Source organism: Leptolyngbya sp. O-77, assembly GCF_001548395.1.
Classification (GTDB): Bacteria; Cyanobacteriota; Cyanobacteriia; order Elainellales; family Elainellaceae; genus Thermoleptolyngbya.
Genome location: NZ_AP017367.1, coordinates 2,580,949 through 2,811,634 on the forward strand (window position 1 = coordinate 2,580,949; position 230,686 = coordinate 2,811,634).

Annotated in this window: 193 protein-coding genes, 1 tRNA gene, 3 pseudogenes and 6 CRISPR repeat arrays (2 of these 203 running past the window's edge); of the genes and pseudogenes, 111 read left to right on the forward strand and 86 right to left on the reverse strand. The window is 55.5% G+C overall.

What is annotated here, in order from left to right; all coding sequences use genetic code 11:
* A CRISPR array of direct repeats spans positions 1 to 9,804; the repeat unit is 35 nt; unit sequence GTGCCAAACCTCTGATGCCGCAAGGCGTTGAGCAC (it extends 6,806 nt beyond the left edge of the window).
* 111 nt (positions 9,805 to 9,915) lie between these two features.
* Positions 9,916 to 10,591: direct repeats of the CRISPR family, unit length 35 nt; unit sequence GTGCCAAACCTCTGATGCCGCAAGGCGTTGAGCAC.
* Positions 10,592 to 10,699: 108 nt separating this feature from the next.
* Positions 10,700 to 11,582: a CRISPR direct-repeat array (repeat unit 35 nt; unit sequence GTGCCAAACCTCTGATGCCGCAAGGCGTTGAGCAC).
* 111 nt (positions 11,583 to 11,693) lie between these two features.
* Positions 11,694 to 19,191: direct repeats of the CRISPR family, unit length 35 nt; unit sequence GTGCCAAACCTCTGATGCCGCAAGGCGTTGAGCAC.
* Between the two features lie 108 nt (positions 19,192 to 19,299).
* Positions 19,300 to 21,626: direct repeats of the CRISPR family, unit length 35 nt; unit sequence GTGCCAAACCTCTGATGCCGCAAGGCGTTGAGCAC.
* Between the two features lie 71 nt (positions 21,627 to 21,697).
* The 11 genes from O77CONTIG1_RS23500 (at position 21,698) to O77CONTIG1_RS11075 (ending at position 32,225) form a co-directional block, all read left to right on the forward strand.
* Positions 21,698 to 22,460, forward strand: a protein-coding gene (locus tag O77CONTIG1_RS23500) for an IS5 family transposase (protein WP_410503480.1) whose coding sequence is annotated in 2 segments (ribosomal slippage) — positions 21,698 to 22,042 and positions 22,044 to 22,460 — 762 coding nt in all. Because the reading frame shifts where the segments join, the coding sequence is not laid out codon by codon here.
* Positions 22,461 to 22,492: 32 nt separating this feature from the next.
* A CRISPR array of direct repeats spans positions 22,493 to 23,531; the repeat unit is 35 nt; unit sequence GTGCCAAACCTCTGATGCCGCAAGGCGTTGAGCAC.
* A gap of 337 nt (positions 23,532 to 23,868) precedes the next feature.
* Entirely contained in the window at positions 23,869 to 24,645 is a 777-nt protein-coding gene (gene ftsE / locus O77CONTIG1_RS11030; RefSeq protein ID WP_068510565.1) for a cell division ATP-binding protein FtsE, read from the forward strand.
* A gap of 65 nt (positions 24,646 to 24,710) precedes the next feature.
* Positions 24,711 to 25,253, forward strand: coding sequence for a hypothetical protein (locus tag O77CONTIG1_RS24460; RefSeq protein ID WP_156435161.1), 543 nt, complete (start codon positions 24,711 to 24,713; stop codon positions 25,251 to 25,253).
* Between the two features lie 193 nt (positions 25,254 to 25,446).
* On the forward strand, positions 25,447 to 27,513 hold the full coding sequence (locus tag O77CONTIG1_RS11040) for a restriction endonuclease subunit M (protein WP_225894745.1): 2,067 nt from the start codon (positions 25,447 to 25,449) through the stop codon (positions 27,511 to 27,513).
* 4 nt (positions 27,514 to 27,517) lie between these two features.
* Positions 27,518 to 28,048, forward strand: coding sequence for a hypothetical protein (locus tag O77CONTIG1_RS11045; protein ID WP_156435163.1), 531 nt, complete (start codon positions 27,518 to 27,520; stop codon positions 28,046 to 28,048).
* Between the two features lie 129 nt (positions 28,049 to 28,177).
* Entirely contained in the window at positions 28,178 to 29,092 is a 915-nt protein-coding gene (locus tag O77CONTIG1_RS11050) for a restriction endonuclease subunit S (protein WP_068510572.1), read from the forward strand.
* 27 nt (positions 29,093 to 29,119) lie between these two features.
* Entirely contained in the window at positions 29,120 to 29,365 is a 246-nt protein-coding gene (locus O77CONTIG1_RS11055) for a UPF0175 family protein (RefSeq protein WP_068510573.1), read from the forward strand.
* Positions 29,362 to 29,853, forward strand: coding sequence for a DUF3368 domain-containing protein (locus tag O77CONTIG1_RS11060; protein WP_068510575.1), 492 nt, complete (start codon positions 29,362 to 29,364; stop codon positions 29,851 to 29,853). Before O77CONTIG1_RS11055 ends, O77CONTIG1_RS11060 begins: the two co-directional genes overlap by 4 nt.
* The gene (locus O77CONTIG1_RS11065; protein ID WP_068510576.1) at positions 29,850 to 30,341 is read left to right on the forward strand and encodes a helix-turn-helix domain-containing protein; all 492 of its coding nucleotides are present in this window, start codon (positions 29,850 to 29,852) and stop codon (positions 30,339 to 30,341) included. Before O77CONTIG1_RS11060 ends, O77CONTIG1_RS11065 begins: the two co-directional genes overlap by 4 nt.
* A 174-nt stretch (positions 30,342 to 30,515) precedes the next feature.
* A complete protein-coding gene (locus O77CONTIG1_RS11070; protein ID WP_156435165.1) occupies positions 30,516 to 30,830 on the forward strand; it encodes a hypothetical protein in 315 nt (104 codons plus the stop codon).
* A 273-nt stretch (positions 30,831 to 31,103) separates the two neighbouring features.
* Positions 31,104 to 32,225 (forward strand): transposase, encoded by a 1,122-nt coding sequence (locus O77CONTIG1_RS11075; RefSeq protein ID WP_084782520.1) that lies wholly within the window; start codon positions 31,104 to 31,106, stop codon positions 32,223 to 32,225.
* Between the two features lie 35 nt (positions 32,226 to 32,260).
* On the opposite strand, the gene O77CONTIG1_RS11080 is transcribed toward O77CONTIG1_RS11075, so the two are convergent.
* Positions 32,261 to 33,805 carry a type I restriction endonuclease subunit M gene (locus tag O77CONTIG1_RS11080; RefSeq protein ID WP_068510579.1) on the reverse strand — a complete coding sequence of 515 codons (1,545 nt, stop codon included), beginning with the start codon at positions 33,803 to 33,805 and terminating at the stop codon, positions 32,261 to 32,263.
* A gap of 7 nt (positions 33,806 to 33,812) precedes the next feature.
* The gene (locus O77CONTIG1_RS11085) at positions 33,813 to 34,454 is read right to left on the reverse strand and encodes a restriction endonuclease (RefSeq protein WP_286132657.1); all 642 of its coding nucleotides are present in this window, start codon (positions 34,452 to 34,454) and stop codon (positions 33,813 to 33,815) included.
* Positions 34,455 to 34,784: 330 nt separating this feature from the next.
* Here O77CONTIG1_RS11085 and O77CONTIG1_RS11090 point away from each other — a divergent pair, with 330 nt between their 5' ends.
* The 5 genes from O77CONTIG1_RS11090 (at position 34,785) to O77CONTIG1_RS11105 (ending at position 37,186) form a co-directional block, all read left to right on the forward strand.
* Positions 34,785 to 35,102 (forward strand): HNH endonuclease signature motif containing protein, encoded by a 318-nt coding sequence (locus tag O77CONTIG1_RS11090; protein ID WP_068510583.1) that lies wholly within the window; start codon positions 34,785 to 34,787, stop codon positions 35,100 to 35,102.
* 24 nt (positions 35,103 to 35,126) lie between these two features.
* Complete coding sequence (locus O77CONTIG1_RS25510; protein ID WP_197673367.1) at positions 35,127 to 35,657, forward strand: transposase family protein; 531 nt, start codon at positions 35,127 to 35,129, stop codon at positions 35,655 to 35,657.
* Entirely contained in the window at positions 35,591 to 36,280 is a 690-nt protein-coding gene (locus O77CONTIG1_RS25515; RefSeq protein ID WP_286132696.1) for an ISL3 family transposase, read from the forward strand. The genes O77CONTIG1_RS25510 and O77CONTIG1_RS25515 overlap by 67 nt, the downstream gene beginning before the upstream one ends.
* 152 nt (positions 36,281 to 36,432) lie before the next feature.
* A complete protein-coding gene (locus tag O77CONTIG1_RS11100; protein WP_068510585.1) occupies positions 36,433 to 36,798 on the forward strand; it encodes a hypothetical protein in 366 nt (121 codons plus the stop codon).
* Positions 36,791 to 37,186 carry a hypothetical protein gene (locus O77CONTIG1_RS11105; protein ID WP_068510586.1) on the forward strand — a complete coding sequence of 132 codons (396 nt, stop codon included), beginning with the start codon at positions 36,791 to 36,793 and terminating at the stop codon, positions 37,184 to 37,186. The genes O77CONTIG1_RS11100 and O77CONTIG1_RS11105 overlap by 8 nt, the downstream gene beginning before the upstream one ends.
* Positions 37,187 to 37,449: 263 nt before the next feature.
* On the opposite strand, the gene O77CONTIG1_RS11110 is transcribed toward O77CONTIG1_RS11105, so the two are convergent.
* The gene (locus O77CONTIG1_RS11110; protein WP_156435167.1) at positions 37,450 to 38,373 is read right to left on the reverse strand and encodes a WD40 repeat domain-containing protein; all 924 of its coding nucleotides are present in this window, start codon (positions 38,371 to 38,373) and stop codon (positions 37,450 to 37,452) included.
* Between the two features lie 114 nt (positions 38,374 to 38,487).
* Here O77CONTIG1_RS11110 and O77CONTIG1_RS11115 point away from each other — a divergent pair, with 114 nt between their 5' ends.
* The 4 genes from O77CONTIG1_RS11115 (at position 38,488) to O77CONTIG1_RS11130 (ending at position 42,929) form a co-directional block, all read left to right on the forward strand.
* Complete coding sequence (locus O77CONTIG1_RS11115; protein ID WP_068509997.1) at positions 38,488 to 39,762, forward strand: IS256 family transposase; 1,275 nt, start codon at positions 38,488 to 38,490, stop codon at positions 39,760 to 39,762.
* Between the two features lie 260 nt (positions 39,763 to 40,022).
* A complete protein-coding gene (locus O77CONTIG1_RS24465) occupies positions 40,023 to 40,343 on the forward strand; it encodes a hypothetical protein (RefSeq protein WP_156435169.1) in 321 nt (106 codons plus the stop codon).
* Between the two features lie 455 nt (positions 40,344 to 40,798).
* Positions 40,799 to 40,978 (forward strand): hypothetical protein, encoded by a 180-nt coding sequence (locus O77CONTIG1_RS26110; RefSeq protein ID WP_225894746.1) that lies wholly within the window; start codon positions 40,799 to 40,801, stop codon positions 40,976 to 40,978.
* A 616-nt stretch (positions 40,979 to 41,594) separates the two neighbouring features.
* Entirely contained in the window at positions 41,595 to 42,929 is a 1,335-nt protein-coding gene (locus O77CONTIG1_RS11130) for a hypothetical protein (RefSeq protein ID WP_172799669.1), read from the forward strand.
* A 68-nt stretch (positions 42,930 to 42,997) separates the two neighbouring features.
* Here the strand turns inward: O77CONTIG1_RS11130 and O77CONTIG1_RS11135 are convergent, their stop codons facing one another.
* From O77CONTIG1_RS11135 to O77CONTIG1_RS11150, 4 genes are all read right to left on the reverse strand, one after another.
* Positions 42,998 to 43,630: a Crp/Fnr family transcriptional regulator gene (locus O77CONTIG1_RS11135; protein ID WP_068510594.1), complete on the reverse strand. Its 633-nt coding sequence runs from the start codon at positions 43,628 to 43,630 to the stop codon at positions 42,998 to 43,000.
* Positions 43,631 to 43,773: 143 nt separating this feature from the next.
* Positions 43,774 to 45,162, reverse strand: coding sequence for an ATP-binding protein (locus tag O77CONTIG1_RS11140; protein ID WP_286132658.1), 1,389 nt, complete (start codon positions 45,160 to 45,162; stop codon positions 43,774 to 43,776).
* Between the two features lie 119 nt (positions 45,163 to 45,281).
* Positions 45,282 to 46,235 (reverse strand): SPFH domain-containing protein, encoded by a 954-nt coding sequence (locus tag O77CONTIG1_RS11145; RefSeq protein WP_068510598.1) that lies wholly within the window; start codon positions 46,233 to 46,235, stop codon positions 45,282 to 45,284.
* A 129-nt stretch (positions 46,236 to 46,364) separates the two neighbouring features.
* On the reverse strand, positions 46,365 to 46,796 hold the full coding sequence (locus tag O77CONTIG1_RS11150) for an NfeD family protein (protein WP_068510600.1): 432 nt from the start codon (positions 46,794 to 46,796) through the stop codon (positions 46,365 to 46,367).
* A gap of 617 nt (positions 46,797 to 47,413) precedes the next feature.
* Here O77CONTIG1_RS11150 and O77CONTIG1_RS11155 point away from each other — a divergent pair.
* Together O77CONTIG1_RS11155 and O77CONTIG1_RS11160 are read left to right on the forward strand one after the other, a co-directional pair.
* Positions 47,414 to 49,423 (forward strand): PP2C family protein-serine/threonine phosphatase, encoded by a 2,010-nt coding sequence (locus tag O77CONTIG1_RS11155; protein WP_084782525.1) that lies wholly within the window; start codon positions 47,414 to 47,416, stop codon positions 49,421 to 49,423.
* Between the two features lie 123 nt (positions 49,424 to 49,546).
* A complete protein-coding gene (locus O77CONTIG1_RS11160) occupies positions 49,547 to 49,771 on the forward strand; it encodes a ferredoxin-thioredoxin reductase variable chain (RefSeq protein ID WP_068510603.1) in 225 nt (74 codons plus the stop codon).
* Here O77CONTIG1_RS11160 and O77CONTIG1_RS11165 read toward each other — a convergent pair.
* From O77CONTIG1_RS11165 to O77CONTIG1_RS23510, 6 genes are all read right to left on the reverse strand, one after another.
* A complete protein-coding gene (locus tag O77CONTIG1_RS11165; protein WP_197673368.1) occupies positions 49,764 to 50,054 on the reverse strand; it encodes a hypothetical protein in 291 nt (96 codons plus the stop codon). The two genes, O77CONTIG1_RS11160 and O77CONTIG1_RS11165, sit on opposite strands and share 8 nt — an antisense overlap.
* 8 nt (positions 50,055 to 50,062) lie before the next feature.
* Complete coding sequence (locus O77CONTIG1_RS11170; RefSeq protein WP_068510605.1) at positions 50,063 to 50,854, reverse strand: YdcF family protein; 792 nt, start codon at positions 50,852 to 50,854, stop codon at positions 50,063 to 50,065.
* Positions 50,855 to 51,025: 171 nt separating this feature from the next.
* On the reverse strand, positions 51,026 to 52,060 hold the full coding sequence (glsA, locus tag O77CONTIG1_RS11175; RefSeq protein ID WP_068510607.1) for a glutaminase A: 1,035 nt from the start codon (positions 52,058 to 52,060) through the stop codon (positions 51,026 to 51,028).
* A gap of 166 nt (positions 52,061 to 52,226) precedes the next feature.
* Positions 52,227 to 52,988, reverse strand: a complete 762-nt coding sequence (locus tag O77CONTIG1_RS11180) for a MinD/ParA family protein (protein ID WP_068510608.1) — start codon at positions 52,986 to 52,988, stop codon at positions 52,227 to 52,229.
* A gap of 446 nt (positions 52,989 to 53,434) precedes the next feature.
* The gene (locus O77CONTIG1_RS11185; protein ID WP_068510610.1) at positions 53,435 to 53,689 is read right to left on the reverse strand and encodes a hypothetical protein; all 255 of its coding nucleotides are present in this window, start codon (positions 53,687 to 53,689) and stop codon (positions 53,435 to 53,437) included.
* A 299-nt stretch (positions 53,690 to 53,988) separates the two neighbouring features.
* Positions 53,989 to 55,578: a low-complexity tail membrane protein gene (locus O77CONTIG1_RS23510; protein ID WP_084782528.1), complete on the reverse strand. Its 1,590-nt coding sequence runs from the start codon at positions 55,576 to 55,578 to the stop codon at positions 53,989 to 53,991.
* 397 nt (positions 55,579 to 55,975) lie between these two features.
* Here O77CONTIG1_RS23510 and moaA point away from each other — a divergent pair, with 397 nt between their 5' ends.
* Positions 55,976 to 56,959: a GTP 3',8-cyclase MoaA gene (gene moaA / locus O77CONTIG1_RS11195; RefSeq protein WP_068510612.1), complete on the forward strand. Its 984-nt coding sequence runs from the start codon at positions 55,976 to 55,978 to the stop codon at positions 56,957 to 56,959.
* Between the two features lie 53 nt (positions 56,960 to 57,012).
* On the opposite strand, the gene O77CONTIG1_RS26805 is transcribed toward moaA, so the two are convergent.
* Together O77CONTIG1_RS26805 and O77CONTIG1_RS11205 are read right to left on the reverse strand one after the other, a co-directional pair.
* Positions 57,013 to 58,617: a HEAT repeat domain-containing protein gene (locus tag O77CONTIG1_RS26805; protein ID WP_084782530.1), complete on the reverse strand. Its 1,605-nt coding sequence runs from the start codon at positions 58,615 to 58,617 to the stop codon at positions 57,013 to 57,015.
* A gap of 336 nt (positions 58,618 to 58,953) precedes the next feature.
* A complete protein-coding gene (locus O77CONTIG1_RS11205; protein ID WP_068510616.1) occupies positions 58,954 to 59,628 on the reverse strand; it encodes a YqiA/YcfP family alpha/beta fold hydrolase in 675 nt (224 codons plus the stop codon).
* 151 nt (positions 59,629 to 59,779) lie between these two features.
* On the opposite strand from O77CONTIG1_RS11205, the gene O77CONTIG1_RS11210 reads away from it, so the two are divergent.
* From O77CONTIG1_RS11210 to O77CONTIG1_RS11225, 4 genes are all read left to right on the forward strand, one after another.
* On the forward strand, positions 59,780 to 60,976 hold the full coding sequence (locus O77CONTIG1_RS11210) for a succinate--CoA ligase subunit beta (RefSeq protein WP_068510618.1): 1,197 nt from the start codon (positions 59,780 to 59,782) through the stop codon (positions 60,974 to 60,976).
* 93 nt (positions 60,977 to 61,069) lie between these two features.
* Positions 61,070 to 61,960: a succinate--CoA ligase subunit alpha gene (locus O77CONTIG1_RS11215; protein WP_068510620.1), complete on the forward strand. Its 891-nt coding sequence runs from the start codon at positions 61,070 to 61,072 to the stop codon at positions 61,958 to 61,960.
* Positions 61,961 to 62,196: 236 nt separating this feature from the next.
* Positions 62,197 to 63,051, forward strand: coding sequence for a peptidoglycan recognition family protein (locus O77CONTIG1_RS11220; RefSeq protein ID WP_084782532.1), 855 nt, complete (start codon positions 62,197 to 62,199; stop codon positions 63,049 to 63,051).
* Positions 63,051 to 63,962, forward strand: coding sequence for a DMT family transporter (locus O77CONTIG1_RS11225; protein ID WP_068510625.1), 912 nt, complete (start codon positions 63,051 to 63,053; stop codon positions 63,960 to 63,962). The genes O77CONTIG1_RS11220 and O77CONTIG1_RS11225 overlap by 1 nt, the downstream gene beginning before the upstream one ends.
* Here the strand turns inward: O77CONTIG1_RS11225 and O77CONTIG1_RS11230 are convergent.
* The gene (locus O77CONTIG1_RS11230) at positions 63,852 to 64,841 is read right to left on the reverse strand and encodes a LysR family transcriptional regulator (RefSeq protein ID WP_084782534.1); all 990 of its coding nucleotides are present in this window, start codon (positions 64,839 to 64,841) and stop codon (positions 63,852 to 63,854) included. The two genes, O77CONTIG1_RS11225 and O77CONTIG1_RS11230, sit on opposite strands and share 111 nt — an antisense overlap.
* A gap of 272 nt (positions 64,842 to 65,113) precedes the next feature.
* Here O77CONTIG1_RS11230 and O77CONTIG1_RS11235 point away from each other — a divergent pair, with 272 nt between their 5' ends.
* Positions 65,114 to 65,413 carry a hypothetical protein gene (locus O77CONTIG1_RS11235; RefSeq protein ID WP_068510626.1) on the forward strand — a complete coding sequence of 100 codons (300 nt, stop codon included), beginning with the start codon at positions 65,114 to 65,116 and terminating at the stop codon, positions 65,411 to 65,413.
* Positions 65,414 to 65,546: 133 nt separating this feature from the next.
* Here O77CONTIG1_RS11235 and O77CONTIG1_RS11240 read toward each other — a convergent pair whose 3' ends face one another.
* The 4 genes from O77CONTIG1_RS11240 to O77CONTIG1_RS11255 form a co-directional block, all read right to left on the reverse strand.
* Positions 65,547 to 66,683 carry a PotD/PotF family extracellular solute-binding protein gene (locus O77CONTIG1_RS11240; RefSeq protein WP_068510629.1) on the reverse strand — a complete coding sequence of 379 codons (1,137 nt, stop codon included), beginning with the start codon at positions 66,681 to 66,683 and terminating at the stop codon, positions 65,547 to 65,549.
* Positions 66,684 to 66,929: 246 nt separating this feature from the next.
* On the reverse strand, positions 66,930 to 67,439 hold the full coding sequence (locus O77CONTIG1_RS11245; protein WP_068510631.1) for an inorganic diphosphatase: 510 nt from the start codon (positions 67,437 to 67,439) through the stop codon (positions 66,930 to 66,932).
* A 303-nt stretch (positions 67,440 to 67,742) separates the two neighbouring features.
* Positions 67,743 to 68,063 carry an ATP-dependent Clp protease adapter ClpS gene (clpS, locus tag O77CONTIG1_RS11250; RefSeq protein ID WP_172799670.1) on the reverse strand — a complete coding sequence of 107 codons (321 nt, stop codon included), beginning with the start codon at positions 68,061 to 68,063 and terminating at the stop codon, positions 67,743 to 67,745.
* A gap of 56 nt (positions 68,064 to 68,119) precedes the next feature.
* Entirely contained in the window at positions 68,120 to 69,946 is a 1,827-nt protein-coding gene (locus tag O77CONTIG1_RS11255; protein WP_084782536.1) for a PAS domain S-box protein, read from the reverse strand.
* A gap of 785 nt (positions 69,947 to 70,731) precedes the next feature.
* Here O77CONTIG1_RS11255 and dnaN point away from each other — a divergent pair.
* From dnaN to O77CONTIG1_RS11290, 7 genes are all read left to right on the forward strand, one after another.
* Complete coding sequence (gene dnaN / locus O77CONTIG1_RS11260; RefSeq protein ID WP_068510636.1) at positions 70,732 to 71,883, forward strand: DNA polymerase III subunit beta; 1,152 nt, start codon at positions 70,732 to 70,734, stop codon at positions 71,881 to 71,883.
* Between the two features lie 240 nt (positions 71,884 to 72,123).
* The gene (locus tag O77CONTIG1_RS11265) at positions 72,124 to 72,984 is read left to right on the forward strand and encodes a DUF72 domain-containing protein (protein ID WP_068510638.1); all 861 of its coding nucleotides are present in this window, start codon (positions 72,124 to 72,126) and stop codon (positions 72,982 to 72,984) included.
* 43 nt (positions 72,985 to 73,027) lie between these two features.
* Complete coding sequence (locus O77CONTIG1_RS11270; RefSeq protein ID WP_084782538.1) at positions 73,028 to 74,014, forward strand: UbiA family prenyltransferase; 987 nt, start codon at positions 73,028 to 73,030, stop codon at positions 74,012 to 74,014.
* 229 nt (positions 74,015 to 74,243) lie between these two features.
* Complete coding sequence (locus tag O77CONTIG1_RS11275) at positions 74,244 to 76,814, forward strand: PEP/pyruvate-binding domain-containing protein (protein ID WP_068510640.1); 2,571 nt, start codon at positions 74,244 to 74,246, stop codon at positions 76,812 to 76,814.
* A complete protein-coding gene (locus O77CONTIG1_RS11280; protein WP_068510641.1) occupies positions 76,808 to 78,001 on the forward strand; it encodes a DUF3419 family protein in 1,194 nt (397 codons plus the stop codon). The genes O77CONTIG1_RS11275 and O77CONTIG1_RS11280 overlap by 7 nt, the downstream gene beginning before the upstream one ends.
* Before the next feature lie 143 nt (positions 78,002 to 78,144).
* Positions 78,145 to 79,050, forward strand: a complete 906-nt coding sequence (locus tag O77CONTIG1_RS11285) for a class I SAM-dependent methyltransferase (protein ID WP_068510645.1) — start codon at positions 78,145 to 78,147, stop codon at positions 79,048 to 79,050.
* Positions 79,051 to 79,195: 145 nt separating this feature from the next.
* Positions 79,196 to 79,906, forward strand: coding sequence for an HAD family hydrolase (locus O77CONTIG1_RS11290; protein ID WP_068510647.1), 711 nt, complete (start codon positions 79,196 to 79,198; stop codon positions 79,904 to 79,906).
* Between the two features lie 6 nt (positions 79,907 to 79,912).
* Here the strand turns inward: O77CONTIG1_RS11290 and O77CONTIG1_RS11295 are convergent, their stop codons facing one another.
* Together O77CONTIG1_RS11295 and O77CONTIG1_RS11300 are read right to left on the reverse strand one after the other, a co-directional pair.
* On the reverse strand, positions 79,913 to 80,215 hold the full coding sequence (locus tag O77CONTIG1_RS11295; protein ID WP_068510648.1) for a type II toxin-antitoxin system RelE/ParE family toxin: 303 nt from the start codon (positions 80,213 to 80,215) through the stop codon (positions 79,913 to 79,915).
* A complete protein-coding gene (locus O77CONTIG1_RS11300) occupies positions 80,212 to 80,502 on the reverse strand; it encodes a hypothetical protein (protein ID WP_068510650.1) in 291 nt (96 codons plus the stop codon). Before O77CONTIG1_RS11300 ends, O77CONTIG1_RS11295 begins: the two co-directional genes overlap by 4 nt.
* A gap of 102 nt (positions 80,503 to 80,604) precedes the next feature.
* On the opposite strand from O77CONTIG1_RS11300, the gene O77CONTIG1_RS24475 reads away from it, so the two are divergent.
* Together O77CONTIG1_RS24475 and O77CONTIG1_RS28360 are read left to right on the forward strand one after the other, a co-directional pair.
* The gene (locus tag O77CONTIG1_RS24475) at positions 80,605 to 80,856 is read left to right on the forward strand and encodes a hypothetical protein (protein WP_156435172.1); all 252 of its coding nucleotides are present in this window, start codon (positions 80,605 to 80,607) and stop codon (positions 80,854 to 80,856) included.
* Positions 80,857 to 80,950: 94 nt separating this feature from the next.
* A pseudogene (locus O77CONTIG1_RS28360) lies at positions 80,951 to 82,224 on the forward strand (Glu/Leu/Phe/Val family dehydrogenase).
* Between the two features lie 100 nt (positions 82,225 to 82,324).
* Here the strand turns inward: O77CONTIG1_RS28360 and O77CONTIG1_RS11310 are convergent.
* Together O77CONTIG1_RS11310 and O77CONTIG1_RS11315 are read right to left on the reverse strand one after the other, a co-directional pair.
* Positions 82,325 to 83,500, reverse strand: a complete 1,176-nt coding sequence (locus O77CONTIG1_RS11310) for a TRC40/GET3/ArsA family transport-energizing ATPase (RefSeq protein WP_068510652.1) — start codon at positions 83,498 to 83,500, stop codon at positions 82,325 to 82,327.
* Between the two features lie 160 nt (positions 83,501 to 83,660).
* Positions 83,661 to 84,053 carry a DUF2358 domain-containing protein gene (locus tag O77CONTIG1_RS11315; RefSeq protein WP_068510654.1) on the reverse strand — a complete coding sequence of 131 codons (393 nt, stop codon included), beginning with the start codon at positions 84,051 to 84,053 and terminating at the stop codon, positions 83,661 to 83,663.
* A gap of 551 nt (positions 84,054 to 84,604) precedes the next feature.
* Between O77CONTIG1_RS11315 and O77CONTIG1_RS11320 the strand changes: the two genes are divergently transcribed.
* Positions 84,605 to 86,905 carry a bifunctional diguanylate cyclase/phosphodiesterase gene (locus tag O77CONTIG1_RS11320; RefSeq protein ID WP_068510656.1) on the forward strand — a complete coding sequence of 767 codons (2,301 nt, stop codon included), beginning with the start codon at positions 84,605 to 84,607 and terminating at the stop codon, positions 86,903 to 86,905.
* Between the two features lie 70 nt (positions 86,906 to 86,975).
* Here O77CONTIG1_RS11320 and O77CONTIG1_RS11325 read toward each other — a convergent pair whose 3' ends face one another.
* Positions 86,976 to 88,325 (reverse strand): UDP-N-acetylmuramoyl-tripeptide--D-alanyl-D-alanine ligase, encoded by a 1,350-nt coding sequence (locus tag O77CONTIG1_RS11325; protein WP_068510658.1) that lies wholly within the window; start codon positions 88,323 to 88,325, stop codon positions 86,976 to 86,978.
* Between the two features lie 289 nt (positions 88,326 to 88,614).
* On the opposite strand from O77CONTIG1_RS11325, the gene O77CONTIG1_RS11330 reads away from it, so the two are divergent.
* On the forward strand, positions 88,615 to 91,458 hold the full coding sequence (locus O77CONTIG1_RS11330; protein ID WP_068510660.1) for a response regulator: 2,844 nt from the start codon (positions 88,615 to 88,617) through the stop codon (positions 91,456 to 91,458).
* The gene (locus O77CONTIG1_RS11335; protein ID WP_068510662.1) at positions 91,455 to 92,840 is read left to right on the forward strand and encodes a diguanylate cyclase domain-containing protein; all 1,386 of its coding nucleotides are present in this window, start codon (positions 91,455 to 91,457) and stop codon (positions 92,838 to 92,840) included. Before O77CONTIG1_RS11330 ends, O77CONTIG1_RS11335 begins: the two co-directional genes overlap by 4 nt.
* A gap of 46 nt (positions 92,841 to 92,886) precedes the next feature.
* On the opposite strand, the gene O77CONTIG1_RS11340 is transcribed toward O77CONTIG1_RS11335, so the two are convergent.
* Positions 92,887 to 93,615, reverse strand: coding sequence for a lysophospholipid acyltransferase family protein (locus tag O77CONTIG1_RS11340; RefSeq protein ID WP_225894747.1), 729 nt, complete (start codon positions 93,613 to 93,615; stop codon positions 92,887 to 92,889).
* A gap of 28 nt (positions 93,616 to 93,643) precedes the next feature.
* On the opposite strand from O77CONTIG1_RS11340, the gene O77CONTIG1_RS11345 reads away from it, so the two are divergent.
* Positions 93,644 to 93,862 carry a hypothetical protein gene (locus tag O77CONTIG1_RS11345; RefSeq protein WP_068510666.1) on the forward strand — a complete coding sequence of 73 codons (219 nt, stop codon included), beginning with the start codon at positions 93,644 to 93,646 and terminating at the stop codon, positions 93,860 to 93,862.
* Between the two features lie 75 nt (positions 93,863 to 93,937).
* On the opposite strand, the gene murG is transcribed toward O77CONTIG1_RS11345, so the two are convergent.
* Positions 93,938 to 94,996, reverse strand: a complete 1,059-nt coding sequence (gene murG, locus O77CONTIG1_RS11350) for an undecaprenyldiphospho-muramoylpentapeptide beta-N-acetylglucosaminyltransferase (protein ID WP_068510667.1) — start codon at positions 94,994 to 94,996, stop codon at positions 93,938 to 93,940.
* A gap of 238 nt (positions 94,997 to 95,234) precedes the next feature.
* Between murG and O77CONTIG1_RS11355 the strand changes: the two genes are divergently transcribed.
* Positions 95,235 to 96,215 carry a hypothetical protein gene (locus O77CONTIG1_RS11355; RefSeq protein ID WP_068510669.1) on the forward strand — a complete coding sequence of 327 codons (981 nt, stop codon included), beginning with the start codon at positions 95,235 to 95,237 and terminating at the stop codon, positions 96,213 to 96,215.
* Positions 96,216 to 96,546: 331 nt separating this feature from the next.
* Positions 96,547 to 96,783 carry an NAD(P)H-quinone oxidoreductase subunit L gene (gene ndhL / locus O77CONTIG1_RS11360; RefSeq protein WP_068516427.1) on the forward strand — a complete coding sequence of 79 codons (237 nt, stop codon included), beginning with the start codon at positions 96,547 to 96,549 and terminating at the stop codon, positions 96,781 to 96,783.
* A 242-nt stretch (positions 96,784 to 97,025) separates the two neighbouring features.
* On the opposite strand, the gene O77CONTIG1_RS11365 is transcribed toward ndhL, so the two are convergent.
* Positions 97,026 to 97,241: a DUF4278 domain-containing protein gene (locus O77CONTIG1_RS11365; RefSeq protein ID WP_068510671.1), complete on the reverse strand. Its 216-nt coding sequence runs from the start codon at positions 97,239 to 97,241 to the stop codon at positions 97,026 to 97,028.
* Positions 97,242 to 97,412: 171 nt separating this feature from the next.
* On the opposite strand from O77CONTIG1_RS11365, the gene O77CONTIG1_RS11370 reads away from it, so the two are divergent.
* Complete coding sequence (locus O77CONTIG1_RS11370) at positions 97,413 to 97,895, forward strand: GNAT family N-acetyltransferase (RefSeq protein ID WP_068510673.1); 483 nt, start codon at positions 97,413 to 97,415, stop codon at positions 97,893 to 97,895.
* A 62-nt stretch (positions 97,896 to 97,957) separates the two neighbouring features.
* Here the strand turns inward: O77CONTIG1_RS11370 and O77CONTIG1_RS11375 are convergent, their stop codons facing one another.
* Complete coding sequence (locus tag O77CONTIG1_RS11375; protein WP_068510675.1) at positions 97,958 to 99,802, reverse strand: ABC transporter ATP-binding protein; 1,845 nt, start codon at positions 99,800 to 99,802, stop codon at positions 97,958 to 97,960.
* Positions 99,803 to 99,921: 119 nt separating this feature from the next.
* Between O77CONTIG1_RS11375 and cax the strand changes: the two genes are divergently transcribed.
* The gene (gene cax, locus O77CONTIG1_RS11380) at positions 99,922 to 101,007 is read left to right on the forward strand and encodes a calcium/proton exchanger (RefSeq protein WP_068510677.1); all 1,086 of its coding nucleotides are present in this window, start codon (positions 99,922 to 99,924) and stop codon (positions 101,005 to 101,007) included.
* Positions 101,000 to 101,152 (forward strand): annotated as a pseudogene (locus O77CONTIG1_RS23515) (IS1 family transposase); the annotation flags it as partial. The gene cax and the pseudogene O77CONTIG1_RS23515, both read left to right, overlap by 8 nt.
* 33 nt (positions 101,153 to 101,185) lie before the next feature.
* Here O77CONTIG1_RS23515 and O77CONTIG1_RS11385 read toward each other — a convergent pair.
* Complete coding sequence (locus tag O77CONTIG1_RS11385; RefSeq protein ID WP_156435174.1) at positions 101,186 to 101,575, reverse strand: tetratricopeptide repeat protein; 390 nt, start codon at positions 101,573 to 101,575, stop codon at positions 101,186 to 101,188.
* 311 nt (positions 101,576 to 101,886) lie between these two features.
* On the opposite strand from O77CONTIG1_RS11385, the gene O77CONTIG1_RS11390 reads away from it, so the two are divergent.
* Entirely contained in the window at positions 101,887 to 103,362 is a 1,476-nt protein-coding gene (locus tag O77CONTIG1_RS11390; RefSeq protein ID WP_172799671.1) for a CHASE2 domain-containing protein, read from the forward strand.
* Positions 103,363 to 103,575: 213 nt separating this feature from the next.
* Complete coding sequence (locus tag O77CONTIG1_RS11395) at positions 103,576 to 104,829, forward strand: MFS transporter (RefSeq protein WP_068516433.1); 1,254 nt, start codon at positions 103,576 to 103,578, stop codon at positions 104,827 to 104,829.
* On the opposite strand, the gene O77CONTIG1_RS11400 is transcribed toward O77CONTIG1_RS11395, so the two are convergent.
* The 5 genes from O77CONTIG1_RS11400 to O77CONTIG1_RS11420 form a co-directional block, all read right to left on the reverse strand.
* Positions 104,826 to 105,062 (reverse strand): acetyltransferase, encoded by a 237-nt coding sequence (locus tag O77CONTIG1_RS11400; protein WP_286132662.1) that lies wholly within the window; start codon positions 105,060 to 105,062, stop codon positions 104,826 to 104,828. The two genes, O77CONTIG1_RS11395 and O77CONTIG1_RS11400, sit on opposite strands and share 4 nt — an antisense overlap.
* Positions 105,063 to 105,309: 247 nt before the next feature.
* Positions 105,310 to 105,978, reverse strand: coding sequence for a bifunctional phosphoribosyl-AMP cyclohydrolase/phosphoribosyl-ATP diphosphatase HisIE (hisIE, locus tag O77CONTIG1_RS11405; protein WP_317134255.1), 669 nt, complete (start codon positions 105,976 to 105,978; stop codon positions 105,310 to 105,312).
* A gap of 119 nt (positions 105,979 to 106,097) precedes the next feature.
* Positions 106,098 to 106,298 (reverse strand): hypothetical protein, encoded by a 201-nt coding sequence (locus O77CONTIG1_RS11410; protein WP_156435700.1) that lies wholly within the window; start codon positions 106,296 to 106,298, stop codon positions 106,098 to 106,100.
* Positions 106,299 to 106,355: 57 nt separating this feature from the next.
* Complete coding sequence (locus O77CONTIG1_RS11415) at positions 106,356 to 106,679, reverse strand: 2Fe-2S iron-sulfur cluster-binding protein (RefSeq protein ID WP_068510685.1); 324 nt, start codon at positions 106,677 to 106,679, stop codon at positions 106,356 to 106,358.
* 101 nt (positions 106,680 to 106,780) lie between these two features.
* Entirely contained in the window at positions 106,781 to 106,966 is a 186-nt protein-coding gene (locus O77CONTIG1_RS11420) for a hypothetical protein (RefSeq protein WP_068510687.1), read from the reverse strand.
* Positions 106,967 to 107,088: 122 nt separating this feature from the next.
* Here O77CONTIG1_RS11420 and O77CONTIG1_RS11425 point away from each other — a divergent pair, with 122 nt between their 5' ends.
* The 3 genes from O77CONTIG1_RS11425 (at position 107,089) to O77CONTIG1_RS11435 (ending at position 108,701) form a co-directional block, all read left to right on the forward strand.
* Entirely contained in the window at positions 107,089 to 107,646 is a 558-nt protein-coding gene (locus O77CONTIG1_RS11425) for a DUF2854 domain-containing protein (protein ID WP_068510689.1), read from the forward strand.
* A gap of 164 nt (positions 107,647 to 107,810) precedes the next feature.
* The gene (locus tag O77CONTIG1_RS11430) at positions 107,811 to 108,146 is read left to right on the forward strand and encodes a DUF2605 domain-containing protein (protein ID WP_068510692.1); all 336 of its coding nucleotides are present in this window, start codon (positions 107,811 to 107,813) and stop codon (positions 108,144 to 108,146) included.
* Between the two features lie 249 nt (positions 108,147 to 108,395).
* Positions 108,396 to 108,701, forward strand: a complete 306-nt coding sequence (locus O77CONTIG1_RS11435; protein WP_068510694.1) for a DUF2973 domain-containing protein — start codon at positions 108,396 to 108,398, stop codon at positions 108,699 to 108,701.
* A 166-nt stretch (positions 108,702 to 108,867) separates the two neighbouring features.
* Here the strand turns inward: O77CONTIG1_RS11435 and O77CONTIG1_RS11440 are convergent, their stop codons facing one another.
* The 4 genes from O77CONTIG1_RS11440 to O77CONTIG1_RS11455 form a co-directional block, all read right to left on the reverse strand.
* Complete coding sequence (locus O77CONTIG1_RS11440; protein WP_068510696.1) at positions 108,868 to 109,119, reverse strand: hypothetical protein; 252 nt, start codon at positions 109,117 to 109,119, stop codon at positions 108,868 to 108,870.
* Between the two features lie 296 nt (positions 109,120 to 109,415).
* Positions 109,416 to 111,266 (reverse strand): peptidoglycan DD-metalloendopeptidase family protein, encoded by a 1,851-nt coding sequence (locus O77CONTIG1_RS11445; RefSeq protein WP_225894777.1) that lies wholly within the window; start codon positions 111,264 to 111,266, stop codon positions 109,416 to 109,418.
* A 1,798-nt stretch (positions 111,267 to 113,064) separates the two neighbouring features.
* Positions 113,065 to 113,526 (reverse strand): tRNA (cytidine(34)-2'-O)-methyltransferase, encoded by a 462-nt coding sequence (locus tag O77CONTIG1_RS11450; protein WP_068510700.1) that lies wholly within the window; start codon positions 113,524 to 113,526, stop codon positions 113,065 to 113,067.
* 247 nt (positions 113,527 to 113,773) lie between these two features.
* On the reverse strand, positions 113,774 to 115,318 hold the full coding sequence (locus O77CONTIG1_RS11455) for a serine hydrolase (RefSeq protein ID WP_172799672.1): 1,545 nt from the start codon (positions 115,316 to 115,318) through the stop codon (positions 113,774 to 113,776).
* 454 nt (positions 115,319 to 115,772) lie between these two features.
* Here O77CONTIG1_RS11455 and O77CONTIG1_RS11460 point away from each other — a divergent pair, with 454 nt between their 5' ends.
* Entirely contained in the window at positions 115,773 to 116,573 is an 801-nt protein-coding gene (locus O77CONTIG1_RS11460) for an RMD1 family protein (protein WP_068510703.1), read from the forward strand.
* 59 nt (positions 116,574 to 116,632) lie between these two features.
* Here O77CONTIG1_RS11460 and O77CONTIG1_RS11465 read toward each other — a convergent pair whose 3' ends face one another.
* Both O77CONTIG1_RS11465 and menB read right to left on the reverse strand, forming a co-directional pair.
* Positions 116,633 to 116,989 (reverse strand): DUF1815 family protein, encoded by a 357-nt coding sequence (locus O77CONTIG1_RS11465; RefSeq protein WP_068510705.1) that lies wholly within the window; start codon positions 116,987 to 116,989, stop codon positions 116,633 to 116,635.
* A 950-nt stretch (positions 116,990 to 117,939) separates the two neighbouring features.
* Positions 117,940 to 118,773, reverse strand: coding sequence for a 1,4-dihydroxy-2-naphthoyl-CoA synthase (gene menB, locus O77CONTIG1_RS11470; RefSeq protein ID WP_068510707.1), 834 nt, complete (start codon positions 118,771 to 118,773; stop codon positions 117,940 to 117,942).
* A gap of 641 nt (positions 118,774 to 119,414) precedes the next feature.
* On the opposite strand from menB, the gene O77CONTIG1_RS11475 reads away from it, so the two are divergent.
* Positions 119,415 to 119,825, forward strand: a complete 411-nt coding sequence (locus O77CONTIG1_RS11475; protein ID WP_084782546.1) for a Mo-dependent nitrogenase C-terminal domain-containing protein — start codon at positions 119,415 to 119,417, stop codon at positions 119,823 to 119,825.
* 94 nt (positions 119,826 to 119,919) lie between these two features.
* On the opposite strand, the gene O77CONTIG1_RS11480 is transcribed toward O77CONTIG1_RS11475, so the two are convergent.
* On the reverse strand, positions 119,920 to 120,651 hold the full coding sequence (locus O77CONTIG1_RS11480) for a response regulator transcription factor (RefSeq protein WP_068510709.1): 732 nt from the start codon (positions 120,649 to 120,651) through the stop codon (positions 119,920 to 119,922).
* A 363-nt stretch (positions 120,652 to 121,014) separates the two neighbouring features.
* Positions 121,015 to 121,461, reverse strand: a complete 447-nt coding sequence (locus O77CONTIG1_RS11485) for an SRPBCC family protein (protein WP_068510710.1) — start codon at positions 121,459 to 121,461, stop codon at positions 121,015 to 121,017.
* 173 nt (positions 121,462 to 121,634) lie between these two features.
* Between O77CONTIG1_RS11485 and O77CONTIG1_RS11490 the strand changes: the two genes are divergently transcribed.
* From O77CONTIG1_RS11490 to bioB, 6 genes are all read left to right on the forward strand, one after another.
* A complete protein-coding gene (locus tag O77CONTIG1_RS11490; protein WP_068510712.1) occupies positions 121,635 to 122,810 on the forward strand; it encodes an aminotransferase class I/II-fold pyridoxal phosphate-dependent enzyme in 1,176 nt (391 codons plus the stop codon).
* Positions 122,794 to 123,513: an alpha/beta fold hydrolase gene (locus tag O77CONTIG1_RS11495; RefSeq protein ID WP_068510714.1), complete on the forward strand. Its 720-nt coding sequence runs from the start codon at positions 122,794 to 122,796 to the stop codon at positions 123,511 to 123,513. Before O77CONTIG1_RS11490 ends, O77CONTIG1_RS11495 begins: the two co-directional genes overlap by 17 nt.
* A 23-nt stretch (positions 123,514 to 123,536) precedes the next feature.
* Positions 123,537 to 124,340, forward strand: a complete 804-nt coding sequence (locus O77CONTIG1_RS11500; RefSeq protein ID WP_172799673.1) for a methyltransferase domain-containing protein — start codon at positions 123,537 to 123,539, stop codon at positions 124,338 to 124,340.
* 24 nt (positions 124,341 to 124,364) lie between these two features.
* Positions 124,365 to 124,988, forward strand: a complete 624-nt coding sequence (gene bioD / locus O77CONTIG1_RS11505) for a dethiobiotin synthase (RefSeq protein ID WP_225894748.1) — start codon at positions 124,365 to 124,367, stop codon at positions 124,986 to 124,988.
* Between the two features lie 55 nt (positions 124,989 to 125,043).
* Entirely contained in the window at positions 125,044 to 126,300 is a 1,257-nt protein-coding gene (gene bioA, locus O77CONTIG1_RS11510; protein ID WP_286132664.1) for an adenosylmethionine--8-amino-7-oxononanoate transaminase, read from the forward strand.
* A gap of 132 nt (positions 126,301 to 126,432) precedes the next feature.
* Positions 126,433 to 127,437 (forward strand): biotin synthase BioB, encoded by a 1,005-nt coding sequence (bioB, locus tag O77CONTIG1_RS11515; protein WP_286132665.1) that lies wholly within the window; start codon positions 126,433 to 126,435, stop codon positions 127,435 to 127,437.
* Positions 127,438 to 127,496: 59 nt separating this feature from the next.
* Here the strand turns inward: bioB and O77CONTIG1_RS27890 are convergent, their stop codons facing one another.
* The 6 genes from O77CONTIG1_RS27890 to O77CONTIG1_RS24480 form a co-directional block, all read right to left on the reverse strand.
* Positions 127,497 to 128,450 (reverse strand): M23 family metallopeptidase, encoded by a 954-nt coding sequence (locus O77CONTIG1_RS27890; RefSeq protein WP_286132666.1) that lies wholly within the window; start codon positions 128,448 to 128,450, stop codon positions 127,497 to 127,499.
* Between the two features lie 314 nt (positions 128,451 to 128,764).
* Positions 128,765 to 129,388 (reverse strand): hypothetical protein, encoded by a 624-nt coding sequence (locus O77CONTIG1_RS11525; RefSeq protein ID WP_068510723.1) that lies wholly within the window; start codon positions 129,386 to 129,388, stop codon positions 128,765 to 128,767.
* A 69-nt stretch (positions 129,389 to 129,457) separates the two neighbouring features.
* A complete protein-coding gene (locus tag O77CONTIG1_RS11530) occupies positions 129,458 to 131,101 on the reverse strand; it encodes an ABC1 kinase family protein (protein ID WP_068510726.1) in 1,644 nt (547 codons plus the stop codon).
* A gap of 162 nt (positions 131,102 to 131,263) precedes the next feature.
* On the reverse strand, positions 131,264 to 131,539 hold the full coding sequence (locus O77CONTIG1_RS11535; RefSeq protein ID WP_068510727.1) for a UBP-type zinc finger domain-containing protein: 276 nt from the start codon (positions 131,537 to 131,539) through the stop codon (positions 131,264 to 131,266).
* A 169-nt stretch (positions 131,540 to 131,708) separates the two neighbouring features.
* Positions 131,709 to 132,917, reverse strand: coding sequence for an HhoA/HhoB/HtrA family serine endopeptidase (locus tag O77CONTIG1_RS11540; RefSeq protein WP_084782548.1), 1,209 nt, complete (start codon positions 132,915 to 132,917; stop codon positions 131,709 to 131,711).
* 218 nt (positions 132,918 to 133,135) lie between these two features.
* Complete coding sequence (locus tag O77CONTIG1_RS24480; protein WP_156435178.1) at positions 133,136 to 133,333, reverse strand: hypothetical protein; 198 nt, start codon at positions 133,331 to 133,333, stop codon at positions 133,136 to 133,138.
* A gap of 328 nt (positions 133,334 to 133,661) precedes the next feature.
* On the opposite strand from O77CONTIG1_RS24480, the gene O77CONTIG1_RS11550 reads away from it, so the two are divergent.
* Together O77CONTIG1_RS11550 and trpA are read left to right on the forward strand one after the other, a co-directional pair.
* Positions 133,662 to 134,009 carry a DUF3007 family protein gene (locus tag O77CONTIG1_RS11550; RefSeq protein WP_068510732.1) on the forward strand — a complete coding sequence of 116 codons (348 nt, stop codon included), beginning with the start codon at positions 133,662 to 133,664 and terminating at the stop codon, positions 134,007 to 134,009.
* 189 nt (positions 134,010 to 134,198) lie between these two features.
* Positions 134,199 to 134,999, forward strand: a complete 801-nt coding sequence (gene trpA / locus O77CONTIG1_RS11555; protein ID WP_068510733.1) for a tryptophan synthase subunit alpha — start codon at positions 134,199 to 134,201, stop codon at positions 134,997 to 134,999.
* Between the two features lie 230 nt (positions 135,000 to 135,229).
* Here trpA and O77CONTIG1_RS11560 read toward each other — a convergent pair.
* Positions 135,230 to 135,300 (reverse strand) — tRNA-Cys (locus O77CONTIG1_RS11560).
* A gap of 221 nt (positions 135,301 to 135,521) precedes the next feature.
* On the opposite strand from O77CONTIG1_RS11560, the gene cpdA reads away from it, so the two are divergent.
* From cpdA to O77CONTIG1_RS11580, 4 genes are all read left to right on the forward strand, one after another.
* Complete coding sequence (cpdA, locus tag O77CONTIG1_RS11565) at positions 135,522 to 136,322, forward strand: 3',5'-cyclic-AMP phosphodiesterase (protein WP_068510735.1); 801 nt, start codon at positions 135,522 to 135,524, stop codon at positions 136,320 to 136,322.
* 218 nt (positions 136,323 to 136,540) lie between these two features.
* On the forward strand, positions 136,541 to 137,104 hold the full coding sequence (gene efp / locus O77CONTIG1_RS11570) for an elongation factor P (RefSeq protein WP_068510736.1): 564 nt from the start codon (positions 136,541 to 136,543) through the stop codon (positions 137,102 to 137,104).
* A gap of 52 nt (positions 137,105 to 137,156) precedes the next feature.
* Complete coding sequence (gene accB / locus O77CONTIG1_RS11575; RefSeq protein WP_068510738.1) at positions 137,157 to 137,648, forward strand: acetyl-CoA carboxylase biotin carboxyl carrier protein; 492 nt, start codon at positions 137,157 to 137,159, stop codon at positions 137,646 to 137,648.
* 239 nt (positions 137,649 to 137,887) lie between these two features.
* Positions 137,888 to 138,700: a DUF4079 family protein gene (locus tag O77CONTIG1_RS11580; protein WP_068510740.1), complete on the forward strand. Its 813-nt coding sequence runs from the start codon at positions 137,888 to 137,890 to the stop codon at positions 138,698 to 138,700.
* Between the two features lie 159 nt (positions 138,701 to 138,859).
* Here O77CONTIG1_RS11580 and gntT read toward each other — a convergent pair whose 3' ends face one another.
* Complete coding sequence (gene gntT / locus O77CONTIG1_RS11585) at positions 138,860 to 140,170, reverse strand: guanitoxin biosynthesis MATE family efflux transporter GntT (RefSeq protein WP_068510741.1); 1,311 nt, start codon at positions 140,168 to 140,170, stop codon at positions 138,860 to 138,862.
* A gap of 127 nt (positions 140,171 to 140,297) precedes the next feature.
* Between gntT and O77CONTIG1_RS27895 the strand changes: the two genes are divergently transcribed.
* The 4 genes from O77CONTIG1_RS27895 to O77CONTIG1_RS11595 all read left to right on the forward strand — a co-directional run bounded on the left by O77CONTIG1_RS27895 (position 140,298) and on the right by O77CONTIG1_RS11595 (position 142,668).
* On the forward strand, positions 140,298 to 141,251 hold the full coding sequence (locus tag O77CONTIG1_RS27895; RefSeq protein WP_286132667.1) for a M61 family metallopeptidase: 954 nt from the start codon (positions 140,298 to 140,300) through the stop codon (positions 141,249 to 141,251).
* Positions 141,248 to 141,370 (forward strand): hypothetical protein, encoded by a 123-nt coding sequence (locus O77CONTIG1_RS27900; protein WP_286132668.1) that lies wholly within the window; start codon positions 141,248 to 141,250, stop codon positions 141,368 to 141,370. Before O77CONTIG1_RS27895 ends, O77CONTIG1_RS27900 begins: the two co-directional genes overlap by 4 nt.
* A gap of 16 nt (positions 141,371 to 141,386) precedes the next feature.
* Positions 141,387 to 142,088, forward strand: a complete 702-nt coding sequence (locus O77CONTIG1_RS27905) for a PDZ domain-containing protein (protein WP_286132669.1) — start codon at positions 141,387 to 141,389, stop codon at positions 142,086 to 142,088.
* 94 nt (positions 142,089 to 142,182) lie between these two features.
* The gene (locus tag O77CONTIG1_RS11595) at positions 142,183 to 142,668 is read left to right on the forward strand and encodes a TerB family tellurite resistance protein (protein WP_068510743.1); all 486 of its coding nucleotides are present in this window, start codon (positions 142,183 to 142,185) and stop codon (positions 142,666 to 142,668) included.
* A 180-nt stretch (positions 142,669 to 142,848) separates the two neighbouring features.
* Here the strand turns inward: O77CONTIG1_RS11595 and nadA are convergent, their stop codons facing one another.
* Positions 142,849 to 143,811 carry a quinolinate synthase NadA gene (nadA, locus tag O77CONTIG1_RS11600; protein ID WP_068510745.1) on the reverse strand — a complete coding sequence of 321 codons (963 nt, stop codon included), beginning with the start codon at positions 143,809 to 143,811 and terminating at the stop codon, positions 142,849 to 142,851.
* Between the two features lie 498 nt (positions 143,812 to 144,309).
* On the opposite strand from nadA, the gene O77CONTIG1_RS11605 reads away from it, so the two are divergent.
* Positions 144,310 to 145,989 carry a SulP family inorganic anion transporter gene (locus O77CONTIG1_RS11605; protein ID WP_068510747.1) on the forward strand — a complete coding sequence of 560 codons (1,680 nt, stop codon included), beginning with the start codon at positions 144,310 to 144,312 and terminating at the stop codon, positions 145,987 to 145,989.
* 113 nt (positions 145,990 to 146,102) lie between these two features.
* Here O77CONTIG1_RS11605 and O77CONTIG1_RS11610 read toward each other — a convergent pair whose 3' ends face one another.
* The 5 genes from O77CONTIG1_RS11610 to O77CONTIG1_RS11630 form a co-directional block, all read right to left on the reverse strand.
* Positions 146,103 to 146,429 carry an MgPME-cyclase complex family protein gene (locus O77CONTIG1_RS11610; RefSeq protein ID WP_068510748.1) on the reverse strand — a complete coding sequence of 109 codons (327 nt, stop codon included), beginning with the start codon at positions 146,427 to 146,429 and terminating at the stop codon, positions 146,103 to 146,105.
* Between the two features lie 113 nt (positions 146,430 to 146,542).
* Complete coding sequence (locus O77CONTIG1_RS11615; protein ID WP_068510750.1) at positions 146,543 to 147,268, reverse strand: pyridoxine 5'-phosphate synthase; 726 nt, start codon at positions 147,266 to 147,268, stop codon at positions 146,543 to 146,545.
* A gap of 111 nt (positions 147,269 to 147,379) precedes the next feature.
* Positions 147,380 to 148,981: an ABC transporter substrate-binding protein gene (locus O77CONTIG1_RS11620; protein ID WP_084782551.1), complete on the reverse strand. Its 1,602-nt coding sequence runs from the start codon at positions 148,979 to 148,981 to the stop codon at positions 147,380 to 147,382.
* A gap of 29 nt (positions 148,982 to 149,010) precedes the next feature.
* The gene (locus tag O77CONTIG1_RS11625; RefSeq protein ID WP_068510752.1) at positions 149,011 to 150,531 is read right to left on the reverse strand and encodes a serine/threonine-protein kinase; all 1,521 of its coding nucleotides are present in this window, start codon (positions 150,529 to 150,531) and stop codon (positions 149,011 to 149,013) included.
* 122 nt (positions 150,532 to 150,653) lie between these two features.
* A complete protein-coding gene (locus O77CONTIG1_RS11630) occupies positions 150,654 to 151,640 on the reverse strand; it encodes a LysR family transcriptional regulator (RefSeq protein WP_068510754.1) in 987 nt (328 codons plus the stop codon).
* A 499-nt stretch (positions 151,641 to 152,139) separates the two neighbouring features.
* Here O77CONTIG1_RS11630 and O77CONTIG1_RS11635 point away from each other — a divergent pair, with 499 nt between their 5' ends.
* Together O77CONTIG1_RS11635 and O77CONTIG1_RS11640 are read left to right on the forward strand one after the other, a co-directional pair.
* Positions 152,140 to 153,078 carry a hypothetical protein gene (locus O77CONTIG1_RS11635; protein ID WP_068510756.1) on the forward strand — a complete coding sequence of 313 codons (939 nt, stop codon included), beginning with the start codon at positions 152,140 to 152,142 and terminating at the stop codon, positions 153,076 to 153,078.
* A gap of 136 nt (positions 153,079 to 153,214) precedes the next feature.
* Positions 153,215 to 153,700, forward strand: a complete 486-nt coding sequence (locus O77CONTIG1_RS11640; protein WP_068510758.1) for a 2Fe-2S iron-sulfur cluster-binding protein — start codon at positions 153,215 to 153,217, stop codon at positions 153,698 to 153,700.
* Positions 153,701 to 153,762: 62 nt separating this feature from the next.
* Here O77CONTIG1_RS11640 and O77CONTIG1_RS11645 read toward each other — a convergent pair whose 3' ends face one another.
* The 3 genes from O77CONTIG1_RS11645 to O77CONTIG1_RS11655 all read right to left on the reverse strand — a co-directional run bounded on the left by O77CONTIG1_RS11645 (position 153,763) and on the right by O77CONTIG1_RS11655 (position 156,579).
* Positions 153,763 to 154,317 (reverse strand): NADPH-dependent FMN reductase, encoded by a 555-nt coding sequence (locus tag O77CONTIG1_RS11645; protein WP_068510760.1) that lies wholly within the window; start codon positions 154,315 to 154,317, stop codon positions 153,763 to 153,765.
* A 361-nt stretch (positions 154,318 to 154,678) separates the two neighbouring features.
* Complete coding sequence (locus O77CONTIG1_RS11650; RefSeq protein ID WP_084782553.1) at positions 154,679 to 155,431, reverse strand: class I SAM-dependent methyltransferase; 753 nt, start codon at positions 155,429 to 155,431, stop codon at positions 154,679 to 154,681.
* 59 nt (positions 155,432 to 155,490) lie between these two features.
* Complete coding sequence (locus tag O77CONTIG1_RS11655) at positions 155,491 to 156,579, reverse strand: PIN/TRAM domain-containing protein (protein WP_068510761.1); 1,089 nt, start codon at positions 156,577 to 156,579, stop codon at positions 155,491 to 155,493.
* Positions 156,580 to 156,826: 247 nt separating this feature from the next.
* On the opposite strand from O77CONTIG1_RS11655, the gene hemW reads away from it, so the two are divergent.
* The gene (hemW, locus tag O77CONTIG1_RS11660) at positions 156,827 to 158,062 is read left to right on the forward strand and encodes a radical SAM family heme chaperone HemW (RefSeq protein WP_084782556.1); all 1,236 of its coding nucleotides are present in this window, start codon (positions 156,827 to 156,829) and stop codon (positions 158,060 to 158,062) included.
* A 5-nt stretch (positions 158,063 to 158,067) separates the two neighbouring features.
* Here hemW and O77CONTIG1_RS11665 read toward each other — a convergent pair whose 3' ends face one another.
* Positions 158,068 to 158,916: a DNA-formamidopyrimidine glycosylase gene (locus tag O77CONTIG1_RS11665; protein WP_068510763.1), complete on the reverse strand. Its 849-nt coding sequence runs from the start codon at positions 158,914 to 158,916 to the stop codon at positions 158,068 to 158,070.
* A gap of 323 nt (positions 158,917 to 159,239) precedes the next feature.
* Positions 159,240 to 159,548, reverse strand: a complete 309-nt coding sequence (locus O77CONTIG1_RS11670; RefSeq protein ID WP_068510765.1) for a photosystem I reaction center subunit IV — start codon at positions 159,546 to 159,548, stop codon at positions 159,240 to 159,242.
* A gap of 371 nt (positions 159,549 to 159,919) precedes the next feature.
* Between O77CONTIG1_RS11670 and O77CONTIG1_RS11675 the strand changes: the two genes are divergently transcribed.
* Positions 159,920 to 161,212, forward strand: coding sequence for a hypothetical protein (locus O77CONTIG1_RS11675; protein ID WP_068510767.1), 1,293 nt, complete (start codon positions 159,920 to 159,922; stop codon positions 161,210 to 161,212).
* 43 nt (positions 161,213 to 161,255) lie between these two features.
* On the opposite strand, the gene O77CONTIG1_RS11680 is transcribed toward O77CONTIG1_RS11675, so the two are convergent.
* The 6 genes from O77CONTIG1_RS11680 to O77CONTIG1_RS11705 form a co-directional block, all read right to left on the reverse strand.
* On the reverse strand, positions 161,256 to 162,209 hold the full coding sequence (locus O77CONTIG1_RS11680) for a PhoH family protein (protein ID WP_068510768.1): 954 nt from the start codon (positions 162,207 to 162,209) through the stop codon (positions 161,256 to 161,258).
* A 173-nt stretch (positions 162,210 to 162,382) separates the two neighbouring features.
* Positions 162,383 to 162,766 carry a KH domain-containing protein gene (locus O77CONTIG1_RS11685; protein WP_084782559.1) on the reverse strand — a complete coding sequence of 128 codons (384 nt, stop codon included), beginning with the start codon at positions 162,764 to 162,766 and terminating at the stop codon, positions 162,383 to 162,385.
* Between the two features lie 4 nt (positions 162,767 to 162,770).
* Positions 162,771 to 163,022 (reverse strand): 30S ribosomal protein S16, encoded by a 252-nt coding sequence (gene rpsP / locus O77CONTIG1_RS11690; protein WP_068510770.1) that lies wholly within the window; start codon positions 163,020 to 163,022, stop codon positions 162,771 to 162,773.
* A gap of 121 nt (positions 163,023 to 163,143) precedes the next feature.
* A complete protein-coding gene (locus O77CONTIG1_RS11695) occupies positions 163,144 to 164,673 on the reverse strand; it encodes a SagB/ThcOx family dehydrogenase (RefSeq protein ID WP_068510772.1) in 1,530 nt (509 codons plus the stop codon).
* Positions 164,674 to 164,976: 303 nt separating this feature from the next.
* Positions 164,977 to 166,245: a cytosine deaminase gene (codA, locus tag O77CONTIG1_RS11700; RefSeq protein ID WP_068510774.1), complete on the reverse strand. Its 1,269-nt coding sequence runs from the start codon at positions 166,243 to 166,245 to the stop codon at positions 164,977 to 164,979.
* A gap of 113 nt (positions 166,246 to 166,358) precedes the next feature.
* On the reverse strand, positions 166,359 to 166,571 hold the full coding sequence (locus tag O77CONTIG1_RS11705; protein WP_068510775.1) for a hypothetical protein: 213 nt from the start codon (positions 166,569 to 166,571) through the stop codon (positions 166,359 to 166,361).
* A 1,130-nt stretch (positions 166,572 to 167,701) separates the two neighbouring features.
* Here O77CONTIG1_RS11705 and O77CONTIG1_RS28365 point away from each other — a divergent pair.
* The 5 genes and pseudogenes from O77CONTIG1_RS28365 to pyrR form a co-directional block, all read left to right on the forward strand.
* Positions 167,702 to 168,688: pseudogene (locus O77CONTIG1_RS28365) on the forward strand (GAF domain-containing protein); the annotation flags it as partial.
* A gap of 749 nt (positions 168,689 to 169,437) precedes the next feature.
* Positions 169,438 to 169,701, forward strand: coding sequence for an ATP-binding protein (locus tag O77CONTIG1_RS28370; RefSeq protein ID WP_225894778.1), 264 nt, complete (start codon positions 169,438 to 169,440; stop codon positions 169,699 to 169,701).
* A 35-nt stretch (positions 169,702 to 169,736) separates the two neighbouring features.
* Positions 169,737 to 170,018: a YkgJ family cysteine cluster protein gene (locus tag O77CONTIG1_RS24485; protein WP_156435180.1), complete on the forward strand. Its 282-nt coding sequence runs from the start codon at positions 169,737 to 169,739 to the stop codon at positions 170,016 to 170,018.
* Positions 170,019 to 170,171: 153 nt separating this feature from the next.
* Complete coding sequence (locus O77CONTIG1_RS11715; protein WP_068516457.1) at positions 170,172 to 171,014, forward strand: DNA/RNA non-specific endonuclease; 843 nt, start codon at positions 170,172 to 170,174, stop codon at positions 171,012 to 171,014.
* A gap of 199 nt (positions 171,015 to 171,213) precedes the next feature.
* The gene (pyrR, locus tag O77CONTIG1_RS11720) at positions 171,214 to 171,753 is read left to right on the forward strand and encodes a bifunctional pyr operon transcriptional regulator/uracil phosphoribosyltransferase PyrR (protein ID WP_068510779.1); all 540 of its coding nucleotides are present in this window, start codon (positions 171,214 to 171,216) and stop codon (positions 171,751 to 171,753) included.
* Positions 171,754 to 172,093: 340 nt separating this feature from the next.
* Here pyrR and purD read toward each other — a convergent pair whose 3' ends face one another.
* Positions 172,094 to 173,371: a phosphoribosylamine--glycine ligase gene (purD, locus tag O77CONTIG1_RS11725; protein WP_068516459.1), complete on the reverse strand. Its 1,278-nt coding sequence runs from the start codon at positions 173,369 to 173,371 to the stop codon at positions 172,094 to 172,096.
* Here purD and O77CONTIG1_RS25190 point away from each other — a divergent pair.
* The 3 genes from O77CONTIG1_RS25190 (at position 173,330) to O77CONTIG1_RS11735 (ending at position 175,423) form a co-directional block, all read left to right on the forward strand.
* Entirely contained in the window at positions 173,330 to 173,545 is a 216-nt protein-coding gene (locus tag O77CONTIG1_RS25190; RefSeq protein WP_172799608.1) for a hypothetical protein, read from the forward strand. The genes purD and O77CONTIG1_RS25190 overlap by 42 nt on opposite strands.
* A gap of 51 nt (positions 173,546 to 173,596) precedes the next feature.
* Complete coding sequence (locus O77CONTIG1_RS11730; protein WP_156435182.1) at positions 173,597 to 174,919, forward strand: tetratricopeptide repeat protein; 1,323 nt, start codon at positions 173,597 to 173,599, stop codon at positions 174,917 to 174,919.
* 150 nt (positions 174,920 to 175,069) lie between these two features.
* Positions 175,070 to 175,423, forward strand: coding sequence for a phenylpyruvate tautomerase MIF-related protein (locus O77CONTIG1_RS11735; protein WP_068510783.1), 354 nt, complete (start codon positions 175,070 to 175,072; stop codon positions 175,421 to 175,423).
* Positions 175,424 to 175,852: 429 nt separating this feature from the next.
* Here the strand turns inward: O77CONTIG1_RS11735 and O77CONTIG1_RS11740 are convergent, their stop codons facing one another.
* On the reverse strand, positions 175,853 to 176,509 hold the full coding sequence (locus tag O77CONTIG1_RS11740; protein WP_068510785.1) for an esterase/lipase family protein: 657 nt from the start codon (positions 176,507 to 176,509) through the stop codon (positions 175,853 to 175,855).
* Between the two features lie 322 nt (positions 176,510 to 176,831).
* On the opposite strand from O77CONTIG1_RS11740, the gene O77CONTIG1_RS11745 reads away from it, so the two are divergent.
* A complete protein-coding gene (locus tag O77CONTIG1_RS11745) occupies positions 176,832 to 177,110 on the forward strand; it encodes a hypothetical protein (RefSeq protein WP_068510787.1) in 279 nt (92 codons plus the stop codon).
* A gap of 142 nt (positions 177,111 to 177,252) precedes the next feature.
* On the opposite strand, the gene O77CONTIG1_RS11750 is transcribed toward O77CONTIG1_RS11745, so the two are convergent.
* Entirely contained in the window at positions 177,253 to 179,343 is a 2,091-nt protein-coding gene (locus O77CONTIG1_RS11750) for a M3 family metallopeptidase (RefSeq protein WP_068510789.1), read from the reverse strand.
* A gap of 328 nt (positions 179,344 to 179,671) precedes the next feature.
* Complete coding sequence (locus O77CONTIG1_RS11755) at positions 179,672 to 179,956, reverse strand: hypothetical protein (protein WP_156435184.1); 285 nt, start codon at positions 179,954 to 179,956, stop codon at positions 179,672 to 179,674.
* 726 nt (positions 179,957 to 180,682) lie between these two features.
* On the opposite strand from O77CONTIG1_RS11755, the gene pssD reads away from it, so the two are divergent.
* From pssD to O77CONTIG1_RS11805, 11 genes are all read left to right on the forward strand, one after another.
* Positions 180,683 to 181,135, forward strand: coding sequence for a PssD/Cps14F family polysaccharide biosynthesis glycosyltransferase (gene pssD, locus O77CONTIG1_RS11760; protein ID WP_068510793.1), 453 nt, complete (start codon positions 180,683 to 180,685; stop codon positions 181,133 to 181,135).
* A 71-nt stretch (positions 181,136 to 181,206) separates the two neighbouring features.
* Positions 181,207 to 181,734 carry a glycosyltransferase gene (locus O77CONTIG1_RS11765; protein WP_068510795.1) on the forward strand — a complete coding sequence of 176 codons (528 nt, stop codon included), beginning with the start codon at positions 181,207 to 181,209 and terminating at the stop codon, positions 181,732 to 181,734.
* Positions 181,735 to 181,790: 56 nt separating this feature from the next.
* Positions 181,791 to 182,846, forward strand: a complete 1,056-nt coding sequence (locus tag O77CONTIG1_RS11770) for a glycosyltransferase family 2 protein (RefSeq protein WP_068510797.1) — start codon at positions 181,791 to 181,793, stop codon at positions 182,844 to 182,846.
* A gap of 18 nt (positions 182,847 to 182,864) precedes the next feature.
* Positions 182,865 to 183,785 (forward strand): glycosyltransferase family 2 protein, encoded by a 921-nt coding sequence (locus O77CONTIG1_RS11775; RefSeq protein WP_068510799.1) that lies wholly within the window; start codon positions 182,865 to 182,867, stop codon positions 183,783 to 183,785.
* Between the two features lie 77 nt (positions 183,786 to 183,862).
* Positions 183,863 to 184,291, forward strand: a complete 429-nt coding sequence (locus tag O77CONTIG1_RS11780) for a glycosyltransferase family 2 protein (protein WP_172799674.1) — start codon at positions 183,863 to 183,865, stop codon at positions 184,289 to 184,291.
* A 97-nt stretch (positions 184,292 to 184,388) separates the two neighbouring features.
* Positions 184,389 to 184,523 (forward strand): hypothetical protein, encoded by a 135-nt coding sequence (locus tag O77CONTIG1_RS26835; RefSeq protein WP_286132283.1) that lies wholly within the window; start codon positions 184,389 to 184,391, stop codon positions 184,521 to 184,523.
* 595 nt (positions 184,524 to 185,118) lie between these two features.
* On the forward strand, positions 185,119 to 187,374 hold the full coding sequence (locus O77CONTIG1_RS11785; RefSeq protein WP_068510802.1) for a GumC family protein: 2,256 nt from the start codon (positions 185,119 to 185,121) through the stop codon (positions 187,372 to 187,374).
* On the forward strand, positions 187,371 to 188,456 hold the full coding sequence (locus O77CONTIG1_RS11790) for a polysaccharide biosynthesis/export family protein (protein WP_225894568.1): 1,086 nt from the start codon (positions 187,371 to 187,373) through the stop codon (positions 188,454 to 188,456). Before O77CONTIG1_RS11785 ends, O77CONTIG1_RS11790 begins: the two co-directional genes overlap by 4 nt.
* 74 nt (positions 188,457 to 188,530) lie before the next feature.
* Positions 188,531 to 189,841 (forward strand): O-antigen ligase family protein, encoded by a 1,311-nt coding sequence (locus tag O77CONTIG1_RS11795; RefSeq protein WP_068510806.1) that lies wholly within the window; start codon positions 188,531 to 188,533, stop codon positions 189,839 to 189,841.
* Positions 189,842 to 189,850: 9 nt separating this feature from the next.
* Complete coding sequence (locus tag O77CONTIG1_RS11800; protein ID WP_068510808.1) at positions 189,851 to 191,140, forward strand: oligosaccharide flippase family protein; 1,290 nt, start codon at positions 189,851 to 189,853, stop codon at positions 191,138 to 191,140.
* A gap of 118 nt (positions 191,141 to 191,258) precedes the next feature.
* Positions 191,259 to 192,179 (forward strand): glycosyltransferase, encoded by a 921-nt coding sequence (locus O77CONTIG1_RS11805; RefSeq protein WP_068510810.1) that lies wholly within the window; start codon positions 191,259 to 191,261, stop codon positions 192,177 to 192,179.
* A 73-nt stretch (positions 192,180 to 192,252) separates the two neighbouring features.
* Here the strand turns inward: O77CONTIG1_RS11805 and O77CONTIG1_RS11810 are convergent, their stop codons facing one another.
* Entirely contained in the window at positions 192,253 to 193,629 is a 1,377-nt protein-coding gene (locus O77CONTIG1_RS11810; RefSeq protein ID WP_068510811.1) for an 8-oxoguanine deaminase, read from the reverse strand.
* A 147-nt stretch (positions 193,630 to 193,776) separates the two neighbouring features.
* Here O77CONTIG1_RS11810 and O77CONTIG1_RS11815 point away from each other — a divergent pair, with 147 nt between their 5' ends.
* Positions 193,777 to 194,607, forward strand: a complete 831-nt coding sequence (locus O77CONTIG1_RS11815; protein WP_068510813.1) for a sterol desaturase family protein — start codon at positions 193,777 to 193,779, stop codon at positions 194,605 to 194,607.
* A 267-nt stretch (positions 194,608 to 194,874) separates the two neighbouring features.
* On the opposite strand, the gene O77CONTIG1_RS11820 is transcribed toward O77CONTIG1_RS11815, so the two are convergent.
* A complete protein-coding gene (locus tag O77CONTIG1_RS11820) occupies positions 194,875 to 195,585 on the reverse strand; it encodes a Uma2 family endonuclease (protein ID WP_068510815.1) in 711 nt (236 codons plus the stop codon).
* 227 nt (positions 195,586 to 195,812) lie between these two features.
* Between O77CONTIG1_RS11820 and acs the strand changes: the two genes are divergently transcribed.
* Both acs and O77CONTIG1_RS11830 read left to right on the forward strand, forming a co-directional pair.
* Positions 195,813 to 197,780: an acetate--CoA ligase gene (acs, locus tag O77CONTIG1_RS11825; protein WP_068510816.1), complete on the forward strand. Its 1,968-nt coding sequence runs from the start codon at positions 195,813 to 195,815 to the stop codon at positions 197,778 to 197,780.
* Between the two features lie 349 nt (positions 197,781 to 198,129).
* Positions 198,130 to 198,609, forward strand: coding sequence for a cyanophycinase (locus O77CONTIG1_RS11830; protein ID WP_286132697.1), 480 nt, complete (start codon positions 198,130 to 198,132; stop codon positions 198,607 to 198,609).
* 85 nt (positions 198,610 to 198,694) lie between these two features.
* Here the strand turns inward: O77CONTIG1_RS11830 and O77CONTIG1_RS11835 are convergent, their stop codons facing one another.
* A complete protein-coding gene (locus tag O77CONTIG1_RS11835; protein ID WP_068510818.1) occupies positions 198,695 to 202,471 on the reverse strand; it encodes a hydantoinase B/oxoprolinase family protein in 3,777 nt (1,258 codons plus the stop codon).
* A 377-nt stretch (positions 202,472 to 202,848) separates the two neighbouring features.
* Here O77CONTIG1_RS11835 and O77CONTIG1_RS11840 point away from each other — a divergent pair, with 377 nt between their 5' ends.
* Positions 202,849 to 203,091, forward strand: coding sequence for a hypothetical protein (locus O77CONTIG1_RS11840; RefSeq protein ID WP_286132285.1), 243 nt, complete (start codon positions 202,849 to 202,851; stop codon positions 203,089 to 203,091).
* Positions 203,092 to 203,108: 17 nt separating this feature from the next.
* Here the strand turns inward: O77CONTIG1_RS11840 and O77CONTIG1_RS11845 are convergent, their stop codons facing one another.
* From O77CONTIG1_RS11845 to O77CONTIG1_RS11860, 4 genes are all read right to left on the reverse strand, one after another.
* Complete coding sequence (locus tag O77CONTIG1_RS11845) at positions 203,109 to 203,888, reverse strand: ABC transporter permease (protein ID WP_068510821.1); 780 nt, start codon at positions 203,886 to 203,888, stop codon at positions 203,109 to 203,111.
* A 14-nt stretch (positions 203,889 to 203,902) separates the two neighbouring features.
* The gene (locus O77CONTIG1_RS11850; protein WP_156435190.1) at positions 203,903 to 205,876 is read right to left on the reverse strand and encodes a hypothetical protein; all 1,974 of its coding nucleotides are present in this window, start codon (positions 205,874 to 205,876) and stop codon (positions 203,903 to 203,905) included.
* A gap of 113 nt (positions 205,877 to 205,989) precedes the next feature.
* Positions 205,990 to 206,997, reverse strand: coding sequence for an ATP-binding cassette domain-containing protein (locus O77CONTIG1_RS11855; protein ID WP_068510826.1), 1,008 nt, complete (start codon positions 206,995 to 206,997; stop codon positions 205,990 to 205,992).
* Positions 206,998 to 207,072: 75 nt separating this feature from the next.
* Positions 207,073 to 207,984 carry a LysR family transcriptional regulator gene (locus O77CONTIG1_RS11860; protein ID WP_068510828.1) on the reverse strand — a complete coding sequence of 304 codons (912 nt, stop codon included), beginning with the start codon at positions 207,982 to 207,984 and terminating at the stop codon, positions 207,073 to 207,075.
* Between the two features lie 181 nt (positions 207,985 to 208,165).
* On the opposite strand from O77CONTIG1_RS11860, the gene O77CONTIG1_RS11865 reads away from it, so the two are divergent.
* A complete protein-coding gene (locus O77CONTIG1_RS11865) occupies positions 208,166 to 208,903 on the forward strand; it encodes an SDR family oxidoreductase (RefSeq protein WP_068516462.1) in 738 nt (245 codons plus the stop codon).
* 181 nt (positions 208,904 to 209,084) lie between these two features.
* On the opposite strand, the gene O77CONTIG1_RS11870 is transcribed toward O77CONTIG1_RS11865, so the two are convergent.
* Positions 209,085 to 210,350 (reverse strand): GTPase domain-containing protein, encoded by a 1,266-nt coding sequence (locus O77CONTIG1_RS11870; protein WP_068510829.1) that lies wholly within the window; start codon positions 210,348 to 210,350, stop codon positions 209,085 to 209,087.
* 223 nt (positions 210,351 to 210,573) lie between these two features.
* Here O77CONTIG1_RS11870 and O77CONTIG1_RS27910 point away from each other — a divergent pair, with 223 nt between their 5' ends.
* The 4 genes from O77CONTIG1_RS27910 to O77CONTIG1_RS11885 all read left to right on the forward strand — a co-directional run bounded on the left by O77CONTIG1_RS27910 (position 210,574) and on the right by O77CONTIG1_RS11885 (position 213,898).
* Positions 210,574 to 210,927: a hypothetical protein gene (locus tag O77CONTIG1_RS27910; RefSeq protein WP_317134091.1), complete on the forward strand. Its 354-nt coding sequence runs from the start codon at positions 210,574 to 210,576 to the stop codon at positions 210,925 to 210,927.
* A 38-nt stretch (positions 210,928 to 210,965) separates the two neighbouring features.
* Positions 210,966 to 211,658, forward strand: coding sequence for a hypothetical protein (locus O77CONTIG1_RS27915; protein WP_317134092.1), 693 nt, complete (start codon positions 210,966 to 210,968; stop codon positions 211,656 to 211,658).
* A 102-nt stretch (positions 211,659 to 211,760) separates the two neighbouring features.
* Positions 211,761 to 213,125 carry a cytochrome P450 gene (locus O77CONTIG1_RS11880; RefSeq protein ID WP_068516465.1) on the forward strand — a complete coding sequence of 455 codons (1,365 nt, stop codon included), beginning with the start codon at positions 211,761 to 211,763 and terminating at the stop codon, positions 213,123 to 213,125.
* Positions 213,125 to 213,898 carry a peptidylprolyl isomerase gene (locus O77CONTIG1_RS11885; RefSeq protein WP_068510831.1) on the forward strand — a complete coding sequence of 258 codons (774 nt, stop codon included), beginning with the start codon at positions 213,125 to 213,127 and terminating at the stop codon, positions 213,896 to 213,898. Before O77CONTIG1_RS11880 ends, O77CONTIG1_RS11885 begins: the two co-directional genes overlap by 1 nt.
* Positions 213,899 to 213,991: 93 nt before the next feature.
* Here the strand turns inward: O77CONTIG1_RS11885 and O77CONTIG1_RS11890 are convergent, their stop codons facing one another.
* Positions 213,992 to 214,672: an AzlC family ABC transporter permease gene (locus O77CONTIG1_RS11890; protein ID WP_068510834.1), complete on the reverse strand. Its 681-nt coding sequence runs from the start codon at positions 214,670 to 214,672 to the stop codon at positions 213,992 to 213,994.
* Positions 214,673 to 214,801: 129 nt separating this feature from the next.
* Here O77CONTIG1_RS11890 and O77CONTIG1_RS11895 point away from each other — a divergent pair, with 129 nt between their 5' ends.
* Positions 214,802 to 215,035, forward strand: a complete 234-nt coding sequence (locus O77CONTIG1_RS11895; protein WP_068510836.1) for a hypothetical protein — start codon at positions 214,802 to 214,804, stop codon at positions 215,033 to 215,035.
* Here the strand turns inward: O77CONTIG1_RS11895 and O77CONTIG1_RS11900 are convergent.
* On the reverse strand, positions 215,032 to 217,428 hold the full coding sequence (locus tag O77CONTIG1_RS11900; protein ID WP_068510838.1) for a hypothetical protein: 2,397 nt from the start codon (positions 217,426 to 217,428) through the stop codon (positions 215,032 to 215,034). The two genes, O77CONTIG1_RS11895 and O77CONTIG1_RS11900, sit on opposite strands and share 4 nt — an antisense overlap.
* Before the next feature lie 246 nt (positions 217,429 to 217,674).
* On the opposite strand from O77CONTIG1_RS11900, the gene O77CONTIG1_RS11905 reads away from it, so the two are divergent.
* From O77CONTIG1_RS11905 to O77CONTIG1_RS11915, 3 genes are all read left to right on the forward strand, one after another.
* Entirely contained in the window at positions 217,675 to 218,361 is a 687-nt protein-coding gene (locus tag O77CONTIG1_RS11905; protein WP_068510839.1) for an SAM-dependent methyltransferase, read from the forward strand.
* An 81-nt stretch (positions 218,362 to 218,442) separates the two neighbouring features.
* The gene (locus O77CONTIG1_RS11910; protein WP_068510841.1) at positions 218,443 to 219,222 is read left to right on the forward strand and encodes an MBL fold metallo-hydrolase; all 780 of its coding nucleotides are present in this window, start codon (positions 218,443 to 218,445) and stop codon (positions 219,220 to 219,222) included.
* A 220-nt stretch (positions 219,223 to 219,442) separates the two neighbouring features.
* The gene (locus O77CONTIG1_RS11915) at positions 219,443 to 222,778 is read left to right on the forward strand and encodes a hypothetical protein (RefSeq protein WP_068510842.1); all 3,336 of its coding nucleotides are present in this window, start codon (positions 219,443 to 219,445) and stop codon (positions 222,776 to 222,778) included.
* Positions 222,779 to 222,829: 51 nt separating this feature from the next.
* Here O77CONTIG1_RS11915 and O77CONTIG1_RS11920 read toward each other — a convergent pair whose 3' ends face one another.
* Positions 222,830 to 223,540, reverse strand: a complete 711-nt coding sequence (locus O77CONTIG1_RS11920) for a histidine phosphatase family protein (protein ID WP_068510843.1) — start codon at positions 223,538 to 223,540, stop codon at positions 222,830 to 222,832.
* A gap of 11 nt (positions 223,541 to 223,551) precedes the next feature.
* Positions 223,552 to 226,314, reverse strand: coding sequence for a DNA mismatch repair protein MutS (mutS, locus tag O77CONTIG1_RS11925; protein WP_084783019.1), 2,763 nt, complete (start codon positions 226,312 to 226,314; stop codon positions 223,552 to 223,554).
* Positions 226,315 to 226,817: 503 nt separating this feature from the next.
* Here mutS and O77CONTIG1_RS11930 point away from each other — a divergent pair.
* Complete coding sequence (locus O77CONTIG1_RS11930) at positions 226,818 to 227,468, forward strand: hypothetical protein (protein ID WP_068510845.1); 651 nt, start codon at positions 226,818 to 226,820, stop codon at positions 227,466 to 227,468.
* Here the strand turns inward: O77CONTIG1_RS11930 and O77CONTIG1_RS11935 are convergent.
* The gene (locus O77CONTIG1_RS11935) at positions 227,465 to 228,412 is read right to left on the reverse strand and encodes a serine hydrolase (protein WP_068510847.1); all 948 of its coding nucleotides are present in this window, start codon (positions 228,410 to 228,412) and stop codon (positions 227,465 to 227,467) included. The genes O77CONTIG1_RS11930 and O77CONTIG1_RS11935 overlap by 4 nt on opposite strands.
* A gap of 190 nt (positions 228,413 to 228,602) precedes the next feature.
* Between O77CONTIG1_RS11935 and O77CONTIG1_RS11940 the strand changes: the two genes are divergently transcribed.
* From O77CONTIG1_RS11940 to O77CONTIG1_RS24495, 3 genes are all read left to right on the forward strand, one after another.
* On the forward strand, positions 228,603 to 229,337 hold the full coding sequence (locus O77CONTIG1_RS11940) for a C40 family peptidase (protein WP_068510849.1): 735 nt from the start codon (positions 228,603 to 228,605) through the stop codon (positions 229,335 to 229,337).
* Between the two features lie 111 nt (positions 229,338 to 229,448).
* Complete coding sequence (locus tag O77CONTIG1_RS11945; protein WP_068510850.1) at positions 229,449 to 229,796, forward strand: protealysin inhibitor emfourin; 348 nt, start codon at positions 229,449 to 229,451, stop codon at positions 229,794 to 229,796.
* A gap of 32 nt (positions 229,797 to 229,828) precedes the next feature.
* Positions 229,829 to 230,275 (forward strand): hypothetical protein, encoded by a 447-nt coding sequence (locus O77CONTIG1_RS24495; RefSeq protein ID WP_156435192.1) that lies wholly within the window; start codon positions 229,829 to 229,831, stop codon positions 230,273 to 230,275.
* A gap of 75 nt (positions 230,276 to 230,350) precedes the next feature.
* Here the strand turns inward: O77CONTIG1_RS24495 and O77CONTIG1_RS11955 are convergent, their stop codons facing one another.
* On the reverse strand, positions 230,351 to 230,686 hold the 3' end of the coding sequence (locus tag O77CONTIG1_RS11955) for a cyanophycin synthetase (RefSeq protein WP_172799675.1). Its footprint extends 1,584 nt past the window's final position; only the last 336 of its 1,920 coding nucleotides appear in the window; the start codon falls outside the window, past its right edge; the stop codon is at positions 230,351 to 230,353.

A 230,686-nucleotide genomic window follows, 5' to 3' on the forward strand; every position in this document is an offset into this window, starting at 1 on the left:
TGCTGTTGGGGGCGATCGCCTTGGCAGCATATGTGCCAAACCTCTGATGCCGCAAGGCGTTGAGCACGATCTCGTGCGGGTTGATGAGCGCATTCGGGCGATGTGCCAAACCTCTGATGCCGCAAGGCGTTGAGCACTACAGGTAGGTTGAGGTATCGTTTGCCCGGACTGCCGTGCCAAACCTCTGATGCCGCAAGGCGTTGAGCACCTCAACTTGCCCGCCAACAGCAATCTGGACATGATCGTGCCAAACCTCTGATGCCGCAAGGCGTTGAGCACATCAGCGGCAGCGGGCCGCCACGGGAACTGGGACGTGCCAAACCTCTGATGCCGCAAGGCGTTGAGCACAGCGTCCCGCTCCGGTAATGCGTGATACTGTCGGCGTGCCAAACCTCTGATGCCGCAAGGCGTTGAGCACAGGAATGCTACTCTGAAGAAGATTTCTGCGATGCAGTGCCAAACCTCTGATGCCGCAAGGCGTTGAGCACCAATTGATTCATGTTAGTCAAACGCAAGGAATTTTGTGCCAAACCTCTGATGCCGCAAGGCGTTGAGCACCTGAGGATGGCGGCAAGTGATGGCATCTTACTTGGTGCCAAACCTCTGATGCCGCAAGGCGTTGAGCACGCAGCCAGAAAATACTCTGGAGCGGGCGATCCGGTTTGTGCCAAACCTCTGATGCCGCAAGGCGTTGAGCACTCGGGATGTTGCAGCCCGCGCTAGATCTACAGGGAACGAGTGCCAAACCTCTGATGCCGCAAGGCGTTGAGCACCCTGAATCAGGTGGAAGCGGTGCAGGAAATCAACAGGGTGCCAAACCTCTGATGCCGCAAGGCGTTGAGCACCAGTACGATTGCGTGGCGCTGATCGCCGACGGCAGTGCCAAACCTCTGATGCCGCAAGGCGTTGAGCACCGGGGAAGTCAGATCGGATATCCAACACGACACAGCGTGCCAAACCTCTGATGCCGCAAGGCGTTGAGCACAGGATGTGGCTGAAAATATCCGTCAAATTTGGGGTATGTGCCAAACCTCTGATGCCGCAAGGCGTTGAGCACATTCTGGGCGAAACCACACCTGAGCTTGAAGCAGAGGTGCCAAACCTCTGATGCCGCAAGGCGTTGAGCACATCCTGTGGCAACCAAAATCATCCCGTTTCAGAGTGTGCCAAACCTCTGATGCCGCAAGGCGTTGAGCACCGCCTTATACAATTCCTTAGCTAAGATAGTGGCTGTGCCAAACCTCTGATGCCGCAAGGCGTTGAGCACACGAAGGCGAGGGCTATAGGCACAACAACTACTTTTTGTGCCAAACCTCTGATGCCGCAAGGCGTTGAGCACGAATGCCCAAAGACTGGGGCGGCTGCACAGCAAGATTCGTGCCAAACCTCTGATGCCGCAAGGCGTTGAGCACCGCTGGACGACGACCCGCTCACGCGCTTTTGGTGGGTGCCAAACCTCTGATGCCGCAAGGCGTTGAGCACCACCCAATTAATCATCTGAGTAGCTGATGCTAGTTGTGCCAAACCTCTGATGCCGCAAGGCGTTGAGCACGTATCGCCATGTTGATAAATGGCAAAAACAAAAACCTTGTGCCAAACCTCTGATGCCGCAAGGCGTTGAGCACGCATGACATCGGGACAGGCTTCGGTGGTATACAAAGAGTGCCAAACCTCTGATGCCGCAAGGCGTTGAGCACACTTTACAATCAAAAATTGAAAGCCGATTAAATGATGTGCCAAACCTCTGATGCCGCAAGGCGTTGAGCACATCTACGCGAAACAGTACCCCCGTGACAGGGACGCGTGCCAAACCTCTGATGCCGCAAGGCGTTGAGCACTTGCAAAACTATGCGGGCAACATCAAATCAAAACCCGTGCCAAACCTCTGATGCCGCAAGGCGTTGAGCACATCAATCCAAAAGGCTGACTAGCTGATTTCTTCTGGTGCCAAACCTCTGATGCCGCAAGGCGTTGAGCACGCAAGCGGACACCGCAATGATTGAGCAATGAGGACGTGCCAAACCTCTGATGCCGCAAGGCGTTGAGCACATCAAGTCAGGGCAGAACGGTTGGCTGCCCTAGAAGGTGCCAAACCTCTGATGCCGCAAGGCGTTGAGCACTAAAGCGTTTTTCAGAAAACATTGGTTGATCTAAGCCGTGCCAAACCTCTGATGCCGCAAGGCGTTGAGCACTCAGGTGCGGGCCGGTGGAGTTGCCAGTGTTGCCGGTGCCAAACCTCTGATGCCGCAAGGCGTTGAGCACTAGTAGCCGGATTTAGGTTTCTCGCCAAATCCATCCCGTGCCAAACCTCTGATGCCGCAAGGCGTTGAGCACATAGGCTGACTCACGGTATCACACCAAAAGACTAATTGTGCCAAACCTCTGATGCCGCAAGGCGTTGAGCACATGGCAATCACTAACGAGTCAGGATTTAACTCGATATGTGGTGCCAAACCTCTGATGCCGCAAGGCGTTGAGCACATGGCGAGTTAATGGCGCGTATTGTATCTCTTGGTCTGTGCCAAACCTCTGATGCCGCAAGGCGTTGAGCACTACGGACTCCTTGCTATCAATAGTTGGAGTCTGCAGTGCCAAACCTCTGATGCCGCAAGGCGTTGAGCACGAACAAGATAAAGGGAAACCGATCAGTAGGGCTGAGTGCCAAACCTCTGATGCCGCAAGGCGTTGAGCACCCGATTAAATGTGGCACATTTAGTTTGTGGCAAAAGCCGTGCCAAACCTCTGATGCCGCAAGGCGTTGAGCACATTCACCTCGGCAGATAGAAGGGCGATCGCCTCGTGTGCCAAACCTCTGATGCCGCAAGGCGTTGAGCACTCCAAGAACTTCTTCAAGGGTTTTAACCTAAGCGAAGTGCCAAACCTCTGATGCCGCAAGGCGTTGAGCACAAGCCCAGCTTAGAAATCCCGTACAAGCAGGAATACGTGCCAAACCTCTGATGCCGCAAGGCGTTGAGCACTATACTATTAGTGGGACTGGACATGGTTCCACCTCGTGCCAAACCTCTGATGCCGCAAGGCGTTGAGCACAAAGATTACCCGTTGAAGATTCAATTGATTGTTACAGGTGCCAAACCTCTGATGCCGCAAGGCGTTGAGCACAGAGCGATCGCTATGATCACTCCTGTGAAGAAAGCGTGCCAAACCTCTGATGCCGCAAGGCGTTGAGCACTTGGAGGAAAGGTAGTGGCTATCGAGACGGCAAAAAGTGCCAAACCTCTGATGCCGCAAGGCGTTGAGCACATAAAGAACCAGGAAGAATAGTTCCATCAATCTTGGCACGTGCCAAACCTCTGATGCCGCAAGGCGTTGAGCACCGTGTCGCCCGCTTATTGGGCTGCACCGCTGGGTGTGCCAAACCTCTGATGCCGCAAGGCGTTGAGCACATCGCCACTGTCACGCCCAGGAAGAACACGCCCCGGGTGCCAAACCTCTGATGCCGCAAGGCGTTGAGCACGATGACATGAATTTCTCGTATCCTTTGCTTGAATCTGTGCCAAACCTCTGATGCCGCAAGGCGTTGAGCACGCAGATAGCTCCTACTTGCCTATTGAAAAAGTAGGGGTGCCAAACCTCTGATGCCGCAAGGCGTTGAGCACCGGACTGAAGCTGGAGCGGCGTTTTTTTGGTAATGGTGCCAAACCTCTGATGCCGCAAGGCGTTGAGCACATCTGTCTTGAATGTGGCATTATCTTAACCTTTACGTGCCAAACCTCTGATGCCGCAAGGCGTTGAGCACTTGAGTTCGCGGGAACCGCAGACGAGGTTTCCTCGGTGCCAAACCTCTGATGCCGCAAGGCGTTGAGCACTGAATTAATCGCTAGAACAGTAACTAACGAGATGGCGTGCCAAACCTCTGATGCCGCAAGGCGTTGAGCACTAGCGACTCCAGAGATTGACCTAAAAGCCATCAAGTGCCAAACCTCTGATGCCGCAAGGCGTTGAGCACCTGGGAAGGGGCATCAAAAAGCTGTTGGAAATCATGGTGCCAAACCTCTGATGCCGCAAGGCGTTGAGCACTGGGCGACCCTTACCAGTTAGCCAGCATTGATCCGGTGCCAAACCTCTGATGCCGCAAGGCGTTGAGCACACGATGCTGAGGCTGAGCATTTCATTGATTCAGTCAGTGCCAAACCTCTGATGCCGCAAGGCGTTGAGCACTTTCAGATTGGTGCTGGATTGGGGAGTGGTTTGATCCGTGTGCCAAACCTCTGATGCCGCAAGGCGTTGAGCACCTGATGGCATGTACGTTTATCTAACTACGGACACGGTGCCAAACCTCTGATGCCGCAAGGCGTTGAGCACGGCATCGAAATCAAGGCTGATACGGCGGAGCAGGTGTGCCAAACCTCTGATGCCGCAAGGCGTTGAGCACCTCGAGTATCAGCAAAAATGGCAAAGAGATTATGCGAGTGCCAAACCTCTGATGCCGCAAGGCGTTGAGCACCAGCTTGTAGCATTGCCCTTTGTAAAGCGTTGGAGTGCCAAACCTCTGATGCCGCAAGGCGTTGAGCACGCAGTCAAAAGTCAGTGGCGGACTGAAGCGCTCAAAGTGCCAAACCTCTGATGCCGCAAGGCGTTGAGCACACTCCCCTTCCGCGAGGGAGTGATCCTCGCCTTGAGGACGTGCCAAACCTCTGATGCCGCAAGGCGTTGAGCACCGCTTGCCTATGCGCTGGGTCTACAATCGCTTGATGTGCCAAACCTCTGATGCCGCAAGGCGTTGAGCACCGATAAATTCGCGCTACCCGCACGCCATCCACCGGATGTGCCAAACCTCTGATGCCGCAAGGCGTTGAGCACTGGAATTCCATAAAATCCAACACGTTTAGCTCACGAGTGCCAAACCTCTGATGCCGCAAGGCGTTGAGCACCCCCCAAGTAAGTAGTCAGCATCATCCAAGTCATGGTGCCAAACCTCTGATGCCGCAAGGCGTTGAGCACATGCGGTTTCCCGGAGGAAATTATGACAACACGATGGTGCCAAACCTCTGATGCCGCAAGGCGTTGAGCACAGCAAGTCCTGTTTCTAATTGCTACGCTCTCGCGTGTGCCAAACCTCTGATGCCGCAAGGCGTTGAGCACTCCAGGCTTGACGCTGAGATTGCCGAAGAAAGGGGTGCCAAACCTCTGATGCCGCAAGGCGTTGAGCACGTTGCCATCGCGGATTCAGCCCCTCAGCCTCCAGGTGTGCCAAACCTCTGATGCCGCAAGGCGTTGAGCACCCTGTGTGGAAGGAACTTGCGTGTCTTTTCCAACAGTGCCAAACCTCTGATGCCGCAAGGCGTTGAGCACTACCCGGCGGTGGATAAAGCCGCTGAGCGCCTGAAGTGCCAAACCTCTGATGCCGCAAGGCGTTGAGCACATTTACATCCTTCATGAACCGCTTCTCTCTGCCTGGTGCCAAACCTCTGATGCCGCAAGGCGTTGAGCACTCACTACTCTGGGGAAATGTGTCACTAAAAAAGAGGTGCCAAACCTCTGATGCCGCAAGGCGTTGAGCACGGTGTAGCTCACGTTGCCTATATCCCCAATGGGAGGGTGCCAAACCTCTGATGCCGCAAGGCGTTGAGCACTTCGTGGGGGTTCACGTCGGCCGCGTAGCGGCTGGCGGTGCCAAACCTCTGATGCCGCAAGGCGTTGAGCACAGTCTCAGTATCGAATACGATTGTTCCTGTAGGCGGTGCCAAACCTCTGATGCCGCAAGGCGTTGAGCACTCTTTGGTGTGTTCTGTTGGCAGTAGGCACAAAGCGTGCCAAACCTCTGATGCCGCAAGGCGTTGAGCACTCCACCTATCCGGATGCACCCGTCGAGATTTCGCACGTGCCAAACCTCTGATGCCGCAAGGCGTTGAGCACGCCTATGCGCTATCTCGTTCCCCCACTGTCCCCCCGTGCCAAACCTCTGATGCCGCAAGGCGTTGAGCACTCAAAGCTTGCTGCTTGAGCATTACCCACTGAGGGGCGTGCCAAACCTCTGATGCCGCAAGGCGTTGAGCACTGGGACAATCGAGGGCACATGCACGTTATTCTGAATCGTGCCAAACCTCTGATGCCGCAAGGCGTTGAGCACAACACGCTAACCTGAGTCTGTGTTTGAATGCTTGCCGTGCCAAACCTCTGATGCCGCAAGGCGTTGAGCACTTCGGCTCTTGGGCATTAAAGGTAATGGTGACCTCAACGGTGCCAAACCTCTGATGCCGCAAGGCGTTGAGCACTGAACGCTGCCTATACTTCCAAGCTTGCCTATGATGTGCCAAACCTCTGATGCCGCAAGGCGTTGAGCACAACTCAATCGCCCCGTCAGAACCCAGCCCCAGCGCCAGGTGCCAAACCTCTGATGCCGCAAGGCGTTGAGCACTCGCGGTAGGTCGGCTGCACCGCATCGCAAATATGCCGCGTGCCAAACCTCTGATGCCGCAAGGCGTTGAGCACTCGTTTGGCAGATTTCGTGCCTTTAGATTGCAGTCTGTGCCAAACCTCTGATGCCGCAAGGCGTTGAGCACCGGTCAAAGCAGAAATGTTTGCCCAGACGGTTTGTGCGAGTGCCAAACCTCTGATGCCGCAAGGCGTTGAGCACACGATTAGCCGAAAGACTATTGGCAGTCTCCGCTTTGTGCCAAACCTCTGATGCCGCAAGGCGTTGAGCACGCAACCTGCACCAGGCATGAGCCACCCGCTGGGGCGGTGCCAAACCTCTGATGCCGCAAGGCGTTGAGCACACGAAGTGACCCCTCGAACAATATTGGCATTAGTTTAGTGCCAAACCTCTGATGCCGCAAGGCGTTGAGCACTTGGTCGCGTGGCGGCTGGCGTGGAGAGGCCGGAAGTGCCAAACCTCTGATGCCGCAAGGCGTTGAGCACTCGAGTGCCGCCGCAGACAATCGAGACACTGAGGGCGTGCCAAACCTCTGATGCCGCAAGGCGTTGAGCACGAACAGTGATGGAAGTTTATGAGTGTTCCGTCAGTGTGTGCCAAACCTCTGATGCCGCAAGGCGTTGAGCACTGTGAGGAGTTTGAGACTGAGATTGTAATTGTTAACGTGCCAAACCTCTGATGCCGCAAGGCGTTGAGCACAACTGCCGCCGAACGTCCGCGAACAGTTCGACGAACGTGCCAAACCTCTGATGCCGCAAGGCGTTGAGCACCGCCACCGAGATTGTGACAGTCGTGCTGGTGACGGCCGTGCCAAACCTCTGATGCCGCAAGGCGTTGAGCACTGGCTCTTGCGGCTACACGGCACACGCAGACATCAATGTGCCAAACCTCTGATGCCGCAAGGCGTTGAGCACGTGGTTATCGAGTCAGCGAGAAAGTAGAAGGCGAGGTGCCAAACCTCTGATGCCGCAAGGCGTTGAGCACGCCCTTGACCTGCATTATCACGTCCGCAACGGGCGGTGCCAAACCTCTGATGCCGCAAGGCGTTGAGCACTGGAGCGCGAAAAATCCCGCTTGGAGCCGCTGCTGGTGCCAAACCTCTGATGCCGCAAGGCGTTGAGCACCTTCGGGCGGTAATGAGCAGGGGCGCGGAGTTCCCTCGGGTGCCAAACCTCTGATGCCGCAAGGCGTTGAGCACTCTGAGATCAGCGCACCCAGCGTAGAGGTGCAGAGTGCCAAACCTCTGATGCCGCAAGGCGTTGAGCACATTCCTTAGCGTGAATTTCAGTTCGTGCAAGTGAAGTGCCAAACCTCTGATGCCGCAAGGCGTTGAGCACAATAATTTACCTATTTTTTAGTTCTATTAGTTCTATTAGTGCCAAACCTCTGATGCCGCAAGGCGTTGAGCACGGACTCTGGGATGGGAACTGGTACAGCTTTGGGTACGTGCCAAACCTCTGATGCCGCAAGGCGTTGAGCACGACTGGCCACCTATGAAGTTAACGGCAAGCCCAGGTGCCAAACCTCTGATGCCGCAAGGCGTTGAGCACGGTTGCGGCGTTGCTCACCAGCACTGGCCCAGGGTAGTGCCAAACCTCTGATGCCGCAAGGCGTTGAGCACTGGACGGCGATGGCAACCTGAAGCATCATGGACAGTTGTGCCAAACCTCTGATGCCGCAAGGCGTTGAGCACATCGTCAAGATCTACACCGCCCAGCAGTACCGACAAGTGCCAAACCTCTGATGCCGCAAGGCGTTGAGCACTGAGGGTGGCGACCCCGCGAGATTTGCCTGCCAGTGTGCCAAACCTCTGATGCCGCAAGGCGTTGAGCACTCATCAAACGGGTCGTATCCGCTTGCCGCATACCAGTGCCAAACCTCTGATGCCGCAAGGCGTTGAGCACAATCCCGAACCAAGACTGGCAAGAGGACATGGATGGTGCCAAACCTCTGATGCCGCAAGGCGTTGAGCACTATACAACACTGTATACAATCTATTATAACAAAAACCCTGTGCCAAACCTCTGATGCCGCAAGGCGTTGAGCACTCTTTCTGGTTTTCTATCAATACAAGAACAGTAGGAGTGCCAAACCTCTGATGCCGCAAGGCGTTGAGCACGTTCGCAGTCCCAGGAAGTTGGTGGCGATCGCCAGTGCCAAACCTCTGATGCCGCAAGGCGTTGAGCACGAATGCACTCGGTCTGCTGTGTCGTTGTCCATGTCGCTGTGCCAAACCTCTGATGCCGCAAGGCGTTGAGCACAGTAGATCTGGAAACCTTAGCCCTGATGGGCTGGAGTGCCAAACCTCTGATGCCGCAAGGCGTTGAGCACCCTCCCAAAGAACCAAGACACCCATCACCGGATCACTGCCGTGCCAAACCTCTGATGCCGCAAGGCGTTGAGCACAGAGGAACCTCCGAAGGGGATTGATTTGATCTAATGTGCCAAACCTCTGATGCCGCAAGGCGTTGAGCACATGCTGCTTTGACCAAATTTAATACGATTGCCAACGGTGCCAAACCTCTGATGCCGCAAGGCGTTGAGCACTGCGAAACCGCTCTATCAGCAACCTTTTGGAGACGTGCCAAACCTCTGATGCCGCAAGGCGTTGAGCACTAACTGGCATTCTAGAAGCAAGTCAGAAAGCTGCTGTGGTGCCAAACCTCTGATGCCGCAAGGCGTTGAGCACCAGATCAGGTAGGGAGCTTCGTGGCGGCTGAGCCAGGCGAGTGCCAAACCTCTGATGCCGCAAGGCGTTGAGCACGTATCCGTTGTGAAATCGAGATTCTAGGCAACACTGTGCCAAACCTCTGATGCCGCAAGGCGTTGAGCACGTTCCAGCAAAAGGTGGTGTACGCCGTAAATATGGTGTGCCAAACCTCTGATGCCGCAAGGCGTTGAGCACTTGGTAATGGACAACTTTAGAGGGCATATTTAATGAGTGCCAAACCTCTGATGCCGCAAGGCGTTGAGCACTTGCCCCGCATAGTTCTGCAACATCGTTTTGATACTGTGGGTGCCAAACCTCTGATGCCGCAAGGCGTTGAGCACAATCGATTCTCTTCTGGCTCGGATTCTTTCTCTTTTGTGCCAAACCTCTGATGCCGCAAGGCGTTGAGCACCCGCCGAGAACATACGGTTGCCAGAGGTGTAACTACGTGCCAAACCTCTGATGCCGCAAGGCGTTGAGCACGAGTAGAAATCATGCTGATAATTGTTGGCAACTTGGTGCCAAAACCTCTGATGCCGCAAGGCGTTGAGCACTCCCCGCAGCCTCAAGTCTCTTGCCCGCGAACTGAAGTGCCAAACCTCTGATGCCGCAAGGCGTTGAGCACAGCTTGCCTACTACTGGAACGTCTGCAAGGCGACGGGTGCCAAACCTCTGATGCCGCAAGGCGTTGAGCACAAGCAGCTTACGCCCGCTGGCTTGAGGTCAGCGGATTGGTGCCCAAACCTCTGATGCCCGCAAGGCGTTGAGCACTTTGCAGTGACCAGCACATTTCCCAGATCGGATATCAGTGCCAAACCTCTGATGCCGCAAGGCGTTGAGCACAGCCGTTCGGGATAATGGGTTGATCGGTATAAACCCAGGTGCCAAACCTCTGATGCCGCAAGGCGTTGAGCACGAGCAGGCGACACGCAGGCGTGCGCGGGGCGTGTTGTGCCAAACCTCTGATGCCGCAAGGCGTTGAGCACATAATAACTTCTGAGGAATCTGAATCAGTACAGTAAGGTGCCAAACCTCTGATGCCGCAAGGCGTTGAGCACAGGCCACGTATCTTACCCAGCCGTTTAACGAGGATTGTGCCAAACCTCTGATGCCGCAAGGCGTTGAGCACGACAGCCGCTTCAGGAGATGGAACCAGAGTAGCTAGTGCCAAACCTCTGATGCCGCAAGGCGTTGAGCACTTAACGTCAGTCAACAAAGCGGCATACTTCGACATAGTGCCAAACCTCTGATGCCGCAAGGCGTTGAGCACCGACGTATCGTTTCGTGCCTACATATCGGGAAGGACGTGCCAAACCTCTGATGCCGCAAGGCGTTGAGCACTTTTGCAATCGTTCAGCATGATCTTGAACCGATCGATGTGCCAAACCTCTGATGCCGCAAGGCGTTGAGCACTAGGAAAAGGTGACTTGTGCCATAGGGGTCAGGTGGTGCCAAACCTCTGATGCCGCAAGGCGTTGAGCACATGGTGTCGCAAGAGATTATTCAAGAAACCGTCGGGGTGCCAAACCTCTGATGCCGCAAAGGCGTTGAGCACCCTCTTTACCTTACTGATAGCAGATCGAGCAGCCGCCGTGCCAAACCTCTGATGCCGCAAGGCGTTGAGCACCCTCCGAAACCGCCAGAATTAGCTATACTGGATACGTGCCAAACCTCTGATGCCGCAAGGCGTTGAGCACCGCACTCCGTCGTCGCGCACGAAGCCCCAGGTGGTGTGCCAAACCTCTGATGCCGCAAGGCGTTGAGCACTTTACTGCCATTTTGCACGAACGCAATCACCAAAAAGTGCCAAACCTCTGATGCCGCAAGGCGTTGAGCACCGAGTTTCTGAGATGAGAAACCAGATTTTATCAGTTGTGCCAAACCTCTGATGCCGCAAGGCGTTGAGCACAATGCTTGACGCTGCCAGACAAACTCTATCGCACGCGGTGCCAAACCTCTGATGCCGCAAGGCGTTGAGCACATAACTAGCGGCTTGCGGATAGGCATGGGCTTTAAAGGTGCCAAACCTCTGATGCCGCAAGGCGTTGAGCACATGGCTCATACCGGACTAGAACACGCAATCTCGCGTGCCAAACCTCTGATGCCGCAAGGCGTTGAGCACTTGGGACTGTGCCCTAAGAAGCACTTGTCCTCTAGTGCCAAACCTCTGATGCCGCAAGGCGTTGAGCACAGATTCAACCTCTACCAGAGACAATCCTGAATCTGGTGCCAAACCTCTGATGCCGCAAGGCGTTGAGCACGGCGCAATACCAATCTTCCGCTGCTCAAGGTTGCAGGTGCCAAACCTCTGATGCCGCAAGGCGTTGAGCACGAGTTCTGGAATTCGCGGGCGCACAGAACGCGAATGTGCCAAACCTCTGATGCCGCAAGGCGTTGAGCACGCGCTGACATCAAGATTCCACCACCAGATGAAAGGCTGTGCCAAACCTCTGATGCCGCAAGGCGTTGAGCACCGTTGGTGATTTTCGCCTGGCAATAATCGCAGCAGCACGTGCCAAACCCTCTGATGCCCGCAAGGCGTTGAGCACCTCTCTGGGCGGGGGAGGCGATCGCGCTGCCAGTCGAGTGCCAAACCTCTGATGCCGCAAGGCGTTGAGCACCTTCGGCGATGGGCAAATCTCTGTTTTTCTATGATGGTGCCAAACCTCTGATGCCGCAAGGCGTTGAGCACTCTGCGTGTACGGATAGCTGATTCAGTGATTGAGATTGTGCCAAACCTCTGATGCCGCAAGGCGTTGAGCACCGCCGATGGGTTCGGGCAAGACCGAGCGTATTGGCTCTGAGTGCCAAACCTCTGATGCCGCAAGGCGTTGAGCACGGGGCTTGAGTGTTGCCGCCGGGTATGTGCTTTGAAGTGCCAAACCTCTGATGCCGCAAGGCGTTGAGCACTGAAACCGTTGCCAGAAGTCAACGCCCTTCAATTGGTGCCAAACCTCTGATGCCGCAAGGCGTTGAGCACAGGCATTGAGAAAATATCCAAACTGGTTTAAGGAACGTGCCAAACCTCTGATGCCGCAAGGCGTTGAGCACTTCCTGCGGGCACTCCTGCCAGCCTGATGGGATGGGTGCCAAACCTCTGATGCCGCAAGGCGTTGAGCACGGCCAGTGATTCGCAATTACTGCGATCGCTTCTCGTGCCAAACCTCTGATGCCGCAAGGCGTTGAGCACTCCTTAGTGTCTGCTTTGGTGGCCACAGCCGGGAAATGTGCCAAACCTCTGATGCCGCAAGGCGTTGAGCACCCCGCTGCCACGACCGCCAGCAGAGGTGCAACGCCCGCCAGTGCCAAACCTCTGATGCCGCAAGGCGTTGAGCACCATTCAGTTACGCCGTGGCGACCGACGATCAGGGCGTGCCAAACCTCTGATGCCGCAAGGCGTTGAGCACTCACGGTTTCTTACTCATGCTCCTTTGAACGCGAAGTGCCAAACCTCTGATGCCGCAAGGCGTTGAGCACCCTAGACCGTAGAGGGCATCCCATAGGGCTTGATACAAGTGCCAAACCTCTGATGCCGCAAGGCGTTGAGCACACGCAGGCACTTTCGGGACTGGGCCGAGACTCCAGTGCCAAACCTCTGATGCCGCAAGGCGTTGAGCACTATGGACTAGGGGTACTATCTCGGAGGGCGATCGACGTGCCAAACCTCTGATGCCGCAAGGCGTTGAGCACACCTCAACGACCTGCTGGGCTTCTTCAGCGGTCACTGTGCCAAACCTCTGATGCCGCAAGGCGTTGAGCACCTGAAATCTAGATTCTCGATGGCAAGCGGACACCGCAATGAGTGCCAAACCTCTGATGCCGCAAGGCGTTGAGCACGCTTTTCAGGAGTGACACGTTCTAAAATAAAAGTGTCAGTGCCAAACCTCTGATGCCGCAAGGCGTTGAGCACAAGCTGCCAGACTCGTACTGGTAATTCCAATTGTTTGGAGGTGCCAAACCTCTGATGCCGCAAGGCGTTGAGCACTTGAGCAAGCCTTGCGCGGTGAACCGGTCAGCGATCGTGCCAAACCTCTGATGCCGCAAGGCGTTGAGCACATCCAAGGCGGATACAAGAAAGGCATTATTATCACAAGGTGCCAAACCTCTGATGCCGCAAGGCGTTGAGCACAAAGTATAGCTGTCCTCACAAGAGAAGAAGCGACCAGTGCCAAACCTCTGATGCCGCAAGGCGTTGAGCACAGGTGGCTTCTCAGACTTAACTACTGTGGCTGATGCTGTGCCAAACCTCTGATGCCGCAAGGCGTTGAGCACCTGACTGATACGTTTGAGGAAATCATCCAAGAAAGTGCCAAACCTCTGATGCCGCAAGGCGTTGAGCACTCCTCTTCGCCCCCAGGAGAAACAAGACCAGTTCGTGCCAAACCTCTGATGCCGCAAGGCGTTGAGCACGCAATATGGGGGTACTCGACATCATCACTTAGATTGTGCCAAACCTCTGATGCCGCAAGGCGTTGAGCACACAAGGTTTTCGGAGGAAGCGTAGGAATGTCCGCGGTGCCAAACCTCTGATGCCGCAAGGCGTTGAGCACACTCCAGTCCGCCAGCACTAATAGCCCACAGGTCAGTGCCAAACCTCTGATGCCGCAAGGCGTTGAGCACAGTGTGTGCCCCAGCAGTTGAAGCCGTATGTGTGTGGTGCCAAACCTCTGATGCCGCAAGGCGTTGAGCACCTGCTGGTAGGCGCTGAACACGTCTTCAACGCCTGCGGTGCCAAACCTCTGATGCCGCAAGGCGTTGAGCACTTGACGAGATACTCCAGAAAACCCATCAGGTGGGCGGTGCCAAACCTCTGATGCCGCAAGGCGTTGAGCACTTTACCCCCCAAGAGTGTCCGGGTACGAGTATTCAAGTGCCAAACCTCTGATGCCGCAAGGCGTTGAGCACTGGTGCTGCAACTCATACAGCACCGTTTCCTTGAGGGTGCCAAACCTCTGATGCCGCAAGGCGTTGAGCACGTAATAGGGACAACGCACAAGAGGATTCAATAAGTCGTGCCAAACCTCTGATGCCGCAAGGCGTTGAGCACGTTTATTTTATCATGCTGGATATTTACATTTTGCTGGTGCCAAACCTCTGATGCCGCAAGGCGTTGAGCACATCAGCCAGAATTTTTTGACCGATCTAGAACGATAGTGCCAAACCTCTGATGCCGCAAGGCGTTGAGCACGTTGATCAACTCCGAAAGAGTTTTGATCTGCCAGAATACGTGCCAAACCTCTGATGCCGCAAGGCGTTGAGCACCGAAGCAGTTCATTCGCCAGTTCGGTTGTCGCACAAGTGCCAAACCTCTGATGCCGCAAGGCGTTGAGCACTGGGTTGCTGTTGGGCGATCTCAGCCATAGATCCCGTGCCAAACCTCTGATGCCGCAAGGCGTTGAGCACGCTAGCTCAACAGATTGGTGGCAAAATCTACGTGAGTGCCAAACCTCTGATGCCGCAAGGCGTTGAGCACATCTACGGGCGATCGAAGCCCGGATCAGCGAACTGGTGCCAAACCTCTGATGCCGCAAGGCGTTGAGCACATCACGCTGCCTGTGACGGCCGCGCCCGCCACCACGGTGCCAAACCTCTGATGCCGCAAGGCGTTGAGCACAAGTCCGCACGGTCGTCAAAACGCGAATTCGGAACCACGTGCCAAACCTCTGATGCCGCAAGGCGTTGAGCACATTTGGGGTTGGCGCTTGAGAAGAAGTGGCTAGTTCCAGGGTGCCAAACCTCTGATGCCGCAAGGCGTTGAGCACTCTGAGATCTTGGTGCTGAAAGCTAAAATCGAGTGGTGCCAAACCTCTGATGCCGCAAGGCGTTGAGCACCGAGAGCTTGTGGTCACGCCATCGGCGCTGAGATTGTGCCAAACCTCTGATGCCGCAAGGCGTTGAGCACGAAGAGCGCCCGGCGATCACCAGGGCCGACAACAGTGCCAAACCTCTGATGCCGCAAGGCGTTGAGCACCTCGTTGGTGTAAGCGGCAATCAGCATCAAAACCCGGTGCCAAACCTCTGATGCCGCAAGGCGTTGAGCACCGGTGGGCACGGATGAGGCAGCACCTCAGTCCACCGAGTGCCAAACCTCTGATGCCGCAAGGCGTTGAGCACGTGACTGTACCTAATAAATCAATCGTTGATCCCAAGTGTGCCAAACCTCTGATGCCGCAAGGCGTTGAGCACTATACCTATCGGGATAGCCAGTGTGGAGGGTTGTGGTGCCAAACCTCTGATGCCGCAAGGCGTTGAGCACTGGGGATAATCCGTATAAGAAATCTTGCCAGTATAGTGTGCCAAACCTCTGATGCCGCAAGGCGTTGAGCACAATTACATCGAGCGCCGTGAGCGCATTGGGGCCGTGTGCCAAACCTCTGATGCCGCAAGGCGTTGAGCACTTGCGCTACCAAGTCGATCACGACTGGGTTCTGGAACGTGCCAAACCTCTGATGCCGCAAGGCGTTGAGCACATTCTGGCTTCCATTCAGGTCGCAATTGTATCGCTTGTGCCAAACCTCTGATGCCGCAAGGCGTTGAGCACTTGAATTTCTTGGGCATTCAACGTACCTGATTCCAATCTGTGCCAAACCTCTGATGCCGCAAGGCGTTGAGCACACGGAGAAGCTGCGATATGCCTAATCCAGATAAGCGTGCCAAACCTCTGATGCCGCAAGGCGTTGAGCACAAATCTTACGGAGTACAGCAGCGTAGGCAAGACGTAGTGCCAAACCTCTGATGCCGCAAGGCGTTGAGCACCCGGTATCGATCGTGATCTAGCTGCAAATGCAAACTGTGCCAAACCTCTGATGCCGCAAGGCGTTGAGCACCAATTAAAGATTTGCAGCTTGACGACCTGTGGGAAGTGCCAAACCTCTGATGCCGCAAGGCGTTGAGCACTTTACCTTGACGATCCAGAAACCTACCAGGTACGTTGTGCCAAACCTCTGATGCCGCAAGGCGTTGAGCACGCGACACTTGGGTCACTACTCAATTGTTTAATCCTCCGTGCCAAACCTCTGATGCCGCAAGGCGTTGAGCACCAGGGTTTTCAAAACTTTTTGGATGGGCTTTCCATGTGCCAAACCTCTGATGCCGCAAGGCGTTGAGCACCCGGAATTGCGCTCTTGCACCTGCACAGGCAGCACGTGCCAAACCTCTGATGCCGCAAGGCGTTGAGCACTCTCCCCTTTTGTTAGCTTTGCGTCCCAACTTGGGGGTGCCAAACCTCTGATGCCGCAAGGCGTTGAGCACATTTCATTACGGCGGCGTTTCCGAGCTACGGATTGTGCCAAACCTCTGATGCCGCAAGGCGTTGAGCACATCCATTCAAATACCAAGGTTTTGTATTGTTTACGTGTGCCAAACCTCTGATGCCGCAAGGCGTTGAGCACTACTATCAGGAAAATATTTGCCCGTAATATCCAGTAGTGCCAAACCTCTGATGCCGCAAGGCGTTGAGCACGGAGTAGAAGTAGAAAATGCAAAATCCTGGCAGCGTGCCAAACCTCTGATGCCGCAAGGCGTTGAGCACATAGTTGGGTCAGTTTTTCTTGTGGACTTAACGGGGTGCCAAACCTCTGATGCCGCAAGGCGTTGAGCACTTCAGGGGTTGGGCTTGGCGACGCAGCAGCGACAAGTGCCAAACCTCTGATGCCGCAAGGCGTTGAGCACATAAGAAACGCCGTGAATAGCTAAATTATGGCATCGTGCCAAACCTCTGATGCCGCAAGGCGTTGAGCACAAATGGCTAACTCTGGGGCAAATTCCACTTACAGTACTGTGCCAAACCTCTGATGCCGCAAGGCGTTGAGCACGTCTACAGGTTGGCAGTGATGTTGTTAAATCGATCTTGTGCCAAACCTCTGATGCCGCAAGGCGTTGAGCACCCCGCTACCTTCTATCACGATCGCTTTGAAGGTAGAAGTGCCAAACCTCTGATGCCGCAAGGCGTTGAGCACAATTAGCATCTCCCCGGTAGCCAGCCTTGCGATACGTGCCAAACCTCTGATGCCGCAAGGCGTTGAGCACACATTGTAACTTCCATCACGCAGGACGCATCTTCGCCCTGTGCCAAACCTCTGATGCCGCAAGGCGTTGAGCACATCGGCATTATTACGAAGAGGCAACCTGCCCGGAAGTGCCAAACCTCTGATGCGCAAAGGCGTTGAGCACCCCCATAGGATATGCAAAGGTAAATTGGTTGGGGAAGTGCCAAACCTCTGATGCCGCAAGGCGTTGAGCACCTGAGGTTGCCCGATAGTCTGAATCACAAGTATGATGTGCCAAACCTCTGATGCCGCAAGGCGTTGAGCACCTCTCTCAGTCTGGATACATCCTCAGCATCGACTAGTGCCAAACCTCTGATGCCGCAAGGCGTTGAGCACACCTGAGCAGCCGCAACATCTCTATCTTCCACACAACGTGCCAAACCTCTGATGCCGCAAGGCGTTGAGCACGTTGGAAAACTTGGTCGTCGGGGGCGATCGCCTCTGTGCCAAACCTCTGATGCCGCAAGGCGTTGAGCACCAGAACTCAATGATCTCAGACTCGCTCTGGAGCGACGTGTGCCAAACCTCTGATGCCGCAAGGCGTTGAGCACCGGACATATTGAGCGAGGAAATCGCCCGTCTCAGGCGTGCCAAACCTCTGATGCCGCAAGGCGTTGAGCACCCAAGCCACCAACCCTGAATGCAAATGCAGGCTGTGTGCCAAACCTCTGATGCCGCAAGGCGTTGAGCACTACAGCCGGGAAGTATCAGCAGTATCATCGCCAGCAGTGCCAAACCTCTGATGCCGCAAGGCGTTGAGCACGAATTCATTTTTGATTCGATCAAAGATAGTAAGGCGTGCCAAACCTCTGATGCCGCAAGGCGTTGAGCACTGGGTGGTGGTGGCACGCAGGAAGATCCCATGCGGTGCCAAACCTCTGATGCCGCAAGGCGTTGAGCACGTAGTCCCTTCGATCGCAGTGCCCATTTCTGGGAGTGTGCCAAACCTCTGATGCCGCAAGGCGTTGAGCACGAGATTGAAACTCCTGAGACAATCGCCACTGACGAGGTGCCAAACCTCTGATGCCGCAAGGCGTTGAGCACTTTCAGCTATATTGCTGCCAGACGTAGGAGAACCGTGCCAAACCTCTGATGCCGCAAGGCGTTGAGCACTGAAACGGATCAGAAACGTTAAAAAAAACGGATTGCTGTGCCAAACCTCTAATGCCGCAAGGCGTTGAGCACTAGTTGTTGGTTGTGTCAATGGACTGCACCATGACGTGCCAAACCTCTGATGCCGCAAGGCGTTGAGCACATGCAAGTTATGAGCGTTATCTGAAACGGATGAATGGTGCCAAACCTCTGATGCCGCAAGGCGTTGAGCACAACGAGAAAGACAAGATTGAAAGAGCAAAAAAAACTGTGCCAAACCTCTGATGCCGCAAGGCGTTGAGCACAATAGAAACTTCATTTTTACTATCACGTTTATCGAGTGCCAAACCTCTGATGCCGCAAGGCGTTGAGCACGATTCCTTCAGATCCGCCAACTGGAACGATCGTATGTGCCAAACCTCTGATGCCGCAAGGCGTTGAGCACGCATTTCGGGTACTGGCACTCCTAAACAAAGCCAGGTGCCAAACCTCTGATGCCGCAAGGCGTTGAGCACTGTTCCAGATTGGCAATACGTCATGCCTTGGTTCACCGTGCCAAACCTCTGATGCCGCAAGGCGTTGAGCACGACACCATCAGCCAACTAGATGATTTGATCAGCCGTGCCAAACCTCTGATGCCGCAAGGCGTTGAGCACCGGCGCAAATCTGCCGGAGACAGACGGGCGTTTTGATGGGTGCCAAACCTCTGATGCCGCAAGGCGTTGAGCACGTCGTAGTACGTGGCTTTGTGGAGTTCTACGCCATTGTGCCAAACCTCTGATGCCGCAAGGCGTTGAGCACCCGCCAAATCCGGCAAAAGCAAAGCCCGCAACGGTTGTGCCAAACCTCTGATGCCGCAAGGCGTTGAGCACAGCCCGAAATCCAGGAAGAGAGGGTTATTCGAGTGAGTGCCAAACCTCTGATGCCGCAAGGCGTTGAGCACAGAGATATTCCATACTGCGGAAAGCCACCGACTACGTGCCAAACCTCTGATGCCGCGCAAGGCGTTGAGCACTCGATCTCGTCTGTAGGTGCATTTCCTTGTCCTTTTGGTGCCAAACCTCTGATGCCGCAAGGCGTTGAGCACCCCAACGGGGAGCGTACCAACGCCATCCGTCAGAGTGTGCCAAACCTCTGATGCCGCAAGGCGTTGAGCACATCTCGATCTTCGCTATTACGAGTCGGCACGTCAAAGTGCCAAACCTCTGATGCCGCAAGGCGTTGAGCACCTTTCCTCTCTGGCGATTGGAACCAACCGATAACGGTGCCAAACCTCTGATGCCGCAAGGCGTTGAGCACCGGGCCAGGAATGCAACTTGATGAGCATTTTCAGCGTGCCAAACCTCTGATGCCGCAAGGCGTTGAGCACCTGGTCTACCAAAATCCCACCATTGTTCAAAACCCGTGCCAAACCTCTGATGCCGCAAGGCGTTGAGCACCTGTGTTCGGAGTACCCGTGTGAGGCATTGCAGCGGGTGCCAAACCTCTGATGCCGCAAGGCGTTGAGCACCCATTTTATCTGCTGGGAGGCGCTTCATGATCCCATTGTGCCAAACCTCTGATGCCGCAAGGCGTTGAGCACACGTGATTCTAGACGTGCTGGCTTCCGAGGTTCAGGTGCCAAACCTCTGATGCCGCAAGGCGTTGAGCACGTCTGATCGGAACCGGAGTAGCTCGCTGGAACCTAGTGCCAAACCTCTGATGCCGCAAGGCGTTGAGCACACACGATCGCCCATCCAGCCCACTACGCCCACTACGTGCCAAACCTCTGATGCCGCAAGGCGTTGAGCACTCGTGGGGAAGTGCTGCCCAGTAGTCTTTCCCAAGGTGTGCCAAACCTCTGATGCCGCAAGGCGTTGAGCACGAGACATTCTGATCGCGTTCGACGACTCGGAAGCGGAGGTGCCAAACCTCTGATGCCGCAAGGCGTTGAGCACATAACATACCTAGACCGTATAGAGAATCCCAAATAGCCGGTGCCAAACCTCTGATGCCGCAAGGCGTTGAGCACATGGTGGAGTGTATGCTGGAATTGATCGCGATCTAGGTGCCAAACCTCTGATGCCGCAAGGCGTTGAGCACAGCGAAGAGAAGTTAGACCTCCGGTAATTCAAAATGTGCCAAACCTCTGATGCCGCAAGGCGTTGAGCACGCGGCACCGACCCTGACATAGTGGATTTCTGGCTGGGTGCCAAACCTCTGATGCCGCAAGGCGTTGAGCACCCCTAGAAGAAGCCTCTCTGCCTATCCCAGGGTGAACGGTGCCAAACCTCTGATGCCGCAAGGCGTTGAGCACTTTAGGTCTCCGCCAGTTGCGGGGCAAATTTCGCAGGGTGCCAAACCTCTGATGCCGCAAGGCGTTGAGCACCTTCGGTGTCGAGTGCCGCCGCAGACAATCGAGACAGTGCCAAACCTCTGATGCCGCAAGGCGTTGAGCACAGTAAGAAACCGTGACATCCTCCCGACGCTGACCCGTGCCAAACCTCTGATGCCGCAAGGCGTTGAGCACTCTGTTTTAAAGCAAAAACCTTAGCCAAAACCAGTACGTGCCAAACCTCTGATGCCGCAAGGCGTTGAGCACGTGGAACTCCTGGAAATCGGCTATCGAAACCGTGCCAAGTGCCAAACCTCTGATGCCGCAAGGCGTTGAGCACATAAGGAAAAGAAGTCTTCTTTGATTGCTTCTGCAGTGCCAAACCTCTGATGCCGCAAGGCGTTGAGCACAAGTTGGTATGCATTATCGGTCTCGTCTCTATTATGTGCCAAACCTCTGATGCCGCAAGGCGTTGAGTACGACTTCTTGAAAGTAATCATATAGAGCCTGTAACTGGTGCCAAACCTCTGATGCCGCAAGGCGTTGAGCACCTCCTGTCCCCACACAAGCATAAAAACTTGTCTAGCGTGCCAAACCTCTGATGCCGCAAGGCGTTGAGCACATTGAGCAATGAGGACAATCTGCTTAGTCACATCGTGCCAAACCTCTGATGCCGCAAGGCGTTGAGCACAAGGACAAGCCAGCGACCTGGATCGGCAATAACATGTGCCAAACCTCTGATGCCGCAAGGCGTTGAGCACTCCAGACCTTGAGGCACCATGCGCCGTCGTCCTGGTGCCAAACCTCTGATGCCGCAAGGCGTTGAGCACGAGCCTACTGCGCTCTATGTCCTCGTCAAGCGCAGGGTGCCAAACCTCTGATGCCGCAAGGCGTTGAGCACTTTCTGGCGTTTCGCAAAGCCTTGAATCAATTGGTACAACTCGGTGCCGTGCCAAACCTCTGATGCCGCAAGGCGTTGAGCACCCGCTGGGGTAGCTGCTGGCCCCATCAAAAAACACTCTGTCCCCGGTGCCAAACCTCTGATGCCGCAAGGCGTTGAGCACCTCAAGGAAGCACTAGGGAGTGTCATCAATTAGATAAGCTGTAATCAGCAGTGATTCAGCTATCTGACGATTATGACAACCCGACGCTACGCCCTGCGCGATGACCAATGGGAACGGCTCCAAGATTTGCTCCCTGGACGAGCGGGGGCGGTAGGAGTCACAGCAAAGGATAATCGTCTGTTTGTCGAGGCAGTGCTATATCGATATCGAGCCGGCATTCCCTGGCGAGACTTGCCAGAGCGGTTTGGTCATTTTCGCAAGGTTCACACCCGCTTTCGGCGCTGGGCAAAGACGGGCGTATGGCAACGGGTGTTTCAGGTGCTGTCTGAAGATGCAGACAACGAATACGCCATGATCGACACCACGATTGTGCGTGCTCATCAGCATAGTGCTGGGGCAAAGGGGGGATGCCAATGCCCAAGCCATTGGTCGTAGTAAAGGGGGATTGAGCACCAAGATTCATGCGACTGTCGATGCACTGGGCAATCCGACAGGCTTTCACCTCACACCCGGGCAGACCTGTGACCTTGATGGGGCTGATGTGCTGCTAGAGAATATTCAAGCTGATACAGTCCTGGCTGACAAAGGATATGACGCAGACCAACGGGTGATTGAGCGACTCCAACAACAGGGCAAGACGGCTGTGATTCCGCCCAAGCGAAACCGCAAGACACCGCGTGATTACGACAAGGAGCTATACAAAGCGCGGCATCTGATTGAGAACTTCTTTGCCAAACTCAAGCAGTATCGAGCGATTGCGACACGCTATGACAAGTTAGCCGAGACGTTTCTGAGTGCAATTTACATGGCGGCTGCCCTTATTTGGCTTAATTGATGACACGCCCTAGATGGTCTGCATGTAGCAGGGTGCCAAACCTCTGATGCCGCAAGGCGTTGAGCACTGGGTAGGCTAAAACCCCTCCGCTTCAGCGAGGGGATGTGCCAAACCTCTGATGCCGCAAGGCGTTGAGCACGATCGTAATCTTGTCAGATCCCAGAAATCCAAAGGAGTGCCAAACCTCTGATGCCGCAAGGCGTTGAGCACCATTGGTCGCTGCTGTGTGACGAGATGAGTGACTGAGTGCCAAACCTCTGATGCCGCAAGGCGTTGAGCACTCCGAAGAATTATAATAACCGTCTACGTTTAAGAAGTGCCAAACCTCTGATGCCGCAAGGCGTTGAGCACAAAACAGGCGAGTATTTTGGGGTGGTGGTTGGGGATGCACCGTGCCAAACCTCTGATGCCGCAAGGCGTTGAGCACATCCGGCGGTGCTGGAATTCCTGAGCGCAACTCCACTCGTGCCAAACCTCTGATGCCGCAAGGCGTTGAGCACCTCCGTCCCGTATTGCCCATGATGCCAAGTTTTTGGTGCCAAACCTCTGATGCCGCAAGGCGTTGAGCACACAATTGCCTTTTGGTTGTAATGTTGGGGAGTTAGAGGTGCCAAACCTCTGATGCCGCAAGGCGTTGAGCACGCTGAAACGTCGAAAAAACCCACAACTTGCTATAGGTGCCAAACCTCTGATGCCGCAAGGCGTTGAGCACCCGTTAGCGCCTGGAAGCCCCCAAGCAGTCCTTCGGTGCCAAACCTCTGATGCCGCAAGGCGTTGAGCACTTCGTTGCAACGACTGGCGCGATTTGGCATTATCCCCGTGCCAAACCTCTGATGCCGCAAGGCGTTGAGCACACAAACAGATTACACTGCGATCGCGTTCTCTGCCCTATTGTGCCAAACCTCTGATGCCGCAAGGCGTTGAGCACGTACAAGGAAGTTCTAAAAGGTTTTTAGATTAATTTTGGTGCCAAACCTCTGATGCCGCAAGGCGTTGAGCACGGTCAAGTGAGTAAAGGTATAACCAGAGTTCGTATGTGCCAAACCTCTGATGCCGCAAGGCGTTAAGTACGGGTTTGTTTAGGGTCTACAGAAACAGGAAGACCCCAGGGTGCCAAGCCTCGTGGGGTTTACCTGGGAAGTTGTCTGCTCCCGGACTCCTTCTGTCAAGCAACGCTTCCCCCTGCCGAAGCGATACGGCTAAACCTGGGAAGTTGTCTGCTCCCGGACTCTTTCTGTCAAGCCAGCGTCGCGGAGCCATCTCCCGAACACCTCTAAGCCCGTTTAATAGGATTTATTGGGCCCTTTTGGGATGCATCTGATACTATTTGGCAAGGCTTGGGCTATTGAAAACCTACGCTTAGCCATCGCTTCGCTCCTTTTGCATCCCTCCAGAACCGTTTGCTCCTATGACCACTGTTAGCGATCGCCCCTTGATTCACACGCCCCGCGACCTGTCTCTGCGCGACCTCTCCTCTGTCCAGTCCCGTATCCATACAATTCCTACCGCCAACCAGCGGGATTCTATTGTGCGATTGCAGCAGGTCACCAAGGTTTATGCCAATGGCAGCCGCGCTCTAGAAAATGTGAATCTCCAGGTCAGGCGTGGCGACTTTTTGTTTGTAACGGGGCCGTCGGGATCGGGAAAATCAACGCTGCTGAAGCTGCTCTATGGGGCAGAACGACCGACTCAGGGGCAGGTGCAGGTGCATGATACGAACTTGTCGGATCTGCGGGGCGATCGCCTGTCCATGCTGCGTCGCCGCATTGGCGTAGTGTTTCAAGACTATAAGCTGATTCCCCGCCGCACCGTTGCCGAAAACGTTGCCTTTGTGCTGCAAGCTCAGGGCTATGCCCGCCGAGAAATCCAGCGCCGTCTGTTGCCCACGCTAAAAATGGTAGGGCTGCACGACAAAGCAGAACGATTCCCGGATGAACTTTCGGGTGGCGAGCAGCAGCGCGTCAGCATTGCCCGCGCCATCGTCAGCACGCCGCCGATTTTGTTGGCAGACGAGCCGACTGGAAACCTCGATGCCGATAATTCCTGGCAGGTTATTAAGATTCTGAAAAAGCTGAACGCAGTGGGCATTACGGTCATTATCACCACCCACGATGATCGCCTCGTGCGAATGTCCAATCATCCGGTGGTACAACTCCGCAACGGCCGCCTCTTCCATGTGAACTAGGCGAGCGCTGAATTGCAGCGGAGGTAGACAACCTTGGACTCCAACCGATCACTGATTGGTGGCTGGTGTGGATTGGAGTTGTTAACCCTGCGCGATCGCCCTTCATCTCCCAACACCCACACCTCTGGGCGATCGCCCTCATCTCTCAGCACCCGCACCTCTGGGCGATCGCCCTTCATCTCCCAACACCAACACCTCTGGGCGATCGCCCTTCATCTCCCAACACCCACACCTCTCGGCGATCGCCCTTTATCTCCCAACACCAACACCTCTGGGCGATCGCCCTCATCTCTCAGCACCCAAACCTTTCAGCGATCGCCCTTCATCTCCCAACACCCACACCTTTGGGCGATCGCCCTTCATCTCCCAACACCAACACCTCTGGGCGATCGCCCTCATCTCTCAGCACCCGCACCTCTGGGCGATCGCCCCCCGGATACCTTTTGGGACGTTGCACACTGACCCAAGTCTGTCGCTACTCAACCTCTGCGGCTGACCCGAAAGCGGCTGGGAGTGTTCGGCTTGACCCAGATCTTGAAGAACCGAGCCTTCGCAATTGGGGGGCGAATCGCCTACCCACCGACAAGCTGACAGAACCAGGGCGCTGAGGGCTAACGTTCCCCTTCAGCAGCGGCTAGTAACCTTTGCATCTCCACCGAGATCTTTCAACCGTCCGCTGCAAGGGGGTTGTTATGCCGCCGTGTTCGATCGATTGGCAGAGGGAACTAGCTCGGTGCCCATCGGATAGGCATAGAGCGAGACAACTCAAGGACTTTAAGGCATCATAGAGAATCAAGTGTATTGCTTCTTACCTTTGCCGATCGCATGCCGTTCACCAACTTCACGAACCCTTACAAAAGTTCAGCCGATGTTCCAGAGGATTATCGGAAACACCCGAATTTGTCGAAGTTGTTTAAGGCAGATGGGACTTATGTGCGCCCAGCAGAGGATCCAGTCACCATTTGGGCGATCGCTCTCTTACATCAAGAATACGGTGTTCCACTAGATGCTGTCGAACTGGAACTGTCTGCCGATTTTTCTGAAGGGACGCATCAGGGTGGGCGGCGGTATCAGGGGCGGGCAGATGTCATTATCTATGATGACCGTTATATCGGTGCAGGGGGTGGGCTAGATGTTGCCTTCATCATGCTGGAGGCGATGGAACCGGGGAAGAAGTTTGAGGGCACAGAACCGGAAGGCTGGGTTGAGCACTTAAATCGCCTCAATGCTTATATGAGTGCATCGCCCTCGGCTCGGTATGCGATCTTGACCAGTGGCATAAATACCAAAATCTATCGTCGTGATCTGGAATATCCCCGTGCGCTTCAGGAAATTGGGGATTTGCCGAAGTATGAAAGTGCGCGATCGGCGGCAGAGCATAGCCCGTTTAAGGTGATCCTCAATCCCAGTGAACCAGATGGAATTCAGACAGGGTTGCAGCCGTTGACCCGTGACAAGTTTCGGGAGGTATTAGGGGATACGCGATCGGGGTGTCACTCGATCCTGCGGGATAATGAGGGATTGCAACCGCAGGAAGCCGTGGATGCGATGGTCAAGTTTTTGTTTGCTAGGTGGTATGACGAGCAGGCAACCATTGATCTGGTGAAGAAAACCGGGGAAATGCGCTCCTATGTGTTCAGCTATAAGCAGGGGGAAACCGACCCAGAACGTCTGATGGTGCAGGTGCGAGATACCTTTGAAAAGGCGAAGCAGTGGGAGCGGGACATCCTACGGGAAAAGTTTGGCGATAATCTGGGCATTCGATTGGCATTTACAGAATCGGATGCATTGGAGTTTAAGCCCCATACGACAGTTGAAATTGTCAAACGCTTGCAGCCCTGGAGCTTGCGCAAGTCTACGGCAGATGTGAAGGGAGGCGTGTTTGAGGATTTTCTGGGTAAGACGTTTCGGGATGACCTGGGACAATATTTCACACCAACTCCAGTGATTAACCTGATGGTGGGAATTTTGCAGCCGACGGTGCATGATTTTGTCGGTGATCCGGCGTGTGGATCGGCGCGGATGTTGACCCATGTGTTGGACTATGTGCGCCAGCAGGAATTGGCACGGGCAGAGGCAGAAGGATTGGAGGTGACGAACCCGGATGAACCGACGCAGGAGTTTTTAGAGTTCCGCGAAAATCGGTTATTTGGGGCGGAGATTTCCCGCAATGTGATGCATGTGGCGCGGGTAAATTGCCTGATGAATGGGGCGCAATATGCGGATTTGAAGGTGATTGATGCGTTGCAACCGCTGGGCAGCATTACGGGGGGCATTATGAAGGGGTTGCCCGATCGACCAGGATTTTATCCGGGTGGGTTGACGATGATTTTGACCAATCCACCGTTTGGAGCAAAGGTGACGAGTGCAGGAATTTTGAAAGATTTAGCTGCAAGGGATGGGGTAACAAAAAAGGATGGAAAGGTCATACCGAGCATAGCTCAAGAGATTGCATTCATTAATCGTTGCCTCGAATTTTTGAAACCGGGTGGCAAATTAGGAATTGTTCTGCCAGATGGTGTACTTGCGAATAGTTCAATGCAATTTGTTCGAGACTGGATTTTACGTTGGGCACGACTGAAAGCAGTTGTTAGCTTACCTCAAGAGACATTCGCTCCTTATGGTGCAGGTGTAAAAGCCAGTGTACTTTTCCTTGAAAAGCGTGAACAAGCTTTAATGGCTCAAGGACAACTGGAAATTGGGCAAGAAATTACTGAATTAGATCAGGACTACAACGTTTATATGGCTCGTATTGACAATATTGGTTACGACGCTAATGGAAGATTAACTGTAAGTGAGGAAGATGCGTCGAACCCAGTAGAAGTACAAGAGTCTATCCAGGACTTTTCTCGGAAGCTGGGGTGGTGACGTGATGGAAAGCCAACTTTTATCAATTGACTATCTCAAGTTGCAACCTAGATGGGACTTTCGGTATTTCGATCCAAAGTATCTGGAAGTTGAAAGACTACTTCATGAAGGGAAGTATCCTCTGGAACCCCTCGAAAAATTCACTCGGCAGATTCAAAACTTTGGTGCGTATTCTTTGTGCAACCTTCTCAAGTGGGTTGAGGATGGGGATTCAGTTCCTTATCTCAGAATAACTAATCTCAAGGAAGACGGTATTGATTGGACAGATGTTTTAAGAATTGAGCCTGAGGTACACAAACAGTTACCAAAATCAAAAGTTTATCCGGGTGATATTCTTTACTCAATGGCTGGAACCATTGGACTTGCAGTTCTAGCAGCAGAGAGTTTAGGAGTGTGTAACTCCAACCAAGCGATCGCTAAAATTCGCCTTAAACCGGATAGTCTAAATCCAAATTACCTAGTTGCATTTCTAAATAGTCGTCTTGGAAGGTATCAATCTGAAAGAATTGCTAATGGTCAAACGCACAAGTGTTGAATCTTAAGATTTTGGCGGGTAGTGCCAAGTTGTGCGTTGGTGCTGGTGATACCGAATTGGTCTGACTATTGACCTCATTCTCATTAACAGAAGCTCAAACTCGCCAAAAATCTCCAGGTTTGTAAAGTTGTGTATCGAGATTCAACACTTCTGGGTCAAACGGTATTAAATATTAATCTTGGGGAAATTGGTAAGCTTTTGGTTCCAGTTCCTCCCCGATCGCTCCAAGACCAGATTGCTCAGGTAATGCAGGAGGCTTATGGCGATCGGCAGAAGAAGCTACAGCAAGCAGAACAGTCTTATCAAAAAGTTATTGATTACGTTTTTGAACAGCTAGGGATTAACCTAGAGCGCACTCAGCGTAAGCGAAATGCTTTGGTTCCTATTAGTGTTCTTCAAGGTGGTCGTTTTGATTTTGAGGCAGTAGTTACAGTACAAGATATTAGTTCTCAGTTTGCCGAGCATGAAACTACTTTACTAGAAGAGGTGGTTGAGCAGACTAATGAGCGAATTACCCCATCAATTGATTCTCCTGATGAAGTTGTCAATTATATTGGCTTAGCAAATATTCAGTCGCATACAGGCGAATTGGCTAATTTTGAGCCCGTTCAAGGGAAAGAAATTCTAAGTTCATCACCAAAATTTGCCAAAGGAGATATCCTTTTTGGTCGAATGCGTCCTTATCTTAATAAAGTTTGGATTGCAGAGTTTGACGGTATTTGTTCAGGTGAAGCATTAGTTTTTAGACCTAATAAGAGCAAGGTAGATACCCAGTTTCTACATACACTTTTACTGAGTCAGCTAACCTTAGATCAAGTTGTTCCTTTACAAAGTGGCTCTTCACTTCCTAGAGTCTCTGCTTCGGATGTTCTGAGCGTTAAGCTACCTGTCCCAAAAGATCTACAGAAACAGCAAGAGATTGGTAATGAGGTAAAAAAACGTCGAAGTGAAGCAAAACGGTTGCGAAATGAGGCTGAAGCCGTCGTCACAGCCGCAAAAGCGCGAGTAGAGCGGATGATTTTGGGTGAGGAGATAGTGGAGTAAAGCAAATAAAAAACGGAGGTTAGAACCATGAGTTTAGTCATTCCCGATGAGTTTTTGCGAACAGCACATATTACTGAAGCCGATCTCAAGCTCGAAATTGCCATTCTGCTATTCCAGCAGGAAAAAATTACTTTGGGCACCGCCAGCCAGTTTGCAGACATGAATCAACTGGAGTTTCAACGCATATTAGGTAGCCGTAAAATCCCCATTCATTACGGCGTTGAAGACTTCCGGCAAGATCTCAGAACCCTGGAGGCAAACGATTGGCGATGATTGTAGTTAGTAATACGTCGCCCATCTTTTACCTGTCCACTATTGGTCATCTCGATTTGCTCCGCCAACTCTACGATGAAATCGTGATTCCAACAAAAGTTTTTAATGAAATCACCAATGTCGGCAACACCGATGCTAGTGCCAGGGTTGTGCCGACTCTAAGCTGGATTAAAACGCAATCTGCGACTGATCAGGAATTTGTCAATCGGTTGAGAGCCGAACTCGATCCCGGTGAAGCTGAGGCGATCGCCCTAGCCCTTGAATTAAACGCCGATCGCCTCCTGATGGATGAACGCTTGGGGAGAGCGGCTGCAATGCGAGCAGGGCTACAAGTCACAGGTGTTTTGGGTATTCTGATTGCTGCTAAGCGCAATAACTTAATTCAAGAAGTCAAACCATTACTGGATGCCTTAATTGAACAAGTTGGCTTCTGGATTGATGCGCGGCTGTATGCAGAGGTCTTGCAAGCAGTTGGCGAATCAGCATGAAACCCGGAAGCAAATACTATCCACTCTTTGAACACTTGCAACACTGTAATCAAGCAGCAGTGACGCTAACCTTTGCTGAAATCGAAACCTTAATGGGTTGCTCACTGCCTGAATCAGCGCGGAGAAAGAGAAACTGGTGGAGCAATCGTGACAGCCCAAGTGCCCTACAAGCGATCGCCTGGATTAGTGCAGGCTACCAAATTGAGTCCGTAGATTTGACGCAGCAAATCGTTACCTTCAAAACTTTCCAAGCAACTTATCACATCCAACAACATGACGGTGAAATCATTTGGAATGCTGACGCGATTAAAGCACTGAGAAACCATCAGGGGCTTAACCAGGCACAGTTTGCTAGGGAACTAGGCGTTCGCCGGGAAACGGTGAGTGAGTGGGAAAACAGCAAATACGAACCCGATCGCTCCAAATGCAAACTCCTCAACATGATTGCCAAACAAGCTAATTTTGCAGAACCACCAACAGATTCATGAAACAGCGTTGACTTTTTGTGCGGTAAACGTACAGAATACTATAAACGATCAGGTGTACTCCTGACAGGAAATCTCTTATCGGTATTCTGTATGAGCGGTGTCAATCTTCCTCCCAAAGCCCTCTTTCTATCACCCGATGGCAAAATCTATCCTGACACCCTGATTTGCTCCGGGATGATCACAGCAGAACTGAACGGCAAACCCTGTCCCTATGCTCAAAATGGTCAGTTGCCTGATTTGGTGCCCCTAGACGAAAACGAACCTGCCTACAGTCCTGATAAGGGCAAGCCTGGAGATTTATGTCCACCTTGTGCCAAGCAACAACTTGCTAATCTAGGGCACTGGCAGGGGCACGGTCAGCAAACCTTTCCCGAAGAACTCTTGCCCTTGCGCTTATTCAAATGCCGAATGTGGCTATGGCTAGTTGTGCCAGGTTTACATGATGCAGAACCAACAAAACTGATTACTGACAACTCAATCACTCAATAGATCGTTTTCGATCGTGTTTTAGCTAGGGCTGGCTTGGGTGATCGCAACTTAGGGATGAGCTTTCAAATACGTCCCCACCGATAACTTAAGGCGGCATAACGGTGAAGTTGTGCGGCGGCAGATAACCTTGAACTCTAACCGACAACCTCTGTTCCGTCCGCACCAACGCAGTGTTAGGTGTATACTTACATCTTGCACCAGTACAGATGAACGGCTTTTCGGCGGGTGCAATCAATGAGAGAAAAGGGCGTGAAGTCACAAACAACAAGAACAGTGGAAACCATTCTTGGACACGCCCAAGCGTTAGTCTACACCCTGCTCAGCCTGATGCCGAGTGCCTACCAAAGAGACAGCCTGCAAGCGATGCTGGGGTTGTTCCTAGAAGCTCAAGGGCAACCCTCGCCGCAACACAGTTTGATTAAGTCGGGTAGTGCGTTGAGCCGATTTCTCAACGAGTATGCCTGGCCCACCCGCCAAGTCGTGCGCGTGGTGCGACGGCAGATCGTGCAGCAACTGTTGCAGTCTGCTCCCAAAGGTCGCCGTCCCTGGTTGCAGGTGGTGGTGGATCTGACGACGTTGGAGAAATGCGGCAAGTTCAAAGCGTTTGCATCGCTGATTCGTGTGCTGCAAGGCAAGCGAGGATTGCATCTGGTGGTGCTGTATCTGGTGGTTGGAGAGTGTCGAGTGCCCTGGAGTTTTCGGGTCTGGCGTGGCAAACATCAGCGGACTGCGGTGCAGTTGGCGATTCGCTTAATAGGTAGCTTGCCCCCTGCGTTAACGAGCGCCTTCCGGGTGGTCATTCTGGCAGACACCGCCTTTGGCAGCGTGGCCTTCCTCAAAGCGATGCGAAAGCGCCGTTACTCGGTAATTGTCGGGGTGCGGTGTGACCGCAAACTGGCTGATGGTCGCTGTGTGAGCAAACTGGTGAAAAAAGGGCAACAGGTGCGCTTAGAGGGACTGAACTTCCCGGTGACGATTTCTTGGCTTTACCTCAAACGCGACGGCCAGTTGGAGAAACGCTTTGTCCTCTCGACTCGTCCCCTCAAAGGCAGCACCATCACTTGGTGGGGGCGTAGACGATGGAGCATTGAGGGATTTTTCAAAACCATCAAACATCGCTTTGGGTTGCATCGCTTTGCTCAGCAGACGCTCAAGGGCGTATATCGCTGGTTGATGTTGTGTTTCCTCAGCTTTGTGCTGGTTCATTGGGTTCACCGCGCAACTCACGCCAAAGCGACCCCTGATTGGAAAGTCGCTGCAACTGCTGCATTAGACGCCTTGTTCCCGGAAGTCGCAGCTTGTTTAGCGCTGCTTCAAGTTGAGCGAGCGCGATCCCTGCTCGATTCACTCGGTATTGCGGTGCACTTTGTCCACCTCGCTGAGCTAAAAACGTAGGCTAAATGTACTGGTGCAAGATGTAAGTATACCTACTAAGCGGTGTAATGAGATGATTGCTCTGCCAATCCCAATTCTAACTGACCATTGGATGCAATCTGGATAGCTTCAGCCCATTGAAGATAACTTTCTAAAATGCCTAGTTCTCTTGCAACAGCCTTGAGAGACAGTCTCCTTAAAACATCTATTGTGATTGGTCTTTTCTCATCCCAAAAGATCATGGAATCGAAAAATTCTATTGCGGGAGTTGAGGTGATAAGCTCAAAAATAAATTTAGCCTCCTCCTCTGTCTCAAAAGATAGAAAATTAACAGTATCATCAAACATTACTGGCTTCCCATTCATAGGCTTAACAAGGCAAAACTTTAGTTGCTTGTAAAGTCCAGAAATCGCTATTTTCCAACCCTTAAAAGAGTAAGAACCAACACCAAATATAGAGTAAGGCGGCTTGTTTTTATAGATAGAGCTTTTTCTATTTTTTAGATAGTGATCATGCTCAAGCAAGTATTGCCAAGTCTTAGGAGCTATATTTTGGATACTACTTGTGTCATCACTAACTGATTGTTGTGTAACTAATACAAATCTTCGGCAACTATCTGTTCGACCATTGCCAATATCTGAGCTTTTCAAGAGAGGATACAAGTATTCTTTTTCTAAAAAGTACTTTTCTCCTATTCCATTTAAGAATAAAGAATCGTGAATTTGCTCTAGCTCCATTACTTTTGAACAATCATGCTTTATCCCAGAACGCCAGACATACTTCAAATTCTGACCTGCCAAGTGCCTCCACTTCTCATACTTAGTAGTATCTCTAAGAATTAATCCATCTCTCTCTCCGATTAGATAAGATGCTTCTCTTGATTCTAGGTTTTTATAGACTTTGCAATCAGAATTATCAACAATATCAGCAGTAGATAAGACAAAAAGACAAGCCTCAACGGATGCTCCAAAATGCAACTTTGCATCAATGAGGTAGATAGAGGCGGAAAATTTACTTCCTAATTTTTTCCTTGCCTGACGAATTATCTTGCGAGCAACGGAATATTTACATAGAACGGCTATAGTTCCTTCTCGCTCTGATAACCACTCAACATACTCTAGAAGCATCCATTCAGAAATATCAAAATTTCCTGAGCCAGTTATAGCCTCGATCCCCCTTCTGTTTTGAAAGTTCGATTTTGAGGGGAGATTTTGACTATTAAGAACACTCAACTCACTACTTGTCACCCAGGGAGGATTACCAATTACCAAAACATACCCCGAGAACTTTGAAATCAAAGCTTTCCAATTGGTTTCAAAAAAATCTGATTCATACAAAATCACATTATTTGATTTTTGGTGATTTGATATAGATGATCTTGCTTCTTCAATATATTTTCCATTTATATCTAAGCCTATAATCTTAGAATCTAAAAACTCATCAAGTGCGGCTCGAATAAATGCACCCTTTCCACAATTTGGCTCTACAACAAGATCCGGTGATAGCTTGTGGTTTATTCTAAGAATCTGAGTAACTTCTCTAGCAAGAGAATCAGAAGTCTGAAAGTCACCAAACTGCCATTTATCCAATGATTTTGCCATTAGTCACTTATCGAACTCTAACTATTCCTGAAACACTACCAGCTTGTTGAATGACTCGACCATACTGTAGTCTCCACTGAAGGGCATTTGAGATTGTTAAGTAACCTTGATTCGGGGGTGATTCTAAAATCCTATCAGCTAGTTGATCTGCACCTATTTCATCAACGGGCAGATTTCTCTCCATAATGAAGGCAACGATATCATCTTTATTTCCATCTCGACTCAAAATATCTAAGATCCCTCTAGTTGTTTGAAAATCCCCCGTCCTGCTCTTGTCAATGAAAATTGTATGCTGCATATCTAATCTTCCAGTTCTATTCTCAGGATCATCATACTTGTCGTAAACAAAAACTAGAAGATGATACCCAAGCCCAAATACTTTCTGCGTTGCAGACTTAAAAGGGCAAGAAGACTGGGGCTGCCTTATACTTGTAACTTTAATATCAACTTCAAGAGTAGGAAGATCGATACCTGAAGCTGAGTTACCTGCTTGGCAATTGTAATTCTGAACTAAATAGGCTGTGAATTTATGTTCAAGATAAGTTCCGACGGCTTTTCCATCAGTCACACCATAAAGACTAGGTTCATCGTAGACAGATTCTATTTCAGCAAATCTGGCTGCTTCAATACATAAGTCTTCTATGGTCAAGATTGGTCGCATTTTTCTCTAAGATCCCGTCACCGCAATAGTACATCGGTTTGCGAAAACAGGGAAGGTCGCGTCAAATCCTTCTACTACCGCAACATACGAGGGTTGCTCTTTGTCAGAGGGATGAGCATACACCTAACGGCTCAAATCAGCGGCGGCAGATACCCTCAACTCTAGCACCAGTATCTTTCAACCGTCCGCTGCATTTGAATTGTTGGGCTGCGAACATAGGCTGAAGTTAGGTTTCCTGAATTTAAGGGAATAATCCTCAATATGATGGAGTGAACTGGGTAAACCCTTAATCAGACATAATTGCTAGGGCACATAAGCATGGGCACTGACTCATCTGACAATTTAGCTAGGCTCTACAGTGAGTTGTTGGTACTTCTTAAGCAAGAGGAGGAGATTCGTAAAGAAACAGAGAAGAGATTAGCAAAAGCAAAAGCCTCCATTGACCCTCGCAAAGAATTCAACAACTGGCTAAAGACGAATGCTGGTCAAACATGGAAGCAGAAGCAGTTCAAATATCAAGATAGCAAATGTGCTGCTTGTGGTGACTCTCTTCGTTTTGCAGATGCTGTTGTGCATCATATTCTCCCTCTAAAAGACTGGCTCTTCCGGATCCGGGGTGAAAATCGTATAATATGATACTTTAAGTCAGGGGTTGCGCCAATGGACATACATCTTGATAGATTGCTTAACTTCCCTCACGTTACGGTTGAAAGTTGCATTCAAAAAGACAATGAAGTGTACTTAAAGTTGCGCTTGCTCAATCAAGAATCTAGCTGTCCACACTGTAAGAAATCAAGTTCAGAGTTGCATCAAAACCGTCCGATTTTGATTCGAGACCTATCGATTTTTGGTCAAGTCACTTATTTGAAAATTCCTCGTCGTCAGTTTTATTGTCGTGATTGCCAACGTTATTTTACTGAGTCATTGACATTTATGGATGCAGGACGGCAGTACACTCGACGCTATGAGGAGCATATTTACCAGCAAGTACAACTGTCAAGTATGGAGCAAGTGGGTCGCGTAGAAGGGTTAAGCTTTGAGCGCATTGAAGGGATTTTCAAGCATCAGTATGCACAGAAAAAAACACAGGATGGGCAGGAGTCAAACGCATTGGGATTGATGAAATCAGCAAGCGGAAAGGGCATCAAAACTTCGCCACCGTTATCGGCGACGTTGAGACCGGGAAATTGATTGAAGTGATTGACAGTCACCAACAGGAAGACATTATTGAAACCCTGAAGCAGCAGCCCCTAGAGGTGCGTGCAAAAGTTGAAGAGGTGAGCGTGGATATGTGGGGAGGATTCCCAAAGGTAGTCAAGAGGGTGTTTCCCAATGCCGTGGTAGTGATTGACCGCTTTCATGTCATGAAATTAGTCAATGAGGAGTTAAATAAAATTCGTAGACAATCGGGTGTATCAGACCGAGGTAGCAAATTCATTTTGCTCAAGAATGGCAAGGATTTAACCGCAGAAGAACAGACAAAGTTAGAAGAGATTCTGAAACGGTCAAAGCGATTAGGAAAAGCCTATGAGTGGAAAGAAGAGTTTCGCGCGATTTATGAACAACCATTAACCGTTGAGGAAGGCAAGCGTCAGATCCAAGGGTGGCTCGATAAAGCGCGAGTCGTCTATAGAGAAGCAAGCACAACGATTCGTAACCATTTAGATGGAATTAGCAACTACTTTCGGAATCGCACAACGAGTGGCGCAATAGAGGGAATCAACAACCGAATTAAATTGATTAAACGGCAAGCTTATGGCTTTGTCAATTTCAACAATTTTCGAGAAAGACTATTAGCCTGCTTCTCTGATTAAATAAAGTTATCACCGTACTGACGGGAGAACCAAAAGACTTTGGATCTGCTGCCAATAAACCTGAAAATTTCAAATTGTTACACCCTGGCTGCAATCTCGAAATTGGAACAAAAATTGTCGATTTCACGTAATTACGGAGAATAATTTGGAATATGGCTAACAAACAACTTATTAAACAAGTTGCTGATGAGTTTGGATGGACGCAGGCAGATGTACAAAGGGCGATCAATGCTTCTCAGGATGCAGTGACCACAAGAGACGAAATAATTTTGTGTATGCTCCGGTATGCTGGTCCAGATCTTAAGAGACGTAACTTCGAGCTAGGTGCTCAAAAAAGGGTCAATAACCAGCAAAAAGAAATGGTTCGGAGCCTTGTCGAGCAGTTAACCAGTGTTCAAAATTTCTATGCTGCTCAGGTTGTACCGACTTTGAAGGCTACAATTGATGCACAGGCTGCATACATAGCAGACCTTCTGAAGCAGGCTTCTGGGAAAAACCAGGGAGGTGGAAATGGATAACGGTACTGAAAAAGTAACAAAACTTCACTTGCAGGCTTTTGGTCTTTCTGATTATGTAGTCAAACAGCTTGTAAAGGGGCTAAATGGTGCATCAATAAATGGTGGATTGAAAGAGTATTGGGCATCTGACATAAAAGGCTCTGTTGAAAAGAGATTGAAGAATCCTAGAGTGCAAGCTACAAATCAGGCAAAACTTCAAAGGATTCTAACTTGGCTAAATGGTGAATCGAATGTTATCCCGGTTGATTTTCTTAAAGGACTGACTCCTGAGAAGAGGATAGAAGTACTTCGTGCTCGTATTCAAGAGTTAGAAATGCAAGAACAGACTCTTACAGAAGAGACAGAGCAACTTCTGGCACAAGCGCGAAGAATGGTAGCAAGCAAGTAAAATCTATACATTTTGTTTGGACGCGGGACTTCAGGAGATGAAATCACTGGAGTACCCGCTTTAATTTTGTACAAGAAATTTTGGCTCAACAAGTAGCTTGAATGCTACAACCCTCACCAAAAGCATAAGCAGCCCAACGTTCGTGTTCAGCGGCCGCAAATATCTTTCGCTATGAACCAGAGGCTTGAACCAGTCCGCTGCAACACGGTTGTTAGCCTGATTTTATGGCAAGTCTTGTCTAAGCTCAAGATAAGACCCAAGCATTATATTGCACAGATAGTGCGTATTTCTCTACCAGGAGGCTCCCAAAGTTTAATCATTCCATCTCTTGATCCGCTGAGCAAAATAGCGCTATTCAGATGAAAAGCCAGAAAGTCTATTGGGGAAACGTGCCCCTCTAAGACACCAATAAGTTCTGCCGTTATTGTGTCCCAAATTCCAATTGTATCGTTATTGTGATCCACACCAAATAAGGTTTTACCATCTGAATGAAGAGCAACAACCTCTAGCACATAACCAATCGTTGAACTCTGAATTGTTCTACCTGTGGTAAGGTCTAGCAGATCTACAGTGCCATCAAATTTCGCAATAATAAGAGATGAATTACTCGAACTGATAGAGGCAACAGCGATGTCTCTACTTAGAGAATTTAAACTGTAGGCGTGAGTTGTTTTACCAGTCTGGATATCCCACAAAGTGATACTAACAATATCTGTATCGGTATTTCTCCCAATCCAAGTAAGAATACTACTATCCGGGTTTATACTGATTTCAACAGTTCCTATAGCTTCATCATTAGGATCAAAATCAACATATGATTTTTGGATTTCCTCTCCAGTTGTTGAATCCCACAGTTTGACTACAGCTTCGCTGTAAACAATGTCATAATAAACACCAATTAAGGTACTGCTATCTGATGTAAATGTAGTTTTTTCAAGGAAGAAATACTGTGGAAAACTGTTAGGAGACTCAGAAATTTCTGGAGCTATCATGAAAGGGAAAGCAATTTCTTCACCAGTTGATAAGCTCCAATGCCTTATTCTCCTGCCAGTATCAGTAGAAAAGATGGCTGTTAAACTTTCACCATCTGGGCTAATAGCTATTGATTTGAAACCACCAAACTCTGAGTTTAATGGACACGTTGAATTGGTTTCAGTTTTAGATTGTCCTAGAGCATTTTTGATCAACTGGATTACGGATTGAGATGATGGTGCGAGCTATGTTTATTTGTGGTGTATGCCTAAAGGAGAAGAAACGGCGTATCCTGCTGGATAAGGAAAAAGACCAGACGAGGATACACCATGAGTAAGGATAATGTTATTGCATTTCAACCGTCAGAAACAGCCGCATTTTTCAGCGATGCCTTGAGTGAACTAGTACGCCAGGGTGCTCGCCAAATCATTGCTCAAGCTGTTGAAGCAGAGTTGAAAGAGTTTCTCGCCCAGTACCAGTCCCTTAAAGACGACCAGGGACGACAGGCGATCGTTCGCAACGGCTACTTACCAGAGCGAACAATTATGACAGGGGTTGGGGAAGTTGAAATTCAAGTGCCGAAGGTGCGCGACCGCAGTGGCAGCGGTATCAAGTTCAACTCATCGTTGTTGCCCCCGTATCTCAAGCGTTCCCAGAGTGTCGAGGAAGTACTGCCTTGGCTATATCTCAAAGGCGTCTCAACGGGGGATTTTGCAGAAGCGTTGGCATCGTTGCTAGGAGCCCAGGCAAAAGGTTTGTCGTCCAGTACGATTAGCCGACTGAAAACGCAATGGATAGAGGAGCATCAACAGTGGCAGAAACGCTCCCTGATCGGTAAACGCTACGTTTACATTTGGGCAGATGGCATCTACTTCAATATCCGCAACGAGGATGACCGCCAGTGCATTCTGGTTATCATCGGTGTCACCGATACCGGAACCAAGGAACTGCTGGGGTTGGAAGCAGGATTTCGAGAATCTGAATTGAGTTGGAAGCCGTTGTTGTTACGGCTGCAAGACCAAGGGCTGAAAGAAGCTCCAGAGTTGGCAATTGGCGATGGAGCATTAGGGTTTTGGAAAGCGCTAGCGCAAGTCTTTCCCACCACTCGTGTGCAACGGTGCTGGGTGCATAAAACTGCCAATGTGCTCAACAACTTGCCGAAGAGTCAGCAACCGAAAGCCAAATCTGCCTTGCATGAGATCTACATGGCAGAAACCAAAGCCGATGCACAGACAGCATTTGAGCGATTTATCAAAACCTATGATGTCAAGTATCCCAAAGCGGTCGAGTGCTTGTCTAAAGACCGTGATGCGCTGTTGGCATTCTATGATTTTCCGGCTGAACATTGGGTGCATATTCGCACGACCAATCCCATTGAATCGACCTTTGCAACGGTGCGTTTGAGAACGGATAAAACACGAGGTTGTGTTTCACAAGACAGTATTTTGTCGTTGGTGTTCAAGTTGGTACAGAGTGCTCAAAAACGCTGGCTTAAGATTCGAGGGTTTAAGCGACTAGGGGAGGTGATTGAAGGAGTGAAGTTTAAAGATGGGATTCGTGCAGATCAAAAAGACGATTCAGCCGCTCGCCAGGACGCTGCTTAATTCTTCTTCATACACCAGATTTGACAATAACTCTGATGGTGCTTGTACTGTCACTTCGGAAGTACTTGCACCTAATTTGCTTGCTGTCAAAGTAATAGCCCCCAAAATGAAGACTGTAGCTACCCATTTCAAATTTCTCACTTGCATCTCCTCTCCTATCTTGTTGAGAATTCAGAATTTTGTGAGGTTAATCCAACTTTAAACGCCAACCTATTTCTATCGAAACACTAAGGGCTAACGGTGTAGCTCAACGGCGTTCAGTGGCTCTCGGACTCAGCCAGGATCTCTGTTCCGTCCGTTGCAGCGAGGTGTTAGCCTTCGCGATCGCCCTTCATCTCCCAACACCAACACCTCTGGGCGATCGCCCGTTTCTCTCAGTACCGACATATTTGGGCGATCGCCCCCCGGATACCTTTTGGAACCTCGAACTGCTGACCCAAATCTACCGCGACTTAAAGTTTGCAACTTACTCGAAAGTGTTTGGGAGTGTTCGATTTGACCCAGATCTCGAAGAACCGAGCCTCTGCAAGTGGGGGGCGAATCGCCTACCCACCGACAAGCTGACAGAACCAGAACGCTGAGGGCTAACTAGTAATTAGACTGATCCGGTCTGCCTATCTACCCCCAGGAGGGGAATTAGGCTGAAATCCGTCTATCTAAGATCCCAAATTGGGTAGATAGGCTGATTGAGATCTGTCTAAGATCCCAAACTGGGTAGATAGGCAGACGATTGTCTGTATAATACCCCTGATTCTGGGAATTAGGCAGATGGCTTTACAAAGGCTTCAGATAAGTGGGGCTGATGAATAGGCGCGATGCAGCGTTAGGCGCAGTTGCCCTGTTTGAAATTTTCGATTGGGGAGTTTGGATTTTGGATTGACAGACTCGGCCGCCAAAATCCAAAACCCAAAATCGCCCTTATCTGTTCTTACTCATTCGCGCCAGAGTTGCTCCGGACTTCACGGTGCAGGCAGCGCAGCACTTCGCCAGGTTGCTCGGCGTTGAGGACGATGCCGTTGGGCGGAAATTCCAAGGCGTGCGTCCACTCGAAGCGTTCGGCGTAGCGGAGCAGGTGCAGCCGGTCGATCGCCAGTTGCGCGTCTTCGGGCAGGCCGATGATGTAGTGGCGCAGGCGGCGACGGTGGGCAGTTCGCAGGTGAGCGGGGGCAGCGAAAACTGGGTCGCCTCCGAGCGTGGGGACGACCAGGTGTATTGAATTGTTAGCATTTGGGGTTTCCTCCTGGAAACAAGTGGGGTAGGAAACCCCGAAATGTTGGCCGCCCCCGGAGGTGAAGCGCTGGGACAGGGCGGCCTACAATGGACGCAGCCCTGAGACAGGCTGTAGCTGTCGAGGGGTCAGGCGTTGGTGGGTGTTGGTAGCACCTGCCAATGCCGTGGATGACTAAACGACCAAAATTTCGGGGGAAAGGTAAGCCGTGCTGACTTGGGGGTCATTCACAGCTTGATGGACGATTGTACTGGATGCGATCGCCCTCGTCAATTGTCCTGATGACTTATGCTTGCAACCCTATCCATCCGGCGATCGCCCGGTGCGAATGTTCAATCATCCGGTGGTACAACTCCACAACAGCCGACCCTTTTATGTGAACTAAGTTAACTCATGTGAACCAAGTTAACTTATGTACAGCGTGGTTTTCTATGTGGTTTTCTATAGAGAGGTGCCTTTTGATCTGAAGAGGGAAGGGTTTTGCAAATATTTGTCAGTCTCTCTAGCTTTGAAAACGCCACATCACGCTTACTCAAGGAGCACCAAGCTAGAGAAGAGCGTGCTAGATTTAGGGTTCACAATTCTACCTACAGGAGCCGTTGTGATGTTAGTCACCCGTCTCGTTTCACTGATTCAAAAATCAAGGCGAAAGTTTTATAGTATTGCAGCATTTGTGGCTACTTTGTCATTAATCGCGTGCGTCCACCAGCCACCTGGGTCTATTGAGAAAATAAACCTTCCATCGAAGCCTTTAGCTTATCCTTCGACCCATTCAGTTATTCACGTTGATGGAAGTGTATCTCCCAATAACGTGCTGCAAGCTGTGGATCGTGAACCTAATCACGTTGAGCTTAATCATAATGCTGTTTTGCTGACTCCGGCTGGTACCGTTAGCTCTGGGGGCGATCGCATTGTGAAAATTGCCAATCGCCTTACTCAGAACGGATTGCAAGAGCAAAGCACTGTGACTGTCTTAGACTCTGAGGGCAATCGACTGGTAAACCAAGAGCTACCGTGGCTTGTGGGCCCGGTGAAATTTAGTCCTGATGGCTCGAAAATAATTACAAGTGGCAGCGATCGCACCACTCGGATTTGGGATAATCAGCTCAACCCAATCGCCAGCTTTGAGGGGCATCAAGCACCAGTACAAAGTCTTCAAGTTAGTCCAGACGGGAACTATATTTTAACAATTGAATATCCTGATATTATCCCTTCTCATCAACAGGGAAATCAGGTTATCGTAGGAAGATTGCTCAACCTTCAAGCCGTTCAACTAGCATCATTTGAAGGATTGCAGCATGGATATATGCAGTTTAGTTCGGATAGTCAAAAACTTCTGGCAGTGATTGATGGTGCTGTCCAAATTTTTGATCTAAAAGGGAGCCTCCAGCAAACACTTAAACAAGATCAGCAAGAATTCCACATTGCTCAATTTAGTCCGGATGGTCGCTCTGTTTTGGCAGCAGGCTCAGGGATGATGAAGCTATGGGATTTGCAAGGTCAGTTGAAAGCGGAGTTCGATCACTGGACTCTAAACCCTGAAGAAGTCGTTTCGTCGATTTGTCTGGGCAATCAGGGTGAAGTAATTACAGGTAGCTCAGCAGGGATACTGCGATTCTGGGAGTTTGGAAGTAATCAAATTGTGACCGTGAAAGCACATGAGGGACAAATTCATGCGATCGCCATTAGCCCTAACGGTACTCAAATTGCAACCCTAGGTGAGAAGAAGATAAATGCTACTGGAGATAGCCAGATTCGGGTTTGGAATCGCCAGGGAGATCTGCTGGAGATATTGGAGGAAGATGCCTCAACGCTTTTACGAGAAGGCACGATTGATCAGCTAACTAGCTCATTCTCTTTGAAATTTACGCCTGATGCAGCGCAAATCATGGCCGCTGAAACAGGTCAAGTTGGCACTACCTTCCGATGGACATTATGAACCTAGAGGCAGGGCAGAAAAGTCACGCAGAATAAGCTCGTGAAGTTGTCACGCTCAGATCCTAACCGTTACACATTCGCGTAGGGCAGCAAGACGATGTGGCGATCGCGATCGATCAAGAGCCAGCCTTCTTCGCGCAGTTGGCTGATCAGGCGCGTGACCGTAACGCGAGTTGTGCCGATGGCGTTGGCAAGCTGCTGGTGAGTCAGGCGCACGCTCAGGCGAGTTCCCTCTGGAGCGGGCTGCCCCACTTCCCGCTTCAGCAGCACCAGCAAATGCCGCAGCCGATCTTCCACCCGGCGATAGCCCACCATCGCCAGCACGGCTTCCGTTTGCCGCAGCCGCCGCGCCATGTGTTGAAAAATGCCCTGCGCCAGCATGGGCGACTGTTCCACCTCCGACCAGGTGAGGCGCATCAAGTCTACGTCCGACAGCGCAGTGGCGTGATAGGGACGAATCAGCGTCAGCGGTAGACCGAATGGCATTGAAGCGGAAGCCAGTCCCAGCAGCGCCTCGTCGCCTGTGTCATAAAACGTACCTAGTTGCACCACGCCCCGGCAAACCACCCAGACTTCATGGGGCGTGAGCGGGATGTCTTGCCCTGCACGAAAGGACTGCAAGCTTCTGCCCTGATAAAGTTTCTCCAACAACAAGCGCAAGTCTGACTGGCTGGGAACTTCTAGGGCGAATGACTGAAGCATATTGAACTCCCTTGTGTGAGCGTGCCCTCTCAATCTAGGATCTGCACCTAAAGACAGGGTAATTCTCTGGTTTAGAGGAGGTTAAGATCCCGTATACTCACGGATACGCAATCATTTGCAATTTTACGTAAGAATTCATGGGTTTATCTATCCAACCGGTCTGGAAGGGGCGGATTGGCAGATGGCGAGTTGGCACTCCGAACCCAATCGACGAACTGGCGGGCGGTGCGGCCTGATCGCCCGTTTTGCTGGGTTGCCCACTGTAGGGCCTGAAATTCCAGCGTCTTGGGGTCGAGCGGGAGGTCATTTTGGCGGGCGAGATAACGCACGATGTCCAAGTAGGTGTCCTGGTCAGCAGGTTCAAAGGTGAGCGTCAGCCCAAAGCGATCGCCAAAGGACAGCTTTTCTTGCACCGTGTCCCAACTGTGGATTTCGTCGGCATCACTGGGGTGGGGGCGATCGCCAAAAAATTCACGAATCAGGTGACGACGGTTGGAGGTGGCGTAGACCACGACATTGGGCGATCGCGCGACTACGCTGCCCTCTAGCACGACCTTCAGCGCCTTGAAGGCTTCGTCGTCTTCTTCAAAGGACAGGTCATCCACGAAGAGGATAAACGCCTGCGGCACCTCACGCAGCAGCGGCAAAATGTCGGGCAGTCCCGCCAGCTCCGCTTTGCTGACTTCGATGAGTCGCAAGCCGCGATCGCCATACTGATTCAGCAGCGCCTTCACCAGCGACGACTTGCCCGTACCTCGACTGCCATAGAGCAGCACATTCAGCGCCGGAGCGCCCGCCAGCAGCGCCTCAGTATTTTGCAAAAGCGTCTGTTTTTGCCGCTCATAGCCCACCAGCGCATCGAGAGAAATTGGGTCGGGATGGGCAATCCCCTCTAGCCGACCACCTTGCCAGCGAAAGGCACGATAGCGGGCATAGTCGCCCACGCCCGCGCGGCGGTAGTGTTGCGCCAGATCGGGCAATAGCCCGGCCCAATCGGCGGCGGCTTGAAACTGGGCGCGAAGCCGTTGGGTTTGCAGGGGAGTTTGCAGGTGTGCTGGTGCTGTTGGCAGATCGTCTGCTGCGCTCCAGCCCACCGGCGGCAGCGACAGCCCAGCGGCGATCGCCAGCCATTGCCCCAGGCGATCGCCCGTGCAGGTGGTATAGAGGGCCTGGAGCGATCGCAGGTCGGCAGCGGCGGCGGCCACCAGGGGTTGCGGCAGGGCGTTCAGGTCGGTTCGCTGGGCCGCCTGGGTAAAGGGATTCTCGTCTAGCAAGATCTGGTCGAGCAGGTGCGATTGCCAGCTTTGCTGACGAGTCGCCAGCGTATAGAACCAGTCGCCATAGGCCCTCAGGAGGTCTACCCGGTCAGCGGGCGATCGCCCCAGTGCGGTCAACAGCCGCAGCAACGCCTGCCCTGGCGCTTGCCGCAGCACCGATTGATAAACCAACAGGGAAGCGGCTTGCTGCTGGAGGAGGTGAATTTGCTTTAAAACCTGGGCATCCATTCGGCGATCGCGCGGTTGAGGAAACAAAGTTCGGGACGGGGGGCGGAGGTCAGCCCGACTCGTTTGCATTCAGTCTGCATTTAGCCTGTATCTTAGACTGAACAAATTCAGAAAGAACACAGCGGGAACCCCCACACCCTGAATCCCTAACCCTCTTTCTCGTCCACCATCGACAACATGCCTTGCAGCGCGGCGGGGATGCTCTTGGGGTCCATAAACATCACCTTGCTGCTGTCGCTCTTGCCAATGGTATTGCCCATATCAAGGTAGCCCAGCGCCAGCAGAACCTGACCTGCCTCCATTGCGCGGGGGTCACTTTTTAAGGCCTGGGTGACGATGTTGATGGCTTCGGCGGTGGCCTGAGCCTTTAGCACGGCGGCCTGGCGCTCGGCCTGGGCCTTTAGCACGGCCGCTTTTTGGTCGGCTTCGGCTCGCAGCACGACGGCTTTCTGGTTTGCCTCGGCTTCGAGAACCTGCGCGTCGGCCTTGCCTCGGGCCGAGTTTACCGCCGCTTCGCGATCGCCCTCAGAGGTCAAAATCGCCGCCCGCTTGCGTCGCTCAGCGGACATTTGCAGCTCCATCGACTCTTGCACTGCCTTTGAGGGCACGATGTCTCGCAGTTCCACGCGAGTCACCTTCACGCCCCAGGGGTCGGTGGCGGTGTCTAGCTCTCGCAGCAGGATTTCATTAATCTGCGATCGCGCAGTAAAGGTTTCATCTAGCTCCAGCTTGCCCATCTCGGCGCGAATCTGGGTCAGCACTAGGTTCACCATCGCCGCCTGGAGATTTTGCACCTTGTAATAGGCCTTTTCCATGTCCACAATCCGCCAATAGACCACCGCATCCACTGTGATTGCTACGTTGTCTTTGGTAATCGACGGCTGGGGCGGAATGTCCAGCACCTTTTCCCGAATCGTTTCCTGAAACGCAACGCGATCGGCAAAGGGCAGGATAAAGTTCAAACCGGGCTTTAGCTTTTTGTTGTAGCTGCCGAGGCGTTCGACCAGAGCTTCGTTCCCCTGGTTCACAATCTTGACAGAGCTAGACAGCCCGGCCGTACCCAACACCAGCGCAATCAGAGCGGTGAAAAAACCTTCCATGCAAAACCTCCAAAATCCAAATGTGAATCCAATGAATCCAATATGCAAGCGCAACTAATCCGCGACTTACCCGCAGCGACTTACCCGCAGCGACTCATCCTCGGCGATTTATCCTCAAGCGACTTACCCTCAACGACGCACCATATGCTCTGGCAGCACGATTAGCGTGGTGCCCTGACGTTCTACCACCACCACCTTTTGATCAGCGGCGATCGCCAAATTTTCGTCCTCACACCGGGCCTGCCAGGAGTTGCCTTCGTAGATCACCCGCCCCGTTTCGCCAGGAGGAATCGAGGTCAGCGTCCGCGCTTCGTGGGAATCTTCGATCAAGCGCGATCGCCGCTGCGGGATGAATCGGCGCGACAGCACCACCAGCAGCACCGACAGCACCAGCCAGAGAATTACCTGAAGGCTAACCTGCGGCACCGACAGCGCCACAAAGGCAACAATCAGCGCACTGATTCCCATCACAAATTCCACGAACGCGGTCGGCAGGACGATCTCCATCATGCAGAGGACAATGCCTGCAATTAGCCAAATCACGCTAGGACTCATGGTCATCAGCCGTTATCCGAGAGAGAGGGACAAACGATACAAGGAGAAAGCCAGGAGAACGCTTGGTCGAGAGACGTTTCAGCAAGACGCTGCGGACGAAAAGACTCTGTGGACGAAGAGGACTATATTTCGAGGAGCAGAGGGCTATATGGACGGCCGTTGAACAAGCCGCTGGGTTCAGACTGCGGGTGGCGATGTTTCAGCCAGTTCTACTTGAAATCTGGGTAACGTCTGCACAAACCCTGGGACGCGCTCGGATTGGGGGATTGGTTTGCGGGTTTGAGCGTCTGCATGTTTGAACCCAGCCGCTTGAATCTAGCCACTTGAATTCAGCCACGCTTGCAACATTCGATCGGAATTGTCGCGTTTTCTGGAATTGGCGCTATCTTTGGCTAGTTAAGGGCTGCCCTAGCCGGGCTTGCTGAGATGCCTTTCACTCCCCTTCTATCCTGACTTATTCCATCTTGAACGACCCCGTTCCAAAATCAGAAGATTTGAATGATGGCTTAACGATTGGTCAGGAATTTAAAGGATCGTGCCCGACGGGCAAGGCATTCAAAATCCGTCGCCCAGTCTGATAGACCCTGTTAATTAGCTCAGCGTCGAACGCCTCTATCACGCTTATGATCTCCTCTTCACCTCCTTCGCGTCGTCCGGCGGCGCTGCTGTGTACCCGAATCCAGTGTGCCCAGGCAGATTGTCAACACGACAATCCTGCGGATCAATCGCTGTGTGAACAATGCGGACAACCGCTTACCTATCGCTATCTCTGGGTTGTCGGGCAGAGCGAGGGGGTGAATCCGGCCCATGTGTCTCCGTCGGGACGCTATCGAGCCGTGTCGCCGAGGGTGTGGCTAGATACGCAGCCCGCCGCTGCGCCCGACCTGCCGCAGCCCTGGCCCGAGGAGGCGCTACCCTATTTCCACCTGTTTCCCCATCGGCTGCACCTGCCTGTGCTGTTTGGCTTTGGCTGGCATGGGGGGCAACGGCTGATGCTGCTAGAGAACGTGCCCGTAGATGCGGCGGGAAAACTGCTTCCGGCGATCGCCCCTAGTTTTGCGGCTGCGTCTCCGACTCGTCAGGTCTACTGGCTGTGGCAAATTCTCGACCTGTGGGCTCCGCTGCGCGACTATGGCGTGGCGGCCAGCCTGCTGATGCCAGACAACTTGCGGGTGGAGGGCTGGCGGGTGCGTCTGCGGGAGCTAATTCCCGATCGGCTGCATCTGGGGGGGCAGCCGTCCCTGGCGGATCTGGCGGCGTGCTGGCTGGGCTGGCTGGGAACCATGCAAATCCAGGTGGCAGACTCCGTGCGATCGCTCTGTGAGCAAATGCAGCAGCCCATTGCCGACACGCCAGAGGGACTGCGGGCGATCGCCCTCCAGCTTAACGACCTGCTACTGCAACAATCGACCCAACTAACGCTGAAGCTGGCGGTGGCCGGTGGCACGACGGCGGGCCCTCAGCGGGCCCACAATGAAGATGCCTGCTATCCGCCTGCTCAGCAGTCGGCAGAAACTAGCCTCACCTGGCTCCAGAGTCCGCCCGACTTGCTCTCTGGGCTGGGCATCGTCTGCGACGGCATTGGTGGGCACGCGGGCGGCGAGGTCGCCAGCCAAATGGCCGTGCGATCGCTCGTCATGCAACTGCGGGCGCTGCTGTATGAAGTGGCAGAGGAAACCACCGTGCTGTCGCCAGACGTGGTGATGCAGCAGCTAGAGGCGATCGCCCGCGTGGTAAACAACCTCATTGCCAGCCAAAACGACAGCCAGCAGCGCCAGTCGCGCCAGCGCATGGGCACGACCCTCACCCTGGCCCTGCATCTGCCCCAGCGGATCAACGGTGGCACCGCCCAGGAGCTTTATCTGCTCAATGTGGGCGATAGCCGCGCCTACTGGATTACGCCGGAGCGCTGCCAGTTGCTTACGCTAGACGATGACCTGGCTGGGCGGGAGGTACGCCTGACTCACAAGACCGCTGCTGAAGCGCGAAAGCATCCCAACGCAGGCGCTCTGACGCAGGCATTGGGAATTCACGAGGGCGATCGCCTCTATCCCACGGTGCAGCGCTTCATAATTGACGAAGACGGCGTGCTGCTGCTGTGTACCGACGGCCTCAGCGATCACGGCTGGGTCGAAACCCTGGGGACAGCGGTCACGCAGCAAATGTTCAACGACCAGCTTACGCCCCAACAGGCTGTGCAAACCTGGCTAGACCACGCCAACCAGCGCAATGGCCATGACAACGCCTCGGTGGTGGTAATGCGCTGCCGCGTGACGGCGCAGGCTCCAAAACTGTTCGACCCGACGGTGTTCGACCCGACAATGACGGAGCGGGCGATCGCCACCGCCATGCCCCAGCCCGCCCCGGATGCCGATGTGGAGCTATCTCAAGCTTCGCGGGCCCTGCTGTTTGACGACACCCTCGATGCGCCAACTCCGGCAAAACTGCGTCCTAAGGGAGATCGCTGGATCACGGTGCTGCTGCTGGGCATCACGCTGCTGACGCTGGGAGCCGCAGGCGTGCAAATCTGGCGGCAGATGCACACTCGCCAAACGCCGCGCCTCTGGCCCAGCGCCCCGGTCGATCAGCCTGCGACCCGCGACCCAATGGATTCCATCAACCCCCAGCCTTAGGCTGAAGGATCATCCTGTGAGATGATGAGAGATGCTGTTTTGCTAAGCACCTCTCAAAAATTGCTGGCTTGTTATAAGTCAGCCTCTTTTGTATAAGACACTCTTTGGAACCCTTGGAACACTATGAAGGCTGGCGATCGCGTCCGGGTGACTGAATCAGTCATTGTTTACCACCATCCCGAACATCGCAACGAACCCTTTGACCTCAAAGGGCAGGAAGGTGAAGTTGTCGGACTGGCAAATACTTGGCAGGGCAAAGCCATCAGCGCCAACTTCCCAGTCCTGGTTCAGTTCACCAAAAAATTCAAAGCCCATCTGCGCGAAACGGAGCTAGAAATCATCAGCTAGCATCCGAGCCTGAGTTAGGAGCCTCTAGGTCAGGCTCAGGGAGGTTGGGCTTGTCCGACCGTCGGTTCAGCCATCCAAAGAAATTTAGCTCCCGCTGCATCTGGGCAAGATCCCGCTGATTTGCAGCAGCCGTTTCGGCATACCACTGACAATACTGCTCAAACGCCTCGCGATAGCGCACCTCGCGATAGAACTCGTAGGCTGCATAGTGGCTTTGCAGGATGTCCTGCGCCTCGGTTTCAGGCGGCGGCAGGATGCGGCGGTAGAAGATCGGTTCTGGCATGGTCACTCCTACAGCCACCCCCGCAGTCGGTAGACCACTAGCCCGATATATTCCTTCAGGGCACGGGTGGTTTGCTGAAGGCGATCCGCATCAGGCATAACGTTGAGAATTGTGGCCTGCCAGGAATTATCGACTTCTTCGAGTTCCTGGTTGCTAACAAAAAAGTCGGTGGGCGCAGGGATTGCGTCAATGCCCAGCTTTTGGAAAATTTTGAGCGATCGCGGCATGTGCATCGCAGACGTGACCAGCAAGATCTGCTGAATGCCCCGCTCCTCCAGAATTTTTTTCACATTTACCGCGTTTTCGTAGGTGTTGAGCGAGGTCTGGTCTTCCAGAATGGCATAGGAGGGAACACCCAAATCCTGTGCCAGCTTTGCCATGTCGGTCGATTCGGGTGGACCACCGCCTTTCCAATAAATTCGCCCGCCGCTCATGATCACCAACGGCGCTTTGCCCTGGCGATATAGCTCGGCTCCATACAAGACGCGATCGCCCGGCTCCATCACATCGATCGACGGGCGCGGCGGAATCTGCGGCTTCAGGCTGCCCCCCAGCACCACGATCGCCCCAGCACGCGGCAACTCTCCTTCGGGAATATGCTGCCACTCCAGGGATTGTGTCAGCGCGTTGGACAGCCGCAGGTTGCTGCCCAAGAGCAGGCTAGCCAGCGCCAGCACCAGAGACACTGCGGCCAGCCGCGGCCGCTTCCACAGCGTCGCCAGCGCCACCAGCATCAGCACACACGCCAGCCCAACTGGGTAAATAAACAGCGGCAGGAGTTTGGAGAGGAACAGGAACATGAGCAGTTGGAGATTGGGACAATCAGGTGGGTTGGGGTAGGGCGAGGGGTTACTTTATAACTCCATCACACCATCCCCCACTACTCTAATGCCCTTGCTCCTGTCCTGGCTGCTCAAGCCGCGATCTATCCAAAATCAAATAGCTAAACCTCAATTGCCAGCCGTTCGGAATTACCAACCGTCTGGAACGTCCCGACTTTCGATCCAGTCGTAGAGGTCGCGCTCTGCCTTGGCAACGTTAAATAAATGCAGCCCAAAATCGCGGGACAGATCCTCACAGGCCTTGATGCCCCGGACGCTGTTGCCCTTTTCGTCGAGCAGAGGCGAGAAAGTGCCAATGCCCAGCTTTCCGGGCACGACCGCAGTGATGCCGCCGCCGACCCCACTCTTGGCAGGCATCCCCACACGATAGGCCCACTCGCCGGAATAGTCGTACATGCCGCAGGTCAGCATGACGCTGATCACGTCCTGCACGTAATGCTCATCGATCGCGCGATCGCCCGTGATTGGGTTCACGCCGCCGTTGGCCAGCGTAGCCGACATCATCGCCAGATCGCGAGCGCTCACCAAGATGGAACACTGCTGAAAGTACAAATCAAGCGTTTCATCAATGCGGTCGGTCACCATGCCAAAGTTCAGCATCAGGTAGGAAATCGCCCGATTGCGGTGTCCGGTTGCTTTTTCCGACAAAAACACGGGCACGTTGATGTCGATTTCTTTGCGCCCGGTGTAGCGCAGGAACATATCCAGGATGCGCTTGAGCCGATCGGTGGCGCTGTTTCCTTTGATCAGGTCAGTGGTGGCGATCGCCCCGGCATTCACCATCGGGTTATAGGGTCGATTCGTCTTTTCGTCCAGCACAATAGCATTAAACGCCTCACCCGTCGGCTCCACGCTCACCTTGCTGTTGACATACTCCCGGCCGTGATCTTCCAGCGCCAGACCATAGACAAACGCCTTGGAGATGGACTGAATCGTAAACACCTGGTCGCAGTCGCCCACATCAAACACGCGCCCGTCCGTTGTGACGACACAGATGCCAAACCACTCCGGTCTAGCCTGGGTCAGTTCTGGGATATAGTCCGCAACCTTTCCGGTGTTGAGAGGCTTGTATTTTGCGTGCAAATCGCTCAGATAAGCCCGAAACGGCGATGCCACAGCCTGAATCGAGTTCGCCAGCGATTTCAAGTCTCCGATATCCACCATAGTTGCCTCAACATAGTTGCCTCAAACAGTGACCTTAAACAAACTTAGGGGCAAATCTGGACATGAGGGGGCAAGTCTTAAATGAAGAATGAACATAGAGGCGATTCGTCTGGTATCCGCTATTTAGATAGGGTTTGCGGATTTACCGCAACACAGAATCTACGCGCTAATCCGTGTCCCGGATCTGCTGCGCCAATCGCTGAAATTCCTGGCTGACTGGATGATCTGGGAACTTCATGCAAAACACGCCCTCGCTGGCAAGCTGCACCACATCTTCAGACAACGGAAAGATGCCCGCCACCGGGGCATCGTAGGTTTCTTCGATCTTTCGCTTCAGCGCTTCAAAGTTGAGGCGGCTATGCACCTTGTTAATCGCCAGCAGCATCTTGCGGACGCGCAACTGCCGTGCCACGTCCACAGCCACCGCCGTACCCTGATAGTCTTGCTTATCTGGGCGCAGCAGCAGAATCAGCACATGGGAGATGGCGATCGACAGAAAAGTTTCCTTAGACAGCCCCGGATGTGTGTCGATAAACAGATAGTCGAGTTGGAGGTTTTTGACCAGGGTGCGGAAGCCGTCATTGAGTAGCTTCACGTCATAGCCTTCCTTAAGGATGCGGGCGATGTCGTCTGCTTTGACGCTAGAGGGCACCAGCAGCACCTTCCCTTCGCCAAACAACCCTGCGTTGGCGCTTACGTCGTAGGCAGCTTCCTCAATGGGCGCTTCTCCCCAGAGGTAGCTGTTGAGTGTCCTCGTCATAGCGTCGGGTTCCAGGCTGAAGATGTTGTGAATGCCCGGAGAGGGTACGTCGGTATCTACCACACCCACTCGGTTCCCCTGCGTCGCCAGCGCGGCTGCCAGATTCGCCGTGAAGTTGGATTTACCAGTACCACCCCGATAGGAGTGGATTGAGACGACTTTAGGCATTGGAGGCTTGTGAAAGCATACAACTCTCAGTAGATAAAAGTCCTGTCAAACAAGGTGTATCGTTCCATACAAATATGCTTTAATTTCAGATTTTTTCTTTTGTTTCAGCCCTGTTTTAGCTAAGAATATCAATCCTTTTACCGTTTTTCACGGGTCTTGACTGAGTTTGTTGCCCTTTATGCCCTTTATGCCATTTAGTAAAACAGGACACAAATTCCAAAGAAATAATTAACAAATACGGGGATCGCTCTGAATTCCTGGCAGGATTAATTCAAGTTCAAATGAGGTCAGCCAAATAAAGACCTTAACCATAAACTATTGCTATCAATAGCAATAAGCGCCAAGGCCAGATGTGGTACTTGGCGCTTTTTAAGTTTTATGCACCTATTTTATGCACCTATTTTTATCCGCTCTATAAGCCTGCTGAGAAGTTTGCCTGAGGGAAATTAGTAGGCAAGCGTTTCCAGCGTTTCTCGCAGGTAGCGGCGAACACGCTGGTCTAGGGGTAGGGTGCTGAGTTCGCCTGCTGCTGGGTCGTCCGCTGCGGTTTCAGCCGCTAAATGTTCGCCGCTGCGCTCAAGTTGCCAGCGCTGGAAGCCGGAGCTAGAGGCGATCGCCTGCTTTAGGCTTTCCCAAATGGTTTCGTCATTTGAGACTGAATGATTTGGCAGCGAGTTGGAAGGTGTGGATGAGCTGGTCATAGGATCTCAGTAATGCCTCAAACGTTAGATCAGCAATCAATCAACCGAGCAGAACACAGCGAACCGTCAAGAGACTTAATCTCAAAGATACAAAGCTAGAGAGAGAAAGCTGGGTAGGCTGCCATGCAAACGCATCCAAAAGCAGCACAAGGGTTCAGGCTTAAACCTGTTCCTTTTCTCACCATAGCGTACTCTTTGGGGCGAGTTGTGCTTTGAAGCACGGTCGCTGTGCCGGATCAAGCCTCGACCCGCCCAAATTTTAAGTCTTTACTCAAATCTTGCAGCAGCCTGCGGCTTCTTTACGGGTTCTCGGCGGGCGGACGCTCTGGCGACTCGAATTCGGACGCTGCATCGTCAGTCAGGCTGACATCGGTCAGCGGATCGGGTAGCTCACGCAATAGCTCGGCATCTACCGCTTCCAGGGCCTCTGCGACTAGCGCTTCTACGTTTAAGTCGAGCGTGTCTGCGGAGATGGGGTCTGAGGGTTCCTCCAGGGAATTTTGCTCAGGGGCGATCGCCCCCTCGGTGGTTTTACCTGCTGGCTGATTCGCTAGAAGGGCACTGGCATCCACAATTTCCTGGGTTTGGGGTACTGGGGAATCATAGGTCGATTCGGTTGCGCTGGCATCAATAAATTCCAGGGGGGCATCTGGCGAGTCCGGCGAATCCGAAGCGTCCAACCCAGCCGCGATGCTGCCCCCAACGTCGTCTCCACTGTCCAGGCTGCGATCCAGTCCAAGGTTCAGCATGGTGGCTTCGCCGGTGGCCGGTTCAGGAGCCTGGGCGATCGCCCCATCCAATGTAGCCGCTGTAGCCGCCGCGTCCTCGTCCCTGTCTGAATGGTCTGCTGAGCCGTCTGCTGAGCCGTCTGCTGACGCTTCCAAAACGACCGTCTCTGAAACGACCGTCTCTGAAACGACCGTCTCTGAAACGACCGTCTCTGAAGCCACTCCTGCGGAGTCTGTCGAGGGTTCCACAGGAGGTTGCAAGTCTGAACTCGTCTCCGCATCCACATCTGCAGGCTGGAATTCCTCAGGCTGGAATGCTTCTGGAGAATCTACAGAAAATGGCTCAGGCGGGACGGTAGAGGTTTCTAGCGGCGGTTCTGGGGTTGCGGGTTCTGGGACTGAACGCTCTAGGGTGACAGGTTTCGACACGGAAGGCTCGGCCTCGTCCCAAGGCGACTCGTCTAGCGCCTCGTCAGTGGCTAGTGGGGCATCCGGCGGGGTCTGGGGGCGATTTCCGTAGGGATTGCTTTGAGAACCGCGCTTGATCGCAGGTGGAACGGGCGATGCAGCGGCAACCAGATCGGGCAAAATTTGCTTGACTCGAAAGCCGGGAATCGTGAAGGACTGCGCCACCTCAGCGGGCGTGTAGGGAGCAAACTGGGCGATCGCCTCATCGCTCGACAGCAGCGCCCGAATCACGCTCAGCGGCACCTGCACAAACAGGTTGCACAGCAAAAACGCGATGGCTGCAATGAGCAGGCCTAGCGCCCGGTTTTGGGGCAGGGTTGCGGCGGCTTCCGTCGCCACGGGCGCAAAGCGAAACAGTTGCCAGAGCAAGAGAAACAGGGCGATCGCTGCCGACCCCGCCAACGCCTGCACTTCAGTTCCCTTGAACAAATGCAGCATCCGTCGCCGATCGTCCGACAGCGCATCGGGACGCAGCGCCAGTGGGGTCAGGCTAAAAATGCAGAACGGCCGCTTCCACTGCATCCACAGCACGGGCGCAATGCCCACCACCCCCACCAGCAGCACCTCCAGCCACACGGGCAGCCACGGATCGCCCACCGCCAATCCGACCAGGCACACCTCCGCCAGCAGGGGCACTGCCGCCAGACCTGCAAGATGAACCCAGAGATACGGATCAGACCAGAAAGATCGCATAGGGCTTACCAGAGTATCCGCCGCGATAGCAGCGAGTGTTACAGCAAAAATTAGAGCCTGGGGCTACGTTTCTTGACCTACTTTTGTGATCCTAATCCAACCCGCGTGCGATCGCGCTGCTTCTATGGCACAACGCTCTCCCCGGGGCGGGTCGCGTCCAGCCACGGTTTACCACAGCGCCGATGCTGCGATAGATGCAGAGGATTGCCCCAGACTGTTTCAAACCCCAACATCCTGCTTACATCCCTTAACATGGTCAGTAAGCTAAAGGGCGGGGACTCGATCGCCTTGGGGCAGGACTTTCACACTCGCAGCCTCCCATCCTGATCCCCCCTTAACCTCCTGACTCAGGAGGAATGCTAGGAATGCCGGAAGGATCATTGTTTCAGGAATTGGGATGCCGCTGGATCGCTTTGGTCGCAACATCAACTACCTCCGCATTTCCCTCACCGATCGGTGCAATCTGCGCTGCGTCTACTGTATGCCCGTTAATATGACGTTTCGCCCACGGGCAGAACTGCTGCAAGACGCAGAGCTGTATCAACTGCTGCCGATTTTTGCCAAGCTGCTGGGCTTCAACAAGTTTCGGCTGACAGGCGGCGAACCCACCCTGCGAGAAAACATCGTCGAAATCGTCCGCTTTATCGCCGACCTGCCCGATGCGCCAGAGGTCGCCATGACCACCAACGGCGTGCTGCTGGGGCAACTGGCTGCGCCCCTGGCGGCGGCCGGTCTGCGCCGCGTCAACATCAGCATCGACACGCTCAATCCAGAGAAATTTCAGCAGATTACGCGCTGGGGCAAGCTAGACGACGTATGGCGCGGAATGCAGGCGGCGGCCGATGCGGGGCTGCGGGTGAAGCTAAATGCCGTTGTGGTGCGCGGCTTTAACGATGGGCAGGACGTGGTAGACCTGGCGCGGCTGACCTACGAATTTCCCTGGCAGGTGCGGTTTATCGAGATGATGCCCTTTGGGGAAGTATCGGGCTTTCAGCAGCAAAACACGGTGAGCGAAGACGAGCTGCTGGGCGTGATTGGGCAACACCTGCAACCGCCAGCCCTGCTGAACCAAGGAGAACTAGATGGCGAAGCGCGGCTCTATCAACTGCCGGGGGCGCTGGGCACGCTGGGCTTTATTAGCTCTGTGACGAAGCCGTTTTGTGCGGGCTGCAATCGGGCGCGGCTGACGGCAGATGGGCGGCTGCGGCTCTGCCTGCTGCGGGAAAAGGAACTGGACTTGCTGACTCCGCTGCGCCGGGGAGCCAGTGTAGATGACCTGAAGGCGCTGATTGAAGAGAGCATCTGGTGGAAACCCTGGGGCCACGGGCTGGCGGCTCAGGACGTGCCGATGAACCGGGTGATGTCGGAGATTGGGGGCTAGTGCTGGGAATTGGGGCGTGAATTTTCTCGATTCCAGTCGGCTTGAAAGCTCGTTTAGTCTGCTTGAGTGCCCGCGCTGCCGTTCAAGTCTGAGCGCGATCGCCCCCGCGACAACTGGGCGATCGCCCAACGCGCCGTCGCCTGCACCTCTGGGTCTGGGTCATTCACGGCATGGCTGAGCAGGTCGCTCATCTGCGTCACCACGTCATACATGCGCGTCACGTCTCGAATCGCGTTTTTGCGAACATCGGCATTGCTGTCGCGCAGGGAGGTGAGCAAGGCTTGCTTCATCGGCTTGAGTGTCCGCAGGGCAATCTCCGACAGCGTTGCCAGAATCAGGCTGCACTGCTGCGAATCAGCCTCCACCAGCAGATCGACCAGCGGCTGCACTGCCCGCGAATCGCCCGCCTGACCCAGTTCCCAAATGGCCTTGCGGCGAGTCGCCGGGTCGGGGCTGTGCAGTTCCTCCAGCAGCTTATCCACAATGCTGATGCGCTGGAGCCGGGTGGTTTCTGTGAGAACGGTTTCCAGAGAAGTTTCAGGATTTGAGTCGGGTGCGGCGTGGGCGAGGGAATCCACAGGCTGGGGCGATCGCGCTGGCGTAGGAATCAACGCATGGGAGGAACTGGTCGCCGCGATCGGGCCCACCGTTTCCCACAGCATATTGGGCTTTGGATCAGGCTGTGGGGCGGGTTCAGCGCCCGTCACGCGGGTCACGACCTCAGAAGTCGCAGGTGGAGCCTGGGGCGGTGCATCGCCATTCCCTGTGGCGGCATGACCTGTGGCGGCATGACCTGTGGCGAGGTTGCTTGGGGCGGCCGACTCTGCCGCTGCCCGCGACCAGCTCGGATTGAGCGGCGGCTCCAACGGCACGCCCACCCCTGAGCCGCCGGCCCCGTCGAGCGCAGGCCCGCTGTCTGTTTCCAACGTCCCCAGCCGACTCTGGCGCAACTGGCTGTAGATAACCCCGATGGCGATCGCCAGCCCTGCCAGCAGTCCTGCCCAGCCGATCCAGTCTGCGGATTCAGTCGATTCTGGTTCCGGTGCCACTGGCTCACGCTGCGGCACTCCAGCAGCTTCGCCAGCTTCACCCGCCGCCAACTCTGACGGTTCCACATCCGCCTCATCTGTCTCTATTCCGCCACTAGCAGGCATAGCTGCTCCACCCAACAGGGGTGCTTCATCACCCAACAACTCTGCCCTGGCTCGTTGCAGTCTGGCGCGGGTGGGGTCGTCTAACTCACCTGTGGCCACCAGCCCCGATTCTTTTTGAAACGTCAGCAGCGCGGTCTGCGTCTCTTTGCCAAATTCACCATTAATTGCGCCGTAGTAATAGCCCAGTCGATTGAGCGTGGTTTGCAATTCCTGCACAGCCGCCCCCCGACTGCCCAATCCCAATAGCTCTGGCGGCGAGGGCGAGGGAGCGCTGGGTAGGTCGGCGGGTTGACTAGATTGGGCGAGATAGAGTGCAGGGGCGATCGCCCCATCCGTCTGGGTTTCCTCCCCACTGGTTTGAGCCACTGCGCCAGAAACCCACTGCAAGCTCGAAGCCACCCCCCGCAAATCAGCAGCGAGTCCTACAGAAGAAATCACAATCAGCAGCAGCACCGTAGAACAGCGCATGAAACTCCAGGTCAAGATTGCAGACTGAGGCATCATCGCTCAGGGAAGACTCCCATCATGCCCGTTTTCACCTCAGCGATTCCAGGTTATCAATGCCCATCCAACACCTATTTCATCTCCTATCTCATCCAATAGTCAGGATTTTAGAGCGAATTTACGCTAGCAGATACGCAGCACGGCTTCACCCATAAAATGACTATCTCAGGACTCACGCACCCGCGATGAATTTTCTCGATTCTGGACGATTTCTCACGGGCACAGCCTGTGAGAGACCGTCCAACTGCGTCAGTCCCCTATCTTTCTCATTCTAGGCAGCTTGAACGGCTCCAGTATCTAAGCGCGTATCTAAGCGCGAGGGGCAATGCCCCCCCATTAGCTTAGTTCTAAATCAATTTCACAGAATGTTCGGACGGCCTGCCAAATCGCATCCTGTTGGTCGGTTAACGCATGGTCACTATCAAATTCCAGTAGCGTCACCCAGGGGCGCGTAGCGGCGTAATCTCGGCTGGACTGAATTGGAATTACGTCATCTCGAACCCCGTGCAAGATCAGCGTGGGCACTGGCCGCCTCAGCGTGGTGTGATCATACATCGCTGCATCCGAGACAAATCCATAATGCAGCGGCCGCATTGCCTGATCGCCATAATGATAAACCGACAAAAAGCCGGTCGTTTTCCACTGCTCGACCTGCGCTGGGCCCAGGCGAGGCAGCCAGTGATCGAGAAACCCAAACGCCGGAGCCAGCAGCACCAGTTTTTGCACCTGGGGAGGGCGATTCCCGCAGGGATCGCTGCGCGAATCGCCCAGCCAGGCCGCCGTCAGCCCCCCAAGGCTCGACCCAATTAGCACCACAGGCTCCGGTGGGGGCGGCAGCAGCGCCTCTACCTGGGCAATTTGGCGACTGAGCGTCAGATGGGCAAAGTCATTTTGGTTTAAATCTGGGATGACCAGAGAAAGACCCGCCGCCCGAAAGCGATCGCCCAGATACCGCGCCTTAGCAGAATTAGGACTCGACGCAAACCCATGCAAGTAGCAGCAGAACACCATTGCTCAGTCGTTTTCTGGTCTATATTTAGATCTCTCTTGCAATCTTCTTTGAGATTACGCGATTGGTCATCTGTAGGGCGCGGAGTGTTCAAACAGTCAGCAACTCACCTCCCTCCATCGCCTCCTCCCTTCCTTACCCTTCTCTTCCTCTATGGATCTCCTTGAATATCAGGCAAAAGATCTATTTCAGAAAGTTGGCATTCCTATCCTGCCGTCGCAGCGGATTGACCATCCCAAGGACTTGAAACAGTTGCGGATTCCCTACCCCATCGTGCTGAAGTCGCAAGTCTATGCAGGCGGGCGAGGCAAGGCGGGTGGCGTGCGCTTTGCAGAAAACACCATTGACGCAGTGGCGGCGGCTCAGGCGATTTTCCATCTGCCGATCTTGGGGCAATATCCAGAGGTGCTGCTGGCGGAGGCAAAGTATGAGCCAGACCAGGAACTCTATCTGGCGGTAGTGCTTGATCCGTCGCTGCGGCGGCCGCTGCTGCTGGGGGCGCGAGAAGGTGGCATGGCACTGGAGGCAACTTCGCGGCAGATTCAGCAAGTGCTGGTGGATGGGGAGTTTTCGCCCTTTTATGCGCGGCGATTAGCAATCAACATGGGGCTGACGGGTGAGCTGATCGAGTCTGTCAGCGCGATCGCCGAGAAGATGTATCGCCTATTTTTGACCTACGACCTAGATCTGGTCGAGATTAACCCCCTGGCGGTGAATCCGGCCGGCGAAGTGATGGCGCTGGATGGCAAAATTACGGTCAACGATGCCGCGCTGGGGCGACATCCTGATTTGCTGGCGATGCAATCGGGCGCTCGCCCATCGCTCTCCTCGGCTGCTGGCCCGGCCTGCAACGGATTGGCCGCTGGTGCCTTCGACCTGCCCAACTTAAACCCAATGCTGTTTCCTGGCAGTCTGGGTATCTTGTGCAACGGAGCAGGGCTGACAATGGCGACGCTCGATTTGGTCGATCAGGCGGGTGGACAGCCCTCGGCCTGTCTGAACTTGGGGGGAGAGTCGTCCTACCGGCTGCCGCCCGATACCTTGTGCGATCGCCTGGAAAAAGGGCTGGACTGGATTTTGAAGACCCAGCGGCTACAAAGCGTGCTGCTCAACTTGCTGGGCGGCGTGGAAACTTGCAATGCAGTTGCCAGGGCGATCGCCCGCTACCTGAAGCAGCAGCGCCCGCCTGTGACCGTTCCCCTCGTTGTGCGGCTGGGCGGGGCCCACGCGGCGGCAGCCCGTAAGCAACTGGCTGCGCTGAACTTACCGATGCTGGTTGTTCTGGATTCGCTGGATGAGGCCATCACCAAGGCGATCGCCCTCAGTGAGGGAGCCAGAGTCGGGCGGTAGGGTCGCCTCTGGGCTGGCGTTTTGCGTTTTGCCCGTCTCTTCTGAAGGCTCAAGTTTCAAACCCAAATCTCACACCAAAACGCTCTATCAGGCATGGATTTATCTGCAAATAGTAAAGTTCTGGTGCAAGGCATCGCCGGCGCTCTGGGAAGCCTCTACACGGCGCGAATGCGGGCCTACGGCACGTCGATCGTGGCAGGGGTGTCGCCAGGGCACGGTGGGCAAGTGCTAGAGGGCGTGCCGGTGTTTGACCTGGTGGAACAGGCCGTAGCGACCACTGGCCCGGTGGATGCCGCCGTGATCCTGGTGGAGCCATATCGGATGCTGGATGCGGCACTGGAGGCAATCGCCGCTGGCATTCGGCATCTGGTGCTAGTGACGGAGGGCGTACCACCGCTGGACATGGTGAAACTGCTGCATATTGCTGAGCGCACCGATACGCTGGTCGTTGGGCCCGATAGTCCCGGCATTATCCTCCCTGGCAAGGTCTTATTGGGAACTTACCCCGCCGAGCTATATTCCCCTGGATGCATCGGGGTGATCAGCCGCAGCGGCACGCTCACCCACGAAATTGCGCTGCACCTGACGCAGGCGGAACTAGGGCAGTCAATCGTGGTGGGCATCGGGGGCGATCGCATCGTTGGTTCCTCTTTTCAGCAATGGCTACAAATTCTGGACGAAGACGACCAGACCGAGGCGATCGTGCTGGTGGGCGAAATTGGGGGGAACAGTGAAGAAGAAGCAGCCCGCTACATCGTCGAGGCGATCGACAAACCCGTAATTGCCTACATTGCCGGACGCACCGCGCCCAAGAATCATCGCATGGGCCACGCCGGAGCGATCATTGCCTCCCTGGTGGCGGGCTGGGGCAGCGAAATCGGCACGCCTGACAGCAAGGTGGCTGCTTTCCAAAAGGCAGGCGTTCCAGTCGCCAATCGCCCCTCCGATATTCCTGGCTTGCTAGAACGCGCCCTGCGGAAATGACTGCAAATGCTTCTGAGGTACTTTATTCTGCTTAAGCACCCTTGTTTCTCTTTCCGAAACGGGTTAGAAGGCATTACATTGAGGTAGCTTGGCGCGGGTTTGGGTGAGGTTTTGCAGAAGTGGTGCGGAAAGCGGTGCGGAAGCTTGCGGAAGCTTGCGGAAGGCGATCGCCCTCTTCTGAAAAAACAGTCAGACCTCGGATAATTTAGACCTTAGAGCATTGAGAGAATTTCAGTATGGGACGACGGCTATTGCAGGGGATGATGGCGGCGCTGCTGATCCTCTTGGTGATGAAAGGGGCGGCGGCGATTCCCCGGTTTTCGCGGCCAGAGCCTGCGCCGCGTCTCCCTGTGTCGGAAGTTCCCGCCGTTGCCGACCCTGCCATTCCGCCCGATCGCGTGCCGCTGCCCGTGCCGCCCGACCCCATTCCCAACGATTTGCGGCAGGTGCTGGTTCCTGGCAAAGCGGATCTGTCCAGCGTGCGCGTGCCCTATCCTGTCATGCGCGAGGTGGCATCCCGCTATACGCCGCGCCAGGAAATTGCGCCGCCCCACCCGACCAACTTTGGCTATCGCTTTTTGACGGATGCCTCTGGTCGCCCGGTTAGCAACGACCCAATTATCGTGCTACATGAAACGGTTGGCTCGGCCAGCAGCGCCATCAACACCTTCCGCACGCCCCATCCCAACGACGCAGATCAGCGCAGCTATCACGCCCTGATTCGGCTAAACGGCACGGTGGTGTATATCGTGCCGCCGGAGTATCGCGCCTTTGGCGCAGGGAATTCGGTGTTTGACGGGCCCAACGGTCGAGAAACGGTGAACACCAACCCGCAGTTTCCGCCCTCGGTGAATAACTTTGCCTATCACATTTCCCTGGAAACCCCCAGCGACGGCCGCGGCAACCAGTCGCGACACAGCGGCTACACCCGCGCCCAATATCAATCGCTGGCCTGGCTGACTGCCCGCACGGGCATTCCGGTCAACCGCATCACCACACACCGCGCCGTCGATCGCTCTGGCAGCCGCAGCGACCCGCGCAGTTTTGATCGGGAGCAGTTTTTGGCGCTGCTGCGGCAGTTTTCGGGTTGATGGGGCTGACGGCGTTTCGGGGAGAACTGGCGGCGCTGGCGGCGGCCCTGATCTGGGCGATCGCCTCCATTGCGTTTACCAAGCTGGGTCAGCGGCTGTCACCGATGGCGCTGAATTTGTCCAAGGGGCTGATTTCCATCGGGCTGATTTTGCTGACGCTGGGGCTGAGCGGGTCGGGGCTGCCCGCGGCCAGCGGGTCGGCTGTTTGGCTGCTGCTGCTGAGCGGGGCGATCGGCATTGGGCTGGGCGACACGGCCTATTTTGCATCGCTGAATAGCATCGGGGCGCGGCGCGGCTTGTTACTGGAATCGCTGGCTCCCCCGCTGACGGCGCTGCTGGCGCTGGTGTTTTTGCAAGAGCGGCTGAGCGGGGCGGCGTGGCTGGGCATTGGGCTGACGGTGGGCGGCGTGGCGTGGGTAATTGTGGAGCGATCGCCCGACTCGTTGATCGGCAACTATCGCCCGGTGCGCGGACTGGCCTTTGGACTGATTGCAGCACTGAGCCAGGCCAGCGGGGCTGTCCTCTCGCGGGCAGCGCTTTCGACCACCGACATCAGCCCGCTGTGGGGCACGCTAATTCGACTGGTGGCGGGGCTGCTGGTGCTGCTGCTGTGGCTGGCGTGGCGGCCGCCGCAGTTTGTCAGCGTGGGCAAGGAAGTGGGCCAGTTGCGATCGCCCCGGTTTCTGGGCATTGTGGCGGCCACGGCTTTTGCCAGCACGTTTCTCGGCATCTGGCTCCAGCAAACGGCGCTGAAGTTTGCGCCAGCGGGCATTGCCCAATCGCTGCTGGCCACCAGTCCGCTATTTGTGATTCCGATTGCCGTTGCGCTGGGCGATCGCGTGAGTCTGAGGGCGGTGCTGGGTGTGCTGGTGGCGATCGCTGGGATCTGGCTGCTGTTTTGGCGGGGCTGATCGCTTCAGCGCGTCCAAAAAGGCATACACCGCAGGCGGATGCAGCGCGTCTTTGCGAACCGCGACTTGAAATTCGCGCATCAGCGGCACGGGCAGCGGGTAAACCTGAACCCCCGGCGGCAGCGGCTCGGCCGCCAGTTGCGCCATGATGGTTGCGCCCAGCCCCCGCATCACCATGCTGACAATGGTTGAATCTTCGCTGATTTTGTAGGCGGGCTGGATGGGAACCTTGTGCGCCGCCAGGTGGGTGCGAATTAGAAAATAGCAGTGGTCGGTATCGACGGGCATGATCATCGGGAAGCTGGTCAATTCTTCCCAGGTCAGCGGCGGGTGCTGCAACTTCGCATCGGGCGGCAGCAGCGCCACATATTCATCCTGAAACAGCGTCCAGGTGTCAAATTCTTCCACCGATGCGCCCCAGCAAAACAGGGCAATATCAACGCGCCCTTCGCGCAGGCTTTGCTCAATCTCGGCGGCTCCGCGAAATTCCTCAATGCTGACGATGATGCCAGGATAATCTTGGCGAAACTCGGCGATGATGTCCGGCAGCAGGTGCGTCGCCGCGCTGCGAAAAGAGGCCACCCGCACCTGGCCGCCCTGGAGGCCCTTGGCCAGGTTGGCTTCCTTATCCATCACGTCCAGCAGGTGCAGCATTTGGCGGGCGTGGTTCAACATGCGATCGCCCACGGGTGTTAAATGCGCCCCGCGTCGCCCCCGCGTAAACAAAATTACGCCCATCTCGGATTCGAGGGAGGCGATCGCATGGCTGACGGCCGACTGCGAAATGCCCAATTGCAGCCCTGCTTCGCCAAAGTTACCGGATTCCGCCACCGCCACCAGCGCCCGCAGTTGAGACAGCTTGATATTGTCCTGGTTCATGGCCGCTACCTGCTTGAAGGGTGAAAGGACGAGTTGCGCTCAGTGTGGGAGTGATGGGGTGATGGAGTGTTGGTGCTAGTTTCCTAACCCCCAACCCCTAGCCCCCAACCCCTAACTCAGACTATCCGTTCCCTCTCAATTCATCCATGAATTTTATTCATGAATTGTATTCATCCAACCTTTTGATTCTCCGGTTCGCGCTGCCTAGAGTAGGAGCATCCACCGCGCAGAGACATTTCTTCCAGCGCATTATCACCTCAGGAGAATCCGCCATGCGTAGCTCATCCGAATCCTTTAATCAAAACTCCCTCAATCTCATTAGCATCGACAGTCTCGATAGCCTGGAGCAGCTAACCAATGCTGCAAGATTGCAAAAATCTCGTACCTTAGGCAAGTGGTTTGAAGCCTTCCTCAACCGGTTTGGGGGTGAACCCGAACCCCGCGTGTGGCAAACGAGCGATCGCGCTGGACGCACCACCTGGCACGCCTACGATCCAGCCAGCAATCTCTCCGCCACCTTTGCCTCGGAAGCTGAAGTGCGCGTCTGGCTAGAGGAGCGGTATCGACAATAGCGGAGTGCTGGAATGATGGAGTATTTAGAGCAAGCCACCCTATCACTCCAAAACCTAACCTAGCTTGGCTTGTAGTTAGCGCTTCAGCGCTAAAGCGCTGACTACTAACCTAAGTTCTAGCTATGACATAGCACTAACCAGCTTTTAACTGCGTCCACAGCTTGTCATACTGCTCGTTATCCGGGCCCAGATCTTTGATACCCTCAAACGTCGCCATCATCGCATCGTCAGGATACAGATTGGTGTTGGACTGAAGCTCCGCAGGCAGCAGGTCAAACGCCTTTTGGTTGGGCGTGGCAAACTTCAGTTCGCTGGAGGCAAACGCCGCCGTTTCCGGGTCGAGCATAAAGTTCATCCACTCATAGGCCGCGTCCACATTTGGCGCGGTGGTGGGAATCACCATCGTATCTGTCCAGACCGACGTGCCGCTCTTGGGAATCACGTATTTCAGTTCGGGGTTATCCGCAGGCAGCGCATTCCCCAAGATGGAATAGGTCATGCACAGCACCAGATCGCCCGCGATCAGCCGATCTTCCCACCCAAACGACTCAAACGCCCGCACTGCTGGCTTTAGCTCCCGCAGCTTTTGGTAAGCTTCGTCTAGCTCGGCCGGATTAGTGGAATTATAGGAATAGCCGAGCGACTTTAGCACTGCGCCCATCGTTTCTCGCGGGTCATCGAGCAGCGTCATCTTGCGGGCGAGTTTGTCTTTATTTTCCCAAAGGTAATCCCAATCTTCGGGGCCGGGGTTCAGCACGTTACTGTTGTAGATAAACCCGGTCGTGCCCCAGCTCACGGGGACGCTGTGGACGTTTTTGGGATCGTAGAGCGGGTCTTGCCAGCGATCGCGCAAGTTTGCCAGCCCTGGCAGCCGTGACTGATCGATCTTGGTCAGCATTTCCAATTCGATCATCTGCCGCACCATATAGTCCGACGGATAGAGAATGCTGTACTGATTGCCACCGCCGGCCTGCATCTTGGCCAGCATGACTTCATTGCCGTCATACACATCGGCAATCACCTCGATGCCCGTTTTCTCCTGAAACCGCTGGTAGAGCGCTGGACTGGAATAGTCGGCCCAGGTGTAAATGTGCAGCGGGCCAGCGGCGGAACTGGCGGGGTTGCTATTAGCAGCGGGTGTAGCGCCCGGAGCCGCACCAGACCCCGACGGGCTGCGGCCGCAGTTGCTCAGGGCAACACCTGAAATGGCAGCAGCAGAAAATTGCAAAAAGCGACGGCGCGTGGTGCGAGAAAAGCGGCTAGAGGTCATGAGTACAACTATTTTGGGTCGGGGGCAAGGTTTCACTATTGGGGAATAGATTACAACACTTGCAGCCGATTGACGCAATCAGGCGTTGCAAACCAGGTTCAGCCCCAAGGCTGAGCCAAGGGCAAAACCCGCCCAGAGCATGAACTCCAGACGGGTTACTGCATAAGATTGATGCACCAAGGCGATCGCCCTTGGCCCATTCCTCAGTGGGTCGTTGAGCGGGTCGTTTAGCGGGTCGTCTTCAGGCTATTTGTAAGCCGCGACGCACTGCTCGACCAGCGGCAGCACTTGATCAACATCCTTCCAGCCTAAAATTTCCGTCACCTTTTTCTCCAGGTTCTTGTAGGTGCGGAAGAATTCGGCGATTTCGTCCAGGCGATGGGGCGCAATGTCTGCCAGGGACTTGACCCCTGCATAGCGGGGATCTTTGTCGGGCACGCAGAGGATCTTCTCGTCGCGATCGCCCCCGTCCACCATTTCCAGCATCCCGATCGGCCGCGCCGCAATCACGCAGCCGGGGAACGTGGGCTGATCCATGATCACCATGCCGTCTAGCGGGTCGCCGTCGTCTGCCAGCGTGTTGGGCACAAAGCCATAGTCGTAGGGATATTGCACCGAGGCGTACAGCACCCGATCCAGCGCGAAGGCGTTCATGTCCTTGTCAAACTCGTACTTGTTTTTGCTGCCCGCCGGAATCTCGATCAGCACGTTGATGAGGCCGGGCTTTGGCTGAGGGGGAATACGCGATAAATCCACTGTTCTTTCTCCAGCGCAAGGGTTCAGGTTATTGCAGGGGTCAGGCGCTAGGGCGATCGCCCCGCCACGCTGACGCGATAGAAATCGGGAACGAAGAATCAGCCTGGCTTAGTTCGATAGACCTGCTTTCGGTTCCCACTTTACTCTTTACCTGCACGAAAGCGGCTTACAGGATGCATTGACCCAGCATCCGCTCCCCGAATAGCATTTTAGGGGAAGACGTGGCCACGCTGAGAAATTGCAAGGCTTATTGCCGGAGTACCGGCAGAAAGCAACAGGATATTCAGGCATTCAGTTACTCGCCTATGCCGCTTCCAGGGGAGCCATCGTCAGCCCTTCGCGGCGAAGCTGCTGGTGATAGAGTTCGGCCTGCTCTTGCGGCCCCACCCAGACCGTGGCCTGCCCTTCGTAGTGAACCTGATTGGTCAAATCCCAAGCGCGATCGCCCGACATGCCTGGAATGTACTTCATCAGGCACTCGGCCACATGCTGAAAGGTATTGAAGTCGTCGTTTAGCACGATGACTTTGTAGTTTGGGTAGGGCTTGCGGACTGTCTGACTTGTCTTATCGGGGGCGATCGTGGGGGCAGCAGCCATCGCCATCGGTGCGAAAGAGGCAGTCATCAGCATAAAACTTGCAGCTAAGCTCTACATTAAGCAAGATGTAATATTTCCCTTTCTTAGTCTACCTGGGGTCCCGAATTTTGGGTAGACTCTGGGCTTGGACTCGAAACGAGGGGAATCTCGATTTCAAAGGTCGTGCCCTCGCCGGGGGCCGAGAGACAGCGCAGTTCGCCACCGTGCTTTTCGACCACCACCTGATAGCTAATCGCCAGCCCCAGCCCCGTTCCTTTGCCGACGGGCTTCGTGGTAAAAAACGGGTCAAATAGCCGCTGCTGAACGGCAGGTGGAATGCCAGGGCCATTGTCGGCGATCGCCACACACACCCGATCTGCGCCCACCCGCTGCGTCCGAATCAGAATTTTCGGCTCAAACCCTGGTCGCCGCTCCAGTTCCTCTTCCAGCGCATCCACCGCATTGCTCAGCAGGTTCATAAACACTTGGTTGAGCTGGCCTGCGTAGCACTCGATTTCGGGCAGATCGCCATAGTCTTTTTCAATGGCGATCGCCACAGATTGCTCGCCGTTCGTTCCCGGCACAGGGCGTGGCTTTAGCCGATTTTGCAAAATCATCAGCGTGCTGTCGATCCCATCGTGCAAGTTCACCGCCTTCATCTCGGCTTCGTCCATCCGAGAAAACGTCCGCAGCGACGCGACAATTTTTTGAATGCGATCTGCCCCCACCTTCATGGAGGCTAGCAGCTTCGGCAAATCCTGCATCAGAAAATCCAGATCCACCTTTTCCGCTTGTTCCTGAATCGTGGAATGCGGTTCGGGATACTGGTGCCGATAGAGATGGAGGATGTTTAGCAAATCCCGAATGTACCGGCTGGCGTAGGTGAGGTTGCCGTAGATAAAATTTACGGGGTTGTTGATTTCATGCGCCACACCCGCCACCAACTGACCCAGACTCGACATTTTTTCGTTTTGAATCATCTGGCTCTGGGTGCGCCGTAGTTCGATCAGCGTGTTTTGCAAATCCTGGGTCTTTTGCCGCAGCTCCGTTTCCGACTGTTGCAGTTTCACTTGGGCCTGCTTTCGCTCGGTGATGTCGCTAATCGTACCCACCATGCGATAGACCTCACCCGCCTCGTTCTCCACAAACGCGCCGTTGTCTTCTACGTAGATATAGCTGCCGTCTGCTTTGCGAAAGCGATATTCCTCCACTTGGTAGGGCAGCCGCAGTTGCAACGATCGCTCTAGCCGCGACAACACAGCGGGCAAATCATCGGGATGCACCCGCTCTTTCCAGCCCTCAAAGCCAAATTGCTGGAACACGTCGGGGCTGTGCCCGGTGATGCTGGCGATCGCCCCCGCCCAAAGAATCTGCCCCGTCTGAAAGTCGCAGTCATAAATCAACTGACCTGTGCGCTCAGCCACCAACCGAAACCGCTCCTCGCTTTCCCGCTGCGCCGCCTCCGCCAAGCGGCGCTCAGTAATGTCCATCGCCGTGCCCACCAGCCGGTATACGCGCCCGCTACAATCCTTCAGCGGATTCAGCGTCGTCAAGAACCAGCGCTCCTTCCCCTGAAAGATCCGCAGTTCCTCATAGGTATACACATCTGCCCGCTCGACACAGGTACGAAATCGCCGGGCAATCTCACCGCCTTGCTCCGGGCCAAACACCTCCTCCAGCGTCTTGCCAACCACATCCACCGAGCGCTTGCCCACATCCATCTCGCTGATGGGGTTCCACCCTGCTACGTACAGGTCGCCATTCTCCCGCACGTCGCACACAAACACCGAGAAGTTCACACCCTCATAGATGCTGCGGAGAAACTGCTCCTGCTCCCGCAGCACGGCATCGGAAGCAACACCCAAATCAGACAGCCTGTCGGCATCTGGGTGCAACCGAGACGTAGAAATAGGCTCAGGCAAGTTTGACACGGCTTAGGTTCCAGGATGCGGTCGTCATACAAATCTGTTAAGTTGCGTCGAGGGAAATCGAGTCCTGATTGCGGGTCGAACCCGACGGACAGCACTTCCCCCTAATGCTTACACCCTTTTGCCACTGGTGTCCGGCTTGGAACACCCCCAATAATCTAATAATCTTAGGACTTACGCGGTTGGATGATTTCTCGCGGGCCGCGCCCGCGAGAAATCATCCAAAACCCAGCAAACTTATCGCAAGTGCGTAAGCCTGAATCTAACTCAGGTTTCCCTGAAGCAGGTCAATTTTTTCAAAGTTTTCCAACCGTGCTTAAAAGGATTCTAAAGAAAGGCAAAAACTTACTGCCCTCGACCTGTGGAAAACCTGTGGATTTCTGTGGAAAACCTGTTGAAACGATCGTGGAAAGCGGGTTTCGATCGTGGAAAAATCTGGGAATCCCAAGGATGCTGTGGAGAAAGACTGGCGTTTTCCACAAGTTTTCCACAGGTGAGATCAGATTCTGATCGAGAGTCGGCCTGTGATCCCCAATTTTTTCCACACTTTCCACAGCCCCTACTACTACCCTTTCTATCTTTAAATAACTTTCCGAACCCGCTCCAAGAGAGCGCTTGTTTGCCCACTTGTTTGCCCAGTTTAAACCTGACGGGCAACGGTGCTAGGATGACGTTCCAACCCTTTTGGAGATCGGCTGTCGATTGGCGCTTTGACTATAGGGTTCCCAAAGGGTTCCCCAGTTTACTGCTCCGCAAACCCGCCCGCTGAGTTCTTTTTTGTTCCCGCCATGAAATTTATCTGCCCACAGAGCGAACTCAATGCCCACTTGTCTTTGGTGAGCCGTGCTGTGCCCTCAAATCCGAGCCATCCGGTGCTAGCAAACGTACTGATACACGCGGACGAAGACAAGCAGGAAATCAGCCTGACAGGGTTTGACCTGAGCCTGGGAGTGCAGACAAGCTTTGCGGCGCAGGTGCAGGAAGGGGGGCTGCTGACCTTGCCGGCCAAGCTTCTCAGCGATATCGTATCGCGCCTGCCCAATGAAGAAATCACCCTCAGTACAGAGGCAGACAGCAGCCTGGCCACGCTGACCTCGGCGCTGGGGCGCTATCAGGTGCAGGGACTTGACGCGACAGAGTATCCCGAACTGCCGACAGTGGAAACAGGCGAAGCGGTGTATTTGCCGGTGGAGCAACTGATTGATGGGCTGCGGGGGGCGCTGTTTGCGGCTAGCACGGATGAAACCAAGCAAGTGCTGACGGGAGTGCATATGGCGGTGGCGGCAAATGAGATGGAGTTTGCGGCGACGGATGGGCATCGGCTGTCGGTAGTCAATACGGTGAAGTCAGAGATGGCAGGTGAAGGAGACGATGCCGAAACCGAGGTGGCGTTTGATGTGACGGTTCCTGGTAAGGCGCTGCGGGAGCTGGAGCGGATGTTGCAACTGCACCCGGCCGGGGAGGCGATCGCCCTCCGGTTTGACCAGGGGCAACTGCTGTTTCAGTGGGACAATCAGCGCCTCACCAGTCGCCTGCTGGAAGGGCAGTATCCCAACTATCGCCAGTTGATTCCTCGTCAGTTTTCGCGCCAGATGACCGTCGAGCGCAAGCTGCTGATTGGGGCGCTGGAGCGTATTTCCGTACTGGCCGACAAGAAAAACAACATCGTGAAATTTAGCCTGGACACAGCAGGGCAAGAAGTGGTCATTTCTGTCGATGCGCCAGACGTGGGTAGCGGTCGCGAGGCGCTTCCAGCTCAGATCTCTGGTGATAGTTTAGATATTGCCTTCAACGTCCGCTATCTGCTGGAAGGGCTGAAGGTGCTGAACACAAGTGAGGTGCAGATGCAGTGCAACACTGCGACGAGTCCGGCGATTCTAACGCCGCTGGGGGGATTGAAAATGACCTACCTGGTGATGCCGATTCAAATCCGGAGTTGAAATACCTCCAGTTGAAAAAGAACTTGCTCAATTGGTCGTATCCAAGGGGTTTACACTTTGCTGGGAAATGAGGGGCGATCGCCAAAAGCAGCGCTAAAGATGTAGCGAGCAAGATAAAGTGGGGCGATCGCCCATTCTGTCTAGGTCAGATGTTAGCGTTAAGAAGCAGAGGGTCGTCTTGTTCTTGAATGCTGTTCTTGAATACATAACCTGCTCGCGACCCTGCTTGCGGTTTCGCTAATGTTTCGGATTGGCTGCGCGATTTGGGCATATAAAGACTGGGTGGGCGAGTTGTATCCCAACGGGAGTCGGCCGGCAGATTTTCTGCGGCTTTATGGGCAGCGGTTTACGACCGTGGAGGGCAACACCACTTTTTATTCCACGCCCGACGAGCAGACCGTGCAGCGTTGGGCAATGGACACGCCTGCGGGGTTTCACTTTTGCCCCAAGCTGCCGCGCGATGTGTCTCATCAGGGCTTGCTGGCTCCGCGACTGCCAGCGGCGATCGCCTTTTTGGATCGCATGGCAGGGCTGGGCGATCGCCTTGGCCCGATGTTTCTCCAGCTTCCGCCCAGCTATAGCCCTGCCCAGCAAGACGACCTGCGCGCATTTCTGGAAGGTTGGCCCCACGACCGCGCCGAATTAGCCGTTGAAGTCCGTCATCTGGACTGGTTTCGTGAGGCCAATACGATCGAGCTAACGTATCTACTGGCAGACTACAACACGAGTCGCGTCTTACTCGACACGCGCCCGATTTACGACTGTCCCGATGACCCCCAGATCGAGTCGGAGCGCAAGAAACCCCGCGTCCCGCTCCACAAAACCCTCACCACTGATGCGGTGCTGATTCGCTACATCAGCCATCCCAGTCTCGACTTTAACGAACCTTATTTTCAAGATTGGGCGCGGCAAATCACCGCATGGCTGCAAGCCGATAAACGAGTTTACTTATTTGTCCATTGCCCTGTGGAGGAACATTCTCCCCGCAACGCCAGACAGTTTCAGTATTGGCTAGAGCAGGCGGGCGCACCTGTGCCACCCCTGCCCTGGGATGCGATCGCCCAACCGCCCGAAGAACCGCAGCAGTTGAGCCTGTTTTGATAAGCCTGTTTTGATAAGTCTCTTTTAATGAGCCTGTTTGAGTATGAACCGCTGGTGGATTTACCAAAAAGAACGCTTTCCCCTTTTGACCAACGGGCTGCTGATTGCGGCGTTTGCGGCGGGGGCGGTGGGCTATGGGGCGCTGGTGCGGGGGGCGGCGGCGTTTCCAGGGGTTGCATGGGCAATCGCCTTTCCCTGCCTGTTTCTGTTCTTCCTGCAATTGCGCGTCGCCGATGAATTTAAAGATGCTGACACCGATCGCCAGTTTCGCCCCTATCGCCCCGTGCCGCGCGGGTTGGTGACGCTGACGGAGTTGGGTTGGGTGGCGATCGCCGCAGGTGTGCTGCAATTGGGACTGTCACTCGCTGTCGGGCGATCGCTGGTGGGAATGCTAGGACTGGTGTGGGCATATCTGGGGCTGATGACCCGCGAGTTTTTTGCCCCGCGCTGGCTCAAGGCGCGGCCCGTGGCCTATCTGCTGTCCCACGCGGTGATTTTGCCGCTGATGGCGGGGTTTGCGATGGCGTGTGACTGGGCGATCGCCCAGGCTGCACCCGACTGGCGAATGCTCTGGTTTTGCGGGGTCAGCTATTTCATGAGTCTGGCCATCGAAATCGGCCGCAAAATTCGCGCTCCCCAGGACGAAGAACCCGGCGTGGAAACTTATACCGCGCTGTGGGGCTTGCAGCGAGCCGCGATCGCCTGGCTGACGGTGATCTGGCTGATGGCGATCGCCACGCTTATGGCCGCCCACGCCGTTGGCATCCTGCCCCTGGTCGTCCTGGCTGTGCTGCCCTTGCTCACCCTGGCAATGGTCGCCACCTGGCGCTTCCTCGCCCGCCCTGTTCCTACCTGGGCAGAGGCCTTCCAGGGCGTGACAGGCTTCTGGGTTCTCGGCATCTGCCTGATCCTGGGGACTAGTGCCGTTCTGGGGTGCGGTAGGGAATGGTGGAGGGGGGAAGAGAGAAGAATGAAGAATGAAGAACGAAGAATGAAGAATGAAGAACGAAGAATGAAGAACGAAGAATGAAGAACGAAGAACGAAGAACGAAGAACGAAGAACGAAGAACGAAGAACGAAGAGATTCCATTTTCGTTAGTGTCCCGATTTATTCGCCACCCTCAAAATGACCAATCAAGAGCAACCATGCTGTAAGGGTTTCAGCGATTGCCAGATCGAGGTGGCGAAAAACTAAGGACACTAACCCATTTTTCGTTTTTCGTTCTTCGTTCTTCCATTTTTTCCTCTCCCCCTCCCTTATGTCTTTTATTCTCTTTTCCGCTGACCCCGACCTCCTGCCTGATCAACTCGGCGGCAAGGCGCGATCGCTCTACGCTTTGCAGCATTCGGCAACGGGCGAGTTTCCGATTCCGGAGTGGTTTGTGGTGTCGCCGGAAGCGTTTTTGGTGGGCCAGGGGGTGGCGCTGACGGAACCGGTGAAGGCGGAACTGAGTGCGGCGATCGCCCGCTTGTGTCCCCAAGGGGAACTCGTCGCCGTGCGATCGTCGGCGGTGGAGGAGGATGGCGCAACGCTGTCGTTTGCGGGGCAGCTAGAGAGCTATTTGTTTGTGCCACCGGAGCAGGTGGGCGATCGGATTGTGCAGGTGTGGCAATCGGCGACGAGCGATTCCGAAACGGATCGCGCTGCGAATCGCCTGCTGGCCTATCGCCGCGAGCATGGGCTAACGGAACCGCCTCCGCCGCCGGCTGTGCTGGTGCAGCGCATGGTCAATGCAGAAGTGGCGGGTGTCGCCTTTAGCGCCAACCCGATTACCCATCAGCGGAGCGTGGCGGTGGTGTCGGCAGTGCGGGGCGTGGGTGAAAAACTGGTCTCTGGCGAATCCGATGCCGACACCTGGACGGTCAACCGGGACGGCGAAATTCTCTCAGCGCAACTGCAAGACCCGGCAAATCCCGTGCTGACTCCAGCGCAGGTGCGCGAAATCGCCCAGCTCGCCCGCCGCGCCGAGCGACACTTTGCCCGCCCGCAGGATATCGAATGGGCGATCGCCCAGGGCCGGCTTTACCTGCTGCAATCGCGCCCCATCACCACCCTGCGCGGCCAGCCCGACCCCGACGATCGCCTGGTCATTTGGGACAACAGCAACATCGCCGAAAGCTATGGCGGCATCACCACGCCGCTCACGTTTTCCTTTGCCCGCCGCGCCTACGAAGCGGTGTATCGGGAGTTTTGCCGGATGATGGGCGTGTCTGAAACGGCTATTTTGCAACACGACAACACCTTCCGCTGTATGTTGGGTCTGGTGCAGGGGCGCATCTATTACAACCTGCTGAATTGGTATCGCGTGCTGGCGCTGCTGCCCGGATTCCAGGTGAATCGCCGCTTTATGGAACAGATGATGGGCGTAAAGGAGGAGCTACCCGCCGATGTACTCGCCACGCTCCACCAAGCCACCGCCCAGGATAAGCTACGCGACAGCCTGCGCCTGGTCAAAACGCTGCTGGGACTGGTGAAAAATTATCTGACCTTACCCAGGCAAATTCGCCGCTTTTATAGTCGTCTGGATGAGGCGCTTAGCCTGCCCGTCGAGTCGCTAGACACCCGCAGTGCCGAAGAACTCGTCGCCCACTACTACGACTTAGAGCGCCAGCTTTTGACCCGCTGGGATGCGCCCCTTGTGAACGACTTCTTCGCCATGATCTTCTACGGTGTGCTGCGAAAGCTGACTGCTGCCTGGTGCAACGACACCGCCGGAACCCTGCAAAACGACTTGATCAGCGGCGAGGGCGGCATGATCAGCGCCGAACCCGCCCGCCGCATCCAGTACATGGCGCACACCGCCGCCCAGTCGCCTGCCCTCGTCGCCCTGCTGCAAACAGGCTCCCTCCCCGAAATTCGCGCCAAACTCGCCGCCTTTCCCGCCTTCCAGGCGCAATACGAAGACTATTTGGCAAAATTTGGCGATCGCTGTCTGGAAGAACTGAAGCTCGAAAGCCCTACCTTGCAGGACGATCCGCTGATGCTCCTGCGCTCTGTGGGCAGTTTGGCAGCCGTCGAGAGCCAGCGCTCAGACAAGACGGAGCCGCCCGTCGCATCCTCCCAACCCTCGCTGCGATACCGCGCTGAAACCCAAGTTCGCCAATCGCTCCAATTTTCTCCCCTAAAACGCATCTTCTTCCACTGGGTGCTTCAGAATGCCAGGGCGCGAGTGCGCGATCGCGAAAATTTGCGCTTCGAGCGGACTCGCGTGTTTGGGCGGGTGCGGCGCATTGCCGTGGAACTGGGTCGCCGCTTTTATGCTGAGGGCTGGCTAGATGATCCCCGCGATGTCTTTTATCTGGAGCTAGAGGAGCTCTTGGGCAAGCTCGACGGCACGGCCACCTGCCACGACCTGAAGGGACTGGTGCGCGTCCGTCGCGCCGAATTTGACCGCTACCGAGAATTGCCTCCACCGGGCGATCGCCTCCAGTTGCCAACTCCCCAACCCGCCAGTTCTCCACAACCGCAAAACGCCAGCACTCTACAAGGACTGGGCTGTTGCCCCGGCCGCGTCCGCGCTCCGGTGCAGGTCATCACTGACCCCAAAACTGCCGTGCTAAAACCAGGCAGCATCCTGGTGGCCGAGCGCACCGATCCGGGCTGGATCATGCTGTTTCCGGCGGCGGCGGGCGTATTGGTAGAAAGGGGCAGTCTGCTGTCCCACGCGGCGATTGTGGCGCGGGAGATGGGCATTCCGGCGATCGTGTCGATTCCGGGCGTGACCACGGCGCTGCAAACGGGCGACTGGGTGGAAATGGACGGCAGCACGGGAACCATTTTGCGGGTTGTGGCCGTCGAAGCGTCTCAGGAGGGCGCAGGCGTATGTTGAGTAACGTAGACGATGAAACCGGAGAACCGACGGGCGATTTGAGTGGCCATGCGCCCCGAAAGACCATACCGCAGGCTCCACCGCTCCAGGCTGCCTCAGAGGTGCAGCGACGGGCCGACTTTTCCTATATCCGCTACGCCCAGTGCTGGGAAGATGCTGAAATTTTGCTGGAGGCGCTGGACATTCGCCCCGGCGACACCTGTCTGGCGATCGCCTCTGCGGGAGACAATGCCCTGGCCATGCTGACCCAAGACCCGGCGCGAGTCATCGCTCTCGACCTCAGCCCGGCGCAGTTGGCCTGTTTGGAACTGCGGGTCGCGGCCTACCGTGAGCTAGAGTACGAGGAACTGCTGGTGCTGATTGGCTCGCGTCCGGGGCGCAACCGACCGGAACTTTACCAGCGCTGCCGCAGCCAGCTTTCGCCAGACGTGTGCTACTTCTGGGATACCCATCCAGCCGAGATTGAGCGGGGTATTGGTCATGCAGGCAAGTTCGAGCGCTATTTCGACCTGTTTCGCCGTCGCGTGCTGCCGCTGGTTCACTCCCGCCGCCAGGTGATGCGGCTGCTCGAGGGTGGCCCGCCGGAGCAGTGCGAGCGGTTTTATCGACGCGAGTGGGACACTTGGCGTTGGCGGCTGATGTTTCGGATTTTCTTTTCGCGGTTGGTCATGGGGCGGATGGGGCGCGACCCCAGCTTCTTTAAGTATGTAGACGGCGATGTGGCCAGCCGCATCCTCGACCGCACCCGCTACGCCCTCACCCAGCTCGATCCCGCCGAAAATCCCTATTTGCAGTGGATTCTCACGGGGCAACATCTGACGGCGCTGCCCGTGGCGCTTCAGCCCGAACACTTCGACACGATTCGCGCCAACCTGCATCGGCTGGAGTGGCACTGCTGTTCGGTAGAGGAGTATCTGAAACGGGTGCCCCACGCATCGATTAGCCGCTTTAACCTAAGCGACATTTTCGAGTATCTGTCGCTGCCCAACTATTACCACCTGCTGCATCGGCTGGCGCAAGTGGGCAAACCGGGCGGCCGCTTGGTGTATTGGAATATGTTGGCTCCCCGTAGCCGCCCAGAAGGAATGGCCGACCAGTTGCGCCCGCTGACCGAACTGGCCGAAGCCCTGCACCGCCAAGACAAGGCCTTTTTCTACAGTGCTTTCGTGGTCGAGGAAATCTGCTAGTTCCAGAGGCTTGCAAGGTTGCTGGAGCCTGCTTGTTGACCCGCAGAATCGGGTTACAATCCTGATATAACAATTTGTTACAAACGAGAGATCGAAACGACTGCACTCAACTCTTGGAGGCGCGTTCGAGGCGCGATCGCCCTATGCCTGTCCGCAATGACACCATTTTTGAGCGATTTCTGGCTCCGGTCGTCAAAACCTTCCTAATCGACCGGGACGCGATTCTGCGCTATTACCAGAGCCGCGATTGGCAGCAAGAGAGCGATCGCCTCCGCAACCCAGCGGTAGAATACCCCAGCTATTACAGCAGCCAAAATTTTCATAGCATCGAGGGTGGCTATCTCAGCCTGGAAGCGGCGCTATCTTACGACCCAATTACGCAATACGCGCTGCCGCCGAATGAAACCTGGGTACGCAAAGCGCTGGTGGAACGAGTGCAGGGCAATCCCCGCCGCATTCTGGATCTGGGCTGCGGCACGGGCACCTCAACGCGGATGCTGAAGCGGGCGTTTCCCCAGGCGGAAGTCATCGGGCTGGATCTGTCGCCCTATATGCTGGCGGTGGCAGAGGATAAGGCGAAGGGCGATTGCCTCGATATCCAGTTTGTCCATCAAAATGCCGAGCATACGGGCTTTCCCGATGCCAGCTTCGATCTGGTCACGGCCACGCTTCTGTTTCACGAAACGCCGCCGGAAGTCGCCCAAGCCATCCTGCGGGAAGCCTTTCGCCTGCTGACCGTAGGCGGGCAGGTGCTGGTGCTAGACGGCAACCAGAGCGTCATCCGCCAGACCGAATGGCTCACCGAAATTTTTGAAGAACCCTACATCAAAGCCTACGCCGCAGGCAGCGTCGATGCCTGGATGGGCAAGGCCGGGTTTGGCGCGGTGCAAACCGACAACCTGTGGGTGATTCACCAGATTACGCAGGGCGTAAAACCGCTGCCAGGACAGCAGGTGCGCTCGGTGGAGTTTGCCACGCCGCTGAGCGAGGGCGATCGCCAATGGGCATGGAACTGGGGCGTTGGGGAGGTGAGGGGGTTGAGGGGATGATGAGATGATGTGAGAAGGAGTAACGGAGTGACGGAGAGGCTAATCCAACACTCCAACACCCCAACACTCCATCACTCCATCACTCTCCCCCTCTCTCCTTCCCTCCCTCTCTCCCTCCCTTCTCCAACACCCCATCACCCTTCACATGTCCCTCCGCGCCATCCTCTTCGACTTCAACGGTGTCATTATCAATGACGAACCGCTGCACCAACGGTTGCTCGAAAAGCTGCTGGTGGAAGAGAACCTGCGTCCAAAACCGGAGGAATATCGGGAAATCTGCGTAGGACGGAGCGATCGCGCTTGCATTCGAGAACTGCTGTCGCGGCGCGGGCGCATCGTCACCGATACGTACCTGGATGAACTGGTGGCCCGCAAGTCGCGCTATTACCAGTTGCAGATTCAGGAAATTGAAAAGCTGCCCAGCTATCCGGGGCTAGAAGATTTAATTTTTCAAATTCGGGCGGCGCAACTGCCGATGGCGATCGTCAGTGGAGCCGTGCGGGCAGAAATCGAGATCGTGCTGGCGCGGCTCAATCTGGCGGACTATTTCAAAGTGATCGTGGCGGGCGACGAGATCCCTACTAGCAAGCCAGAGCCAGACGGCTACCTGCTGGGCGTGCAGCGGCTGAACGAAGCCATTCCCGGACTCAATCTGCAACCGTCAGAATGTCTCGCCATTGAAGACACGTTTGCAGGCATTGAAGCGGCCAAACGCGCAGGGATTCAGGTTGTCGGCATCGCCAACACCTACCCGTTTCACATGATGCAGCGCCGCGCTAACTGGGCGATCGACTATTTCAATGACCTGGATTTGGATTATGTGCGGCGGGTCTTCTCGCAATCGGCTGCGGCCTGACAAAAATCAATCGTTTGCATCAGCAAAGATTTCCTGCAAATTGCGGTAACCGCTGATGACTCGAAGAATCTCGATATGATCGTCAATTACGCGGTAAAAGATGAGGTAGTTCATTAATCCTAATCCCCGTAAATTGGGTCTGAGATGTGCGTAGGATTTACCGATGTATGGATAACGAGCAAGCTGGATGCATCTTTGATTGAACGCCGTCACAAAGCGATCGCCCGCCTCGATACTCTGTGCCAAAAAATAGTCAGTAATGTCATTCAGATCCTGGCTTGCAGGGAGGGTAATTCGTAGCGTCTTCATTGAGATTCCGCTCTAGCAGAATCAACCTTCTGGCGCAGTTGGGCTAACACATTGTCTGCGTCTAGAACACTGCCCTGCTCTGCGGCGGTGATTCCTTCGTCAATTTTGCGACGGGCTTGCTCGACCCAAGCGAGGTGCTCCGGAGTCTCATGAAAACTTTGCTCAGTAACTTCATCAGCAAGGAGCAATAGCGCTGCGTCGATCGCGTCCTCAATTGATCGATATCGACCCTGAAGAGAGAGGGTTTCCAGAATTTTGCTTTGCTCGACACTCAGAGTAATTTGCATACTGGTTCTGACTGAGAAGATCGATTTTAATATTCCAAAATTAAATAAATGCTTGCATCGATCATAACCTGGTTAGTCAGCACGCTGGGAGAGAGGCAACTGTTGAACAAAGCGATCACCAGCGTTCAGCGCAGCAATACCTTAACCCATGTTTGCGGCACAAATGTCTGTTCAGGCTGCATATTCCAGCATCGTGGAACATACTCCGATTTTAAAGACCTGATTCCTAATCTTGTTGAAATATTAAAAAGTAGCGAAATATACCGTTTATTAGGCATTATAGAAACAGATGCGGACAGGGCGATCGCCTCAAATCCCTTACTGCCCGTCCCCAAAGGAGAAGTTTATGGTTAACTTGCTGTCCAACACCGCAGCAGACTCCGCCACCCACGCCGCCCTCAACGGCAAAGCAGGCAGGAGCCTACTCGATGGAGCATCCCACAGCACGCTGCTGTCGGATGCAAACCGACGGCTGGAAAAAGCGCTGAGATATGTCTCGATCAATGAAGATGTTGCAGAGCGGCTGCGCTATCCCAAGTCTAGCCTGGTGGTGTCGATTCCCGTGCGGATGGATAACGGATCGCTGCGGATCTTTCAGGGCTATCGCGTGCGCTACGACGACAGCCGTGGCCCCACCAAGGGGGGTGTGCGCTATCACCCTGGCGTGACGCTGGACGAGGTGCAGTCGCTGGCGTTTTGGATGACGTTCAAGTGCGCCGTGCTGAACCTGCCCTTTGGCGGCGCAAAGGGTGGCATCACGCTGAACCCCAAGGAACTGTCGAAGTTTGAACTAGAGCGGCTGACGCGGGGCTATGTAGATGCGATCGCCGACTTTATCGGCCCCGACGTGGACATTCCCGCACCCGATGTCTACACCAACCCAATGGTGATGGGCTGGATGATGGATCAATACAGCATCATTCAGCGCAAGATTACGCCTGCGGTGGTGACGGGCAAGCCAATCACGATGGGCGGCAGCCAGGGGCGTGAATCTGCCACGGCGATGGGCGCATTTTTCGTAATGCAAACCGTTCTGCCGCGTCTGGGCAAATCGCCCGAAAATACCACCGTTGCGGTGCAGGGCTTTGGCAATGCCGGGTCAATTATTGCAGAATTGCTCTACAAAGCAGGCTACAAGGTCGTCGCCGTCAGCGATTCTCAGGGCGGGGGTGTATGCCTCGCAGGGGTCTCGACATTCCCAGCGTGCGACAAATCAAGGAATCGAGCCGCAAGCTCAAGGCGATCTACTGCGAAGGCAGCGTTTGCAACGACCAGGAGCATTCCATCATTACCAATGAGCAGTTGTTGGAACTGGATGTGGATGTGCTGGTGCCTGCGGCGCTAGAAAATCAGATTACCGCTGAAAACGCCAGCCGCATTCAGGCCCGCTACATCTTCGAGGTCGCCAACGGCCCCGTCACCTCCGATGCCGATGCGATTCTGGAAAATCGTGGCATCCAGGTGTTTCCCGATATCCTGGTGAACGCGGGCGGCGTGACGGTGAGCTATTTCGAGTGGGTGCAAAACCGTAACGGCTTCTACTGGTCGGCCGACAAGGTGAACCATCGGCTAGAGTTTGCCATGAAGCAGGAGACGGAACATATCTGGGCGATCGCCCAAGAGCGAGACATCGACCTCCGCACCGCCGCCTATGTCCACGCGCTAAACCGGCTCGACGATGCCATCCGCGCAAAGGGCACGCGGGACTTTTATGTGAGCTAGGTTGACGGGAGCCAGTCCTCTTGTTTCCCACACCAAAAGCTAGACCCTGTAAAGGGGCTGTCGCTCTACAGGGTCTATTTCGTGGCTGGGTGTTTTGCAGCTAGTTAGCAAAGCGGATTTTCAAGTAATCCTCTTCCATCTTGGCTCCAGCGGGTTGCAGCGCTGCTAGGGCCTGGGGCAGCACCAGATTTCGGCGATGGTTGCCAATGCGGACGTTTAGCTCATCGGCCGACTTGCTGAGTTCGATCTTGTCTTTGGGAATACCGGGTAAGTAAAGCTCCAGGCTGTACTGGTTTTGCTCTTGCACCACGCGCATCGTGGTTTCTTTGTAATAGACCTGAGCCGGATCTTCGTTAGCATAGAGCGTTTCCTTGAGCCGCTCCAGCGCTGCCAGCCCGCACAGTTCTTCAGAATAGAGCGGCACTTCTTTTACCGGCAGCGGGTGAAAGTTTTCGTGGATTTCCTGGCGATATTGCTGCTGGTTCTCTTTCCAGCGCTGAAAGAAAGGATCGCTCACCTCGTCAGGAATAATCCGGTTTGCCACCACCATGTCGGTTGCCACGTTATACAGGCTGAGATAAGCGTGGGCCCGCAGCGATTCTTTAATCACCATCTTTTCAGGATTCGTCACCAGACGCACCGAGGTCTGGGTGTTGTCGGTCAGCACCTTTTCCAGGGCTTCGATCTGCTGATAAAACTCGTAGGGCGCGTCCATCACTTCCTGGTTGGGCAGGGAAAAGCCTGCAACAGGGCGAAACAGCGGCTCTACTAGGGGCCGCAGCGCCGCAGACACCGCTTGCAGTGGCTTGTAGAATCGGCGCATATACCAGCCCGCCACCTCCGGCAGGCTCAGCAGGCGCAGGGCTGTACCTGTTGGCGCAGAGTCGATAATCAGGACATCGAAATCGCCTTCGTCATAGTGGCGCTTCATCCGCACCAGACTGAAGATTTCGTCCATGCCAGGGAGAATCGCCAGTTCTTCCGCCTCCACGCCTTCCAATCCCCGCGCCTGGAGAACCTGTGTAATGTAGCGCTTCACGGCTCCCCAGTTGCCCTCTAGCTCCATCAGCGCGTCTAGCTCTGCGCCCCAGAGGTTTGGCTTGACCGAGCGCGGGTCGTGCCCCAGCTCCATGTCAAAACTGTCGGCCAGGGAGTGGGCGGGATCAGTGCTGAGCACTAGGGTGCGGTAGCCCAGTTCTGCACACCGCAAGCCTGTTGCGGCAGCCACCGAAGTTTTGCCAACGCCGCCCTTTCCGGTCATCAAGATTACGCGCATGAGTGCCCAGCGATTTCGTGAAGAATGGTTACATCCTTCTAATGTATCGGGTTTTGCAGGCAGATGGGGCGTTTGGCGCGGGATTGGAGCGAGTCGGTCAGTAGGGCGATCGCCCCTTGTCAAGGCATTAGTTGATCTGCAAAGCCTCTGTCTGGAGGGGTCAGGCAGACTGCTTGCGAACGCTGAAATGCTGCCGCAGCACGTCAAGCCGCGAACAGTGCCAATAGTCGATGTGGGACGTGATTAGCCCCTGTTCATTGACGGTCATTTCGCTCCAGCCTGCGATCGCAATTCGGGGCTTCCAGGGCAGCGGCGTTGTCCAACTGAGCGTCCAGTCGGTGCGGATGTCTGCGCCCGTTTGCTGAATCTGGTGGAGGTCTAGCTGGGGGTCGAGAAACCAGGTCTGAATAAAGCCGATCATGCGTTCGTAGCGATCGCGCCCGCGAAATTCTGTCATTGGATCGCGAAAGTAAACGTCTTCTGCATAGGCGCTGAAGGTCTGGGATTTGGGGAAATTACGGTAGTCCTGTCTGAGGATTTCTAGGATGTCCATTTTGCTTTTTTCTTTTACTTAAAGATATAAATACTTTTTGTTGATTAGGCTGGGGGCGATCGCTCCAGTCTGCATCCAGCCTGCGATTCTCTTGAAAACCAAGCATTTCGACCCATCAAAGGGTTAATGCATTGGGATTAATATCTATCGCCTAAAGGTGATTTCTGTGAGGGCAACCCTTCAAAATTCAGAAAACTGATTAATCAAAATTCTAGCCTTTTGAAAGGAGTAAAGATCTGGCTACGTAGGCATCAACACGGAGGCTGCACTCCGTTAAGTTGCTGATGGATATGAGCTTTCAAACGGACGGAAAAGAGGGTTTTTTGTTTCTAGAACTGAAGTAGGAAGGCACGATTTGAGTGGTTCGCATTGTTGCGCTGAATCCTTCTAGATTTTTTTGAAAAACTGCTGATTTTGAGATCAAGAGTCTTTGGAAACGGTCTTTGCAGTCAATCATATTTTGGATGCAAGGCGCTCCCAGAAAAAACTCAAACCTCAGCGAAATGAAGCGGTTTTGATTTTCCCTTTTTCCAGGATCGAGGCTAGTTGAGATGCAGTTTGGGCAATCGAATTTTTCAGGGCGATCGCCACGATCCTCTACCCCAGAGTCAGACGAGTTCCAGTTCCGCGATACCTGGCTCCCTGCAAGTTGCTTTCAAGTCCGACAACAGGCAGACGCGCTGGCGCACGACCTATCCTCCATTTTGGGACAGGTGTCTGAGGCGATCGCCCTGCTCAATAGCCAGCAGGAACTCCTCCGCGCCAACGCCGCGCTGGATAATCTGACGGATCTGTGGTGGCAGCGAGCGGCGATTGAGGCGGCGGCCGACGGGATAGCCGTATTCGATGCAAAGGGAACCTTTCGCTATGCCAACCCGGCCTATCTGCGCCAGTTTGGCTATCCACCCGATGAGCCGCTCAGCAGCCAAACCTGGCAGCAGTTCTACATTCCCGCCGAGGTACGGCGGTTTCAGCAGGAGATTTGGCCCGGCCTGAGCCAAAATCCCCAGTGGCGCGGAGAGGCGATCGCTCTGCGGCAAGACGGCACTACCTTTCCTCAGGAAGTCAGCTTGACGCGCATTGCTGATAGCCATCTGGTGTGTATTTGTCGAGATATTAGCGATCGCAAGCGAGCCGAAGCAGCGCTGCGAGAAGCCGAAGCCCGCTACCGCAGCATTTTTGAAAACGCAATCGAAGGCATCTTTCAAACCACAGCAGAAGGACGCTACCTCAACGTCAACCCAGCACTGGTGCGGATCTATGGCTTCAAATCAGCAGAAGATTTGATCGCCAACATCCACAGCATCCAGCATCAGATTTACATCGATCCAAACCGCCGCAGCGAATTCATCCGGCTGATGCAAGAAGAAGGGCGCGTGGCCAACTTTGAGTCACTAATCTATCGGCGCGACGGTACCCCCATCTGGATTTCTGAAAACGCCCACTGTGTCTACAACAGTCGTGGGGATCTGTTGTATTACGAAGGCACGGTTGAAGATATCACCACCCGCAAACAGTCTGAGGAGCAGCTTTTTCTCAACGCCTTCCACGATTCGTTGACCAGCCTGCCCAATCGGGCCCTATTTATGAATCGGCTCAAAACCGCGCTCAACGCGCTGCCGCGTCGTCCGGGGCATCAGTTTGCAGTGCTGTTTGTCGATCTGGATCGGTTCAAGCAGGTGAATGACAGCCTGGGCCACCTGCTCGGCGACCAACTGCTGATCCAGGTGAGCCAGCGATTGCAAGACTGCGTGCGCGGCGGCGACACGGTGGCGCGGCTGGGTGGGGATGAGTTTGCCATTTTGCTGGAAGACATTCAAAGCGCCGATGATGCAATCCACGTTGCAGAACGAATTCAGGAGCAACTCGGCTGGGCTTTTTGCCTCCAGGGGCATCAGGTTCACATTAGCGCCAGCGTGGGCATTGCACTGAGCCATCACCGGGAAACCTGTCAGCCTTACCAAAACTTGGAAGACTTGCTGCGGGATGCCGATGTGGCGATGTATCGCGCCAAGCATCGGGGCAAAGCCTGCCACGAATTGTTTGACGGCACGCGCCAGACCCAGGTATTTACCCAGGTACAGCTCGAAGCAGATTTGCGGCGGGCCTTAGATCAGCAGGAACTAGAGCTGCACTATCAGCCGATTGTGGCGCTGCAAAGCCGCCGGGTGCGCGGGTTTGAGGTGCTGATGCGATGGCAACATCCCACCCAGGGACTTGTGCCACCCGGCAAGTTCCTCGACATTGCCACCGAGACGGGGCTAATTCTGATGCTGGAGGAATGGGTGCTGCGTCAGGCTTGCCAGCAAATACAGCAGTGGCAGCGGCAGGGATTGGCGGATGGGTCGATGACGATAAGCGTCAACCTGACGGAAAAGCAGTTCGTCCAGCCCAAGCTAATTGGGCAGGTGGGGCGAATTTTGTCGGAAACCGGGTTGCGTCCCAACTGTTTGCGGCTGGAGTTTGCGGAGGCGCTGCTGCGAGCAGATATGGAGGCGATCGCCCAAAACCTGCACGGGCTGACCGATCTGGGTGTACAGCTTTGCATTGACGACTTTGGCACAGGCTTTTTATCCCTCAGCCAGCTTCACAGCCTGCCCATCCACAGCGTCAAAATCGACCGCTCCTTTATTCACCGAGCAGGCATTAGCGTAGAAAGTCAGGCGATTGTGAAAACCATTGTGAGTCTGGCAGAAACGCTGCGGATGAGCGTAATTGCCGAGGGCGTGGAGACGCTGGAACAACTGGTGCAACTGATGGCAATGGGCTGTGAATACGGCCAGGGCTATTTGTTCTCGTCTCCGGTTGATCGGGCAATGGCGGAGTCGCTGTTGCTCAAGAAGCAGCTTTAGCAGCTAGCTTGAGTAGCCGTCAAAGACCTGCGATTCGTGGGACTGTGCATTGCGGAATCGAGTATCGTCTTCACGGTGTGTCCAAAAACAGACTTACCACCTGATCTAGCCCAACGGCGCGGGAGGCTTTGAACAGGAGGCGATCGCCCGCTTTCACGTTTTGCCTCAGCCAGTCCACAACTTCGGCATGGGTGGCAAAGCACTCGGTAGGCACACCGCTGGCTCCGGTGGCGAGAGCATCGGCTTCGGCAGGATCAGCCAGAATCAGCAGCGCGTCGAGTCCCAAGTCACGCACAGCCGCGCCGACCTGCTGGTGAAATTCGAGGGAGCGATCGCCCAGTTCTTTCATCGTGCCCAACACGGCAATGCGGCGGGCACCGGGCGTGTCGGCCAGCAGCCGCAGCGCCGCCAGCATCGATTCCAGCCCCGCGTTGTAGGTTTCATCCAGAATCACCACATCATTGGGCAAGTCTAGCCGCCGCGCCCGCCCCTGGGGAAGTTCCACGGTTAACCCAGCCATGAGCGGCTGCCAGTCGAGTCCTAGCAGTTTTGCAACAGCCAGCGCCGCCAGGTAGTTCAGTGCGTTGTGGCGGCCGGGCAGCGGCAGAGGGAGCAGGGTTCCATCTACCCGCAGCGTGTGGGCATCGACCAGTTCGCCCCGCAGGTCGCCGCCTTCTAGTCCGTAGGTGATTGTTTTGCCGCGCCAGACGCGGGCGGCCGTGTGCATCAGCCGCAGATTATCGTGGTTCAGCACGGCCGCGCCTGCGGAATCCAACTCCTGGAGCAGTTCGCACTTGGCATCGGCGATCGCCTGCTCAGACCCCAGCCGCCCGATGTGGGCCGTGCCAACATTGGTAATCACTGCAATATCGGGTTCGGCAATCTGTCCCAGCAGCGCAATTTCCCCCGCCGCCCGCATTCCCATCTCAATCACCGCAAACTGATGCGCTGGCCCCAGTTCCAGCAGGGTTTTGGGAACCCCGATTTCGTTGTTATAGTTGGCGCGGGTTTTGAGGACGGGGCCGCGGGTTTCCAGCACGGCGGCGATCAGTTCCTTGGTCGTCGTCTTGCCGACGGAGCCAGTCACCGCCACCACAGGCCCCGCAAACTGCCGCCGCCAGAGCGTGCCCAACTGCTGATAGGCCACCAGTGTATCGCCCACCCGGAGCAGCGGCCCGGCCGCGTCGGAGGGCACGTCGGACACGACAGCGGCGATCGCCCCTTGCGCTAGCGCCTGCTTCACAAAGGCATGACCATCAAAGCGATCGCCCCGCAGCGCCAAAAATAGATCGCCTGGCTCCAGGCTGCGGCTGTCGGTCGTGACTTGGGTAATCGGCATCTGTCCAAGGGTCGCCGACCAGTCGTGCGACAGCGCTCCCAGGCTTTGTGCTAGCCTGTCCAGCGGCATTGAAAACGGCATAGGCTTCTCGAATCGGGACTCTGCATCCGAGCAAGATCATACCGTGTCGTGCCTCTAGCCATCGTTTGAAGCTGCGGGGCGATCGCTGGCACCTGCTGAGCGATTCAGACAGGTGACAACCGTAATTTTGTTGACACCAGAGTTAGACTGGGGGCACTTCCGGGAAATATACTGGCATCGGCAACGCTGCCAGCTTCAAGGCTGCCTCCTGCAAGCGCTACCGCCTCACTGCTGTCTTCTGCCATCCGCTTCTCTCACCAGCCCCGGTGCTTTGCTGCCGCTTGGATCTATGGGTGTTTTCAATTCGCGTTTTGGGCGCAAGCTGCCGCTTCAGGCACTCTTAGTGGTTCCTTTTTTGCTACAGCTAGCCGGCACAGTGGGACTGATCAGCTATTTGTCTTATCGCAATAGCCAGCAAGCGGTCAATCATCTGGCACTAGAGCTACGCAACGAGCTGACTGCCCGCATTCAGCAGGAGGTGAGTACCTATGTGCAATCGCCTTTTGTCATCAATGATCTGAATGCGATCGCCCTCCGCAGTGGCGACCTCGATCCCTCCGCCCAAGAGGGGGCGTATCTCTTTTGGCAGCAAGCCCGGAGTTTGCCCGCAAATAACCTGATTTACTGCGGGGTCGAAGACGGCTCCTTTATGGGCGTGGGTCGCACGAGGGACAGCAAAAACCTGGAACTGCTGCTCACCAAAACGGGCCCTGGCGGCTATTTCCGATATTACAGCCTGGATGAGGAGGGCAATCGCAGCAGCCAGTTTCGTGTATTAGATCAAGATTATGACCCCCGCATTCGCCCGTGGTATCAGCAGGCAACTCAGATCCGAAAACCGGGCTGGAGCGACATTTATCTGGATTTTGACGATCGGGTGCCCGTGCTAACGGCCAGCACCCCGGTCTATAGCAACCGAAACGGTCGTCTGTTGGGCGTGTGCGCGACCGACTTTATTCCCTCCCGCGAGTTAAATCGCTTTCTCAGCGGGTTAAAGGTTGGCAAAACTGGCGAAACCTTTATCCTTGCCCGCACAGGTGAGCTGATTGCTAGCTCGACTGCCGACGAAGAGAGTCTGCTCATTGGCGCTGGAGAAAATGCCCAGCTTTTGCCTGCCCGCGATAGCCAAAATCCGCTGGTCAGCGCGACCGCTAACTATCTGAAGCAACAGTTTGATGATCTAAGGCAGATTGACCAGGTGCAGCAGATTGAGTTTCGCCTGCCGGGGGGCGATCGCCAGTTTGCCCAGGTGTCGCCGTTTCGCGATGAATATGGGCTGGACTGGCTAATTGTGGTCGCTGTGCCCGAATCCGATTTCATGGCCCAGATCAACGCCAACAACCGCCTGACGCAGTGGCTCTCGCTGGGGGCGCTGGCGCTGGCCACAGGGATTGGCATACTGACGAGCCGCTGGATTGCCCGCCCGATTCTCAAGCTGAATCAGGCAGCCCAGGCGATCGCCGCTGGGGATTTAGAGCAAACTGTCGAGGTTAATCCCATTGCCGAGTTGGAAACCCTGACGCAATCCTTTAACCAGATGGGACACCAGTTGCGCGAATCCTTCAACACGCTGGAACAGCGCGTACAGGAGCGCACGGCAGAGCTAGCCGAGTCGAACCAGCAGCTTGAGCTAGCAAAAGAGAAAGCCGAGGTAGCCAACGAAGCCAAGAGTACTTTTATTGCCAATATGAGCCACGAGCTGCGATCGCCCTTGAATGCAGTTCTGGGCTTTTCGCAACTGGCTCTACGCTCCAATCACCTATCGCCCGACCAGCGCGAAAACATCGGCATCATCTACCGCAGCGGCGAATACCTGCTGACGCTGATCAACAACATTCTGGATATTTCCAAAATCGAAGCGGGCAAAACCACGCTCAATCTCAAAAGTTTCAACCTGCATCAGCTGCTCAGCGACCTGGAAGATATGCTCTACCTGCGGGCCGAGAGCAAAAATTTGCTGTTGACCGTTACCCGCAGCGACGATCTGCCGCAATATATCCAGGCCGATGAGATGAAGCTGCGTCAGGTACTCATCAACCTGCTGAGCAACGGCATTAAGTTCACGCAGGCGGGTTCGGTGTCGCTGCACGTCTCTACCCAGCCACCCAGCCACACGCCGCTGGCGCTTCCGTCCCAAACACTGCCCGCTGCCACCGTGCCGATTTACTTTGAAGTGCGCGATACAGGCGTTGGCATTGCGCCGGAGGAATTGCCTCACCTGTTTGAAGCCTTTACCCAAACCCAGGCGGGCAAGGAATCGCAGGAAGGCACGGGGCTGGGGCTGGCGATTAGCCGCAAGTTCATTCAACTCATGGGGGGCGACATTGCCGTCAGCAGCGAGATGGGTGTGGGAACGGCGATCGCCTTCTACATTCAAGCCAGCCTCTCAGAAACCGCCCCCCTCGACCTGCACCCTGCTCGGCGGCGCGTGCTGGGGCTGGCTCCCGGACAACCCACCTACCGCATTCTGGTCGTGGATGACAAAGAAGTGAACCGCCGCCTGCTCGTAAAGCTGCTCAGTCCGCTAGGCTTTGAAGTGCGCGAGGCTAGCAACGGTCTGGAGGGAGTAGAAATCTGGGATACGTGGGAGCCGCACCTGATCTGGATGGATATGCGAATGCCCGTAATGGATGGCTACGAGGCGACCCAGCGGATCAAAGCCACGACCAAAGGCCAGGCAACCGCCGTAATCGCCCTAACCGCCAGCGTTTTAGAAGAAGAAAAAGTGGTGATCTTATCAGCGGGCTGCGATGATTTTCTCCGCAAGCCGTTCCAAGAGCAAAGCATTTTCGATGCGATCGCCAAGCACCTCGGCGTTGTGTTCCTATATGAGGAAAGTGAGCCTGGCAGCCGCCCGCAAGAGCCGCCAGCCGACCTATACTCGCCAGCCGACCTATACTCGCCAGAGTTGCCAGATCTGCCGGAAACCTGGAAAACTGCCCTACATACCGCAGCGCTAGAGGCCGATAGTGCCCAAGTTAAGGCGCTCATCACCCAAATTGCCGCGACCCATGCAGCCCTGGCCCAAGAACTAACCCAGTGGAGTCACCAGTTTCGCTTTGACAAAATCCTGGAGTGGGTCGAAGCACTTCCCAGTTCAACCGCCCTGATTCCTGATGCTGAGCAGCTATGAACCCTAGTCCCAACGCCGAATCTAAAGGCAGTGTCCTAGTTGTAGACGATATCCCCGAAAACCTGCGGCTGCTGACCGATATCTTGACCCAGCAGGGTTATCAGGTGCGAAGCGTCACCAGCGGCGCGATGGCCCTGCGAACGGCCGCCGCCAAACCCCCCGATGCCATTTTGCTGGATATCAAAATGCCCGACATGGATGGCTATCAGGTTTGTGAGTTGCTCAAAGCAGACGAGACGACGCGGGACATCCCGGTGATTTTTATCAGCGCCCTCGACGATCTGCTGGATAAGGTCGAGGCGTTTCAGGTGGGCGGGGTGGACTACATTACCAAGCCGTTTCAGGTGGAGGAAGTCGTCGCCCGCCTCGAAAGCCAGCTTACGATTCAGCGGCAAAAGCGGCAGCTTCAGCAGGAAGTTATCATCCGTCGCGAGACAGAAGAAATTCTCTATCAATCGCGGGCGCTGCTGTCTAGCATTTTGAACAGTTCCCTCGACGGCATTGCGGCGATGCAGTCAGTACGGGATATAGACGGCACGATTGGCGATTTTCGTTGCCTAGTGGTGAATCCGGTGGTGGCAAAAATGCTGGGCAAAACCCGTGAAGAACTGATCGGCAACCTAGCTCTGCGGCGGTTGGTGCAGCAGATTGATCCAGGGCTATTTCAGAGGTTTGTGGATGTGGTGGAAACGGGCGAAACGTTTGAGAGTGAGTTGGCCTATTCCACTCCGGAGGGCGATCGCTGGTATCACTACATTGCGGTAAAACTGGGCGACGGCTTTGCGGTGACAGTGCGCGACATCACCAGCCGCAAACAGATCGAGCTAGCCCTCCAAGCCGCGAATGAAAAGCTAGAAATCCTGGCGAATCTGGACGGGCTGACGCAGCTTGCCAATCGTCGCCGCTGGGATGCTTGTTTGGAGCAGGAGTGGCGACGGTGCGCCCGTGAGCAGCAGTCGCTGTCTCTGCTGCTGTGCGATGTGGACTATTTCAAGCGCTACAACGATGCCTATGGACATCAGGCTGGGGATGATTGCCTGAGACAAATTGCCAGGGCGATCGCCCACTCTGCAAAGCGTCCGGCAGATTTGGTGGCTCGCTACGGGGGCGAAGAGTTCTCTATTCTGCTGCCCAACACCACAGCCGCCGGAGCCGCGCAAATTGCAGAGATGATTCAGACGGCGGTGCATGACTTATCCATTGCTCATCGCCAGTCTGACATTAGCGATCGCGTCACCCTCAGCATTGGCATCGCCAGCGTCATCCCTCATCCCGAAGTGCCCCCCGAAACGCTGCTGAATGAGGCTGACAGCGCCCTCTATCGCGCTAAGCAGCAGGGTCGCAATCAAACAGTGCAGGCGATCGCAGGCGTTGTGGGATAGCTGCGACAAGGGATGAGAGCCGGAAAAACTCGCTGTCTGGCGCTGCTCAAGCTGCCATTTCAGACTTGTGTGCAGCCATCAGGCTCTGAGACGCAGGGCTAGGACTCAGACGTTCCAGCGCATTGCGGAGATCCGCAGTGAGATGCTTCGCGCCCTGTTTGGGCGATTCCTGGAGATAAGATTCAACCTTGATGGGGGCACCGATATTGATCGTGACGTGACAGCCCCAGCGGGGAAGCGGCTCGTCATAATGCAAATGAATCGGAATCACTTGCACACCCAGCCCCGGCCGGCTTTGCTCTGCCTGGAGAGCGAGACGGGCAAGACCTGGCTTGAGCGAATGCACCAGTCGATCGCGAAAAATGCCGCCCTCTGGAAAAATCACTAGCATTTCGCCCTGCTGCAACAGCTCCAGCCCAAACCGCAAGCTGGCAACACCTGGCTGGCGCGGGTTGACCGGAAAGCCGCCCAAACGGCGAATAAACCAGCCCTGAAGCCCTTTCACCTCGTCAGCTGTAACCATAAACCGGGGAATCCGTCCTGTAACGCTCGGCCCCGTGGCGTGGGGCACCAGCAGCGCATCCCACCGTGCCCGGTGGAGCGGCGCAAGGATCACTGGCCCCTCGGCGGGCAAATGATGCTGTCCGTGAATCTCGATTTTGCCGAAGTAGGCTGGCAGCAGCAGGCGATTTCCCAGAGGATAGGCGATCGCCGACAGCCAGGGCGACACCTTTGAATTCACTTTGCTTTCTCGACTTGGGTCAGGAGGGGTCAAAGGGTCGTTGGTGGGGCGATGTAAAACCATGGAGCAAGAAAAAACCAGCAAAAACAGCAAGGATGATTCGGGTGAGCCAAAAACTAAGCTCTGCGTTCGCCTGACTGCACCAAGTTCGACGGAAGAATGCTCCCGATCGCGCTATGAACTGGATGCAAAAGACGGTGCAAAGCAACTGTTTTTTAGCTTAGGGCGATCGCCCTTGGAACTGATCTCCCAAAAGGACAGTTGTGAGGGTGTCCTGTAGGGGGTTGAGTTGGAAATGAGGCGGGATTTTTGGGTTTTGGGTTTTGGATTTTGGATTCTGCGCTTGGCAACGCTTCTAGCGACCGACGGTTTGTTGAATGAGCTTGGCGAGTTGTTCGGCGCTGTCGGCGATCGCCAACCGTCCGGCTGCTGCTGCCATATCTGCAAGCTGGGGCGATCGCATCAGTTCCAGAACCTCGGCGGTGAGCTTGGCGGCGGTGAGTTCTTTTTGCTGAAAGACTTTGGCCGCACCTGCCCGCACGAAAGCGGCCGCGTTCACCGTTTGGTGATCTTCGGCAGCGAAGGGGTAGGGAATCAGGATGGCAGGAAGATGGGCGATCGCCAGTTCTGTCAGCGTGCCCGCACCAGAGCGGCTGATGGCCAGCGTCGCCCGATGAAACAGTGCCGCCATATTGTCATAAAAGGGCAGCGCGAGATATTGCGGATGGCTGAGGCTCTTTGCCTCTGGGTCTGCGTCGCCCGTCAGGTGAACGAGCCAAAAGCCCGCATCGAACCAGGCAGGCGCACACTCGCGCACCAAGCGGTTCACCGCCACTGCGCCCTGGCTGCCGCCGACAACCACAATCAGCGGCACGTCATCGGGAATCGGCAGTTGCAGCGGCGGCAGGGCCGACGGCTCTAGCCGAAAGGCATCGCGCACGGGCGTTCCAACGTGAACCGCCCTAGCGCGGGGCAGCCGCTGGATCGTCTCTTCAAAGCCCACCGCCACCACGCTGCACCAGGGACTCAGCAGCCGCGTCACTTTACCCGGCAGGGCGTTGGATTCATGCAAAATTGTCGGCAGACCGAGCGATCGCGCTGCCAGGATTGCCGGAGCAGCAATGTAGCCGCCCGTAGTAAACACGCCCTGAAAGTTGCCCGTTTGCAAGAGCGATCGCACCTGCACCACCGCCCCCAGCAGCCGCGCCAGCGTCTTCAGCGTGCCCAGCCCTGGCTTTCCCTGAAAGCCCTCCACCCGAATCGTATGCAGCGGATATTTTCCCGGCACAAGCTGCGTTTCCAAACGGTCGGGCACGCCCAGCCATTCAATGGTGTAGTGAGAAAGTTGCTCAGCCGTGGCGATCGCCGGAAACAGGTGTCCGCCCGTGCCGCTGGCCGCGATCAGGAGCTTCATGAGTGGGGATGACGGGGTGTGGGAGTGGGGAGTGTGGGGCGACGGGGTGTGGGTTTCTGAAAGGTGGAGCGCGAGAGAAGCTTCCGGATTCCGTGACGAACCGTGCGGATAGCGTCTACACTGTGTCTGGAATTGCTGCGCCTTTGAGGTTGAGTGAGTCGCTCGCAGATTTTGGATTTCGAGCGCGGCTTGGAAAAAGGCTTGCAGCCCAAACGTTTTAGTATCCTACCGTATCCCCATGCAGAAACCCCCTGAGTTTCCATTGCCCCTCTTGAATTTCCAGTTGAATTTCCAGTTGGCTCAGCCCATTGGGAAAGCCGTTGCCTCGCGGATCGGCATGACGCGCCGGGGCTGGCGGCGGGCAAATTTGGTAATTCCGGCGGTGGCACTGGGGGTGTTGCTGAGCTGGGCGGGTCGCGTGGGGGCGCAAACCACGCCTGCGCCCGCAGAACCGCCTGCGCCTGCGCCCGCCGTGCAAGCCGCCCCGGAGGAACTGACAGAGGCGATCGCCCGCCTGGATGCCGCTGCCAGCAGCCGCAACCTGCGAGACGTGATGCGCCTCTTTAGCCGCAGCTTTACCCATGCCGACGGGCTGACCTATGACACGCTCAGCACTGCGCTCCAAAAGTTTTGGGAACCCTACCGCAGCTTGAGCTATCAGACGGTGCTGGATTCTTGGGAGCGAGATGGCAATGCGCTGATTGCTAATACAACGACGACGATTACGGGCACTCGCGATATCAACGGACGCATCGTGACGCTGAATTCTGTGCTGTCTACGCGGCAGCGCTATGAAAACGGACGCATTGTGTCTCAATCCGTGCTATCCGAGCGCACCGAAGTTTCTAGCGGCGACCTCCCACCCAGCGTGCAGGTTCAGCTTCCGGCGCAGGTGCTGGTGGGGCAAAGCTTTGATTTTGATGTGATTGTGCAAGAACCGCTGGGCGATCGCCTCTTGCTGGGCGCAGCGATTGAGGAACCCGTGAATGCCGAGGGCTATCTCAGCGCCGCGCCGTTGAATTTGGAACTGCTATCGGCTGGGGGTTTGTTCAAAACGGGTCAGGCTCCGGCGCTGCCGAGCGATCGCTGGATTACGGGGGTGCTGGTTCGCGAAGACGGCATTGTGCAGCATACTCGTCGTCTGCAAGTCGTCGATGATCCGTCCCTGATTACCACGCCGCCGTCCGCCCCGCGCCGCCGCCTGCCTCGCCTGCGATAAGCAATTCTCTAAGCTTTTCTATAAGCTTTGAACCAGTCAGCTTTGAACCGGAAGCTTTGAATCGGGAGCTTTGAACTAGGTCATTGCGCTGGCAGAGGCGCTGTATCCCGCAGAACTATCCTGCGTTCCAGGCCGGATTACGCCCGAAGCGCTCATCATCCAAAATTCTTATGGAACCTCTAGGGAAAACGAGTTGCCCGGTCACGGTTTTCACAGACTGGAGGCGATAGAATTTGGAGAGCCTAGGTTAAGCTTCTTTGCAAGCTGCCCTGCCTGCTTGTCTGCTGCAAGCCAAAATCGCGAAACTATCGAAACTCAAAATCGAAAGCCGATGCTTACCCTTTCCGACTCACTGCCGCTGGTTCCCCTGCTCTATGTTGCGCTGGCAGGTGCTTATCTGCTGGTGCTGCCGCTGCTGACGATGCTATATCTCAAGCAGCGGTGGTATACGGCTGGCTCCATTGAGCGGCTATTACTCTATTTCCTGGTGTTTTTCCTGTTTCCGGGATTGCTGCTGATCAGCCCGTTCCTCAATTTTCGCCCCGAAAAGCGACAGTTGGAAACTTGATAGAAATCTGAACTGGATGCCTGAGCGGAGATCAGCGGCTTTGGTGACGCAGATAAGCTGAGGGGCTGCTGGGTAGCTTTTTAGCCTGTCTGATAAGGCCCAGAAGTCATGCTGGGTCAGTTGAGATAAGGAAGAGCGATCGCTAGTGAGTGAAAGGGCGATCGCTCTAAGTGAAGCTAGATTTGGTTAAGTCGGGAGAGAGTTGCCAGGCAGACCAAGCTGAGAGATTCTGAGGCGAAGCTTTAGAGGGCGATCGCCGCTGTGTTGCTGAAGAGGGGTGCTGCTTCGGGGCGATATTGTGCACCGCGATAGGTGAGGTTGACGAAAGGCTGAACTGGCAGTTCAGAGGAGTGGCGCATCGTCATCTCAGCGCCGCGATAGCATCCATAGAAAGATTGGCTGGTAGCAGGCAGTTCGGTGCAGAGGGTATATTCGGTGCCGCGATAGGTCAGTTGCATGGTTGTGTCTCCTAGAGAGTGAAGCGGGGTGCGCCTCGTTTGATGTCCTTAGTTATACGGCGATCGCCCCTGGCGGCGCGATACTGAAAAGTTATGGACTTATTGCCCCTACGACTCCTTAACTTTTCCGATCGCCTGATGGAAAATCGCTGCCCACTCCTTAACTGAGCAATGGACGCAACTTATAAAACCTTTCGGGTTCGAGATTGGCAGCCGAGCGATCGCGCTGTTGCTGCCGAGCTAATTTACACAGTGCTGGCGGAGTACGGCCTCGGCTGCGAACCCGACGGAGCCGACCAGGACGTGCTTCAGGTGGAAACGGCGTATTGGGCAACAGGCGGCGAATTTTGGGTGGTGGAGCAAGCGGGCAGCCTCGTCGGCACGGCGGGCTACTACCCCATTCGCCGGGGTGAAAATGCCGTCGAGATTCGCAAAATGTACCTGCATCCGAGTGTGCGCGGTCAGGGCTTGGGCAAGTTTTTGCTGATGGAACTGGAGGGGGCGATCGCCCGCAGCGGCTATACACAAATCTGGATCGAAACCGCCAGCGTCTTGAAAGAAGCCGTCCTGCTCTACGAGCGACAGGGCTACGAACCCGCCAACGGTGTGGAAACGGCTCGATGCGATCGCGTCTATGTGAAATACCTCGCCTAAGATTGCAGGCGCATGATCCTTGCAGGCGGATTGCGTTTGGCAAACCACGCCAAACCACGCGCTTAACCCTCCAGCATTTGCAGCCGATACAAACTGGCATACAACCCGTTTTGTGCCAGCAGTTCCTCATGGCTGCCCGATTCCACCAGTTGTCCTCGCTTTAGCACCAGAATCCGATCCACGCTGCGAATGGTCGAGAGGCGGTGCGCGATGATGATGGCGGTGCGCCCTTCTAGCAGAGTTTCTAGCGCTTCCTGAATCAGGGATTCCGTACCCACGTCCAGGTTTGCAGTCGCCTCGTCCAGCACCAGGATCGGCGGATTGCGGATGGCGGCTCGCGCAAAGGCAAGAAGCTGCTTTTGCCCACCCGACAGGTTTGTGCCGCGCTGCCGCAGTTCTGTGTTGTAGCCCTGGGGCAATTGCTCGATAAATTTCGCCACGTTTGTCTGCTCTGCTGCCCGCTGGATTTCCGCCATCGAGTAACTCTCGCCCAGCGCAATGTTGCCCTTTACGTCGCCCGCAAACAAAAATCCGTCTTGTAAAATCACCGCCATTCGCCGCCGCAGTTCTGCCTGAGGCATCTCGCGAATGTCCACGCCATCTAGCAAAATGCGCCCGCTCGTTACTTCATACAGCCGACACAGCAGGCGAATGATCGAGCTTTTGCCCGCGCCCGTCGGCCCCACTAGCGCCACCTTCTCACCAGGGGCAATGGTGAAATCGAGGTCGCGCAGCACCAGTTCATCCGGTTTGTAGCCAAAGGAGACGTGATCGAAGCAAATCTCGCCGGGGGCTTGAGAAGGGGAAAGATGAACCGGAGGGGCCCCTCCATCCCCGACCTCCGGATCGCGGATTTCGATTGGCTCGACCAGGATGTCGCTAACTCGCTCTAGAGCAGTGAAGCCTGCTTGGATAGCGGTGAACTGTTCGGCAAATTCGCGCAGGGGGTCGAAAAGGCGCTGGGCAAAGAGAATAAAGGACGCTAGTGTGCCAAATAGCAGCGCTTCTTGTAAAACAAGTACGCCACCAAACCAGAGAACAGCGGCGATCGCCACCAGCGAGATCCACTCCAGCGTGGCCGACACCAGCGAGTCAAAAACAATCGTGCGATCGACCTCTTTGATGTAGCGCTGGTTGATCGTGCGAAAGAGTTCGGCATTAAACGCCTCCCGCCGAAACAGTTGCACCACGTTAATGCCGACGATGTTTTCTTGCAGCGTGGCGTTGAGCGACGACAGTTCTTCGCGGGCCCGATAGTTGGCCTGCCGATATTTTCGCTGAAAGTAAATCGTGAGGATAGTAATGGGAATTAGCATGGCAATCAGCATGGATGCCAGTCGCCATTCCAGCGTGAACATGGTCAGCGCAATGACGATGATGGAAAAGAGATTGCCAATGATCCCGATCGCCCCAGTGGAGAACACGTCGCCGAGCGCGTCTACGTCACTGGTCAGGCGCGTGATCAGTTTGCCAACTGGCGTGCGATCGAAAAAGCGCGTTGCCAGCGAAGTGACATGCAAGAACAAATCATTGCGAATGTCGGCAGTAATGCGCTGACCCACCTTTTGCACCAGGAAACTCTGCAACCCATCGAACGTGAGCCGCACCACAATGGTGATTAACAACAGCACCACCAGCAGATTTAGCCCCTGCGCTAGGGTTAATCCCCGCAAAAAGCCCAGCACTGGCTCATTGCGAATTAGCGAAATGGCCTGCCCCACCAAAATCGGCTGCACCGCATCCCCAATCGCCGTCGGAATTAGCATTACTAGCGAAATCAGCAGCAGCCGCTGATGCCGCATGGCGTAGGGCAGAAGCATCTTGAGCAGTCGCCAGTCCGTCGGGCGCGGGGGGCGACGGGTCGGGCTACGCTCCCATTCAGAGGAGTCGGCGGGGGATGAGGTCATGGATTAAGGCAGGGCGAGGAATGCACAAGCTTAACTGTAGCGTAGTGTGGAAGGGGGTGATAATCCTCCACCTGTCTGATTCCTAATCCCCACAATCCCTAATCTCCAATTCCTTCTCCATGCTGCTTAAACGGTTTCCTGCGCTGGTGCTGCTGGTCTTTATCCCGATTTCGCTGCTGGCGCACGGGCAGGACTGGGGCGATGCGGCGGTGTTTGTCACGTCGGCACTGGCGATCGCCCCGCTGGCGGTCTTCCTCAGCCGCGCCACGGAGGAACTGGCGCTGGCGCTGGGGCCAACCGTCGGCGGACTCATGAACGCCGTATTTGGCAACGCGACAGAACTCATCATTTCGCTGGCGGCGCTGCGGCAGGGACTCGTGGATCTGGTTAAGGCCAGCATCACGGGCAGCATTTTGGGCGACTTGCTGCTGGTGTTGGGGCTGGCGATGCTGCTGGGTGGTTTGAAATACAAAGAGCAGTCGTTTGAGCCGATTGTGGTACGGGTGAACGGTTCATCCATGACGCTGGCGGTGACGGCGATCGCCCTGCCCACGATCGTTATCAACACGTCCCATGTGGTCGATGCTCAGGATATTACCAGCCTGTCTATCTTTGTGGCGGTGGTGCTGATGCTGGTGTACGGACTGACGTTAGTGTTTTCGCTGAAGACCCACAGCTACCTCTACGACGTGTGCAAGGCCAAACAAGACCCGCTGCTGCTGACAGATGAGGTGGACGGGCGATCGCCCCTGTGGGTGTGGGTTGTCGTTCTGCTGCTGGCAACGGCGGGCATTGCCATCGAGTCGGAACTGTTTGTGGGCGTGGTGGAGGAGGTGATTGCCGACTGGGCGCTGACACCACTGTTTACGGGCGTGGTGCTGCTGCCGCTGTTGGGCGATGTGTCGGGCTATGTGACGGCGGTGCGCGTGGCGATGAAGAACAACATGGATCTGCCCGTGTCGGTGGCGATGGGGTCGAGCCTTCTGGTGGCGCTGTTTGTGGCTCCGGTGCTGGTGCTGGTGGGGCAGGCGGTGGGCCAGCCGATGGATCTGGACTTTAACCCATTTGAGGTAAGCAGCGTGGCAATCGCCGTGTTTATCGTCAACCTGATCAGCCTGAACGGGCGATCAAACTGGCTGGACGGGACGCTGCTGCTGGCGACCTACGCGATTTTGGCGGCGGCGTTTTATTACCATCCGGCGTAAGGGAGAAAATACCCGTTTGCGCCACTATCTAGCGCGGCTACATCGCAAAACATTGTGCTATTCCAAATCCGTAGAGATGCTGAAGCACTCGATCCGAGTGTTACTGCACTACCTAAAATTTGGTGATGTACCTGTCCCTCAATGAATCATATTCCTATTCAGCAACGCCTTTTCTTACTTATGCCGAAATCAGTTTGCGTTTGAGCCAGATGTCTTCGCGGGCGTGGAGATAGCGCGGATCGGGGCTGAGGGCGATCGCCTGCTCAAAGTTTTCCAGCGCGTTGCCGTAGGCCTGCATTTCGGCAAACAGTAGCCCCCGGTTAAACCAGGCTTGATGATAGTCGGGCTGCATTGCCACGGCGCGGTCGTAGGAATCCAGTGCTTCGGCGTAGCGCTTCAGGCCGCACAGGGCATTGCCACGGTTGTTCCAGGCTTTGCAGTAGCCAGGATCGAGGGCGATCGCCCGGTCAAACGCTGCCACGGCTTCTGAAAATTGCTCCGTTTCGCACAGGGCGCAGCCATGGCCGTCCCAAAATTCCGGTTGGTTTTGATTGTGATCGAGATTCATCGTCATTCTTGCCTTGGGTGCAATAGGGTTTTGCAGGGTGCAGGGGTTGCGGTTCGCAGGGTTGCGGTTTGCAGGTTGCAATTCGCACTGGCAATTCGCATTCATTCTGCAAATTTATTCTGCAAAAAATTGCCGCGCCCCTGGAGACGGCTTTCTAGCCAGTCCAAGTGGGGTTTTCTTCCGCCAAGTACGGGCTTTGCCCATTCCTTTTCGCAGTGCGCTGGATCTCAATTCAGAATTTTCTCTGATCTCTGGCGCTTGCCCCTGACCCTTGTCCTAGGATGAGAGGCAGTTCCCTCGCCGCATATACTATGACTCCTCCATCGGGTGATCGCCTATTGGGTTTAACGCGCAAACGGCTGAAGGCGCTGCGGGCGCTAGCGGCGACGCTGGGCGTGGCGAGTTTGTCTGTGACGGGGGCAGTTGTGGCGGTGCGCCAGTTAGGGCTGTTGCAAGGTACTGAGCTAGATACCTACGATTCGCTGGTGCGGCGATCGCCCGACTTGGGCCCCGACGAGCGGCTGCTGGTGGTGGGCATTTCCGACCAAGATATTCAATCGCTGAGCCAGCCTGATATCCACGACGGCACATTGGCACAAGTGCTACAAAATCTGGAGCAGGGGGAACCGCGAGTGATTGCGCTGGATGTGGGGCGCGACCTGCCCGTGGGCGAGGGGCGAGGGGAACTGCTGCGCGTGCTGCAAGAGAGCGATCGCATCCTTGCTGCCTGCACCCTCAGCAAAGCCAATGAACCCAGCCTTGCGCCGCCCCCTAGCGTGCCCGACGAGCGGGTTGCCTTTGCCGATCTGCCCTTCGATCCTAGGGGCATAATCCGCCGCGCTAGCCTGGTGATTACCGATCCGCTGCGGCTGCCCCAGGAAACGGCGCATCGCTGCAACACGCCCGCCGCCCACAATCCGCTGGTTTCTCTGGGTTTGTCAATGGCACTGCTTTACTTGCAAGCCGAGAATATTACTGCCGTTCCTGCCCCCAACGGCGAAATTCAGTTGGGCCAGGCATTGCTGAAACCACTGGCAGAAGGACAGACCGCAGGCTATCGGCATACAGGCGCGACGGACTATCAGATCATGCTGCGCTATCGCTCGGCGCAACATGCCGCGCCTGTGGTCAGTTTGATGGACGTGCTGCAAAACCAGGTGCCATCTGACCTGATTCGAGATCGCATGGTCATCATCGGCTATACCTCCAGCATCAAGAAAGACCTGTTTCAAACGCCCTACAGCGGTGACAGCGATGGTGGTGAACCCACTCCAGGGGCAATTCTGCACGCCCAGATCGCCAGCCACTTGGTCAGCGCGGCCAAGGGAGAGCGGGCCCTGGTGTGGTACTGGCCGCTGGCAGTGGAAATGCTCTGGATGTTGGGCTGGTCGCTGGTGGGCGGGGCGATCGCCTGGTTGATTACCAAAGCCCACTGGTTCTTGATTGCTGAGGGTGTGGCGGTGCTGGTGCTGGCGGGTTTGTCATACCTGCTGTTTCTGCAAGGCGGCTGGGTGCCCCTTGCGCCAGCGGCGATCGCCCTCCTCAGCACCGCCCTCGCCGTCGTCATCCTCGACCGCGCCACTAAAGGTGGCTACACCGAAGCCCTGTTCGAGCAAATGAAAGAAAAAGTGCAGGGCGTGATCAAGCCCACCGTCGAAATCGACCAGGAAAAACGCGCCCGCCAGGTCGCCGAAATCACCGAAAGCAGCTACTTCAAAGACCTCCAGCAGCGGGCCCGGGAAATCCGAGAACGGCGGGCGCGGGAGGCGGAGGGGATGGATGGGTGATGGGGGGAGGGGCGGAAAAAATGAAAAACGAAAAACGAAACCTCTTCGTTCTTCGTTCTTCGTTCTTCTCTCTTCGTTCTTCATTCTTCATTCTTCTCCCTCTCCTCACTCCAACACTCCATTCCCCAACACTTCCGCCAAGCAGGGGATGTGTCCCCCTGGTGGGGAACTCTAAACTACAGGGGTTCTTTGATAAGCGTGGCGGAGAGAGTGTTGGCACGAAAACTGGCGGGGTGGTTGCCGGATCTGGATTTTCGGGTGTGGATTTTGATTGCGGGGCGGCTGCTGTCGCAGGTGGGAACCGGATTCACGCTGTTCTATGCACCGATTTTCTTTGTAAACCGGGTGGGGCTGTCGGCGACGCTGGTGGGCGTGGGGCTGGGGGTTGGGGCGATCGCCGGAGTGCTGGGGCGCGTCCTGGGCGGGTCGTTTGCCGATTCCCCAAAGATTGGGCGACGGCGGACGCTGCTCCTGTCGGCGGCGGTGTCGGCAGCGGCCTCGACCATTTTGGCAGTCACCTTCGACTTTCCCACCTTCCTGATCGGCAACCTGCTGATGGGACTAGGGATTGGGCTATATTGGCCAGCCACCGAAACGGTCGTCGCAGATTTGACCACCATCGACCAGCGAAACGAAGCCTATGCGCTGGACCGGCTGGGCGACAGTCTGGGGCTGGGCGTGGGCGTGGCCCTGGGCGGCGGGCTGATTGCAGCAACGGGTTCCTATCGGGCGCTGTTTGTGATCGACGCGATGTCCTACGTCATCTTTTTTGGGATTGTGTATCGGGCGATCGCCGAAACCCGCAATCCCACCCAGGCGCATCAGTCCATGCTGAAAAGCTGGAAACAGGCCCTCAGCGACGGCAGTCTGCTGATTTTTACCGTGGTGTGTACGCTGTTTACCACCTATCTGGCGTTGCTCAACAGCGCCTTGCCGCTTTACTTTGCCAACTTTGTGCCGACTGCGGCGGGACGCGGATTTTCCACCAGCACCATTAGCGTTTTGTTTTCGAGCTATGTGGCGCTGACGGCACTGACGCAGCTTCCGGTAATTCGCAAGCTGCAAGGATTGACCCAGCCGCAAATGCTGATCGTGTCGGCGATGTTTTGGGGTGCGGGGTTTGGGCTAGTTTGGGCGATGGGTATGGCGCGAGTGATGCCGCTGGGCTGGGCAGTGCTGGCGCTGGTGCTGATGGCGATCGCCACGGCTGCCTACACCCCAGGAGCCGCCTCGCTCGTCGTTGCGCTGGCTCCAGCAGAATTGCGTGGGGTGTACCTTTCGGTCAATTCACTCTGCTGGGCGGCAGGCTACTTCATCGGGCCAGTGCTGGGCGGCTGGGCGATGGATGGCACGGCTCAACTTGCACACGGTTTCTGGATCGCCTGCGCCGCCAGCATTCTGCCGTCCATCTTGACGTTGCACTATTTGGACAACCGGATTCGCCAGGAAGGACGACACTACCGCTAGGGTGACTGAGGAGATTGATACTCTGCATCGAGCCAGCATCGGGGTAGCCCCTCGTTTGATGGAAAACACAGGTCTGCTTTGAGAAACTCTTCCGGGTCTTGTTCTTCTTCCCCTGCTTGCGATCGCCCAACTACGACAGGAGAAAGGGGATTGATCAACGGGTCAAGATCCATAATCTTAATCAGAACTTCGCTGTCTTTTTCCTTGAGAAACATGGATGAAACTCCTTTCATTTCGGGACAGTCTTGTAGAGAAGCAAGGAGAAAAAACTGTAAAGAAACAAGCTTTGGAAAATGGCTCCAAAGCATCGCTTCAAATTTTGAAGAAATGGTTGTAGAGGCGATCGCCCCTACAACCCTCCACTTGATTTCAGCGTTGCAAGCCTGCTGGGTTAATTCGGCTTCCTGTTAGTAAACCTGTCAGTGGGATCATCAAAATCTGACAAGGCTTACCTAATCAAAAGTCGTTTTATTGTGCGAACTATCGACGGCGCTCCTGCAATTTTTGATACACCGCTCGCAGATCTACCTTATGGTGGGCCAGGGCAACCAGCGTATGGTAGAACAGGTCGGCTACTTCTCCAGCGATCGCCCCTGGGTCGTCATCTTTGCAGGCCATCACCACTTCAGCGGCCTCCTCGCCAATCTTTTTGAGAATTTTGTTGTCCCCACCCGCCAACAGCTTGCAGGTGTAAGAGTCTGGGCTGGGATGGTCGCGGCGATCGCAAATCACCTCAAACACCTGCGACAGCGTATCAGCAGGCGGAGGGGCGATCGCCCCGTCGATCTGATGAAAACAACTGCGCTCCCCCGTGTGGCAGGCAACGTCGCCCACCTGTTCCACGCTCACCAGCAGCGCATCGCTGTCGCAGTCATATCGCAGCGCCTTGACGTGTTGTAGATGCCCAGAGGTTGCGCCTTTGTGCCACAACTCGGCGCGAGAACGACTCCAAAACCAAGTTTCGCCCGTTTCGATAGTTTTTTGCAGCGATTCGCGGTTCATCCACGCCATCATCAGCACCGTGCCATCCAGATAGTCCTGCACAATGGCTGGCACCAGCCCCGCCTCGTTATAGCGGATCTGATCTAAAGGAATTGGAGAGTCCTGCGCCTGTTGCCCAATCATGACCGCCACCCCGTCGTGCGTCAATTTGTGTTAATCGGTAATTGAGATCGATGCTTGTAAATCAATGGTTGTGACCGATCAATCCCTGTCGCAAATTCTGTTGAAAATTCTGTCTAAACTATCTAACTAAAAGGATTTAAAAGTCATGATGGGACAATTACAACCGCCTCGACGTGGGCAAGCTGGCGATTCCCGTAGAGATTGCTTCGCGAATCGCCTTCCACCCGCGTCACCGCCCACCGCAGCGGCTCACCGTAGGCCAGCAGTGCTTGGGCGATCGCCGTCTGCAACTCGCCCAACTCGCCGCCCAGATGAACTTCGACCGTCACCAACTCCAGCCTCATTGCCAGTCCCAGTCCGCTAAATCCTGACTCTCGGTTTCTGATGCCGATGCTCAATCCCTATTTTTGGAACTGACCAAACTGCAATTCATATACCGTATCTTCCTTCTCCGTCTCCAGTTTCAAGTCCGATCGCGGATAGGCAACACAGAGCAGCGCAAACCCCTGAGCTTGCAGTTCTGGGCTAATGCCCATGCCGTCGCCCTGCTCCACCATGCCCGATAGCAGTTGCGCGGCGCAGGTCGTACAGACTCCTGCGTTACAAGAGGACGGCAGATCCAATCCGGCAGCAACAGCAGCGGCCAGCACGGTTTCATCTGCTGAAACCGTAATCGTGTGGGAGTTTCCCTGGTGAAGAATTTCAACCCTATAAGTGTCGGTCATGATGCAGTCGTGCGTAACGTTAGAACAGATAGGAGGAATGGGTTCTTGAAAGATACGCTAAGTGGGCTGACGTTTTAAAAGCCGAAGCTTGGAAGCTAGCCCTAGCTCAGTTCAGCGTCGGGAAAGGTGCGCTTAAACTCATCAATCAGGTCGTCTAGCTCTTCTAGCGCTTGGTTAACATCGATCCGCAGCGTCCCCAAATCTGGCTGCTCTAGCAGGCGCACGAGTGAGTCGCGCTTGCTTATCAGAAACTTGAGGCGATCGCGCAAAACTTGAGCATCCAGCATGGGAAATAAACTCCTCAATCAACTCCTAAACAACTTTCGTTCAGCTAGACACAAGCTTCATCCTATCAAACCGTTCCAACAATGTTGAATAATTGTTAACAACCCTTTCATCTGTGGTGGCTATGCTTGGACGTATTTCGCTAGGGACGGTTGGACTGGTCGTGGGCGGTTTGCTCACCGTGGTAGGCTTCATTGCCTATTTCTCCAGCAGCGCCACGCTCAATCTAGTAGGGTTTTTCTACGGCATCCCCCTGCTGTTGGGCGGGCTGGCGCTGAAAATTTCCGAGTTGCCCCCAGTTCCATACTCTCAGCCGCCTTCGGCTGCTGCCTTGGCGCTGCGAGATCAGCAAGCAACCGAAACCCAGCATCAGATTCGCAAGGACGTGACTCGCTATCGCTACGGGCAGTCAGCGCATCTCGATAGTTCGCTAGAGAGTCTGGGGCTGGAGCCGACGGACGATGAGCGCCCGGTGCTGGTCGCCCTGCGGGAAGAAGATCGAGACGGAGCCTATGCACTCGTTCTGGAATTTGAGTCTGAATATATTTCGCTGGAAAAATGGAACAGCAAGCGGGAAAAGATTGAGCGATTTTTCGGTCCAGGGCTGCGCGTCGAGATCAGCCAGCCCGGTGAAGATTACATTGACGTAGCGCTAATTTCGACTGGAGCAGCCCAGGCTTAGCCTTCCGGGTTAATCCCCAAAAGCGAATCCCCTGACCTAAGCGCAGACAAGCCCCGTCCGGTTGTAAACTCGATCGGGCGGGTCTGACTTTATGTGTCAAAAATTGTTGCGAAACGTAAATCACGTTAAGATTACAGGATAAAGTTATATTCAGTTAACCCTCTATGTCTGGTTCGAGTACACCGGAACCCGATTTGCTGAAAACCCTGTTAGATCCTTTGTTAGAAGACTTTCAGTATTGGTTTGAGCGATCGCAAACCCTGCTAGAATCCCAGCCCATTTCGTTTCTCAGCAATGAGCAACAGGCAGATTTATTAGCGCGAGTTTTGCAAGCTCAGCAAGAGGTGCAAACGGCCCAGTTGCTCCTTAGGGCAACAGACGGGAAGGTGGGTGTAGAGGCAGCCGTCATGGTTCCCTGGCACTCGCTGGTGACGGAGTGCTGGCAGGTTTCGAGTCGTTTTCGTCTGGAGCGGATTCAGTCGCAAGACTCAGAGCCTTGAGTGGTTCACTGGGGGGTTCCTTGGCAGTGGCGACGGGTCTGAATGCACTTATATTCTGAGCGTCGTTGGTGTACTGCAATGGTGTACTGCAATTATGAGAGAACCTCAGATGTTTGTGTCTGCTTGTTAAGCATTTGACTATTCGACTTAAGTTGCTCGACGGGTTAATTGCTCTAACTGTTCAAAACTTTCAAAACTAATGCCAACGGTTCAGGTTGGCGGGGTTACGCAATTTAGAAGGAAAGCACTATGCTACATCTGCTTTATGTCGTTGCCTTTACGATCCTGGCGCTGCTGGCAGTCAGCAACTTGATCCGCAGCTTGATGACGCTGGGTATAGAGTCGCAGCGTGCTTATGCGCCCCCAACACAGCCCTATCGCTCCAGTCGCCTTCAGTCCGCCTCTCATCCAGAACTGCTGGACAACGCGGGAAACCTGATTAATGAGCCGTATCTGGTAATGCGATCAATCTCGGTCGAAGATGCTCGTGAACAGCTTGATGCGCTGTATAATGCATCGCCCAGTCCTGCCGAAAAGCCCCAGGAAGAGGCTTAATTCATCCTGAACTCGTCGTTATTGGAAGTGCAGGAACGGTGACGGTCTGCGACTCTTTCACCTAACTGAGGTCTTGATTACTGAGGTCTTGACTAAGGTGGGTCAGACAAGTCAGAGAGGGCGATCGCCCACCTGAATTGGATCGCCCTGATTTCGTTTTCGCGACTCAGTATCGATCGACGCTGCCAGAGAAAATCGGCTCGACACGCAGCGCCAAAACCTTGGAGGGGCGGACAACCATATACTCGCCCTGGATGTTTTTGATCGGCACGCTGATAAAGTCATCCGAGGTGGCTTTGGGAACTAGTTCGCCACTGTACCATTTCTGAAAGTCTTGAATCGTTGAAAAACGAACTTCTTCTCGATGTCCGCCCTCCATCAACAGGTGAACAGCAAATTCGCTCGGTGTTCTGGGCATAGTCAATCCATCCTCTGCGTCGCGGTGCTGTGGTCAATATTCCCTAAAAAAGCATCAAAATAAAAGCCAAGCCCAAAAGAAAATGGGGCGATCGCCCGGATATCGCTAAGGAAACAAAGGCAGATGGGATCTGCACATGGGCTTTCTTACTCGCGAATGCCCAGCCCTCATTCAACACTCAAGCATAGTCCAATCCACAGCGTTCTGAACGCTGCATTCCAAACAAAAGAGTCGCTTCGCAAATGACTGCAAAAGCGACCCCTTAAACCTTTTAGGGTATCCGTTCTCGAACTCGACTATCGACGCGCTAGGAGAGACATCGGATTAACCGTACCTTGGTTCGGGACATGGATCTCGAAGTGGACGTGGGGCCCAGTGCTAAAGCCCGTGCTACCCATCGCCGCGATATGCTGACCTTGATCCACTCGATCCCCAACGCGCACCAGTAGACGGCTATTGTGGGCATAGCGAGTGCGGGTGCCATCCGCATGACGAATGTCAATCATGTAGCCATAGCCACCAGAGTTCCAACCGGAAAACTCAACGACTCCAGCCGCCGCTGCCACAATGGGTGTGCCAACGGGTGCTGCAATGTCGATTCCCCGGTGCATCCGTCCCCAGCGCCAGCCAAATCCAGAGGTCAGAACTCCACGCGCTGGCCAGATGAAACCGTTTGAAACGGAAGTCCCCTCTGGCAAAAACGCATCCATCTGAGAGAGCGCAGGTAGCTCAGGAGAAACCATGCGACCCACCAGCGGCTCTAGAAGAGGCTCATAGCTCTCTGATCCGAGGGGGGCAACTGCCACAAGTTGTCCACTGCTCGCAGCAGGAGCAGATTCGCTAGCAGGAGCAGCAGCCACTAGCTCAGGCTCAGCACTAGCAGAAGGATTAGAGGAATCTAAGGCCCCCGGTTTTACCGCAAACTCTCCCGCATCTAACTCAGACACAACCTCAGGTTCAGGCTGAGTCGCTCCAGGGCGAGCCTCTAGAACAGGTTCAACTGTGGGTACAGAAGGTACAAAGCGATCGCCCAAGTCTTGAGCCGAACCAACGCTTCTCAAGTTGAGCGCTGCAACCACGGAGGGCTGATTATCTTGAGCGAACTTGCTGGTCTGATTGTCCAAACTCGACCCTTCTGAAGGCTCTGACGACCGCAAAGTCGCAACATCGTTGATCAGTCGGTGCAAATGCTCATAGGTGCGGCTAGGGTTTTGAGCAGGCAAGACAACCGCCGCCACCTCAGTTGTTCCGGGTCTGTCAACTTCAGAACGTACCGCTTCGCTCCGGGCAGGAGCAACACCCCCGACCCCAACAAACTCAGTCGCAAACAGAACAGAACTGCCAGTAGCCAGCGTGGGCACTGAATCAGACGGCTCAAACACCGTAGAAGCCTCGCCAACCTGACGAGAATCAGCCGGGGGCAGCACGACCGAAGACTGGCGACGGGCCGATGACACTAGCTCGGACGACTCAGCAGGAACTGCAATGACCTGACCAATCTGAATTACATCCGGATCCTGCAGACCGCTGGCTTCCACAACAGCATCTTTCGATACGCCGTAGGCGCTCGCAATTTGCTCAATAGTTTCTCCAGCAGAAACGCGATGAGCCAGCAACACAGGCTGCTCTGGATTAAGAGAAACATCACCAGCAGGCTGACTCAGAGCATTGGAAGAACTCTCAAGCGTTGCAGAGCCAGATGGAACTGCAAGAACCTGGTTAACTTGCAGTTGATGGGGATTGTCTAAGTCGTTCGCTGCAACCAAAACGCTTTGAGGAACGTCGTAGGCAAGGGCGATCGCCCCCAAGGTATCCCCTGGCTTAACGCGATACAGGACACTACCGCCAGCCGGCAGCACCGCTGTCAAACTCCGCTCACCATAACCCGAAGCGGCTAGTCCATTAGATGAAGGAGGCGAAACCGATTGCTTTTCACCTGCCCCTAGAGGGCCGCTTTGGTCACTGCCCTGAATACGGACAGAAGGAGTGGTGTCATCCTTAGACAAGCTAGACGGTTCCACCGCGGACTGCAATTGCTGGCTAGTCAACACGCTACGCAAACGCTCTCGGCGCTGGCGGAGGTTTTCGAGGCTGGCGTAGCGAAGGGGACGGTCTGAGGTGCGAATTTCCTCCGAAATAGCTGCCACCTCGGATGGCGCTGTCTGCTCCGCCAAAACGCCTACTGAAGATGAAGCAGGCGTGTCTGCTGCAAGTGGTGAAGGCTCTACGCTGGGAATTGGCTGCGGAGTACGCTCAGGCGCAACCCCTAAGACGCTAGCCGACTCTGCTCTCCGGTGACCCGGAACTCGAATTGCTTGCCCGACCCGAAGCACAGAATCCAGGGAAAGACCGTTAACTTCGGCAAGCGTTCTAACGGGAACCCGGTAGTAACGAGCGATCTTGTAAAGTGTCTGTCCGGATCGAACCCGGTGGGTGAACATTGCCCCGGAATACGTCGAGGACGACGAAGCCTTGACAGGGGCGGACAGGGCAGTGGGATCTACTTCGTCTATCCCAGGGCTTGCGAGGGGGGAATCCAGAGAACTAGTTTGGGGAACCGACAAGCCTGTAGAAACTTCGGACTCAACGGAGTTCGGTTCGGCTGCGGTCGCCTGATCGCTGTGCCTTGGGAGCAACAAACTAGAAGCGCCCATCGAGAGCGCTAACCCAAGCATGGCGGCAGAAGTGCGAGCCTTGCGGCTAACCTCTCGGGGGTTCTGCTTGGGCTGCCCTGCCTCGGCTGCGTAGTCAGACGAATAACAGGAAACAGGCTTAACCTTCTGCGGAAATGCTCGTCTCAAAGAACAACCTCCTGTTGAGCGGCGTTCAACTGTCCTCAAAGGGAACCAGTCGTTGGAATCAAGTTGACACGGATGCAGTGACCGAAGTCACAGACCGACGGCGGTTCTAATCACTGACGCGCCTTACAACTAGGTAAGATTACCTTAAGCTTTTTGCTTAGACAAGCTTACACCAGTCTTCAAAAAAATCAACACTCTCGAATAACCCCATGCTTAAACTACCCTTGTCAAAGAATCTAAACGTCTAAACCTTAGGCAAAAAACGTTCATCACTTGACGCTCAGAACAACCGATGAGCTTACACCAGTTCTTCAAAAAAGACTAGCTGTTAACAGGGTAACTGCATTAATCCTTAAAAAGAAAAATAAACTACAGCCTTTTATCTTCACACAAGATATCTTGCGAAAAGCTCAAATACCTTGTCAGAAGAGAGTTTTGGCTACTGGTTCTGGTGGGAATCTGAGAGCGCTTTTGCGTAATTAGGATTTCTAATTTTCAATCGATTGTCCTTTCGAGCTTCCAAATCTACGGAGGAAGATCCAAGGATTTCACGGTTGACGAACTGGAGAAACACTACCCGTTTTTCTCCGGTTTTTAGTACCCATGCCAAGCTTCGTCGAGTGGATAAATCGCGCCTAGGGGAGGGCTTGTAAGGCTCACTTCTCAGATTGGGATTTCTTATGGTAGCCCCCATTCTTTCGTATTCCAGGTTACTGACTTCTATTGTGTATCTTTCAAACTAAGCGCTTGATTCGGATTGACCTGATTTTTTTTCGGGCTGGCTTAGGGCAATCTGATCATCAGTGTTGGGAAGATAGTTCGCAGCAGAGCGAGTTCTCAAGAATTTCTCAGTGGGGTTAGATTTCAGGCGCTGGGATTCAAGGGCGATCGCCCCCATATTGCCCTCAGGTCGCCCCGATATTGCCCCGATATCGCCCCAATTCTGCCCAAATTTAGCGTTCAGGAACGAAAAGCCTGGGCACTTACTCTAAACCCACTCCATCTGTAATAAACTTTTCCGTAGAAAATTACTCGCCTGAGGAAGTTCCGTTCCATATATATCCATATATATATAGATATGGAGTGAGCGTTTTCCTGAGGAACAGGAGAATCAGGCTGTTCCTGAGTCAGCTTTGTGGCGGGGCTAGTCTAAAAGCCCAAGCTGACGACGCGCCTCGAAAAGCCCCAAAGCAGCGCTGACTGAGAGATTGAGGCTGCGTACACCGGGTTGAGCCATCGGAATTTTGACGACCGTGTGGCAGGCAGCTAACACGTCAGCCGGTAGACCTGTCGTTTCACAGCCAAACAACAGCCAATCGTCATCTCGATACTGAAACTTTGTATAGCTACATAACCCTGAAGTGCTGAAGCCGATCCAGCGTCCTCCCTGCTGGGCATGGGAGCGCTGGAATGTTTGCAGGTCAGGATGATAGTAGAAGTCTACGTATTTCCAGTAATCCAGCCCCGCCCGCTTGAGATAGCGATCGCTAATTTCAAAGCCCAAGGGGGCCGACAGATGCAGCGGTGTACAGGTGGCGGCGCAGGTGCGGGCAATATTGCCCGTGTTTGGGGGAATCTGGGGATTAACGAGAACAACGCTGGGCATAGGGAAAGCGGAAGTTGGCGATCGCCCGATAGGTCTGTCGGTCAGCAGCAATTGGAGATCTGAGCCGTGCGAGATCCGATGCATCGCAGTGGGTGGCGTGCGTCGGTCTGAAGCTGACTCACAAGGGCGATCGCAGGTCAGGAATGTATAGATTCTTCTAATGATTGCTCATTCTAATGATTGCTCAGCAGTGGATAGATGGAGCGCAGGATACCCGCTTTTTTCCACCAAGTTGCTGGCTGAGTTACTAAAGAGTTGGCTGCTGTGCTGGATCAGAGGCGCTAGAATCCTGGCTCGAAGGCGCGGTAGCGGGATTAGCCGTAGAACCCGGCACATTGGGCGGGACAGCCACGGCAGGGGGCTGAGCAAAGTATTGATAGGTTGCCTGAGAAATTTGCTGGATGAGCTGTGCCGCCGATCCAGCATCGCCCGCCCGCTGTACCAAGGCGGTAATCACGTAGCGCTTGCCGTTGGGCATATCTACAATCCCGCTATCGCCCGAAAGACTGTCGATGTTGCCAGTTTTGTGGGCGATTTTTGCGTCCGGCCCGAGAGTTGCCGCCAAGAGGTTGTTGTTTACCGTGGAGCGCATGATGTCGAGCAGGCGATCGCGCGATCGCAGCGACAGCAAATCTCCCTGACTCACGGCTGTTAGCAGCAGCGACAAATCGCGGGCGCTGGTGGTGTTCGTGCCTTGCAAATCTGCCAGGAGATTATTTAGTACGGTGTGGCTCATGCCCCAATCGCGAAATCGGCTATTGAGTGCGGTCAGTCCGCCCAGCTTGTGAATCACCATGTTTGTGGCCGTATTGTCGCTAATGGTGATCATTTTGGTCGCGGTATCCAGGGCGCTAAGCTGGCTGCCCACTTCCATAAACTGAATTTCACCGGAGCCGTCTGTGATATCAATCGTTTGCAAGGTCAGAGACTCATCCAGTCGCACCCGCTGCCGATCGACATCTTGCAAAAAGGCAACCAGAATGGGAGTTTTGATCGTGCTAGCGGCTGGATACACCGTGCTGCCGTTCAAGTCCACATAGTCACCCGTGTCCAAATCCACCACAAACACGCCAGCCGATAGCCCGGTCTGAGCTACAAGCGACTGTAGTGTGGTCGTTAGTGGCGCAATCGGCTGCCCGAGACGCAGCTTCATAATCGAAGAAGACGGATTGGCAGGCACAATATCACCGCGAAAGCCAGGAGTCGGCGTGGGGCTGAGGGCGGGGGTAGGACTGGCGGCCAGGCTGGCGGCTGTGGTGTCTTGGGCCCGGATTGTCGGATTCCAGACAGAGAGGCTGGTGCCCACGATTGCCCCAATCCCCACGCCCAGAATGATCAGGCGAGTCGCATAGAGCAGTGGCGAAGTGGGGGCTGGGGGGTAGGCGCGGCTCCGGCGGGGAGTCGAGCGCGATCGCCCCACGGGTCTGGGAGCCAGCGCCACCGGACGCTCAGGTCGTCTTGCCGAATCAGACCGATTCCCATTCGGAGAAAGTGAGCGAGGCTGGGGTTGGATTAGCGCCAGAGATGGCGGATTCGACCGTTCAGACGATCGGCGACCGTTGCCAGCAGCGGCTGATCGCTCTGAATGATCCAGGACGTTGCGTAAGTTCAGCGGTGGCTGGGCCGAATAGGAGGCACGGGGGGAGATGGGCCGGGGCGATCGCACCAGTGTATGTCCCGAACGAGGAGTCTGATTTGTAGCCGAGCGATCGCCCGATTGCGATCGACTACCTGCGGCCGGCGGCACAGACCCCAGAGGCTGAGTTCCACCCTGCCCAGATCGCCGTTTCATGCGGCGTCGGGACGAGCGGGATGGTTTTCCAGAACCCAGCATAAGGGCATACCTCCAGGAAATTTTCGACTTGCGTCACGCGATTTCTGACCTTACAGCTAAATATAACGAACCCCGTTTCATCCGTCGCACCGAATTTTAGGGAAAACTGACTAGACAAGACAGATCCGCGCAATCCTCGTCAAACGACGAGGATTTAGATCGTTTAAGATAAAGTTTCAGCGCTCAGACAGCAGGCTTCCCTCAGAATTCGAGACGTTCTGCTGTCCAGCCGCTTTGGTTCAGCAAGGAATTGCACCCCTAGTTTTCAGGCATGATCAGCCCAGCAACCCACTGCCCTCCAGAGAGACAACGCTTTGGACAGAGCCGTTTCTGGTTTTTAATCATGCGACAGCAAGAAGGTGAGTAGCGGCTTGCGCTGGTTTAGAAAGACAAGCCTATTGAAATTCACCCCATGCAAAAATTACTATTTCCTGACAAAGACGCAGTTAAAGGACGCGCAATTTTTCTTGGAGAGCGCCTCGACTTGCGGACGCTAGAAGCGACCACACCCCTCGGACGGCAACCCTTGGCGATCGCCGCTGGAAGCGATGGCTGCGTGGTTCTCTTTAAATACGGCGCAGTGGTGCTATTTGGGCTAGACCCAATCGAAGAAGCCACGTTTTTAAATAACTTGAAACCCCTGGTGCAGGAGCCGTTCAACAAGCCTGAAACTGAGGAAGCGACCCTCCGGATCGAGCCGTCGCGAGCGGGGCAGGTGGAAAACGGGATTATCTCGCTGCAAGAATTTAGCGTAGAGTCGCTGCAAGTGGTGGCCGATGTGCTGGCTAAGAGCGTGGTGCTGGCACACTACGAACTGAGCACAGCCAGCGTCTTTGACCAAATCGAACCCTTTGCGGCGGGACTACAGCGCACCACCAAAAATGAGCGCTGGGGCAAAGAACTCCTGCGGCAGCTAGGACGGACGTTATCCATTCAGCATAAGATTGTGGGTCGGGTCGAAATTATCGACAAGCCCGACCTGCTTTGGGAAGCACCCGAACTGGAGCGACTCTACGCCCGCTTAGAAAATGAGTATGAAATCCGCGATCGCCACCAGGCTCTAGAACGCAAGCTAGGACTGATTTCCAGTACAGCAGAAACAGTATTAGATCTGCTCCAGCACAACAGCGGCCTGCGCGTAGAGTGGTACGTTGTTGTGCTGATCGTAGTAGAAATCTTGCTATCGTTCTACGATATCTTTGTCAAGGTCTGAGCGCATCGTCCAGAAATTCAAAGCCCAGAAATTCAAAGCCCAGAAACTCAAAAACAACCTCAGGCTGCCCCACCCGAAACCCGCGCTAGCGAAACATGCCCGTCCGACGGCTTAATTTGGAACTTTGCGAGATTCGCCAATTCTTGAAGCTGGCTAACCGCCTCTGCGCCTTCAAGCTTCATTAGCTCGCGATCGTCGCGCATCTCTGTCCAGGTAATGCCATAGTCTGACACCAAAAAGCGGATTAGGTGGTTCTCACCCAGACTCACCATAAAGGACGCGCTGTTCATCTGACCACCGCAGGTATAGCAAGACGCAAGGTAACCCTGGCGCTCCAGCACAATGGCCAATGCCTGGAGATCCATTACCAAGTCATGAACAAACCGACGGTGCTGTTCTGCAAGTCGCAAAAACATCTTCGACCTCCAATCACCACACTCTATAACATCACATTCGACTATTCTAGGTTGTCGTAACCTTCTTTTAGGTATTTGTAGCTATTCGAGACACAACCGCCTCGCCCTAAATATTAAAACATTCTTACGAAAAAGGAGTTTGTAGCGAAAGTATGAAGCGAAGCTGAAAATCCCGACTTGCCTGACTTTTAGGACGCTAGCTCAGTTCTAAAGTCCTATGGGTATCTCCGGTCACATTCGGCATGATCATCAGTAAATTTCTATGAATGATCAAACAACCCTCGGTGAAAAAGTATGCTCCCTCAATCGGATCGCCGCAGATACCCCTGAACAGTCCTAATCTATATCCTCTTCTATATCCCTTCGGAAGCCAGCTTATGCAGGATCGGAATCAGTCAACCTCGACTTCAGCCACTCCTCTATGGCTGTCTACAGTTTGATCCAGAGCGATTCCGTAAACTTGCACTGCTCACAACCACATCTTTATCCCAACTTCGTAAAGCGCTTAACAGATAAGACTCCGTAGCCCCCAGTAGGGTAGCCCCAAGTAGGCAGGAAGCAAGACGCGGACAACTCAATCTTTCACTAGATCGGAATCTGAGCTAGATGGGAACACCAGCCTTGAAAAGATAAAAGGGTAAAAGTCAGGAATCCTGAGACATGAAGATCTCATAACCCCGCAGGAGAGTGATCCCCAAACGCCTGACGCTTGCTCTGTAGTGCCTGTATCTGTGGTGTCTGGAACCTGCCAGAACCTTGCCCAATCAATTTTGTTGCAATCCTGTTGAGCTATGTAGCTTGACTCCTCGGAGCATAACTCTCAAACACATTCTAGTTCGGGATCTTTAAAGTGGGAAGAAGATGGGAAGTTTAATCAGGATTCGATGATGAAAGCTGTTGGCGTGATCCCCATGTTCGAGCAATCGCCCAAATGGCTCCAGCGCTTGCTCTCAGGGCAGCCAGGGATATTGACGAAAATCGGGCGATCGCTTTTCCAGAAACGCCTGCTTGCCCTCGCTACCTTCTTCTGTCATGTAATAGAGCAGCGTTGCGTTGCCTGCTAGCTCTTGCAGCCCCGCCTGTCCATCACAATCGGCATTGAAAGCAGACTTCAGGCAGCGGATGGCGATTGGGCTTTTCTCCAGAATCTCCTGCGCCCAAGCGATCCCCTCGGCTTCCAACTGCTCCACAGGCACAACACAGTTGACGAGCCCCATATCGAGGGCCTGCTGGGCGGTGTACTGGCGGCAGAGATACCAGATTTCTCTCGCTTTCTTTTGTCCAACAATACGGGCCAGATAGCTAGCACCAAAGCCCCCGTCAAAACTGCCAACCTTGGGCCCAGTTTGCCCAAAAATGGCGTTGTCTGCGGCAATGGTGAGGTCGCAAACAACATGAAGGACATGACCGCCCCCAATCGCATAGCCTGCCACTAGCGCAATCACCACCTTAGGCATCGTGCGGATCAGTCGCTGCAAGTCTAGGACGTTCAGCCGGGGCGTGCCGCCTTGATCTAAATAGCCGCCCTGACCGCGCACGCTCTGATCCCCGCCCGCGCAAAAAGCGTATTTCCCGTCCGTATGGGGGCCTGCTCCGGTCAACAGCACCACCCCAATCCGGGGATCTTCGCGGGCATTGCTAAAGGCATCGTACAGTTCGGCAACCGTCTCCGGACGAAAGGCATTGCGCTTGTGGGGGCGGTTGATCGTGATTTTGGCGATGCCATCTGCCTTGTGATAGAGGATATCTTCGTAGCTTTTTGCAGTCTGCCAGTCCGCGTGCATGGTAGGGATCGATGCCAGAAAAAAGTGAGTGGGTAAGTTAGCGAGAACGCCAGCACAGGAAATTTAAGAGAAAGCAAGCAACTGTGCAAGAAACATGGGTGGGCGATCGCCCTACGAGCCTACCACGTTGCGCGATCTCGCAGTTTACCAATCCCAGCCCCACCCCAGAACCCCCTTACCCCCTACAATTTTCGCTCTTCGTTCTTCGCTCTTCGCTCTTCGTTCTTCGTTTTTCATTTTTATGGCCTACAAAGCACGTAAATTCCCCAGTAGGGCGATCGCATTGTTGCCAGAATTCCGTAATCCCACGCGAATCCTTCGATTAGGCAGGGGGCAATCTGAGGGCAGAGCAGCAGAGGGCGATCGCAGTGTGCCCATCAACCTCTAGCCGTAGCTTAGAAAGCTCGTAAATTATTCACACTGCAATGTCTACAGCACTACCCCAACTTCATCAATAAAGCGTTAGGTTGGTTGCAGTAGCGGCTCTCTACAGCTTGTAGAAAAGGTTAACAGTTTCTTATCCGCTACTTTTGCTGCCTTCTCGCGGTTTACTTAGCGGTTTACTTACCGGATTAACGCAAACTTAGCGCAAAGTCCTTCTCTCACCGTCACATCCCTCCATTGCAGGGCGAGGTATTGACATGAATTGGTCTCATTACAGAACCCCGGATCTGGCGCTCTCTAGCTGGACATGGCTTCCTAACGACGCTGCAACCAGTCAGTTCCATCCAGCCACCGAGCCACCAACTACCCTCTACAGAACAGCATTCGTCTCACCGTCGCTGCGTCCCCAGTGTGGGCCATTGCAACCCCTACGCCAATGGCTCAACAACATTGAAATTTCAAGCGAAGCCCAAGCCCATCGGATCTGTCAGGCGATCCCTGCCCGGTGTCCCTTCGAGCGAGAGGTGCGGGTCTTTGGTAAAACGATTCTCCGGATTCCGCCGCTGTGCAAGCTCAATCCCGTCTATGAAGAGGTTGTAGCGCTTCGGTTTCGGGCAATGTGCTACCTGGCAGATGAATGCGGGGTGGACGTAACGCCTTATTGCTAATCAGCATCCGAGTCGAGTTAGCAGTGTCCCAAAAGTGTCAAAGTATGGTTTCAGCGCTTTATGGATCTGCGGCGTGGGATCAAGCAGAGTGATGCTATGGTTCTACCGACTCTGCGGAGGTGGCTGTTGCCGGAAGCTCCAGGCAGTAGCCTGCGCCGTAAACCGTTTTGATATAGCGCGGATGGCGGGGATCAGGCTCTAGCTTGGTTCGTAGATGCCGCACATGAACCCGAATCGTCTCAATATCGTCGTCGGGATCGTAACCCCAGACTTCCTTCAGGATTTCGCTGGGGGAAACCGTCTGCCCATGCCGTTGCAGCAGGCAGTGCAGTAGCTCGAATTCCAAATGCGTTAGCTTCACGGTCTGGTCAAACCAGATTGCTTCTAACCGCTCTGGCACCAGCGTCAGCGGGCCATAGTTCAGAATTTCCGTATGCTTTGCCGCCTGGGGAATGCGGTCAGTGCGGCGAAGGAGGGCGCGGACTCTCGCTAGCATTTCCTCTACCTCAAAGGGCTTAGTGAGGTAGTCGTCTGCGCCTGCATTGAAACCTTCCACCTTGTCCTGGGTCTGGCTGAGGGCGGTGAGCATGAGCACAGGAATGTCGGCTGTGCGCTCGTCTCGCCGGAGCCGCTGGCACACGGTAAAGCCGTCTACTTTGGGCAACATCAGGTCGAGCATGATCAGGTCGGGCAGCAGTTGCAGTGCCAACGCCTGGCCTTTGACCCCGTCTGCGGCCTGGCTCACGTCATATCCAGCCATTTCTAGATTGACGGCTACTAGCTCTGAGATGGAAACGTCGTCGTCGATTACAAGTATCCGAGGCATCATTAAAAACTGGGTTTAACGTTTAGAAATTCTATGGAATCTATTGTTTTTATAACGGATTAATAACAAAAGCTACAGAGCCGTTCAAACATTTGTAGAACTTAAACAGAATATACGAGAAATTCTAAATTTTTTCTGCCCAAAATGCACTCTCCTGGCTGGAGGCTGAATCAGGAGCCTGCGAGCTGAGGCAAGAGATGGTCCGGTAAGAGTGGGTTGAAGAACCAGAGCGGGTATTGCTCAGACCTTGGGCGATCGCCCTCTATCTGCCTTCTGGCCTTATGAACTAACTTTTGAACTAACTTTGCGTCGCGGATTTTGCGCCGAAATCCTTGTATCGCCTGTCGCCAGAGATTTTTTCGATTAGCCCGACAACTCCGCCCGTAGCGCGTAGTCGCGGAATCGGTTGAGATCGGCTTGCAGCGTCGATTCCACCAGGCGACCCAGAAAAAGATTGTCCATCACTTTGCCCAAAATACCGGGGATCGCGTAGGACACCGTGAGCTTTACCACGCTGCGATCGCCCCGATCGTAAAACCGGATTGCGCCCCGGTTGGGCAGTCCGTCCACCGATTCCCACTGCATGATCTGGTGTTGCACCAGCTTGGTGATGCGCGACTGCCAGCTAAACTCGAACCCGCTAGAAGCCAGTTTCCAGCGCGACAGGTCGGGGTGATCGGGCTGAATCGTCACCGAGTCGATCCACTTCATCCACTTGGGCATTTGCTCCAGGTCAGACCAGAGTCCCCACACCCGCTCGATGGGCGCTTCGACTTCGACTTGAACGGTGTGATCTAACCAGTCGGCCATGATGGGAAAATGAGAAACTGCGATCGGTTGGGGCTACTGCTTTACTGTACAAAGTTTCCGGGGAAGAGGGAAGGAGGAAGAGGGAAGAGGGAAGAACGAAGAAGGAAGAAGGAAGAGGGAAGAGGGGAGAGGCTTTAAATCGGCAGGTATGACGATATTGGCGATTGACGGGAATGGAGGAAGGGGACAAGTTCGCGTTTGTTGAGGCGTTTTTGGAGGGGCGATCGCGCCAGCAAACGAGGCGATCGCTCCAAGGGGTTGTGCCGCTCGATGCCGTCCATGTGCAAAAGCAGGGCAAGACCTTGGTGAACTTTAGCGCTAATGACTATTTGGGATTGTCCAAACACCCCGCGCTGATTGCTGCCGCCCAGGACTATACGCAGCGCTACGGCACGGGCGCAACTGCATCGCGGCTGGTGACAGGCAGTTTCGACATTCACCAGCAGCTAGAGGCGGCGTTGGCGGCGGCCTGCGGGCGCGAAGCGTCGCTATTGTTCAATTCTGGGTTTCAGGCAAATGTAACGGTCTTGGGGGCGCTGCTCGATCGACATGCGCTGGTTCTGTGCGATCGCCTAGTTCACAGCAGCTTGCTCAACGGCGCACTGGCCAGCCGCGCCACGCTAACCCGCTATCGGCACAATGACCACGAGCATCTGGAATCGCTGCTGCGACAGGCGGTGAATCAGCGCTACAGTCGTGTCGTGATCGTGTCGGAAACGGTGTTCAGCATGGATGGTGATCGCGCGGATGTCGATCGGCTTGTTCACCTGGCGCAGACCTACGGCGCGATTTTGTATCTGGACGAGGCCCACGCGATCGGGGTGCTAGGCACGGGGGGAATGGGGTTGGCGATGGGCAATCGTGGTGTGGATCTGGCGATGGGCACGCTGGGCAAAGCCTTTGGTGCGTTTGGTGCGTTCCTGGTTTGCTCGGCGCGACTGCGGGACTATTTGATCAACGCTTGCCCCGGCTTTATTTACACCACAGCGCTTCCCCCCAGTGTGATTGGGGCGATCGCCGCTGCGCTGGAACTGATGCCCAGTCTGGAGGGCGATCGCCAGCGGTTGACCCGTCACGCAGAGACGTTGCGAACCCAGCTTCGGGCGGCAGGATTCGACACTGGGTCATCCTCCACGCACATTATTCCTATCATGCTGGGCGAGGCGGAACGGGCGCTGTACCTAGCTCAATGGCTAGAATCTCAGGGCATCCTTGCCGCGGCCATCCGCCCACCGACGGTTCCCCAAGGCACGGCGCGGCTGCGGCTCGCACTCTCTAGCCAGCACACCAGCCAGCATTTAGGATCATTAATTGGCGCGTTGAGGAACGGGCATGAGCAGCGGCATTGAGGCGATTGCCTATCACGGCTGGGGGTTTGACGCAGACCTGTGGCAGCTGTGGGCGGCGGCGTTGAAAACTGCGGGCGTTGAGGTGCAACTATTCGACCGGGGCTATTTTGGCTTGCCCAATCAGCCCGGTTTTAGCCAACAGCCTTCCCGTAAAGTGATTCTGGCTCATTCCTATGGGCTTCATCTCTGTCCAGTAGAGCAGATGCATCAGGCCGATCTAGTGCTGGTCTTCAGCGGATTTTCGTCGTTTCATCCGCTGTCGGGGCGATCGCGCGATCGCTCAAAAAGCATTCTCCAAATCATGATTCAGCAGTTTGAAAAAACACCGAGCCTAGTCTTGCAAAACTTCTACAAAAAGTGTTTCTCACCTGTCGAGGTTGATCCAGCCTGGCGTGAACCTTCTGAAAGTTTTCGGGTTCGCGAAAATCGGCTCAATTCTGCCCTCTTGCTGCAAGATTTACAACTGTTAGATGAGTCGATTCAGAATCTCGACCACTTGCCGCAAACGGCTCATGCCATTGCCTTTCATGGTCAGAGCGATCGCATTGTTCCATTTCCAGATACCCCTGAGCAAGCCACGCATCTGCTGGCGAGGGCTGAGTTTATCTCGATTCCCGATGCTGGACATCTACTGCATTTGACGCATTTTGAGCGCTGCTGGGAACGGGCGATCGCCGCTATTCATTCTCTACCTCCCGCATGATTTTAGAAAACGGCGCTAATGCTTTGGAGAGAACCCATGCAAAATGTCGAATTGAGGAAGCCTTTGGACAAGCTGCAACGCAATATGATCAGGGCAGCTTTGGTGCAAAAAAAAATGCGCGGGCCCGGTTACTAGAGGAACTCGATCGGGTGTGCCCTGAACTGCCCTCTGGAAAAGTGATTGAGATTGGCTGCGGTACGGGTTTTGTGACTCAAGGATTAGTAAAGAAGATGGGCGATCGCCCTCTGGAAATCACTGACTTATCCCAGTCAATGCTCGCCGTTTGCCAGCAGCAAGTTTCTCAGACCAGCCATTCTTCTGAAATGACCTTCAGAACCCTTGACGGTGAACTTTGGCAACCCATTTCTAGGAGCTATGCGTTGATTATTAGCAGCTTCGTTGTGCAGTGGTTTGAGCAGCTTGAGCCTGCGCTAGATCGCTGGATTTCTGCTCTCAAACCGGGCGGCAAAATTCTCATCTCGTTCCCAACCTGTCACAGTTTTCCAGAGTGGAAAGCAGCCTGTCGAAGCCTGGACTTGTCCTTTACCGGAAATCTCCTGCCTGATCCAGGGGCGATCGCCCAATTCCTCGCATCTCGGCCTGTTCAAACTCAATACTGGCAACAATCCATCGGCATTTCCTTCGCGTCTTCACGTGACTTCTTCCGCAGCTTAAAGCAAATTGGTGCGGGAACTAGCCTTTCCAAAACCAGGCTTTCCATTTCAGACTTTAAACAGTTGGTTGGCGCACTCGATGAATTTGCAAGTCTTTCCGAAGGGATTCACTATGACGTAGCCTATTTCACTATTTCTCGCAATAAAATTTAACCAAAGATGCCGATTCACTCGTTCATGTTTCCAGAAAAATTCTTCATTACAGGAACCGATACTAACGTAGGAAAAACGGTCGTCTCTGCCTTGCTAACCCTTGGGCTGAATGCGTCCTATTGGAAGCCGATTCAGTCGGGGCTTGATCCGATCAGCGATACGGATTACGTGCGGAAAGTCACTGGTTTAGATGACTCCCATTTCCTGCCAGAAAGGTTCACGTTAACGCAGCCCCTCTCTCCCCATGCCGCCGCTGAGATTGATGGTGTTCAGATCCATCTTTCCGATTTTCAGCTACCCTCTCAACTGCCATATAAACCTCTCATTATTGAAGGAGCAGGCGGGCTAATGGTGCCGCTCAATGAAGAGGATTTTGTGATTGATTTAATCCGACAGTTTCAGCTTCCGGTTTGTCTCGTGACTCGCAGCACGTTGGGCACGATTAACCATACCCTGCTGTCGCTGTCTCAACTGCGGCGGATGGAAATTCCGATTTTGGGTGTGATTGTGAACGGCCCCAAAAATGAGGGAAATCGAGCAGCGATCGCCCACTACGGCAACGTGCCCATTCTTGCAGAACTGGAGCCATTAGCCGAAGTCAATCCCGCTACACTCAAGCAAGTATTTGATCAGCTTTTCCGAGCTTAAATACCTTCTTAAAACCATGCATCCTCACATTTGGTATCCATTCACCCAAGCGAAAGTGGCGCTTGAACCTCTAAAAGTAAAATCTGCTCAAGGCGTTTGGCTGGAGTTAGAAACTGGGCACAAAATGATTGACTGCATCTCCAGCTGGTGGGTCAACACTTACGGACATTGCCATCCCAAAATTGCTGAGGCAATCTATCAGCAGGCGCAGCAGCTCGAGCAAGTCATTTTTGCTGGATTTACCCATGACCCCGCAGAGCAACTGGCGGAGAAACTAGTCGAAAAGCTGGGCGCTCCGTTTAATCGGGTCTTCTTTTCTGACAATGGCTCAACGGCGGTCGAAGTCGGGCTAAAGATAGCGTATCAATACTGGGTGAATCAGGGGCAGGCAAGAAGCACATTTCTAGCATTTGACGGAGCCTATCATGGGGACACCTTTGGCGCGATGTCAGTGGGTGCGCGTTCCTTATTTTCGGCGGTATTTTCCAACTTGCTATTTAACGTGGAGTTTGTTCCATTTCCCTCAACCCATTGGGGCGATCGCACGGCTGAAGAAACAGAAGCAAAGGTTCTTTCAATCCTTGAGAAAGTGCTAGATGAACGGGGCGATCGCATCGCAGGAATAATTATTGAACCGCTAGTGCAGGGGGCGGGTGGAATGCGGATGTGTAGACCCCAGTTCTTGCAGAAGCTGAGGGCGATCGCCCAGTCTTTTAACACGCTGCTGATTTTTGATGAAGTGATGACGGGCTTTGGGCGCACGGGGGACTGGTTTGCCTGTCATAAAGCAGGCGTTTCGCCTGATATTCTCTGCCTTTCTAAAGGAATTACGGGCGGCTTTTTGCCGTTTGCTGTAACAGTCTGCTCAGAAGAAATTTACCACGCATTCTATGATGACGAGCCGCTGAAAACGCTGTATCACGGACATAGCTATACAGCCAACCCGCTGGGCTGTGCGGCGGCGCTGGCAGGGCTAGAGCTAATGACTGAATATGAGCCACAGTTTCGCAGTATGGAAGCAAAACATTATGCACAGTTGGCTCAGTTGAAAGACCATCCTGCTGTTGAAAAATTGCGCGTTACGGGTACGATTGCAGCGATGGATCTGGTGACCCAAGAACGATCGGGATACCTCAACACAATTTCGCTGGAAATTCGTCAGCGGGCGATCGCCAAAGGTCTTCTGCTACGTCCACTTGGAAACGTTCTGTATATTTTGCCGCCCTACTGTATCCGTGACGCAGAGTTGTCCCAAATCTATCAGGGAATTGAAGAAATCTTGACGGATTTGTCCAAAGATTTTCTAATTTGAAGTCACCTGAAGATTCAGGCTTCACGCCCAATTTTCAGCACCCACAATTAGATTCCTGAAAACTTCTACCCGCCAGAGAGTCACCCGCTAGGGATATGATGAGAACCTGCCCTGATGTTTGCATCAAGACCTATGGTTGCGTCTTCTATTCCTGCACTGCGCTACGACTGGACGGCTGAAGAAGTCCTCGATTTGCTGCAACAGCCACTCATGGATCTGGTGCATCGCGCCCAAACGATTCACCGCCAGTTCAATCCCCCGAACCAGATTCAATTGGCGACACTGCTGAGCGTGAAGACGGGCGGATGTTCGGAAGACTGCGCCTACTGCCCACAATCGGCCCATTACCGCACCACCGTTGAACCACAGCCAATTCACCCGGTAGAAGTAGTGCTGGCGGCGGCCGAACGGGCAAAGGCGGCGGGTGCGTCGCGCTTTTGTATGGGCTGGGCGTGGCGTGAAATCCGGGATGGCAAAGCGTTTGATCAAATGCTGGAGATGGTGCGGGGCGTGCGATCGCTCGGCATGGAGGCCTGCGTGACAGCGGGAATGCTGACCGACACCCAGGCGGAAAAGCTGGCTGCGGCGGGGCTGACTGCCTATAACCACAACCTCGACACCAGCCCCGAATTTTATGGGCAGATCATCACCACGCGCACCTATGGCGATCGCCTGCAAACGCTGGAACGGGTTCGGCAGGCGGGCATTTCCGTCTGCTGCGGCGGCATCATCGGCATGGGCGAGGGGCTGAGCGATCGCGCCCGGATGCTGAGTATCTTGGCCAGCCTGAATCCGCATCCCGAAAGCGTACCCATCAACGCGCTGGTGGCTGTGGCGGGCACGGCGCTAGAAGCTCAACCGCCCATCGACCCGCTGGAACTGGTGCGGATGTGCGCCGCTGCCCGTATCGCCATGCCTAGGGCAAGGGTGCGCCTTAGTGCGGGACGCAGCCAACTGAGCCGCGAAGCACAGGTTCTATGCTTTTTGGCGGGGGCAAACTCGATATTTTATGGCGATACGCTGCTGACGACGGGCAATCCTGCAGAAGAGCGCGATCGCCAGCTGCTGGCCGACATTGGCGCAGAGCCGCTGGTATCTTGCCTAGAAACCACCCCAAAAAATAGCGTGAAAAAATAGCGCGGGCAAGAAGCCTACGCTATTGAAGAATTCAGAAGAGTTTCAACTGTAGCGGCTGCCTACTCTTCCATTTCTTCCATGCGGGCAATTTGCGTAGGCATTTGCGGTAGCCCCTGGGCAGTTTGCTGACCGCTGTACATGGCTCGCAGCACTAGTGCCGGGTCTACCCAGTTGCTGTCATACTTCAAACCCCAGTGCAGGTGGGGCCCGGTGGTGCGACCCGTCATGCCGACGCGACCTACTCGCTGGCCGGCGTAAACCGTCTGCCCCTCGTAAATTTGGATGCCGCCTGCGCGATCGAGCATAGAGCGGCGACCCCCTGTGCGATCGACCCGCCCCTCCATGTGGCAGTAAATGCTGAGCCAGCGTCCGGCCTCCACCACGACTGAAGTGCCGCAGTTCGAGTCATCCGTCACTTCGACCACCACGCCTGTCGTCCAGGTGCGGATGTAGCTGCCCTGGGGTGCGGCCATATCCAGACCATAGTGAAACTCGTTGTAGTTGTAGCCTTCGATGGAGCGACGATAGCCAAAGGGCGAGGTGTACGCCTGGAATTGCTCTAGCGGAAAGGAAACATTGCTCCACTCGTTGCGGGCGACCACCTGGGCAACGTCAACTGAGGAAATGTTCTGAGCCTGAGCGCCAGGTTCGCCTACGCTGATCGCTGTGGGGTTGGCGCTGGGTCTCGTGGGCTGGATCGTTCCCGTAGCGTTGGGGTTGAGCGTTGGGGTTGAGGTCGTGGAAGCAGGCTGGGGCGATCGCCGCAGTCTGGGAAAAATTGACCGAGTTGAGTCCGCAGGAGCTAGGTCACGGGTAGAAGGGTCGGTCACTTGGGGCATGAAGCGGTCGGCAGGTACAGCACCGGGCGTAGTGCGGATTGCGTTCTGGGTTGCTAAGGCATTGAGAGAGCGAGCTTCGCTCATTTTTTGATGGGCTTCTACTACGACGAGCAGAGAGAGGGCAATGCCAGCAGTTAGCAGAAATTTTCCTAAGTTGTTTGAAACTTCTCTCATGACGGAAATAGGTACAAGTCCAGTTCGGTTTCCTATGCCTTACAACCGCCAACATCGTACATCAGAATAAAACCGCTGAATTAAGAATTTTCTATCAAATCGTCATCCCCCATGTGGGTAATTGATGAAGACTGATAGGGTGAAAAATAGTTGTTTAGGAGGTTATTTGTTTAGGAGGTTATTTGTTTAGGAGGTTATTTGGGGCATTTGGCAACCTTCAGGATTCCCGGTTTGCACCTAAAACTGCACATTCTTGAAATAAAGAACGAATGTCCGTTTAAAGAACTAATTCAATTGTACTATATAAAGTTCAATCAAAGCGACTGCACGCCGAACTTTTGATCGGTTTCTGCGTCTTTCCTAGGCACTCCAACTTTTTCAAGTCCTTTCCTGGTAGGTACCCCACGAGCTGTAAATGTCCAGATATTCTGCCTGGGCTGAGGAGCGTAACTAATGTGAATGGGTCGATTGCCCCCATAGTAGTAGAGCGAGTCAAACGGCAATCGCTGCTCTAGAATCCACTCCACAAGGTGATACGTGCTATCGCACAGACTATCAACACCGCTCTCCAACCCTACAATCCGAAAATCACAGGCAGCACCGAGGCGTGAGCAGTAATACTTGCCATTTCGGTTCTTTTCATGCGCCATGTGCTGATCTCGACTTGGATCAACCCGCCCGTTCTTAATCCCTGTTGCTGGGTCTTTCTGCGCCAGAAACCGCTTCAGATCCTTTGAACAAAAGCCATAGGTCAATTGAAACCGCTCCCTGCCAAAGTGAGCAATCACAGGGTCAAGAATATGCTGGCACAGCGCCTCTAAAGCTGGGATGGTTTCTTCCAGGTTTTCGGGGTATGGGTCAATCTGATCCGCATACTTCTGGTAGGTTTGCGTGCAGGTGCAAAACTCCTCCAGTGTTAGGTATTGACCGATCTGCATCGTTCACCCTCTAAAACCATGCAAAGCCATGCTAAAGCTAGAGACCGCTAATGAGCTAATGAACTGAGTTTAGCGCAGCCGCCCCGATCGCAGGATGCTGATAATTAGCCATAGCCCCAGGATGCTGGCGGCGGCAAACAGCGCCTCGCTGATCCACACTACGCGGCTGACGGGGGCGTTTGCGGTGATAATCGCCGCGCCCATGATCAGCGCCCCCACGACAATGCTAAAAGAGAGCCGATTGGCAGAAGAATCGACGGTGCGGCGCAAGGTGTCCAGTTCGCGCACGGTCAGGTTCCAGTTCAGCGTTTCAGAGGTGACACGGTCGAGCAGCAGTTCGACCTGGCGGGGCGATTGCAGCGACAGATTTTTCAGATCCAGCAGCGTCCGCAAGAAGGCAGGCAGCGGCGCATCGCCCACCAGCTTGCGGCGAAACAGATCGGTCATCAGCGGGCGAATTTGTTCTGAAAAGTTGAATTCGGGGTCGAGGGTGCGGGCAACGCCTTCGAGATTGGCGATCGCCTTTGCACATAGCCCCAGGTTTCCCGGCACGCGAATTTTGTTCTTTCGCGCCGCTTGCAGCACCTCATAAAACAGCAGGCTGAAATTGATCTGGCCCAGGTTTAGGCTGTAATACTGCCGCAGCAGCCGCTCATAGTCTGTTTCCAGCCGCGTTAGGCTGATTGGCTCCTCTGAAGGGGCCAGTTGCAGCGTGAGCTGGGCGCAGCGCTGGGCATCCAGGCTGACAATGGCCAAGATTAGCTCCAGCAAGATGTCCTGCGTGCGTGGGTCGAGCCGCCCCACCATGCCACAGTCCAGCAGGGCCACGCGCCCATCGCTGAGATAAAACAGGTTGCCGGGGTGTGGATCGGCATGGAAGAAACCGTCTAGGCAGACCTGCTGGAAAAAGGCGCGGAGTAACAGGTTGGCGATCGCCCGTTTCTCGGATCGCTCGTCTTCTGCGTGGGCGAACTCCGCCAGCAGCAGCGGCTTCCCATCCAGCCACTCCATCACCAGCAGTTGGTCTGTCGTATGCTCCCAGATAATCTGCGGCACCACCAGTTGCGCTGGGTCAAACCAGCGGCTGCGGCCTAGGTTGGTGCGGAGTTGGTCCGTATAGGTCGCCTCCTGGGTAAAGCGCAGTTCAGCCCGCAACGCCTGGGAAAACTCTTCCGCCAGGGTCACCACGTCGTAGAGCTTGCCAAATTCGGTTTGGGCCACCAAGCTGGCGATCGCCCGAATCAGGGCAATATCCTGCTCCACCACAGACAGCAGCCCCGGTCGCTGCACCTTTAGCGCCACCTCGCGGCCGTCCTTGAGCGTGGCCCGGTGGGTTTGAGCAATCGACCCCGCTGCCACAGGTTCCGGGTTAATCGCCAGAAAGACATCTTCCACAGGGCAGGAAACCGATTCTCGAATCACAGCTTCAATTTCTGCCCACTCTACAGGCGGAACCTTGGCCTGGAGCGTGCTGAGCGCCTCAATATAGTCAGGCGGCAACAGATCAGGGCGCGTACTCAGCAGTTGCCCCAGCTTGACATACACCGGGCCCAAGTCTACCAGAATATTTCGCAGCACCGCAGGCGTGGGCAGCTTTGGCTCGTCTAGCTTGCCGCCCGACAGCAGCCGCCGCATATAGTCCCACCCGTGCCGCAGCACAACCTCAGCGATTTCGCCTTGACGAGAACTGGTCTGGACAAGTTGAGAGAGCATCGATACACTTCCCTGGACTGCCGCTGGCGTTCACAAAAAAGCCCCGCCACTCCTACAGCCTAGCGGGGTTTGTCGAGTTTGGGGTTAAGGTTCAGTTCAGCCTGGCTCAAAACACTAACGCAATGACAGAGTCAGCTTGCTGCGATGGCTGAGGGATTGCACTCAATACTCCTTTGCGGCTTCGTCTACAAAGCACCAGAGCCAGTCTTCGCCCAGCTCTGCCGAACTCATGACCGGATGCCCTGTTTCTTCATAGTGGCGGCGGGCGTGCTGATGCTTTGATGAGTCGCAGCACAGCATCTTACCGCAGGTCTGGCAAATCCGCAGATGCACCCACTGGCTGTTGACTCGGATGCATTCTTCACAGCGAAAGACCGGGAAGTTTGCCTTGGGAATCAGCGTTTCAAGGGTCAGATTGTTCAGATGTTCGCAGGACATGGGCGGAGGGTTGAGGGGTCAGGTTTGGGGAGTGCGGCCTCGGAGTCGGAAATGCGCCGAAACGTTAGCGAAACTCTAGCACGCCTTGCCAGACTCTTGGGCTGGTGCCCCAGCGGACAGAGGCTTTCGCATATGGGGCGATCGCCCCCAACCCCCTTCACCTTGCTTCCTAGTTCCTGGCCTGCGTAGGCAGTGGTTCTGGCGTGATACTCAGGCTAATAGTTTGCCCGTTGCGGCGAACTTCCACTGGCAGCGGGCTGCCAATGCGGCTATTTTCTACGACCTGCTGCACCTGTTCCGAAGCGGTGACAGGTTGCTGCCCCACTTTGGTAATCACGTCGCCAGCGCGAACCCCTGCACGGGCAGCAGGGGAGTTGTTTTGCACGCGCACTACCAGCACACCTCGGTCTTCCTGAACCCGAATCGGGCTATTGGGGTCGTCGTTGATGTTTTGCTTCAATTCAGGGGTCAGGTTGACCATCTGCACGCCCAGATAGGGGTGATCGACCCGCCCCGTGGCGATGAGCTGGTCAGCAATGCGCTTGGCGGTGTTAATCGGAATCGCGAAGCCCAGTCCTTGGGCGTTGGCGCGGATGGCGGTGTTGATGCCGATCACCTCGCCGCGCTCGTTGAGCAGGGGCCCGCCAGAGTTGCCGGGGTTGATGGCTGCGTCGGTCTGAATAAAGCTAGCCCGCTGATCGGGAATGCCGACTTGGGCGCTGCTGCGACCCGTGGCGCTGATGATGCCTGCGGTAACGGTGCTGTTTAGCCCCAGTGGGTTGCCAATGGCGATCGCCCATTCACCCGGCCGCAGCAAATCAGAATTGCCCAGTGGGGCAGTCGGCAGACGATCGCCCTCAATCTTGACAACGGCAACATCAGTGACGCGATCGCCCCCCAACACCCGCCCCTCAAAGGTGCGGCCGTCGCTCAGGGTGACTGTTACCCGGTCAGCGCCATCCACCACATGGGCATTGGTAATGATTAGCCCGCTCGCGTCGATGATTACGCCGGAGCCGATGCCCTGCTGCACGCGGGAAGACGGTGGCAGCCCTTCTTCGCCAAAGAAGCGTCGGAAGAAGGGGTCGTTAAACGCCTCGGGAACGCGCCGGGTCACGGTTCGTGAGGAGTCAATCCGCACCACGGCCGGGCCAACTCGCTCGGCTGCGCTGGCAATAAAGTTTGACCCACCAGAGGCAAACGCCGCGGCAGCGGAGGGCGCAGAAACCGCCGCCGGAGCCTGCACTTGGCTGACCAGGGGTTCTTCTGTAGAGGTAGAAACAGGAGCCAGGGCCTGGTTGGCTAAGAGGCGATCGCCCGCTACTACCGCTCCAGCTCCCATCATCATCAGAGCCAGATAGATCAGAGACTGTTTCATGGAAGATTTGCGCTCAGGCTTTCTAGAGGTCGTCACGGTGTCAGATTCCTCGCTATATCCAATTGTTCCCAAAATTTTTTAAGCATTAGTCTTTCCCTAATTTAATCGGGAAATTTGTCAATCGAATGACAAGGCTGTCACAACCTTATGAAAAGATGCAACTCAGCCTTGAGCCTGCCTTTAGACGTAGACTGACTCCGGAGTTTGTCATGCAAAGTTCATGCCCCTTTCACGACAGCGACAAACCCGGTTGATAACTTGAAGTCACAGGTGAATGAATGCTCAGGGAGTCGGTTGTCCTGCACGAAAGCTTTTTCGGCATCAAAGCAGGGCCACTCGGCTCCCTCTTTTTTTATGGTTTTTTGGAAGCGGACGTGGCCATGATTTCTCTCCAGCGCGGCCGTCTTCAGCTTCAAAAGCCGTTAGGACTTACACAGGGCGCATCCCCGTTATGCAAGTTTGCTCTCATCCTCCAGCCCCTTCTCCCAAACAAGGAGAAGGGGAGCCGGATTGGAAGTCTTTTCTCCCAAAGCGGGAGAGGGATTTAGGGTGAGGGTTGCAAAAGTGGGATGCACCCACTTACGCAGTTGAACGATTTCTCGCGGGCGCACCTGCGAGAAATCGTTCAAGACCCAGAAAGCTTATCGTAGGTGCGTGAGTCCTAAACCGTTTTAGGATATCCATATCTAGACGGTTCTGCCTCTAGCTTTTTCAAAAACCTCGAAGCCTGGAACGCTGGTCTGAATGCGGCGAATTGACGTGATCTTGATTGGGGTGGGTGTGTTTGCGGCGGGTGGCATCGTCTATGTCGTGTTGATTCGCCTGGGATTAACCGACCTCGATGCGGGCATCTGGACGCAGGCGGTGCTGACCATCGGACTATTGGGCTGGCTGGTGACGTATCTGTTTCGCGCAGTCACCCAAAACATGACCTACAACCAGCAGCTTAAGGACTATGAAGATGCCGTGCTGCAAAAGCGACTGGATGCGATGACCCCGGAAGAATTGGCGGCGCTTCAGGCGGAGCTAGAGCAAGAAAAGGCGGCCGACGAAAACGCAGCGCTGGATGGTAAGGTATCTGGTGATCCTTAGGCACGGCGATCGCCGCTCATGACTCTAGGTGACAAATTCTGGGCAACAAACTCCGGGCAACAAACTCCGGGCAACAAACTCTGGGCAACAAACTCCGGGCAACAAACTCTGGGCAACAAACTCCGGGCAACAAATTCTAGATAACGGCCCAGGCTTATAAATAAATTAAATAAACCTACAGGACACAGCATGAAGTCGGTTTCAGATTGCATGGGGGCATTGCGCGATCGCGCTCAGTGTGCGCTCATTCCATTTATTACAGCGGGCGATCCTGATTTGGACACCACAGCCAAGGCGCTACAAGTCCTGGATCGCAGCGGTGCAGATCTGATCGAACTCGGCGTGCCCTACTCCGATCCGCTGGCGGATGGCCCGGTTATCCAGGCAGCCGCCTCGCGGGCGCTCCAGCGCGGTGTGAAGCTAGAAGACGTGCTGGAACTGGTCAAAACCGTCAGCCCGACATTACGAGCGCCGATTATTCTCTTCACTTACTACAACCCGATTTTGAACCGGGGCATTGAGTCTTTCCTGAAACGGGCCTACGAGTCCGGTGCGCGGGGTCTGGTGGTGCCAGATTTGCCCCTAGAAGAGATGGACAGCGTGCTGAAACCTGCGGCAGACATTGGCATTGAGGTGACGCTGCTGGTTGCGCCGACCAGTCCTAAAGAGCGCATCCAGGCGATCGCCCAACAGGCCCAGGGCTTTATCTATCTGGTCAGCGTGACGGGGGTGACGGGAATGCGATCGCAGGTGGGCGATCGCGTGCAAGACCTGCTGCTAGAGCTACGCAGCGTTACGGATAAGCCCATCGGCGTTGGCTTTGGTATTTCAGAGCCGAGTCAAGCGCGGCAAGTCATGGAGTGGGGTGCAGATGCCGTCATCGTCGGCAGCGCCTTTGTCAAACGCTTGGCAGAGGGCGAACCGCATCAAGCCTTGGAATCTGTCGAAACCTTTTGTCGCAGCCTAAAGGCATCGCTGCAAGAGGCATAAAAATTGGGCGCTTGATTGGGCATTTGTTTGGGATGGGCACCTCACCAAACTTGAGGTAGTGAAGTCGCAAACCAATCGCGTGCTTTAGCAGGTCTAAAGTAACAGGTTCAGTCCTTGATGCGCTTCCATAGAGGAGCAAAGGGGGTGGCTCCGTGGCGCTGTGACATCTAATCCTTCGCTACGGACACTGATTCCTTCGCTCTACATGCATCATACAAACGTGAAAATGAAGGCGGCACCCAGATTCGAACTGGGGGTGAAGGTTTTGCAGACCTCTGCCTTACCACTTGGCTATGCCGCCGAGCTTGCTGTCTTGACTTGCTGTCTTGACTTGCTGTCTTGACTTGCTGTCTTGACTTGCTGTCTTGACAGTGTTGACAGCCGACTTTTTTCGAGGGGTTCGTGAAGGGTTTGCGAGGGGCGATCGCCCCCTGTGAACAGGTTCTTCGTCCCACGAGGATCTAGTATATCATCCGAGGAAGTTGCGATAATTCTCATCTGAAAGATTTCTGGCGGGTTCCCATGCCATCCTCTGCGGGTTCGCCCTCTGCGGGCTTGAAGATTGTTCAACTGACCGACACGCACCTGTTTGCCGACGAGCAGGGTGAGATGAAGGGCTGCCAAACGGGGCGATCGCTCCAAACCGTGCTTCAGGCGGTGGCCCAGCGCCAGCCCCGACCCGACTTGCTGCTGCTGACGGGTGACCTGTCGCAGGATGAAACTGAGGAATCCTACCGAGTGTTGCTGCGGCTGATTTCGCCGCTGGGTATTCCGGCGCTGTGGCTACCGGGAAATCACGATCAGGCGATCGCCCTGATGGAGCAGGTGCTTTCGGTCTTCCCTGCCGCGCCCCAAAAGTGCCTGCAACAGGGCGGCTGGAACCTGATTTTGCTGAATTCTAGCCAGTGGAACGAAGTATCCGGGCGGCTCTCCGACGACAGCCTGCACTGGCTGGATGCTCAGTTGCGCCAGTTTGCCCATCTGCCGACGCTCGTGGCGCTGCACCATCCGCCGCTGGCCGTTGGCTCTGCCTGGATGGATGCTATCGGGCTGCAAAATCGGGAGGATTTGTTTGCAGTGCTGGATCAGCACCCTCAGGTGAAGCTGGTGGTGTTTGGGCATATTCACCAGGAATTTGATCAAATGCGGCAGGGCGTACGCTATTTGGGCACACCGTCTACTTGTGTCCAGTTTTCGCCAAATATCGACGAATTTTCGATCGACTCGACCCGTCAACCGGGGTTTCGAGAAATCACGCTCTATCTGGACGGACGCTACGAAACGCAGGTGGTGCGGGTGGAGCGGGCAGCCTCTCTGGTGTAGCCAGTCTCTAGTGCAGCCGAGGGTCATTCCTGGCAGATCAATGACCAGGCGAACCGGGCAGCCTCTCTGGTGTAGCCAGTCTCTAGTGCAGGGAGTCCGGGTGTTCTCACGTTTGCGCGGCGGCATTTGTGCGGCGGCGTTTGCAACCCTTTGTCCACTGCGTCCCCCTCAAGCGGTACAATGTATCGTCGGTTGTTCTTCTCTCATCCCCTCGATTCATGATTTCCAGCAACGACTTTCGTCCGGGCGTGAGCATTGTCCTCGATGGTTCTGTATGGCGCGTGGTGGAATTTCTCCATGTGAAGCCTGGCAAAGGGTCGGCGTTTGTGCGGACGAAGCTGAAAAATGCCCAGACGGGCAACGTCGTGGAGCGTACCTTCCGTGCGGGGGAAACCGTGCCCCAAGCGATCCTAGAAAAGAGCGTGATGCAGCACACCTACAAAGAAGGTGATGATTACGTCTTTATGGACATGGAGAGCTACGAAGAAGGACGGCTGACGGCGGCGCAAATTGGCGATCGCGTCAAATATTTGAAAGAGGGCATGGAAGTGAACGTTGTCCGCTGGGGCGACCAGGTGATGGAAGTGGAACTGCCCAACTCCGTCGTTTTGGAAATTATCGAAACAGACCCCGGTGTGAAGGGCGACACCGCGACGGGAGGCACCAAGCCCGCCATTGTGGAGACGGGCGCTCAGGTGATGGTGCCGCTGTTTATTGCCAAGGGCGAGCGGATCAAGATTGACACCCGCACGGATACCTATCTGGGGCGGGAAACCTCGTGAGTATTTGGGGCTGGCTTGCTATGACCGCTGGTGACGTGGGGCGATAAATACCGTGGAATTAAACTTTAATGAGATTCGTGAGCTTCTAGCTCTGCTAAATCAGACAGACTTGGCAGAGTTTACCTTAAAAAGCAGCGATTTTGAGCTGATTTTGCGGAAACAAAGCAAAGAGAGCGATCGCCCTGTTGTCGTCGAACCTGCTGACACGGCCCGCTTTACCCCACCCCCCGTTGCCCCCGTTGTGCCCGCCGCGCCCCCTGCCCCTGCGATTCCCTCACCCCCGTCCCCCCTGGCCACCGAAAAGCTGGTGGAGATTACCTCGCCGATTGTGGGCACGTTCTACAGCGCCCCTGCACCCGATGAGCCGCCGTTTGTGAATGTGGGCGATCGCATTCGCAATGGGCAGACGGTTTGCATTATTGAGGCGATGAAAATCATGAACGAAATCGAGGCTGAGGTGAGCGGCGAAATCGTCGAGATTTTGGTGAAAAATGGTGACTCAGTAGAGTTTGGTCAGGCGTTGATGCGGGTGAATCCTGGCTAGAGGCGATCGCCCTTCTTCGGGAGTGCGTCTGATAAGCGGGCTTTTTAATCTTTGAGAAACAGTTTTTCGAAAAGCGCTCAGCCCCCATGCAGCCGTTATTTTCTCAGTCTAAATTCATTTAGAATGCAGGCAGTTTCCCTAAGCTAATCCTAAACCTGAGATCCAAATGGCATTGCGGCACGTAATGACTTTGGGATTCAAAGGTTCGTGCTGCTGAACTAATGCGGATCTAACCTGCCATGAGTGTTGAAGATATCGCTACGCTGCTGCATCCGGCGATCGCCGTTTTCTTTGTGTTTCCCTTGATTGGTGCGGTGGTGTACTTTGCCTGGCAAACCCGCCAGCGCCGCCTACAGCTTGCTGCCGGAGACAAGAGCAAGATTCCGCCCATCGTCGGCCCCGACCATTTCAAACTGGGCAAGTGGCTGAGTGGCTCTGTCGTGGGCATCACGCTGCTGGGCATGGCACAGCCGATTTACAAAAAGCTTGTGCTGGATAGTGGCAATTGGGCGGCGAATTCCACTCGGTTTTACCTGATTCTGGGGTTCTTCATCGCCACTATCGCCGCGCTGGTGTTTCTCTATCGCGCGGCCTCGCTGAATCCACAAACGCCCCGGCTCTGGCGAGGGCTGTTTGCCATGCTGACTGGCGCAGGCTTGTGGATTATCGGCTTCCAAAAGTTTCAGGCGGGCGACGGCAATTTGTATGATCTCGTCTTTCGGCGCGATTTTGAATGGCAGGTGTCGCATTTCTACTACGGTATGATTGCCGCCATGCTGATGATCTTCTCGCTGGCGATCGCCCCCGACATCTACAGCCGCGACCAGGAAAAAGCCCTGACTTGGCGCAAAATCCACACCGCGCTCAACACCATCGCGCTGCTGTTTTTTGTGGGGCAAGCCCTGACGGGCCCCCGCGACCTGCTAGAAATTCCCCTAAGCTGGCAAAAATCCTACGTCGAGCAGCTTTATTTCCAGAACTGCCAGACCCAGCCCTGTCAGGTGCAGGCTGCCCCTGTAGAAGAAGCACCCCAGGAACAATCGACTCCTTAATCCGAATTTAGGCGATCGCCTCTCTAGTGCAACTCAGGTGTTACAGCGCTTTTGAAGCGAGTAGGATCTGCGGATGGTCAGGACGCTCTCGCCTCGTCAGGGGAGCGCGGGCCTTACCCTGCGGGAAAATGCTGTGTAACTTGGAAAATGCTGTGTAACTTAGAGACGCTCTAGGTCAGCCTCTCGCAGCGCCAGCCCCAGCGTTACCATGCGGGCCGCCATAAAGCAGGTCAGCGCCAGCCACAACAGCGGGTTGCTTTGGGTTTGCCAGGCGATCGCCGCGACTGGCGCAAACCCCAGCAGCGACGAGAGCAGCGATGAATTTCGCAGCACGTTTCCCGCCGTGATGCCGAGAAAATAGCCGTCGAGCATATAGGCGATCGACCCAAAGCCCAGCAGCGGCAGCAGCCACCAGACCGACTGGCGCACGCTCTCCAGCACGTCGGCATGGTGCGTGAGCAGGCGAAATAGCGGCTGGGGCCGCAGGGCAAACAGCAGGGCGATCGCCAGTCCGAGTCCCAGGCTCAGCGCTCCAGAGAGTTCCGCCAACGCCCGCAGGCGATCGCGCTGACCGCCGCCGTGAAACTGGCCCGCGTAGGTTTCGGTGGCAAAGGCGAGTCCATCGATGAAGTAGGCCGCCAGGGTCACCACCTGGAGCAGCAGCGTATTTGCCGCCAGCACGGTCGTCCCCATCGCAGCGCTGAGGTTAGTAAACACCGCAAAGGTGGTAATCAGGGCAAAGGTGCGAATCACAATATTGCCGTTCAGCAGAACTAGGGACTTTAGCGCCGCCGCGTTCCAGATCTTGGGAAACACTGCCCGCACCTGCGCCCCAGACACCTCGCGGCTTAGCAGACCCAGCGCCACCCCCAGCATGGCGTACTGGCTCAGGGCCGTGGCCGCGCCGGCCCCCGCGCTGGCCCAGCCCCACCGCACAATCAGCCAGTAGTTCAGCACCACGTTCACACCGTTGCTCACCGCCGACAGCAGCAGCACCGCCCGCCCCTTACCCCGTCCCAAAAACCAGCCCATCCACACCAGATTGAGCAGCGTCGCGGGTGCCCCCCAAATCATCGCGTTGTAATAAGCTCGCCCGGCCTGTTTTACCTCCGGTGCGGCGCTTAGCAGCGTAAAGCCTATCTCTCGCAGCGGCAGTTGCAGCAGCACAATCCCCAGCCCCACGACCAGGGCGATCGCCCCACCCCGCAGCCCCGTTATCAGCACTTCGTCCGCATCGCCCCGGCCCACCGCCTGCGCCGTCGTGCCCGTTGTGCCCATCCGCAAAAAGCCAAAGGTCCAGTACAGGTAGTTGAACAAGACAGTGGCGATCGCCACGCCCGCCAGATGCCGAATATCAGCCAAATTGCCCAAAAACGCCACATCTAACAGCCCCGCCAGCGGCACCAGCAGGTTTGACAGAATATTCACGCTGGCCAACCGCAAAAACGAGGCCCAGAAGGAATCACGCATAGAGCAAGTTGGAGTTAGAAATCAGGTGACGAAGCCCTGGAGAATTTCCGGCGAGTTTGGAGGGCGATCGCCTAGACTAGACAGAATACCAGCAGTCTAGCAACTCATTTTTCAACTCATCCCGCCCATGACCGCCACCCAATTTCAGCCCCGCACCGCCAGCCCCGCCACGGTTCAGCTTCACTACACCGTCGCCATGCCCCAGCCCGAAACGCACCTGTTTGAGGTGACGCTGCGAGTATCCGGTTGGCAGGCAGACGTGCTGGATCTGAAAATGCCCGTGTGGACACCCGGCTCCTACTTGATTCGGGAATACTCGCGGCACGTGCAGGACTTTGCAGCGGCATCGGGATTGACATGGGAGAAGATCAGCAAAAATCACTGGCGAATTCATACAGCCGAAACGTCAGAGATCACGCTGAAATATCGCGTATTTGCCAATGAGCTGACCGTCCGCACGAATCATCTCGACACGACTCACGGATACTTTAACGGCGCGGCGCTGTTCTTCTTTGTGCCAGGGCTTGAGCGGCAGCCTATTCGAGTGACGATCATGCCGCCGAAGCCGTCCTGGAAAATCGCCACTACGCTGCCCGTCGTTTCGGGTGAGGAAAATACCTTTGAAGCGGCTGACTTTGATGCGCTGGTGGATACGCCCGTAGAGGTGGGCATCCACGATCGCCACGAATTTAGCGTGCTGGGCAAGCCCCACGAGTGGGTAATCTGGGGAACGGGGAACTACGACGCAGCAGATTTAATTCAAGACACCACGCGAATTGTGGAAGTAGAAGCCGCGCTATTCGGCGGGCTGCCCTACGAGCGCTATCTGTTTTTGCTGCATTTGTCGTCTCAGGGCTATGGCGGGCTGGAGCATAAAGACTCCTGCACCCTGAACTACGGACGTTTCAGCTTCCGAGCCAGGGAGAAATACAACCGCTTTATGCAGCTGGTGGCACACGAATTTTTCCATCTGTGGAACGTGAAGCGGATTCGTCCCAAGGCGCTGGAAGTGTTTGATTATGAATCGGAAAATTACACGCCGTCGCTTTTGGTTTTGCGAAGGGACGACCAGCTTTTATGACTTGGCAATCCCCCTTCCGGGCGGGACTGTATGATGCAAAGACCTATCTCAAAGAATTGAGTAAGGAAATCACGCAGTTTCTCACGATTCCTGGGACGCAAAGTGCAGCCGCTGAGTGAATCCAGTTTTTGATGCGTGGGATCAAAGCTCTATCGCCGCGATGCAAATAGCAACAATAACCAGATCTCCTATTATCTCAAGGGCGAAATGGTGTCGCTGCTGCTGGATTTGTTGATTCGCGCAAAACATGACAATGGGCGATCGCTCGATGATGTAATGCGGCTGATGTGGCAGCGGTTTGGGCAAGACGAAATCGGCTTTACACCAGCGGAACTGGAAGGGGCGATCGCCGCCGTGGCCGATACTGATCTCAGCGACTTTTTCCATCGCTATTTGCACACAACTGAAGAACTGCCGTTCGACGATTATTTGAAACCCTTTGGGCTGTGCCTGCAACCTGACGACGTAAGCAACGCTCCCCCTAGTCTGGGCATCACTGCCCGCGCCGAAAATGGCAAAACCCTGATTCAGTTTATTGAAATGGGCGCACCGGCTCAGCAAGCCGGCCTCGACATCGGCGATGAGCTACTAGCGCTGGACGGGCTGCGAGTGTCGGCAGAGCAGTTGGGCGATCGCCTGCAAAACTACCGACCTGGCGACACAGTGCAAGTCACCGTCTTCCACCAAGACGAACTCCGCACTGTTCCTGTCACTCTCGACCCGCCCTCCCCTAGCAACTTCAAGCTTATGCCCCTGCCGTCTGCCAACGATGCTCAAAAAGCGCTCCTGCGGGGCTGGCTGGGTATCGATTGGGAAACACTGTGTAACATCATGTAACCAACTCTGGACAAGAAGCTTAAGCTCCAAGGCTCTCTGAATGGGGTGTGGTAATGTCTGAAAAAATTCCTCCATCACACTTGAGGAGATCTCTATGCCGCTACAGACACCGCCGCCACCGTCCATCAGTCCCAGCCAAATGACGCTGCTCCGCGTTGTTGCAGCGATGGCTTGGGCCGATGGCAACCTCGCTGAAGAAGAAGTAGACGTGATGCTCGACAGCTTTAGCGGACTCTTTGCAGCCGATGCGCCCCAAAAAGAAGAACTGCGGAAGGAGTTGCGGGATTACGTCATGCAAAATATTCCGCTAGAGGAACTCATTCCCAAGCTGCAAACGATTGAGGAGCGGGAACTGGTGCTGCGCCTGGGCTATGCCGTGATCAACTCCAGCGCCCGCACACCTGATGAGGAACTCGTCAACGCTGAAGAAGCCGAAGCCTACCAGCGGCTGGTTAATCTACTGGGCTTTGCGCCAGAAACAGTGAAGCGCGTGGAAGAAGAGGCGATCGCCGACCTCTCACAAAGCGAAGGGCTGATCGAACGCCTCACCCGCCACTTGGGCAACTTCATCGGGCACTAACCGCTCCTAGCGCCCTCGCTTCCGTCCGTTCGTAGTAAGCGCTTTAGCGCTGAAGCGCCTACTACGAGCCAAGGCATCACCCTAAAACTAAACCATCACACTGCACTACAGGCAAAACTTCTGCCTCTGAGTAATAGCATTGGCTCTCAGCGCTAGCTTGACTAAGCCAAGTCTTCGTTTCTAGCTCATCTCCAACATTCGCTGAATCGGTCTGAGCGCCGCCGCCTGAGTCTCCTCAGATAGAGTGATTTCGGGCTGGCGGTTTTTCATACAGAGATACAGCTTTTCCAGCGTGTTCAGCCGCATATGCGGGCACTCATTGCAGGCGCACTGGTTCATCGGCGGCGCGGGGATGAACTTCTTGGTGGGTTCTGCCTTTTGCATCTGGTGAATGATGCCCGGCTCCGTCGCCACGATAAAGGCGCGGCTGTCGCTCTTTTGGCAATAGCCGAGCAGCGCGGTCGTAGAGCCGATGTAGTGGGCGTGGCGCAACACGGCGGGTTCGCATTCGGGATGGGCGATCACTTCCGCTTCAGGATGCTCGATTTGCAGTTGCACGATCTTGCGTTCGGAAAACGTCTCATGCACCATGCAGCTTCCCTGCCACAGCACCATCTCGCGCCCGGTCTGCTGCATCACATAGCGCCCGAGGTTGCGATCGGGGGCAAAGATAATGGGCTGATCTGGGGGAATCTGCTGCACGATCTTCACCGCGTTGGAACTGGTGCAGATAATGTCGCTGAGGGCTTTGATTTCGGCTGTGCAATTGATATACGACACAACGACATGACCCGGATGTGCTGCCTTGAAGGCGGCAAAAGCATCAGCCGGACAGCTATCTGCTAGGGAACAGCCTGCCTCTAGGTCGGGCAGCAGCACCAGCCTGTGCGGATTCAAAATTTTCGCCGTTTCTGCCATGAAATGCACTCCCGCAAACACGATCACGTCTGCATCGGTGCTAGCGGCCTGCTGCGACAGCCCCAGGGAGTCGCCAATATAGTCGGCAATGTCCTGAATGTCAGGATCTTGGTAATAGTGCGCCAGGATCACCGCGTTGAGGTCGCGTTTGAGATCGGCGATCGCCCCAAACAAATCCCTAGGCAGCGCCTCGGAATTTTGGTAAGACAGAACAGTTTGTAGCACGGTTTACGGACTTCCTAGGTAGTTGTCAGATAAGAGACATGGATTAATTATAGTTGTTTTCACCATAAAGAGGGAGGCAACTGGCAACCCACCCAGCGACCCAACACGGGTGCGGGGCTGCAAGTATCAGTATTCAGAGGGTTGGAGAATCTTGTAAGGGCGATCGCCCTCTCCCTTTACCTATCGCTCGGGAAGTCCTCAGGAATTCTTATCAATCAGCGCTTTACGTGATTCAGCGAACACTATATGCTTGGTTCATAAATTCGGTTCTATCAAAAAAACATAGTCCATAGACTGATATCTATCCTAATCATTAACACATAGTTGTCCTTGAGATTCTCAGGAATTCTTATCAATCAGCGCTTTACGCCATGCATCGAACACTATAGGCTTGAGTCATAGCTCGAAGTCTATGAGTAAGGCACCTTGTATAGACTAGAAGCTATACGTTTGATTGAGTTAGCCACTGCTGATTCAGCGACCTTAGTTTTTATCCCTATGAAAATTACCAATCTCATTCATTTTAGGAACTTGCAGGGCGACCTTTTTGGTGGCTTAACCACTGCTATTGTTTCCTTGCCTTTGGCACTAGCGTTCGGCGTTGCCTCTGGCGCAGGGCCCATCGCTGGTCTCTATGGCGCAGTCTGTGTGGGCTTTTTCGCAGCGCTGTTTGGCGGCACGCCGACTCTGATTTCAGAACCCACCGGCCCGATGACTGTGATTATGACGGCCGTCATTGCCTCACTGGTGGCCGCCGACCCAGAGAATGGCTTGGCAATGGCGTTCACGGTGGTGATGCTGGCAGGCATTTTTCAAATCCTGTTTGGTGTTTTCAAATTGGGCAAGTACATTACGCTGATGCCCTACAGCGTCATTTCCGGTTTTATGTCGGGCATTGGCGTGATTCTGATCATTCTGCAAATTGCGCCATTTTTGGGGCAAAAGGCTCCCAAAGGGGGTGTGCTGGGCACGGTCACTAATCTGCCCACGCTGCTCGCAAACATCAACCCAGCAGCGGCTATCCTCGGTGGCTTGACGCTTGGCATCATTTTCCTGTGGCCACGCAGGCTGAAGCGCTATGCTCCGCCACAGTTGGTAGCGCTGATTGTAGGTACGCTAGCATCGCTGATGCTGTTTCCGGGTGCGGATATTCCCCGCATCGGCGAAATCCCAATGGGGCTGCCGACGCTGCAAGTGCCGACTTTCACGCCGGGTCTAATGACCAAGATGCTGGTGGATGGAGCCATGCTAGGGATGCTAGGGTGCATCGACACGCTGCTGACAGCGGTGATTGCCGACAGCCTCACCCGCACAGAACACAACTCCAACAAGGAATTGATCGGTCAGGGCATTGGCAACTTGGTGTCGGGTCTGTGCGGCGGGCTGCCGGGTGCGGGTGCAACGATGGGCACGGTGGTCAATATTCAAACGGGCGCGAGAACGGCCCTGTCGGGACTGACGCGGGCGGCAATCTTGCTGATCGTGGTTCTTTGGGCAGCGCAGTATACTCGCGCGATCCCGATGGCTGTGTTGGCCGGGATTGCCCTCAAGGTCGGGATTGACATTCTGGACTGGAGCTTTTTGAAGCGATCGCACAAGGTTTCGACCCGCGGCTCCATCATCATGTATGGTGTGCTGCTGCTGACCGTGTTTGTGGATTTGATTGTGGCGGTTGGCGTGGGTGTGTTTATTGCCAATATCCTGACGATCGAGCGTCTTAGCGAGCTGCATTCTCAGGAAGTAAAGGTTATCAGCGACACAGATGACGATGTGGTGCTGAATGACGAAGAAAAGCGGCTGCTGGACGAGGCAAACGGTCGGGTGCAGTTGTTCTATCTGAGCGGGCCGATGATCTTTGGGGTGTCGAAGGCGATCGCCCGCCAGCACAACACCCTGGGCGACTGCGACGCGCTGGTAATGGATCTGAGCGACGTGCCTCACATGGGCGTGACTGCCTCGCTGGAAATTGAAAACGCGATTCGCGATGCAGTGGAGAAGGGTCGGCAAGTCTATCTGGTCGGTGCAGCGGGTAAGGTCAAGCGCCGTCTGGAAAAGCTTGGCATTTTTGATCTATTGCCCCATGACCATCTGTTTACCGACCGCACAGATGCGTTGCGGATGGCCGTGAGCACGGTTAGCAGCTATCCCAAGGGGCTAAGCCATCGCTCTATTTCATAGCGTTTTCACAGCGTTTTACAGAAGTCCGTTCCCTTCCAAAACGGTGAATCGCCCCGGATTCTCAAAGAGATCCGGGGTTTTTTGTGCTTTTCTTATCGAGTTTTGAACGTTCTCTAGACGGCCAACAGCGATGCCAGCGGATCGGGAATCGCTGCCGAAGGAGCCTCGAACTGGCCAACCAGCACATACTCATGGCGCAGCTTGAGCCAGGTAATCATCTGCGGGTTCGTCGAAATCACCGCCACCGCAGGGCGGGGACATTTTGCCTTAAATTCGCTCATCTCTGCTGCTTCCAGAAATGCAGGCTCCCGCACCAGCCAGAAATCGATTTCTTTGCCCGTTTCGGCATAGTGGCGAGTGCGCTCCCGCAGCGACTCGTCAAGCGGCTCCTCTTGGAGCAAAAATTTTTCACTGGCCAGGATGAAGTGATAGGTGGTCATAGACGTATTTGAGAATTGGAGAAATTGAAATTTGGAGAATGGGAATCAGGAGAGTATGGGGTAGAGAGAAGCGAACCAGCCCTTGTAGCTGCGTCACTCTGCTTCTGATTTTCTCATCCCAGCAGCCCCAGCATCGCCTGTTTCATCTCGCGGATGGCCCGATCCATACCCACGAGGACAGCACGGCTGATGATGCTATGACCAATGTTGAGTTCTTCCATACCGGGAAACTGAGCCACGGGACGCACGTTCCAGTAGGTGAGTCCATGCCCTGCATTGACGCGCAGCCCAGCGGCGATCGCCCGCTCACAGCCCCGCGCCAGCACAGCTAGTTCATGGGCGTGGCTCTGCTCGTCGTGGGCTTCGGCATAGCGGCCGGTGTGTAGCTCGATGAACTGTGCCCCGACCGCAGCAGAAGCGTCAATCTGGGCTGCATCGGCATCGATGAACAGGCTGACAGGAATGCCCGCCGATTGCAGCGTGCTGACGACGTGCAGCATCCGGTCTTTTTGTCCGGCGATGTCGAGGCCGCCTTCGGTGGTCACTTCCTCGCGGCGCTCTGGCACCAGCGTTACATAATCGGGGCGGACATCGAGGGCGATCGCCACCATCTCGTCTGTGGCCGCCATCTCCAGGTTCAGATGCGTCCGCACCGTCTGCCGCAGTAGCCGCACATCTCGGTCTTGAATATGCCGCCGATCTTCCCGCAGGTGAACTGTGATGCCGTCGGCTCCGGCTAGCTCTGCCAGCACGGCCGCCGCTACCGGGTCGGGTTCCACCGTGCGCCGCGCCTGCCGAATCGTAGCAACATGATCAATATTGACACCCAGCGTAGGCAAGGCTAAACGCTCCAACTCGTTGGATTACAGCGGGGCACCACAGCAGACACAGCCGCTGCACCCCTCCTCCATCATGCCACGCCAAGGCACAGGGATTGGTGTGCAAGTCTCCTAACCGACGGCATTGGGCGCAGGGGGAGCATCGGGGGCGGGCGTTTCTATAGGATTGGATGGCGGGGCAGGCACAGGGAAAGGGTGCGGTGCTGGGCTGGGCGCTGAGATGGGGATAGAGACGGGAGCGGGTTGAGGAACTGGTTGGGGGACTGGCGCAGGCACGGCAGCAGGCAGGGCGTGGCCCAGCGGCACAAAGTCAAACCCAAAGCCAGATCGGAGGCCGGGCTGCACGGTGACCAACTGCACGCCCTGGTTGCGATCGCCCGTCGGCAAAAATCGCACCGTTCCCGTTGCGCCACTGGCAAAAAAGTTGGGGGAGCGGAGCGCCTGCTGCACACCCGCCCGGTTCGGAGCCTGTTCCAGCGCAGCAATCAGCGTTTGGGCAGCATCGTAGGCCGTGGCAGTGCGCCAGTTTACGTCGCCTCGCCAAAGCTGGCGCGATCGCTCCACAAACGCCGCCTGCGACGCAGATAGAATATGCCAAGGCACCGCCACCACCATGCCCACAGACTCTGGCCCGCCCACCTCCAGCGTCTTGGGCGCGTATACGTCGCCGCCCGCCAGCAGAGGCAGTCGCCCACCATTTGTCCGCACTACTTGCAGCGTCCGGTCAAGCTGGTCGCCATCGGTCAGCAGCACCAGCGCCGTCGCGCCCTGGGCGGTTGCTTGCTGAATGCTGTCTGCGGCGCTGAAGGTAGACTGCGACACGTCGATTTCTCGCACCACTAGCCCACCGCCGAGGGAGAGCGCCGTCCCAAATTCTGCCTTGAGCGACTGGCTGTAGCGGCTGCGCGAGTCGAAAAAGACGGCGGCTTTTTGCTGCCGCATCTGGTTGAGCAAATGATCGGCAAGGGCGCGAGCGGTCACAAAATCGCTGGGCACGGTGCGATAGGTATAGGCTCCGGCGTGGGCCAGTTCAACGGCGGTGCTGAGGGGCGAAATGGCAACCAGTTTCCCCGCTTCGTAAATCTCCGCAGCCGCCAGGGTCGCCTCGCTGCTGGCATGGCCCACCACACCCAGCACCGACGGGTTTGCGACCAATGCCTGGGCGATCGCCCTCGCCACAGCAGGACGGTTCTCATCGTTGGCAATGATCACCCGCAGCGGCATACCGCCAATTCCACTGCTCTGGTTAATTTCTTGCTGCGCCTGGGCTACGCCTCGCAGCACCTCCAGCGAACTGTTCAAATCCTGGCTGAGGGGCACGGAGACGGCGATCGCATAGGCCGGGTTTGGCCCAATCTGGGCATTGTTCAGGTATATCAACGCCTCTGGGTCGTTGGGCGTGGATTGGAGCGCGGCGGCAAAGTAGGCTACGGCCTGGCGAGAATTGCCAGCGGCGATCGCCTGCACGCCCTGATGTTTCTCCGGCGACGCACCAGGCTGAATCAACAGCCGCTCGCCGCTGCTGATGCGTCCCAGCACCTCGTTGGGCGAGAGTCCGTCTGGCTCTGTGGGGCGCGGCTGACTGCTCACCGACAGCAGATGCGCCATTTTCAGATGATCGGCCGACCACCACAGCCCAGCGACCACCACCCCCAGCGTGATCAGCATGGAGAGGACTAATGCCGGTGTTTCCGTTTCCCGTTGGCTAGACATATTTTTTGCAAGGGGCGATGCACCCGCCGCTACAAGATGCGCGACAGCGCCAGATAAACGAGTCTGAATACAATTCCCACGAAAACGGCCAGCAGTCCGGCAAAAATGGCCAACATAAAAATATTGGGCAGCGATGGCGTGGCAATGATCGCCAGCCCCCTCCTCAGGGGTGTAAACGCCACCAGCGCCAGGGTGATGCCTGCAATGATTAATAAATCGTTGCGCTCGATCCAGCGGCGCGACTGGGCAAAAATCAGCCCTATCACGATTCCCAACAGCGGCACCCAAAACACCGGACTGACAATCGTCGTCCCCAGCAAGCTAAGCAGGGCGATCGCCACTAGTCCGCCCTCAAAGCCCGTAAACAGCGCCCCACCCAAAAACTCCATTAGCGAAAAGGGTGCAACCGTTGGTGTGGAAGGGGAAACAGCGGCGGGCGGCGACGCAGCAGGTGCCGAGGAAACAGGCGCAGGTTGGGCGGCCGGGGCCGATTGCAGAGACGTTGCACCCGTCCCGGTCGCCAAAGGCGCACTGGTAACTGGGAAACCCTGACCAGCGTGGGCGGGCTGCCCAGGATGGGACGCTGGCGATACTGCCCGCAGCGCCTCCCGCACCTCCTGGGCCGACTGAAATCGCTGGCTGGGCGTGGGCAGCAGCATTTTGTTCAGTACGTCCGCTAGGCGATCGCTCACCGGTGTAGACAAGTGCGATCGCCAGTTCCAGTGATTGCTATAGGCATCGTAGAGTTCGTTGGGCTGTTTGCCCGTCAGCAGCGTAATACAGGTCACCGCCAGCGCATACAAATCCGTCGCCGGATACACCTGGTCACCCCGCATCTGCTCCGGCGGCGCAAATCCCATCGAGTAAATCCCTGTAGAAGCCCTGCCGCCTGTGCTGACTGCGGCCGCTGTCACCTGCTTCACTGCGCCAAAGTCCAGCAAAAACAGCCGCCCATCCCGCCGCCGCATGATGTTCGACAGCTTGATATCGCGGTGGATTGAGCCGTTGGCGTGAACGTAGTCAAGCACCTTGAGGACTTCCTCTAACACCTCCAGCACTTCAGACTCCGAAAACGCCCCCCGTTGTTCCAGTTCTTGCTCTAAATCTTTGCCATCGATAAATTCCTGCACCAGATAGAAGAACCGATCCGTCCTTCCTGGAACCAGGCTGGGCACTTCCAGTTCAAAAAAGGCAAGCAAGTTGGGAATTTGGGGATGGTTGCTGCCTAGCTGCTCCAGCACCTCCGCCTCGCGCTGGAATAGCGTCTGCGCGACCTGGAGCTGGTTGGGGCTGAGGTCGCCCGACGGCTGAAACTGTTTCACCACACACTGGCGCATGGCGGGCGTGTAGCGATCGCGCGCCAAAAACGCTGCCCCAAAGCCGCCCTTCCCCAGCAGTTTTTGCGGGATGTATCTCCCCTGCAACAGCAACGGCATCCCGCAAGTGGTGCAGAACTTTTGCTGCACTGTCCGCAGGGTTGATGAATCGTCCAGATCGGCAAAGTGATTTTGTGGGCGGGGACAGCCAAAACGGGTGCAATAAACTTCCATACGGCGCGGCTAGCTGACAAGGGTGGACACACGCGAACCCTACAGCTATAGGTTAACCCGTATAGGTTAAACCAAACCTTGACGGGCCGCCCACCAAACGATTGCTATCCCTCACCACATGCTCAGGTTTCGACGGGCAAAACGGCTGCCGCCATCGACCCATGACCATCGTGGGCAGGAGTCGAAACATGGGTGGAAAACTGAGGCAACACTTCTTCGATAAAGGCCTGGGCCGCCTTGGAGCGATAGCGGTTGGGGTTCACAATCACCGACAGCATCCGATTCACCACCACATCTTCGATGCGGGTGCGCTTTAGCACATCCATTTGCAGCTCTTTTTCGATGGCGGAAATGGACACAAAGGCAGCGCCCAGCCCCGACTGCACGGCGTTTTTGATAGCTTCGATGGAGTTTAGCTCCATTTCTACTTTCAAACGGCGCGTTTCGATGCCGCTGCGCGTGAGAACCTGATCAATCACCTTGCGGATGGTGGATTGTGAATCAAGGGTGATGAACTGGAGCTTGTAGAGGTCGTCTTTTTGCACGATGCCTTGGCGAGCCAGCGGGTGATAGGCGGGCAGGATGAGTGCTAGTTCGTCTTCGGCATAGGGAATAATTTCTAAAGATTCCTGTAATTCGGGAGGCACTTCTCCGCCGATAATCGCTAGGTCGATCTGCCCGTTGGCGACGCTCCAGGCCGTGCGCCGGGTGGAATGGACGTGAAGCTGGACAGCGACTTCGGGATACTGCTTGCGAAACACGCCGATCATCCGGGGCAGCAGGTAGGTTCCGGTGGTCTGGCTGGCCCCTACAATCAGCGTCCCGCCCTGGAGGTTTTGCAGGTCTTCGATGGCGCGGCAGGTTTCTTCACAAAGGGACAAAATGCGATCGCCATAGCTCAGCAGCAGATGCCCCGCCTCTGTAAGCTGGGCCCGCCGCCCGCCCCGGTCAAACAGCGGTACATCCAACTGGCGCTCCAGGTTTTGTACCTGCAAGCTGACGGCAGGCTGCGACACATAGAGGCTGTCGGCCGCTCGTTTGAAGCTTCCCTCGGCGGCGATCGCCTTGAGAATCCGTAACTGATCCAGTGTGAAAGGAAGGTCAGCCATGACTGCTAAGCCTAACAACAGAATGAACCGGGAGTATGAACCTGAAGCATGAAAAAATGATCGACCGTCTCAAACATCAACCTCTCAGCCGTGCAGCATTGCCTTGCTTATTAATCAATCCTGCAACGTAATCCAACCGACCGCATTCCTCAAAATCTTGAAAATCTTGATTTTTGCCAGCGTGTCTGGCTCCCGGAGTGACAAACCCTCTAGCCCCTGGCCGCAGCCAGATAGCCTCAGCGTGGAGCGTGGGAGTTGGGCATTTGACTACACCTGACATCATTGGACTACAGAATGTCCCTTTCTAGTGCATCGGTGTAGATAAACATTCAGTAAACAACATCCTGTGAGAAAAAGGCGAAAAAGTTGGGCAAATTGAGGCAAGCTAAATCAGGCTGGATTTTTTTAATGAACCTTAACGTATCGATTTAATGACCTGCGCTGCCTGAGAGCGCCACTTTAGGAATCCTTTAGTATTAGAGCAGCATTAGAGCAACTTATGAAGCGGGAGGTCGTCCAGGAGTTTCTAAATCAACCCGGCGTCGCTGGGATTGCCCTGATGGATGGGCGATCGCGACCCTACTTTTTTGGGGTTGATCAAACCCTCAACTTTCAGCAGAAAGAGGCGCTAGCCCAGGGGATTCAGCAGGTCGTGCAAACGACACCCCCTGGATTTGAGTATTTTGAATTTCAGTTTAGCGGGCATCGTGCCTATATCTACAAATTTGATCACGGCATGATTTTGCTGGTGCTGGCGACTGGTGAGCTAGTCCTGGCAACCTACGCGCCGCTCATTCATCAACTGCGGGCAGAGCTAAAGCATGATCTGACCAATGCGATCGCCACCTTTCGCTTGCTTGCTGGAAATCTCTCCCTATCAAACCAAAACTACTGGCAGTCCACTGGCCCTACTGGGCCCTCCACCACCATTCCCTCTGCCCCTTGGCACAGGCCCGCTCCGCTCCCCGCCCAGCCTGAGGCCGTCCCCACGGCCCCACCTGTTTCTTCAGAGTCTATTGCCCTCGATCCGCTCTTGTCTTCGTCTGTTTCTGAAGATACTGCGGATGCTGCGGCGTTGCCCCCCGATGCGCCTGCGCCTACGCTCAAGGAACTGCTGACTGCGGTAAATCAAATCAGCCAGTTCACCACGCACTATCTGGGGCCGACGGTGGTAGCCAACTACTGGCGATCGAGCCGTCCGGTGATGGAGTGGCTCAACAATTTTGAAATCGATCGCGCTGCCCGAATCACCTATACCGGCGATGTGCCAAGCGCCCTATCGCAGACCCTCAGCAACGAGCAGCAGCAGGGATTTCAGGAATGGATTAATGCCTTTATCCAGCGATGTTCTCGTGTGATTCGCGACTTTTCAACGTTGTTAGATCAGGGCGTGTTAGACGTTCGCCAAAAGGCGTTTTTGGCGCTAGCGTCCCATTGAGGAGATGCGGTTTGAGAGGGCGATCGCCCTTATTTTCCCGACTCAGGGCGATGCCTGCCTCAGCGTAGCCCCCTTAATTCTGTGTACTTTTTTCCTCTGCTTCCCGTTTTGATAGCTAACCTCTGGAGAACCCGTCATGGCTAAAACTGTCCGCCTGGAACCGATTGCTCAAGAAACCTCAGTCGAAACCAACGGCAACTTGCTCTCTGTTTTAATTAACAAAGATCTGGATGTCTTACGCGAATGCGGCGGACGGGGCATGTGCGCCACCTGCCATGTCTATGTCACCGAAGGCATGAACCAACTCTCGCCGATCAACCGCCGAGAACAGCGGACCCTGGAAGTCATTACCACCTGCCGCCCAAACTCCCGGCTTGCCTGCCAGGCCCGCGTCCAGGGCAACGGGGTCACTGTCGAGCTACCGGCCGGGATGTACATCAACTCGCTGCAAGACATTGAGGTTTTGATCGGGCGGCGGGCAGAACAAAACCTACTGCACCCCATCACGGGTCAAGTGCTGGTAGAGGAGGGCAAGCTGATTACTCGCTCCATGATGAAGCAACTGGAAGCCACGCCGACCTTCAGAGTGTCAGAGTACTTTTCCAACAGTAGTGAGGCATAGATGAGTTCCGAGGGTCAGGGGTCAGCCGTTGTTCCACAGCCTAACCCCTCAACCCCGATTGCTCAAACCGAGACAGCGACGGAGCGCAGCTTGCGGGTGTTTTCAACCAGGCTTTTGGCAAAGGCATCAAAGCGCTTGGAGAGGGATTCGTCCGTCAGGCTGCCGTTGGCATCAAATGCTTTCCAGGCTTGCCCGATCGCCACTTGCTCTGGAATCACCCAGGCGTGAACCCAGCGCAGGATGGTTCGCAGGTCGTTCAGCGCATTGCTGTTGGGCTGTCCACCCAGGACGCTGATGTTGCCCACTACCTTGTCGGTAAATTCTTCAAAGCCCATCAGGTCGAGGGCATTTTTCAGCACGCCGCTGACGCTGCCGTGATATTCCGGGGTTGCCAGGATGATGCCGTCTGCTTGACGAAACGCTTGCTGCAAGCGGGCTACATCGGGATAGTCGGAATAGTCGTCGCCGCCATCGCAAAAGGGGAGATGGAGCGATCGCAGATCCAGAATTTCTACCTCGGCTCCCAGCGCCCGGACTCGCTCAGCGGCGATCGCCAGCGCTTTGTGACTATAGGAACCTGGACGCAGACTCCCAGCAATACCCACAATTTTGACCATTGCGTTAACCTTTTTTAACCTCTGTATCGACTTGCCTCTATTCTAGCTAAATCGAACTCGGTATGAGTATGTCTTGCTGGTCGGGTCAGGGCTTCGCGGCAAGGGGCTTCAGGGGCAAAAACAAAAAAACAAGAAAAGGGAGGGACTATGGGTAGCCCTCCCAACCATCAGGGTGCATCTACTTATCACATTATGCCATCTAGAGGATGAGGGGTGAAACCCCCTTCCTGAAGTTTCTTTGTTTTTCTATCAGTATAACTTATCTTTATGAATTTTTAGATATAAAAAACCAATCTCATTATAGCAATCACTGCTATCATACGAAAACTCCTCCGTTTTTGCACGGCTTCAATCCAAACCCTTAGCCAAACTTGACTCGATAGAGATGAAATAGTTCACCGGGTTGTTTTTTCATCACCTGTGCTTTTTGCGCCTTGAGCAAATCTTGCCACGCGCTGAGCGGCTCCAAAAATACCTCCGCGCCGAGATAGGTTTCCAAAATTGCCCAGTTTTCAGCGAGGGGCGAGTCTGGGTCGATTACGTCGAAGACGAACATACCGCCGGGTTTGAGGACGCGCTGCACCTCGGTCAGCACGGCTTTCCAATAGTTCAGCGGATAATAGCAGCTAAACCCGGTGGCGATCGCCAAATCAAACTGATCCGCTTCGTATTGGAGCTGGTGCGCCGGGCCAGGCTGCACGCCCTTGAAGAGTTTGGAGTTGAGCTGGGGGCCGCGGGCGTTCAGCGTGTCGCGGGCGACCTGGCTGATTTCCTGCCCGTAGAATACTGCGTCCCAATCGCGCCAGGGATAAATCAAAAAGCTCACGCCACAGCCAATATCCAGGCAGCGCTGCTGCTTTTTGGGCTGGGCAATTTCCCAGAAGGGCGAGGCGATTTTTGGGGTGAGCAGACCCGCCTGCCATTCTTGATAAATCGGCATTTCGGTGACTTCGGCGGGTAGGTCAAACGGCTCCCGCTGATAGTCCTGGTTAAAGCGGCGGGCCACGGCCGCAAGCTGCGGCTGCCATTCATCCGTGCGATCGCCCAAAAAGCTCGCCAGACTGTTTCCGGACGGGCCTCTTGGCGACGACCCAGCCGCTCGATCTTTTGCCATTATTCACTCACTAGATCAACCTTTGACAGCAAGACTTGCAGCGAAACTTTCGCCCTGTGCTATCCGCGTGGCACCGCCGAAGATTGCTCCGGCCGGGCAAAGATCATGCGCCCTGCCGACGTTTGCAGCGCCCCCGTCACCAGCACACAGATCTCATCGCCAATATAGTCGCCCCCTTCCTCCACCACGACCATCGTGCCGTCGTTGAGGTAGCCTACGCCCTGTGCGGGTTCCTTGCCCTGCTTCAAAATCTTCAGGTCGAAGGTGTCTCCGGGCAGATAGGTCGGCCGGATGGCCTGCGCCAGGTCGTTGATATTCAGCACAGGCACCTGCTGCAAACTCGCGACCTTGTTGAGGTTGTAGTCGTTGGTCAGCAGCATTCCGTTGATGTCTTGTGCCAGCCGCACGAGCTTGGCATCGACCGTGGGAATATCGTCATAGTCGGCTGGGTGGATGGCGATGCGGTCGGGATAGGCTTCCTTGATGCGGTTGAGAATATCCAGTCCGCGCCGCCCGCGCACCCGCTTTTGGTCGCTGGAGGCATCTGCCACCTGCTGAAGCTCTTGCAGCACAAACTGCGGCACCAGAATTTGCCCTTCGATAAAGCCTGTCGCCAGGATGTCTTCGATGCGACCGTCGATGATGCAGCTTGTATCCAGTACCTTGGCGGCGGCGGGCTTGAGCGTGCCCTCGGCCACCAGCAGCGTTTCGACACTGTTGGGATTGATCAGGCGGAGGAGCGATCGCCCGTGAGCATCCGCTAGATTCACCCCAGAAAAGGCAAAAATCACGCTGCCCAAAATCGCGGCCAATGGCTTGATAAAAGCAAATTCGTTCGGAATGGGCAGCAGAAAAATCGGAGCCAGCAGCAGATTGGCGACCAGCAGCCCCAGCACCAGCCCCACCGAGCGGCTGAGCAGCATATCTACTGGCATTTCGCGTACCTGCCGCTCGACGCGCCGATAGGAGGTCTGTGCCACTAGCCCCAGCGCCAGCCCCAACAGCCCGCCAAAGCCGCCCGTCACCAGGCTCAACCCTTCGCGATTTGTCACCTGATCGAGCGCGTCCATCGGCAGCAAATCAACGCTGAAATAGCCGATCCCCGCGCCCGCTACAATGAATGAAAGAATAATAATTGCGTCAAGCATAGGTTCCAGTTAAGTGCTGGAGAGTCTGTGGCGAGGTCAGGGGTCGCGGTCACGAAAGCGTGCGATTACGAAAGCGTTATGAGTGGCGTGCGAGTGAAGCGGGAATGGGCGCTGACGGGCGATCCCAAGCCATAGATTCATCGAGCTAGCTAGCCCAGACATAACCCAAGCTCGATGCAGTGGGTTAGTGCATCAGCGCACAGGTTCATTATATCGCCCGATTTTACACTGGACGGTTCCTCTAGCGATGGTAGCCCCACAGATCTCAACAGTTCTGCCTGCCGCCTCCAAAGATGAGCGGAAGGCTCAATGTCCAACGGCGGCCTATTTGCATATTCCTTTTTGCCGCCGCCGCTGTTTTTATTGCGATTTTCCGATTTCAGTGGTGGGCGATCGCGCTCGTGGTGAAACATCGGGAACCATTGCCCAGTATGTCGAGGCGCTGGAGCGAGAAATCCTGATGACTGAGCGACAGGGGCGATCGCCGCTAGAAACCGTCTTCTTTGGCGGCGGCACGCCCTCGCTGCTGTCAGTGGCGCAGGTCGATCGGCTGCTGAGCAGGCTTGACCAGCACTTCGGCATCGCTGCAAATGCAGAAATTTCAATGGAAATAGACCCTGGAACCTTTGACCTCAGCCATGTCCGGGGGTACGTCGCCGCTGGGGTCAATCGTATAAGCCTGGGTGTGCAGTCGTTTCAGGCAGACTCGCTGCAAGCCTGCGGCCGCACCCACCGACCAGAGGATATTCCCCTGGCAATAGACCTGATTCGCCGCGCTGGGCTAGACAACTACAGCCTTGATCTGATTTCGGGACTGCCACACCTGACGCTAGAGCGCTGGCAGGAAAATCTGGATCGGGCGATCGCCCTCGACCCCGCCCACCTGTCGATCTACGACCTCACCGTGGAACCGGGCACCGCCTTTGCCCAACGCTATCGGCCTGGCGAAGCGCCCCTCCCCTCCGACGAGTCCACTGCCCAGATGTATCGCCTCGCCCAGCAGGTTTTGACTCAGCGCGGCTTCCAGCACTACGAAATCTCGAACTACGCCCGCTCTGGCTATCAGTGCCGCCACAACCGGGTTTACTGGGAAAATCGCCCCTACTATGGCTTTGGCATGGGTGCGGCCAGCTACGTAGACCACCAACGCTTTAGCCGCCCCCGCACCCGCCGCGAATATTTCCATTGGCTGGAAACGCTGGAGTCCGCAGGCGGCAGGCTGGCGCATCCCACCACGCCCCCCCAGGAACGCCTGCTCGACACGCTGATGCTGGGGCTGCGGCTGGCCGACGGGCTGGATTTGCCCAGGCTAGAACTGGAGTTTGGCAAGGGGGCGATCGCTCGCATTCTCGCCGGTCTGCAACCCCACGCCCAGCGCGGCTGGGTCGAGCAAACGTCCTCTCACATTCGCCTGACTGACCCAGAGGGTTTCTTATTTTCCAACGTCGTGCTGTCTGATTTGTTTGAAGCGCTGAGCGAGTGACCGGTTCAGCGCTGACACCTCTTGCAATAGTGCGCCGACCGCCCGGCCATCTTGAGCCGCAGGATTGGGGCGCTACATACGCGGCAGGGTTCGCCGTCGCGGTTGTAGACCCAGGCCACGCCGCCGTAGTTGCCGTTGATGCCCTGCACGTCGCGAAAGTCGCTAAAGGTGGTGCCATTGTTGGCGATCGCTGTTTGCAGCACGTCTCGAATGGCATGGTGAAGCCGCTGAACTTGTTTTGGCTTCAGTCGGGTGCAGAGGGTCTGCGGGCGAATGCCGCTGAGGAATAGGGCTTCGTCGGCATAAATGTTGCCAATGCCTGCCACCAAAGACTGATCTAGCAGCGCATTTTTGATGGGGCGCTGGCGGCCGCGCAGCCACCGGGCCAAATAATCCACAGAGAACTCATCCGAAAGTGGTTCTGGGCCAAGGGACTGTAGACCGGTGATGACGGATTCCGGCGGGCGATCGCCCGGAACCCACCACAGTTGCCCAAAGGTGCGCTGATCTACAAACCGCAGTTCTCGGTTCTCCGGAAAAAACAGCCGCACTCGACAGTGCTTTTGCAATAGAGCATCCTGCGCCACCCAGAGCAACTGCCCCGTCATCCGTAGATGCACACCGAGATAGCCAGCGGGCTGGTGTGCTGTGTCTACCAGTTCTGCCAGCAAATACTTGCCGCGCCGCCGCCACTGGGCGATCGCCAGCCCCCGCAGCCCTGTAACGAACGCGGCGGATGAAGTGGGGTAGGCGATCATGCGATCGAGTAGCACATCCGCCCCGACAATGGGCTGGCTCAGGGTCGTTTGGTTTAGCCCTCGGCGGACTGTCTCAACTTCGGGGAGTTCGGGCATGAGAGACCTTGGCGATGCTCGCTAGAACATCGAAAAGGGCGAGAAAAAGGCGATCGCACCCAACTTCAAACTCTAACGAACTCTGACGAAAAAAGTAGGGCACAAGGTAGAATGCCTTGCTACAAATTCGGGCTTCCAAGAGAGACTGGCAACCTAGTTGGCAATCCAATCTCTCTCAGAAACCCGAAACATTCTTTTGGTTTAGGACTTGTTCAAGACGCACCTAGCTACAGCGTTTTTGAAGCTAGTGAGGTACGTGGATAGTCAAAAAGCGCTTGCTTCATTGAAGCTGTGCGTACCTCACCCCACGAGAAAATGCTGCATCAGGACGTACTCTCACCTTCAGACTTGGGCGCTGCCTCGGTTGGCTCGGGCGCTTTGGCAGGAGCCGCAGTTATCTTCGTCTTAGCAGACTTGGGCGCAGGCGCAACTTCTTCTAGCTCACTGAGGGCGAAGTTGTTGGTGTTCACACCGCCAGCACTACCGCTATAGCCGTTGTAATTCACCTTGTCAAACCGGACGATCACCGGGTACTTGATGCCGCTCTGATCGACCGAGGCAACCGTGCCGACATCGTTGTACCAATAAGATTCTTTGCGGAGAATCCGAACTTTTGAACCGCGTTCAACCATGAGTGCTTTTCCTTAGCTGATTAATCATCCTGGAGGCCATCTCTACAGATGCAGTCCCAGCGTGAGCGGTCAGGGCCGACCCTTTTGGGCGCAGGAGAAATGACTTTTCATAGTTTGATTTTCAGCGTACTACTCCCACGTAGCCATCTGGCGAGATCAAGGTTTAAGTTTTATTGCCTAACGTGTCTGGGTTTGAACGAGTGTTGCGCCTCTCGTCCCTCTGCTGGCTCCCTATCGCAAACGCAGAAGCCAGAGCAAAATTGCTGTTGAGATTTGCGGGATGCGCTTAAAATAGCGGGTAATCAATACGCCTGTATAGCGTTTGCCGCAGGCAGATTTCCCCCACAGAGCGGTAGCGCTCCGCAACAGCTATGAATAGGGTTCCGCATGGCTCAGCAGCGCCAGAGTTTGCAGCACAACCTGAAGCACAATTCGAGGCACAATTCGAGGCACAATTTGCAGAACAATTTGCAGAACAATTTGCAGAACAATTTGCAGAACAGCCTGAAGACGGTCATGACGGGCAAATCGGCAACGGACAAACCGCAGATTCAGGGTTTCTGAATTCCTCGGCTCCGGAGTGGCCTGCGGTCGGGTGGTCTGCTGGCGCTGCGGCGATTGACCCACCCCAGTCCGAAGCCCCGAACACCGAAGACGCGAGTGCAGTGCAGCCGCCCGACCCGACCTTGCCGCTATTCCCCCCAGCGTCCCGTTCAGGAAATTCTGCGGTGCTTGCGCTACCCCCTGTCCGATTTTTGGGGAAGTTGTTGAATCAGCATCCCACGATCTTCTGGAGCGGGGTCTGGGTGATCACGCTGCTCTGTGCTGGCATTGCCGTCACGGGCCTCATGAATCCAGAACTGTCGTCCCAGCAGGAGCAGCCCGACCCGACTGGGGTAGAAGCCGTGCTGCGGGCGACTCGGCTCGATCGGCAAAAACCTGCGTCTCCAGCCGTTTCTTTTGGGCTTCTGGCGGTGAGTTGTGCGGGATGCTGTCTGCTGCTGTCGCGGCGGTTTCAGCAGCCCCAGTCGCTGTCTCAGCCAATAGGGCGCAGAAAACTGCGATCGCCCACCAAAAGCACCATCGCGGCTGAACTGGAGGCGATCGCCACCCTTGCATCCGACTCTATCCAAGACCCAGCGCGTTTGCCACCCCTGCCCAGCCGCCAGCCCTGGATGGATGCAGCCCTTTCCACTGCAAACGCCGAGTCTGCATCCACGCCCCCTGCCAGCCACGCTCCGGGTTCTCAATCGCCGCAAGTTCCGCAAGCGCCCCAATCGCAGGATTACCTAAGCTATCTGCGCGTTCATGCCCAGTCCAGAGCGCAGAGCCAGCGGGCCGCTCGAATTGAGGGGCGATCGCCCTCTCGTTCCCCAAACCCCAAGACTCAAAATGGCCCTGCCAACCCGCACGTGATTGCTCCCTACGCGCCCAACCCGGCATTGCCCGTCGCGTTTCTCTCGCCTCTAGAACATTCCTTGCCAGAAAAAGCCTTTTCGCCCGTTCCCATCGCCCAGCCCACGCTGCCCGCCGCCACCCAGCCGCCGCTCAACCTAAGCCAGTCGCCCCAGCCCCAGACCGAGGCTCTGCCAGATCCAGCGGCTACCTTGGCAGAACTGCGGAAGATTCAGGCGAAGCGGGCGCGAAAGGAGCCGGAGTCATAGAGTGCGATGGGGTACGTCAACCCGCCATCACCTTAAGGCTCCACTACCCTTCATGCTGCTCGTAAGCTGCCACAATCCGCTGCACTAGGGGATGGCGCACCACGTCCGCCTTGGAAAGATTGCAAAAGGCGATGCCTTCGACATGGCGCAGAATTTTTTCGGCGATCGCCAATCCAGACTGCTGGTTTACGGGCAAATCGGTCTGCGTTACGTCGCCCGTGACCACCATCTTGGAACGAAAGCCCAGCCGGGTCAGCACCATTTTCATTTGAGCTGGCGTGGTATTTTGCGCTTCGTCGAGGATGATAAAGGCATTGTTTAGCGTACGCCCGCGCATGTAGGCCAGGGGCGCCACCTCGATCACGCCGCGTTCCATTAGTCCGGCAATTTTTTCGGGGTCGATGAGTTCATACAGCGCGTCGTAAAGCGGACGCAGGTATGGGTCAATTTTTTGCTGCAAGTCGCCCGGCAAAAAGCCGAGCCGCTCTCCGGCCTCGACCGCTGGGCGGGTGAGAATCAGCCGCTCCACCTGATTGGACAACAGCGCCTGCACCGCTAGCACTGCCGCCAAAAACGTCTTCCCGGTTCCCGCTGGGCCAATGCAAAAGGTCAGGTCATGGGTGCGAATAGCCTGGACGTATTGCAGCTGGCGAAACGTTTTGGCGCGAATCTCGTCACCCCGGCGCGTGCGGGCCAGCACGTCTCGCTGGAGTTCCTCTAAATCCCCCTGCCGACGAGTGTCGAGCGCCTGACGCGCGGTGAAAATGTCTGCTAGAGTGACGGCTTTTCCTGCTCCCCAGTAAGGTTCGAGCGATCGCACGAGTTTTTTGCACAGTTCAACCTGGCCCTCGGTTCCTGAAATCAGGAGCTCCTGTCCCCGCATCACAACCGTTGCCCCGGTCTGACGAGCCAGCAGTTTCAGGTTTTCTTCCTGGTAGCCTGCAAGGGCGATCGCGCTTTCGGGGCTGGGAAACGGAACGATGGCAGAATTACCCATGCAGCGGGTCAGGATAGAAGGGCATAGGCGAAAGCGAGAGGATTGAAGTTAGGCTCAAAACTCAAGAAGTTAGGCTCAAAACTCAAAACGCGCCTTAAAATTTGAAGCAATTTGAAGGCGCAGCGTCGAGCATTGTTGGGCAATCTCAGGCAATATTCGGACAATATCGGGCATTATCGAGGGCGCGATCGACGGGGCATCGGCTTGGCAGAGCCAGAACGACGGTCAGACGGAGCTTCTCGCCCACCTTCGTCTCGACCCGCAGGCTGCCCGCCAAACACATCCAGATGAAGAGAGTAGCCAGAGGCTCGCGCAATTCCCTGCAACACCGTCCGAATGGCTTGAATATTCCGTCCGCCGCGACCATACACCCGCCCCCGATCTTCGCCGTCAAACGCGACACGCACCAAGACTCTAGAGTTGCGAGGCAGCACCTCACAATCGACCTTTAGCGATGCTGGCGATTCCAAAAATGGCTCTAGCAAAAACCTCACGACACCCACATAATCAGGAGTCGCAGCAGAATCTGGCAAATCGGGAGCAGTTGCGTCGGACACGACCTCACTGAGCCTTAAGCTGTTCAAAAACGTTTTGTTTTTCGAGGATATGGCGGACGGTATCCGTCGGCTGAGCGCCCTCTTTCAGGCGCTTGATGATAGCAGGCACATTGAGCTTTACTTCGTCGCTCCGGGGATTGTAAAAGCCCAACTCTTCTAGCGGGCGACCATCGCGACGAGACGTACTCTTCACCGCAACGATCCGGTAGCTCGCCTCAAACTTTTTGCCGTACCGCTTTAAACGCAGCTTAACCATGCTTGAACTATTTGCTCCTGGGGTAATTCACAAAAACTTGCCGCAGTCCAGTCTCTTATTCTACTATGCCAAGGCTCACCCTGCAAAAGCATTTTGGGATAGCCCCAGTAGACAAGCCAGATTACTCGCTGGCCCGACCGCGGCCGAGCGTCGTAATGTATAGCACTGCCTCATCAGGGGGAATGCCCAGCACCTCGTTCACCTGATCATCAAAAAATCCGCCAATGCCGCTGACTCCTAGGCCTAATCGCACGGCCGCTAGATTGAGGCGCTGTCCTAAGTGTCCGGCATCCATGTGCAGGTAGCGATAGGCGCGATCGCCATACTGGGCAACCGCCCGCTGCAAGTCTGCTGTGTGAAACAAGACCGCCGCTGCATCGCGTCCCAGGTCTTGCCCCAGACAAAGGGCGTGTAGCTCTCGCCGAAAGTTTTTGAAGCGGATCTGGCGAAGCTCCTGGGCCTTGGGTGCGTAGTAGTAGCAACCCTCTTCCAGTCCTTCCACGCCGGAAATCGCAATGAAGGTTTCGATTAGGCTGAGGTCGAAATAGTCGGGCGATTGGTCGAGTCCCTGATCTAGGTAGTGAGCGGGCTGATAGGTAAAATCTAATAGCAGGCGCAGTTCTTCCAGGGTCAGATCGGCTCCGCTGTAGGCGCGGGTGGAGCGACGCTTGAGCATGGTCTTTTCTAGCTCTGCCAGATGGTCGCCCCAGGCGATCGCCCCGCTTTCCATCGACACCTTCAGGCAAAACGGAAAGTTGTATTGATCTGGATCGCTGTCGGCGCGGGCAGAGGGCAGACGGTCGGAGACAGGATCGCCGCTGATCTGCGTGACCTGGTGCATATAGCTGAGCAGCTTGCCGTCGGGAAGGTTGGGATAGTCGGTCTGGATGGCGGAGGGGAGCGCCGTCGAGGTAGGTGGCAGGTTTTGGTCGATATCCCACAGGTCGGCTAGGGGGATGACGGCGATCGCCCCTTCCTGCGCCGCGTCTAGATACATCAACTGGTTCACCGCCTCATCGCGAAAGCCGCCAATCAGGTGGGGACGATAGTCGTTGATTGCGGCCGCCAGCTCAATATTTCCTAACAAATGCCCCGCATCCAAAAAAATCCGGCGATAGGCACGGTCTTGATAGCGCCAGGCCGATCGTCCAAACACCACCGTCATCACCAGCGCCATCTGCGTTGCGTCCAGCGCCGGATGCCAGAAACAGGCTTCCTGAAGCGGCTTCCAAGCCTCTGTTTCCCAAAAGTGCAGCAGCGAATTGGTCTGGGTCTGGTAATGATACAGCCCTGCGGGAAGTTGGGGCGTGCCTCGCGAAATCAGGTAAACCTCGGCTGGGTATAGCCCGCCCGCCGACGGAGCCGCCCGCAGATAGACCGCTTCGCCGTTCAGCATGGTCATTTTCACCGTCAGCCCGTAGCTGCAAAACAGGAAGCGAGCCAGCCGCTGCCACTGCTTGTCTCCATTGTCTAGCGCGGGTTCGGCGTTGAGGTAGGGTTTCAGGTCATAGGCTGTGCCGATTTTGTATTCCTTAAAGGGAACAGGCTGGTTGCGCCAATCCAACTGCTGGGTCTTGCTGGCCAGCGTCGTGGGATCATATTTGGTGCGATCGTGAAAGTGCTGGGCGATCGAGCGGCGTTGATCTGACATGGGTTTCACCGTAGCGTTCCACAATCCATCCTGTAATCCATCCTGTTTTACGATCTTGACACCCTAAACTCAGTTCGACGAGAGCAATTCTTACAAGTTGGGCAAATTGGGTGAATCAAGGCGAACCTATCAGGAATTTTCTCAGGAATTTTCATGGTGATCATTCCCGCCCGTCCACTTAAACTTGGCACTTAAACTTCGCATTCTTGGCACTTTTTGGCACTTTTCAAAGATTTTTCTCAGATTTTCCCATGAGTTTTTGCCATGAGCTTTGCCCAGGATGTGTACCAACTTGTGGGCCAACTACAGATGCCACGCTGGTTTTGGTGGTTCGGTTTGGGCGATCAGCTTGCCCCGCGAGATGACATAGCGAACTGTGGCGCGGCGGCGGATGGCATCGTAGCGATCGCCCGCATCCAGCACAATCAGGTTGGCGGGCTTGCCCACCGCAATGCCGTACTGATCTTCCACATGCAGCGTCTTTGCGCCGTTCCACGTCACCATGTTGTAGCAGGCATCAATCTCCGGCACGCCCGTCATCTGGCAAACGTGAACGGCCATGCTGGCCACATCGAGCATGTTGCCCGTGCCGAGGGGATACCACGGGTCTTGCACGCAGTCATGACCTAGGCTGACGTTTTGCCCCTGCTGCCAGAGTTCCTTAACTCGCGTCACGCCGCGCCGCTTGGGATAGGTGTCGGCGCGTCCCTGCAAGGTGATGTTAATCAGCGGGTTGGCGACGAAGTTGATGCACGTCCGCTGCAAGAAGCCCATCAGCTTAAAGGCATAGGCATTGCTGTAGGAGTGGAACGCAGTGGTGTGGCTGGCTGTCACGCGATCGCCCATGCCCGTGCGAATCGCATTGGCCACAATCACTTCCAAGAAGCGGGATTGCTCATCGTCGATTTCGTCGCAATGTACGTCGATCAGCCGGTCATATTGGGCGGCCAGTTCAAAAATCTTGTGAATTGACTGTACGCCGTCTTCTCGCGTGAGCTCGTAGTGAGGAATGCCGCCGACGACATCCGCACCCATCCGCAGCGCTTCTTCCATCAGCGTCTCGGTTTTCGGGCTGCCGTATAGCCCATCCTGCGGAAAGGCGACCACTTGCAGCGTAGTCCAGTCCTTCACCGCTTCGCGGGCTGCCAACAATCCCTTCAGCGCCGTCAGCGTGGGTTCACTGACGTCAGCGTGGCTGCGGACAAACAGCACACCCTGCTGAGCCTGCTGCTTCAGAGTGGCGATCGCCCGCTCGGTCACATCCTCCAGCGTCAGCGATTGCTTTCGTTCTCGCCAAATTTCAATGCCCTCGAACAACGTGCCACTCTGGTTCCACCGGGGTTCGCCCACGGTCATCGCCGAGTCCAGATGAATGTGCGACTCTACAAAGGGCGGACTGACAATCTGCTCCTGTAGCTCTAGCTCTGTTTGATGCGAAGCAGCAGGCGGGAGTTGGGGGGCGATCGCCGCAATGTGTCCGTTTTCAATCGCAATATCAACAAGCTCAGCAGGGCGATCGGGATGCAGCAACCGGCCCCGACGCAGCAGCAAGGTAGAAGCAGATTCTGGCATAGCAGGAAAGTCATGTAGCGAAACTTTCCCCAGTCTACTCTGGACGATTTGCCAGAATTGCCAAGCTGCTGACAAGACCAGCCAAGACTGCCAGCCAAGACTGCCAGCCAAGACTAATCGACCACTCGCAGCATTCCCCGGCGCAGTGCCTCAAACACCCGATCGACCAGGGCCCGATCCTTGGGATTGAGCATCGTTTCACCCAAAGCCACGCGCATGAAGCTCTGCTGGTCGCGCCGAGAAATGCAGCGGGTTGCAAAGATGTGGTCTACGACTTGCTCAAGCAGGGTAGAGGAGAGGTCAGGTGCAGGGGTGGACGATTTCATAGGGGGTAGCGGGGAACATCTACTCCTTCAATATCGGTTGAATTTCTTACTTTTACGGTGATGCCCCGGCTACTTTTACGTGATTCTGCGGAAGGTTTGGGATGATGCTGCTATTAAGTGATCTTGATCTAAATCCTAAATAAATTGTGATCTAGATCAACAAGTTTTGCAAATTTGCCACATTAGATACATAGAGGCGATCGCCCCCTACGATAGATTGAATGCATCAGGGTTTGCACTATCCCGCGATCGCACGGAGGCTCCGGCTCGGTTCCGGCTTGATTAGCAGGTAGTTTCTGGCACAGCCACTTGGCGTAGCCCAGAAGCTTAGACGCGATTTAGATTCAGCGTTGCCTGTGCTTTTGTGGAGTATGCGCTGGCAAATTTATCGAAGACTGTCGCTCGATGCTTTTCACGGCAAGTTGCTATCAACTTGCTAGCAGGCTAGGTTCTACTGAATTTTGTGGAAGCATCGGCCAACCATCTTCGCAACCTTTGCAACAAGTCCGTGTGGCAAGTCTGGGGGACAGGTTGTGGATTGAGAACTTGTTTCTGATTTTCAGTCTGTTTTCAGTCTGAGCTTTCTAGGCGGGTGTTATTGGCGCAGTTGGAACAGGGAGTAGTGAGCATCGAAAAGATGGTGGTTACTCCTGAGATCCAGCGGTGGCGAGTCACGCTGAGCGAAAGTTCATCCTCACTGTTCCAGCCAGAGTCGTAGTAACTAAGGCGTAAGAATACGGTTTTGGCCAATAGACTAAACCCTCTAATGTAGATAGGGTTTTTGTTGTATGCGGCATGTTCTTGCGGGGTGAGGTACGCGCCGCCCTAACGAGTCCAAGGATTATTGACCATCCGCGTACCCCACTAGCTTCAAAAACGCTATAGACGGTTGAATCCAGGTTTTTGCTGAGAGCCATGCAGCAACGCTGAGGATTTCTGGGTGCTTTTTCTCAAACCCTAATGATTGTACTTACTGAAAAACCGTGGTCTGGTTGCGCTATTTTCGTCCGCAGGCTTCTCATTACGATTCATCGTTTATCCGGCAGGCCACTCTAGTGCGCCAAATTGGCGATCGCATCCGCAGTTCGCTGGAACTGTCTGTGGTGCTGCAAACCGCAGTGGAAGAAGTGGTGGCGCAGTTGCCCGTCGAGTGCTGTCTGTTCCTCTGGTACTTTCAAGACATTCAGCGGGTGCAGATCGTATGCGAAGCGGGCAATCGCACGCTATCCAACAGCACGCTATCCAACGGCACGCCATCTGGCGGTATCGGGCATTTTCCCCTGACGAAGTTTGGTGACCTGGCCAGTGCCATTGACCACGGCGGGCTAATCCTGCGGCCCGGCAACGCCAGCAATCGCCCCAATAGATTGCTGGGCCTGCGACCCGGAATGCAAAGCTGCCCCATTGACCCGCCGGGCCCCCTGTTTGGCGATGCGGCGGTGCTAATGATCCCCGTCGAAGGGCAGGAACACTCGCGGGGCTACCTGGTTTGCTTGGACTCGACTCGGCAGCACTGGTCGCCAGACACTGTAGAACTGATGCAGGCGATCGCCCAGCCGCTTGAGATGGCGATCCGTCAGGCGCAGCTATACGACCAATTGCAAAAACAGGCGCGGCGCGAACAATTGGTGAATCAGATTACTGCACAAACGCGCCAGAGTTTAGATGTCAAAAAGATCCTGAAGCGGGCGATCGCCCAACTGCTAAACGCGCTGGAGGTGGATCGCTGTCTGGTGCATCTGGTGGAAGCGCCCGATGAGCTAGCCGATACCGCCGATGCGTTGGGCGATTTCCAAAACGATTCCCGGCACGACTCTTTGGGCGACTCCGGAGAGGACTACAACGGATTTCGCCGCAAGCATCTCTTTGAGGTCTGCCGCGAACCCTTTCCATCTACGCTTGAAGACTTTGACACCGATGGCCCCATCACTCGCTGGGTCATCGAAAATCGTCAGCAGGTGGTTATTTCGGATATCACCCAAGACCCCCGCATCGGAGCCGACAATCAGGAATATCGCCTGGCCCAAATTCAGTCGTCACTGGTAGTGCCTGTGCAGGCAAATGGCACGCTCCAGGCCATTCTGTATCTAAACCAGTGTTCGCATATCCGCTACTGGACGCGAGATGACCAAAAGCTTGCCCAGGCCGTCGCCGACCAGCTGGCGATCTCGATCCAGCAGGCCCATCTCTATGCCAAAACCCGCCAGCAGGCCCAGGAAAGCGCCGCCCAGGCCGAGCGCCTCAGCGAAGCCCTGCTGAATCTTCAGCAGACCCAGGCGCATCTGATCCAGAGCGAGAAAATGTCCAGCCTGGGGCAACTGGTATCGGGGATCGCCCACGAAATCAACAACCCCATCAGCTTCATCTACGGCAATATTCCCTTTGTGGAGCGCTATGTCAAAGACCTGCTGCGGCTGCTGACGGCTTATCAAGCCAGCTATCCTCAAAGCACCGAAAAGCTGCGAGACTTGCTGGAGGAAATTGAGCCAGACTTTTTGCTGGAAGATTTACCCCGGATTCTTGACTCGATGCGGGCAGGAGCCAGTCGGATTCGGGAAATTGTGCTGTCGCTTCGCAATTTTTCGCGGGTGCATGAGGCAAATCGGAAGGTCGTCGATCTGCACGAGGGTCTGGAAAGCACGCTCAAGTTATTGCAGCATTCTATTCCTGAAGATCTGGAAATTTGCCGCTGCTATGGGGAATTGCCGCCTGTAGAATGCTTTCCCAGTCGGCTGAATCAGGTCTTTTTCCACATTATTAAAAATGCGCTGGAGGCAATGGAATCTGTTGGCGATCGCCCCCGGATCATCACCCTCACCCACCGAATCCTTCTGGCACTCGCCCCTAGAGCAGCCCCTGGGTGCGCGTGGCGATCGCCGACACGGGCCCCGGCATCCCTGCCCACCTCAAGCCCAAGATTTTTGACCCCTTCTTCACCACCAAAAGCGTTGGACAGGGCTACGGGCTGGGGCTTTCCATTGCCTATCAGACCATCGTGCAGCAGCACCAGGGAACGCTGGAGTGCCATTCGACACTGGGCAAAGGCACCACGTTCATCCTGGAAATTCCGATTTGCCCTCCCGCTGCTCCCCCCGCCCAACGCGCCCGACCCGCCCCCTTGCCGTGCTGAGGCCCATTTAGCCCTGTGCCGCCAAGCTCAATTCCATGAACTGCCGCCCCGACTGTGGTGCCTGTTGCATCGCACCTTCGATCAATAGTCCCCTTCCGGGTATGCCAAACGGCAAACCCGCCGGAGTACGCTGTGTACAGTTGACCGAAGATAACCGCTGCAAACTGTTTGGCAAGCCAGAGCGCCCTACCTTTTGCAACAACTTGCAGCCATCCGAGGAGATGTGCGGTACCTGCCGAGAGGAGGCGATCGCCTACCTAACGGCTTTGGAGGTTGCCACGGCTCCAGCCTCGTCTCCAAACCCACTGCAACGCTAGCCCGCCGTCTGCACTGGGTATTCTGGACTATGAAGCCAGGGAAACAAGCAGGACGTGGATACAGGCGGGATGCAGAACCAGGGCAACCAAGGGGGAAACGCCATGCTGAATTGGAACGCAATCTTCAAGCCTCGAAAACGACTTAAACGATCCGTGAGTGCCGGACTGAGCCTCTTGCTGGCAGGTTCTCTGGCGGCGGGCTGTGCCCAACTGGCGGCCCACGTGCTGCTGCCTGCTCCCACTATCGACTCGGTGCATCTGGCGCTAGGGAACCCCAGTGAAGCGACCGCCGAAGTCCGCAAAGAAAACAACTACCTGATTGTGCGGCCGCAATATGCCCTTTCCTATAACCGGAGTAAAAATATTGCCAATTGGGTCAGTTGGCAGCTTAACGCAAGCTGGCTCGGCCGATTGCCGCGATCGCCCTTCATGCCTGATCTATCCCTGCCGCAGGGCTGGTATCGCGTCACCACCAACGACTACACTGGCAGCGGGTTTGACCGGGGACACCTGCTGCCCGCCGCCGACCGCAACGCCCGCCCCGAAGATAGCCAGTCCGTCTTCTGGATGACCAACATCATCCCCCAATCCCCCGACAACAACCAGGGCCCCTGGGAAGGATTGGAAAGCTACTGCCGCACCCTGGCCCGCCGGGGGCACACGCTCTACATCATCGCAGGCGGTGCGGGCGAAGGCGGCACAGCCCGCAACGGCCCCCGCACCACCATCGGTCGCAGCAGCAACCCCATCTCTGTCCCTGCTGCTACCTGGAAAATTGCTGTGGTGCTGAATCCAGGGCAAACCCTCGAAGATATTGGCACAGATACTCGCGTCATCACGGTCATCATGCCCAACGACATGGGCATTAAGGACAAAAATTGGCGCGACTATCGCGAATCGGTAGACACGATTGAAAGTATTACAGGTTATGATTTTCTCTCCGTCTTGCCCGACGGGATCGAAGAATTTCTGGAAGCAAAGATTGATAGCCGCTAGCGGTTAGGGTGTAGTCATGGACTGAGCCGACGCTCGGTATTTTGGAGGTGGAGCGATCTGGGCGATCGCCCACTTTCCGCTTGCCTCCTTAGAGAACAAGGGTTAGGGTTCAGAAGTTAGGCTTTAGCAGTGCAATCGTTTAAGTGAATCGTTTAAGTTATCGTCTAACCCCTGTCCACTCTTTCTCACGCTCCAGCCTATGCCCCCAGAAGTCATTGAAATCCTCTCGCCCGATGAAGTGCGTCGCACGGTCAACCGCCTTGCATCGCAGATTGTGGAGCGGGCTGGCGACCTCTCAAAGCTGGTACTGGTGGGCATTTTTACGCGGGGCGTACCGCTAGCAGAACTGCTAGGCCGACAAATCGAGGCGCTGGAGGGCGTGAAGATTCCCGTGGGGCATCTCGACATCACCTTCTGGCGCGACGACCTCGACCAGATCGACCTGCGAACGCCAGAAAAGACCGACATTCCTTTCGACCTGACGGATAAGATCATCGTGCTAGTAGACGACGTAATTTATCGGGGTCGCACGATTCGCGCCGCGCTGAACGCCGTAACGGAATACGGCCGCCCTGAAAAAATTCTGCTGGCAGTGCTAGTGGATCGAGGGCATCGAGATTTGCCGATTCATCCCGACTTCACAGGTAAGGAATTGCCAACCGCAAAGGATGAAAAAGTGAAGGTTTTTCTTCAAGAAATTGACGGGCGAGATGGCGTAGAACTGCTCAAGCCTAACTAAAACTTTAGACAGAAATTCGAGTGACAGCGTTTTTGAAGCTAGTGCTATGTCACAGCTAGAACTTAGGTTGGTAGTCAGCGCTTTAGCGCTGAAGCGCTGACTACGAGCCGAGGCATCACCCTAAAACTAAGCTGAAGCGAGCAACTCTTCTACAGATCTACTTCCACTCCTACACGCAGCAATCTACACCTTCTGAAACTACACCTTCTGAAAAGAGAATTCCAGGAAAATCTGAGCGAATCGCCGCAAATTGTTGCCACCAGACCATTTCGACCCGCAGCAGCCTTCGCAATCGTAAACAAGGGCGACCAAAGCTCGACCAGTGCCATAATGGCATCGCTCAATCCAGCACCCGATGCCCAATATCCCGCCGATAGTAAGCCCCTTCAAACTGGATGTGGTCTACGGCTTCGTAGGCGAGGGCGATCGCCTCTCTGACTGTTTTTCCTAGCGCAGTCACACCCAGCACCCGGCCGCCGTCGGTGAGAACCGTATCGCCGATTAGCCGGGTGCCCGCGTGGAAGACCATTGCGCCCGTGTCGGCGGCTTGGGCCAGGCCGCTAATGGGTTTGCCCTTTTCGTAGCTGCCAGGATAGCCTGTAGCGGCGACGACAACGCAGGCTGCGGCTCCAGGCTTCCATTGCAGCGGCGGAAAGTCGGCCAGGGTTTGCTGGGTGCAGGCGAGCATAAGCTGGTCGAGCGGTGTTTCGAGCAGTGGCAACACGACCTGGGTTTCGGGATCGCCAAAGCGACAGTTAAATTCAATGACTTTGGGATCGCCTTGGGGTGTAATCATCAGCCCCGCATAGAGAATGCCGCGATAGTCGATGCCGCGATCGCGCAGGGTGGCGATCGCCGGTTCTAGAATCTCCGTCTGGATGCGTGTCATTAGCTCTGGCGTGACCACCGGGGCCGGGGCATAGGCTCCCATGCCGCCCGTGTTTTCGCCTGTGTCGCCCTCGCCAATGCGCTTGTGATCCTGAGCGGGCAGCAAGGGGCGAATGGTGAGGCCATCCGTTACCGCTAGCACGGAGGCTTCTTGGCCCGTCAGGTATTCCTCCAGCACCACACGGCTGCCCGCTTCGCCAAACTCTCCCCCAAAGGCGGCTTCGATGGCGGCGATCGCTTCTGCTTCGGTCATTGCCACCGTCACGCCTTTCCCTGCTGCCAGCCCGTCGGCTTTTACCACAATTGGCGCACCCTGTTTGCGGACGTGGGCGATCGCCGCCGTGGCATCGCTAAATACAGAGGAGTCTGCGGTGGGAATTCCGGCCGCTTTCATCAAGTCTTTGGCCCAGGCTTTGCTAGCCTCGATCTGGGCCCCGGTTCGGGTTGGGCCAAAGACCAGCAACCCCTGCTCTTGCAAATAGTCGGTAATGCCATTGGCCAGGGGCACTTCCGGCCCCACTGCAATCAGGCTGAAGTTGTTGACCAGCGCAAATCGAGCAATGCCTTCAAAATCCTTGATCGACAGCCCCAAGTTGCGGCAACGGGGGAGGGTTGCAGTGCCGCCGTTTCCTGGAACGCATACGACCTCCTGCACGCTGGGAGACTGCAATAGAGAAGTGGCAATTGCATGTTCTCTGCCACCGTTTCCTACTACCAGAACTTTAACCACACCCTCACCAACCGTTACGAATGTTACCTGTCGTGTCTCAAAACATCCTCCATTATGCACCTTGATGCCACCAATCTCCTGATGCCGATAAAACTCTCGCAAAGCGTTAAAAGTCTGGCGGAAACCCCCTGGCTTCGGCGTAAGGTTAAAGAAGGCAGCACAAACCTGATGTAGCGGCTGTCGGAAGCCCGGTTTTTTCTCTATTTTGCTGTGACGAGTGAAATCATGCCTGTTTCTATGCCTGGTTCTGAAGCCAAAACTCACAAGACTCAATGGAGGGCGATCGCGCTGATGGTCGGTTGTGGAGTCCTGTGGGGCACGCTGCCATCGCTGCCCACGACGGCTCAGACCGTGGAAACGGTGGCGCAAATCGTGCCCCTGCCGCCCCCGGTTGCGCCGTCGCCGTCCGAAAATTTGTCGTCGGAAGAGGAGAGGCTCCAACCTCCGCCCAACCCGCTAGAGATGACAGACCCCGATCCCCTGCTGCCAAGACCCGTCGTAGATCGGCCCCTCAGCCCCCTGGAGGTTTACTTCCTACGGCTGGGGGTAGAGGACTTGCAGCGGCAGGCCGAGGCGCGGTATGCGCTAGGGCAGACAAACACCGCGTTTGATATCTGGTATCGAGAACTGCGGCTGCGGCGGGTGCTGGGCGTGGCGGACGAGGTGGCTGCGTTGGGGCGGGTGGGCGAGGTGGCCTGGCGAGAAAACCGCCGCACCGATGCCCGAATCATCACTGCCCGCCTGGAGCAAATCGAGCAAGAGCAGCAGGCGATTGCCCCGCCGGATTACAGCCTCCTGTTCAGCGTCGCCCAGGGCTATGAAAAAATGCGGGCCCTGCCGCTAGCCGTCGCCCTCTATGACCAGCTCTTGACCCAGGCGCGGGCCGAGCGCAACAGCGCCGTTGAACAGTTGGTGCTGACGTCCCTGGGGCAGTTGCACCTGGCCTGGTTTGACTACGAAAAGGCGGCGATCGCCTATACAGACTTGCTCAACCTGGCGCGATCCCGAAACGACAGCATTCGAGAACTGGACTATTTGCAGCAGCTTGCCTATATCTATCAGCAGGGCAAAATGCCCGACCGCGCCATTCCCATTCAGCAAGAATTGGTGCAGCGATACGAAGCCCTGCCCCTGCCGCTGCTGATCCCGCCGCTCAAGATTGCGCTGGGGGACAATTACCGGGCGATCGGCCGTGTGGGACTGGCTGCGACTACCTACCAGGAAGCCTTTACCCAGGCCCAAGCGCAGCAGCAGTATGGCTACTCTAGCGAGGCACTGGTGCATCTAGCAGCGCTATATGAGGGGCTAAACCGTCCCGCAGATACGCTACTGGTCTATCAAACGCTGATTCAGGTCGAGCAGCAGTCCTACAACACCTACGGCATCATGACCGCCTACGAAAAAATTGCCCAATTGCACCAGGCTCAGGGCGAAACCGCAGAGGCGATCGCTGCTTATCAGTCCGCCCTTTCTCTGGCGCAGCAGCTCGACTATGCCAGCCGCGTTCGTGCATACACCGCTCAAATCCAAACCCTCAGCGGCAGCTAAAAGCCCTGCCCACATCGGTCTGCACGCTTTTGCCATTGAAAACTCTGGTTGTATCTGAGATATCGTTGAGTCAGCTTGAGGGAAGCCTTAATCCAAGTTTGCTGTCTAGAACCTGAGTTTGTCGTTTAGAACTGCCACAGCACAATCGCCATGCCCCTGATCAAAATCCAAACCTCTGTGTCTTGTCCTGCTCTTACGGAGGTCGAAGACCTTCTAAAAACCCTGTCTGACAGCTTAGCAAAGCACACAGGCAAGCCCGAATCGTATGTGATGACTGCGTTTGAGTCAGATGTGCCCATGACCTTTGGGGGCACGCTCGATCCGGTTTGCTATGTAGAAGTGAAAAGTGTGGGTTCCTTCAACCCCGCCCAAACCAAGTCCATGAGCCAGGAGTTTTGCCAGATTATCAGCGCCACGCTGGGCGTGCCCGGAAACCGCACCTACATTGAGTTTTCTGAGGCCAAGGGCTATCTCTGGGGCTGGAACGGGGCGACCTTTGGCTGATGTCCGCCCTGCTGCCGACCTGAATCAGCCGGCTGAACCCAACCTGCCGAATCTAGGGCCCCTTAAAAAAGGGGAAACCAGGCCGAGATGCTCTAGAAGACCCCCTAGGGAAGAGTAGGGCTGATTCTCTAGATAAAAGAAATCAGGGTTAGCAAATCATGCTGGAACAATCAAATGGCTTTTTTGATGGAGGAATAGCCAGCGTTACGAAACAAAGAAATCGCCCAGAACCGCAACAGTGCCATCGGTGTTGCTGGATTATGACTTGAGAGATGATAAACGCAGGACTGTCGCTTAAAGGGCTGTCCCTGACACCCTGCCAAACGCTCAACGCATACAAATGCCGCTAAAGCATCCACTTTTGGTATAGCCCTGGGGGAGTTGCAAAGCCTCGAATCCGACGAGTCATAACACGATCATGCGAGGTGTCTAGGTCGAGACTGATTCCACACTGCTGGCGACAGAACGCAGCGGCTCTGATAGGGCCTGGGCGATCGCCCTTAAGCTTCTGGGATCACTGAGCATCCAGGCGTGGGCGGGCACGTTTAGCACCACTTCGCGCCCCACGCCCAGACAAGAACTGCGGGCGGGCAAGATCATTAAATCTAGCGGTGTCCAGATGGAGGTAAAGTTTAGCTGTTCCAGACAGTCCACATCGCGGTTGAGGTCGCATAGAAAGGGACTTTTGATGGACATCTGGCTGGCTCCGACGTTGGGGCGCAGGTAGGCCGTCCAGGTGCCGCAGTGGGGCGAGGAGATGGTGACAAAGCGGCGCACGCGCTCTAGCCCGCCGAGGCGCTGCACGAAATAGCGGCTGATGATGCCGCCCATGCTAAAGCCTACCAGATCGAAAGGTTGCCCTGGCGGGATTACCTGCTGGGCATAGTCGGCAAGCTGTGCTGCCAGCACATCCAGCCCTACGTCGCCGTTGCTGGGTGTCAGGTTGGGGTGGTGAACCTGCCAGCCCTGCGAGGTGAGATAGGGAGCCATCCTGCGAAACACGGCGGCGGTGTCGTCGATCCCGTGAACCAAAATGACCGGATGGCGATCGCCCGATGGAGAGGATATTTCGTGAAGGCGGGTCATGGTGGGAGGCTAGCGCTTGATTGGCTTAGATTTTTTAGAGCTTTAGAGAACCGTACAGCAAACTTCCTGTTTCAAGGGTAGCGGGGGGCGATCGCCCTCTGTGGGGCTAATGTGCCAGTTTGATGTGCCAGTTTGGTACGCCAATTTCTGATGCCAGTTTTTTTATCGAACGCTTTTGGGAACGCTAGATGAAAATCTGGCTGATTGACGTTGACTCGAATAGAATATTAAAAAAACATTAAACTCGTCTTTAACTGAAACCCCGGAAATTGCTGCTGGAACGAAAGCTTCAGTTACCCACACCTGCACTTTCCCCCAACAGATGGATTGGAACTACTTCGACATTGCAATCGGAACAGTCATGGAGGGCGATCGCTGGCATTGGCGGGCAACCCTGCCAACGGGCATGACGATTACTTCAAACCAGGGCTATACCACTCCTGTCCAGGCAATTAGCTGTGCGCGGCTGTGGATTGCTACAGAGTCGATGCGGCGAGCGTTTGAAGGCTGCCTGGTGGAACTGCGCGATCGCGGCACAATCCAGGCACAGGAGTTTTGCAACCTGATGCGATCGCTAGAGCAGCAGATCCAGCAAGGGTGACATAGGGTTGGAGCAACTGGGTGATGGGGTGAGGGACAGAAAAAACGAAGAATGAAGAACGAAAAACGAAACTTCTTCGTTCTTCATTCTTCTCTCTTCGCTCTTCCCTCTTCCCTCTTCCCTCTTCCCTCTTCCCATCACCCTACGCTGCCAGCCCGTTATGCCGCAACAGCGGTTCCGTATCTGGCTCGCGGCCGCGGAAGGCTTTGAAAACTTCCATCGGGTGCTTGCTGCCGCCGAGGGAAAGGACGGTGTTGCGGAAGCGGCGGCCGGTTTCGGCGACGGCGGCTTCGTTGTCGAGTCCAGCTTCTTCAAAGGCGGAGAATGCGTCGGCGCTGAGGACTTCGGCCCATTTGTAGCTGTAATAGCCTGCTGCGTAGCCGCCGCCAAAGATGTGCCCAAAGGAGCAGAGGAAGGCATCTTCGGGTAGGGGCGGCAGGACGGTGGTGGTTTTGGCGAGGCGATCGCGCACGTCCTTGGGGGTTTCGGCTCCGCCAGGTACATAGCGATGGTGCAGCTCAATATCCAGCAGGCTAAAGTGCAACTGCCGCAGCATGGCGCTGCCGCTCATAAAGTTGCGGGCGGCAAGGAGGCGCTGGTAAAACTCCTCCGGCAGCGGCTCACCCGTCTGATAATGCTTCGCCAGGCTAAATAGCGTTGCCCGGTCATAGCACCAGTTTTCCATAAACTGACTGGGCAGTTCCACCGCGTCCCACTCCACGTTGTTGATGCCTGCTGCGCCAGAGTAATCGACCGTCGTCAGCATGTGCTGCAAGCCGTGGCCAAACTCGTGAAACAGCGTTTCCACTTCGTAGAAATTCATCAGGCTGGGCTTGCCGTCTACAGGCGGCGACTGATTGCACACGAGATAGGCAACGGGCAGACGCACCTTCGATGCACCCGCTTCCACGTAGCGCTTGCGGTTGATGGCGAAGTCCATCCAGGCTCCGCCGCGCTTTTCGGCAGGGCGGCTGTAGGGGTCGAGGTAGAAGTAGGCGATCGCCCCACCGTCTTCATCGCTCACCCGAAAATAGCGCACATCGGGATGCCACACGGGCGCTTCCCCGTCCGCAGGCGTGATCACGATTCCAAAAATCCGCTTCGCCAGCCCAAACAATCCGTCCAGCACTTGCTCTAGTGGAAAATAGGGGCGCAGTTCCTCTGCATTCAGCGCATACTTTTCCTCGCGCATCCGCTCCGACCAAAAGGCCGAATCCCACGGCTGAAAGTCTTCGGCTTCGGGTGCGTCGTGGCTGCGGGCAAACTCTTTCAGCGCGGCCAGGTCTTGCTGGGCTGCGGCATAGCTCGATCCGCGCAGCGATTCCAGCAGATCTTCTACCGCGTCTACGCTGGGGGCCATTTTGCTGGCCAGGCTGAGTTCGGCATAGCTGCCAAAGCCAAGAATGCCCGCCATCTCTTTTCGCAGCGTCAAAATGCGGTCGATAATCGGCTGATTGTCGTGGTCACCAGCGGAGGCTCGGGTGATGTAGGCACGATAAAGCTTCTCGCGCAGGTCGCGACGGCGGCTGTGCTGCATAAAGGGCAAATAGCTAGGCATATCCAGCGTAATGCGCCAGGGCCCTGCTTCGGGCGTGGCGGCTTCTGCCCCGGCTGCGCGGGCCGCCTGGGCCGCTTGGGCCAGCAGCGTTGGTGGCAGTCCTTCTACCTCGCTGGGCTGCGTCAGCGTCAGGCTAAAGGCCTTGGTTTCGTCTAGCAGATTGTTGGAAAACTGGGTAGACAGGTTCGCTAGCTCAAGCTGGATCTCGTTGAAGCGATCGCGCATTTCGCCTTCCAGCCCCACGCCTGCCAGCTCCGCCTCGCGAATCGACGACTCGATGATCCGCTGCTGGGCTTCGCTGAGGCTGCCCCAGTCCGCGCTCTTGCGAATCGCCTTATAGCCTTCGTAGAGCGGCTTGCTCTGGCTCACGCGCATCCCAAACTTGACAACCTCCGGTTGCATAGACTCCTGAGCCTCGCGCAGTTCCGGGCTATTCTTTACGCCCATCAGGTGGTTCACTACGCCCCACGCCCAAAACACAGGTTCGGTCAGGGCTTCCAATGGCTCGATCAGTCCTTCCCAGGTTGGCTCGGTGTTTGTTTCCAGGTGCGTCAGGGCATCGGTCGCCTTGTCCAGCAGTTCGGTCATGGCTGGCACGACGTGTTCAGGACGAATCTGGTCGAAGGGGGGAAGACCTTTGCCAGCCAGGAGGGGGTTCGCGGTAGTTGCAATCATAAAAGTGAATGGGGGGATGAATGGGGTGCCTAAGTTTTAAGAAATCACGGTTAAGAAACCACGGTCGAAGTCATATCAACTCCGTCCTAGACATTCGATCTTAAGCGATCGCCCCCAGAGTTGCCATCCAGCTTTCTAGCTCAATCCTGAAATCTATCGGTTTTTCTGCAAAAATCAAAACAGGACGCAAGCATACACTTACGCCCCTCTTCTAAACTAGGCTCAATCGTAAGGCCCAGCCCGACACCTATAGATCCAGCCCGACACCTATAGATCTAGTCTGACACCTACCTGAAACCTATGGAAGATCAGAGAAGATCAGCCGCAGCTAGCTCCAAAACTGCCCGAAGTAGGTCGATGCTGTTTTAGCATAAGCGGCCCAGCCCGCCTCTTCTGGTTCCGAAGCCCAGCAGCGCTCTAGGTGGCTGACGGCCTGCTCTAGGGTGCTGTCTTTCAAGAAAAACCACGCCAGCGCACGCGGGGCGATCGCCATCCCTGTCGCAAAGGGAACCGTGGGCAAATCGAGGGCGATCGCCGCCCTGTCTCCCGGCTCTCGATGCCGATAAGACTCCCACGCAAAGAACTCGCCGAACTTACGGGTGAACCATTTCATACCAAAAAACCTCCACAATTACCTTAGGGAGGCACTTCAAAACCTGTCACCATCACCACCTCAAAGGCAATGCCAAAAGCAATGCATAGGAAGGGCATGTCCGAATCTTTTTCCGTGCCCTACGCTACCGTTCAGGATCACACGACCATTATAACACCCTTAAATCAGAGCGCGGTTGCCCCAGTCAACATCCGCTGACATCGGCCGTCTGCTCTGCAAAAAATCACCGAGTTCAATCCTGCGGACAGACCAGAATTTAAGCTCCTCTCACCAGAAAAAATACTGAGTTTCACCAAAAAAATACGAAGTCCGCACAGTCGATGTTTCGTATATGAAGCACAAGCAAAAAGGCACCCAAAACGCCTCCAGATCCTGAAATCTTCGGATAGAAGCAGATACTTTTGCCTACCAAATCTTTATAAATTAGGGACATCTTTAAAGTTTGCGTAAGCCCTTCATGAGTTCCAATCAAAGTTTGAATTCTTTGTAAGTTGAGAATCTATTCGCTGTAAGTGTCAACTCTCATCTTGTTATCCTGAAATGGACGAGTTCAGTGAACTTACCAGCATCCCTCATGGTATCTCAGTGATTTCCAAAGGGTAATCCACCCTTTAATGCCTTGAAATGCTCTGAGTGACGGCTTTTAAGAAGAAATTCACCATAGCCCACACATCTTTTCGGATCCTGCGGTGTCAGAAACTGCTAGCTTAGTTAGGCTCAGCTTCTATGAAATTAATGCTCGTTTGCACATCTGGCGGTCATTTCTCCACCATGAGAGATATGGAATCATTTTGGTCTCAGCATGAAAGAGTTTGGGTGACGGATTTCAAGAAAGATACGAGTCTCCTAAACAACCTGAATGAGCGAGTTTGCTGGTTACCCTATCAGGGACCAAGAGACTGGAAGCGTTTTCTAATAAACCTGCCTAGATCTTTGAAAGTTCTGCTTCTAGAGCGCCCTGATATGGTGCTTTCAACAGGTGCAAGTGTGGCAGTAAATTTCGCAATTCTGTCCAAGCTGTTAGGAATTCGATTTTTGTATGTAGAGAGCATTTCTCGTTCAGATGAACTGAGCCTGTCTGGTAAATTCATTTACCCGCTCGCCGATGAATTTTATGTTCAGTGGCAAGAGTTGACCGAAAAATATCCAAGAGCAATCTTTAGAGGAACGGTGGCTTGACTCTAAATAAAACACTCTCGGTCATTCTCGTTTAGTGATTTCTAAGTTGTTCCTGAAGATTCCAGAGTACGATGATTATTCTCACTCTTGGTACGATTCCATACTCCTTCGATAGAGCGATTACCTGGCTACACGTTCTGCTAGAGCAGCAGGTTATCTCTGAACCTGTTTTTATTCAAAGTGGGGTCACCGATACATCTCTAGTTGATAGCCACCCGCATACAACAACAGTCAAGACAATTGAGCCTAAAAAGTTAATTGCTTTGACCAAAGAAGCCAGATTAGTAATTTCTCATGGAGGTCAAGGTTCAACGCGGATGTTGGCCTCGCAACAGGCTAGCTTTGTTTTGTTGCCGCGACTGGCCCGCTTTGAGGAGCATATTGATGATCATCAGCTTTTATTCGCTAAGAGTATGCAGCGATTTGGGGTCAAACACTGTTTAGCCTTGGATGAGCTTCGACAGTTTGTGCTAAATCCGCCGCCACCGTTCCGAGGGCAGTTGTTTAATGGGCCTAGGTTGGCAGATCATCTCATTGCAAAGTATCCAGGGCTGAAAGAGATGGCTTTTAAGCAGGCTAGCTGCCTAGAGACGGTCTGAACCGAATTCTCTGAGTTTTGTGCCCCCAATTTCTCGATAAGACAGGAGCAAGCAGGATGCGCCTGCGGGTCAGCATTATTATCAACAACTACAATTACGCTCGTTTTCTAGGCCAGGCTATCGATAGCAGCCTTAACCAGACCTATTCTGAAATAGAAGTAATTGTCGTTGATGATGGCTCTCAGGATGGCTCACGAGAGATTATTCTGGGCTATGGCGATCGCATTGTTCCGGTTCTAAAGCCAAATGGCGGACAGGCCTCTGCAATGAATGCAGGATTTCGAGTCAGCAAGGGAGAAATTATCGTCTTCCTGGATGCAGATGATTACTTCTTTCCTCATGCAGTGGATACGATTGTTTCTCAATGGATGCCCGGTATTGCCCAAATGCAGGCTCGATTGGAATCACGAGATGCAGAGGGAAATTACATTGACCTGTATCCTGCACCGGAGATTGCTTTTAACACGGGAGATGTGACACCTCTATTGCTCACAAAAGGGCGGTATAACACCACCGTGACCAGCGGCACTAGCTTTAGTCGGATGGTGCTGGAAAAAATTTTACCCATTCCCGAAGCGGACTTTCGGATTTCTGCGGATGGCTATTTGGTGTCTGTTTCGCCTTTTTATGGTCAGGTATTTGCAATTGAAACTCCAATTGGAGTTCGCCGGAAGCATGGTGAAAATCTTTGGGCTGCGTCTAGTCAGGAAATCGACGTTTCTCGCTTTCGGAAATCATTGCAGCATGACCGTTTGAGATATCAGGCGATCGCTGGAACGGCAAAGGGTGTAGGGCGATCGCTCGATGGTGATCCCGGCTTGAAGGACACCCTGCATTTGACCGATCGACTGGTTTCGCTCAAGGTTGATCCCCGGGGGCATCTATATCCAACAGATTCTTGCATGATGCTTGCCTGGAAGGGATTTTGGGCGGTTTGGAAATATTCCACCTATTCCAGGAAACGCAAGCTTATTTTGAGCCTGTGGTTTCTATGGGTAGGCTATCTGCCTGTGGCGTTGGCAAAGCCTGCGATCGCCTGGTTTCTATTAGGAAAATCTCGCCCTCGATTTGTAGACAAGCTTGTAAAACAGATTAGAACAGCCACCAGCTAGGTTTGTGAGGAGCCTGTTATGCGGGTCACTATTTGCGTCATCACGTATCAACGACCTGAAGGCTTAAAGCGTCTTTTAGAAGGGCTGAGAAAACTGGAGTTTAAGCAGCTTCAACCTGAGATTCATGTCGTGGTAGTGGACAACGATGAATCAGGACAGGCGTTTCGCTTTTGCAATCAGTTATCCCCAGATTATCCCTGGAATTTAACAGCTTGCATTGAGCCGCGTCGCGGGATTTCCTATGCTCGAAACCGGGCGATCGCCACTGCTCCTTCAGACAGCGATTTCATTGCCTTCATTGATGATGATGAAGTTCCCGAATCGGACTGGCTAGAGCAACTTTTATTGACCCAAATCCAGCATCAAGCAGATGTGGTGCATGGGCCGGTTCTCCCCCATTTTCGGACTGACGCACCGACCTGGGCAATTCGAGGTCGCTTTTTTGAAAACCGACGCTATCCAACGGGGCATCTTTTGGAGGCGGCTTACACCAACAATGTCCTGATGCGAGCAGAGTTGGTCAAGGATCAGAAAAACATTTTTCAGGAGCGGTTTGCGTTGACGGGCGGCGAAGACTCCTACTTCTTTCGGAGTCTTCATCAGTCAGGAAAAAAGTTGGTTTGGGCTAATGAAGCGATTGTTTATGAGTGGATTCCTAATAGCCGTACTACGGTGCGATGGATTTTGCAACGGGGCTATCGCAGTTGTTTGAGCTATTCCATCTGGGAAAAAGAAGCAAAGCCGTCCATTCACATTCGTCTGTTATCTAGCGCTAAGGCATTGCTCCAAATGATTTATGGACTGATGACCATTCCGTTAGGGCTGATCCAAAAGCGTTTGGCGATCGCATCGCTGCTGAGAATCTTTCGGGGTGCTGGTCGCTTGGCTGGGCTTTTAGGCCTCACGTATCAGGAATATAAGACCATTCACAAGGTGTAGAAAGTGGCTTTGGAGCAGCTTTGAACTTGGAAAATCATCATCAAGACAGCTTGTGGCAGGCTGTGGACGCAAAAACTATGAATCCTCGAATTTCTGTTGTCATCCCACATTTCAATGACTTGGAAAATCTGAAAATTTGTCTGAGCTGCTTGATGAACCAGACGCTACCACTGGATCAATTTGAAATTATTGTGGCTGATAATAATTCGAGTCTGGGTTTGGATGCTGTATGCAGCGTCGTTGCAGAGATGACCAATCGCAAAGCAAAAGTAATTTCTGCCCCGATTCAAGGCGCGGCAGAAGCAAGAAACGCAGGGGTTTTAGTATCCCAATCCGAAATTTTGGCATTCATAGACTCTGACTGTCAGCCCTCAGAGGACTGGCTTGAAAATGGATTGAGAGCGATGAAGCAAGCCAAGCTTGTAGGGGGTCGCGTCCGGCTTCTTTTGAATAATCCGGATGATCCTCATCCTGTAGAAGCTTTCGAGTCTGTTTTTGCATTTTAATAATCAGTCCTATGTCCTGAAAAAGCAATTTTCTGTAAACCGCAAATCTGTGGGTTTCTAGAGAAGTTTTTCAATGTAGTGGGTGGGTTTCGTCAGGGTGTTTCTGAAGATATGGACTGGTGCCATCGGGCGATCGCCGCTGGCTATTCTCTTGTTTATCAAGACGATGTCTGTGTCGGGCATCCAGCACGACGAACTTGGGCTGAACTGGCTCGAAAATGGCAGCGATTGACTCGTGAGAGCTATCATCTTATTCGCGAGCGTCGATTGGGATATATCTTGTGGATGATGCGGAACTGGGTTGTCCTTCTCTCTGCTCTGCCGCATGCTCTGGTGATTCTCAACTCCAAAAAACTCAGCCGCCTGGAAGATCGATTGAGAGCGATTTTAATCCTATTTCGGCTTCGTCTTTATCGCTTTTTTGAAGCCCATCGATTGATGCTGTCTGACTAGTGATTGGCAGCCCATAAGTTTATCAAGTCTTGATGATTGGCAGAAGCTAGTGTGAAGGCAGATGCGGCTCGTTGCCTGAGCCGTCTAGACTGGAGAAGTAATTAAAAAGTGGTCGTCTGCTGCCGGATTGAGCCTCGCTCAGCGAAGCAAAAGATCTTAGAAAAGAGTCTAGAAGAAATCTTTGAGATGGGCACAATCGACTGTTTTGATATCAGAACTTAGTTTCAAGAATCCGGGGTGCTGATGCGAATGCCTGATAGATTGCGCTCGGTTGAATTGCTCTAAAGCCTGCGTAATTCTACGATTGCAGTCTTCAGATTTGGAGCGCTTTTTCAGTTAGTGCGCTGCTGGCTGTATTGCTCTTTGGGAGTCTCATGAGTACTCAATCTTTTCGAGAAGAAGTCGATATCGATCTGCAACGCTATGCACAGGTTCTGAAGCGGCGATGGCTGCCTGCGGTTGGAATGTTTAGCACGGTTGCGGTGCTGTCAACCCTGGCGGCCCTGTCGCAACAGCCCAGCTATATCGCCGCTGGTAGGGTTCTCGTGAAAATTGACCGCACCTCTTCCTTGATAGGATTGGATACAACAGGTGCAACCGCTATTAGCCGACAGAGCGCTGTTGGTTCAGAGACTGACCCCATTGTGACTCAGGTGGAAACGATTCGGTCATTGCCGATTGCTGAAGCGGCGATCGCCGATCTCAAGCTCACCGATGATAAAGGACAACCCCTTAGCCCGGTGGGGTTTCTTGAGGTGTTAACGGTTAAGCCAATTCCTGGCACCGACATGATTGAGGTTGGCTATCAGGACGAAGACCCTGAGCGAGCAGCAGCCGTTGTCAACAAGGTGATTCAGGCTTACCGCAACAATAACATTGCAACGAATCAAGCCGACGCTGCCGCCGCTCGCAAATTCATCACAGAGCAACTGCCCAGAACCGAAGCCACAGTGCGGGAAGCTGAAGTCGCGCTGCAACGCTTTAAAGAGCAGAACCAGGTAATTTTGCTGGATGAAGAATCCCGCGAGACGGTCAAAGCTATGAAGCGCCTGGATGATGAAATTGCAAGGGTCAGGACGCAGTTTGTGAATGCGACGACCCGCTCTCGCGAATTGCAGCAGCAGTTGAGAATGTCTCCTGAGCAGGCCGTGACCGCGACTGCGTTGAGTCAGTCTCCCGCGATTCAGGAGGTCTTTTCCCAGCTTCAACAAATCCAGGGACAGCTTGACCTGGAACGGGCCCGCTATCGGCCGACTCACCCCACCATTGCCACGCTAGAGCGGCAAGAAGCACTGCTGCGGCAACGACTCCAGGGGCGAGTCGCTCAGCTAGTGGGGCAAAGTCGGGTGTCGGAGCGGGATATCCAGATGGGGGCGCTGGCTCAAGATTTGACAGCGAACTTGGTGCAGTCAGAGGTGGAGCGCGTCGCGCTAGGCAGCCAGATTGCTGAGTTAGCGCGGCTACAGGCAGAGCAGCGCAGCCGAGCGGTAACGATTCCTCGGCTAGAGGCGACCCAGCGCGAACTGGAGCGGCGACTGGCCGCAGCGCAAGGCACGTATGAATCGCTGCTCCAGCGGTTGCAAGAAGTACAGGTGGCAGAGGATCAGACGATTGACAACGTGCGGGTAATTTCGGCTGCTCTGGTGCCTGAAAAGCCTGCTGCGTCTAGCAAAAAGCTGATTCTGCTGGGTGGGCTGCTGCTGGGAGCAGCGATGGGAACCGTGACGGCATTCCTGGTGGATTTGCTCGATCGCTCTGTCAAAACAATCCCCAATGCTCAGCAGTTGCTCCATTACCCACTACTGGGGGTTGTGCCGAACTGGAAACAGGCTGGCAGGCGGCAAGACATTCTACCGATGCAGCAAAGCGGCTCTCAGTATGCGGATATTCACCATGCCTATCGCGTGTTGCAGTCTAACCTGGGACTGCTAGATTCGGAATTTGGACTGAAAACGCTAGTGGTTACCAGTTCCGTGCCGCAGGAAGGCAAGTCTCAGGTGGCCGCGAATCTGGCAATGGCGATCGCCCAGGCCGGGCAAACCGTGTTGCTGGTAGATGCGGATTTTCACCATGCGACCCAGCACCAACTGTGGAACGTCAATGGATCGGTTGGTCTGGCAGAGGTGCTGGAGGGTCGGGCCGAGTTAATCGACACCATCCAGCCAGTGGCTCCAAATCTGGAACTTCTGGCGGCAGGCAATCTAGCATCTTCCACGCCTACTGCGCCCACCCCTCAAAAGCTCCTTCCTGTGATTGCGGCGATGGGTCAGCGATACGACGTAGTGATCTTTGACACGCCAGCCCTCTCTGGTGCAGCGGATGCGTCCACCTTGGGCAAGCTGACGGATGGGATGCTGCTGGTGGTGCGGCCGACGACGGATGTAGAAGATTTGAAAGCGACTCGCAGTTTGCTCAATCTCGCCAGACCTCATGTGCTGGGGATTGTGGCTAATGGCGTTGCCCCGATTCGCAACCCCAACCGCTATTTTGCCCTGACCCAGGAAGTCGCCTTTGCCAAACCCGTCAAGTCTGTGCCCAGTTTTGAGCAACTCTTTCTCATTGAGCAGCACAGCCAAAATGGGCAGTCTGCCGAATCTCAAGAATCGTCCAACCTGGAGGTCGCATCGTGACACATTCAGCGGCATCTTTAGCAGCATCTATCTCCAAAGCCGTTGTTTCTAAAGCGGTGGTTCGCGGTTCGGCGATCGCCCTGAGCCTGTCCCTTGGCGGGTTAGCGGCCCCGACCGCTGTTCTCGCTCAAAACTCCCTTGCAGCCAGCCCCGCGTCCCCCTTCCTGGCGCTGCCTTCCGACTATATTCTTGGCCCTGGCGATGAACTGGCGATTACAGTTTTGGGCTTTGATGAATATACCGGAACGCGGGTGATCGCCCCCAACGGCACGATTACGCTGCCTGTGATCGGGGTGGTGCCAGTGGCAGGGCAAACCATCGACTCGCTCACTCGCAACCTCACCACTCGGCTGAACTATTATCTGGTCAACCCGTCTGTGGCGGTGAGTCTGACGACCCTGCGCCCTGTGTTCGTGACGGTGACGGGTGAGGTACAGCGACCCGGTCCGATTCAGCTTGACAATCCGCGCAATGGCACGAATGGCAACAATCCTCAGCAAAGCCTGCCCACGCTGAGTGCGGCGCTAGTCGCTGCGGGGGGCATTACGACCCATGCAGATTTGCGGCAAGTGCTGGTGCGGCGATCGCTCCCCAGCGGCAGCACCACAACGCTCACTATTAACCTGTGGGATGGTATTTGGGCCGAGTCCAACGCCAACAATCCGCTGCTGCAAGATGGCGATGTGGTGCTGGTGCCCCAACTTGCCGCCGATGCAACGCTCGATCGACGACAGATTGCCCGATCTAGCCTGGCTCCTGCGACCGTGCGAGTGCGCGTAGTGGGCGAGGTGACGCGCCCCGGTGAAGTACAGGTACCGCCGAATAGTTCTCTGTCAAGTGCGGTGGCGATCGCTGGCGGCCCCACCGAAGATGCCCGCCTCAGCCAGGTGAACTTCATCCGCATGAATGATCAGGGACAAATTGAACGCCGGGAGATCGACCTCCGCAACCTGACTGACAGCTATCAGGTGCAGGAAGGGGATGTGATTGTAGTGCCCAAGCAAACTGCCGCATCAGTTGCTGATTTTGCCGGACGCATTTTCAATCCGCTTGGGCTAATTTTGCGAATTCTAGGGTTATAAATCTGGCTTGTTTGATGTGAGGCTGGATAGTCTTTTCAGGAGCGATTGGCGTTCATTTCAGAATCCATTCAGTCATGAAAAAACCTCTCGATTTTTTAGAGAAAGCGTTCACTGCGATCGCACTTTTGCTCCATTCTGGTGGACCGCTGAACGTTATTTTGTCGGGAGGTTTTAGCCAAGGAGATAAGCAAATCGCTGAGCCTGATTTCGGACTGACGAGAAATCTTTTCTTGCTCACCTATCTCATTGTTGGGCTACTTCTCGCCATCCGCTGGAGAAAAGTTGTCTACATTCTTCAGCGAGATCGATTTATCTGGATTATCCTCGCGCTTGTTCTATGTTCATACTTTTGGTCTGAGATTCCCAAAACAACGCTATCACGCTCAATTTCGTTTACAGGTTCCACGTTATTAGGGATTTATTTCGCGACGCGCTATACGCTCAAGCAACAGCTCAATATGCTGGGCTGGACTTTTGCCCTGATCATCGGACTGAGCTTGGTCTATGCAGTGCTTTTACCTAAATATGGGATCATGGGTGGGGTTCATGCCGGAGCCTGGAGAGGGATCTACACCCATAAGAATAATTTCGGCAAGATCATGACTCTGAGCAGCGCAGTGTTTATGCTGCTGCTAATGGATAAACCGAAAGCAAAGTTTTGGATTGCCAGCGGATTAGGGCTTTCGTTTATGCTGCTGCTGCTCTCTACCTCACGGGGGGCATTAGTGAATGTTTTGGCAATGTGGGCTGTCATTGCTGCTTGTCGATTGTTTAGGCTGCAATATCACCTGCTCGTCATTTCGTTGGGCACAATTGCGATTGTTGGCGGCACAATTTCTGCCTGGGTGGTTAGCAACTTGGAAACCATTGTGGTGGATATCCTGGGTAAGGATATGACCTTCACTGGAAGAACGACCCTCTGGTTATCAATCATTGATGTCATTAAAGAACGTCCCTGGCTGGGATATGGGTATCAGGCTTTTTGGAATGGTCTTGAGGGGCCATCAGCCCCCGTCATTAGAGCCGAAGGCTGGCTGACTCCGGATGCCCACAACGGGTTTTTAGACCTGATTTTACAGTTGGGGCTTGTCGGACTTTTTGTGTTTTTAGTCGGCTATATATTTAATTTCTTTTACTACCTAAAGTGCTTGAGAAATACATCAGGAATTGAGTTTATCTGGCCGCTTCCGTTTTTGATGTTCATGATTCTCTCGAATCTACCTGAAACCTCGCTTATGCGGGCTAATGATTTTTTCTGGGTGCTTTATGTGGCGATCGCCCTATCGAGGTTGATGCCTAGCGAACCCGTCCAGCCTCAAACGGATGAGACTGACTCGTTTGAGTCGGTCATTCCTTTGCAACTCAGACCTACATCGGCGCAGTGAAATTAGCCAATGGGAACTCTCAATTCTGTGCGATCGCGCCTATCCAAGTCTCTCCAAAGCCCGGTTATTCGGGGAACCCTCTGGAAAATTGCAGCCCGCATCTCAAGCCTGTTTCTACAGTCTGCCTATTTCCTGATTATTGCCCGATCGCTTGGTACTGAACAGTACGGGCTGTTTGTAGGCGTAATGGCGTTGGTGAAAATCACCGTCCCATTTTCCACTTGGGGATCGACGCATATTCTTGTGAAGCACGTCTCGCGGGATAGGAGCCTGCTTCAAGCCTATTTGGGCAATGCTTTATGGATTACTCTTGCCCTCGGCAGCACGCTTATTGTTTCATTGCTGATTCTGAATCAGTTCGTGCTGCCTGTTCACTTTCCCTGGCTATTGTTGTTATATATCGGTTTGGCAGAACTGATTTTTGCGCGATTCCATGACGCTGCATTGAAAGCATTTCTCTCCACCGATTTGTTTGGGCTAGATGCACAACTGAATATCTTGCTGAGCATCAACGGATTGGTTGCAGCTTCCTGCCTGCTCTTCCTAGATCAGTCTGCCACTGCAATGATCTGGGGGCTTCTTTATCTGACCAGTCGATTGGTGACAGCGTTAATTGGCATTTGGCTAGTCTCGCGCCATTTGGGTCGCCCCAAGCCGCAATTGGGACTGATGAAGTCAGAAATTAAGGATGGGTTTTATTTCTCCGTTGATTTATCGTCTCAGACGATCTATAACGACATCGACAAGACAATGCTGGCTTCGATGTCTACCTTGAACGCGACTGGGATTTATGGCGCAGCCTATCGCATTATTGAGGTTGGGCTGATTCCGGTCGGTGCATTGCTGGGAGCCTGCTATGCTCAGTTCTTCCGCAGCGGCGCTCAAGGAATTGCGGGCAGCCTGAGCTTTGCGCGAAAGATTGTGCCGACGGCTGCAACCTATGGGGCGATCGCCAGCCTTGGGCTGTGGATCTGTGCGCCGCTGGTGCCTCTGGTTTTGGGAGAGAGTTATATCGATGCAGTTTCGGCGCTGAGGTGGCTTTCTCCTCTGATTTTTCTGAAGTCTGTTCAGCTTTTTGCAGCAGATACTTTAACGGGCGCAGGATTACAGGGTTGGAGAAGCAGTCTTCAGGCCGGAATTGCGGTCTTGAACTCTTTGCTGAATCTATGGCTCATTCCGATGTATTCGTGGCAAGGAGCCGCCTTCTCTACCCTGATTTCTGACTCATTCTTGGCGATTGTTCTATGGGTTCTTATCTATATGTTTCATCGAAAACAAGTCAGATCAGGCTCTAGTTAATCAGGAGCAATGGATCAATCTGACTGGCAGCCTTGCAAGATTTTATTCTGGGATGACATTGTAAACATTGCTGTAAGCATCTAGTCGTAAAAAACTATCAGTTTAGTCGCAAGTAGCTATGAAGATTAGTGTAATTCTTCCCTGCTTTAACGGAGCAAAAACGATTGCGGTTCAGCTAGAAGCGCTGACCCGACAACAGTGGAACGAGGGCTGGGAAGTTATTGTTTCTAACAATGGCTCAACAGATGAGTCGATGCAAATTGTTGAGCAATATCGCCACCGATTGCCGGAGTTAAAGATTGTTGATGCCCACGATTTTTCGTCTCCTCGCCTGGGCGCGTGGCACTCTTATAACACCGGCCTGCGTGCTGCGACTGGAGATGCATTTGTGCTTTGTGAGGCAGATGATGAAGTGGGCGATCGCTGGCTGATGTCGATGGGACGCGCACTTCAAGAGCATGAATTCGTTGTGGCTCGGCTGGATTATCGCCAGCTAAACCCTGCTTCGATGCTAGGGCCAGTGGGCGCTCGGCTCCAGGAAACAGCAATGCCCCGCCAGGGTTGCTACCCCTACTACTATTTTGCTTGGGGCTGTTCATTTGGATTTCGTCGCAGTTTATATGAGAAACTAGGCGAGTTTTCCTCTCACTTTAACTATGGCTTTGATGTGGAGTATTGCTATCGAGCGCAGCGGGCGGGCATTGTTCCACAATTTGTCCCAGACGCAGTGATGCACTATCGACTCCGCCACTCGCTGCGAGACATTTTTAACCAGCAGCAAAAATGGGCAGAGGAGTCTAATATTATTCGCCGCTGCTATGGTTCACCGCGAGGCAAGTTGCCGATTATTCGGAAGCAAATAGAAGTTGCTATTTTATTCATCCGAGGCTGTCCGCTCTGGCTGCTTAAACAACTAGGTTTTCCAGTTCAATTCAATCTATTGGTTGATTGGGTAAATGATTTAGGATGGGCGCTGGGTGAGATTAAAGGATTGCGAAAGCCAGTTCCAATGCTGATTGAAAGTGGCGATCGCCTCTAAACTTTTTGCTCAGGTAATTGGTTGAATGGCGCTAAATTAATGGGATTCAATCAACTTTAATCAACAAGTTTGACTACGGCAACCCAACCAGACTTTGGGCGATTTGGTTGGTCTTTTCTGCTAAGGTTTCTAGCTCGACGGGCACGAGTCGTCCTTGATCCACCACCTTTTTGCCTTGGATAAAGCTGTAATCGACGCGATCGCACTGACAAAACACCAGCGCCGAAACCGGGTCGTGTAGCGCTCCGGCAAACTGGGGCCGGTCGAGATTGATCGCAATGAAGTCGGCGGCCATGCCGGGGGCGATCGCCCCAATGTCATCGCGCCCCAGCACCCGCGCCCCGCCCAGCGTTGCCACCTCTAGCATTTCGCGGGCGGTCATGTCGGCCGCCAGGTTGCCCCGCACCCGCGCCAGCAAAAAGGCGAGGCGGGCTTCTTGCAGTAGGTTTCCGGTATCGTTCGACGCGGAGCCGTCCACTCCCAGGCTGACGGGCACGCCCTGATCCAGCATGGCGCGGATGGGGGCGATGCCGCTGGCCAGGCGGGTGTTGCTGCTGGGGCAATGGGAAACGCCTGTGCCGGTTGCTGCAAACTGGGCGATCGCCCGCTCGTCAAGCTGCACACAGTGGGCGTGCCACACGTCGCTGCCCAACCAGCCCACCGACGCGGCATAGTCTTCCGGCAGCATCCCAAAGGTGTTGAGGCTGTAGTCCACGTCGGACTTGTTTTCCGCCAGGTGGGTGTGCAGGCGCACGCCGGAGTAGCTGCGGGCCAGCGCCGCCGACTCGCGCATCAGGTCGGGCGATACGGAAAACGGCGAACAGGGAGCCAGGACAATCCGCAGCATGGCGTAGCGCTCATTGTCGTGATATTGCTCGATCAGCCGCTGGGAATCTTGCAAAATCGCCGCTTCCGACTCCACCACCGAGTCCGGCGGCAGCCCACCCTGACTTTTGCCGACGCTCATGCTGCCCCGGCAGGGATGAAACCGCAGCCCCATCTCCTGCGCGGCGCGGATTTCGTCATCCAGCGTGCAGCCGTTGGGGAAGATGTAGAGATGGTCGCTGGCGGTGGTGCAGCCCGACAGCATCAGTTCGGCGATCGCCATCTGAGTACTTACATAAATCGCATCCGGCGTCAGGTTTGCCCAGATGGGATAGAGCGTTGTCAGCCAGTCAAACAAGGTGCCGTTTTGTGCGCCGGGAATCACCCGCGTCAGGCATTGGTAGAAATGGTGGTGCGTGTTGACCAGTCCAGGCAGAACGATGTGGCGATCGCCCAACTCCAGCACCTCGTCCGCCGCCACAGTGGAATCAGCCGCCAGTTCTGCCGTCGTGCCGACCCGCTCAATCACGCCGTCCCTTGCCAGCAGCGCCCCACCGCGAATCTCGCGCCGCTGATCATCATGGGTAACGAGGGTATGAATGTTCTGAACGAGAAGGGTAGCCATAGCAAAGGAGGGGTAGGTCGTGTCTCCAATCGTCGTAGATATGGCAACCCGGAACCGTATCTTAAAGAGCGGTTTTTGGTTCGACTTGACAGTTCCGCGAGGGTCAATTAGTAGTTTCGATAAGCAGTTTTCAGTGGAACGCAAGTCATGCAAGATCGGTTCCTTCGAGCGCTAGTTCTTTACTTGGTTTTGACGGTCTTGTTTGGCATCTTGGAACGCTTTTTTGCGAGTATTCCTGAGCAACCCAGATTTCGACGGGGCTATTGGCTGGATAGCTTTTATTGGTTCCTAACGCCGATGGTGATTCAGGTTCTCAGCATGGGGGCGATCGCCCTATGCCTCCTGCCCGTGTACCTGCTATTGGGGCGATCGCTCGACTGGCAAAGCGTGCTGACGGGCTACGGCTGGGCGGCGCAACTGCCGCTGTGGGTGCAGGGCTTGATTATGATTGTGGTGGGCGACGGCATCGGCTATTGGACGCATCGCTTGCAACACGCCGAGCCGCTATGGGATTATCACGCCGTCCACCACAGCGCGGAAACGATGGACTGGCTGACGGCGGTGCGGCTGCACCCGGTGAATGACATCATCTCGCGGGTGTGTCAGGCATCGCCGCTGCTGATTCTGGGCTTTTCGCCCGTGGCTGTTGAAATGTACACCATTTTCCTGTCTAGCTACGTGGCGCTGATTCATGCCAACGTTCGCTGGACCTATGGCCCGCTGGGGTATCTCATCTCCAGCCCTGCCTTTCACCGCTGGCACCACACACGAGAAGAAGCCGGACTGGGCTGCAATTTTGCGGGGCTATTTCCGATCTACGACCTGATGTTTGACACTTTCTATCTGCCCCAGGGACAGCAGCCCCACAATTTTGGCATTTGTGGCAAGCCAATTCCCGAAAACCTGGGAGCGCATTTGCTCTACCCGCTGCGGCGGTGGCTGGGCAGATCGAATCGCAGTCAGCCGAACGAGGTCTAGTGCTGCGTCAACGTTAGAAATTAGGGTTTGTAGTGAGCGCTTTAGCGCTAAAGCAGAAATTAGGGTTTGTAGTGAGCGCTTTAGCGCTAAAGCAGAAATTAGGGTTTGTAGTGAGCGCTTTAGCGCTAAAGCGCCGACTACGAACTGAGGGGTCAACCCTAGAATTAGGCTTGGACAAAGCACTAAGGTTTGATTTTGGAGTTTAGATTGGCAATTTTGGATTGTCAGACCGGGGGCTTGCGAGGCGTTTAGCGATCTCTCGCAGCGCTACAGGGCATCTGGGTCGATGCCCAGTTCTCGGAGCTTTGTGGCGAGGCGATCGCCCCGCTGCTGCTCCATATCTGCCCGCTGTTGTTCTATCCGCGCTGCTTCTTCGGGCGTGGGCACTAGGCTGCCGTCGGGTCGAAAAAACCGAAGCTGTTCGTCGTGAACACCCAGAAATAGCTGAAGCTGGTCGCTCCATCGCCGCCCCTGGTCGTTGGGCGCAATCGGCTCGTAGCGTCCGCGTACCAGCGAAAATCCTTCAAACTCAAGGCTGACAGGATCAAACCAGAAATATTCCAGCGTCCGAAAGGTGTCTTGATAAATCTCCTTTTTTAGCCCCCGATCCACGCTGGCGGTCGAGTCCGACAGCAATTCCACAATCACGTTGGGATATTTGCCGTCTTCTTCCCACAACGTCCAACTTTTGCGCGGGCGGCGCTCGGTTCCCAGCACGACAAAAAAGTCCGGCCCGCAAAAATCCTCAGACTTGCGCTGGTTGGGGCTGTAGTAGATTGTCAGGTTGCCTGCGGCGAAGTAGTCGGTGCGGTCTTGCCAGAGCCAGTTGAGGGAGGTCAGCAAGAGAATGAGCTGCTGAAGATGCAGTGAGCTTTCTAAGGGCGGTTCGTGGCTGGAGAGATTGCCCAGCGGGACGATTAACGGCGGGTCGAGTTGGGGTTGCTCAATGGCGGGGTCTTGATCTTTGGCAACCGACATGATGAGAGGGGCAAGGGGATGGCGTTCAGTGTAGCGTTCAGAGGGTTGGGATGGTGTAGGGGGGGCGAGTTGCAGCCGCAAGCCTTACCGAAAACCTTAAAGGAACGTGTAGGGTCTGTCACAGGAGACAGCAAAACCCGTATGGTTTTTGAATAGCCTGATTGCTGCTTTGAATAGTCAGCGATCAAATTGCGATAGATAGTCCACCGACTGCACCCCAAGACCGTATGTCAAATCCCACGATTGAATCTATCCTGCACGAAGACCGCCAGTTTTTGCCGCCTGCCGCGTTTTCTCAGCAGGCGCATATCAAGACGCTGGAAGAATACGAGCAGCTTTATGAACGGGCAGCGGCCGACCCGCAAAAGTTTTGGGCGGAGCTGGCGCAAAGGAACTGCACTGGTGAGAAGTGGCAGACGGTGCTGGATTGGCAGCCGCCCTTTGCCAAATGGTTTGTGGGTGGCAAGATTAATATCTCCTATAACTGTCTCGATCGCCACTTAACGACCTGGCGCAAGAACAAGGCGGCGCTGATCTGGGAGGGCGAACCGGGCGACTCGCGCACGCTCACCTATGCCCAACTGCATCGTGAGGTTTGCCAGTTTGCCAATGTGCTGAAGCAACTGGGCGCGAAAAAAGGCGATGTGATCGGGATCTATATGCCGATGATTCCCGAAGCGGCGATCGCCATGCTGGCCTGTGCCCGCATTGGTGCGCCCCATACGGTCGTCTTTGGCGGGTTTAGCGCAGAAGCGTTGCGCGATCGCCTGAATGATGGCCAAGCCAAGCTCGTAATCACGGCAGACGGCGGCTGGCGCAAAGATGCCATCGTGCCGCTGAAGGAGCAGGTGGACAAGGCGCTGGAGGGCGGGGTCTGCCCCAGCGTGGACAATGTGCTGGTGGTGGAGCGCACAAAGCAAAAGGTGCATATGCAGGCGGGGCGCGACCACTGGTGGCATGACCTGCGCCAGGGCGTGTCGGCGGATTGCCCTGCGGAGCCGATGGACAGCGAAGACCTGCTGTTTGTCCTCTACACCTCCGGCAGCACGGGCAAGCCGAAGGGCGTGGTTCACACGACCGCTGGCTACAACCTCTACACCCACATGACGACCAAGTGGATCTTTGACCTGCAAGATACCGATATGTATTGGTGTACGGCCGACGTGGGCTGGATTACGGGGCACAGCTACATTGTCTACGGGCCGCTCTCGAACGGGGCGACAACGGTGATGTATGAGGGTGCGCCACGGGCATCGAATCCGGGCTGCTTTTGGGACGTGATCGAGAAATATGGCGTGACGATTTTCTACACCGCGCCGACGGCGATCCGCGCCTTTATCAAGATGGGCGAACACCATCCCCGCGCCCGCAATCTGTCGTCGCTGCGGCTATTGGGCACGGTGGGCGAGCCGATCAACCCGGAAGCGTGGATGTGGTATCATAGCGTCATCGGTGGCGAGCGCTGCCCGATTGTGGATACCTGGTGGCAGACGGAGACGGGGGGGATTATGATTACGCCGCTGCCAGGGGCGATCGCCACCAAGCCCGGTTCTGCGACGCGCCCGTTCCCCGGCATTCTGGCCGACGTAGTGGATTTGGAGGGCAATCCCGTCCCTGCGAACGAAGGTGGCTATCTGGTGGTGAAGCACCCCTGGCCGTCCATGATGCGGACGGTCTACGGCGACGACGATCGCTTCCGCCGCACCTACTGGGAGCATATCCCCCCCAAAGATGGTCAGTATCTCTACTTTGCAGGCGACGGCGCACGCAAGGATGAGGACGGCTATTTCTGGGTGATGGGCCGGGTGGACGATGTGATCAGCGTGTCGGGGCATCGCCTGGGCACGATGGAAATCGAGTCGGCGCTGGTGTCGCATCCGGCGGTGGCAGAAGCTGCTGTGGTAGGTAAACCAGACGAGATCAAGGGCGAAGACATCGTGGCGTTTGTGTCTTTGGAAAGCAACGTCACGCCCAGTGAAGAACTGGTTGCCGAACTGAAGCAGCACGTTGTAGCGGAAATTGGTGCGCTGGCCCGCCCTGGCGAGATCCGCTTTAGCGATGCTTTGCCCAAGACGCGCTCAGGGAAGATCATGCGGCGACTGCTGCGATCGCTCGCGGCGGGCCAGGAAATCTCTGGCGACACCTCCACGCTAGAAGATCGCTCGGTGCTGGATAGGCTACGGGAAGGTGCGTAGAGCAGAATCTCGACATAAAACTCTATCAGCGCAACTTCTACTACAACTTCTACTAAAAGTATCCTGCCGTACCTGGCCAAGAGCTTATCTAGTTCAATTTCACTCGATAGAGTTTGGGACGCTTTGAGGATAGTTGTCAATCAAATCGAGTGAGGCAGAGATGCCAGCGCTGCTGGAACTAGAGGAATAAGTTCCTGGCGAAATTTGAGTAAGAGAGGAAGGTGCAAAAACAGTTTCAGTTGTTGCTATAGGTAAATTTTGCGGTCGTGAGACCGACCCAAGTAGTTGAGGTCAGCAGGTTACGGGCGTTTTCTTTACGGGTGGCAATCAGGCCCGCATTACAGAGTGTCTGAAAGACACCGAGCTAGATGCGGCGCTCCACCAGCGGTTTGCCGAAGGGGTGGTGATCGCCGGAACCAGTGCCGGAGCCGCGATGATGCCCGACATGATGATTGTGGAAGGAGAAGGCGAGAGCAATCCCCGTCCCGAATCTGCCAAGATGGATCGCGGCATGGGCTTCTTTCCGGGCGTGGTGATCGACCAGCACTTTGCCCAGCGCGGCCGGATTGGTCGCTTGCTGTCGGCTGTGGCGCAACAGCCAGCCATTCTGGGGTTTGGCATTGACGAAAACACGGCGATTGTGATCAATGCCCACGAAGTCGAGATAATTGGCGAAGGATCGGTCACCATCGTCGATGTGTCGGAGCTAACGCACAACAACGTGGATGAACTGCTGATGGATGAACCACTGGCCCTCTGCGGCGCAAAGCTGCACATTTTGCCACACGGCTATCGGTTTAATCTGGATACTCGTTCTTGCGTTTGCTAGGGACGGGCGATCGCCTCCAGGCCACGCACCAGTTCAGGCCCTCGAACTTGACCGTGCCTGCCTCCAGGCGACCTTTCCCATTGGGCTACTTTGCAACTCCAAACCCACCGCCCCCCGGCGTTTCGATTACCAGCGCATCCTCCGCGTGCATTTGCACCTCGGCGCAACTGGTCAAGTCTTCGCGGCGGCCGTCTTCCCGATCCACCCAGTTGCGTCCGGTTGCGCCGGGTTCGCCGCCTGCCAGCCCGAAGGGCGCGACCTGGCGAGAACTGGAGAGAATCGCGGCAGTCATGGGTTCGCGAAACTCGATCTCGCGAATTACGCCGTTGCCGCCGCGATGCCGCCCTGCGCCGCCGCTGTTGGAGCGAATCTCGAACCGACGCAGCAGCACAGGGAAGCGCCATTCCAGCACTTCGGGGTCAGTGAGGCGCGAGTTGGTCATGTGGGTCTGCACGGCATCGGTGCCGTCGAAGTCGGGGCCTGCGCCAGAGCCGCCGCAGATGGTTTCGTAGTACTGATACTTTTCGTTGCCAAAGGTGAGATTGTTCATTGTGCCCTGACTGGCAGCAAGGACCCCCAGTGCCCCGTAGAGACAGTTGGCGATCGCCTGCGACGTTTCTACATTGCCTGCCACCACTGCGGCAGGGTATTTGGGATTCAGTAGACAGCCTTCCGGCACGACAATTTCCAATGGTTTCAAGCAACCTGCATTCAGCGGAATGTCAGCATCGACCAGCGTGCGAAATACGTACAGCACGACGGCTTTGCAAATGGCCAGCGGCGCGTTGAAGTTATTCGCCTGCTGGGGCGATGTGCCTGTAAAGTCAATGCAAGCGGAACGTTCTTGAGGATTCAGGGCGATCGCCACCTGAAGGTGCTCTCCATTATCCAGCAGGTAGGTAAACTGACGGTTCAACATCCTCATATCACCGTTCGGCTGAACCTGCCGACTTAGGTTCACAATTACCTGTCGAACAGATTCCTCGGCGTTGTCCTGAACATGCTGCATATAATCCTGCACGATATCTAACCCGTAGTGGGCAACCATGCGGTGAAGTTCCCGCACGCCGCGCTCATTGGCGGCCACCTGCGCCTGCAAATCTGCTAGATTTTGCGCCAGATTTCGGACTGGATAAGATCCGGTTGTTAGGATTTCTGACATCTCTGCTTCGCGAAATTGTCCGTTTTCCACCAGCAACACGTTATCCAGCAGCACGCCTTCTTGCTCAATGTGGGTGCTGTTGGGCGGCATGGAACCGGGCGTGATGCCGCCGATGTCGGCGTGGTGGCCGCGAGAGGCAACGTAGAAGAGGGGAGTCGAGGAAGCGGCTTCTGCATTTGGGTTCATCGGCTGAAACACAGGCGTAATCACCGTGATATCGGGCAAATGCGTGCCGCCGTTGTAGGGATTGTTGGACACGTATACATCACCGGGTTTAATCGCATTGCCCCTAGCGGCAATGAGGGCGCGGACGTTTTCGCTCATGGAGCCGAGGTGAACCGGGATGTGGGGCGCGTTGGCAACGAGCTGGCCCTGTTGATCAAAGATGGCGCAGGAAAAATCTAGCCGTTCCTTGATGTTGACCGAGTAGCTGGTGTTTTGTAGTGTGATACCCATCTCTTCGGCGATCGCCATAAACAGGTTATTGAAGATTTCCAGCATCACCGGATCAGGCGAACCAGAGGCAGAATGGGTTGCGAGAGGGAAATCGGCTCCAGACTCTTCTTGCGTCCTGCTGTCATCATATTTCTTGAGAATTAGCATTCCACCAGACGTGAGTTCTGCCATCCATCCAGGCTCAACGACATTGGTACTGGTGGGTTCGATGATCAGGGCTGGGCCTATCAGGCGATCGCCCTCCCGCAGGTCTTGCCGCTGATACACGGGCGCGTCGTAGGTGATGCCGCCTGTGTGCATGGAAACCGTGGCGATCGCGGTTGTGTTTTGAGCAAAATCTGTCTTGAGGTCATTCACTCCGTCTGGTTTTGACGGTTCTACCCTTGTAATCTCAGAAGCGTGAATTGCTTCTACGGAAACAGCCTCAACGATCAGCGGTTTGTGTTCCATTGTGAATCCATAGCGCTGTCGATAGAGCCGTGAAAATGCATCTCGCATATCGTTGAGACTGGCGTATTCTACAATCAGCGCAGAATCTGTTCCTTCGTACCGCAGGTGAACCTTAGGACGAATCTCCACCTGCGTGTCTGTGTGCAGGGGGGTGTCTGATGCGGCGGCGATGCCCTGCTGCTGGAGATCTCGGCGGGCGGCGATCGCCAATTCCTGCAACACGCGCTCTATCTCTGGTCGCTGGGCATCCGTGAGGGGGGCTTCTATCGCCTGCTCGCGAATTGTCGTCACGTCCGCTAGCCCAATGCCGTAGGCCGAGAGAACGCCCGCATAGGGATGCAGAAAAATTTGCGAGATGCCCAGCGATTCGGCAATCCGGCAGGCATGTTGCCCACCCGCGCCGCCAAAGCAGCAGAGGGTGTATTCGGTAATGTCGTAACCGCGCTGAATGGAGATTTTTTTGATGGCGCTGGCCATTTTTTCGATGGCGATCGCCAGAAATCCTTCAGCCACCTGTTCGGGCAATTGCGCGTCGCCAGTACGGGTTCCAATCTCCGCCGCCAGTGCCGTGAATTTCTCCCGCACCACTGCGGCATCTAGCGGCAGATTTCCCTCCGGGCCAAAGACCGCTGGAAAAAACTGCGGCTGAATCTTACCCAACATCACGTTGCAATCGGTCACTGTCAGTGGGCCACCCTTGCGGTAGCAGGCAGGCCCCGGATGTGCGCCTGCGGAAGCCGGCCCCACGCGATATCGCGCCCCATCAAACTGGCAAATCGAGCCGCCACCCGCCGCCACCGTATGAATCGCCATCATCGGGGCCCGCAGCCGCACGCCTGCCACCTCGGTTTCAAAGGTGCGTTCATACTCGCCGCTAAAGTGCGACACGTCCGTAGAGGTGCCTCCCATGTCAAAGCCTATAATCTTGCTAAAACCCGCTTGCTGGCTGGTTTTGACTGCGCCCACAATGCCGCCTGCCGGGCCGGATAAGATACTGTCTTTCCCTTGAAACAGCGCTGCGTCGGTCAAGCCGCCGTTGGACTGCATAAAAAACAGCTTCGGCTGGGGGGAATCGCCGGAACCTGCCGTAACGCCCAACTCGGCGGCCACTCGATCCACATAGCGCCGCAAAATTGGGGATAAATAGGCATCCACAACCGTTGTATCGCCCCGACTCACCAACTTCATCAGCGGGCTGACCTGGTGAGAAACCGACACTTGGGTAAAGCCGATTTGCTGCGCCAGTTCTGCCGCCTGCTGCTCGTGGTCAGGATAGCGATAGCCGTGCAAGAACACAATCGCGCAACTGCGAATGCCCGCTGTATAGGCATCTTGCAACTCTTCCACCAACCCCGTTTCTAGCGGACGAAACGAAATGAGCACCTCGCCTTGGGCGCTGAGGCGTTCGTCTACCTCAATCACGCGCTCGTAGAGCATCTCAGGTAAGATAATTTGTCGTGCAAAGATATTAGGACGGTTTTGGTAGCCAATTCGCAGGGCATCCCGAAAGCCTTTGGTGATGAGCAGGAGCGTGCGATCGCCCTGCCGCTCTAGCAGCGCATTTGTCGCCACCGTCGTGCCCATTTTCACCGTCGCAATCTGCTCAGCAGGAATCGGCGCATCCGGCGGCAGCTCCAGCACATCGCGAATGCCCTGAATCGGCGCATCGGCATAGCGCTCTGGATTTTCCGACAGCAGCTTATGCACCACCACCCGCCCATCCGGTCGCCGCGCCACGATGTCGGTAAATGTGCCGCCCCGATCAATCCAAAACTGCCAGCCTTGTGTCGTCATGTCGCGCTCCTTCTGGTAATCGATTCAAACTCACCGTGCCAAGCCAACCGCTTCTTACTTGGCAAGGTGAAGCCAAGATGAGTGAAAATTTGCAAGCTGCTCTTAGCATCCTCTCATCTCGATCGCTGCCAGTTATGAAAATTGCGGCTCTATGAGCCAAGGTTTTGGCGTGAAACCTCTACATGGCAAGAGCTTTAATCTTCTTGACTGTGCCACCGCGAATGCATGACGCTATTGCCCTCCAGTAGTCATTGGCAGATTCCTCTAGTAGACTGTCAATACTGATAGATCGCCGTTTGTCTGGGAATTCTGAGATAGTTGCTTTTCCGAATCGTTCTATGACCTCTGCATCCGACAGCGAACCCACCCTCAGAGACTTGTCTAACAAGCTGGATCGGCTTTCCAGCGACGTTGGCACCCTTTCTAGCAATGTTGGCACGCTTTCCAGCGACGTTGGCACGCTTTCCAATGACGTTGAAACATTTTCAGGCGATCTGAAAAAATTTGATGAGCGCTTTGCGGATTATCGTCAGGCGACGCAGTGGGTGGTTCAGCTCGCCTTCACGCTGATTGCCAGCGCGACGCTCACAGTCATCATTACTTCGGTTTTGCGGAGGTAAGGCCTGCGACTCTCTACCTAAGCGCCCATGCCAGAATAGTGTCGCAGCCCACGCCGCCACAGCCAGCGATTTAGCCCATAGAACAGCGCAATCCACGCCAGCGTAATCAAGAACCCGTGTAGATAATTTCCGGGTAGCCCGACAAAGATACTCGCAGGAAAGTAAACCAGATAAGGAAGCGGTGTCCACTCTACAATCTGACGAGCCAGCGGTGGAAACACCTCTAGCGGAGCTACCACGCCAGAAAAGAAAAGATAAATAAGAAACCAAAACTGCTCAATCGCGCTGGCTTTTTCAATCCAAAACGCTAGCATCGACACGGTGTATTGCATGACGAAGCGCAGCAAAAACGCCAGCGCCGTTGCCGCCGACCCCAACAGGAAATTGCCCAAACTCGGCAGCCAAAACGCCTGCGGATAGAGCCAAAAAAACAGCCCCACCAGCACAAAGGCAAACGGCACGCGGGCAAAGCGCTCACCAATATGTGATGCGAAATAGTGCCAACCCGGATCGAGCGGTTGCAGCAAGCGCGACGACAGCTTTCCTTCCACTACGTCTCGCTCAAAGTCCCAGACGACCCAGACGATGGTGAACTGGCGCACCAGAAACACCGCCAGAAAATATCGCGCAAACTCCACCGGCGACAGCCCAAACTGCCCGCCCTGGGATGCCTCCATCCACACACCCATCAGAATCAGCGGCAGACTACCTGCCAGCACCCACAGGATTAGCTCGGCGCGATATTCCACCATGTAGGCGTAGTAGACGGACAGGAGCGTGCGGGCGGTGCGGAGCATGGGCAGTCACAGAATTAGGAGTTCGGCGCATCTGGTTGGGCTGGGCTGGAGCGGGGGAGAACCGTAATGGTTTGGACGTAGGTCGGGGCAGATTCCGGGTTTAAGGCAGAAATGCCGTCTGCCACCAGCCAGCATTCCAGTCGATAGACCCCTGGTTCTGATGGAAATGCAGCCTGTCCGATGGCGAGGGTTGCCCCACCGGGCTGCGTTCGACCAGAGACAAAGAGTTGATTGCCAATCCGGGGCGTTTTGTCTTCGCCTTTTGCATCATAAAATCTCAGTCGGATTTTCGCTTCACCCATTTTCTCGATGCCCGTTTGGTAGCCAAACCAGGGCGATGTCCCCGTATTGCGGAGGGCAAGTTTCAAAAGCCTTCGCTGACCGGAGCGAACTCTGGGGCGATCGCCCACGGGCACTTCATCCCCATCCAGATCGATCCAGTGCAGGCTCTCCGCCGTGCCTTGAAATCCTGCCAGATACGTTTTTCGATCCCGAATCGGTTTGTTGAACTTAGCAAGCAAATTTCTGGTGTGGCGCTCGATTTTGCTATCTTGCAACGCCCATAATCGTCCATTGCGCTCTGTGGCGGGCATCGGGCTGGCTTTCCAGTTGGTCTGGGTGAATGCCCCAATGGTTTGAATCAGGGTTGAAAGAATTAAGCTGATAAGAAACAGCGCCAAGACAAATCGTGCGCCCTGCCAGTTGCGCTTTAGCTTGGGGACAAGATCTGCCAAAAAGTAAGCAATCAAAAAACAAGAAATGGGCAACGTGTCTGCTAAGAAACGCGGCCCAAAAGAGTCGTTTCCACCCAGCCAAATTAAGTAGAAGCTATATTGCAGGTAAAGCAGGAAAACGCTGACCATCAGGCACAAAAGCAGCCATTCATCCCGACGGTTTTCTCGCTTCCACCTTCGCAGCAGGCGATAAGCTCCCGGAATTGCAAACAGCAGCACGGGCGAGAAGACCAGAATCCCGTTACTAGGGCTGAGCAGCAGTCCTAGAGAACCTCTTCTAAATTGCTCGAACGTCCAGGAATAGGAAGATGGATGCTTCTCGATGTGTGAAATATATCCACCGACAATCAGGTTGTCCCAGCCGAAATAGTAGAGGTTCCAGCCCAAGTGAAACAGCACGCTTGGTAATCCCAGCAAAAAGAAGATAGCTTCCTTTCGATAGGCAAGAACCACGTACAGAAAAATAATCGCTGAAAACAGGGCGCTAGTAATTCGAGCGCTGGGGAGAATGCCGCAAAAAATCCCTGCCAAAAATAGCAGCAGCCTGCGGTTTTTTCCCTCACTATGCTCCACTTTGAGCAAACACAGTAGAATCCCCGAAAGCAGCAAGTTGGAAACGGTGTGCTGGCGTAAATCCTGTGAGCAAATGGGCCAGCTCCCGGTAGCAAAGGCAAACACAAAAGTAGAAACCGCTGCAACGCTGGGGCTGAATTTGAGGCGGGTGCTGAGATAAAAGAAAACAACCGTCAAGGCAGTGGAAATGGTCGCAGCAAACTTGCTAAACCCCTGACGATAGGTTGCAAAGTCTTCGCTAGCCACGTCAGGAAATCCGGCTGGAAAAAGGTTGAGAACGCCGCCCGTGATTCCGTCCAAAAAAGCAGCCAGCTTGAGCGCAAAGTAATAGAGAACGGCGAGAGGAAACGTGACCAGCGCTGGCCCAATAGGAAATCGAGAAGATAAATGACCGGTGGGTGATTCTATGAAATAGAACGGGATGCCGCCGCCGCGATACAGATAGCCGTCTCGGAACGCATCAAAGTTTAGGCTGTGGTTTTGCAGCCAGTTGAATCCCAAAAGCGTGTTGGTCACGTTGTCGCTGGAGTTCAAATCCACGCGGCCATTCATGGCGTAGACAAACACGCAGGCCCAGAAGATTGCCAGACTGGTTGCTGCGACCGGACGCTGGGCAGCGGTCTGTCGGAGGCGATCGCCCACCGTCATCCACTTCATGACCAGACGCTCGACCAAGGACACTTGCACTTCCTTACTGACCAGATCGCAACACAGAGAGATCCAAACCAAAAATTTAAGTTCAGATCGGTCAATCTCACACAAGCCAACATTCTAGCGGCAAGGGAGCCGTCCCGTTAAGCCGATGCGCTGTCGCCCGTATTGTCCAGACCGCCGCTTTGAAACACGCGCCCAATCACCTCTTCCACAGGCGGATCGGTGACCGTGAGATCGGCAATGTCTAGCTCCGCCAGCAGCCGCGATAGGGTCTGCGTCAGCGCTTCCTGGGGCACGATGAAATGAGCCACGCGGCCCTCGATCGCCTTCAGGTGTCCGAAGCGTTCTAGAACCTGAGGCTGTGGGTCTTGCCCCAATTCCACCGTCACCTCGCGGCAGGGCGAAAACCGCTCCAGCAGTCCGTCCAGGCTGCCGTCATAGATTAGCTTGCCTTGATGAATCATCAGCACGCGGCGGCAGAGGGCGGTGATGTCTGCCATGTAGTGGCTGGTCAGCAGCACGGTGGCTTGAAACTGCTGGTTATATTGCCGCAAAAAGTCGCGGACGCTGCTCTGGGCATTCACATCCAGCCCCAGCGTCGGTTCATCCAAAAACAGCACCTTGGGCTGGTGGATTAGCGCCGCTAGCAGTTCCGCTTTCATCCGCTCGCCCAACGACAGCTTGCGGACGGGCTGATTGAGCTGTCGATCTAGGGCCAGCATGTCGCTCAGTTCTCCCAGGCGGCGGCGAAACTCCACATCGGGAATGCCGTAGACGGCGGCGTTGATCCGCAGCGAGTCGAGCGTGGGCAAATCCCAAATCAACTGCTGCTTTTGCCCCATCACGAGAGTAATTTTTTGCAAAAAGCCTGGTTCGCGCCGATAGGGGACGTGTCCCGCCACCGAGATACGCCCGCTAGAGGGGTGAATCAGCCCGGTCAGCATTTTCAGCGTGGTGGTTTTGCCTGCGCCGTTGGGGCCGAGGAACCCGACAAATTCGCCCGGCTCGATCGCAAAGGACACGTCCTGCACGGCAGGAATGTTGCGGTAGGTGCGCCGAAAGAAGTGGGTCAGCGTGCCTTTGAGTCCCGGCTCTTTGACCGCAACGGGGTAGACCTTACTGAGGCGATCGACAGTGATGATAGACATTGACCTGAGGGGCGAACGGCGGGGCAGAGGGGAAGGCTGCCAGTACCCCTTTACGATACAGGCATCCCTCCAGGATTAGCGTGAGTCATTGGAGACCCACGGATTCAGTCTAAATTTCTCCGTGAGATATTCAATAAAGCAGCGCACTTTGGCAGGGACAAAGCGGCTGCGGCGGTAGACCGCGTAGATGGGCAGGGGCAGGGGCTGATAGTCCTTGAGCAAGAGCCGCAGGCGACCGGAATCCAGCAGATCGCCAAATAGCCAGACGGGGCAAACGGCGATGCCCAGTCCCGCCAGGACGGCTTCGCGGATGGCGACGGAGTTATCCACCTGCAAGTTGCCCGTTGCGGTGATGTGAATGGGGCCGCGGGTGGGGCATTGAAAGTGCCATTCATTGCCAGAGGCCAGGCGCGTGTAGACGATGCAGTTGTGATGGGCGAGGTCTTCGGGCGTTTGGGGTTCTGGGCGATCGCCCAAATAGGACGCAGCCGCAACGGTGATGCGGCGCGTGGTGCCAATGCGGTGGGAAATCAGCGTGGAGTCAGTCACTTGACCAATGCGGATCGCCAGATCCGTGCCGTCTTCCACCAAATCGACAAAGCGATCGCTCAGGTTTAGATCCAGCTTGATGTCGGGATAGCGCTCTAGAAAACCCTTGAGATAGGGCATGAGCTGATGTTGCCCGAACGCGACAGGGCAGCTTACTCGCAGCGTGCCGACGGGATTTTGGCGCTGCCCCACGCTGGCTTCGGCCGCTGCTGCCGCCTCTAGCACCACCTGGCAATGCTCAAAAAATCGCTCCCCTTCTGGCGTGAGCTGGAGTTTGCGGGTAGAGCGCGTCAGGAGCTGCACGTCCAGATAGTCTTCGAGCGCAGCAATTTGCTTGCTGACGGTGGGCTGGGTGGTGTGGCGTTCGCGAGCCACCGCCGAAAAGCTGCCCGTTTCCACCACGCGCACAAAGCTCTGAATGCAGTCGAGGCGATCCATGACTCAGGTTATTCTAATTTTGAATCAATCAAATTCCAATCTGCCATCTTCTCAAACACTTTTGAATCAATCAAGATGAGAGATGTGGAGAGCGATGCGGCGCAACACCATCCGCAACCCTCTCTCCCAATGCTTTTCAGACTTTTCACCGCAACTCTTAAACCCTTTCCAGGAGATGGACATGAACCTTCAAGACTCAGTGGCCTTTGTGACCGGAGCCAATCGCGGCATTGGCAAAGCCTATGTGGAGGCGCTGGTGCAGGCGGGCGCTCGACGCATCTACGCCGCTGCGCGATCGCTCGATTCGCTAAACGATGTGGTGGCAATCGCCCCTGACCGAATTGTGGCGATCGCCCTCGACGTGACCGATGCGTCCCAGGTGCAGGCTGCTGCCGCCGCCGCGCCAGACGTGACCCTGCTGATCAACAATGCGGGCGTGCTGGGGGCAGGCGGCCTGTTTACTGACCGCAGCGTGGAAACGGCGCAGTGGGAAATGACGACCAACTACTTTGGCACACTGGCGATGATTCGCGCCTTTGCGCCGATTCTGAAGCAAAACGGCGGCGGGGCGATCGCCAACATGCTCTCCATTGCATCTGTCGTCAACGTGCCCGTGTTCAGTTCCTACAGCGCGTCCAAGGCGGCGCTCTATTCCCTGACGCAGGGCGCTCGCGCGGAGCTGACGCAGCAGGGAACCCTCGTCGTCGGCGCGTTTCCGGGGCCCGTGGACACGGCAATGGCGGAAGCTGTGCCGCTCGACAAAGCCGCCCCCATCGAGGTGGCAAAAGCCGTGCTAGAAGCGATCGCCCAGGGCGCTGAAGAGGTGTATCCCGACCCAGTTTCTCAGCATGTGTTTGCCAACCTGAAAACGCCGCTCAAAGAGGCTGAAAAGCAGTTTGCTGGGATGTTGCCGCAATGAGAATGGGCGTGGCAGATAGAGGGCGATCGCCAAGAATCCTGAGTAGAGCTGGAGATAGTTTAGAACTTTATCAATAGCCTCTGTTCCTCCTAAACTCATTTTCAGTCTGGCAAGAATATAACAAAAAGAAAGCCTCTTTCTTCCGCGCAGAATGAGGCTTTTAACTTGAGCCAGAAAAGCATCAAGTCGCGGCATAACTTTGAGACTCTGAACTCTCTTGTGGAATCCATTGGGTCATCCAGTCGAGCATTTGCTGAAGCTTTTCATCCATTCTTGATTTCAGGTTCACATCTGAATTTCCTTCATAGAAATCCAACTTTGCCTCTTCTAAAACTTGCATCCAGGCACTAGCCATAAATGCTGTTTCAACAACAAAGAAGATTGCAAGGGCAGGATGTATGTCGAAGGGAAGATTCCAGGAAAATTTAGCCCACTTAGATAGGGTGTCACTCAAATTACTAAACATTTCGTTTTCAAGCAAGAAGCTATCGGCAAAATTCTTGATTGATTCACTTATCCATTGCAGGGCTTCAGTCATAGAATTAAACCCTTGCCAATCAACCTCGCTGAGTTTATCTTGCAAGACAGCAGAGGTTTCGAGAAGCAAACTCCATTTAGAAATTGCAGCCAGATCTTCCTCTATACAGTTAAAATGAAACTCAGAAGATACTCCTCCAAACATTCTTTTAAGAATTCTATTCCTGACAAGTGGCACGATTCCTGCATAAGACGTGCCTGGTATAATGCCGAGCAAACCTCTTAAGAAAGCGCCTTCTCCTATCCACTTCACCGCACTCATCTTCATCGAGCCAATTGCCTCTTGGATTAAGCTATTGGTTCGATCATTCAAAACTTTTTCTGAAGCTTCACATAGCCTATCCAAGCCATGTGCTTCTAATATCTCATCATACGTCTCAGCTTCTGCGCAAACACGAACAACTGTATCAATTTTCAAATTACAGTCAGTCTGGCTGATTAGTTGCTCAACGTAAGATTCTTTATTTCTAGGGCTGCGAGTAACAACTAACATAACTGGAGCGTAATTGGCAAGTTCTTTAATCCAGTCTACTTCCAAGTTCCCTTCTCGATTCGCATTTTGATAATTCAAACAATACCAAACGAGATGAATTTGATTCTTGCAAAGATTACTCTGCTTTTTGTTTTTCAGGAATTGTAGAATATCTTTCTTAACCTTTTGAGGTCTTCTCTCTAATCCTTCAGAGTCATAGATGGATACGCTCCCTCTTATATTTCTGTAGGGCGCTCTCGAAATTCCTCGCGTTATTTCTTGACGCACAGATACATCGAGCGCACGACGAATAAGTGTACTCTTGCCTGCACCTGTATCACCGACAACTAAAATGTTGCACGTATCGCTTAAACGGAAAAATTTTGAGCAAGACTGTCCGAATTGGGCGAACGGAATGTGCGGTGGCAGCATATTCATGATGCAAGGGTATTGAACATAGTAGGCAGATGTTAACTAGATTGTTCCCCTTGTGGCGTTGCTACTAACTCGTATTTGCTTCGGTTCAGTGTTTCTGACTTTCGAGCCAACGTGGGCATTCATGCAGCTTAGCCACGGTTGGAAAAGTGGCGCAGGCGGGGTTAGGGTAGAGGCGAGTTCATCTTTCGTTACTCGTTACCCAACTTCTGAGGAACTTCCTGCCATGTCTCGACCTGTTTTGTACGTTGCGGTTACGAATCACGGGTTTGGGCATGTGACGCGGACGGCGGCCGTGGTGGCAGAGATTCAGCGGCGCTGCCCCGAGATTTTACCCATCATGGTGACGACGGCTCCGCGCTGGCTGCTGGATTCCTACCTGGAAGGCGAATTTTTGCACCGCCCCAGAGCGTTTGATGTGGGCGTGGTTCAGCCCGACAGCCTAACGATGGACTTGCCCGCCACGCTGGCCAAGCTGAAGGAAATCCGCGATCGCGCTTCCTCGATCATTGCCAGCGAGGTCAGCTTCATCCGCCAAAATCGCGTGGGGGCTGGTGCTGGGCGATATTCCCCCCGCTAGCCGCGCCGATCGCCCGTGCCGCTGGTGTGCCCTGCTGGATGGGCAGCAACTTTGGCTGGGACTATATCTATCGCGCCTGGGGCGGCGAGTTTGTGGAGATTGCCGACTGGATTGGCGAGTGCTTTGCCCAGTGCGATCGCCTGTTTCGGATGCCGTTTCATGAGCCGATGAGCGCGTTTCCCGTCGTGCAAGACGTGGGCCTCACGGGTGGCAGCCCCCGCCACAGCCCGGACGACCTGCGGAGCAAGTTCAACCTGAGTGCGCCAAAAGAGAAGACGGCGCTGCTCACCTTTGGCGGGCTGGGGCTGGCAGAAATTCCGTATCACAACCTGACGCGCTTTCCCGACTGGCAGTTCATCACCACCGATAAGCAAGCTCCCGACCTGCCCAATCTGGTGAATGTGGGCGGCACCACCTTCCGCCCGGTGGACTTTATGCCGCTGTGCGGGCGAGTTGTCTCAAAACCAGGCTTTGGCACCTTTTCTGAGGCCTGTCGCCTGGACGTGCCGATTGTCAGCCTCACCCGCGACGACTTTGCCGAAGCGGCCTGCCTGCTGGCGGGGATTCGTCGCCACTGCTTTCACCGCATCATCACCCCGGCTGAATTTGTCGAGGGCGATTGGGACTTTTTGCAAGCGCCGCTGAATCCGCCAGAAACCGACCTGCCGCTGGATAAGGCTGGCAATGAGGCGATCGCCCAGGCGGTCGTAAACTATTTTGCAAAGGCATAAGCCCGCATCAGCCATTGGATAATGGGGGAAAAAGGAGATGATTATCAAGTTGCCGTCGATCGCCGCGTTGTTGATGCTCTGCTGCAATTCCCTATATTTCTCATGAATACCCTGCCCCCTGGCACCTTTGGACTGCCTTTTCTCGGCGAAACGCTCAACTTCTTCACCGATCCGAATTTTGCCCAAAAGCGCCATGAACAGTACGGCAACCTGTTCAAAACCCGCTTGTTGGGCAAGCCAACGATTTTTATGCGGGGTGTAGAAGCAAATCAGTTTGTGCTGAGCAACGAAAACACCTACTTTAGCGTAGACTGGCCGCCCAGCACGAAGGCGCTGCTGGGGAAGCTGTCGCTGGCCCTGCAAACCGGGCACGAACATCAGTCGCGCCGCAAGTTGCTAGCCCAGGCCTTTATGCCACGAGCGCTGTCGGGCTATATCCGCACGATGGAAACCATCACCCAGCGCTACACCCAGCGCTGGCAGCAGCAGGGCGAACTAACCTGGTATCCCGAACTGCGAAACTATACGCTGGATATTGCCTGCAAGCTGCTGGTGGGGCTGGACAAGGGTTCCCAAACTCGCCTGGGTCACGTTTTTGAAACCTGGTGTCAGGGGTTGTTTTCGATTCCGCTGAATTTGCCGTGGACAGCTTTTGGCAAAGCCAAACGGGCGCGGAGGTTGCTCCTGCAAGAAATGGAGCAGATCATCTGCGATCGCCAGCAGAGACTCTCTCAGTCCCTCAATTCCTCAGATGGGCCAGAGTCAGACGGGCCAGAGGCCAGCGACGCACTGGATTTGCTGATTCGCGCCCGCGACGAGGACGGTCAGAGCCTCAGCCTAGAAGAACTGAAGGATCAAGTCTTACTGCTGCTGTTTGCGGGGCATGAAACCCTGACCTCGGCGATCGCCTCCTTTTGCCTGCTCACGGCCCAGTCGCCCGACGTGCTAGAGAAGCTGCGGGCCGAGCAGCGTGGATTTGACCCAGCCGCGCCGCTGAGCCTCGACTTGCTGAAACAAATGACCTATCTAGAGCAAGTGCTGCGAGAGGTGCTGCGGCGCATTCCCCCGGTTGGTGGCGGCTTTCGCACGGTGCTGCAAGACTGTACCTATGGTGGCTACACCATCCCCAAGAACTGGAGCGTGCTGTACCAGATTGGGCCAACACACCAAGATGCATCCCTCTATCCCCAGCCAGAGCGGTTTGACCCAGAGCGATTTAGCGCAGCCCAACTGGGCGATCGCTCGGCCGATCAGCAGCGCTACGGATATGTGCCCTTTGGCGGCGGCATCCGCGAGTGTTTGGGGAAAGAATTTGCTCGGCTAGAAATGAAGATCTTTGCCACTCATCTGCTGCGGCACTGGCAGTGGACGCTGCTGCCCGACCAGGACTTGAGCCTGGTGGTTGTGCCCACCCCCCATCCTCGCAGCGGGCTGCGGGTGGCGTTTACGGCGCTGAAGGCTGGCTGATGGCTATTTCTCCCCCGTTCATCGTCATTAATGGCCAGCAGCAGCTTTCTCTTGCCCAGGCGGTGCGATACTTGCAGGCGGCGGGCAAGCTGGACGAAATGATTGGCGAAATCCTGCGGCAGTTTGTGCTGGATCAGGCATTGGGCGATCGCGCTGGGGGGCAGCCGACCGGGGCAGAGGTGGAGGCGGCGATCGCCCAATTTCGCCAGCAGGCTGACCTCACCGATCCCCTCGCGTTTCAAACCTGGCTGGAGTCTCAAGGACTAGATGTAGAAGCCCTGCAAACCCAAACCCAGCGGGAACTCCAGCTTCGCCAACTGCGCGATCGCCTGACGGAACCACACCTGTCGCAATATTTCATCGAGCGCAAGCTAGATCTCGATCAGGTCGTGCTGTCGCGGCTGGCGGTGGGCGATCGCGATTTGGCGGAGGAGCTTTATCAACAGTTGCTAGAGGGCGCAAGTTTCGAGACCCTGGCGCAGGACTATTCCCAAACGGGCGATCGCCTGTTTAACGGAATGCTGGGTCTGCTGAGCCGAGGCAGCCTGCCCGATGCCCTCCGCGCTGCTGTCGATGCGGCGACTCCGGGTGACGTGCTGCCGCCGCTGTTTATCGAGCCAGAAAACCTGTGGTGTGTCTTCCGACTGGATCGCGTCCTGCCTGCCACGCTCGATCATCCGGAGGTGCTGGAAGCCCTGCGGAATGAACTCTTCGACCAGTGGATCATGAGGCAGTTGGATGGTCTGGATATTGAGGTGCTGGTGGGAGAGTGAGGAGGATGGGCAGTTTTTTTAGATTTTGGATTCTAGATTTTGGATTTTGGATTTTGGGCGATGTTTGCAGGAAAGCGAAAGCCTGAGACTTGCTCACGATGCCCTTCCTGCCCGATCGCTCTTGGTCATCCCCAGCGTAGCGATCGCCGCGATGCCCAAAATTGACACCAGCAAGCCCGTTGAACCCAGCGTCGTGCTGGCTATGGCTAGGATCAGGCTGAGCGCCAGGACAATCCAGCGGTTGGGATGGTGAAGCTGACGAATGGCGTTGACAAGTAGGTAAATAAACAGCGCAGGCAGGGCGAAGGTCAGCCAGCGTTCGGGAATCCGTAGCCCAACGACGCAGCCGAGCCAGGTGCCCGCCACCCACGCTGCCCAGCAGCAGCAGTGCATCCCCAAATAGTAGGCAAACGGGCGCTGGGGGTCAGACATTTCCAGGGCAAACACTTCATCCACCAGTCCGTGGCACAGCAGCCAGCGCTGCCAGATGGGGAACCGGGCATAGCGATGACGGGCGATCGCCAGACTCATGGGCACATGGCGCAGGTTCATCACTAGCACGGTGATCAAAATGCTCAGCGCGGCCAGCCCTTGCCGCAGCCCCTCTATGGCCGCAAACTGGGACGCGCCTGCAAAGATCCACGCCGACAGGCCCAGGGTCGCCTCCGCCGACAGCTTGGTCTGGATGGCGATCGCCCCAAAGCTCACGGCCGTCGGCAAAAATCCGGCTACAATTCCCAGCGCCCGCGTCCCGCCGCGCAAAAACTCTGGCATGTCTCCTTCTCCGGTTGGTTTTTCATTTGCTTAACTTTTGGCTTAACAGCGGCAACGGTGGTGGTGTTGCCGGGGGGCGATCGCTAGACTAAGGCCATCAGCAACCAGTCCTCGAACCCCCCGAAACTTATGAGAAACACTCATCCTGACTACAGTTGGCTGTTTCGGTTTGCGGTGCGCGTGTTGAAATACTTTCTGCTAACGCTGTTTGGCATTTTGGTAGCAATTGTGCTGTCAAAGGTTTTAGTAATTGCCCCTCTCCTGCATCTCCTAGTGAGCATTTTGGATGCTGCCCTATTTAAGACGATGGGGTTGGTCTTTTGCCTGATGGCGATCGCCGTGGTGGTGGAGTCGATTCGCTAGGAGCCGTCCATCGCCCGCTGCACTTTGGCGACCTGCTTAGGTGCGTCCATTCTTTCAAACAGGGCGATCGCCGCCTGAAAACTTTCTTCGCTGCGGAGTTTTTCGCCCATTGCCCGATAGGTCAGCCCTTGCTGGTAGTAGGCTTCAGCCAGGTCATACTTTGCGCCCACGTCGCGCAGATATTGAATCGAAGCCTGATGTTTTGCAACGGCCTGGTCATAGTGTCCTTCTTCGGTGTCGAGTGCGGCATCTCCATAGAGCGCCTTGGACGTAGCTTGCCCGTAGGCGCTGCGTTCGCCAAAATCTAGCACGCGGCGATAGAGCTGGCGCGATCGCCGAATTTCGCCCAGTTCGCGATAGGTCAGCCCCAGAAAAAACAGGCGATATTCCGTGACCCAACTGGGCATCTGGTGGTCGCCGAGCTGATTGACTGCCTCGTACAGCTCATCTGCCAGCGTTCGCGCCAGCTTCCAGTTGCCCAGGCGAAGGTTGAGATAGGCAATGTAGAACAAGACCGACCGGCGGTAGCGATCGTCGCCTAGCGGCTGGCAGAGCTGCTCGACCTGGCGATGGGCCGCCATGCCCGCTTCATATTCGCCCAGGGCAATCTGGCAGATGCCAATGGTCAGCAGGGCGTTGATTTCCACCAGCCGCAATTTGAAGGCCGTGTCGTTGGCGTGGGGGTCAGCATCCGGGAGTGTTTGCAAGACCGATTGGGCGATCGCCCGCGCTTTTTGGCAGGATCTCACCGCCTCGTGGATATTATCAGACGAATAGTAATAGACCGCGCCCAAAATGCCGTAGAGTCTGGCGCGGCGATAGCTGTCGGGAAGCCGATCCACCACCGCCAGGATCACCTCCTCCGCCTGACTCAGTAGCCCCCGCTTGTAGAGCGATCGCCCCAGCGATTCATTCGTGCCCCAGCGGTTGGGGCGCTTTTGGATAATCACATCGGCCGCCGCCTCGTGATCACCCATGTCGATGTAGTGATAGTAGGCTTCCAGTGCAGTTTGCACCTCGTCTTGCGTGGTGATGGCGGCCACCCGCTCAGTCCAAAATTCTGCGGCGTGGCGGTGGGCAGTGTCATAGTCAGGCGTGCTAACCAGCCGATCGAGCGCCTGGGCACGAATCACCGGATGCAGCCAGTAGCGCTCGTGTTCACACTCCACCAGAGAGCGGTCTTGCAGCGCTCGAACCACGCGGCGATGGCGGCTCTCTGGCACGTCCCACAGTAGACAAAACAGCCCTTCGATCGGCACCGTCGGCACGTCCTGGTAGCGATAGCAGCCCATGCGACACAGCAGGTTATAGGCATCGGGCGATAGCTCTTGCAGTCGATTAAACTGCTGGTTGACTTGGTCTTCTAGCTCGCAATGGCTCAGCAGGTTGGTCTGGTTGACCCGCCAATAGGCTTCCACATCTCCTGCAAAATCTTCGGCGATGTTGCTGCTGATTAAATCCATGCTTTTGGCATTGCCGCCGTGGGCCCGGTGCAGCGCTTGCATGGCGGGGGTATCGACGCAGCGCAGTCCGCGATTTTGAAACACCTTTTCCCAGGCGGGGAGAGTCAGCCCCCGCAGCGGGTAGTGCTGCACGGACACCGTATATTCGTGCAGGCGTTCGCGACTGGTGATCAGCGTCGTAGACTGCACCGACGGGTCAGCCAGCACGTTTAGCAGTTCCACATAGCGGCGATGCGGCTCGATAAAGCGGCCATCGGGGTCGAGGGCGGGTTCCAGATTGTCGATCAAAATGCCGAGGCGGTCGCCCTGGAGCTTGCGCTTGAGTCGATCCAGCGACACAAAAAATTCTCGTCCGGGTTCTTCGCCAAGCTGCCGCAGCTTTTCTTCTAGCAGTGCCTCCACTGGGGCGATGTCCTTCGTCGCCTTGGCAATCGGGAACTCCAGCACCGCGTCAAACCTTTGCTGGAGATAGTGTCGCGCCAGGGTCGTTTTGCCGATGCCCGCCCGCGCCTGGATCACAATAATTTTGAAGCCCCGGCTCAGGAGTCCATCCAAGTCGGCGATCGCCTCTTCCCGCCCAACAAAGTTGGGATTAATCGCAGTTTCATCGGCAACTGCCTGGGCCGATTGGTGATCGTCGGGTTGCAGCGTCAGCCCAAAGGCGCGAAACAACTGTTCCAGCGATCGCACATCGACCCCGCGCAGTTGGTCGCGCTGCTGGTCGAGCCAGGGCCGCAGAATGCGAGAAATGGTTTCTGGCGAGAGGTACTCTGCCGTGTGGCCGTTGTGGTTTCCAGGCTCGGTGCAGCGGGCAATTGCCGCGTAGGTGGGGCGATCGCCCGGAAACCGAAGGCACACAGCTTGCCAGATGCGGTCAAACCCCGTTTGGGTCAAGATGCGTCCCCGTTCGCGCCGTGATAATACAGCCATGCCTATAGACAGAATCAGCCATCCAACCGACCAGACGCTTCAGCCAGTGAACCAGTCGTTCACGGAGCCACCCACACCATTGCGTCAATATTCCCATGCTTTTTGGGAAATACTGAAAACTTCTTCCCTGAATCTTTATACTCAGTCTCGACCGTCTCCTATGCTGACTAGCAGCAACCCATCTGTCTCAGTGTCTCTGCCTTTCTGAGCCAATCTGATCTGCCCATCCCTAACCCCTAGACACTCATGGTGAAACTGAGCCACGTCGTTCCCTTTGGGCGATCGCTTGCCGAGTATCGCCTGATGTTTAACCTGACTGACCTCGACCTGTCCCGCACCATTCTAGATGCGGGCGGTGGCCCAGCCAGCTTCAACGCCGAGATGCACCAGTTGGGATATCGGGTGGTTTCCATTGACCCGATTTATCAATTCAGCGGCGCAGAAATCGAGCAGCGGTTCTACGCCTGCGCCAGCGACATCATCCGCCAGGTAAAAGACACGCCCAATGCCTGGGTGTGGGGTTATCACCAGTCACCCGACCACCTGCTGCAAAACCGCGAAATGGCGCTGCGGCTCTTTTTGGCAGACTATGACCAGGGCAAGGCAGCGGGGCGCTATCTCGTAGGCGAGTTGCCCGATCTGCCGCTGAGCGATCGCCCCTATGATCTGATGCTCTGTTCTCACCTGCTGTTTCTCTACTCCGACCACATCAGCCTGGAGATGCACTGCCGCTCCATCGCCGCCCTCATGGCCCGTGGGCAAGAGCTCCGGATCTTTCCGCTGCTAACGCTGGAACGAGAGCGATCGCCCCACCTCGAACCTGTCTGCGAGTTCCTCATAGACCTGGGCTATCGCGTGGAAATCGTTCCCGTCCAGTATGAACTGCAAAAAGGCGGCAATGAGATGCTGCGGGTGACGCGGCTGGCGGTCTAGTCGGCAGCGGGTGATTGAGGGATGAACGGAGGACGTGTTAGATACTACAAGCATCCTGATTACTCCATCCCCTTTAGATCAATGCTCGATCCAATCCATCAGTGGTTCTCTACCCAACGCATTACCGATTCTCTGTATCTCATCACCGAGCCGCATTACTACTGGTTTAACCGGGCCAATTTGTGGCTGATCAAGGGGCGCGATCGCGATTTGCTGATCGACACGGGGCTTGGCGTGCTGAGCCTGCGGAGCTATCTGGCGGGTTTGCTGGACAAGCCGCTGCTGGCGATCGCCTCCCACATTCACTTTGACCACGCCGGGGGAATGCACGAGTTTGATCAGCGGGCGATTCACGCGGCTGAGGCTAGCGCCCTGCGAATGGGCGACGACTACGAGGCGCTGTGTACGCCGCAGCAGGGCTGGGTGCGCCAGGAAGACTTTCACCAGCTCCCTTACGAGGGGTTTACTGTGGAAACCTACACGCTGCGGGCCTGCGAACCGACGCAGATTTTGAACGAGGGCGACGTGCTAGATCTGGGCGATCGCGCGCTGGAGGTGCTGCATCTGCCGGGCCACTCTCCGGGCTGCATTGCGCTGTATGACCCAAAGACGCAGGAACTCTTTTCGGGGGATGTGATTTATGACGGCGAATTGCTGGACGAGCTGCATTGCAGCCACATTCCCACCTATCTGAACACCTACGATCGCCTGTCCCAACTGCCCGTGGAAACGGTCTATCCGGGGCACTATCGGATTTTTGGCAAGGCGGACTATCGGCAGATTGTGGACGATTATCGGCGATCGCGCCGCAGTCCGGGCTGTCCTAGCGAACCCATAAAGTCCCAAAACGACAGGGCTTAGCCGATCGGTGCGCCCGGCAAACCCGATGCGTCAGCGGGCAAAATCTATGCTAAAACGGGGCGATAGAAGGCATCGATGGGCGATTCCCGAAGCAATCCCTCCGCGAATTGCCCCGGCCGCTAGAATGAAACCGTCGAGGGGTTCTCTGGACTCGCGGTTACGGTTGAGCCGGGTCGCCGTGTCAGCGGCACATCCGGATTGAAGGGTCACGCAACGTCTGATGTCTGATTTGCAGCAGAAGCATCCACCAGGAACGTCGCCGCTGGCGCTGTGGTTTCGCGACACCGCAGGACTGGCGGGAGAGCGCGTTCAGTTTCGTCTGCGCGGCAATCACCTGCACATTCTCTGCGAAGCGCAGCCCTGCCCTGACCGGGGGGCAATCGTCGGGCGGCTGCTGCCTGCGCTGCGGGAGATTGACCTGAATACGCTAGTGCCCGCCAACCAGCCGACGATTTATCAGATTCATCTCTACGGTCGCCGACCCGGACAGTCGTCGCCGGACTGGTCGTTTTCGATTGATCTGCATCAGTTAAACTATCAGATCCAGCAATTTCTGGGTGAATCCCTGCTGGCAGAAGAGTCCGCGCCGCAGCGGGGCGGACAGTTGGCGACGGTCAGCGCGGGCGGTGGTTCTGGTTCAACGGTCGGATTGAGCGAGCTACCGTCGGGCGATTCGCGTAGCGATCCCTCTGGGAATCGCCCCCCTGAGGGGGATGCTGCCCTGGCGGGGTCAACCCTGGGTCTGGCGCGGCAGGGGCATCCGGGGGCGATCGCCCGCTACCTGAGCGACCACCTCAGCAGCTTTGGTGTATCGGTGAAGGCGACCGTCAAGCCGCTGCGCCCCGCCCCACGTCCCAATCCCGATGCCCCACCGGAACCCCCACCCCAGCGGCTCTGGGTGCTGTGCGAGGCGAATTATTCGCTGGATTCTTCTCTGCTGGCGGAGCCACTGGCCCAGCATTTGCGCGATCTGCGGCTGGAGGGCTTTCGGGATGCGGTGGTGCGGGTGCAGGTGGCGGGCGAAAGCCAGCCCGACTGGATGCTCCAGGTTGATCTCACGCCGCCGGACGCGATGCTGCGCGAGTGGGCCCGCTGGGGCGATGTGGGCAGCCTGACTCGCCTGCTGGCTCCCGTGCTGGAGATGCTGGAGGGCGAAGTCTCTACGGCAACGCTGCGAGACTCGACGCTGCACCTGTTTTGCAACCCCTTACCCCAGAGCAGCCTTGCACCCAACCCGCCCGATCGTGCTGCGGTGAAGGTAGGTGTGGGGGCACTGCTCAATTCCATTGCACCTCAAGGCATCCACGCCGCCACGGTGTACGGCCAGGTGCTGCATCAGGAAACGCCCGCCTGGGTGGAATGGCTGGACTTGCCCGCCAGCCACCAGCCGCACCTGTCCGCCTCGACGCTGGCGCTGGCCCAGCAGGGCGACTGGGGGGCGATCGCCTTTTTGCTGAATCGTCTGCTCAATCCCGACCTGAATCAGCAGCTTGCGACGGGCGGCATCCGCGTCCAGCTTTTGCCCAAGCCAGAGGGCAGCGTGCCATCGGATGCGCCTGCCAGCGCCCAGCGCTATCTGCTGCATGTCATGAGCGATGCGCCCGTGTGCCCCGATCAGCGCCGCGTTGGCACGACGGTGGTGCGCTTTTTGCGAGATCTGAATTTGCCGCAACTGGCCGGCGTGCGGGTTTATGGGCGGCGTGCGGGGCAAAAGCGGCCCCTGTGGAGCTATGGGGTAGATTTTGCGCCGCGATCGCGCGTGGTGCCAGAGCCAGCGCCGGAATTTGCAGTCACCGATGCCTATGTGGGTGACCTGCTCACCCCTGGCGGGGAGCTAATCCTGCACGCCGATGCAAATCTGCAAACAGCCTGGCAGCGCTGGTGCGATCGCCTCAGCGCATCGATTCGGCAGACCTTGGTGAAAACACACCTGTTTGCTCCCACGGAGGATGCCCCCGCCGACGACTCCTCAGAACCCTGGCGATCGGACGGCCGCAGCTATCGCAATGGGGCGCTGGCGGCGGTATGGGGGGCGGCAGGGCTGCTGCTGGCGATGCAGGCAGACTGGCATCTGGCGCGACTCTTGCAGCAGCCTGAGCCACCTGCTCAGCCGGATCGGTTTGTGGCGGTGGATGAGGTCCCCGCGCTGGCTCTGCCGCCGTCGGAGGTTGGGCAACCCGCGACGGCGGCTGAAGCTGCCGCTGGGCAGCTCCCAAAGGGATCGCTACGCGAATCGCCCAGCCCCAGTCCTGACGCTGACGGGGGCGATCGCATTTTTGACTCGTCCGGCTTTATCCGCAGCGAGGCAGATGCAGATGAAGACGAACCCGCTTCCCCATCGCCCTCGCCAGAGGCACAGATTTCGTCGCGATCGCTCCCCTACACGCCCGTCAGCACAACCCAGCCGCAGACGGTGGCCGAGGTGCTGGCGGCGGGGCTGCCCTTCCCCACCTTCAACAGCCGCCAGCTCGACGAGAAGCTGATGCTTTATTACGAGCGGCTGCGGCAGACGGGCAAGCCGCCCGATGTGCTGATCGTGGGCAGTTCGCGGGCCTTGCGTGGCGTTGACCCGGTGGCGCTCCAGCGAGAGCTGGCGACCCTGGGCTATGTCGATGTCTCGGTGTTTAACTTTGGGGTCAACGGCGCAACGGCGCAGGTGGTAGACGCAATTCTGCGACAGGTGCTAAAGCCCAACCAGTTGCCGAGGCTGATCCTGTGGGCTGACGGGGCGCGGGCCTTCAACAGCGGCGCGGTGGATGTGACCTACAACGGCATTGCGGTGTCGCCTGCCTATCGGGAACTGCTGGCGGGCACGCTGGAACGGCCGCAAGTGCTGCCTGAAGACTTTGATACCCCAGAAGATCCGCCCGAAGTGGCTGAAACCCCCAGCATTAACACGACCCTGCGCGACAGCTACCAGAGCATCGACCGCTGGCTAAGTGAGCAACTGGGTCGCCGCTCGGCGGTGTTTGACCAGCGCGATCGCCTCAAAGACGCGCTCCAGGAACGGGTGCGCCCCGAATCGCCCAGCGCCGTCACCGCCGCACCCGCCACGCCCACGCCTTCCCGTCTGCCCGCCGATTCTGCCGAATCGCTGGTGGAAGCAGGGCGCGACCTGATTGACTTCGACGGCTTTTTGCCCCTGGCGCTGCGGTTCAACCCCGCCACCTATTACCAGGAATATGCCCGCGTGCAGGGCCGCTACGATGGCGACTACACGGATTTTCGGATCGAGGGCGTGCAGGCGGCGGCGTTTCAGTCGGTGCTGAGACTGGCGGGCGATCGCAATATTCCCGTCATTTTTGTCAACCTGCCGCTGACGGATGAATACCTCGACCCGGTGCGCCGCCAGCACGAGCAGACCTTCCGCCAATACCTGCTGCGCGAGGATCTGGACAGCCCCAGCCTGGTCTTCCGCGACCTGGGCGAAATCTGGCTGGATCAGTACGACTATTTCTCCGACCCCAGTCACCTGAATCGCTACGGCGCGTTTGCCCTGTCTCGCCGCATTGCCCAAGACCCGATGATTCCCTGGAGCTACGCCAGAGGCAAGTAGCCCAGAAAAGTAGCCCAGAAAAGTAGCCCAGAAAAGTAGCCCAGATATTCGCTAAATTCTTCCGAGAACTTCAATCTCGCCCTGGGGCGTAGCGCGAACGAGGACGGCTTCGCCCTCGCGGGGCACGAGGGTCGTCAGGGCGGTGATGTTGACCTGGTGGGTGACCAGCACGGCCACGCCGGGGGTGTTGCGCTGATCCAGAATGAACTGCTGGAGGGCGCGGGTCTGCTGGGGTTCTGTGGTGCGATCGCCAAAAAATGAGTTCAGCACGGGGAATGGCTCCACCGGGGCCAAATCCATCAGCCGCGCTGTGTCTAGGCTGCGACACCACTGGCTCGACAGCACCCGCGCCACCGGAATCTGCCGCTGCCGAAACGCCTCGCCCAACTGCCGCGCTTGCTGCTGCCCCGCTGCGTCCAGGTTGCGCTGGGTCGAACAATCGTCGATCCGAAAGGCGGGTGGGTCGCCTGTTCCTGGGGCGCGGGCGTGGCGAAACAGCACCACTACTCCCGATTCCTGTCGCAGCAGGGCCCACAGTTCCTCGGCAGAGCGGGACGGGGGTTGCACCACGAGGGGCGGCGCGGTGGGAGCGGTGGACTGGGCGATGGGACTGGGCGGTGCGGCGCTGGGCGGGGCACTGGGTGTGGGTGAACTGGCCATCGGCCCGGAGGCACAGCCCAATAGGGTGAAGGCGCTCAACAGGGCGATCGCCCCACCTGTCAGCGCCCTGGCGCAGATTGGAAGCAGCCTCAGGTGAATCATGAAAACGCCTATCAGGTAAAGATATTCAGCTGACCCGCTGGTTCTCGAAGGCGGGATCGGCGACTGGCGGCCTTGGTCGGCCCCTGATCCGTGGAGTCGGGGCTGCGAGGCGCATCCCGCGACTCGCCCCGCAGCCCCACGGCGATGTGGGAATGGCGCTCGATTTGCCCCATCACCTGCCGCGCCCGCTCGATCACCGAGGTCGGCAACCCTGCTAGCCGCCCCGCTTCGATGCCGTAGGACTTGTCTGCGCCGCCGGGACGCACCTGATGCAAAAAGATAATCTGATCGGGCAGTTCCTTCACCACGACCTGGTAGTTGGCCACGTTGGGCAGCAGCGACGCGAGTTCGTTGAGTTCGTGGTAATGGGTGGCAAAGAGGGTGCGGGCGCGAATTTCGGTGGCCAGGTGTTCTGCCACAGCCCAGGCAATGGAAAGCCCGTCAAAGGTGGCTGTGCCCCGCCCGATTTCATCGAGCAGGACGAGCGATCGCGGCGTGGCGTGATTGAGAATGTTGGCCGTCTCGTTCATCTCCACCATAAAGGTGGACTGCCCCGTGGCCAGGTCGTCTACTGCACCGACGCGAGTGAAAATGCGATCGCACACCCCCAGGGTTGCCGCCGCCGCAGGCACAAAGCTGCCCACCTGGGCCATCAGTTGAATCAGCCCCACCTGCCGCAGGTAACAGCTTTTGCCGCTGGCGTTGGGCCCGGTCAGAATAATCAGGTCTGGGGCGCTGTGGGTCGGTGTGGGGGCAGGCGGGGGCGCGTCGGCGGGCGGGCGCGGTGGGGGAGGGGCGATCGACGCTCCGATTCCCCCATGCCCCGTAGCCTGATCTCCAGAGCCTAGGCTGGCCGAATTGGGCACAAAGAACCCGGCGGGTAGGGACTGCTCCACCACGGGATGGCGACCGTCTACAATCTCAATCCGGCGGGATTCCGTGATGGCTGGGCGGCAGTAGTTTTGATAGACCGCCACTTCGGCCAGCGAACAGAGGGCATCTAGGGCGGCGATCGCCCCTGCCACCTGGCGAATCGGCTCGGACTGCTCGGCCACCTGAAGCCGCAGCGCCGTGAAGATTTCGTACTCCAGCTTATGGACGGCTTCGCGGGTCAGAAAAATCGCCGATTCCCGCTGCTTCAGTTCCGGCGTGATGTAGCGCTCTTCGTGGGTGAGGGTCTGCTTGCGGATGTAGTCGTCGGGCAGGTCGGCGCTGGCTTTGGCCCGCGAAATGCTGAGGTAATAGCCAAAGGCTTTGGTGTATCCCACCTTCAGGGTGGCGATGCCGGTGCGCTGGCGCTCGGTGGCTTCCAACTGGGCAATCCACTGCTGGTCGGCCTCGATGCTCTGGCGCAGGTGGTCTAGCTGGGGATTCACTCCGGGGCGGATCAGGTTGCCCTCGGTCAGGTAGAGGGGCGGCGTTTCGACCAGATGGGCCCGCAGCGTCTGCCCCAGGGTGTCCATTACAGGGGGCACGGTTTGCAGCGCGGTCAGGAAGGGCGATCGCCCAGTCGCCACCAGCGCCGCAATCTCCGGCAACTTGCCAAGGGAATCTGCCAGCGCCACCAGATCGCGGGCGTTGGCCGTGCCCGACCCGGCCCGACCCGTCAGCCGCTCCAGGTCGTAGATTTGCTTGAGAATCTGCTGAAGCTGCTGGCGCAAAGTCCCCTGGTCAATCAGTTCTTGAATCGTGTCTTGCCGCGCCTGAATTGCGGATCGGTCTAGCAGGGGTTGCAGCAGCCAGCGCCGCAGTGCCCGCCCGCCCATCGCCGTCACCGTGCGATCGAGCGCCCACAGCAGGGAGCCGTGAAACGTGCCGTCGCGCTGGGTCTGGGTAATTTCCAAGTTGCGGCGGGTCTGGTGGTCGATCACCAGAAAATCGCTGAGGGTGTAGGTGCAGAGCGGCTGGAGCGGGATGCGGGTGGGATAGGCGTGCGAGGAGGGCGGGGGCGCGGAGGACGACTCTTCCGAATTAGCCGCTTGAATCTGGCGCTCGGAGGTTTCTTCCAGGTATTGCAGCAGCCCGCCCGCCGCCCGCACTGCTAGGGGCAAATGTTCACAGCCCATGCCCTCTAGCGATCGCACGCGAAATCGCTCCAGCAGCCGCTGACGAGCCTCGGCCGCCTGAAATGGGGACTGCGGTCGCAGCGTATAGCAAAACTGCGGCGGCAGCGCCTCTGGCAGGGCAGCGGCCCGGCGCGGGTCTGGGGTTCCGGCGCGGGCATCGGGTCGCAGCAGCCCCACCAGATCGGGCGCATTGGTGGGCAGCAGGATTTCCGACGGCTGGAGCCGCAGCAACTCCTGGGTCAGCGTGTCCAGCCCGCTCGCCTGGGTGGTCAGAAACTCGCCCGTCGAAACATCGGCGATCGCCAGCCCCCAGTGCGCCCCAGCCATGACCACCGCCGCCAGATAGTTGTTGCGGCGGGCATTCAGCATTCCTTCCTCTAGCACTGTGCCAGGGGTGATGACCCGCGTCACCTGGCGCTGCACCAGCCGCCCCTGGGCATCCGCCGCGTCTTCGGTCTGGTCGCAAATGGCGACGGCATAGCCCCGTTCCACCAGTTGGGCACAATAGCGCTCCATCGCGTGGTGCGGCACACCCGCCAGCGGCACCCGCCCGACGGTCTTGCCTGCGTCTTTGCTGGTCAGCACCAGCTCCAGCTCCTGAGCAATGGTGATAGCGTCTTGAAAAAACGTCTCAAAAAAATCGCCCACCCGATACAGCAGCAGCGCCTGGGGATACTCGTCCTTCAGATCAGCGTAGTGGCGCATCATCGGGGTCAGCGCGTCGCGGTCTACGGAGCGATGGTCGATGTAGCGCACCGTCTGCTTGATGAGCCGTTCTGGCAGGTCTCCGAACCGTTGAGATTCCAGCGGATTGGGGGGCGGGGGGGCAGGTCGGTCATGGGCAGCAGCGGTAGGGAGCAGCAATCGGGATTGGCAGCAGACGGACAAACAGACTAATAGAACAGACTGATTGAAAATTTTAATCAGGGCTGGGGGAACTCGCAGCGTGGTGTGATCTTCAAAGAGGGCAATCTAACTTAATCATCTTGCCGCACTAAACTGTGAGTGGCGTTGTGAGTGGCGGTTCCTTTTTGACTTTATCGTATGGTTTTGCGGTGGGGGCGATCGCCCTCCAACGTTTTTACCGCTAAAGCTTTTACCTCCATTTACCTCCAACCTGTTTAGCTGAGCCGGCCGCGTCTTGCGGAACGCCCGGTCTTCCCGGTGAAGCTATTCCATCTGCAAGCCCCCTACAGACTCGACGGAGCCTCATGATGACCCCAAATGCCAATTCTTCTACCCGCCTGGCCCTGCATCGACTCAGCCTAGGGCTGCTGATTGTCGCTGCTGTGTCTTGTCAGGTGCAGTCGCCGCCCGTGTCACCCCCAGTCGGCACAGGAACCCCGACCGAGCAGCCCTCACCCATTGCGGCTGCGCCAGAATCGGGACTTTATCGCAGCGATCGCTTTGGGTTCCAGTTTGCCTATTCTGCGGATCAGTTTGTGGCCCACGGCGAAACCGAGTTTCCGCCGGAGGTCGTGGCCCGCGAAGCCGTGCAGATCTGGACGATTGACCATGACCGCGCCATCCAAGCGGGCGAATACGAGGGCGGCACGGAGTATCCTGCCAATGTTAGCGTCACCGTCCAGCCCAACCCAGACGGACTTTCCGCCACCGATTGGATCGCCCAGAGCGACTGGTTTACGAACGTGCGCGAGGTTCAGGAAGTCACCGTGGCGGGGCAGCAGGCGATTGCCTTTCGCTCCAGCGGACTCTACGACATGGAGCAGGTGCTCGTGCCTACGCCCGACGGCAAGAACTGGGTGCTGATCACGCTCAACCAGGTGGGCACGGGCGAATCCGATGCCCAGTATCGCCAGGCCTACAACCGGGCGATCGCCACGCTGACCTTCACGCCCTAACCCCGCACCCCCAGCTCCATCATGGCCGCCGCCACCTGCTGCGATACAAACGGCAAAATCGCCTCGTTCTGGCTGTGATCCCGCCCTTCGGTAAACACCACCAGCAGGTAGGGCGGCGCATCGGGGAGTTCGATGTAGGCCGCGTCGTGGCGCACCCGGCTCATCAGCCCCGCCTTCGACCAGAGCCGCGCGGTCTGCGGTAGGCCGCCGCCCAAAAAGCCTGTGACTTGGTTTTCGGGGTCGGCGGCTAGCTCCGCAGGGTTGAGGCTGCGATGCAGCAGGCGCATCATGAACTGCGATCGCTCGCCGCTCACTGCCACGCCGCCCACAATGCTGTGCAGCAGCCGCGCCACGGCCTCGGTTGTCAGCAGGTTGCGGTTTTCCATGAGTTCGCCATAAAAGGCCCGCTCCCGACCGTAGGGGCCGTCGCACCAGGTTTTTTGATTCACATTAATCGTGTCCAGTTCTTCCCAACCCAGGGACTTGAAGTAGCGGTTGACGATATTGCGCTGATATTTCCAGGTTTCAAACGGCTCGATGGGCAGTTCGGGGCCGCTGGTGGTGCCCGTCAGCATGTCCACCACCAGCCCCGTCGCGTCGTTGCTAGAGTCTACAATCATGTCGCGGATGGCCCGATCCAGTTCGCTGGAGGGCGCGATCATGCCCTGCTCTAGCCACTCCTGCACCGCCACCAAATAAAACAGCTTGACCACGCTAGCGGGGTAAATTAGCTCTACGCCGCGATAGGAGTAGCCGCCGACGGAATATTGCCAGAATTGCTGGGGCGAAATTGCGCCGCCTGTGTTGACGGGGATGGGCGGTCGATATACCAGCCAGGTGAAGGCAATCTGGTTGGGCGCGAGGCTGGGGAACTCGGCTCGAGTAGCAGCAAGAATGCGATCGCCCTGTAAGGCAAGCTGGTCGTCGCGCTGAAAAAACGGCATGGAGGCAAGGGGGGAAGAATAGGGCGGGCTGTGGCAATTCAAGGCAGCGGACTATGGGCCGCTTACTATATAACAGAGTTGAATCAAAGAGTTGAATCTAAGCAGGGTAAATCGATTTTCCTCGAATTGAGGGTTTCACGGCCAATCGAGTGCTAAAGCAGATTAGCCCTGCCTCATTTCCCGGTACGACATGGTTTCCCTTGCGTCTATTCAAGCTGATTTTGCGAGCGATCGCACCGTTACCTATCAGTGTCTCGAAAATCTCAATCTTTATGACTCGCCTGCGCTAAAGGATTTGGCGACGCAAGCCGTTGCCGGACGACAACTGCGAATCTTGGGGACGACGCTGCCCGATGCCAGTGCCGATCTGACTGGCAGCGCCCTCTCTGCGGTGCTATGCGAAGACGACTATCCGGGCTGGGTGGCGGTGGAAGATCTGGATCTGCTGGCGGTGGCGGAGGCTCCCTATCGGGCGATCGCCCTCAGCACCGACGACATCCACGCCTGTCTGCCCCAGGTCATTGCCTTTGCTCGCCAGGCCATGGCCCAGCCCAACCACTACCTCTGGGGCGGCACGGTCGGCCCCAACTACGACTGCTCTGGGCTGGTACAAACGGCCTTTGCCTCGGCGGGCATCTGGCTGCCCCGCGATGCCTACCAGCAGGAAGCCTTTGTGCAGCCGATTCCCATAACCGACCTCCAGCCCGGCGATCTCGTGTTTTTTGGCCGCCCCGACCGCTGCACCCACGTTGGCCTCTACTTGGGCGACGGGCAGTACCTTCACAGTTCTGGCAAAGACCAGGGGCGCAACGGCATCGGCATTGATGTCCTGTCGGAACAGGGCAATGCTGTCAGCCGCGCCTACTTTCGCCAGTTTCGCGGAGCCGGTCGAGTTGTGGCCTGTTATGTCGGGGGGAGGGGTTAGGGAAGAGGGAAGAACGAAGAGGGAAAAGGGAAGAACGAAGAGGGAAAAGGGAAGAACGAAGAGAGAAGAACGAAGAGGGAAGGGGGAGGAGGGCGGTTTGGCTGATGTACCATGAAGTCATCTGCCGCCATCATCCTGTTTCTCCCTGCTATGCGAATCGACTTCCAATCCAGCGGCGGTTTTGCCAATCTGCAGCTAGCCTACAGTGTGGATACCCGCACGCTGCGGCCAGGAGAAGCCTCGGAACTAGAAGCCCTGGTGCGGCAGTCTAATGTGATGGAGATGCAGCCTGGTCAGTTGGCGGCCGCTAGTGCCGGGCCGCCCGACGTGATGACCTACCGCCTAGAGCTTCAGGAGGGCGATCGCCACCAGTCCCTTACCATCACCGACCTCACTGCACCGCCGTCGCTGCAACCGCTGCTGTCTCGCCTCCGCGACCTCGCTCTAGAGCACCGCTAGCCATGCCCTGTTGCTTATCAATATCTCCGCCGTTGTCTAAGCCCTCCTGGTTGGTGTCGTTCCTCGTCGCTCTACTGGTGCTGGGATGTACGCCGCTTGCGCCACCGCCCGTCTCTTCCAGTCCCCTACCCGCGCCAGAAACAGTTCAATTAGACAGCCCGTTTCACCTGCCCCTAGCGGGCACGGCTACCTTGCCCAATCAGCGGACGCTCACCTTTGCACGGGTCGAGCAGGATTCACGTTGCCCCAGCGATGTGACCTGTGTCTGGCCGGGGCAGGCAGAAATCATCGTCATGCTCAGCCAGCCGGGTCAGCCCGCCCAAGAACTCTTGCTGGTTCAGCGGCTGGGGGACGAGTCCGCCGCCGCACGGTCAGTGAATGGACTGACGGTGACGCTGATCGATCTGACCCCCTATCCCACAACCCGTCCCTCTTCCCCGGCAGACTATGCGGCGACGCTGCTGGTCACGCAGCCCTGACCCATCCAGCGTCTTAAGAATGGGTATAGACAGGTGGAGACTTGGCGGTGCAATCTTGCCCCGCAACGGGCCGGGCTACTTTTCTGACAGAATCGCGGAAATCTCTTTCCAATACACCCGCTGAAATGGCTCTTCCTCTGCCAGCTCATAGGTTTCTACCAGGCCTTCTCGCCGTCGAGAAACGGCGTTGCCCTCTTTGATTACCACTGTTGCGCCGTCAGCGATATTGCGAGACAGCATTTTCTCCGTTTCTGTGGGCGCGTCCAAAATCACAATATTGCTGCCGTCATAAAAGCAGCCCTCTTGCTCTAGCGTTGCTTCGTCATATTCTGCAATCAGCAAATCCAGCTTGGGATTCCGCAGCAGGCTTTGTACCTTCGTGTTGTAGGAACCCGTTAGTGCTTTTTGAGA

Bases quoted from the DNA above. Each gene is read 5' to 3' on its own strand.
- ftsE (WP_068510565.1), top strand. From the start codon at position 23,869: ATGACCACTGTTAGCGATCGCCCCTTGATTCACACGCCCCGCGACCTG.
- O77CONTIG1_RS11045 (WP_156435163.1), top strand. From the start codon at position 27,518: ATGGAAAGCCAACTTTTATCAATTGACTATCTCAAGTTGCAACCTAGA.
- O77CONTIG1_RS11055 (WP_068510573.1), top strand. From the start codon at position 29,120: ATGAGTTTAGTCATTCCCGATGAGTTTTTGCGAACAGCACATATTACT.
- O77CONTIG1_RS11060 (WP_068510575.1), top strand. From the start codon at position 29,362: ATGATTGTAGTTAGTAATACGTCGCCCATCTTTTACCTGTCCACTATT.
- O77CONTIG1_RS11065 (WP_068510576.1), top strand. From the start codon at position 29,850: ATGAAACCCGGAAGCAAATACTATCCACTCTTTGAACACTTGCAACAC.
- O77CONTIG1_RS11070 (WP_156435165.1), top strand. From the start codon at position 30,516: ATGATCACAGCAGAACTGAACGGCAAACCCTGTCCCTATGCTCAAAAT.
- O77CONTIG1_RS11080 (WP_068510579.1), bottom strand. From the start codon at position 33,805: ATGGCAAAATCATTGGATAAATGGCAGTTTGGTGACTTTCAGACTTCT.
- O77CONTIG1_RS11090 (WP_068510583.1), top strand. From the start codon at position 34,785: ATGGGCACTGACTCATCTGACAATTTAGCTAGGCTCTACAGTGAGTTG.
- O77CONTIG1_RS25510 (WP_197673367.1), top strand. From the start codon at position 35,127: ATGGACATACATCTTGATAGATTGCTTAACTTCCCTCACGTTACGGTT.
- O77CONTIG1_RS11100 (WP_068510585.1), top strand. From the start codon at position 36,433: ATGGCTAACAAACAACTTATTAAACAAGTTGCTGATGAGTTTGGATGG.
- O77CONTIG1_RS11105 (WP_068510586.1), top strand. From the start codon at position 36,791: ATGGATAACGGTACTGAAAAAGTAACAAAACTTCACTTGCAGGCTTTT.
- O77CONTIG1_RS11115 (WP_068509997.1), top strand. From the start codon at position 38,488: ATGAGTAAGGATAATGTTATTGCATTTCAACCGTCAGAAACAGCCGCA.
- O77CONTIG1_RS11130 (WP_172799669.1), top strand. From the start codon at position 41,595: ATGTTAGTCACCCGTCTCGTTTCACTGATTCAAAAATCAAGGCGAAAG.
- O77CONTIG1_RS11135 (WP_068510594.1), bottom strand. From the start codon at position 43,630: ATGCTTCAGTCATTCGCCCTAGAAGTTCCCAGCCAGTCAGACTTGCGC.
- O77CONTIG1_RS11145 (WP_068510598.1), bottom strand. From the start codon at position 46,235: ATGGAAGGTTTTTTCACCGCTCTGATTGCGCTGGTGTTGGGTACGGCC.
- O77CONTIG1_RS11150 (WP_068510600.1), bottom strand. From the start codon at position 46,796: ATGACCATGAGTCCTAGCGTGATTTGGCTAATTGCAGGCATTGTCCTC.
- O77CONTIG1_RS11155 (WP_084782525.1), top strand. From the start codon at position 47,414: ATGATCTCCTCTTCACCTCCTTCGCGTCGTCCGGCGGCGCTGCTGTGT.
- O77CONTIG1_RS11160 (WP_068510603.1), top strand. From the start codon at position 49,547: ATGAAGGCTGGCGATCGCGTCCGGGTGACTGAATCAGTCATTGTTTAC.
- O77CONTIG1_RS11165 (WP_197673368.1), bottom strand. From the start codon at position 50,054: ATGCCAGAACCGATCTTCTACCGCCGCATCCTGCCGCCGCCTGAAACC.
- O77CONTIG1_RS11170 (WP_068510605.1), bottom strand. From the start codon at position 50,854: ATGTTCCTGTTCCTCTCCAAACTCCTGCCGCTGTTTATTTACCCAGTT.
- glsA (WP_068510607.1), bottom strand. From the start codon at position 52,060: ATGGTGGATATCGGAGACTTGAAATCGCTGGCGAACTCGATTCAGGCT.
- O77CONTIG1_RS11180 (WP_068510608.1), bottom strand. From the start codon at position 52,988: ATGCCTAAAGTCGTCTCAATCCACTCCTATCGGGGTGGTACTGGTAAA.
- O77CONTIG1_RS11185 (WP_068510610.1), bottom strand. From the start codon at position 53,689: ATGACCAGCTCATCCACACCTTCCAACTCGCTGCCAAATCATTCAGTC.
- O77CONTIG1_RS23510 (WP_084782528.1), bottom strand. From the start codon at position 55,578: ATGCGATCTTTCTGGTCTGATCCGTATCTCTGGGTTCATCTTGCAGGT.
- moaA (WP_068510612.1), top strand. From the start codon at position 55,976: ATGCCGCTGGATCGCTTTGGTCGCAACATCAACTACCTCCGCATTTCC.
- O77CONTIG1_RS26805 (WP_084782530.1), bottom strand. From the start codon at position 58,617: ATGATGCCTCAGTCTGCAATCTTGACCTGGAGTTTCATGCGCTGTTCT.
- O77CONTIG1_RS11205 (WP_068510616.1), bottom strand. From the start codon at position 59,628: ATGGTGTTCTGCTGCTACTTGCATGGGTTTGCGTCGAGTCCTAATTCT.
- O77CONTIG1_RS11210 (WP_068510618.1), top strand. From the start codon at position 59,780: ATGGATCTCCTTGAATATCAGGCAAAAGATCTATTTCAGAAAGTTGGC.
- O77CONTIG1_RS11215 (WP_068510620.1), top strand. From the start codon at position 61,070: ATGGATTTATCTGCAAATAGTAAAGTTCTGGTGCAAGGCATCGCCGGC.
- O77CONTIG1_RS11220 (WP_084782532.1), top strand. From the start codon at position 62,197: ATGGGACGACGGCTATTGCAGGGGATGATGGCGGCGCTGCTGATCCTC.
- O77CONTIG1_RS11225 (WP_068510625.1), top strand. From the start codon at position 63,051: ATGGGGCTGACGGCGTTTCGGGGAGAACTGGCGGCGCTGGCGGCGGCC.
- O77CONTIG1_RS11230 (WP_084782534.1), bottom strand. From the start codon at position 64,841: ATGAACCAGGACAATATCAAGCTGTCTCAACTGCGGGCGCTGGTGGCG.
- O77CONTIG1_RS11235 (WP_068510626.1), top strand. From the start codon at position 65,114: ATGCGTAGCTCATCCGAATCCTTTAATCAAAACTCCCTCAATCTCATT.
- O77CONTIG1_RS11240 (WP_068510629.1), bottom strand. From the start codon at position 66,683: ATGACCTCTAGCCGCTTTTCTCGCACCACGCGCCGTCGCTTTTTGCAA.
- clpS (WP_172799670.1), bottom strand. From the start codon at position 68,063: ATGACTGCCTCTTTCGCACCGATGGCGATGGCTGCTGCCCCCACGATC.
- dnaN (WP_068510636.1), top strand. From the start codon at position 70,732: ATGAAATTTATCTGCCCACAGAGCGAACTCAATGCCCACTTGTCTTTG.
- O77CONTIG1_RS11265 (WP_068510638.1), top strand. From the start codon at position 72,124: ATGTTTCGGATTGGCTGCGCGATTTGGGCATATAAAGACTGGGTGGGC.
- O77CONTIG1_RS11270 (WP_084782538.1), top strand. From the start codon at position 73,028: ATGAACCGCTGGTGGATTTACCAAAAAGAACGCTTTCCCCTTTTGACC.
- O77CONTIG1_RS11275 (WP_068510640.1), top strand. From the start codon at position 74,244: ATGTCTTTTATTCTCTTTTCCGCTGACCCCGACCTCCTGCCTGATCAA.
- O77CONTIG1_RS11280 (WP_068510641.1), top strand. From the start codon at position 76,808: ATGTTGAGTAACGTAGACGATGAAACCGGAGAACCGACGGGCGATTTG.
- O77CONTIG1_RS11285 (WP_068510645.1), top strand. From the start codon at position 78,145: ATGCCTGTCCGCAATGACACCATTTTTGAGCGATTTCTGGCTCCGGTC.
- O77CONTIG1_RS11290 (WP_068510647.1), top strand. From the start codon at position 79,196: ATGTCCCTCCGCGCCATCCTCTTCGACTTCAACGGTGTCATTATCAAT.
- O77CONTIG1_RS11295 (WP_068510648.1), bottom strand. From the start codon at position 80,215: ATGAAGACGCTACGAATTACCCTCCCTGCAAGCCAGGATCTGAATGAC.
- O77CONTIG1_RS11300 (WP_068510650.1), bottom strand. From the start codon at position 80,502: ATGCAAATTACTCTGAGTGTCGAGCAAAGCAAAATTCTGGAAACCCTC.
- O77CONTIG1_RS11310 (WP_068510652.1), bottom strand. From the start codon at position 83,500: ATGCGCGTAATCTTGATGACCGGAAAGGGCGGCGTTGGCAAAACTTCG.
- O77CONTIG1_RS11315 (WP_068510654.1), bottom strand. From the start codon at position 84,053: ATGGACATCCTAGAAATCCTCAGACAGGACTACCGTAATTTCCCCAAA.
- O77CONTIG1_RS11320 (WP_068510656.1), top strand. From the start codon at position 84,605: ATGCAGTTTGGGCAATCGAATTTTTCAGGGCGATCGCCACGATCCTCT.
- O77CONTIG1_RS11325 (WP_068510658.1), bottom strand. From the start codon at position 88,325: ATGCCGTTTTCAATGCCGCTGGACAGGCTAGCACAAAGCCTGGGAGCG.
- O77CONTIG1_RS11330 (WP_068510660.1), top strand. From the start codon at position 88,615: ATGGGTGTTTTCAATTCGCGTTTTGGGCGCAAGCTGCCGCTTCAGGCA.
- O77CONTIG1_RS11335 (WP_068510662.1), top strand. From the start codon at position 91,455: ATGAACCCTAGTCCCAACGCCGAATCTAAAGGCAGTGTCCTAGTTGTA.
- O77CONTIG1_RS11345 (WP_068510666.1), top strand. From the start codon at position 93,644: ATGGAGCAAGAAAAAACCAGCAAAAACAGCAAGGATGATTCGGGTGAG.
- murG (WP_068510667.1), bottom strand. From the start codon at position 94,996: ATGAAGCTCCTGATCGCGGCCAGCGGCACGGGCGGACACCTGTTTCCG.
- O77CONTIG1_RS11355 (WP_068510669.1), top strand. From the start codon at position 95,235: ATGCAGAAACCCCCTGAGTTTCCATTGCCCCTCTTGAATTTCCAGTTG.
- ndhL (WP_068516427.1), top strand. From the start codon at position 96,547: ATGCTTACCCTTTCCGACTCACTGCCGCTGGTTCCCCTGCTCTATGTT.
- O77CONTIG1_RS11365 (WP_068510671.1), bottom strand. From the start codon at position 97,241: ATGCAACTGACCTATCGCGGCACCGAATATACCCTCTGCACCGAACTG.
- O77CONTIG1_RS11370 (WP_068510673.1), top strand. From the start codon at position 97,413: ATGGACGCAACTTATAAAACCTTTCGGGTTCGAGATTGGCAGCCGAGC.
- O77CONTIG1_RS11375 (WP_068510675.1), bottom strand. From the start codon at position 99,802: ATGACCTCATCCCCCGCCGACTCCTCTGAATGGGAGCGTAGCCCGACC.
- cax (WP_068510677.1), top strand. From the start codon at position 99,922: ATGCTGCTTAAACGGTTTCCTGCGCTGGTGCTGCTGGTCTTTATCCCG.
- O77CONTIG1_RS11385 (WP_156435174.1), bottom strand. From the start codon at position 101,575: ATGAATCTCGATCACAATCAAAACCAACCGGAATTTTGGGACGGCCAT.
- O77CONTIG1_RS11390 (WP_172799671.1), top strand. From the start codon at position 101,887: ATGACTCCTCCATCGGGTGATCGCCTATTGGGTTTAACGCGCAAACGG.
- O77CONTIG1_RS11400 (WP_286132662.1), bottom strand. From the start codon at position 105,062: ATGAAAGGAGTTTCATCCATGTTTCTCAAGGAAAAAGACAGCGAAGTT.
- O77CONTIG1_RS11410 (WP_156435700.1), bottom strand. From the start codon at position 106,298: ATGAGGCTGGAGTTGGTGACGGTCGAAGTTCATCTGGGCGGCGAGTTG.
- O77CONTIG1_RS11415 (WP_068510685.1), bottom strand. From the start codon at position 106,679: ATGACCGACACTTATAGGGTTGAAATTCTTCACCAGGGAAACTCCCAC.
- O77CONTIG1_RS11420 (WP_068510687.1), bottom strand. From the start codon at position 106,966: ATGCTGGATGCTCAAGTTTTGCGCGATCGCCTCAAGTTTCTGATAAGC.
- O77CONTIG1_RS11425 (WP_068510689.1), top strand. From the start codon at position 107,089: ATGCTTGGACGTATTTCGCTAGGGACGGTTGGACTGGTCGTGGGCGGT.
- O77CONTIG1_RS11430 (WP_068510692.1), top strand. From the start codon at position 107,811: ATGTCTGGTTCGAGTACACCGGAACCCGATTTGCTGAAAACCCTGTTA.
- O77CONTIG1_RS11435 (WP_068510694.1), top strand. From the start codon at position 108,396: ATGCTACATCTGCTTTATGTCGTTGCCTTTACGATCCTGGCGCTGCTG.
- O77CONTIG1_RS11440 (WP_068510696.1), bottom strand. From the start codon at position 109,119: ATGCCCAGAACACCGAGCGAATTTGCTGTTCACCTGTTGATGGAGGGC.
- O77CONTIG1_RS11450 (WP_068510700.1), bottom strand. From the start codon at position 113,526: ATGCCCAGCGTTGTTCTCGTTAATCCCCAGATTCCCCCAAACACGGGC.
- O77CONTIG1_RS11455 (WP_172799672.1), bottom strand. From the start codon at position 115,318: ATGAAACGGCGATCTGGGCAGGGTGGAACTCAGCCTCTGGGGTCTGTG.
- O77CONTIG1_RS11460 (WP_068510703.1), top strand. From the start codon at position 115,773: ATGCAAAAATTACTATTTCCTGACAAAGACGCAGTTAAAGGACGCGCA.
- O77CONTIG1_RS11465 (WP_068510705.1), bottom strand. From the start codon at position 116,989: ATGTTTTTGCGACTTGCAGAACAGCACCGTCGGTTTGTTCATGACTTG.
- menB (WP_068510707.1), bottom strand. From the start codon at position 118,773: ATGCACGCGGACTGGCAGACTGCAAAAAGCTACGAAGATATCCTCTAT.
- O77CONTIG1_RS11475 (WP_084782546.1), top strand. From the start codon at position 119,415: ATGAATTGGTCTCATTACAGAACCCCGGATCTGGCGCTCTCTAGCTGG.
- O77CONTIG1_RS11480 (WP_068510709.1), bottom strand. From the start codon at position 120,651: ATGCCTCGGATACTTGTAATCGACGACGACGTTTCCATCTCAGAGCTA.
- O77CONTIG1_RS11485 (WP_068510710.1), bottom strand. From the start codon at position 121,461: ATGGCCGACTGGTTAGATCACACCGTTCAAGTCGAAGTCGAAGCGCCC.
- O77CONTIG1_RS11490 (WP_068510712.1), top strand. From the start codon at position 121,635: ATGGAGGAAGGGGACAAGTTCGCGTTTGTTGAGGCGTTTTTGGAGGGG.
- O77CONTIG1_RS11495 (WP_068510714.1), top strand. From the start codon at position 122,794: ATGAGCAGCGGCATTGAGGCGATTGCCTATCACGGCTGGGGGTTTGAC.
- bioD (WP_225894748.1), top strand. From the start codon at position 124,365: ATGTTTCCAGAAAAATTCTTCATTACAGGAACCGATACTAACGTAGGA.
- bioB (WP_286132665.1), top strand. From the start codon at position 126,433: ATGGTTGCGTCTTCTATTCCTGCACTGCGCTACGACTGGACGGCTGAA.
- O77CONTIG1_RS27890 (WP_286132666.1), bottom strand. From the start codon at position 128,450: ATGAGAGAAGTTTCAAACAACTTAGGAAAATTTCTGCTAACTGCTGGC.
- O77CONTIG1_RS11525 (WP_068510723.1), bottom strand. From the start codon at position 129,388: ATGCAGATCGGTCAATACCTAACACTGGAGGAGTTTTGCACCTGCACG.
- O77CONTIG1_RS11530 (WP_068510726.1), bottom strand. From the start codon at position 131,101: ATGCTCTCTCAACTTGTCCAGACCAGTTCTCGTCAAGGCGAAATCGCT.
- O77CONTIG1_RS11535 (WP_068510727.1), bottom strand. From the start codon at position 131,539: ATGTCCTGCGAACATCTGAACAATCTGACCCTTGAAACGCTGATTCCC.
- O77CONTIG1_RS11540 (WP_084782548.1), bottom strand. From the start codon at position 132,917: ATGAAACAGTCTCTGATCTATCTGGCTCTGATGATGATGGGAGCTGGA.
- O77CONTIG1_RS11550 (WP_068510732.1), top strand. From the start codon at position 133,662: ATGCGGCGAATTGACGTGATCTTGATTGGGGTGGGTGTGTTTGCGGCG.
- trpA (WP_068510733.1), top strand. From the start codon at position 134,199: ATGAAGTCGGTTTCAGATTGCATGGGGGCATTGCGCGATCGCGCTCAG.
- cpdA (WP_068510735.1), top strand. From the start codon at position 135,522: ATGCCATCCTCTGCGGGTTCGCCCTCTGCGGGCTTGAAGATTGTTCAA.
- efp (WP_068510736.1), top strand. From the start codon at position 136,541: ATGATTTCCAGCAACGACTTTCGTCCGGGCGTGAGCATTGTCCTCGAT.
- O77CONTIG1_RS11580 (WP_068510740.1), top strand. From the start codon at position 137,888: ATGAGTGTTGAAGATATCGCTACGCTGCTGCATCCGGCGATCGCCGTT.
- gntT (WP_068510741.1), bottom strand. From the start codon at position 140,170: ATGCGTGATTCCTTCTGGGCCTCGTTTTTGCGGTTGGCCAGCGTGAAT.
- O77CONTIG1_RS27895 (WP_286132667.1), top strand. From the start codon at position 140,298: ATGACCGCCACCCAATTTCAGCCCCGCACCGCCAGCCCCGCCACGGTT.
- O77CONTIG1_RS27900 (WP_286132668.1), top strand. From the start codon at position 141,248: ATGACTTGGCAATCCCCCTTCCGGGCGGGACTGTATGATGCAAAGACC.
- O77CONTIG1_RS11595 (WP_068510743.1), top strand. From the start codon at position 142,183: ATGCCGCTACAGACACCGCCGCCACCGTCCATCAGTCCCAGCCAAATG.
- O77CONTIG1_RS11605 (WP_068510747.1), top strand. From the start codon at position 144,310: ATGAAAATTACCAATCTCATTCATTTTAGGAACTTGCAGGGCGACCTT.
- O77CONTIG1_RS11610 (WP_068510748.1), bottom strand. From the start codon at position 146,429: ATGACCACCTATCACTTCATCCTGGCCAGTGAAAAATTTTTGCTCCAA.
- O77CONTIG1_RS11620 (WP_084782551.1), bottom strand. From the start codon at position 148,981: ATGTCTAGCCAACGGGAAACGGAAACACCGGCATTAGTCCTCTCCATG.
- O77CONTIG1_RS11625 (WP_068510752.1), bottom strand. From the start codon at position 150,531: ATGGAAGTTTATTGCACCCGTTTTGGCTGTCCCCGCCCACAAAATCAC.
- O77CONTIG1_RS11630 (WP_068510754.1), bottom strand. From the start codon at position 151,640: ATGGCTGACCTTCCTTTCACACTGGATCAGTTACGGATTCTCAAGGCG.
- O77CONTIG1_RS11635 (WP_068510756.1), top strand. From the start codon at position 152,140: ATGAAGCGGGAGGTCGTCCAGGAGTTTCTAAATCAACCCGGCGTCGCT.
- O77CONTIG1_RS11640 (WP_068510758.1), top strand. From the start codon at position 153,215: ATGGCTAAAACTGTCCGCCTGGAACCGATTGCTCAAGAAACCTCAGTC.
- O77CONTIG1_RS11645 (WP_068510760.1), bottom strand. From the start codon at position 154,317: ATGGTCAAAATTGTGGGTATTGCTGGGAGTCTGCGTCCAGGTTCCTAT.
- O77CONTIG1_RS11650 (WP_084782553.1), bottom strand. From the start codon at position 155,431: ATGGCAAAAGATCGAGCGGCTGGGTCGTCGCCAAGAGGCCCGTCCGGA.
- O77CONTIG1_RS11655 (WP_068510761.1), bottom strand. From the start codon at position 156,579: ATGCTTGACGCAATTATTATTCTTTCATTCATTGTAGCGGGCGCGGGG.
- hemW (WP_084782556.1), top strand. From the start codon at position 156,827: ATGGTAGCCCCACAGATCTCAACAGTTCTGCCTGCCGCCTCCAAAGAT.
- O77CONTIG1_RS11665 (WP_068510763.1), bottom strand. From the start codon at position 158,916: ATGCCCGAACTCCCCGAAGTTGAGACAGTCCGCCGAGGGCTAAACCAA.
- O77CONTIG1_RS11670 (WP_068510765.1), bottom strand. From the start codon at position 159,548: ATGGTTGAACGCGGTTCAAAAGTTCGGATTCTCCGCAAAGAATCTTAT.
- O77CONTIG1_RS11675 (WP_068510767.1), top strand. From the start codon at position 159,920: ATGAATAGGGTTCCGCATGGCTCAGCAGCGCCAGAGTTTGCAGCACAA.
- O77CONTIG1_RS11680 (WP_068510768.1), bottom strand. From the start codon at position 162,209: ATGGGTAATTCTGCCATCGTTCCGTTTCCCAGCCCCGAAAGCGCGATC.
- rpsP (WP_068510770.1), bottom strand. From the start codon at position 163,022: ATGGTTAAGCTGCGTTTAAAGCGGTACGGCAAAAAGTTTGAGGCGAGC.
- O77CONTIG1_RS11695 (WP_068510772.1), bottom strand. From the start codon at position 164,673: ATGTCAGATCAACGCCGCTCGATCGCCCAGCACTTTCACGATCGCACC.
- codA (WP_068510774.1), bottom strand. From the start codon at position 166,245: ATGCCAGAATCTGCTTCTACCTTGCTGCTGCGTCGGGGCCGGTTGCTG.
- O77CONTIG1_RS11705 (WP_068510775.1), bottom strand. From the start codon at position 166,571: ATGAAATCGTCCACCCCTGCACCTGACCTCTCCTCTACCCTGCTTGAG.
- O77CONTIG1_RS24485 (WP_156435180.1), top strand. From the start codon at position 169,737: ATGAACTGCCGCCCCGACTGTGGTGCCTGTTGCATCGCACCTTCGATC.
- pyrR (WP_068510779.1), top strand. From the start codon at position 171,214: ATGCCCCCAGAAGTCATTGAAATCCTCTCGCCCGATGAAGTGCGTCGC.
- O77CONTIG1_RS25190 (WP_172799608.1), top strand. From the start codon at position 173,330: ATGTTCTCTGCCACCGTTTCCTACTACCAGAACTTTAACCACACCCTC.
- O77CONTIG1_RS11730 (WP_156435182.1), top strand. From the start codon at position 173,597: ATGCCTGTTTCTATGCCTGGTTCTGAAGCCAAAACTCACAAGACTCAA.
- O77CONTIG1_RS11735 (WP_068510783.1), top strand. From the start codon at position 175,070: ATGCCCCTGATCAAAATCCAAACCTCTGTGTCTTGTCCTGCTCTTACG.
- O77CONTIG1_RS11740 (WP_068510785.1), bottom strand. From the start codon at position 176,509: ATGACCCGCCTTCACGAAATATCCTCTCCATCGGGCGATCGCCATCCG.
- O77CONTIG1_RS11745 (WP_068510787.1), top strand. From the start codon at position 176,832: ATGGATTGGAACTACTTCGACATTGCAATCGGAACAGTCATGGAGGGC.
- O77CONTIG1_RS11750 (WP_068510789.1), bottom strand. From the start codon at position 179,343: ATGATTGCAACTACCGCGAACCCCCTCCTGGCTGGCAAAGGTCTTCCC.
- O77CONTIG1_RS11755 (WP_156435184.1), bottom strand. From the start codon at position 179,956: ATGAAATGGTTCACCCGTAAGTTCGGCGAGTTCTTTGCGTGGGAGTCT.
- pssD (WP_068510793.1), top strand. From the start codon at position 180,683: ATGAAATTAATGCTCGTTTGCACATCTGGCGGTCATTTCTCCACCATG.
- O77CONTIG1_RS11765 (WP_068510795.1), top strand. From the start codon at position 181,207: ATGATTATTCTCACTCTTGGTACGATTCCATACTCCTTCGATAGAGCG.
- O77CONTIG1_RS11770 (WP_068510797.1), top strand. From the start codon at position 181,791: ATGCGCCTGCGGGTCAGCATTATTATCAACAACTACAATTACGCTCGT.
- O77CONTIG1_RS11775 (WP_068510799.1), top strand. From the start codon at position 182,865: ATGCGGGTCACTATTTGCGTCATCACGTATCAACGACCTGAAGGCTTA.
- O77CONTIG1_RS11780 (WP_172799674.1), top strand. From the start codon at position 183,863: ATGAATCCTCGAATTTCTGTTGTCATCCCACATTTCAATGACTTGGAA.
- O77CONTIG1_RS11785 (WP_068510802.1), top strand. From the start codon at position 185,119: ATGAGTACTCAATCTTTTCGAGAAGAAGTCGATATCGATCTGCAACGC.
- O77CONTIG1_RS11795 (WP_068510806.1), top strand. From the start codon at position 188,531: ATGAAAAAACCTCTCGATTTTTTAGAGAAAGCGTTCACTGCGATCGCA.
- O77CONTIG1_RS11800 (WP_068510808.1), top strand. From the start codon at position 189,851: ATGGGAACTCTCAATTCTGTGCGATCGCGCCTATCCAAGTCTCTCCAA.
- O77CONTIG1_RS11805 (WP_068510810.1), top strand. From the start codon at position 191,259: ATGAAGATTAGTGTAATTCTTCCCTGCTTTAACGGAGCAAAAACGATT.
- O77CONTIG1_RS11810 (WP_068510811.1), bottom strand. From the start codon at position 193,629: ATGGCTACCCTTCTCGTTCAGAACATTCATACCCTCGTTACCCATGAT.
- O77CONTIG1_RS11815 (WP_068510813.1), top strand. From the start codon at position 193,777: ATGCAAGATCGGTTCCTTCGAGCGCTAGTTCTTTACTTGGTTTTGACG.
- O77CONTIG1_RS11820 (WP_068510815.1), bottom strand. From the start codon at position 195,585: ATGTCGGTTGCCAAAGATCAAGACCCCGCCATTGAGCAACCCCAACTC.
- acs (WP_068510816.1), top strand. From the start codon at position 195,813: ATGTCAAATCCCACGATTGAATCTATCCTGCACGAAGACCGCCAGTTT.
- O77CONTIG1_RS11835 (WP_068510818.1), bottom strand. From the start codon at position 202,471: ATGACGACACAAGGCTGGCAGTTTTGGATTGATCGGGGCGGCACATTT.
- O77CONTIG1_RS11845 (WP_068510821.1), bottom strand. From the start codon at position 203,888: ATGCTCCGCACCGCCCGCACGCTCCTGTCCGTCTACTACGCCTACATG.
- O77CONTIG1_RS11855 (WP_068510826.1), bottom strand. From the start codon at position 206,997: ATGTCTATCATCACTGTCGATCGCCTCAGTAAGGTCTACCCCGTTGCG.
- O77CONTIG1_RS11860 (WP_068510828.1), bottom strand. From the start codon at position 207,984: ATGGATCGCCTCGACTGCATTCAGAGCTTTGTGCGCGTGGTGGAAACG.
- O77CONTIG1_RS11865 (WP_068516462.1), top strand. From the start codon at position 208,166: ATGAACCTTCAAGACTCAGTGGCCTTTGTGACCGGAGCCAATCGCGGC.
- O77CONTIG1_RS11870 (WP_068510829.1), bottom strand. From the start codon at position 210,350: ATGAATATGCTGCCACCGCACATTCCGTTCGCCCAATTCGGACAGTCT.
- O77CONTIG1_RS27910 (WP_317134091.1), top strand. From the start codon at position 210,574: ATGTCTCGACCTGTTTTGTACGTTGCGGTTACGAATCACGGGTTTGGG.
- O77CONTIG1_RS27915 (WP_317134092.1), top strand. From the start codon at position 210,966: ATGGGCAGCAACTTTGGCTGGGACTATATCTATCGCGCCTGGGGCGGC.
- O77CONTIG1_RS11880 (WP_068516465.1), top strand. From the start codon at position 211,761: ATGAATACCCTGCCCCCTGGCACCTTTGGACTGCCTTTTCTCGGCGAA.
- O77CONTIG1_RS11885 (WP_068510831.1), top strand. From the start codon at position 213,125: ATGGCTATTTCTCCCCCGTTCATCGTCATTAATGGCCAGCAGCAGCTT.
- O77CONTIG1_RS11890 (WP_068510834.1), bottom strand. From the start codon at position 214,672: ATGCCAGAGTTTTTGCGCGGCGGGACGCGGGCGCTGGGAATTGTAGCC.
- O77CONTIG1_RS11895 (WP_068510836.1), top strand. From the start codon at position 214,802: ATGAGAAACACTCATCCTGACTACAGTTGGCTGTTTCGGTTTGCGGTG.
- O77CONTIG1_RS11900 (WP_068510838.1), bottom strand. From the start codon at position 217,428: ATGGCTGTATTATCACGGCGCGAACGGGGACGCATCTTGACCCAAACG.
- O77CONTIG1_RS11905 (WP_068510839.1), top strand. From the start codon at position 217,675: ATGGTGAAACTGAGCCACGTCGTTCCCTTTGGGCGATCGCTTGCCGAG.
- O77CONTIG1_RS11910 (WP_068510841.1), top strand. From the start codon at position 218,443: ATGCTCGATCCAATCCATCAGTGGTTCTCTACCCAACGCATTACCGAT.
- O77CONTIG1_RS11915 (WP_068510842.1), top strand. From the start codon at position 219,443: ATGTCTGATTTGCAGCAGAAGCATCCACCAGGAACGTCGCCGCTGGCG.
- O77CONTIG1_RS11920 (WP_068510843.1), bottom strand. From the start codon at position 223,540: ATGATTCACCTGAGGCTGCTTCCAATCTGCGCCAGGGCGCTGACAGGT.
- mutS (WP_084783019.1), bottom strand. From the start codon at position 226,314: ATGATGCGCCACTACGCTGATCTGAAGGACGAGTATCCCCAGGCGCTG.
- O77CONTIG1_RS11930 (WP_068510845.1), top strand. From the start codon at position 226,818: ATGATGACCCCAAATGCCAATTCTTCTACCCGCCTGGCCCTGCATCGA.
- O77CONTIG1_RS11935 (WP_068510847.1), bottom strand. From the start codon at position 228,412: ATGCCGTTTTTTCAGCGCGACGACCAGCTTGCCTTACAGGGCGATCGC.
- O77CONTIG1_RS11940 (WP_068510849.1), top strand. From the start codon at position 228,603: ATGGTTTCCCTTGCGTCTATTCAAGCTGATTTTGCGAGCGATCGCACC.
- O77CONTIG1_RS11945 (WP_068510850.1), top strand. From the start codon at position 229,449: ATGAAGTCATCTGCCGCCATCATCCTGTTTCTCCCTGCTATGCGAATC.